At 68.8% G+C, this 227343-nt stretch carries 200 protein-coding genes, 21 pseudogenes and 1 riboswitch; of the genes and pseudogenes, 104 read left to right on the top strand and 117 right to left on the bottom strand.

All coding sequences use genetic code 11. From position 1 onward, the window contains the following. Positions 1–287: 287 nt before the first annotated feature. Positions 288–1025 (top strand): calcium-binding protein, encoded by a 738-nt coding sequence (locus ACSYGO_RS01105; protein ID WP_460385457.1) that lies wholly within the window; start codon positions 288–290, stop codon positions 1023–1025. Between the two features lie 230 nt (positions 1026–1255). On the opposite strand, the pseudogene tnpA reads toward ACSYGO_RS01105, so the two are convergent. Then, positions 1256–1681, bottom strand: a pseudogene (gene tnpA, locus ACSYGO_RS01100) (IS200/IS605 family transposase); the annotation flags it as partial. Between tnpA and ACSYGO_RS01095 the strand changes: the two are divergent. Continuing rightward, the gene (locus ACSYGO_RS01095; protein WP_460385456.1) at positions 1680–2858 is read left to right on the top strand and encodes an RNA-guided endonuclease InsQ/TnpB family protein; all 1179 of its coding nucleotides are present in this window, start codon (positions 1680–1682) and stop codon (positions 2856–2858) included. The pseudogene tnpA and the gene ACSYGO_RS01095 sit on opposite strands and share 2 nt — an antisense overlap. A gap of 219 nt (positions 2859–3077) precedes the next feature. Beyond that, a complete protein-coding gene (locus ACSYGO_RS01090) occupies positions 3078–3578 on the top strand; it encodes an AAA family ATPase (RefSeq protein ID WP_460385455.1) in 501 nt (166 codons plus the stop codon). Between the two features lie 230 nt (positions 3579–3808). On the opposite strand, the gene ACSYGO_RS01085 is transcribed toward ACSYGO_RS01090, so the two are convergent. Together ACSYGO_RS01085 and cynR are read right to left on the bottom strand one after the other, a co-directional pair. Next, the gene (locus tag ACSYGO_RS01085) at positions 3809–4249 is read right to left on the bottom strand and encodes a cupin domain-containing protein (protein WP_435227392.1); all 441 of its coding nucleotides are present in this window, start codon (positions 4247–4249) and stop codon (positions 3809–3811) included. Between the two features lie 267 nt (positions 4250–4516). After that, positions 4517–5437 carry a transcriptional regulator CynR gene (cynR, locus tag ACSYGO_RS01080; RefSeq protein ID WP_460385454.1) on the bottom strand — a complete coding sequence of 307 codons (921 nt, stop codon included), beginning with the start codon at positions 5435–5437 and terminating at the stop codon, positions 4517–4519. A 135-nt stretch (positions 5438–5572) separates the two neighbouring features. On the opposite strand from cynR, the gene ACSYGO_RS01075 reads away from it, so the two are divergent. Continuing rightward, positions 5573–6160, top strand: a complete 588-nt coding sequence (locus ACSYGO_RS01075; protein ID WP_460385453.1) for a carbonic anhydrase — start codon at positions 5573–5575, stop codon at positions 6158–6160. A gap of 95 nt (positions 6161–6255) precedes the next feature. After that, positions 6256–6726: a cyanase gene (gene cynS / locus ACSYGO_RS01070; RefSeq protein WP_426679567.1), complete on the top strand. Its 471-nt coding sequence runs from the start codon at positions 6256–6258 to the stop codon at positions 6724–6726. 109 nt (positions 6727–6835) lie between these two features. Here the strand turns inward: cynS and ACSYGO_RS01065 are convergent, their stop codons facing one another. Next, positions 6836–7861 (bottom strand): hypothetical protein, encoded by a 1026-nt coding sequence (locus ACSYGO_RS01065; protein ID WP_460385452.1) that lies wholly within the window; start codon positions 7859–7861, stop codon positions 6836–6838. 392 nt (positions 7862–8253) lie between these two features. On the opposite strand from ACSYGO_RS01065, the gene dctA reads away from it, so the two are divergent. The 4 genes from dctA (at position 8254) to ACSYGO_RS01045 (ending at position 13009) form a co-directional block, all read left to right on the top strand. After that, a complete protein-coding gene (dctA, locus tag ACSYGO_RS01060; RefSeq protein ID WP_460385451.1) occupies positions 8254–9690 on the top strand; it encodes a C4-dicarboxylate transporter DctA in 1437 nt (478 codons plus the stop codon). After that, on the top strand, positions 9690–10862 hold the full coding sequence (locus ACSYGO_RS01055; RefSeq protein WP_460385450.1) for a glycerate kinase: 1173 nt from the start codon (positions 9690–9692) through the stop codon (positions 10860–10862). The genes dctA and ACSYGO_RS01055 overlap by 1 nt, the downstream gene beginning before the upstream one ends. Positions 10863–10886: 24 nt before the next feature. Further along, positions 10887–11810 carry a LysR family transcriptional regulator gene (locus ACSYGO_RS01050; protein ID WP_460385449.1) on the top strand — a complete coding sequence of 308 codons (924 nt, stop codon included), beginning with the start codon at positions 10887–10889 and terminating at the stop codon, positions 11808–11810. A gap of 113 nt (positions 11811–11923) precedes the next feature. After that, positions 11924–13009 (top strand): tartrate dehydrogenase, encoded by a 1086-nt coding sequence (locus ACSYGO_RS01045; protein WP_432173750.1) that lies wholly within the window; start codon positions 11924–11926, stop codon positions 13007–13009. Positions 13010–13209: 200 nt separating this feature from the next. Here ACSYGO_RS01045 and ACSYGO_RS01040 read toward each other — a convergent pair whose 3' ends face one another. Continuing rightward, positions 13210–13746, bottom strand: coding sequence for a hypothetical protein (locus ACSYGO_RS01040; protein WP_460385448.1), 537 nt, complete (start codon positions 13744–13746; stop codon positions 13210–13212). 159 nt (positions 13747–13905) lie between these two features. Here ACSYGO_RS01040 and ACSYGO_RS01035 point away from each other — a divergent pair, with 159 nt between their 5' ends. Then, a complete protein-coding gene (locus ACSYGO_RS01035) occupies positions 13906–14505 on the top strand; it encodes a hypothetical protein (RefSeq protein WP_460385447.1) in 600 nt (199 codons plus the stop codon). 41 nt (positions 14506–14546) lie between these two features. Here ACSYGO_RS01035 and ACSYGO_RS01030 read toward each other — a convergent pair whose 3' ends face one another. Continuing rightward, on the bottom strand, positions 14547–15374 hold the full coding sequence (locus ACSYGO_RS01030; protein ID WP_432173747.1) for a transferase: 828 nt from the start codon (positions 15372–15374) through the stop codon (positions 14547–14549). Continuing rightward, positions 15371–16636 (bottom strand): glycosyltransferase family 4 protein, encoded by a 1266-nt coding sequence (locus ACSYGO_RS01025; protein ID WP_432173767.1) that lies wholly within the window; start codon positions 16634–16636, stop codon positions 15371–15373. The genes ACSYGO_RS01030 and ACSYGO_RS01025 overlap by 4 nt, the downstream gene beginning before the upstream one ends. Positions 16637–16848: 212 nt before the next feature. Here ACSYGO_RS01025 and ACSYGO_RS01020 point away from each other — a divergent pair, with 212 nt between their 5' ends. Continuing rightward, positions 16849–17406, top strand: a complete 558-nt coding sequence (locus ACSYGO_RS01020) for a hypothetical protein (RefSeq protein ID WP_426679576.1) — start codon at positions 16849–16851, stop codon at positions 17404–17406. 214 nt (positions 17407–17620) lie between these two features. Here the strand turns inward: ACSYGO_RS01020 and ACSYGO_RS01015 are convergent, their stop codons facing one another. Beyond that, positions 17621–18469 carry an alpha/beta fold hydrolase gene (locus ACSYGO_RS01015; RefSeq protein ID WP_460385446.1) on the bottom strand — a complete coding sequence of 283 codons (849 nt, stop codon included), beginning with the start codon at positions 18467–18469 and terminating at the stop codon, positions 17621–17623. 108 nt (positions 18470–18577) lie between these two features. Beyond that, on the bottom strand, positions 18578–19525 hold the full coding sequence (locus ACSYGO_RS01010; protein WP_460385445.1) for an alpha/beta hydrolase: 948 nt from the start codon (positions 19523–19525) through the stop codon (positions 18578–18580). A 68-nt stretch (positions 19526–19593) separates the two neighbouring features. Between ACSYGO_RS01010 and ACSYGO_RS01005 the strand changes: the two genes are divergently transcribed. After that, the gene (locus ACSYGO_RS01005; protein WP_460389826.1) at positions 19594–19842 is read left to right on the top strand and encodes a hypothetical protein; all 249 of its coding nucleotides are present in this window, start codon (positions 19594–19596) and stop codon (positions 19840–19842) included. Positions 19843–20006: 164 nt separating this feature from the next. On the opposite strand, the gene ACSYGO_RS01000 is transcribed toward ACSYGO_RS01005, so the two are convergent. Then, positions 20007–20822 (bottom strand): class I SAM-dependent methyltransferase, encoded by an 816-nt coding sequence (locus ACSYGO_RS01000; protein ID WP_460389657.1) that lies wholly within the window; start codon positions 20820–20822, stop codon positions 20007–20009. Positions 20823–21128: 306 nt separating this feature from the next. Continuing rightward, the gene (locus ACSYGO_RS00995) at positions 21129–22235 is read right to left on the bottom strand and encodes a hypothetical protein (RefSeq protein WP_460385444.1); all 1107 of its coding nucleotides are present in this window, start codon (positions 22233–22235) and stop codon (positions 21129–21131) included. A 622-nt stretch (positions 22236–22857) separates the two neighbouring features. Here ACSYGO_RS00995 and rox point away from each other — a divergent pair. Next, positions 22858–24402, top strand: a complete 1545-nt coding sequence (rox, locus tag ACSYGO_RS00990) for a rifampin monooxygenase (protein WP_460385443.1) — start codon at positions 22858–22860, stop codon at positions 24400–24402. Between the two features lie 407 nt (positions 24403–24809). On the opposite strand, the gene ACSYGO_RS00985 is transcribed toward rox, so the two are convergent. After that, positions 24810–25709, bottom strand: coding sequence for a phosphotransferase family protein (locus ACSYGO_RS00985; protein ID WP_460385442.1), 900 nt, complete (start codon positions 25707–25709; stop codon positions 24810–24812). A 521-nt stretch (positions 25710–26230) separates the two neighbouring features. Between ACSYGO_RS00985 and ACSYGO_RS00980 the strand changes: the two genes are divergently transcribed. After that, positions 26231–27631 (top strand): vanadium-dependent haloperoxidase, encoded by a 1401-nt coding sequence (locus ACSYGO_RS00980; protein ID WP_460385441.1) that lies wholly within the window; start codon positions 26231–26233, stop codon positions 27629–27631. 180 nt (positions 27632–27811) lie between these two features. Here ACSYGO_RS00980 and tatB read toward each other — a convergent pair whose 3' ends face one another. The 4 genes from tatB to ACSYGO_RS00960 all read right to left on the bottom strand — a co-directional run bounded on the left by tatB (position 27812) and on the right by ACSYGO_RS00960 (position 30634). Continuing rightward, positions 27812–28198, bottom strand: a complete 387-nt coding sequence (gene tatB, locus ACSYGO_RS00975; protein WP_460385440.1) for a Sec-independent protein translocase protein TatB — start codon at positions 28196–28198, stop codon at positions 27812–27814. A gap of 42 nt (positions 28199–28240) precedes the next feature. Next, entirely contained in the window at positions 28241–29080 is an 840-nt protein-coding gene (gene tatC / locus ACSYGO_RS00970; protein ID WP_460385439.1) for a twin-arginine translocase subunit TatC, read from the bottom strand. A 38-nt stretch (positions 29081–29118) separates the two neighbouring features. Then, entirely contained in the window at positions 29119–29382 is a 264-nt protein-coding gene (gene tatA, locus ACSYGO_RS00965; RefSeq protein WP_460385438.1) for a Sec-independent protein translocase subunit TatA, read from the bottom strand. A gap of 154 nt (positions 29383–29536) precedes the next feature. Next, positions 29537–30634 (bottom strand): alpha/beta fold hydrolase, encoded by a 1098-nt coding sequence (locus ACSYGO_RS00960; protein WP_460385437.1) that lies wholly within the window; start codon positions 30632–30634, stop codon positions 29537–29539. A 725-nt stretch (positions 30635–31359) separates the two neighbouring features. Between ACSYGO_RS00960 and ACSYGO_RS00955 the strand changes: the two genes are divergently transcribed. Next, a complete protein-coding gene (locus ACSYGO_RS00955) occupies positions 31360–31773 on the top strand; it encodes a hypothetical protein (protein WP_432187758.1) in 414 nt (137 codons plus the stop codon). 123 nt (positions 31774–31896) lie between these two features. Here ACSYGO_RS00955 and ACSYGO_RS00950 read toward each other — a convergent pair whose 3' ends face one another. Both ACSYGO_RS00950 and ACSYGO_RS00945 read right to left on the bottom strand, forming a co-directional pair. Continuing rightward, complete coding sequence (locus tag ACSYGO_RS00950; protein ID WP_460385436.1) at positions 31897–32316, bottom strand: VOC family protein; 420 nt, start codon at positions 32314–32316, stop codon at positions 31897–31899. Further along, entirely contained in the window at positions 32313–32891 is a 579-nt protein-coding gene (locus ACSYGO_RS00945) for a hypothetical protein (RefSeq protein ID WP_460385435.1), read from the bottom strand. The genes ACSYGO_RS00950 and ACSYGO_RS00945 overlap by 4 nt, the downstream gene beginning before the upstream one ends. Before the next feature lie 161 nt (positions 32892–33052). On the opposite strand from ACSYGO_RS00945, the gene ACSYGO_RS00940 reads away from it, so the two are divergent. Both ACSYGO_RS00940 and ACSYGO_RS00935 read left to right on the top strand, forming a co-directional pair. Next, entirely contained in the window at positions 33053–34324 is a 1272-nt protein-coding gene (locus ACSYGO_RS00940; RefSeq protein ID WP_460385434.1) for an MFS transporter, read from the top strand. Positions 34325–34619: 295 nt separating this feature from the next. Further along, positions 34620–35852, top strand: coding sequence for an MFS transporter (locus tag ACSYGO_RS00935; protein ID WP_426679590.1), 1233 nt, complete (start codon positions 34620–34622; stop codon positions 35850–35852). 1 nt (position 35853) lies between these two features. Here ACSYGO_RS00935 and ACSYGO_RS00930 read toward each other — a convergent pair whose 3' ends face one another. Beyond that, entirely contained in the window at positions 35854–37041 is a 1188-nt protein-coding gene (locus ACSYGO_RS00930; protein WP_426679591.1) for a cytochrome P450, read from the bottom strand. Continuing rightward, a complete protein-coding gene (locus ACSYGO_RS00925; RefSeq protein WP_460385433.1) occupies positions 37038–40100 on the bottom strand; it encodes an amino acid adenylation domain-containing protein in 3063 nt (1020 codons plus the stop codon). Before ACSYGO_RS00925 ends, ACSYGO_RS00930 begins: the two co-directional genes overlap by 4 nt. Before the next feature lie 247 nt (positions 40101–40347). Between ACSYGO_RS00925 and ACSYGO_RS00920 the strand changes: the two genes are divergently transcribed. From ACSYGO_RS00920 to ACSYGO_RS00910, 3 genes are all read left to right on the top strand, one after another. Then, positions 40348–43338: a type I polyketide synthase gene (locus ACSYGO_RS00920; RefSeq protein ID WP_460385432.1), complete on the top strand. Its 2991-nt coding sequence runs from the start codon at positions 40348–40350 to the stop codon at positions 43336–43338. A gap of 526 nt (positions 43339–43864) precedes the next feature. Then, complete coding sequence (locus ACSYGO_RS00915) at positions 43865–45688, top strand: non-ribosomal peptide synthetase (protein ID WP_460385431.1); 1824 nt, start codon at positions 43865–43867, stop codon at positions 45686–45688. Then, on the top strand, positions 45685–46416 hold the full coding sequence (locus tag ACSYGO_RS00910; RefSeq protein ID WP_426679594.1) for a thioesterase II family protein: 732 nt from the start codon (positions 45685–45687) through the stop codon (positions 46414–46416). The genes ACSYGO_RS00915 and ACSYGO_RS00910 overlap by 4 nt, the downstream gene beginning before the upstream one ends. A gap of 77 nt (positions 46417–46493) precedes the next feature. On the opposite strand, the gene ACSYGO_RS00905 is transcribed toward ACSYGO_RS00910, so the two are convergent. Beyond that, a protein-coding gene (locus tag ACSYGO_RS00905; protein ID WP_460385337.1) for an IS630 family transposase occupies positions 46494–47587 on the bottom strand; the annotation gives its coding sequence in 2 pieces (ribosomal slippage) (positions 46494–47123 and positions 47126–47587; 1092 coding nt in all). A 99-nt stretch (positions 47588–47686) separates the two neighbouring features. On the opposite strand from ACSYGO_RS00905, the gene ACSYGO_RS00900 reads away from it, so the two are divergent. The 5 genes from ACSYGO_RS00900 (at position 47687) to ACSYGO_RS00880 (ending at position 50740) form a co-directional block, all read left to right on the top strand. Next, positions 47687–48637, top strand: coding sequence for a hypothetical protein (locus tag ACSYGO_RS00900; RefSeq protein WP_460385430.1), 951 nt, complete (start codon positions 47687–47689; stop codon positions 48635–48637). A gap of 229 nt (positions 48638–48866) precedes the next feature. Then, positions 48867–49340 (top strand): hypothetical protein, encoded by a 474-nt coding sequence (locus tag ACSYGO_RS00895; protein WP_460385429.1) that lies wholly within the window; start codon positions 48867–48869, stop codon positions 49338–49340. Between the two features lie 45 nt (positions 49341–49385). Next, complete coding sequence (locus tag ACSYGO_RS00890; RefSeq protein ID WP_432173727.1) at positions 49386–49586, top strand: hypothetical protein; 201 nt, start codon at positions 49386–49388, stop codon at positions 49584–49586. Between the two features lie 95 nt (positions 49587–49681). Beyond that, positions 49682–50137: a VOC family protein gene (locus tag ACSYGO_RS00885; RefSeq protein ID WP_460385428.1), complete on the top strand. Its 456-nt coding sequence runs from the start codon at positions 49682–49684 to the stop codon at positions 50135–50137. Between the two features lie 129 nt (positions 50138–50266). Continuing rightward, complete coding sequence (locus ACSYGO_RS00880) at positions 50267–50740, top strand: DUF4240 domain-containing protein (protein WP_460385427.1); 474 nt, start codon at positions 50267–50269, stop codon at positions 50738–50740. Positions 50741–50908: 168 nt separating this feature from the next. Here ACSYGO_RS00880 and ACSYGO_RS00875 read toward each other — a convergent pair whose 3' ends face one another. From ACSYGO_RS00875 to ACSYGO_RS00860, 4 genes are all read right to left on the bottom strand, one after another. After that, positions 50909–52555: a thiamine pyrophosphate-binding protein gene (locus ACSYGO_RS00875; RefSeq protein WP_460385426.1), complete on the bottom strand. Its 1647-nt coding sequence runs from the start codon at positions 52553–52555 to the stop codon at positions 50909–50911. Continuing rightward, a complete protein-coding gene (locus tag ACSYGO_RS00870) occupies positions 52555–53337 on the bottom strand; it encodes a cyclase family protein (protein WP_460385425.1) in 783 nt (260 codons plus the stop codon). The genes ACSYGO_RS00875 and ACSYGO_RS00870 overlap by 1 nt, the downstream gene beginning before the upstream one ends. A gap of 214 nt (positions 53338–53551) precedes the next feature. After that, positions 53552–54364, bottom strand: a complete 813-nt coding sequence (locus ACSYGO_RS00865) for an enoyl-CoA hydratase-related protein (RefSeq protein WP_432173723.1) — start codon at positions 54362–54364, stop codon at positions 53552–53554. A gap of 40 nt (positions 54365–54404) precedes the next feature. Beyond that, positions 54405–54899: a PaaI family thioesterase gene (locus tag ACSYGO_RS00860; protein ID WP_460385424.1), complete on the bottom strand. Its 495-nt coding sequence runs from the start codon at positions 54897–54899 to the stop codon at positions 54405–54407. A 98-nt stretch (positions 54900–54997) separates the two neighbouring features. On the opposite strand from ACSYGO_RS00860, the gene ACSYGO_RS00855 reads away from it, so the two are divergent. From ACSYGO_RS00855 to ACSYGO_RS00845, 3 genes are all read left to right on the top strand, one after another. After that, positions 54998–55465, top strand: a complete 468-nt coding sequence (locus ACSYGO_RS00855) for a winged helix-turn-helix transcriptional regulator (RefSeq protein WP_426679604.1) — start codon at positions 54998–55000, stop codon at positions 55463–55465. Between the two features lie 565 nt (positions 55466–56030). Next, a complete protein-coding gene (locus ACSYGO_RS00850) occupies positions 56031–56369 on the top strand; it encodes a hypothetical protein (RefSeq protein WP_426679606.1) in 339 nt (112 codons plus the stop codon). Positions 56370–56694: 325 nt separating this feature from the next. Next, entirely contained in the window at positions 56695–56892 is a 198-nt protein-coding gene (locus tag ACSYGO_RS00845) for a hypothetical protein (RefSeq protein WP_460385423.1), read from the top strand. Positions 56893–56943: 51 nt separating this feature from the next. On the opposite strand, the gene ACSYGO_RS00840 is transcribed toward ACSYGO_RS00845, so the two are convergent. The 3 genes from ACSYGO_RS00840 to ACSYGO_RS00830 form a co-directional block, all read right to left on the bottom strand. After that, positions 56944–57681 carry a hypothetical protein gene (locus ACSYGO_RS00840; protein ID WP_460385422.1) on the bottom strand — a complete coding sequence of 246 codons (738 nt, stop codon included), beginning with the start codon at positions 57679–57681 and terminating at the stop codon, positions 56944–56946. A gap of 272 nt (positions 57682–57953) precedes the next feature. Then, a complete protein-coding gene (locus ACSYGO_RS00835; RefSeq protein ID WP_426679608.1) occupies positions 57954–58760 on the bottom strand; it encodes an LppX_LprAFG lipoprotein in 807 nt (268 codons plus the stop codon). 495 nt (positions 58761–59255) lie between these two features. Continuing rightward, positions 59256–60107 (bottom strand): helix-turn-helix transcriptional regulator, encoded by an 852-nt coding sequence (locus ACSYGO_RS00830; RefSeq protein WP_460385421.1) that lies wholly within the window; start codon positions 60105–60107, stop codon positions 59256–59258. A gap of 85 nt (positions 60108–60192) precedes the next feature. Here ACSYGO_RS00830 and ACSYGO_RS00825 point away from each other — a divergent pair, with 85 nt between their 5' ends. Further along, positions 60193–60987, top strand: a complete 795-nt coding sequence (locus tag ACSYGO_RS00825; protein WP_460385420.1) for an SDR family NAD(P)-dependent oxidoreductase — start codon at positions 60193–60195, stop codon at positions 60985–60987. 50 nt (positions 60988–61037) lie between these two features. Here ACSYGO_RS00825 and ACSYGO_RS00820 read toward each other — a convergent pair whose 3' ends face one another. Continuing rightward, positions 61038–61505, bottom strand: coding sequence for an RICIN domain-containing protein (locus ACSYGO_RS00820; protein ID WP_460385419.1), 468 nt, complete (start codon positions 61503–61505; stop codon positions 61038–61040). Positions 61506–62333: 828 nt separating this feature from the next. Between ACSYGO_RS00820 and ACSYGO_RS00815 the strand changes: the two genes are divergently transcribed. Both ACSYGO_RS00815 and ACSYGO_RS00810 read left to right on the top strand, forming a co-directional pair. Further along, positions 62334–62786 (top strand): hypothetical protein, encoded by a 453-nt coding sequence (locus ACSYGO_RS00815; protein ID WP_460385418.1) that lies wholly within the window; start codon positions 62334–62336, stop codon positions 62784–62786. Between the two features lie 312 nt (positions 62787–63098). Beyond that, entirely contained in the window at positions 63099–64067 is a 969-nt protein-coding gene (locus tag ACSYGO_RS00810) for a DUF5996 family protein (protein WP_460385417.1), read from the top strand. A 170-nt stretch (positions 64068–64237) separates the two neighbouring features. Here ACSYGO_RS00810 and ACSYGO_RS00805 read toward each other — a convergent pair whose 3' ends face one another. Next, positions 64238–64984, bottom strand: coding sequence for a hypothetical protein (locus tag ACSYGO_RS00805; protein WP_460385416.1), 747 nt, complete (start codon positions 64982–64984; stop codon positions 64238–64240). A 223-nt stretch (positions 64985–65207) separates the two neighbouring features. Further along, positions 65208–65912 carry a TetR/AcrR family transcriptional regulator gene (locus ACSYGO_RS00800; RefSeq protein ID WP_432173711.1) on the bottom strand — a complete coding sequence of 235 codons (705 nt, stop codon included), beginning with the start codon at positions 65910–65912 and terminating at the stop codon, positions 65208–65210. Positions 65913–66249: 337 nt separating this feature from the next. On the opposite strand from ACSYGO_RS00800, the gene ACSYGO_RS00795 reads away from it, so the two are divergent. Next, complete coding sequence (locus ACSYGO_RS00795; RefSeq protein WP_426679614.1) at positions 66250–66723, top strand: cupin domain-containing protein; 474 nt, start codon at positions 66250–66252, stop codon at positions 66721–66723. 230 nt (positions 66724–66953) lie between these two features. Here ACSYGO_RS00795 and ACSYGO_RS00790 read toward each other — a convergent pair whose 3' ends face one another. Both ACSYGO_RS00790 and ACSYGO_RS00785 read right to left on the bottom strand, forming a co-directional pair. Next, entirely contained in the window at positions 66954–68375 is a 1422-nt protein-coding gene (locus ACSYGO_RS00790; RefSeq protein WP_426679615.1) for a selenium-binding protein SBP56-related protein, read from the bottom strand. Positions 68376–68660: 285 nt separating this feature from the next. Further along, entirely contained in the window at positions 68661–68897 is a 237-nt protein-coding gene (locus tag ACSYGO_RS00785) for a hypothetical protein (protein WP_426679664.1), read from the bottom strand. Here ACSYGO_RS00785 and ACSYGO_RS00780 point away from each other — a divergent pair. Then, positions 68845–69491 (top strand): annotated as a pseudogene (locus tag ACSYGO_RS00780) (IS5 family transposase); the annotation flags it as partial. The gene ACSYGO_RS00785 and the pseudogene ACSYGO_RS00780 sit on opposite strands and share 53 nt — an antisense overlap. Before the next feature lie 30 nt (positions 69492–69521). Here ACSYGO_RS00780 and ACSYGO_RS00775 read toward each other — a convergent pair. Continuing rightward, a complete protein-coding gene (locus tag ACSYGO_RS00775) occupies positions 69522–70076 on the bottom strand; it encodes a hypothetical protein (RefSeq protein ID WP_460389825.1) in 555 nt (184 codons plus the stop codon). Positions 70077–70366: 290 nt separating this feature from the next. On the opposite strand from ACSYGO_RS00775, the gene ACSYGO_RS00770 reads away from it, so the two are divergent. Continuing rightward, a complete protein-coding gene (locus ACSYGO_RS00770) occupies positions 70367–70552 on the top strand; it encodes a hypothetical protein (protein WP_426679617.1) in 186 nt (61 codons plus the stop codon). A gap of 100 nt (positions 70553–70652) precedes the next feature. Here the strand turns inward: ACSYGO_RS00770 and ACSYGO_RS00765 are convergent, their stop codons facing one another. The 3 genes from ACSYGO_RS00765 to ACSYGO_RS00755 form a co-directional block, all read right to left on the bottom strand. Further along, positions 70653–70943 (bottom strand): hypothetical protein, encoded by a 291-nt coding sequence (locus ACSYGO_RS00765; protein WP_432173708.1) that lies wholly within the window; start codon positions 70941–70943, stop codon positions 70653–70655. A gap of 303 nt (positions 70944–71246) precedes the next feature. Further along, entirely contained in the window at positions 71247–72698 is a 1452-nt protein-coding gene (locus ACSYGO_RS00760) for a dihydrolipoyl dehydrogenase family protein (protein ID WP_460385415.1), read from the bottom strand. A 401-nt stretch (positions 72699–73099) separates the two neighbouring features. Then, complete coding sequence (locus ACSYGO_RS00755) at positions 73100–73570, bottom strand: VOC family protein (protein ID WP_426679620.1); 471 nt, start codon at positions 73568–73570, stop codon at positions 73100–73102. 148 nt (positions 73571–73718) lie between these two features. Here ACSYGO_RS00755 and ACSYGO_RS00750 point away from each other — a divergent pair, with 148 nt between their 5' ends. Together ACSYGO_RS00750 and ACSYGO_RS00745 are read left to right on the top strand one after the other, a co-directional pair. Next, the gene (locus tag ACSYGO_RS00750) at positions 73719–74312 is read left to right on the top strand and encodes a TetR/AcrR family transcriptional regulator (protein ID WP_426679621.1); all 594 of its coding nucleotides are present in this window, start codon (positions 73719–73721) and stop codon (positions 74310–74312) included. A 150-nt stretch (positions 74313–74462) separates the two neighbouring features. Then, a complete protein-coding gene (locus tag ACSYGO_RS00745) occupies positions 74463–75137 on the top strand; it encodes a hypothetical protein (protein WP_426679622.1) in 675 nt (224 codons plus the stop codon). A 281-nt stretch (positions 75138–75418) separates the two neighbouring features. Here ACSYGO_RS00745 and ACSYGO_RS00740 read toward each other — a convergent pair whose 3' ends face one another. Continuing rightward, positions 75419–75562, bottom strand: coding sequence for a hypothetical protein (locus tag ACSYGO_RS00740; RefSeq protein ID WP_460389824.1), 144 nt, complete (start codon positions 75560–75562; stop codon positions 75419–75421). A 43-nt stretch (positions 75563–75605) separates the two neighbouring features. Further along, positions 75606–75827 (bottom strand): annotated as a pseudogene (locus ACSYGO_RS00735) (CPCC family cysteine-rich protein); the annotation flags it as partial. On the opposite strand from ACSYGO_RS00735, the gene ACSYGO_RS00730 reads away from it, so the two are divergent. From ACSYGO_RS00730 to ACSYGO_RS00715, 4 genes are all read left to right on the top strand, one after another. After that, positions 75818–76828, top strand: a complete 1011-nt coding sequence (locus tag ACSYGO_RS00730) for an NADP-dependent oxidoreductase (protein WP_426679623.1) — start codon at positions 75818–75820, stop codon at positions 76826–76828. The pseudogene ACSYGO_RS00735 and the gene ACSYGO_RS00730 sit on opposite strands and share 10 nt — an antisense overlap. A 343-nt stretch (positions 76829–77171) precedes the next feature. After that, positions 77172–77414 carry a DUF5302 domain-containing protein gene (locus ACSYGO_RS00725; RefSeq protein ID WP_426679624.1) on the top strand — a complete coding sequence of 81 codons (243 nt, stop codon included), beginning with the start codon at positions 77172–77174 and terminating at the stop codon, positions 77412–77414. 732 nt (positions 77415–78146) lie between these two features. Beyond that, on the top strand, positions 78147–78665 hold the full coding sequence (locus ACSYGO_RS00720; protein WP_460385414.1) for an SRPBCC family protein: 519 nt from the start codon (positions 78147–78149) through the stop codon (positions 78663–78665). 36 nt (positions 78666–78701) lie between these two features. Continuing rightward, complete coding sequence (locus ACSYGO_RS00715) at positions 78702–81014, top strand: FdhF/YdeP family oxidoreductase (RefSeq protein WP_460385413.1); 2313 nt, start codon at positions 78702–78704, stop codon at positions 81012–81014. A gap of 66 nt (positions 81015–81080) precedes the next feature. On the opposite strand, the gene ACSYGO_RS00710 is transcribed toward ACSYGO_RS00715, so the two are convergent. The 3 genes from ACSYGO_RS00710 to ACSYGO_RS00700 all read right to left on the bottom strand — a co-directional run bounded on the left by ACSYGO_RS00710 (position 81081) and on the right by ACSYGO_RS00700 (position 83162). Next, positions 81081–81965: a hypothetical protein gene (locus ACSYGO_RS00710; RefSeq protein WP_460385412.1), complete on the bottom strand. Its 885-nt coding sequence runs from the start codon at positions 81963–81965 to the stop codon at positions 81081–81083. A 63-nt stretch (positions 81966–82028) separates the two neighbouring features. Continuing rightward, positions 82029–82631, bottom strand: coding sequence for a TetR/AcrR family transcriptional regulator (locus tag ACSYGO_RS00705; protein WP_460385411.1), 603 nt, complete (start codon positions 82629–82631; stop codon positions 82029–82031). Between the two features lie 141 nt (positions 82632–82772). Beyond that, a complete protein-coding gene (locus ACSYGO_RS00700; RefSeq protein ID WP_435228560.1) occupies positions 82773–83162 on the bottom strand; it encodes a RidA family protein in 390 nt (129 codons plus the stop codon). Between the two features lie 391 nt (positions 83163–83553). Between ACSYGO_RS00700 and ACSYGO_RS00695 the strand changes: the two genes are divergently transcribed. Both ACSYGO_RS00695 and ACSYGO_RS00690 read left to right on the top strand, forming a co-directional pair. Further along, entirely contained in the window at positions 83554–84138 is a 585-nt protein-coding gene (locus tag ACSYGO_RS00695; RefSeq protein WP_426679629.1) for a hypothetical protein, read from the top strand. 190 nt (positions 84139–84328) lie between these two features. Then, positions 84329–84952: a hypothetical protein gene (locus ACSYGO_RS00690; RefSeq protein ID WP_426679630.1), complete on the top strand. Its 624-nt coding sequence runs from the start codon at positions 84329–84331 to the stop codon at positions 84950–84952. 298 nt (positions 84953–85250) lie between these two features. Here the strand turns inward: ACSYGO_RS00690 and ACSYGO_RS00685 are convergent, their stop codons facing one another. After that, complete coding sequence (locus ACSYGO_RS00685; RefSeq protein ID WP_460385410.1) at positions 85251–85532, bottom strand: ribosomal protein L7/L12; 282 nt, start codon at positions 85530–85532, stop codon at positions 85251–85253. 240 nt (positions 85533–85772) lie between these two features. After that, the gene (locus ACSYGO_RS00680; RefSeq protein ID WP_460385409.1) at positions 85773–86750 is read right to left on the bottom strand and encodes a hypothetical protein; all 978 of its coding nucleotides are present in this window, start codon (positions 86748–86750) and stop codon (positions 85773–85775) included. Between the two features lie 989 nt (positions 86751–87739). Between ACSYGO_RS00680 and abc-f the strand changes: the two genes are divergently transcribed. The 3 genes from abc-f (at position 87740) to ACSYGO_RS00665 (ending at position 91917) form a co-directional block, all read left to right on the top strand. Beyond that, positions 87740–89374, top strand: coding sequence for a ribosomal protection-like ABC-F family protein (gene abc-f / locus ACSYGO_RS00675; protein WP_460385408.1), 1635 nt, complete (start codon positions 87740–87742; stop codon positions 89372–89374). An 80-nt stretch (positions 89375–89454) separates the two neighbouring features. Further along, entirely contained in the window at positions 89455–91110 is a 1656-nt protein-coding gene (locus tag ACSYGO_RS00670; RefSeq protein WP_460385407.1) for an ABC-F family ATP-binding cassette domain-containing protein, read from the top strand. A gap of 249 nt (positions 91111–91359) precedes the next feature. After that, complete coding sequence (locus ACSYGO_RS00665; RefSeq protein ID WP_432173693.1) at positions 91360–91917, top strand: YcxB family protein; 558 nt, start codon at positions 91360–91362, stop codon at positions 91915–91917. 255 nt (positions 91918–92172) lie between these two features. On the opposite strand, the gene ACSYGO_RS00660 is transcribed toward ACSYGO_RS00665, so the two are convergent. Further along, a complete protein-coding gene (locus ACSYGO_RS00660) occupies positions 92173–93474 on the bottom strand; it encodes a serine/threonine-protein kinase (RefSeq protein WP_460385406.1) in 1302 nt (433 codons plus the stop codon). 163 nt (positions 93475–93637) lie between these two features. Between ACSYGO_RS00660 and ACSYGO_RS00655 the strand changes: the two genes are divergently transcribed. Next, on the top strand, positions 93638–93883 hold the full coding sequence (locus ACSYGO_RS00655) for a hypothetical protein (protein WP_460385405.1): 246 nt from the start codon (positions 93638–93640) through the stop codon (positions 93881–93883). Positions 93884–93954: 71 nt separating this feature from the next. Here the strand turns inward: ACSYGO_RS00655 and ACSYGO_RS00650 are convergent, their stop codons facing one another. Further along, a complete protein-coding gene (locus tag ACSYGO_RS00650; protein ID WP_426679638.1) occupies positions 93955–94317 on the bottom strand; it encodes a winged helix-turn-helix transcriptional regulator in 363 nt (120 codons plus the stop codon). Positions 94318–94372: 55 nt separating this feature from the next. Here ACSYGO_RS00650 and ACSYGO_RS00645 point away from each other — a divergent pair, with 55 nt between their 5' ends. Next, positions 94373–95665: an MFS transporter gene (locus ACSYGO_RS00645; RefSeq protein WP_460385404.1), complete on the top strand. Its 1293-nt coding sequence runs from the start codon at positions 94373–94375 to the stop codon at positions 95663–95665. Positions 95666–96577: 912 nt separating this feature from the next. Here the strand turns inward: ACSYGO_RS00645 and ACSYGO_RS00640 are convergent. Then, positions 96578–97711, bottom strand: a complete 1134-nt coding sequence (locus ACSYGO_RS00640; protein WP_460385403.1) for a PP2C family protein-serine/threonine phosphatase — start codon at positions 97709–97711, stop codon at positions 96578–96580. 164 nt (positions 97712–97875) lie between these two features. Here ACSYGO_RS00640 and ACSYGO_RS00635 point away from each other — a divergent pair, with 164 nt between their 5' ends. From ACSYGO_RS00635 to ACSYGO_RS00625, 3 genes are all read left to right on the top strand, one after another. Continuing rightward, complete coding sequence (locus ACSYGO_RS00635) at positions 97876–98907, top strand: TrmB family transcriptional regulator (RefSeq protein WP_460385402.1); 1032 nt, start codon at positions 97876–97878, stop codon at positions 98905–98907. Positions 98908–99043: 136 nt separating this feature from the next. Then, entirely contained in the window at positions 99044–102436 is a 3393-nt protein-coding gene (locus ACSYGO_RS00630; RefSeq protein ID WP_460385401.1) for a S8 family serine peptidase, read from the top strand. A 345-nt stretch (positions 102437–102781) separates the two neighbouring features. Next, positions 102782–103786 (top strand): mechanosensitive ion channel family protein, encoded by a 1005-nt coding sequence (locus ACSYGO_RS00625; protein ID WP_432187819.1) that lies wholly within the window; start codon positions 102782–102784, stop codon positions 103784–103786. 140 nt (positions 103787–103926) lie between these two features. Here the strand turns inward: ACSYGO_RS00625 and ACSYGO_RS00620 are convergent, their stop codons facing one another. Further along, the gene (locus tag ACSYGO_RS00620) at positions 103927–104322 is read right to left on the bottom strand and encodes a VOC family protein (protein WP_460389656.1); all 396 of its coding nucleotides are present in this window, start codon (positions 104320–104322) and stop codon (positions 103927–103929) included. Positions 104323–104535: 213 nt separating this feature from the next. Between ACSYGO_RS00620 and ACSYGO_RS00615 the strand changes: the two genes are divergently transcribed. Then, entirely contained in the window at positions 104536–105423 is an 888-nt protein-coding gene (locus ACSYGO_RS00615; protein WP_460385400.1) for a LysR family transcriptional regulator, read from the top strand. A gap of 14 nt (positions 105424–105437) precedes the next feature. Here the strand turns inward: ACSYGO_RS00615 and ACSYGO_RS00610 are convergent, their stop codons facing one another. Next, positions 105438–106817 (bottom strand): SMI1/KNR4 family protein, encoded by a 1380-nt coding sequence (locus tag ACSYGO_RS00610; protein WP_460385399.1) that lies wholly within the window; start codon positions 106815–106817, stop codon positions 105438–105440. A gap of 382 nt (positions 106818–107199) precedes the next feature. Between ACSYGO_RS00610 and ACSYGO_RS00605 the strand changes: the two genes are divergently transcribed. Beyond that, positions 107200–108312, top strand: coding sequence for an LLM class flavin-dependent oxidoreductase (locus ACSYGO_RS00605; RefSeq protein WP_460385398.1), 1113 nt, complete (start codon positions 107200–107202; stop codon positions 108310–108312). Between the two features lie 105 nt (positions 108313–108417). Here ACSYGO_RS00605 and ACSYGO_RS00600 read toward each other — a convergent pair whose 3' ends face one another. Next, positions 108418–109581 (bottom strand): alkene reductase, encoded by a 1164-nt coding sequence (locus ACSYGO_RS00600; RefSeq protein ID WP_460385397.1) that lies wholly within the window; start codon positions 109579–109581, stop codon positions 108418–108420. A 70-nt stretch (positions 109582–109651) separates the two neighbouring features. Here ACSYGO_RS00600 and ACSYGO_RS00595 point away from each other — a divergent pair, with 70 nt between their 5' ends. Both ACSYGO_RS00595 and ACSYGO_RS00590 read left to right on the top strand, forming a co-directional pair. Next, positions 109652–110008 carry a MerR family transcriptional regulator gene (locus ACSYGO_RS00595; protein ID WP_432173682.1) on the top strand — a complete coding sequence of 119 codons (357 nt, stop codon included), beginning with the start codon at positions 109652–109654 and terminating at the stop codon, positions 110006–110008. A gap of 438 nt (positions 110009–110446) precedes the next feature. After that, the gene (locus ACSYGO_RS00590; protein ID WP_432173681.1) at positions 110447–111010 is read left to right on the top strand and encodes a cysteine hydrolase family protein; all 564 of its coding nucleotides are present in this window, start codon (positions 110447–110449) and stop codon (positions 111008–111010) included. Between the two features lie 349 nt (positions 111011–111359). Here ACSYGO_RS00590 and ACSYGO_RS00585 read toward each other — a convergent pair whose 3' ends face one another. After that, a complete protein-coding gene (locus tag ACSYGO_RS00585; RefSeq protein ID WP_460385396.1) occupies positions 111360–112793 on the bottom strand; it encodes a hypothetical protein in 1434 nt (477 codons plus the stop codon). 525 nt (positions 112794–113318) lie between these two features. Here ACSYGO_RS00585 and ACSYGO_RS00580 point away from each other — a divergent pair. Then, the gene (locus tag ACSYGO_RS00580) at positions 113319–114005 is read left to right on the top strand and encodes an alpha/beta hydrolase (RefSeq protein WP_435224425.1); all 687 of its coding nucleotides are present in this window, start codon (positions 113319–113321) and stop codon (positions 114003–114005) included. Positions 114006–114079: 74 nt separating this feature from the next. Here ACSYGO_RS00580 and ACSYGO_RS00575 read toward each other — a convergent pair whose 3' ends face one another. The 3 genes from ACSYGO_RS00575 to ACSYGO_RS00565 all read right to left on the bottom strand — a co-directional run bounded on the left by ACSYGO_RS00575 (position 114080) and on the right by ACSYGO_RS00565 (position 116418). After that, the gene (locus ACSYGO_RS00575) at positions 114080–114553 is read right to left on the bottom strand and encodes a hypothetical protein (protein ID WP_432173678.1); all 474 of its coding nucleotides are present in this window, start codon (positions 114551–114553) and stop codon (positions 114080–114082) included. A 111-nt stretch (positions 114554–114664) separates the two neighbouring features. Continuing rightward, positions 114665–115189, bottom strand: coding sequence for a VOC family protein (locus ACSYGO_RS00570; RefSeq protein WP_460385395.1), 525 nt, complete (start codon positions 115187–115189; stop codon positions 114665–114667). A 200-nt stretch (positions 115190–115389) separates the two neighbouring features. Continuing rightward, positions 115390–116418, bottom strand: coding sequence for an alpha/beta hydrolase (locus ACSYGO_RS00565; protein ID WP_460385394.1), 1029 nt, complete (start codon positions 116416–116418; stop codon positions 115390–115392). A 66-nt stretch (positions 116419–116484) separates the two neighbouring features. On the opposite strand from ACSYGO_RS00565, the gene ACSYGO_RS00560 reads away from it, so the two are divergent. After that, positions 116485–117039 carry a MarR family winged helix-turn-helix transcriptional regulator gene (locus ACSYGO_RS00560; protein ID WP_460385393.1) on the top strand — a complete coding sequence of 185 codons (555 nt, stop codon included), beginning with the start codon at positions 116485–116487 and terminating at the stop codon, positions 117037–117039. 70 nt (positions 117040–117109) lie between these two features. Here the strand turns inward: ACSYGO_RS00560 and ACSYGO_RS00555 are convergent, their stop codons facing one another. From ACSYGO_RS00555 to ACSYGO_RS00545, 3 genes are all read right to left on the bottom strand, one after another. Beyond that, positions 117110–118561: an FG-GAP and VCBS repeat-containing protein gene (locus ACSYGO_RS00555; RefSeq protein WP_460385392.1), complete on the bottom strand. Its 1452-nt coding sequence runs from the start codon at positions 118559–118561 to the stop codon at positions 117110–117112. A 489-nt stretch (positions 118562–119050) separates the two neighbouring features. Further along, positions 119051–119203: a hypothetical protein gene (locus tag ACSYGO_RS00550; RefSeq protein WP_435224435.1), complete on the bottom strand. Its 153-nt coding sequence runs from the start codon at positions 119201–119203 to the stop codon at positions 119051–119053. A gap of 181 nt (positions 119204–119384) precedes the next feature. Then, complete coding sequence (locus ACSYGO_RS00545) at positions 119385–120605, bottom strand: metallophosphoesterase (protein ID WP_460385391.1); 1221 nt, start codon at positions 120603–120605, stop codon at positions 119385–119387. A 405-nt stretch (positions 120606–121010) separates the two neighbouring features. Between ACSYGO_RS00545 and ACSYGO_RS00540 the strand changes: the two genes are divergently transcribed. Then, on the top strand, positions 121011–121388 hold the full coding sequence (locus ACSYGO_RS00540) for a hypothetical protein (protein WP_460385390.1): 378 nt from the start codon (positions 121011–121013) through the stop codon (positions 121386–121388). 313 nt (positions 121389–121701) lie between these two features. On the opposite strand, the pseudogene ACSYGO_RS00535 reads toward ACSYGO_RS00540, so the two are convergent. Then, a pseudogene (locus tag ACSYGO_RS00535) lies at positions 121702–121906 on the bottom strand (hypothetical protein); the annotation flags it as partial. Beyond that, complete coding sequence (locus ACSYGO_RS00530) at positions 121872–123446, bottom strand: hypothetical protein (protein WP_460385389.1); 1575 nt, start codon at positions 123444–123446, stop codon at positions 121872–121874. The pseudogene ACSYGO_RS00535 and the gene ACSYGO_RS00530, both read right to left, overlap by 35 nt. Before the next feature lie 200 nt (positions 123447–123646). Between ACSYGO_RS00530 and ACSYGO_RS00525 the strand changes: the two are divergent. Further along, positions 123647–123921, top strand: a pseudogene (locus ACSYGO_RS00525) (IS5 family transposase); the annotation flags it as partial. Here the strand turns inward: ACSYGO_RS00525 and ACSYGO_RS00520 are convergent. After that, positions 123905–124567 (bottom strand): HAD family hydrolase, encoded by a 663-nt coding sequence (locus ACSYGO_RS00520; RefSeq protein WP_460385388.1) that lies wholly within the window; start codon positions 124565–124567, stop codon positions 123905–123907. The pseudogene ACSYGO_RS00525 and the gene ACSYGO_RS00520 overlap by 17 nt on opposite strands. A 156-nt stretch (positions 124568–124723) precedes the next feature. Between ACSYGO_RS00520 and ACSYGO_RS00515 the strand changes: the two genes are divergently transcribed. Then, the gene (locus ACSYGO_RS00515) at positions 124724–125794 is read left to right on the top strand and encodes a hypothetical protein (RefSeq protein ID WP_460385387.1); all 1071 of its coding nucleotides are present in this window, start codon (positions 124724–124726) and stop codon (positions 125792–125794) included. Positions 125795–125927: 133 nt separating this feature from the next. Here the strand turns inward: ACSYGO_RS00515 and ACSYGO_RS00510 are convergent, their stop codons facing one another. After that, positions 125928–126830 carry a helix-turn-helix domain-containing protein gene (locus tag ACSYGO_RS00510; RefSeq protein ID WP_460389655.1) on the bottom strand — a complete coding sequence of 301 codons (903 nt, stop codon included), beginning with the start codon at positions 126828–126830 and terminating at the stop codon, positions 125928–125930. Positions 126831–126942: 112 nt separating this feature from the next. Between ACSYGO_RS00510 and ACSYGO_RS00505 the strand changes: the two genes are divergently transcribed. Continuing rightward, complete coding sequence (locus ACSYGO_RS00505; RefSeq protein WP_426682024.1) at positions 126943–128463, top strand: alpha/beta hydrolase; 1521 nt, start codon at positions 126943–126945, stop codon at positions 128461–128463. 220 nt (positions 128464–128683) lie between these two features. Here the strand turns inward: ACSYGO_RS00505 and ACSYGO_RS00500 are convergent, their stop codons facing one another. Then, positions 128684–129892, bottom strand: coding sequence for an outer membrane protein assembly factor BamB family protein (locus ACSYGO_RS00500; RefSeq protein WP_460385386.1), 1209 nt, complete (start codon positions 129890–129892; stop codon positions 128684–128686). Between the two features lie 226 nt (positions 129893–130118). Here ACSYGO_RS00500 and ACSYGO_RS00495 point away from each other — a divergent pair, with 226 nt between their 5' ends. Further along, entirely contained in the window at positions 130119–131213 is a 1095-nt protein-coding gene (locus ACSYGO_RS00495; RefSeq protein WP_426682022.1) for a barstar family protein, read from the top strand. Between the two features lie 105 nt (positions 131214–131318). Here ACSYGO_RS00495 and ACSYGO_RS00490 read toward each other — a convergent pair whose 3' ends face one another. From ACSYGO_RS00490 to ACSYGO_RS00475, 4 genes and pseudogenes are all read right to left on the bottom strand, one after another. After that, a complete protein-coding gene (locus tag ACSYGO_RS00490; RefSeq protein WP_460385385.1) occupies positions 131319–131717 on the bottom strand; it encodes a DUF5958 family protein in 399 nt (132 codons plus the stop codon). A 45-nt stretch (positions 131718–131762) separates the two neighbouring features. Next, positions 131763–132215: a hypothetical protein gene (locus tag ACSYGO_RS00485; protein ID WP_432173664.1), complete on the bottom strand. Its 453-nt coding sequence runs from the start codon at positions 132213–132215 to the stop codon at positions 131763–131765. A 90-nt stretch (positions 132216–132305) separates the two neighbouring features. Next, positions 132306–132681: pseudogene (locus ACSYGO_RS00480) on the bottom strand (DUF4291 family protein); the annotation flags it as partial. 104 nt (positions 132682–132785) lie between these two features. Further along, positions 132786–133019: pseudogene (locus ACSYGO_RS00475) on the bottom strand (hypothetical protein); the annotation flags it as partial. A gap of 342 nt (positions 133020–133361) precedes the next feature. On the opposite strand from ACSYGO_RS00475, the gene tgmA reads away from it, so the two are divergent. Both tgmA and ACSYGO_RS00465 read left to right on the top strand, forming a co-directional pair. Next, the gene (tgmA, locus tag ACSYGO_RS00470; RefSeq protein ID WP_359503301.1) at positions 133362–133553 is read left to right on the top strand and encodes a putative ATP-grasp-modified RiPP; all 192 of its coding nucleotides are present in this window, start codon (positions 133362–133364) and stop codon (positions 133551–133553) included. A gap of 14 nt (positions 133554–133567) precedes the next feature. Then, the gene (locus ACSYGO_RS00465; RefSeq protein ID WP_432173663.1) at positions 133568–134524 is read left to right on the top strand and encodes an MvdC/MvdD family ATP grasp protein; all 957 of its coding nucleotides are present in this window, start codon (positions 133568–133570) and stop codon (positions 134522–134524) included. Positions 134525–134651: 127 nt separating this feature from the next. Here ACSYGO_RS00465 and ACSYGO_RS00460 read toward each other — a convergent pair. Together ACSYGO_RS00460 and ACSYGO_RS00455 are read right to left on the bottom strand one after the other, a co-directional pair. Beyond that, positions 134652–134790: pseudogene (locus tag ACSYGO_RS00460) on the bottom strand (DUF4291 family protein); the annotation flags it as partial. Between the two features lie 280 nt (positions 134791–135070). Further along, a complete protein-coding gene (locus tag ACSYGO_RS00455; protein WP_426682018.1) occupies positions 135071–135439 on the bottom strand; it encodes a MerR family transcriptional regulator in 369 nt (122 codons plus the stop codon). A gap of 60 nt (positions 135440–135499) precedes the next feature. Between ACSYGO_RS00455 and ACSYGO_RS00450 the strand changes: the two genes are divergently transcribed. Then, positions 135500–136408, top strand: coding sequence for an aldo/keto reductase (locus ACSYGO_RS00450; protein ID WP_460385384.1), 909 nt, complete (start codon positions 135500–135502; stop codon positions 136406–136408). Positions 136409–136972: 564 nt separating this feature from the next. On the opposite strand, the gene ACSYGO_RS00445 is transcribed toward ACSYGO_RS00450, so the two are convergent. Beyond that, a complete protein-coding gene (locus tag ACSYGO_RS00445) occupies positions 136973–137569 on the bottom strand; it encodes a TetR/AcrR family transcriptional regulator (protein ID WP_426682016.1) in 597 nt (198 codons plus the stop codon). A gap of 88 nt (positions 137570–137657) precedes the next feature. On the opposite strand from ACSYGO_RS00445, the gene ACSYGO_RS00440 reads away from it, so the two are divergent. Together ACSYGO_RS00440 and ACSYGO_RS00435 are read left to right on the top strand one after the other, a co-directional pair. Beyond that, the gene (locus tag ACSYGO_RS00440) at positions 137658–138392 is read left to right on the top strand and encodes an SDR family NAD(P)-dependent oxidoreductase (RefSeq protein WP_432173660.1); all 735 of its coding nucleotides are present in this window, start codon (positions 137658–137660) and stop codon (positions 138390–138392) included. A gap of 389 nt (positions 138393–138781) precedes the next feature. Next, positions 138782–138925 (top strand): annotated as a pseudogene (locus ACSYGO_RS00435) (ATP-binding cassette domain-containing protein); the annotation flags it as partial. A gap of 239 nt (positions 138926–139164) precedes the next feature. Here ACSYGO_RS00435 and ACSYGO_RS00430 read toward each other — a convergent pair. Genes ACSYGO_RS00430 through ACSYGO_RS00420 form a run of 3 tightly spaced genes read right to left on the bottom strand, consistent with a single transcriptional unit; the run spans position 139165 to position 142060 of the window. Next, complete coding sequence (locus ACSYGO_RS00430) at positions 139165–140571, bottom strand: sensor histidine kinase (RefSeq protein WP_460385382.1); 1407 nt, start codon at positions 140569–140571, stop codon at positions 139165–139167. Next, positions 140568–141239: a response regulator transcription factor gene (locus tag ACSYGO_RS00425; protein ID WP_432173658.1), complete on the bottom strand. Its 672-nt coding sequence runs from the start codon at positions 141237–141239 to the stop codon at positions 140568–140570. The genes ACSYGO_RS00430 and ACSYGO_RS00425 overlap by 4 nt, the downstream gene beginning before the upstream one ends. A 35-nt stretch (positions 141240–141274) precedes the next feature. Further along, positions 141275–142060, bottom strand: a complete 786-nt coding sequence (locus tag ACSYGO_RS00420) for a hypothetical protein (protein WP_460385381.1) — start codon at positions 142058–142060, stop codon at positions 141275–141277. Positions 142061–142319: 259 nt separating this feature from the next. Here ACSYGO_RS00420 and ACSYGO_RS00415 point away from each other — a divergent pair. Then, positions 142320–142838 (top strand): annotated as a pseudogene (locus tag ACSYGO_RS00415) (acyl-CoA dehydrogenase family protein); the annotation flags it as partial. A gap of 261 nt (positions 142839–143099) precedes the next feature. Here ACSYGO_RS00415 and meaB read toward each other — a convergent pair. The 9 genes and pseudogenes from meaB to ACSYGO_RS00370 form a co-directional block, all read right to left on the bottom strand. Next, complete coding sequence (gene meaB / locus ACSYGO_RS00410) at positions 143100–144107, bottom strand: methylmalonyl Co-A mutase-associated GTPase MeaB (RefSeq protein ID WP_460385380.1); 1008 nt, start codon at positions 144105–144107, stop codon at positions 143100–143102. 5 nt (positions 144108–144112) lie between these two features. After that, entirely contained in the window at positions 144113–146296 is a 2184-nt protein-coding gene (gene scpA / locus ACSYGO_RS00405; RefSeq protein ID WP_460385379.1) for a methylmalonyl-CoA mutase, read from the bottom strand. Beyond that, a complete protein-coding gene (locus tag ACSYGO_RS00400) occupies positions 146296–148107 on the bottom strand; it encodes a methylmalonyl-CoA mutase family protein (RefSeq protein WP_460385378.1) in 1812 nt (603 codons plus the stop codon). Before ACSYGO_RS00400 ends, scpA begins: the two co-directional genes overlap by 1 nt. Before the next feature lie 99 nt (positions 148108–148206). Then, positions 148207–148785 carry a GNAT family N-acetyltransferase gene (locus ACSYGO_RS00395; RefSeq protein ID WP_460385377.1) on the bottom strand — a complete coding sequence of 193 codons (579 nt, stop codon included), beginning with the start codon at positions 148783–148785 and terminating at the stop codon, positions 148207–148209. Between the two features lie 202 nt (positions 148786–148987). After that, positions 148988–149086 (bottom strand): annotated as a pseudogene (locus ACSYGO_RS00390) (3-hydroxyacyl-CoA dehydrogenase family protein); the annotation flags it as partial. Between the two features lie 8 nt (positions 149087–149094). Beyond that, the gene (locus tag ACSYGO_RS00385) at positions 149095–149748 is read right to left on the bottom strand and encodes a class I SAM-dependent methyltransferase (RefSeq protein WP_460385376.1); all 654 of its coding nucleotides are present in this window, start codon (positions 149746–149748) and stop codon (positions 149095–149097) included. Between the two features lie 394 nt (positions 149749–150142). After that, a complete protein-coding gene (locus tag ACSYGO_RS00380) occupies positions 150143–150934 on the bottom strand; it encodes a MerR family transcriptional regulator (protein ID WP_460385375.1) in 792 nt (263 codons plus the stop codon). A gap of 15 nt (positions 150935–150949) precedes the next feature. Then, positions 150950–151711, bottom strand: coding sequence for an ABC transporter permease (locus tag ACSYGO_RS00375; protein WP_435229673.1), 762 nt, complete (start codon positions 151709–151711; stop codon positions 150950–150952). Further along, entirely contained in the window at positions 151708–152517 is an 810-nt protein-coding gene (locus ACSYGO_RS00370; RefSeq protein WP_432173640.1) for an ABC transporter ATP-binding protein, read from the bottom strand. The genes ACSYGO_RS00375 and ACSYGO_RS00370 overlap by 4 nt, the downstream gene beginning before the upstream one ends. A gap of 193 nt (positions 152518–152710) precedes the next feature. Between ACSYGO_RS00370 and ACSYGO_RS00365 the strand changes: the two genes are divergently transcribed. The 7 genes and pseudogenes from ACSYGO_RS00365 to ACSYGO_RS00335 all read left to right on the top strand — a co-directional run bounded on the left by ACSYGO_RS00365 (position 152711) and on the right by ACSYGO_RS00335 (position 158217). Further along, positions 152711–153046, top strand: coding sequence for a hypothetical protein (locus ACSYGO_RS00365; RefSeq protein WP_460385374.1), 336 nt, complete (start codon positions 152711–152713; stop codon positions 153044–153046). Between the two features lie 43 nt (positions 153047–153089). After that, entirely contained in the window at positions 153090–153353 is a 264-nt protein-coding gene (locus ACSYGO_RS00360; RefSeq protein WP_460385373.1) for a hypothetical protein, read from the top strand. Continuing rightward, on the top strand, positions 153354–153539 hold the full coding sequence (locus ACSYGO_RS00355; protein ID WP_460385372.1) for a hypothetical protein: 186 nt from the start codon (positions 153354–153356) through the stop codon (positions 153537–153539). A gap of 9 nt (positions 153540–153548) precedes the next feature. Next, on the top strand, positions 153549–154703 hold the full coding sequence (locus tag ACSYGO_RS00350; RefSeq protein ID WP_460385371.1) for a hypothetical protein: 1155 nt from the start codon (positions 153549–153551) through the stop codon (positions 154701–154703). 250 nt (positions 154704–154953) lie between these two features. After that, positions 154954–155628 (top strand): hypothetical protein, encoded by a 675-nt coding sequence (locus ACSYGO_RS00345; protein WP_460385370.1) that lies wholly within the window; start codon positions 154954–154956, stop codon positions 155626–155628. A gap of 624 nt (positions 155629–156252) precedes the next feature. Next, positions 156253–157284 (top strand): C40 family peptidase, encoded by a 1032-nt coding sequence (locus ACSYGO_RS00340; RefSeq protein ID WP_432187856.1) that lies wholly within the window; start codon positions 156253–156255, stop codon positions 157282–157284. A 69-nt stretch (positions 157285–157353) separates the two neighbouring features. After that, positions 157354–158217: pseudogene (locus ACSYGO_RS00335) on the top strand (IS5 family transposase). Here ACSYGO_RS00335 and ACSYGO_RS00330 read toward each other — a convergent pair. Further along, positions 158181–158840: a response regulator gene (locus tag ACSYGO_RS00330; protein ID WP_460385369.1), complete on the bottom strand. Its 660-nt coding sequence runs from the start codon at positions 158838–158840 to the stop codon at positions 158181–158183. The pseudogene ACSYGO_RS00335 and the gene ACSYGO_RS00330 overlap by 37 nt on opposite strands. Further along, positions 158837–159964, bottom strand: a complete 1128-nt coding sequence (locus ACSYGO_RS00325; RefSeq protein WP_460385368.1) for a sensor histidine kinase — start codon at positions 159962–159964, stop codon at positions 158837–158839. The genes ACSYGO_RS00330 and ACSYGO_RS00325 overlap by 4 nt, the downstream gene beginning before the upstream one ends. A gap of 231 nt (positions 159965–160195) precedes the next feature. Between ACSYGO_RS00325 and ACSYGO_RS00320 the strand changes: the two genes are divergently transcribed. Then, positions 160196–160594 carry a DUF6223 family protein gene (locus ACSYGO_RS00320; protein ID WP_432173632.1) on the top strand — a complete coding sequence of 133 codons (399 nt, stop codon included), beginning with the start codon at positions 160196–160198 and terminating at the stop codon, positions 160592–160594. Positions 160595–160772: 178 nt separating this feature from the next. Here ACSYGO_RS00320 and ACSYGO_RS00315 read toward each other — a convergent pair. Then, positions 160773–160925 (bottom strand): annotated as a pseudogene (locus tag ACSYGO_RS00315) (amino acid permease); the annotation flags it as partial. 78 nt (positions 160926–161003) lie between these two features. Here ACSYGO_RS00315 and ACSYGO_RS00310 point away from each other — a divergent pair. Together ACSYGO_RS00310 and ACSYGO_RS00305 are read left to right on the top strand one after the other, a co-directional pair. Further along, a complete protein-coding gene (locus tag ACSYGO_RS00310; RefSeq protein ID WP_460385366.1) occupies positions 161004–161786 on the top strand; it encodes an arsenate reductase/protein-tyrosine-phosphatase family protein in 783 nt (260 codons plus the stop codon). Next, entirely contained in the window at positions 161783–162160 is a 378-nt protein-coding gene (locus tag ACSYGO_RS00305) for a VOC family protein (protein ID WP_432173630.1), read from the top strand. Before ACSYGO_RS00310 ends, ACSYGO_RS00305 begins: the two co-directional genes overlap by 4 nt. Positions 162161–162215: 55 nt before the next feature. Here the strand turns inward: ACSYGO_RS00305 and ACSYGO_RS00300 are convergent. Further along, positions 162216–162421 (bottom strand): annotated as a pseudogene (locus ACSYGO_RS00300) (cation transporter); the annotation flags it as partial. Positions 162422–162873: 452 nt separating this feature from the next. On the opposite strand from ACSYGO_RS00300, the gene ACSYGO_RS00295 reads away from it, so the two are divergent. Further along, complete coding sequence (locus tag ACSYGO_RS00295) at positions 162874–163500, top strand: helix-turn-helix domain-containing protein (protein WP_460385365.1); 627 nt, start codon at positions 162874–162876, stop codon at positions 163498–163500. A 41-nt stretch (positions 163501–163541) separates the two neighbouring features. On the opposite strand, the pseudogene ACSYGO_RS00290 reads toward ACSYGO_RS00295, so the two are convergent. After that, positions 163542–164166: pseudogene (locus ACSYGO_RS00290) on the bottom strand (transposase); the annotation flags it as partial. Positions 164167–164696: 530 nt separating this feature from the next. After that, complete coding sequence (locus tag ACSYGO_RS00285) at positions 164697–165191, bottom strand: hypothetical protein (protein WP_460385363.1); 495 nt, start codon at positions 165189–165191, stop codon at positions 164697–164699. 609 nt (positions 165192–165800) lie between these two features. On the opposite strand from ACSYGO_RS00285, the gene ACSYGO_RS00280 reads away from it, so the two are divergent. Both ACSYGO_RS00280 and ACSYGO_RS00275 read left to right on the top strand, forming a co-directional pair. Then, positions 165801–166283, top strand: coding sequence for a MarR family winged helix-turn-helix transcriptional regulator (locus ACSYGO_RS00280; RefSeq protein WP_460389654.1), 483 nt, complete (start codon positions 165801–165803; stop codon positions 166281–166283). A 293-nt stretch (positions 166284–166576) separates the two neighbouring features. Next, positions 166577–167140 (top strand): histidine phosphatase family protein, encoded by a 564-nt coding sequence (locus tag ACSYGO_RS00275; protein ID WP_460385362.1) that lies wholly within the window; start codon positions 166577–166579, stop codon positions 167138–167140. Between the two features lie 440 nt (positions 167141–167580). Here the strand turns inward: ACSYGO_RS00275 and ACSYGO_RS00270 are convergent, their stop codons facing one another. From ACSYGO_RS00270 to ACSYGO_RS00260, 3 genes are all read right to left on the bottom strand, one after another. Then, the gene (locus ACSYGO_RS00270; protein ID WP_460385361.1) at positions 167581–168174 is read right to left on the bottom strand and encodes a GrpB family protein; all 594 of its coding nucleotides are present in this window, start codon (positions 168172–168174) and stop codon (positions 167581–167583) included. Positions 168175–168325: 151 nt separating this feature from the next. After that, positions 168326–169516, bottom strand: a complete 1191-nt coding sequence (locus tag ACSYGO_RS00265; RefSeq protein WP_460385360.1) for an IS110 family RNA-guided transposase — start codon at positions 169514–169516, stop codon at positions 168326–168328. A gap of 402 nt (positions 169517–169918) precedes the next feature. Further along, entirely contained in the window at positions 169919–170695 is a 777-nt protein-coding gene (locus ACSYGO_RS00260) for a DUF4253 domain-containing protein (protein WP_460385359.1), read from the bottom strand. Positions 170696–170791: 96 nt separating this feature from the next. On the opposite strand from ACSYGO_RS00260, the gene ACSYGO_RS00255 reads away from it, so the two are divergent. The 3 genes from ACSYGO_RS00255 to ACSYGO_RS00245 all read left to right on the top strand — a co-directional run bounded on the left by ACSYGO_RS00255 (position 170792) and on the right by ACSYGO_RS00245 (position 174424). After that, positions 170792–171610 carry a transposase family protein gene (locus ACSYGO_RS00255; protein ID WP_460385358.1) on the top strand — a complete coding sequence of 273 codons (819 nt, stop codon included), beginning with the start codon at positions 170792–170794 and terminating at the stop codon, positions 171608–171610. 113 nt (positions 171611–171723) lie between these two features. After that, positions 171724–172389 (top strand): DUF4097 family beta strand repeat-containing protein, encoded by a 666-nt coding sequence (locus tag ACSYGO_RS00250; protein ID WP_460385357.1) that lies wholly within the window; start codon positions 171724–171726, stop codon positions 172387–172389. Between the two features lie 799 nt (positions 172390–173188). Next, positions 173189–174424 (top strand): PQQ-binding-like beta-propeller repeat protein, encoded by a 1236-nt coding sequence (locus ACSYGO_RS00245; RefSeq protein WP_460385356.1) that lies wholly within the window; start codon positions 173189–173191, stop codon positions 174422–174424. Between the two features lie 411 nt (positions 174425–174835). Here ACSYGO_RS00245 and ACSYGO_RS00240 read toward each other — a convergent pair whose 3' ends face one another. After that, positions 174836–178207: a S8 family serine peptidase gene (locus tag ACSYGO_RS00240; protein ID WP_460385355.1), complete on the bottom strand. Its 3372-nt coding sequence runs from the start codon at positions 178205–178207 to the stop codon at positions 174836–174838. A 567-nt stretch (positions 178208–178774) separates the two neighbouring features. On the opposite strand from ACSYGO_RS00240, the gene ACSYGO_RS00235 reads away from it, so the two are divergent. Next, entirely contained in the window at positions 178775–179773 is a 999-nt protein-coding gene (locus tag ACSYGO_RS00235; protein ID WP_432173620.1) for a MarR family transcriptional regulator, read from the top strand. A 377-nt stretch (positions 179774–180150) separates the two neighbouring features. Here the strand turns inward: ACSYGO_RS00235 and ACSYGO_RS00230 are convergent, their stop codons facing one another. The 3 genes and pseudogenes from ACSYGO_RS00230 to ACSYGO_RS00220 form a co-directional block, all read right to left on the bottom strand. Then, on the bottom strand, positions 180151–180525 hold the full coding sequence (locus ACSYGO_RS00230) for an NUDIX domain-containing protein (RefSeq protein WP_460389653.1): 375 nt from the start codon (positions 180523–180525) through the stop codon (positions 180151–180153). After that, a complete protein-coding gene (locus tag ACSYGO_RS00225) occupies positions 180416–181009 on the bottom strand; it encodes a dihydropteroate synthase (protein WP_460389652.1) in 594 nt (197 codons plus the stop codon). The genes ACSYGO_RS00230 and ACSYGO_RS00225 overlap by 110 nt, the downstream gene beginning before the upstream one ends. Positions 181010–181013: 4 nt before the next feature. Beyond that, positions 181014–181208, bottom strand: a pseudogene (locus ACSYGO_RS00220) (dihydropteroate synthase); the annotation flags it as partial. Between the two features lie 87 nt (positions 181209–181295). Then, positions 181296–181387: riboswitch (ZMP/ZTP riboswitch) on the bottom strand. On the opposite strand from ACSYGO_RS00220, the pseudogene ACSYGO_RS00215 reads away from it, so the two are divergent. Continuing rightward, positions 181376–181699: pseudogene (locus ACSYGO_RS00215) on the top strand (porphobilinogen synthase); the annotation flags it as partial. It overlaps the preceding riboswitch by 12 nt. 670 nt (positions 181700–182369) lie before the next feature. Here the strand turns inward: ACSYGO_RS00215 and ACSYGO_RS00210 are convergent. Next, positions 182370–183071 (bottom strand): DUF4232 domain-containing protein, encoded by a 702-nt coding sequence (locus tag ACSYGO_RS00210; RefSeq protein WP_460385354.1) that lies wholly within the window; start codon positions 183069–183071, stop codon positions 182370–182372. A gap of 254 nt (positions 183072–183325) precedes the next feature. Between ACSYGO_RS00210 and ACSYGO_RS00205 the strand changes: the two genes are divergently transcribed. Beyond that, positions 183326–185632, top strand: coding sequence for an ATP-binding protein (locus tag ACSYGO_RS00205; RefSeq protein ID WP_460385353.1), 2307 nt, complete (start codon positions 183326–183328; stop codon positions 185630–185632). A 201-nt stretch (positions 185633–185833) separates the two neighbouring features. On the opposite strand, the gene ACSYGO_RS00200 is transcribed toward ACSYGO_RS00205, so the two are convergent. From ACSYGO_RS00200 to ACSYGO_RS00180, 5 genes are all read right to left on the bottom strand, one after another. Continuing rightward, positions 185834–186592: a hypothetical protein gene (locus tag ACSYGO_RS00200; protein WP_460385352.1), complete on the bottom strand. Its 759-nt coding sequence runs from the start codon at positions 186590–186592 to the stop codon at positions 185834–185836. Positions 186593–187444: 852 nt separating this feature from the next. Further along, on the bottom strand, positions 187445–189412 hold the full coding sequence (locus tag ACSYGO_RS00195; RefSeq protein WP_460385351.1) for a SpoIIE family protein phosphatase: 1968 nt from the start codon (positions 189410–189412) through the stop codon (positions 187445–187447). Positions 189413–190279: 867 nt separating this feature from the next. Then, complete coding sequence (locus ACSYGO_RS00190) at positions 190280–190867, bottom strand: VOC family protein (RefSeq protein WP_460385350.1); 588 nt, start codon at positions 190865–190867, stop codon at positions 190280–190282. 167 nt (positions 190868–191034) lie between these two features. Continuing rightward, positions 191035–191727 (bottom strand): nitrilase-related carbon-nitrogen hydrolase, encoded by a 693-nt coding sequence (locus ACSYGO_RS00185; protein ID WP_460385349.1) that lies wholly within the window; start codon positions 191725–191727, stop codon positions 191035–191037. Positions 191728–191979: 252 nt separating this feature from the next. Beyond that, positions 191980–192819, bottom strand: a complete 840-nt coding sequence (locus ACSYGO_RS00180) for an alpha/beta fold hydrolase (RefSeq protein WP_460385348.1) — start codon at positions 192817–192819, stop codon at positions 191980–191982. Positions 192820–193493: 674 nt separating this feature from the next. Between ACSYGO_RS00180 and ACSYGO_RS00175 the strand changes: the two genes are divergently transcribed. Further along, entirely contained in the window at positions 193494–195101 is a 1608-nt protein-coding gene (locus tag ACSYGO_RS00175) for a M48 family metallopeptidase (protein ID WP_460385347.1), read from the top strand. A gap of 491 nt (positions 195102–195592) precedes the next feature. Here ACSYGO_RS00175 and ACSYGO_RS00170 read toward each other — a convergent pair whose 3' ends face one another. Beyond that, positions 195593–197044: an amidase gene (locus ACSYGO_RS00170; protein WP_460385346.1), complete on the bottom strand. Its 1452-nt coding sequence runs from the start codon at positions 197042–197044 to the stop codon at positions 195593–195595. Positions 197045–197362: 318 nt separating this feature from the next. Between ACSYGO_RS00170 and ACSYGO_RS00165 the strand changes: the two genes are divergently transcribed. Continuing rightward, the gene (locus ACSYGO_RS00165; RefSeq protein ID WP_432177005.1) at positions 197363–197482 is read left to right on the top strand and encodes a DUF6417 family protein; all 120 of its coding nucleotides are present in this window, start codon (positions 197363–197365) and stop codon (positions 197480–197482) included. A gap of 1 nt (position 197483) precedes the next feature. Continuing rightward, positions 197484–197579 (top strand): DUF6417 family protein, encoded by a 96-nt coding sequence (locus ACSYGO_RS00160; RefSeq protein WP_460389651.1) that lies wholly within the window; start codon positions 197484–197486, stop codon positions 197577–197579. Positions 197580–197986: 407 nt separating this feature from the next. Here ACSYGO_RS00160 and ACSYGO_RS00155 read toward each other — a convergent pair whose 3' ends face one another. Together ACSYGO_RS00155 and ACSYGO_RS00150 are read right to left on the bottom strand one after the other, a co-directional pair. Continuing rightward, positions 197987–198916: a metallophosphoesterase family protein gene (locus ACSYGO_RS00155; RefSeq protein ID WP_460385345.1), complete on the bottom strand. Its 930-nt coding sequence runs from the start codon at positions 198914–198916 to the stop codon at positions 197987–197989. A gap of 71 nt (positions 198917–198987) precedes the next feature. Then, a complete protein-coding gene (locus ACSYGO_RS00150) occupies positions 198988–199548 on the bottom strand; it encodes a cupredoxin domain-containing protein (RefSeq protein WP_432177007.1) in 561 nt (186 codons plus the stop codon). A gap of 778 nt (positions 199549–200326) precedes the next feature. Here ACSYGO_RS00150 and ACSYGO_RS00145 point away from each other — a divergent pair. From ACSYGO_RS00145 to ACSYGO_RS00120, 6 genes are all read left to right on the top strand, one after another. Continuing rightward, on the top strand, positions 200327–200929 hold the full coding sequence (locus ACSYGO_RS00145; protein ID WP_345657289.1) for a sigma-70 family RNA polymerase sigma factor: 603 nt from the start codon (positions 200327–200329) through the stop codon (positions 200927–200929). Positions 200930–200954: 25 nt separating this feature from the next. Next, on the top strand, positions 200955–201752 hold the full coding sequence (locus ACSYGO_RS00140) for an anti-sigma factor family protein (RefSeq protein ID WP_432177008.1): 798 nt from the start codon (positions 200955–200957) through the stop codon (positions 201750–201752). Positions 201753–202676: 924 nt separating this feature from the next. After that, positions 202677–203105 (top strand): ATP-binding protein, encoded by a 429-nt coding sequence (locus ACSYGO_RS00135; RefSeq protein ID WP_432177009.1) that lies wholly within the window; start codon positions 202677–202679, stop codon positions 203103–203105. A 7-nt stretch (positions 203106–203112) separates the two neighbouring features. Next, a complete protein-coding gene (locus ACSYGO_RS00130; protein WP_460385343.1) occupies positions 203113–203418 on the top strand; it encodes an HAD family hydrolase in 306 nt (101 codons plus the stop codon). A 1265-nt stretch (positions 203419–204683) separates the two neighbouring features. Continuing rightward, entirely contained in the window at positions 204684–205277 is a 594-nt protein-coding gene (locus ACSYGO_RS00125) for a hypothetical protein (RefSeq protein WP_432177010.1), read from the top strand. A gap of 676 nt (positions 205278–205953) precedes the next feature. Beyond that, positions 205954–206277 (top strand): hypothetical protein, encoded by a 324-nt coding sequence (locus ACSYGO_RS00120; RefSeq protein ID WP_460385342.1) that lies wholly within the window; start codon positions 205954–205956, stop codon positions 206275–206277. A gap of 74 nt (positions 206278–206351) precedes the next feature. On the opposite strand, the gene ACSYGO_RS00115 is transcribed toward ACSYGO_RS00120, so the two are convergent. The 3 genes from ACSYGO_RS00115 to ACSYGO_RS00105 form a co-directional block, all read right to left on the bottom strand. Beyond that, positions 206352–207107, bottom strand: coding sequence for a class I SAM-dependent methyltransferase (locus tag ACSYGO_RS00115; RefSeq protein ID WP_460389650.1), 756 nt, complete (start codon positions 207105–207107; stop codon positions 206352–206354). Positions 207108–207147: 40 nt separating this feature from the next. Then, entirely contained in the window at positions 207148–207282 is a 135-nt protein-coding gene (locus tag ACSYGO_RS00110) for a hypothetical protein (RefSeq protein WP_460385341.1), read from the bottom strand. Positions 207283–207437: 155 nt separating this feature from the next. Then, complete coding sequence (locus tag ACSYGO_RS00105) at positions 207438–208202, bottom strand: transposase family protein (protein ID WP_460385340.1); 765 nt, start codon at positions 208200–208202, stop codon at positions 207438–207440. A gap of 252 nt (positions 208203–208454) precedes the next feature. Here ACSYGO_RS00105 and ACSYGO_RS00100 point away from each other — a divergent pair, with 252 nt between their 5' ends. Both ACSYGO_RS00100 and ACSYGO_RS00095 read left to right on the top strand, forming a co-directional pair. After that, entirely contained in the window at positions 208455–208832 is a 378-nt protein-coding gene (locus tag ACSYGO_RS00100) for a hypothetical protein (protein ID WP_460385339.1), read from the top strand. 333 nt (positions 208833–209165) lie between these two features. Continuing rightward, positions 209166–210356, top strand: coding sequence for an IS110 family RNA-guided transposase (locus ACSYGO_RS00095; RefSeq protein WP_460385338.1), 1191 nt, complete (start codon positions 209166–209168; stop codon positions 210354–210356). A 9-nt stretch (positions 210357–210365) separates the two neighbouring features. Here the strand turns inward: ACSYGO_RS00095 and ACSYGO_RS00090 are convergent. Next, positions 210366–211459 (bottom strand): IS630 family transposase gene (locus ACSYGO_RS00090; protein ID WP_460385337.1). Its coding sequence is split into 2 segments (ribosomal slippage): positions 210366–210995 and positions 210998–211459, totalling 1092 coding nucleotides; the frame shifts between segments, so codons are not numbered across the junction. A 335-nt stretch (positions 211460–211794) separates the two neighbouring features. Here ACSYGO_RS00090 and ACSYGO_RS00085 point away from each other — a divergent pair. Continuing rightward, positions 211795–212601: an IS5 family transposase gene (locus tag ACSYGO_RS00085; protein ID WP_460385336.1), complete on the top strand. Its 807-nt coding sequence runs from the start codon at positions 211795–211797 to the stop codon at positions 212599–212601. On the opposite strand, the gene ACSYGO_RS00080 is transcribed toward ACSYGO_RS00085, so the two are convergent. Then, entirely contained in the window at positions 212543–213055 is a 513-nt protein-coding gene (locus tag ACSYGO_RS00080; protein ID WP_460389649.1) for a hypothetical protein, read from the bottom strand. The two genes, ACSYGO_RS00085 and ACSYGO_RS00080, sit on opposite strands and share 59 nt — an antisense overlap. 411 nt (positions 213056–213466) lie before the next feature. Between ACSYGO_RS00080 and ACSYGO_RS00075 the strand changes: the two genes are divergently transcribed. Together ACSYGO_RS00075 and ACSYGO_RS00070 are read left to right on the top strand one after the other, a co-directional pair. Then, complete coding sequence (locus ACSYGO_RS00075) at positions 213467–214558, top strand: IS630 family transposase (RefSeq protein ID WP_460385335.1); 1092 nt, start codon at positions 213467–213469, stop codon at positions 214556–214558. 89 nt (positions 214559–214647) lie between these two features. Next, entirely contained in the window at positions 214648–215388 is a 741-nt protein-coding gene (locus ACSYGO_RS00070; RefSeq protein WP_460385334.1) for a Type 1 glutamine amidotransferase-like domain-containing protein, read from the top strand. Between the two features lie 60 nt (positions 215389–215448). Here ACSYGO_RS00070 and ACSYGO_RS00065 read toward each other — a convergent pair whose 3' ends face one another. Together ACSYGO_RS00065 and ACSYGO_RS00060 are read right to left on the bottom strand one after the other, a co-directional pair. Continuing rightward, positions 215449–217113: a tyrosine-type recombinase/integrase gene (locus ACSYGO_RS00065; protein ID WP_460385333.1), complete on the bottom strand. Its 1665-nt coding sequence runs from the start codon at positions 217111–217113 to the stop codon at positions 215449–215451. Next, entirely contained in the window at positions 217110–217691 is a 582-nt protein-coding gene (locus tag ACSYGO_RS00060) for a hypothetical protein (protein WP_460385332.1), read from the bottom strand. Before ACSYGO_RS00060 ends, ACSYGO_RS00065 begins: the two co-directional genes overlap by 4 nt. A gap of 111 nt (positions 217692–217802) precedes the next feature. Here ACSYGO_RS00060 and ACSYGO_RS00055 point away from each other — a divergent pair, with 111 nt between their 5' ends. Together ACSYGO_RS00055 and ACSYGO_RS00050 are read left to right on the top strand one after the other, a co-directional pair. Then, entirely contained in the window at positions 217803–218315 is a 513-nt protein-coding gene (locus ACSYGO_RS00055; protein ID WP_460385331.1) for a hypothetical protein, read from the top strand. Then, a pseudogene (locus tag ACSYGO_RS00050) lies at positions 218312–218834 on the top strand (NUDIX domain-containing protein). Before ACSYGO_RS00055 ends, ACSYGO_RS00050 begins: the two are co-directional and overlap by 4 nt. Positions 218835–219381: 547 nt before the next feature. Here ACSYGO_RS00050 and ACSYGO_RS00045 read toward each other — a convergent pair. From ACSYGO_RS00045 to ACSYGO_RS00030, 4 genes are all read right to left on the bottom strand, one after another. After that, entirely contained in the window at positions 219382–221781 is a 2400-nt protein-coding gene (locus ACSYGO_RS00045) for an AfsR/SARP family transcriptional regulator (protein WP_460385330.1), read from the bottom strand. 12 nt (positions 221782–221793) lie between these two features. Then, complete coding sequence (locus ACSYGO_RS00040; RefSeq protein ID WP_460385329.1) at positions 221794–222237, bottom strand: hypothetical protein; 444 nt, start codon at positions 222235–222237, stop codon at positions 221794–221796. A gap of 795 nt (positions 222238–223032) precedes the next feature. Beyond that, positions 223033–223470: a cold-shock protein gene (locus ACSYGO_RS00035; RefSeq protein WP_432189959.1), complete on the bottom strand. Its 438-nt coding sequence runs from the start codon at positions 223468–223470 to the stop codon at positions 223033–223035. Further along, entirely contained in the window at positions 223467–224018 is a 552-nt protein-coding gene (locus ACSYGO_RS00030; RefSeq protein ID WP_432189958.1) for an RNA polymerase sigma factor, read from the bottom strand. The genes ACSYGO_RS00035 and ACSYGO_RS00030 overlap by 4 nt, the downstream gene beginning before the upstream one ends. 522 nt (positions 224019–224540) lie before the next feature. Here ACSYGO_RS00030 and ACSYGO_RS00025 point away from each other — a divergent pair. Further along, a pseudogene (locus ACSYGO_RS00025) lies at positions 224541–224870 on the top strand (restriction endonuclease); the annotation flags it as partial. Between the two features lie 179 nt (positions 224871–225049). Here the strand turns inward: ACSYGO_RS00025 and ACSYGO_RS00020 are convergent. The 3 genes and pseudogenes from ACSYGO_RS00020 to ACSYGO_RS00010 all read right to left on the bottom strand — a co-directional run bounded on the left by ACSYGO_RS00020 (position 225050) and on the right by ACSYGO_RS00010 (position 226978). Further along, a complete protein-coding gene (locus ACSYGO_RS00020; RefSeq protein WP_460385328.1) occupies positions 225050–226255 on the bottom strand; it encodes an alginate lyase family protein in 1206 nt (401 codons plus the stop codon). Between the two features lie 361 nt (positions 226256–226616). Beyond that, positions 226617–226763, bottom strand: a pseudogene (locus tag ACSYGO_RS00015) (helix-turn-helix domain-containing protein); the annotation flags it as partial. Next, positions 226760–226978 (bottom strand): DUF6879 family protein, encoded by a 219-nt coding sequence (locus ACSYGO_RS00010; protein ID WP_460389648.1) that lies wholly within the window; start codon positions 226976–226978, stop codon positions 226760–226762. The pseudogene ACSYGO_RS00015 and the gene ACSYGO_RS00010, both read right to left, overlap by 4 nt. 11 nt (positions 226979–226989) lie before the next feature. Between ACSYGO_RS00010 and ACSYGO_RS00005 the strand changes: the two are divergent. Then, a pseudogene (locus ACSYGO_RS00005) lies at positions 226990–227343 on the top strand (JmjC domain-containing protein); the annotation flags it as partial.

Below are 227343 nucleotides of genomic sequence, written 5' to 3'. Positions count from 1 at the left end.
GTGATCTTTACAACGTTATACAGGCGTCCGCGCCGCACTGACAAGGCGCCGGGCGACAGTAGTCCCGAGGACGTTGATCGGCGTCTGTTCAGGGTCCCCACCGTGTTTGCAGGTGGGGTTCACCGGCTGAGGCGGGCCGATTCGGCCGCTGTGCCGCGCGAGTCGGCGGTGGGCTGTTCAGGTGGCCTTGGGTGTGCCGAGGGCTGCCACGGGACGGGGCAGGGCTTTCCATGGACATGCATGATCCTTCCCGGGAGGATCTCCGACCTTTGTCCATGGAGGACTTGGTGCTTGAGACGGTGACACACCGCGGACACGCCGAGGGCAGACGGCGCGGACCCCACGACGGCAACTCACGACACCACGGCCGTGGGGACCGGCGCGCCGCTGCCCTGCTCGGTGCGGCGCTCCTGGCCTCCGGCGGTCTGACCGGACTCGCCACTGGTACGGCGCACGCGGTCGGCACCTGCCGAACAACCCCTGCGGGTGCCACCCTGACGACCGGCACCACGACCACCTGCACCGCCGGCCATGCCGCCACCGGTACACCGAAGGTCGTCGTCTCCTACACCCCGGACCCGGCCACGTGCGCGAACGTCACCCCGGCCAACCCACAAGGGTTCACCATCATCACCGGCACCATCCGCTCCGACCCCCTCAACGGAACCCCGGGACCCGATGCGATCTTCGGTCTCGGCGGCAACGACACCATCAACGGTCTCGGCGGCAACGACCTGCTGTGCGGCGGTGACGGCAACGACAGCATCAACGGAGGCGACGGCAACGACCGTTTCGAGGGCGGCACGGGCAACGACGCCCTCAACGGGAACGCCGGAGACAACAGCCTGCACGGGGATGCGGGCAACGACAACATCCTCGGCGGCACCGGCAACGACAGCAGCTTCGGCGAAGCCGGCAACGACGCTCTCAATGGTCAGCAAGGCACCAACACCAACGACGGTGGCCCGGGCCACAACGCCTGCATGAATCCCGGCCCCGGCCAGCTCGGCGCAACCAACTGCTGAAAAGCGACTGACGCCAAAGCGGCCCGGGCGACCGGTACCGAGGTCGCCTCGCGGTTCAGACGTGGCTTCATGTGGGACTCTTCTCTGTGCATGCTGGGCGGCCTTGGGTCAGGGTTCAGCATGATCTAGCGCGGAACCCCGGGCGTTTGCGCCCGGGAGGAAGCGCTTCTTGGTACTGCTCTTTCCCGTACGAGCGTACGGGTCGGCACTGTTGACTTGAGTCGGTTCAGGCGGGTCGTTTCTGGTTTTTTGATGTGCTCCTTGATGACTGCGAGCGGGGCTCCCCCGCGCGAAGCGGCGAGATAGGACGGCGAGCAGAAGTGTTCGCCCCACAGGTACTTGTGCATGTGGCCGGGGAATTCCTGCCGCAGGCGCCGGGCGGAGACACCCTTGAGGGAGCCCACGAGTCGGGAGATGGCGACCTTGGGCGGGTGGTGCACGAGGAGGTGGACGTGATCGCGTTCGCCGTTGGACTCCCGCAGCTGTGGCCCGAAGTCGGTGCACACGTCGCGCATGACCTCTTCGCAGCGCCGAAGGATCTCGTCGGTGAACGGTCCGCGCCGGTATTTGGGGGTGAGGACCACGTGCACATGGAGGGTGTGGACGACACTACGGCCGTTGCGGATATCGGGGTTTGGCTCCCAAAGTGGTGACATGGATCATACGATCGCGTCTGTGAAGATCGTGACGCAGGTCAAGCTCATGCCGGATGCCCTGCAGGCACCGGCACTTGAGGCGACCCTGCGCACGGTCAACGACGCCGCGAACCGAGTGTCGAGGGTGGCGTTCGAGCGCGGCGTGCCGCGTGAGTACGAGCTGCGTAAGCACACTTACGCCGAGCTCAAAGCCCGTGGGCTGGGAGCGCAGGCCGCGCAACACGTCATCAAGAAGGTGTGCGACGCGTACACCACGCTCAAGGCCAACGTCCGCGCGGGGAACCTGGGCAAGGAAGGCTCCAGGCGTCGCCGCAAGGCCGAGTCCAAGCCGATCACCTTCCGGCCCGAGGCCGCCCAGCCGTATGACGACCGGTGCCTGAGCTGGCAGTACGACCAGCAGACGGTGTCCATCTGGACTGTGGACGGCCGGGTCAAGAACGTCCGCTTCGTCTGTTCCGCCGACGCGCTCACGATGCTCCGGGCGCACCGGCAGGGCGAATCCGACCTGATCTGGCGCGACGGCGTGTTCTACCTCGTCGCCACCTGCGACGTGCCCGAGGCCGAGCCCTACGAGCCGGACGGCTTCATCGGCGTGGACCTGGGGATCGAGAACATCGCCACCGCTTCCACCGGATACCTCGCCGCCGGGCGGGGGCTGACCCGGTACCGCAAGCGACAGCTTGCCCTGCGGGCCAAACTCCAGAAGAAGCGCACCAAGGCCGCGAAGCGGCGCCTGAGGGCCCGTGCCCGCAAAGAGGCGCGGCATGTCGCCAACCAGAACCACATCATCTCCAAGACGATCGTGACCGAGGCTGAACGCACCGGACGCGGCCTGTCCCTCGAAAAACTCAAGGGCATCCGCAACCGGGTACGGCTCCGTAAGCCCCAACGGGTCGCACTCCACTCCTGGGCATTCGCCCAGCTCGCAGACTTCATCGTCTACAAGGCCAAGCGGGCCGGGGTGCCCCTGGTCTTCGTCGATCCCGCCTACACGTCGCAGACATGCGCCGAGTGCGGCCACGTCGACAAACGCAACCGTGTCGACCAGGGGCTTTTCATCTGCCGGGGATGCGGGGTCGTTGCCCACGCTGACCGGAACGCTTCCCACAACATCGCCACCCGTGGCGAGAGCGTGTGGAACGCGGGGCGTGAGTCACGCGTCCCTGCCACCCCATAGCGGGGTGTCTGGACGGAGGAGTCCACCCCGGCAGCCAGTCGGGCACTACCTCCAAACCGGCCCATTAGGGCCGGGTCAAGTTGATGGAACGAGCTGTGGCCCGACCTCTCAGGTGGGTCGGGCAATTCACAGGCCGCGCCGGCGGAATCCATTTCCGTTGGCAGGGGCGGTTGCGCGAGCATGGCTGAATGACCTTGCCGCGGTGGCCTGGAGGGCCTGATGGGTACGAGTCCTGAGCCCAGGTTGATCTTGCTGTGCGTGCTTCCTGGCTCCGGGAAGACGACGTTGGCCAAGCGCTTGGCGAGAGAGACTCCGGCGGTGCGCCTGTGCCCGGACGAATGGTTGGCGGACCTCGGGGTCGATCTGTTCGATGAGCGTACGCGTGCCCGGCTCGAGGGGCGGTTCTGGGAGCATGCCCAGGACTTGTTGCCGCTCGGACAGACGGTGATCCTGGAGTTCGGCTTCTGGGGACGTTCTGAGCGCGATGAGAAGCGTTTGGCGGCGCGCGCACTCGGGGTTCCTGTTGAACTGCACTATCTTGCCGCGTCGGTCGATGAGCTGTGCCGCCGCCTCGAGGTCCGCAGCCGGGAGAGTGCGCCGGGGACCGCCTTGGTCACCCGCGAGTTGCTTGAGGAGTATGCGCAGCTCTTCCAGGCGCCCGGGGATGACGAGGTGCGTCTTTTCGACGCCCCCCTCCGGGACGACGTGGATGGCTCTTGAACTCGACGGCGTTACGGCCCTTCGGCCCCGGGCTACAGCAGGTCCAGGTACTGCGACGGGTCGCTCCCGTGCACCGGAACCGAGACGGCACCTGACCTGGGCGCGGCGATGTAATGGATTGGGTCGTAGGATCACGTTCTGTGCCGACGCCGCAACCCGGCGGATCTCGTTTGCAAAGCTCGGCGCCGGGATCAGGATCCCGGGCTCCGCCCCCGTGTCGAACCCGCGAGTCAGCCCTCAGAGGGACGCGGAGCGCGCAGATGTGCCCGCTCCTTCAGCTCCTGCTCGTCGACGAACTTGAGCATCGGCTGACCCGGCGCCATCACCATGGTCACGAGGAACTTCGTCGGCGCGTCCGTCAGGGCGTTCCCGTCCTGGTAGTGGATCACGTCGCCGCCCGGCTCCCAGAACGTCTCGCCGGCCTTGATCACGCGCTCCGGCTCACCTTCGAGTTCGAACCGGACCGCGCCCTCCAGCACGTAGCCGAAGGCGGGCCCCGAGTGGCGATGCGGGGCAGCCCCGGGGTGACCGGGAGGCCACTCGACGAGGATGGTCATTCCTGAGCCGCCTTCGGGAAAGAAGGGCGGAGTGACCTCCTGCAGCACCTTGATTTCGGGCGGCAATCCCTCGAGCCCCTCGTGGGCGGTCTCGTGCACCGGGTTCTCTGACATGTGCCACACCTCCTAAAGCCTGCCTGGAACGGACGATCATGCGGCCACCGTCTTCCGGACCGATGTACCGGCCACGCGTTCGACAGTGATCGAGTTCGTCGGTTCCTGGCTCGCAGGACTTGTCTCACGATGAAGACCAGATGCAGCCCACATCTGTGACACGCCGAGCGTCTTCTGACTCGCTCACAGCCCCGACACCACCCTGCCCCTTGTTGACGGCCGTCACAATCCGGGAGCTGGCCGGCAGCGGGAACGCATCGCACCATGTCATCCGGTCCCCGGCGGCGGTGAGGCGTAGCCGCGGGCCTCGACGAGGTGGTGCGTGAGGTCTGTGAAGGCTTGGGCTGCGGCGCTCAGGTAGCCGCCCTGGCGCCGGAGAAGCACCACGGTCCGCTTGGGCAGGGGTGGGGTCAGGGTGATCGTGTCGAGCTGCGGGTGGTCGTCGGTGACGGCGTCGGGCAGCACGGTGGCCAGCGTCGTGCGTTGGACGATTTCGATGAGCGCCTGGATGGAGTTCGCCTCGATCGCGATGCGTGGGCTGACGCGGTGCCGTCCGAAGTAGGCGTCGATGTGGCTCCGGGTGGCGAAGTCGGGGCTGAGGAGGGCGAGCTGCAGCGTGGCCAGATCTTGCACAGCCGGCGCCTCGGGTTTCCGGTCCCGGGGATAGTCCGGGCCCACCACGAGGCTCAGGCTCTCGGTGAAGATGCGCGTGGCGTGGATTCCCTGCTGATGGGGTGCGTCGAAGGCGATACCGAGGTCGATGTCGTCGTCGAGCAGCGCCGCTTCCATACGGGCCTGGGTCATCTCCTTGAGGGCCAAGGAAATGCCCGGGTGGCGGGTATGGAATTCGGCGGCCATCGGTCCGACGAAATAGCCGATGAACGTGGGCGTGACCGCCAGACGCAGTTCGCCGCGGGAAAGGTCCTGAACGTCGTGCACGGCACGCTGGGCGGCCGTCAGTGAGCGCATGGCCTGCCGGGCGTAGCGCTGGTACACCTCCCCGATGTCGGTCAGCCGTACCGTGCGACCCGAACGGTCCAGCAGCTGAACCCCCAGGCTGCGCTCCAGCTGCTTGATCTGCTGGGACAGCGTGGGCTGGGAGATATGCAGATCGTCGGCCGCGCGAGTGAAACTGCCGTGCTCCGCCACAGCCAGCAGGTAGCGCAGATGGCGCAGTTCCAGAGTCATGAACACACTATAGATGGCATCAATAGGTTTTATGGTCGATAGGTCTTGGACACTATAGGGGCAGGCAGGGCATGGTGGATTTCGGGCGGCCAAAGGGCCGACGGATTCGATAGGACCAGTCGAAAGGCCCAGGCCATGCATGACCTCACCCGGGGCGTCAGCCGATTCCAGCGAGACGTCTTCCCCGAAAAGGCGGACCTGTTTGCCCGCCTGACAACTGTCCACGCCCCTCACACCTTGTTCATCGGCTGCTCGGACGCGCGCGTCGTGCCCGAGCTGATCACGGGCAGCGAGCCGGGGGAGCTGTTCGTCATCCGTACCGCGGGCAATCTCGTGCCGGCGCACGGCGTCAGCGCCGACGGGGTCGCGGCGAGCATCGAGTACGCGGTGGACTTCCTCGGCGTGTCAGACGTCGTGGTGTGCGGACACTCGGGATGCGGTGCCATGACCGCCCTGGCCGAAGGGCAGGACCTGAGCACCACGCCGGCGATAGCCGCCTGGCTCCGGCACGCCGACGCCGTCCGGGCCCGCTGCACCACCCCAGATGTCGCAGCGCTGGTCCACAGCAACGTGATCGCGCAGCTGGCGAACCTCTGTACCCACCCCTCGATCGCCCGCGCACTCACCCACGGCGAGGTGGCACTGCACGGCTGGGTCTTCGACATCGCGACCGGACGCGTCGACCAGCTCGACGCACCCGACGCCCCCGCGCAGGCAGCCTGACAGGCCCCACCTGCCGCGTTGCGCGCACAGCGCAATCCCCTAGCCACCCCTGCCCGTTCTCGCGCAGGGCGATTCACCCGAAAGGAATGTCCGCCATGACATACGTTCAGTTCGACCCCGCCGCCCGTCAGGCCCTGGCCAACGCCGCAGTCGAAGCCAAGAACCGCAAGGACGTCACCTGGCAGCAGATCGCCGACGCCGCCGGCCTGTCGGTGGCCTTCGTCACCGCTGCCGTGCTCGGCCAGCACGCTCTGCCCAAGCAGTCCGCCGAGGCAGTCGCAGAGCTGCTGGACCTGGGCCAGGACGCGGCGGCACTGCTGCAGACGATTCCGACGCGCGGTTCCATTCCCGGAGGCATTCCCACCGACCCGACCATCTACCGCTTCTACGAGATGATCCAGGTGTACGGCACCACGCTGAAGGCCCTGGTCCACGAGCAGTTCGGCGACGGCATCATCAGCGCCATCAACTTCAAGCTGGACGTCAAGAAGGTCGCCGACCCCGAGGGCGGCGAGCGCGCTGTGATCACCCTGGACGGCAAGTACCTGCCGACCAAGCCCTTCTGACCGCGCCGCTCAAGCGGGCGGGGCACACCTCCGCCCCGCCCGCACCCCCTGACGGCCCGGCCGCTCCTCGCCGGCGGTGTCCTCGTGACACTCAGCCTGCACACGCGGGCTATTTCTCGGCCCAGTACGCGGCTCGCACCTCTCCCTCCGCGAAGTCCGCGCGCGGCAGACGCAGGCCGAGGGACTGTTCCAGGGCGTGGAAGTACAGTTCGAACGTGTTGGTCACCTCGGGGTGGTCCAACTCGGCCCGCCGCACGGCACGGTTGAGGAAGTCCAGCTCGCCACCCCGCAGGTAGGGGGCATGGCCGCGCTCGTACCAGATCAGCTCCAGCACGCCCCAGTCGTCGTCGACGCGGCGGCCGTCGCGCGTGTAGTCGAAGGTGTAGATGGCCTTCGCGGAGGTGGCGGTCAGCCACACGCTCTCCTTGATCCCGAGCGCCGCGTACTCCTCCTTGTCGGCGAAGGAGCCCGGCGGCGTGTCGTGGTACAGGAGAAACGTCCACCCGCCCGCCTGCCCGAAACAGCAGCTCTTCCATTGGCGGTCCCAGTGGGCGCGGCTGTCTGCTTGCAGGTCCTTCAGGCGGGTATCGGCCGCGACCTGCACGGGATCGGCCCCGTACAGGAGGGCCAGTCGCTCGGCGTCGACGGTTTGTCCGGGTGCCGCGCGGAAGAAGGCGAGCGTCGTGTACGGGTCCTGTTCACGCCAGGACCCGGCTATCCAGGCGAGCCCCTCCAGCGGATCGCGCCCGCACGCCTCGACGGTCCGCGTGTCGTCGAGCCCACCACTGCGGAACCGTCTGCCCCACGCCGGATCGATGCCGTCCAGCACGTCGGCCACCTCCTCGAGGCTGCCACCGTGCCGGCGTATCGCGGACTCGGCGATCAGGTACAGCGCCTGGTCGAGGTCGCGGGTGGCGAAGACCTCCCGGTAGGGACCGTGATGGCCGCGCAGCGTGCCGTCCTCGTCCAGCAGCACGCACAGTCTGCCGTCCTCCGCCTCCTCGGCGCGGGCGACTCTCTCCTCGAACTCGTCGTCCGAGCGCGCCACGGGTGGCAGTGCGACGTCGTCGAGCAAGGGGTGGCGCGCGGCCGTTCGCTGCCAGCCCTCCGCAAGTGTCTGCTTGGTGATCTCCATGGCGTTCAGTATGGAAGGCGGCACTGACAACCGGGCGGCCCCGTTTGCCGGTTGAGCACTCGGCCGCTCAGGACCGGTATGGGCCCCGTTGCCGCGATCATGCCAGACGGCGTTCGGCCGCTCCTGCGTTCCTGTTCGCCTGGTGCGAGTCAGGCCGTGGGACTCGGGTCCGGTGCCGATGAGGGGAAGTTGAAGGCGAGCCGGTCGACGATCGCCGCGCAGAGTCGCGGAGCGGTGGAGGACCTTCGGCCCCTGAGAGCGGAACAGATAGGCAATGCCTATACGGGGCATCGAATTTTGGTCGTGGACCCCCTGAGCTGTGGCCCGGTTCACTGTGGCGAAAGCTGGCGCGTACCGATCGGGCTCGGTGGCGCGTGATCAGGGAGGCTGCAATGACGCATACCCCAGGCAGCGGACGAGTCGGGCAGGCCGCGCCTGTCGCGGCGACGCCGTGGTACCGGCAACTGTACGTCCAGGTGCTGGTGGCCATCGTGATCGGCATCGTGCTGGGCTGGCGGTGGCCGGATCTCGCCACCGACATGGAACCGGTCGGCACCACCTTCATCACCGCGATGAAGATGCTGATCGGCCCGATCGTCTTCCTGACGATCATCGGCGGCATCGCGGGTGTGGCGGACCTGAAGAAGGTCGGCCGCACCGGCGTCAAGGCGCTGGCCTACTTCCAGGTCGGCACGCTCGTCGCCTTGCTGACCGGGCTGGTGGCGGTCAACATCTTCCGCCTCGGTGACGGTGTGCACGCGGACCCGTCGACCCTCAAGACGTCGGGCGACGCCGGCCAGTACATCTCCCAAGGAGAACACCAGCACTGGTGGGAGTTCCTCACAGGCATCGTGCCGGACAGCTTCTTCGGCCCGTTCGTCGAGGGGAACATCCTCCAGGTCATCTTCCTGGCCGTGGTCTTCGGCATCGCGATCAAGATGGTCGGGAAGACCTGCGAACCGATCACCGCGGCCGTCGGGCGCCTGACCGAGGTCGTCTTCAAGGTCCTGTCGTTCGTCATGAAGGCCGCGCCTCTGGGTGCCTTCGGCGCGATGTCGTACGCCATCGGCAAGTTCGGCCTGTCCACGCTGACCAGCCTCGGCTCGCTGATCGTCCTCTTCTACGTCACCTCGGCCCTGTTCGTGGTGGTGGTGCTAGGAGGAGTGCTCGCCGTGTACGTGCGGCTGAACATCTTCCAGCTCTTCCGCTACTTCAAGGAGGAGTTCTGGCTGATCCTCGGCACGTCCACGGCCGAGCCCGCGTTGCCCGGGCTGATGCGCAAGCTGCAGTTCATGGGCGCGGAGCGGTCCACGGTCGGTCTGGTGGTGCCGACCGGCTACAGCTTCAATCTGGACGGGGCTGCGATCTATCTTTCGCTGGCCACCCTCTACATCGCCCAGGCCACCGACACCTCCCTGTCCCTCGGCCAGCAACTCGGGCTCCTGGCAGTCATGTTGTTGACGTCCAAGGGCGCGGCGGGTGTCGCGGGCGGTGGTTTCATCGCGCTCACGGCGACGCTGTCGACGGTCGGGTCCGTCCCGGCCGCGGGCATCATGCTGATCTTCGGCATCGACAAGTTCATGTCGGAGTGCCGGGCGCTGGTGAACTTCTTCGGCAACGCCGTCGCCACGTTGTTCGTGGCCAAGTGGGAGAACGGCCTGGACCTGGAGCGGGCCCGCGCGGTGCTGGCCGGCAAGGCGGGAGAGCCGCCGCTGACGGCCGGGGACGAGACAGGGCACGGGACCGACGGCGAGATCGAGGGCGGGACCGAGGACGTCCGGCCGGCCGTCCCCTCGCCTGCCGCCCGGAGTGCCGAGGTGGCGTCCTGATGGTGTCCGTCCTGATCGCCCCGGACAAGTTCAAGGGCTCGCTCAGCGCCGACGAGGTGGCCCGCGCGCTGGAACGCGGGTTGGTGGAGGCGGCTCCGCATGCCCGGGTCAGCCGGCTCGCACTGGCGGACGGCGGCGAGGGCAGCGTGGCGGCCGCCTGCGCGGGCCGGTTCCACCGCGAGGAGATCGTGGTGAGCGGCCCGACCGGGCGACCCCTGACGGCCGGCGTCGCGGTGCACGGCCGTACCGTCCTCATCGAGGCCGCGGCGGTCTGCGGACTGGGCGTCCTGCCCGGCGGTCACAAGGCACCACGCACCGCCACCAGCCGGGGAATCGGCCAGGCGATCCGGTACGCGCTGGCGGGCGACGCGGACACGATCGTCCTCGCTCTCGGCGGGGTCTCCACCACCGACGGCGGCGCGGGCCTGCTGCAGTCGCTCGGCGCGGTGCTGGCGCACGAGGACGGCACCGCGATCGGACCCGGGGGCGCGGGGCTGGCCGACTTGCACACCGTCGACCTCACCGACGCCCGGGCCGCGCTGAACGGCGTCGGCCTGGTCCTCGCCACCGACGTGGACAACCCGCTGCTCGGGCCGACGGGCACAGCCGCCGTGTACGGCCCTCAGAAGGGGGCGAGCGCCCAGGACGTGCGGCAACTGGACTCCGTGCTCGCCGGATTCGTACGGCGGCTGGCGGCGTCCGGCGTCGCGGACGCCGCAGCCCTCACCGCGGCAGCCGGTGCCGGAGCGGCCGGCGGGCTCGGGTACGCCGGGCTGATGCTGGGCGGGCGCGTGTGCTCGGGGGCCGACTACTTCCTGAGCCTCCTCGGCGCCGACGAACTGCTGGCCGCGAGCGACCTCGTCGTCACGGGTGAGGGCACCCTCGACGAGCAGTCCCTGTCGGGCAAGCTGCCCGTCGCGCTCGCCCGGCGAGCCCGCCGGCACGGCACGGTGGTGCACGCAGTGGCCGGCCGCTGCACGTTGCCCCGTGACCGCACCGCCCTCCACTTCCGCTCCGTCCAGGCCCTCACCGACCTCACCGACGAGGACTGCGCGAACGACAGCGCGCTGTCCGCACGGCTGCTGACGCGATGCGGACAGCACCTCGCCGACCGATGGATCACCGGCTGTCCGGACGACACGATGCCGGCGGATAGGTTGGCCCTGCCCTAGGACAGACGGATCGGCGGAGGCACGGTGGACGCCCGACAGCTGGAGTACTTCCTCGCCATCGTCGAGCACGGTGGCTTCAGCAAGGCCGCCACAGCCCTCCACGTCGCCCAGCCCTCGCTGTCCCAGGCGATGGCCAACCTGGAAGCCGACCTGGGTGTGGCCCTCTTCCACCGGGTCGGCCGGGGTGTCGTCCTGAGCGAGGCCGGCCAGGAACTGCTGGAGCCCAGCCGCCGGGTCCTGCGCGACCTGGCGGCCGTGCGCGACACCGCCGCCGCGCTCGCCGGGCTCCAGGGTGGCACGGTTGAGGTCGCGACCATGCCCTCGCCGGGCATCGAACCGCTCACCACCCTCATCCACCGATTCGCCGAGCTGCATCCTGCGGTGACCGTGAGCACACACGCCGCCTTCACCCCCGACGAAGTGGTCTCCCTGGTCCGCAGCGGCGCCTGCGAACTGGGCCTGCTCGGCAGCGCGACACCCGTGCACCCGACCGGCCTCGACGTCCTGCACGTCGAGGACCAGCCGTTCGTGGTGGTGGCCGCGCCCGGCGGGGAGATCGACGACGACGTCACCGTCCGGCCCGAGGAGCTGGCCGGGCAGAAACTGATCGCTTCGCGCACCGGCAGCCTGATGCGCAGCATCGTCGACGACATCACGGCGGGCGGCACCGGCACCGAGATCGTGACGGTCGTGGATCACCGCACCTCGATCCTGCCGCTGGTCCTCACCGGCGTCGGGATCGCCGTCCTGCCCTCCGCGTGGACCCGGCTGGCCCGGCGCTGCGGTGCCGTCGTGGCCCCCATCGAGCCCACCGCCCACCTGCACGTGGCGATGGTCAGCCTCCCCGCGCACCTCACCCCGGCCGCCCGGGCCTTCCTCGCTCTCACCGACTCGCTCGCCCGGCGCCGGACACGTAACCCCCGATCCGCGGCACTAGACGAAGTGTGACGAAGGACCGATCGGCTACGCCTATACGTCGCATCGAAAGCACGTCTTGGACGCCGTACGGCCCTCCTGTGTTGACTCGGGAGCGATCCCACACAGCGAGCCGGAGGCACTCCGTGACCACAGCACCCCGCACGTTCCGCATCGCCGCCATCCCCGCCGACGGCGTGGGCAAGGAAGTCGTCGCCGCCGGGCGCACCGTCCTGGACGCCCTCGCCGAGGACTCCGGCGGGGCCTTCACGTTCGCGTGGCAGGAGTTCGACTGGGGCTGCGCCTACTACGAGCGCACCGGCAGGATGATGGACGAGGACGGCCTCGATCAGCTCAAGGACTTCGACGCCATCTACTTCGGCGCCGTCGGCTGGCCCACCGTCCCCGACCACATCAGCCTCTGGGGCCTGCGCCTGAAGATCTGCCAGAACTTCGACCAGTGGGCCAACGTCCGCCCCGTGCACTTCCTGCCGGGCGTCGTCAGCCCTCTGCGCAAGGCCGACGACACCGAACTGGACTGGGTCGTCGTCCGCGAGAACAGCGAGGGCGAGTACGCGGGCCTCGGCGGCCGCAATCTCGGCGGTCGCGGACCGGGCGGCGAAGTCGCCGTCCAGTCGGCCCTGTTCACCGAGGTCGGCTGCGAGCGGATCATGCGCTTCGCCTTCGACCTGGCGCGCACCAGGACCCACAAGAAGGTCTCCTCCGTCACCAAGAGCAACGCCCAGCAGTACGGCATGGTGCTGTGGGACGACGTCTTCAAGCGGGTCGCCGCCGACTACCCGGACGTGGCGACCGAGAGCGTCCTGGTCGACGCCATGTCCGCGAAGTTCGTACTCAAGCCGGAGGATCTCTCGGTCGTCGTCGCCTCCAACCTCAACGCCGACATCCTCTCCGACCTCGGCAGCGCGCTCGCCGGCAGCCTGGGCCTGGCCGCCAGCGCCAACCTCAATCCCGAGCGCCGCTTCCCCAGCATGTTCGAGCCCGTCCACGGCTCCGCCCCGGACATCGCCGGTCAGGGCCTTGCCAACCCGATCGGCGCGGTCGGCAGCGCGGCCCTGATGCTGGAGCACTTCGGCCTGTCCGACCAGGCTGCCCGCCTCCGCAAGGCGATCGAGTCGACCACCGCGGCCGGCATCCTCACCCGCGACGTCGGCGGTACCGCCTCCTGCGAGGACGTCACCAAGGCCCTCATCGACGCGCTGAACGCCTGACAACACCCGAGACAAGACCGCCACAGCACAAGGAAGCCCAGCAGCGACCCCTGACCGGGGGCGCTGCGGAGCTTCCCGCTCCGCACACGCGAAGACGCCGCGACATGAGGCAGGTGTCCAGGCTGGGCCGTCCGCCGGGGCGGAAGTTCACCCCCTGCACCGGGCGCGCGCCGGGCCGCTCCGCGGACGGCGGGTCGGGTTCAGTCGGTGATGTACCAGTCGTTCTTGAGGTACTCCAGGGTGTAGCTGCCGAGGTCGTTCTCGGAGAAGGTCGCGGAGGACTTGACCGCTTCGACCGGCATCTCGATCTTGGCGGGTGTGCGCACTGAGACGCGCTGTGGGTCGACCGTCGCGGTCTTCAGGGCCGTCTTCTGCGCGGGCGAGATCATCTGGAACACGGCGGTGTACGTCGACGTGCAGGGGCCGAGCCCTTGTTCCTGTGCCTTCTTCGCGGCGGGCCCGGCCACTTCGCAGACTGTGCCGATGTCCTCACGGCCCAGGGCGTGGAGGTACATCTCGTACCGCTGGATCGCGCGCTCCTTCGTCCGGGGCGCGAGCCGGTCGTCGGTCGGGTCGGCCGAGGGCTTCTCGATCGAAGGGGACACGGACGCAGTGGCCGACGGCTCTTCGGCCTGCGTGGCCGAGGACGGCTGCGACGGCCTCGCATCCGTGTCCTCCTTCGCCTTGTCCGGACCGCACGCGCACGCCATCAGCAGCACACAGGCCGACACTGCCACGCTCACCATCGTCCGCGCTCTCATCGGGTCCCCTCATCACCAGTCGACAACACGTCAAGAGGTCACGCAGGATCCGGGGGAAACGGTTCCCGAACTGCCCGCCACAGGTGAGTAGCGGTACTCAGGCACGCCATCCTGCGGGTGGGCGATGATCAGGGCATGTCGAATCGCCGCACGCTGTCCCTCGTCGTGTTCACCTCGGCCGTGCTCATGACGGCCTGTGGCGTGCGGGCCGAACCCTCCGCGCACGACGACGGGTTGGGCTCGGCTGCCGCCGTGCCCTCGCCGTCGTTCACACGTAGGCCCGAATGTGCCGAGGGAGTCACCCGCAGCGCGCCTGCGTCCTCACCGTCGAGGACCGGGGCGACGACTCCGGGCAGCGGCGCATCTCCGGAGAATCCGCACTACGACGAGAACCACGCGTACCGCATGTCCGGGCAACTCGCCCCTGAGAACCGGGCGGCCGGGGAGGCCAGCGTGCGTCTGATCCGTCCGGCTCTTGAGGCGATGCGCAAGAACAAGCAGTTCGCCGAGAAGGACGTGCGGGCCGTCATGGCCGAGTGGGGGTGCGGCGACGACAACGGGCTCGCGATCAGCTCCTGGTGGCCCCAGTACGAGCGGGTGTGGTTCTCCTTCCACACCGGCAAGGCCTGCGTTTCCGCCGAGATCACGCCGAAGGGTGTGACGACCGCGGTGTACGGCGCTTTTGCCGAACCCGACCCGTCCGGACCCTGCGTGGAGAACCGGGGCGGACACTGAGCAGAGCCCCCACTCAGCACCCGGGGAGGAACTCGATCGGCTCACGCACCACGTGCGGGGTCGGGTTGTGTCACCTCCAGGGACAAGTCGTTGTCCACCGTGTAGTAGGGGCGGACGAGCGCTGTGCCCACGGGGACGGCCGGGTAGACGAAGATTTCCTTGCGGTCCGCCACGTCGTCGAGGAGGCGGCCGATCCGTGTGAGTGAGGCCCCTGCCGCGGGTCGGACGAAGAGGTCCCAGACACCTCCGGCACGTGCCTGGTCGGCGAGTTCTGCCCAGTCGACGGTGAACGAGAAGGTTCGCCGGTCGTCCTCGACCCGGGGGTGGAGATCCCGGACGGTGCTGGTGCCCCGGAGGCGCAGGCGTACAACTGGGCGGTCGCTGAAGGACGTTCCGTGCAGGCGGGCCGTGACGGTCATGGACCGGGTCGTCGTCCTGATGCGGTCGGCCTCGGCGTGGACCGTCCGCAGCCAGGCCCGGATGGCGAGGTGCCCGTCCTTGGTGACGTACGGAACCCGGACGGCGACCGGCGACGGCCAGTCGCGGGCGTGTCCGTCCACGAGAGCCCTCAGGTCTCTGGGGCCGGGGCGCACCTTGCGGCGTTCGCCGCCGGGCTCCTGGAGCAGAAACACGTCCCACCGTCCTTCGGCGAGAACCGGACGGGTGTGCAGGACAGCGGATCGACGGCCGTCGTCGACGGGTTCCAGGTCGAGGAGGTGGCAAGTCGTCTCCGGCTGCCCCTTCTTGGGCCTCAGCCGCAGCAGCAGCTGGGGCCGTGCTGCCGAGGGCAGCCGTGCGACGAACGTGATCCGGCCGTCCGCGGCTATGGTGCAGTCCGCCCACGATTCAGAGCTGTCGACCGTGTTCATCGCTGTCCCCTCGGTATGGCACGCACGGCTCTGCCGCCTGCCGCGTGGACGGCGTCGCGGACGGCGAAGCCCCGGCCGACCAGGCTCCGGCGCACGCCGTTGCGGCCGGGTGCCACAGGCCGTCCGGCCTGTCGGGCAGCATGGGCCTCGGCGAAGAGTCGCTCTGCCTGGTCCACCACGGGCCCGGGGGCGAAGCGACGCGCGTTGTCGATGGCCGAACGGCCCATGCGGCGCCGTCGCTCGTCGTCCCGGACGAGTTCGAGCAGGGCAGCACCCAGCTTGTCGCGGTCGCCGACCGGCACGAGCCGGCCGTCGACCCCGTTCTCGATGATCTCCCCGGGACCGTACGCGCAGTCCGTGCTGACCACGGGCAGACCGCATCGCATGGCCTCGACGATGGTCATGCCGAACGGTTCGAAATTGGATGCCGCGGCACCGATCGAGCCCTTCACCCATTCCGCTTCCATGCGCGCCGTCGCCCCCATCAGGTAAACGTTGTCGCACAGGTCGAGGTCCGAGATGATCCGCCTCAGCCGGGCGTGCTCTTCCCCCTTGCCGTAGATGCGCAGCTGCCAGTCGGGGCGCTCGGCGACCACCAGGGCGAACGCCTCGATGAGCAGGTCGTAGCGTTTCACCGGGACCAGCCTGCCCGCTGCGACCACCACCTTCGCGGTGCCGTCAGCGGCCGGCAGGTCAGGGTCGGGGACGCTGTTGGGCAATGCCTCCACCCGCACTCCGGGCAACCGCATCTTGCGCCGGTAGGCCGCCGCGTCCGCCTGTGTGACCGTGGTGAGCGCGTCGAGCCGACGGTAGGCACGACGGAGTGCGGTGCGCAGCCGCGGTGAATGGTTGTCGAGGGTCAGGTGCTCCTGCCCGATGCGGACGACGTGATCCGGCGCCTGGCGCGCCAGATGCACATTCAGACCGGGGCGTGTACCGACGACCACATCAGCGTCGATGGTCGCCAGACACTCGCCGATACGCCGGTCGGTCAACTCGCTGTACTGCCCGAAGCGGTACTCGGCGGCAGGGAACACCCGCGCCGGCACGCGATGCAGGGGGTGCTCCTTCTCCTGTCTCAGGTCCACCAGCGGACGCAGGGACACGCGGGGGTCCAGCGCGAGGTTCGGGCGCTCCCGGTGCCGCAGCACCGAAATGATCTCCACGGTGTGCCGCTCGGCCAGCGCCTGGGCAAGGTTGAAGGTGGTGGTGATCGTGCCTCCGATTCCGTAGGCATTGTGAATGAGGAAAGAAATCTTCATGGCGTTGAAGACAACGCCGTTTCCCGCAAGGTTGTCCTGGGTTACGAGTTCGTGACCGAGGCGGCCAACCTCGCGCGGTCGGGCGGAGGTTGGTGTCACGCCGACGAGGAACAGCCCCGGCCTGTCTGTCGAAGCCTGCGATGCGCATGGTGCTGTGACCGGGATCGACAACCCGTGTTGGTGCCGACCCGGCTGGTGTGAGACTTCGGTCCATGACCTCACCGAAGCTCAGCGACATGGACTACCTCCGGGAGATCGAGCGCCTCGCCAACTGCGTCAAGGTGGAGGCATCGAGCGAGGGGTGGCTGTCGTACCTGGAAGACCCGGAAGGCTCGACGGCGCTCCAGCGCAGCGTGAATGCGCTGGCTCGCGCTCTGCGTCACTACCACTTCGACGGCGATGGGTGTCTGGAGGAGGACCGTCCTTTCGTGCGGCTCGTGGGAGCTTCGGTGTTGAAGCCTTCTTCCATGCCGGCCGGCGTGGACGAGGGGTACGAGGAGGCGTGCGCGCGCATCGGCGTCGAGCCCAGGCCTGAGGGGTGGGCTCTGTGGAACACCTGGAGCGACGGGGAATTGAAGGTGACCATGGTGGTGTCTGCGGTCGAGACGACCGAGGGCCTCTTTGAGAACTGGTCCCGTGGAAGGGCTCTTGACCCTGTGTCACCGCTGCCGTCACAGATCGCCCTGATCCGCCGGGGCTGGATCGGTCCGATGACCTTCTCGCCTCGCGCCGTCGGCCGGACGGGACTTGGCGGTCGGCCACTGTCCTAGCTCTCGGCGATCAGCGTCGGGTCCATGTCGCGTCTCGCACACCCGGGAGCACCGCGGAAGCCGAGTGCGTCCGCCAGGACGTATGGCACGTGGCCGCAGGTTCAAGTCCTGTTGTCCCGACGGGGACATGGGAAGTCGCGCCGGTGAGGGGGCCTCGTTCGGAGGGCCCCTCACCGGCATCTCCCCATCCGGGCGGAGGCTGCTCTGCTCCCGGTCAGCGGACGGTCCGCGCCGCTTCCTCGATGATGCGGGTGACGGCGAACGGGTGGGAGACGCTCACGGCGTGGGAGGACCGGACCTCCTGGATGTGTGCATGGGCGCGCTTGGCCATGAAGACCTGGAGCTCGCGCGGGATGATCTTGTCGTTCGAGCCCACCAGGGCCCAGGAAGGGATGGTCTTCCAGGCGGGCTCACCAGAAGGTTCGTTCAGGGCGGTGCCGGTCCCGGGGCGCTGCGTGGCCGCCATCAGGGCAGCGGTGTGCGCGGGGACGTCCGCTCCGAAGGCCTGGTGGAACTTGGACGGGTCGATGTAGAAGTCGAAGTCCTTGGAGCCGTCAGGCGTGGTGATCGGGACCGGACGCAGAACCTCGCCGATGACGCTGCCTTTGGACGTGCTCACCAGTTCGTTGGCGCTCTCGCCCTTGTCGGGCAGGAAGGCATCGGCGTACACCAGTGCCTTGACGTTGCCGGAGCCGTGGGCCGCGTTGCTGATCACCGTTCCGCCGTAGGAGTGTCCGACGAGGACCACCGGCCCGTCGACGGTCGCCAGCAGGCTCTTCACGGAGGCGGCGTCGGTGCTCACACTCCGCAACGGGTTGGCTGCGGCCACCACCGGATAGCCGTCCTCCTTCAGCTTCTTGATGACGCCGCTCCAACTGGAGGAGTCGGCGAACGCGCCGTGGACGAGGACGACGGTCGGCTTGGCTCTGTTCGCGGTGGTGGTGTTCTTGGTGGCGTCGGCCGACCCGACCGACGCGGCGACGAGGGCGATGGCGACCGTCGCGGTGGCCACGAGCGTGAGAGGAGTGTGGACACGCCGAAGACGTGAAGGGTGGTGGTGCATGAGGAGCCCTTTCGAGGCGAAGGCTTTCAGGCATGTTCGGACATATGGACATTGCGGCATTGCGGCATTGCGGCCGTTGAGGCGCTGCGGCTGAGCGGCGCAGGTCCCTCAGTGGTGAAGGACTGCGCGGAGCGTGAGAACGGCCTGCTCCATCGCGGCGGTCGTGGCCTGCGTGGGCCGCAGAGGGTTGAGCATCATGAAGTCGTGCAGGGTGCCGTTGACGCGGATGCTCGTGGTGGGCACGTCGGCCTGTGTCAGCTTGCGGGCGTATGCCTCGCCCTCGTCCCGCAGCACGTCGTTCTCGTCGACGATGACGAGCGCCGGCGGCAGGCCCTGCAGGTCCTCCAGGTTCGCCCGCAGCGGCGAGGCGGTGATCTCCGCCCGCTGAGCGGGATCGGTGGTGTAGCAGTCCCAGAACCAGGCCATGGCCTTCGCGGTGAGGAAGGGCCCGTCCGCGAACTCCCGGTAGCTCTCGGTGTCCTGGGCCGCGTCGGTGACGGGGTAGTACAGCGACTGGTGGACGAAGGTCACGTCACCGCGCTGCTTGGCCATGATGGCGAGGGCGGCGGTCATGTTGCCGCCGACGGAGTCGCCGGCCACCGCCAGACGTGAAGCGTCCAGGGCCTCCTCCGCACCCCTCGCGATGATCCATTGGGCGGTCGCGTACGCCTGCTCGATGGCGACCGGGTACCTGGCCTCCGGGGAGCGGTCGTACTCGACGAACACGACCGCGGCGTTCGCGCCGACGGCGAGCTCGCGGACCAGGCGGTCATGGGTGCCGGCGTTGCCGAGGACCCAGCCGCCGCCGTGCACGTAGAGGACGACGGGCAGCGGGCCCCGGGAGCCGACGGGCTTGACGATGCGTATCTGCACGTCACCCACGTCGGCGGGCACTGTGATCCACTTCTCGTCGACGTCGGGCTTCTCCACCGGCGCCGCCTGCAGGTCGTCGAGGACCTTCCGGGCACCCTCCGGGCCGAGTTCGTAGAGGAACGGAGGGTTGGCCGTCGCGTCCGCCAGCTGCTGCGCCGCGGGTTCCAGAACGGGCTTGGTCATCGTTGCACTCCTTGCGTCGACAGGCGCTTGCCTGTTTTCACACCTATGACAAGAGATGTGTGAAATGTGTGACACGTGTCGGAGTGCACCGCCCTGGTTCCGGCAGCGATCTCGGATTGTGGTGGTGGAGCGCGATCAGTGTCTACCAGGCAGCCGTCGTGACCGGGCCCCTGCGGCACCACCACCTCGGGCTGCTGCCCGAGCCCGTACGGCGCAGCAACGGGTACCGCGACCACGGGATCCGGGACGCGGTCCTGCCCGCCCGTCCACCGGGCAACGCGCCGAACTTTTTCACGCGCCCCGCCTCGTTCATGTGATCAGGCTCCACGCGGACGACCTCAGGGCCCTCCACGGCGCCCTCACGCAGTCACGGACCCCCGCGGTACGCCCGCGTCAGCGTGTCGCGGGGAACCAGGCCCACGCCGTCCGGCGAATGATCAGGCTCCCTTGGAATGGAACATCCAGGGAACCGGGAGGGGCCCTACCGGCGGACGGCCGAGATCAGTCCGCCGGGCCGCTCCTCGCGCTGCGGCGGGGTGGTGATCGGGCGGCCGTAGGCGGCAGCACGTTCGCGCAGGGTGTGGCTGTCGGCCTCCCAGCCGTGCCCGGCCAGCCAGTTCACCGGGTCGTCGGGCATCTCCGAGACCCACATGGACGCCGCCGATCCCGGCACGGCGTCCGCGCCGAAGCGCTCGATCACGCCGCGCGAGCCCAACGTCAGCCCCATCCGGCTGCCTGCCGCCGACCGCGCGCCGATCCGGGCGAGCAGCAGCTCCACCGCGTCCTCGGGCAGGTAGATCAGCAGTCCTTCGGCGATCCACACGGTCGGCATCTCCGGGTCGTGCCCTGCGGCGGCCAGCGCGGTTGGCCAGTCCTCCCGCAGATCCACCGCGACGGTGATCCGCTCGCAGCGTGCGACGGCCCGTTCCTGGCGCAGCACCGAAGCCTTGAAGTCCAGTGGCGTGGCGGTGTCGACCTCGAACAGCCGGGTGCCCTCGGGCCAGTCCATCCGGAAGGCCCGGCTGTCCATGCCGGCGCCGAGCAGCACGACCTGCCGGACACCGGACGCGGAGGCCTGGTGCAACAGGTCGTCGAGGAACTTCGTCCTGATGACGATGGAGAACGACACGGCCATCCGGCGGCGTCGCGCGGCCTCGTCGTCGGGTCGCGGCGGCGAGGCGGGCCAGAGGCCGCCGGCGGTGGCGAAGGCCTGTGCCAGAGGGTCGTGGAACAGTGCGTTCTCCCGCTCGGTCTCCAGCGCCCGCACCCTGGCCACGCCCACCGCCGTGGCCCACACTCCCGACGGCTGCACCCGCTCCTGCTCATCAGTCACCGCGCCAGCCTAAATGATCGTTTCAAAGGGGCCCGATGAGAGGAGCCAGGTTTATGCGCGGCCGGCCAGTTGTGCGCGCACTGACCGTTTATGACCACCAGAACCACCATGAGGCGAAGACCCACGGCCACCCTGTGGACGCGACCACACGAAATGGACCAGAGCCCGAGAACGGACAGCAGGTGCAGGCGACTTCGGAAGACGCCGCTGCCCGGTGCTGTTTGATCGCGGGGGTAGGACGGACGCGGTGCGGTGTCTTCTGCCGATCCGCTAGACGAGGCGGGTGTACATGGGGTGCGTGAAGCGCGGGAGGGTTTCGCGGAGCCACGGGCTGCGGGCCGCCGGCAGCCGGGCCAGGGTGTGCCGGAAGGCTTGCGTGTCGACGTGGAACGCGTGGCGGGGACGCGGAATGGGCGGGTCGTCCCTCAGGGCGCCGTCGGCCATGGGACCTGATGTGGGAACGGGCAGGTGCTGCTCGGGGAAGACCAGCCGGAACCACACCCCGAACGGGAGCGGCACCGGGTATGCCGAGATGGCCGGGTGGGCCGGGGTCCAGGCCTGCCCGGTCTGCGGATGGGACGGCACGAGGAGGATGTCGGCGTCCCTGTCGGGGGCGGGCTGTCCCGGTCCGGCCAGGACAGCGCGCCGCGTCGGCGGGCCGGCCGGCAGAAGGGCGTCGAGGGTGGGTTGGAACACCTCCTGCGCCAGGCCGTTCGGGACGGTCACCGGCCGGCCCTCGGAGGCCACCACCAGGTGTGCGAGTGCGCTGCCTGCTGCCGCCACCCACTGCGGGCTCCAGGACCACGAGAGGTCCGACCCCGGCGGCGATCCCCAACTGGTGATCGGCTCGAACGGGGGCGTGCCCTTCCCCTGTGTGATCAGCTCCGCCCAGGTGAGCGGTGCGGCGTCGCAGCCCGAGGCGGGCAGGCGGCACACGGCGTCCGGGGCGAGCCACATCGCCTGCCAGGACGAGCAGTCGTCGATCCGGGTCGCCACGGGAAGGCCGCACGCCTCGCACGCCATGTTGGGGCCGTCCGCCCCGGCGAGGCCGCAGCAGGCACCGCCCCGCTTCTCGGGGATCAGCACGGTGCCACGGCTGTCGCCGGGCGCGATGACGATCGAGCCGGGTGCGCCGTCGGACAGGACCTCGACCGGCGCGTAGATGCCACGGGCCGCCGCTTCGTCCGGATGGATCTCGTTCCACCCGCGCCACGGGGGTCCCCACGGCTCCGGCTCCACGGCGAACGTGCCCGACTCCATCAGCACGGGGAGCTGAAGCCCGTTCCCGAACTGCTGATGGGCATGGACCGGCAGGGCGACCCTGGACAACGGGGCGGTCAGCTCGGCGCCGCACCCCGCGCACACGAAAACGAACAAATGCCCTCCGTCTGGAAACAGAGGCATCGTCGCAGCCCGACAGCGGCCTGCCAACATGTTTTCATCCGCCTCGGGAGGGTGTCTGAGCCGGCACCCTTCTTTGTCGGTTCGCCTCCTCGAGAACCAGGTGAAGAAGGCAGGTCTGGGCGCGCAGTCCATCGCTGAGCACGTCAAGAAGGAAGCCCGGAAGGCCCGTTCCCGTCGGCGGGGTTGGGAGTCGCGCTGCCCTGCCTGGTCGATAGTCAGGCTGTCTTCGTTTCGCTCGTCGGCAACAGCATTTGGGTTCAGCTCGACGGCTGGAGAGTGGCGCGCTGCGGGCGGCTTCGGCCTCCGGGGCAGCGACGCTCTCGGGCGGGGGAGAGGCGTGGAAGTGAGCCGCCACGCCGGATTCGCCCTGCAACCGCACGGGCCCGTTCGGAGCCGTGGTCAAGGGGCTGGGAAAGTATTGGACGGGGTGATGCTCGGCCTTGTAGCTTGCAGTGGACCGCGACACCACCCGAGGAGGTGAGACCCATGAACGCAGTAACGACGTGGGTGCTCCCCCTTCCCGTCACGGCCGGCGATTGACGTAGGTGTCGCCGGGAGCGCCTCCACAACAAGGCACTCCCGAAAGGCAACACCTATGGACTCTCCGCAGTTCACCACCGAGCCGTCGCCGAACGACACGGTCGAGCGCGACTCCACCGAGGGCGACGTCCCCGGACTCCGGTCGTCGGTCTCCGGCACCGATCGCGAGCCCCTCACGTTCGACGTGATCATCGCCGGGTGCGGGCCGACCGGCGCGATGCTGGCCGCCGAACTACGGCTGCACGATGTGCGGGTACTCGTCCTCGAGAAGGAAACCGAGCCCGCGTCGTTCGTCCGCATCGTCGGACTGCACATGCGCAGTCTCGAGCTGATGGCCATGCGCGGACTGCTGGACCGCATGCGCGAACACGGAAGGCAGCGTCCGGCCGGCGCATTCTTCGCCGCCATCAACAAACCCGCGCCCCGGGGCCTGGATTCCGCACACGCCTATCTGCTGGGCATCCCGCAGCCGGTCATCGTTCGCCTGCTCGAAGACCATGCGACGCAACTGGGTGCACAGGTCCGACGCGGTTGCGCGGTGGCCGATTTCGAACAGGACGACGAGGGCGTGACCGTCGAGCTGACCGACGGCGAACAGCTGCGTGCGCGCTATCTCGTCGGCTGTGACGGCGGGCGCAGTACGGTGCGCAAACGGCTCGGCGTCGGCTTCCCCGGCGAGCCCTCGCGGACCGAGACGCTGATGGGCGAGATGGAAGTGGGGGTGCCGCACGAGGAGATCGCCGCCAAGGTGACCGAGATCGGCGAGACCAACAAGCGGTTCTGGCTCAGGCCTTTCGGCGAAGGGACATACAGCGTCGTAGTCCCCGCCGCGGGAGTCAGCGACCGCGCGGAACCACCCACCCTCGAGGACTTCAGACAACAACTGCGCGCCATCGCCGGAACCGACTTCGGAGTCCACTCCCCGCGCTGGTTGTCCCGCTTCGGAGATGCCACCCGGCTGGCCGAACGCTATCGGATCGGGCGGGTGCTGCTGGCCGGCGACGCGGCACACATCCATCCACCCACCGGCGGACAGGGCCTCAACCTCGGCGTTCAGGACGCATTCAACCTCGGCTGGAAACTGGCCGCACAAGTCCGGGGCTGGGCACCGGAATCACTGCTGGACACCTACCAGGCCGAACGCCATCCGGTCGCCGAGGACGTGCTGGACAACACCCGAGCCCAGATGGAACTGCACTCCACCGAACCCGGCCCGCAGGCCGTGCGTCGGCTGCTCACCGAACTGATGGACTTCGACGAGGTGAACCGCTGTCTCTTCGAGAAGATCACCGCGATCGGGATCCGCTACGACTTCGGCGAAGGCCCCGACCTGCTCGGCCGCCGCCTGCCCGACATCGACGTGAGACAGGGGCGCCTCTACGGTCTGCTGCACCGCGGCCGCGGCCTGCTGCTCGACCGCACCGAACACCTCACCGTCGGCGGCTGGTCGGACCGGGTCGATCACCTCGCGGACCCCACTGCGGCACTTGACGCTCCGTGCGTCCTGCTACGCCCCGACGGCCACGTCGCCTGGATCGGTGACGATCAACAGGACCTGGACGACCACCTCTCCCGCTGGTTCGGCAAGCCCGCCGGCTGATGTCGCCTGAGAAGCCGAAAGGGCCCGTAGGGAGGATCGGAAGGGCCCGCGGCGACTGACCGTCGGAAGGCTCGACGCGGCATCAGCCGTGGTGCTCTGGTGCCAGGGTCGGCCTGCGAGGAGGGTCAGGTTTCGAGTGACGACCGTCAGCCGACGGAAGAGCACCGCGGAGTGGGATCGGCGCAGATGTCTGTGCGCTCGTCCAAGAACCGTGTGGGTCTTCCGTCGGCAGGCGGCGCACGGGCCGAACAAGTTCGGCCCCCGCATACCGGCGACGGCGACAGCGAGCGGCTCGTGGCTGCCCTTCGCGGCATCGAGCACCCGCCAGAACGCTTCGGTGTTCCATGGAGGGCAGTCTCCCGGGGCGTGACGACAGCTCTTCTACATGGCCCGGATGTCAGCTCACGTCAGGGCGGAAACAGCCATTCCATCGCGGCCAGGCTCTTGGCGACGTACTTTTCCTGCTCCGTCCCGATGCCGTATGCCAGGTCCTCGAAGACGCTGCACCTGGCGTAGAAGACGGCGCGCTCGATGAGCGCCGCGACGTCGTTGGCGTCGGTTCGACAGCTTCCGATGGCGGCGCGGGCAGCGACGGGGCCCAGGTCGCGGTAGAGCAGCCCGAAGTCGCAGGCCGGGTCGACGACGGCGGCGTCGCTCCAGTCGATGATGCCGGTCACCGCCCATGTGACCGGGTCGACGAGAACGTGCTCGATCCCCAGATCGTTGTGGGAGAACACCGGGACCCAACCGCCTTGGGGTGGTGGGGCGTTCAAGAACGCCTCGACGCCTTCGCGGTGTGCCGGGGCTACCTGCCCGGCCACCGTCACATAGGTCTCCGTGGCCTCACGTCGCCATTCGATCAGCGGCTGATCGTCGGCTTGCGCCAGATCGGCCATCCGATCGATCGGAACAGCATGCAGCACAGAGAGCAACTCGCCGAGGCTGGTGGCGATCGGCGTGCCGTGGGCCAGTCGCTGGTCCTGGGGCATGTCCAGCAGTGGTGTGCCGGGGAGCTTGAAGTAGGCCAGACACCCCTCTTTCGCGACCGTGAATGTCGGTTCGGGGACGGGCAGGGGCACGATGTCGGCGACGGCGGCGAGAACGCGGGCCTCGTGGTCCAGCAGGGCGGTCCGCCGCGCCGGGTCGGGCTCCTTGCTGAAGCGCACGATCAGCTCGCCGTTGACCTCGTAGGCCAAGTTGTCCAGGCCCTCGCCGAGTTGAACAACGGAGTCGACCCGGTAGCCGGGCATGTGCGCAATCACGACGCTGCGGACGTCTGCGACGCGGTCGCCGCTGCGACTGGTCATTCGCCGACCCTATCAATCGATCACATGCGGCCGGCGATGGTCATCGGGTGGCGCTGTCGCCGGCCGGCCCGCTCGATGACCCACGTCCAGCCCTTCACCGGTCGGCACCATGCCTGCCCTGCTCAGTCGGTGTGCGGATCCGTGGACAGGAGCCACCGCCAGTGTCGGCGTTCCCTGATGGGGGCGGCGGCCAGGAGGAGAGACACGAGGGCTGCCGCACAATACGGGCCGGGCCAACCATGCCGCGACCGCGACCGCGACCGCGACCGCGGCGAGCTGGAGCACGGTGAGCAGGATCGTTTCCACACCCAAGACACGGATGATCACCTGTGCCCCGTCCTACGGAGCCGAGAAAACCGTGGGCAGGCCGATCAGCACAGAGTCCGTCCGGCAGTGTCTCCTCCTGGCGGGTGGTGAGACCGGTCGAGGGCGCCCCAGGCCTGCCCGGTTCGCGGCGAGTTGTCTTGCTCGCCCAGTGGACCGTTGCTAAGCCTTGGGCACTCGACTCTAGGGAGCACGCTGTGCATCAAGAGCCCTCTCCTCCCGTTCCTCCGCGTTCACGTGTCCGGGCCCTCGTCTGCGCCGTCGCGGCCACCGCCCTCGTGACGCTCACCGCCGCGACAAGTCCCGCCGACGCGGACACCCGGACCCCGGCGGACCCGGCCGCCGTGGTCCGCGAGTGGAACGCCATCGCCACCGACACGATCAAGACAAGCCTCGGCCCCCGCCCCTCCGGGCAGGTGGCGATCTGGGAGGGGTTCGTCTCCGTCGCCGTGTACAACGCCGTGGTGGGGATCGAAGGCGGCTACGCCCTGTACAACTGGCACCAGCGCGGTCCGGCCAAGGCATCCTCCCAGGCGGCCGCCGCCACTGCGGCCCACGACATCCTGCTCACCTACTTCCCTGCGTTCAAGGAGCGGCTCGACACCGCCTACGCGGACTCGCTCGCCGCACTCCCGGCCGGCCACACCAGAGACCAGGGCGTGGACTACGGAAAGCGCGCCGCCGCCCGCATCATCAAACTCCGTGAAGGGGACGGCCGGTTCGCGGACGTTCCGTTCACCGCCTCCCCGGCACCAGGGGTCTGGCGGCCCACCCCGCCCGCGTTCCAGCCCTTCATCGACACTTGGCTCGCCAGGCTCCGCCCGCTCCTGCTCGCCTCCCCGCAACAGTTCCGCCCCGGCGCACCACCCGCCCTCTCCTCGGCCGCCTACGCCGAGGATCTTCAGGAGCTGAAGACCATGGGCGCGAAGACCGGCTCGGGCAGGAGCGCCCAGCAGACCCAGACCGCCCTCTTCTACAGCGGCAACCTGATCGAACAGGTCCAGACAGCCGTACGGGACCACGCCGCCCGCCACCGGCTCGGCATCGCCGAGACGGCCCGGCTGTTCGCCGCGGTGAACGCGTCGGCCACCGACGCCGTCGTCACCGCATGGGACGCCAAGCTCCACTACGGCACGTGGCGACCGATCACCGCCATCCGCCTCGCCGACACCGACGGCAACCCCGCGACCACGCCGGACCCGGCCTGGGAGCCGCTGCTCCTCACCCCACCACACCCCGACTACGTCGCCGGCCACACGACCGTCGCCGCTGCCGTGGCTCGCGCCCTCACCGGTGTCCTCGGCACCTCGGACATCGACCTCTACGTCCCCTCCGAGGTCACCGGCACCACGCGGTTCTACGGGTCCGCCGACGACCTCAACCGGGATGTCGTCGACGCCCGCGTGTGGGGCGGCGTCCACTCCCGCACCGCGGACGTGGTCGGCTGCCGGGCCGGCACCCAGGTGGCCGCCTGGGCGCTGGACCGCTACTTCCAGCCGGTCGGCGAGGACGACACCCAGTCGTCCTCGCCGACTCGAACGGTTCGGCAGGACAGGCTCGCCGAGCCGACGTGCGGCGACGAAACCAAGTCGAATTGACCCGGCCGTAGAGGACCGGGCTTGAAGGTCACGGCGCCACCAGTGGCGCCGTGACCTCCTCCGTTCAGACACCCTCATGGGGTGGCAGAGACGCGCGACTCACGCCCCGCAGTCGACACGGCTTCGCCCTTGCCGGCGATGCTGCGGGGAGCGTTCCGGCCGACGTGTGTTCAGCCTCGGTCACGGCCGTCCTGGCGAGGATGTGGTTCTGGTTCTTCGTGCGGCACCGCTCTTTGAGGGCACGGGTGTTGGGTCGCCGCTGGGCGGCGCGAGGAGGCTGTTGAGGTCGACGGTCTTGGCAAGGTCGCTGAGACCGGGGGTTTTCAGCGTGTCGGAGACGGTCTTTCGGGCGAAGTTCCTGGGGTTCAGGTCCTGGAGGTTGAAGTCGGCGAACTCCGGGCCGAGTTCCTTGCGAATCTCCGTCTGGGCGCTCTGGGACAAGGAGCGGATCTTGCGGATGACGGCGGAGACTTCCTGGATGGCTCTGGGAAGTTTCTCGGGGCCGAGGACGACGATGGCGATCACGGCGATGGCGAGTACTTCGAGTGGGCCCATGTCGAAGAACATGCGGGGCCTCCTGAGGGGGTGGTTCGCCGAGGGGCGGGGCGGTCAGTGGCTGTACTCGTGGGGCTGGGGGAGGGGTGAAGGCTCGTCGGGGCTGAGAGTGTCGGGTGTATTGCGGGCGGAGCGGCGGTCGTTGAGCCGGGCGACAACGCACGCGAGGAGGTAGAGGGCGACGACGGGGACGGCGAGGGCGAGCATGGTGAGGGGATCGCTGCTGGGAGTGGCGATGGCGGCGAAGACGGTGACGCCGATGACCATGTGCCGCCACCAGCCGGCCATCCGGCGGGCGCTGACGACGCCGGCGAGGTTGAGCATGATGAGGACCAGGGGGAGTTCGAAGGCGAGCCCGAAGACGACGACGGCACGGGTGGCAAGGTCGAGGAAGTCGTCGACGGGCAGGATGTTGGTGGCCTGGTCGGGGGTGAAGGAGATGAGCACGCGCGCGGTCGTGGGGAGGGTGGCGTAGGCGATGGTGGCGCCGACGAGGAAGAGCGGGATGCCGGCGCCGAGGAAGGCGAGGGTGTACTTCTTCTCGTTGCGGTGCAGGCCGGGGGCGAGGAAGGCCCACAGCTGGTAGAGCCAGACGGGGCTGGCGCCGATGAGCCCCGCGGTGAGGGACACCTTCAGAGCGAGGGTGAAGGGGGAGAGGAGACCGTTGGTCGAGACGATGCCGCACCGCTGCGGTCCTGCGCTTCTGCCGGTCGCGGGGTCGCAGCCGGGCAGGGGATCGATGACGAAGTCGATGAGCTGCTTGTAGAACAGGCCTGCGATGACGGTCGTCACGAGAAGGGCACCGACCGCCTTGCAGAGGCGGATACGCAGTTCACGCAAGTGGGCCGTGATGGTCATGTGCCCCTGGGGGGCCTCGGATGCGGTGGTGATCACGGATGGACCTCGGTTCGTCTCTCGCCCCCTGCTGCCGGTCAGTGTGAGCTGGAAACGATCTTGGGTGTGGATGCCGTAGAGGCTGCGAGCGACTTGCCCTCGACGATCCCGGGCGTGGACGTGTCGGCGGTCGTGGCGTCATCGTCTGCATCACGTTCGCGCAGGGCATTGGTCTCGCTCTTGAGGATCCGCAGGGACTGGCCGAGGGAGCGGGCCATGCCGGGAAGGCGCTTGGCGCCGAAGAGCATGACGAGGACGACGAGGATGAGCAGGATTTCGGGTGCTCCGAGTTTGCCGAACATGACGTGTGCCTTTCAGGGTGGCGTGGGCGTGGGCGTGGGCTTTGGCGAGGCCGAGGGTGACGGCGAGGGCGGGCGGCCGGGCCGTGGCGTGTGGGTGCCGGGCCCGGCCGCCCGGTGGCGGGGCTGCTGAGTGGTGCGGCCCCGCCAAGTGGGATCAGCGGCCCGTGCGGTACGGGGTGAGGAAGGTGCCGAGTGCGTCGAGCATGGCTTCGGGGGCCTGCTCGGCGATCCAGTGGCCGGCGCCGGGAATGACCACGGTCTGGAGCGAGGTGGTGAGGGGCTTGAAGCCCTCGCCGACCCCCGGCCCCCAGCTCTCGGCGCCGCCGACGGCCAGGACAGGCATCGGAAGCTTCGTCTCGGACCGCTTCTTGTTCTGCGCGACGATGGTGTCCCAGGCGCGGTAGAACCCGAACCCGGCGCGCAGGGCCTCGGGGTTGGAGAAGAGGCGGACGTAGTACTCGCGTGCGTACTCCGGCTGCTTCCTGCCGCCCTGGATGTCGAACTCGTAGCCGAAGAAGAGGTCCTCGCGGCCCCTGACCAGCTTCTCCGTGATCTCGTGGTCGACCCGGTTGAACGGGATGTGCCAGAGCTTGTTGTTGTACTTCTCCTCGATGAACAACTCCGGGGACGGGCCGGCGCCGGGCGGGCCGGGGACCTCGGCGACGGCGAGGCGGGCGACCCGTTCGGGGTGGTCGGCGGCCAGGGCGTAGCTGATGATCAGGCCGGTGTCGTGGCCGACGACGGCGAACCGCTCGTGGCCCAGCGCCCGCATCAGGGCGACGAGGTCGTTGGCCAGGGTCTTGGTGTCGTAGCCGGTGGCCGGCTTCTCGGTCAGGCCGATGCCCCGCTGGTCGGGCACGATGACCGTGTACTTCTTGGCGAGTTCGGGCATGAGCAGACGCCAGGCGTACCAGTTCTGCGGCCAGCCGTGGACCAGCAGCAGGGGCGGACCGTCACCGCCGACCACGACGTGCTGGCGAATCCCGTTCGCGCGGACGAAGCGGCTCTTGAACGTCTCTGCGAACCCGGCAGGCAGCCGCGGAGCCGTCGACACCGACCCGAAGCCCTGCTCCGTCCTCCGCCGGACAGGATGGGCTGCGGCGGGGATCGCGGCCGCGCCGACCAGCGACGCACCGGCGGCCGCGGCGGCTGCGCCACCGACGAACGCACGCCGCGAGAAACCGCGGCGGGTCTGGGCCGATTCGGTGCCGGCGGCGTTCTGATCGGCTGACTCCGTGGGAGAGATGTTCACTATATTCCCTTTCGCAAAAGGCTAGGTTTGAAGTGGGATGCACGCGCCCGCGTCACCTGTCAAGGCGGTGTCGAGGGAGGGGTGTCACCGGGTCCGCCCTACGCACGCGTCGCCTGGGAGGCCCCGCCCGTGGCCGACTCCCGCGGGGTGCGGGTTCGTGCACGCCTGGGTGAAGGTCGCTCGACCCTCCGGCGCGTCGACCTCTTTGGCCTGGGTGTACAGGGGGCGGCGACTGGGTGTCGCCGAACTGGGCAGCCTTGGTCGCGCAGCCCTTGCGGGGTGCGTCCGGGAGCGTCCCTGGCGCGGCGGTGGTGCCGACGCTGCCTGCGCGCAGACTTCAGGAGCATATGCTCCTACTTCTAAATATGCCGTAAGTCTGCCCTTCGATGTTGCGCGGCGCATGCGTGGGGTGGAGCCCTCGTTCTCGTTTAGCAAATGAAAGTATGAGCTCGTAAGTGTGACGATGGACCGCCCCGCCTGTGCCGCTTCTGAGTGGCGGCGACAATCACCCCGACCGCCCGGCATCTCTCGTGGGGGCGGGCGGTTCTTGCGTCGTCCTCATTAGGAGCATATCCTCCTAATGGAGGTTCACTGAGTCCACTCCCTCCCCCTCGCCCGCTGACCACGCCCCCAGCCTGCCCACATCTGCCGGCTCGGAGTGACAGCAGCCAACAGCCCCACCCCGTACCCCCGGCCCGCAGCCGGAACATCAAAGGAGACATGACATGACAAGCGCAGAACGCAGCGCCACCGATCGCCAGGGCCTGACCTACTACCCGTGGTGGCTGGACAACCTGGCTGACGACGCCACCCTGGAGGGCGGGGCGATGAACGGCACGGCACGGGGAGCGGAAGCGGTCCGGGCCATCGTGGTCAAGGCCCGCGAGCTGTACGAGTTCCAGGACTTCAGCTACGCCGGCGACTTCGGCGACAACGGCTTCCTGGAGATCTACGACGCTTCGGTCAAGGGCGAGCCCCTGAAGGTCGTCGTCACGGTCACCCGCAACGCCGCGGGGCAGGCCCAGGACCTTGCGGTGCTCCACCGGCCACGCAACTCACTGCTGCTCTTCTCCCGGCTGATGCACGAAAGGTTCGCCGGCACCCCGCTCGCCGAGCACTTCCTCTCCGACGACTCCTGAGACCAGGATGCCGGGCGCGGGCCTGTGGCGGTTCAGGCGAGCGCTCCGTACCGACGGGCGTGTCCGCCTCAGGCCGGTTGGCCGGATCATGCGACTGCGGGACCTGTGGTGGGGTGCTTGTCGTCAGTCTGGTTCGGATGGGTTGATGGCCACGAGTTCGACTTCGAAGCCGTCGGTGTTCTCCAGGTAGGCGGCGTAGGTCTGTTCGCCGCCGGCGTGCGGGTGACGGTCGGGGAACATCAGGCTCCAGCCGTGCCACGGTGCCTCGGAGGCCAGGGCCTCCACGGTCCGGTGATCCTCGACGTGGAACGCCAAGTGGTTCAGTCCAGGCCGGCACCGGTCGTGCCTGTCGGCGGTGAGGGCCGGAGACCGCTCGATGACCAGGTAGGTAGCTCCGAGCCGCCAACTGCGGCCGTTACTCCAACTCTGGAACGGCGTGTAGCCCAGGGCTTCCAGGAGCCATCCGAGGGAGGCGACGGCCCGGTCGAGGTCGGGCACCCAGATCTCGACGTGGTGCAGCATCCCGTGGCTCGGCCGGGTCATACCGCCACCGCCGGGGCGGTGGCGGCCAGATGGCCGCATGCGAACCGGGCAACGGCACTGACCGGGACGACAAGGGAGGGCGCGTTCACCGCGCACCACCGATTCCGGGCCAACTCGATGAGCCTGAGCCTGAGCCTGAGCCTGAACGCCATCGCCAACACCGCCGTTTCGCTGCCTGCTTCGTTGATGGCCTCGGTCCGCAGCCGGACCCGGCGAAGGCGGACTCGAGACGGTTGGTGGTTCTGCGATTCTCCGATCGCCTCGCCTTCAACGGCGTCATTATCGAGGCCGGTACCGATTCCTGCGCCCGGGAGTTCCAGGGGCGCCGGCAGCGGGCGGAAGTGCCGGGTTTCGTTCGTCTTCGACCCGAGCTCGACCTGAGCGATCGTCGCGGCGGGGGCGTGGGGGACGGCCGACAGCAGGTGCCGGGCGCCCGGGGCGCCCGAGTGGGCTGAGCCCTTGAGGGGCTTGCCGTGCACGGCGATGACCCGATGCGAAGGGCCGGTCGCCGCGGACTCGGCTGCGCGGTGCTGACCGGCGAGGACCTCGTCCAGCGGACCCCCTTTCTCCAGCACGGCAGGGATAGGGGAAGATGCAACAGCAGGCACGGGACACTCTCTTGATCATGAGGCTTGGGCGCCGGCCCGTTGTCCTGCGCGAGGTATGGACTGGAGGTTCCGGTCGGCGGCGGAGGCCCAACACTAATGATCACCGGAGTCACCAGGGAGCCCGCAGCATGACCGGCACCACGGAGGCCCTTGGCGGGTCGGCTGCCGTCGACAATGCGGCACGAAGTGTCACACGCCCGTTCTACGTATACGCCGTGCTCGCCAACTCGCTGTTCCAGCGCGGCGTATTCGTCCTCTTCCTTCAGCAACGAGGCTTCTCCGCCGGGCAAGTGGCCCTCCTGCAGACACTGCTCTACCTGGTCAGCGGGCTTGCGGAGGTGCCGACGGGAGTCATCGCCGACCGAATCGGCAGGCGTGCCAGCATCGTGATCGGCCAGATGTTGGTGGCTGCATGTCTACTCGGTCAGGCGGCGTCCTCCAACTACTGGGTGTTCCTGGCGCTGTTCATCGGGCAGGGCGTGGGCATGGCATGTGTGTCCGGTTCGGACACCGCCCTGCTGTACGACCTGCTCGTGCGTCGTGGTGCAACGGCCGGCTACGTCAAGATCAAGTCCCGGTTCACCATGCTCGGGACGGTCACCTCGGGAGCCGCCATCGTTTTCGGCGGCCAACTGCAGCAGATTTCCTGGGGAGTCGTCTACGTTGGCTCGGCGGTGTGCCTCGTCCTCGCCGTGGTGGTGCTGATGTCGCGGGTGCCCGAGATCCGCGGCGCGGACGCGGTGGACGAGCAGGACGGAGCCGAGGAGGAGCACGGCGACGCGACAGCATGGCGGGCGATGCTTCGGGTCGCCACGCCGGCGCTCGTGACGCTTGTCGTGGTGTCCGGATTGATGCATGCGACTTTGACGCCGTACATCATCTTTACGCAGAAGACCCTCTCCGATCAGGGAGCGGGCACCGCATTGGTCAGTGTGGTGGTATCGGCGGGATTCTTCGCCGGCGGGCTCACTCCGCTGTTGTCGGACCGCGCGGACCGGAGCATCGGGTATCGGGTCATCGTCCCGGTGTCTCTCCTGACGCTCGCCGCGGCACTCGGCCTGAGCGGCCTCGGCCTTGTCTGGGTCACCGTCGCCGCGTTCCTGGCCTTGGTCGGGATTCCCGAGATCACCGCCGTGCTCGTGGACAACGTGTTCAACGAGGCCGTGCCGTCGCGCCACCGGGCGAGCCTGCTGTCGATGATCGCATTCGTGGAGTCGGTGCTCATCGGCATCGGCTATCTCGTCCTCGGCGCGCTCATGGACGGGCTGGGCTCCAGTGTGGGTATGGCCGCCTACGCCGCGGTCCCCCTGCTGGCATGTCTCCTGTGGCTCCCGGTGCTCGTCCGAGGGGCACGGGTGACCACCGAGACCGAGAAGCCCGCCGACCAGAAGGCATCCTGAAACAGACCATCTCGGGCAACGCCCCTGCCCGATGGCAGAGGCGTTGCTCGACAACATGTCGCTCCCAGTCGGCGACGGAGCTGTCATCGCAACGATCAGCGCCCGACGGGATGGGAAGAATCGCGCCGCTGCGGCAGCTGTTCAGCCTGGATCCCCTGCGGAACGGTCGGCCTGTGAGCGGCGGCGCCGATGACGCGGTCGGGGCTGTGCGGCCAGGGCGACACTCTTGATATTGCAAGCAACGCACAACAAGCTTGCCAGGCACGTGCTTCCCACCTGTGACGTGGAGTTTTGCATGCCCCGCCTGATTCCGGACACCGGGCCGCAGCGCGTTCTCGCGGCCGTGAACTTCGTCTACACCATTGGCTACGGCCTCTATCTGACGGCCGGGGTGCTGTATTTCACCCAGGCGGTGCACCTTTCGGCGGACAAGGTGGGACTCGGGCTCGGCATAGCCGGGATCGTCGCGCTGACCCTGGGGGTCACCGTCGGCCATCTGGCGGACCGGTACGGGGCCCGCGGCGTCTACACGGCGACCCTTGCCGTCCAGGCACTGGCCACGGCCGGCTTCGTACTGGCGGACAGCTTTGGGCCGTTCGTGCTCGCGGTCTGCGCGGCTGCCGGGGCGAGGACGGCCGGAGTCGCCGCACGTTCCCCGCTCATCAGGCATTACGGAGGGGACCGGCCGCAGGAGTTCCGGGCGTATCTGCGTGCGGTGACCAACCTCGGCATCTCTCTCGGTGCCGTGCTGGCCGGCTGGGTGGTTCAGGTCGGCACGCTCACCGCCTATCAGCTCATGGTCATCGGCAACGCGGTCGCCTTCGTGGTCGCCGCGGTGATCCTGCTCCTCCTCCCGCCGGTCGCACCGGTCCCCGCCGTCGCCGGCCCCCGCTGGACCGCCCTGCGCGACCGCCCCTACCTGCTGATCACCGCCCTCGACGGCATGATGGCCGTCCAGTTCAAGGTGCTCACCGTGGGCATTCCGCTCTGGCTCGTCGGTGCCACCACCGCCCCGCACTGGCTCATCTCAGGCACGATTCTCACCAGCACGTTCATCGTCATCGCCTTCCAGGTGCGAGCGAGCCGCAACATCGATTCCCCGGCGGCAGGCGGCAACGCCTACCGCCGGGCAGGCATGGCCTTCCTCCTCTCCTGCGCGCTGATCTCACTGGCCGCGGGCATACCGGGGTGGGCTGCCGCGGCGCTGCTCATCACTGCCGCAGTCATCCACACGATCGGTGAACTGTGGTACTCCGCCGCGGGGTTCGAGGTGTCCTTCGCCCTCGCCCCGCGGCATGCCACCGGCCAGTACCTGGGCGTGTTCGGTCTGGGAGCAGGGCTGGCCGACGCCCTCGGACCGGCGCTGCTCATCTCGCTGTGCATCACCTGGGGCCGCCCCGGTTGGTATGTCGTCGGAGCCCTGTTCGCGCTGACGGGCCTGGCGGCGCCCTTCGCCGTCCGGTGGGCGCAGAGCCGGCAGGACGCCGGGCGGACGAAGCCCGAACCCGCGGAGAACGCGAAAGCCTGAGTCAGCGGGCGACCAGGCGCACGGGAGCGTGCGCCGGCCCGTTCACCGTGATCGAACGCAGCGGCTCCACGTCTCCGGCCGGTTCGACGACGGCGACCAGCTCCGCGAGCGTCTCCAGGAGCATCCGCATCTGGTGGCGGGCCATGGTGCTCCCGATGCAGACATGCTCGCCCGTCCCCAGGGCCAGATGGCGATTGGGCTGCCGACCGAGGTCGAACCGGTCGGGGTCCGTGAACACCGACTCGTCCCGGTCGGCCGAGGGGATCCACAGCACGACCCGGTCCCCGGCGGCGATGCGCCGGCCTTGGACGACCGTGTCCGTTGTCGCCGTCCGCATGCTGTGCGTGGCGCTGCTCGTCCACCGCAGCACCTCCTCCACCGCGGTCCTGACGAGTTCGCCGTCACGCTCCCGCACCAGCCGTTGCCACTGCTGCGGATGCCCGGCGAGGGCCAGCATCCCCGCGGCCATGGACAGACCCGCGTTCTCCGACGCTCCGACGAGGTTCTCGCAGCTCAGCAGGATCTCGGTCTCGGTCAGCAGGTCGCCCTGCACCTCGTTGTCGACGAACAGGCCCATCACGTCCTCCGCGGGCGTCTCCATCCGCGCGTACATCATGTCGATGAAATAGCGCATCAACGCGACGTGGCTGGTGAGGGGTTTGCCGGACTCGAACGCCTCGGTGCTCCACGTCAGCAGCTGCTCGCGATCCTCCGGCGGCACACCGAGCAGCCGGGAGATGTTGTAGCTGGAGAGCCGGGCTCCGATGTCGTGGACCAGATCGCAGGTGCCCTTCTCGATGGCGCGCGTCACCACCGAGCGGATCTCGGCGCGCATCTCGTCCGCCAGGGAGCGGGCGCACCGTTCGGTGAACCGGTCGGCCACCTGCCCGCGCAGGGCGCGGTGCCGGGGCGGATCGGTCAGGGCCATGGTCTGACCGCTGCCGGGATCCACGCCCAGCTCCGTCGGCCGCAGCAGGACGCCCTGCGCCGAACTGAAGACGGCCGGGTTCTGGTACGCGTTCCGGACGTCCTCGTACCGGGTGAGGGACCAGAAGCCCGGCAGGTCGCCGGGTTCGTGCCAGTGGACGGGGGCGTGTTGTCTCATCCAGCGCCACAGCCGGTGCACCTCCCCTGAGGCGTGCAGCTCCGGGTCGAGTACGTCGGCAGGGGTGTACGTGGATACGGTCACGACGCAGCTCCCGCGGCGATCAGGGCAAGACGGTCATGGAAACCCTTGAGCAGGTTCAGGGCGGTGGCCTCGGCGACGGCGTCGCGCCGGAACGAGAGGACCGCGTCGAGCGCACCGTCCTCGTCCGGCCACACCTCGAGGTGCAGCTCAAGGGGGAGGGCGGCATACGGCTGGCGCAGGTGCGTGGAGGCGACACCGGGCAGGTCGAGCCGGGGTGGAGGGTTGTCCTGGAGGGCGAAGAGGGACTGGAACACCGGCGGCCGCCCGGGCGTCGCCGGTCCGATGCCCTGGGCGATGTCCGTGAAGGGGACATCGCTGCGGCTGAAGGCTCGGTGGACCAGTCGTCCGATCTCCCGGATGCCGTCCTCGCCGCGGCCCACCGCGTCGCCGCGCAGGCGCACAGGCACCATGTTGATCAGGCAGCCGATGGTCTGCTCCAGCCCTGGGACGGTGCGCTCGGCGACGGGCACGCCGACCGCGAAGTCCTGCTGCCCGCAGACCTCGGCCAAGGTGTCCGCCCATGCCGACAGAAGCACCACGAAACGGCTCACTCCGAGCGCCGCGCCCTGCGCGTCGAGCCGCGCCGTATCGGCCGCGGGGACGGTCACGTCGAGGTGTCCGGTTCCGGCTTCCCCGGGGCCCGGCCGTTCGGGCCAGTGGATCTGAGGTACGTCCCGGAGCTCCTCCCGTATGCGCTCCGCCCGCCCCGCCGTGTCCGTCACGGCGGTGGCCGCCGTCCTCAGCCGCGCGCGCTCGGCCAGGGTGGGCGGGGTGGTGCGCGGCTCACGTCCGGCGTAGGCGTCGGACAGATCGCGCGCCAGGACGGATTCCGACCGGCCGTCGAAGGCGATGTGGTGGACCAGAAGTCCGAACAGCCAGCCGCGCGTCTCGGTCAGAGGTACCAGCGCGGTGCGCCACAGGTCGGCGTCCTGAGGTTCGAGTGGCTCGTCGAAGAGCTGCCGCAGTGCGTCGACCGCCTCGTCCACGGTCGGGCGGGCGTCCAGGAGTTCCAGGGGCGGGGCGGGGATGTCGGTGACCTCGGCGTGCGGCCGGGGATCCACGTGGAAGGCCGTGCGCAGCACCTCGTGCCGTTCGTGGACGGCTGCGATGGCCGCCTCCAGGGCGTCCTGGTCGAGCCGGCCGTCCAGATGCCAGGTCATCAGGCAGTAGCCGGACCGGTCCTGAGGTGCCGTCAGATGACGGGTGAGGAAGACCAGTTCCGTGGAGGTCAGCGGGATGTCGCCGGTGGGTGAGGGGACGGCGTTCGTGGTCTGCGCCGACTGGAGCCACCCTCCCAGGCTTTCGGCTGACGCGTGCTCGTACAGGATCGGCAGTGGTACCGGCTGCCCCGCCCTCCTGCCGATTCGCATGCAGGCGCGGGCGGCCTGGAGCGAGGAGCCGCCCAGCTCGAAGAAGGGTATGTGCGGTGGCACGGCCCGGCTGCCCAGTGCGGCGGCGAACTCCTCGGCGACCAGGCGGACGAGCGGGTCGTCGATGGGGCCGTGGTGGTGCTCGGTAGGCGCCTCGAGCACGCTCGCGAGTAGGGCCCGGTCGTCCAGCTTGCCGGTGCCGGTCAGCGGGAAGGAGCCGACAAAGGCGACGGCGACGGGACGTTGGTACGCGGGCAGGTGCTCGGCGAGGATCGCCGATACGTCCGGCGGTGTGCCGCCGGACCGGCTCGGTATGCAGAAGGCCACCAGCTCGAAGACGCTGCCGAGTTCGTTCCAGCGCGGGACCACTCGGCAGTCGGCGACGTAGGGCACCAGGTGCTCGATCTGACGCTCCACCTCGGCCGGTTCGACGCGGTTGCCCCGGATCTTCACCTGCCGGTCGCTCCGCCCGCGAAACTCGATGACCCCGTTCTCGTCCCGGGTACCGAGGTCCCCGGTGCGGTACACCCGGACCTGCGCTCCGTCGATGTCGACGTCCGTGAACTTCTCCGCGGTAAGGGCCGGTTCACCGAGGTAGCCGTGGGCCAGGCCGTCGCCCGCGACACAGATCTCACCCAGCTCCCCGGTCGCGCAGGCGCGGCTGCCGTCCAGGACGAAGACGGAGGTGCCGGGCACCGGCCGGCCCAGCGGGATGCCGCCGTCCCGGGTGCAGTCAGCGGCGGTGATGCGGTGCGTGGTGGCGAACACCGTGCTCTCGACCGGTCCGTAGCCGTTGATCAGGGCCGTGTCGGGGAACCGGTCGAGGAAGCGGGCGACGTGCCGTGTGGACAGGCGCTCACCGCCGATCATGACCTGGGACAGGCCGTTCAGTGCCGTCAGGTCCTCATCGACGATCAGGTTGAACAGGCTGCTGGTCAGCCACGCCGTGTTCACTCCATGACCGGCGACCATCGCGCGCAGCGTCTCGGCCGTCAGGAACGGCTCGTCGATCAGGACGCAGGTGCCGCCGTTGCACAGCGCGGCCCACAGCTCGAGGGAGAACGCGTCCCACGGCAGCGCCGCCGCGAGCGGGATGACCGTGTCCCGGTCGAAACGCGCGAAGGTGCCCTCCCGGAAGAGCCGTGCCGTCGCCCGGTGCGGGGTGACCACCCCTTTGGGCCGTCCCGTGGTGCCCGAAGTGAAGAACACCGAGCACGCGTCGGATCCGCTCACCGCCACCGCGGGGCGGGCGGGGCTCCGACTCGTACCGTCAGCGGCCGCTGTCCACAGCGGCGCGGACAGCTCGGCCACCACGCCCGGCCGGACGACGACGAGCGGCGGCCGAAGCCGGTCGACCACCGTCGTGAGACGGGCGGGCGGCCAGTCCGGATCGAGCAGCGCGTAGGCGGCGCCGAGCTTGAGAACGGCCAGCAGCGTGGCGATCAGGTCGACGGAGCGCGGCAGCAGAATCGGCACGAGATGGCCCCGCTCGACACCGGAGGCGGCAAGCCGGTGAGCCAATTCCTCGGCGCGGGCGTCCAATTCGCCGTACGAGACCCGGGCATCCGGAGCTATGAGGGCTGTGCGCCGCGGCTGAGCGCGTGCCTGTGCGGAGAAGACCTCATGGAGTCCTTCTCCTGATAATTCCCTGGTGCCAACTGCGGCCCACGCGGCATTCGATTGCAGCATGTCGACTCCCTTCGGAATCCGAGAGATGAGCGCTTTGAAGCACAACATCAGGAGCGTCCGACGGTGCCATGCCGTGCGCGTCTTTCGCCAGCCTCCCTGTCTGTAAAGGGTGTTGAGACCACCTTTCGTCACGAATGTGACGGCGGACGACATCTCGTTCACGCAGGGCGGGCTGTGTCATGATCGCAGCGCGGTACGAGGAACCACCGACGACCGTTCAATTCACGTGCCATCAGCGCGACACCGGATGCAACATCCCGTTTCCAACAAGATGATGGGGGACGTTATGACGAGTCGAGATCGCTCCTTAGACATCGCGGTCACCGGCATGGCAGCGCGACTCCCCGGCCCCCGTGACCTCGACGCCTGGTGGGAGTCCCAGCTCCACGGAAGCGTGCACAGCAAGCGGTACACGCAGGAGGAGTTGCTTGCCGCGGGAGTGCCCGCCGCGTTGGCCGCCGACCCGGACTATGTCCCCGTACGCGGTCATCTCGACGACTGGGACCGCTTCGATCACGACTTCTTCCAGATCCGGGCGCGCGAGGCCGAGCTGATGGACCCGCAGCATCGCTGGATGCTGGAGGTGGCCTGGAATGCGCTTTCCGACGCGGGAGTTCCGCCCCGCGACGACACCGCGGTGACCAGTGTCTACGCGTCCATGACGGGCAGCGGCTACATGCGAGCGATGGTCCGCGGCGGACACATGGATCCGGGGCTCCTCGACGATCTGATCCACGGTACCGAGCCGGACTTCATGGCGAGCCGCGTCGCGTACAGACTCGGGCTGACCGGACCGGCCTTCGCCGTGCAGACGGCGTGCTCCTCCTCGCTGGTGGCGGTCCATCTGGCGGTGCAGGCCCTGCTCGGCGGCGACTGCGACCAGGCCCTCGTGGTGGGGGCCGGGTTCGGCTACCCCCAGGCGGGCTACCTGCACACGCCGGGCGGAGTGCTGTCCGCCGCGGGCGCCTGCCGGGCGTTCGACCGGCACGCGGACGGGGTGATCGCCGGATCCGGTGCGGGCGCCGTGGTGCTGCGCCGGCTGTCTGACATCACCGAGGACGACCCCGAGCCGTACGGGGTCATCCTCGGCACCGCGATCAACAACGACGGGCATACCAAGGCCGGCTACTACGCGCCGTCCTCCGCGGGACAGGAGCGAGTCATCGGCGCCGCGCTGAGCGCGGCCGACGTCGACGGCGGGTCCATCGGCTATCTGGAAGCCCATGGCACCGGCACCCGGATCGGCGATCCGATCGAATGGGCGGCAGCCGGCACCGCGCTGCGCCGGGCCGGAGCCCGCCCGGGCAGTGTGGCGGTGGGTGCCCTGAAGGCCGGCGTCGGCCATCTCGACGCTGCCGCGGGGGTCGCCGCGCTGATCAGAGCACTGCTCGTGGTACGCAGCGGCATGATCCCGCCCGTCGCCGGGTTCACCGAGCACAATCCGCTCCTCGAAACCGAGAACTGGCCGCTGTACATCCCCGCCGAGGCCGTCCCGTGGACCGGAGAGCTGCCGAGGCGCGCCGGGGTGAGCGCGTTCGGGATCGGCGGCACCAACGCCCATGTCGTGATCGAGCAGGCGCCGCCGCGCGAACCGGCCGCCCTGGACACGCAGGCCCCGCGCGAGCGCCTGGTCCTCCTGTCCGCGGCGGACCCTGATGCGCTGGACCGCATGGCCGACGATCTGGCCGCCCACCTCAAGTCCCACGACCCGGAGCTCGCCGAAGTCTGCGGCACCCTGGCCCATGGCCGTCTGCACCTGGGTGAACGTCTCGCGGTCACCGGCCGGACGAGTGCCGAGGTCGCCGAGCGCCTCGCCGCCCGGTCCGGCGTGTACCGAGGCACCGCGCCGGCGACGGGCTCCGCCCCAGTGGTCTTTCTCTTCCCCGGCGGCGGTGCCCAACGCCCGGGAATGGCCGAGCCGTTCACCTCTCTTCCCGGATTCCGCCGGGCGCTCGACCAGTGCCTCGCGGCCTTCGCCTCCCCGTCGGCGGAGCGGATCCGGCAGGCGCTGTACGACCCCGACTTCCCCGCCGACGAGCTGAACCGGCCCGCGCTGGCGCAGCCGGCCCTCTTCACCATCGGCTACGCGGCGGCGACAGCGCTCCAGGACCTGGGGGTCCGGCCCGCCGCGGTCTGCGGACACAGCTCCGGCGAGATCACCGCGGCCGCTGTCGCCGGAGTCTTCGGCCTTCAGGACGCGGCCGCCTTCATCGCGGCGCGCGGCCGGGCCATGCAGGACTGCCCGGAGGGCGCCATGCTGGCCATCGGGGCGGACGTGCGGCAGGCCCTGGCGCTCGCCGAGGAGTGGGGTCTCAAGCTCGACGTGGCCGCGGTCAACGGCCCGGACTCCTGCGTCCTCGGCGGGCCCGTCGAGGAGGTGGACGCATACCTGCGGCGCCTCGGCGACGCCTTCTTCGTGCGGCGCCTGCGCTACAGCCACGCGGGCCACTCCCGGCTGATCGAACCCGCGCTGCCCGCGCTCACCGAGGCGATGGCCCGGATCGAGCTCCGGCCGTCCACCCTGCCGATCGCACTCAACGTCTCCGGCAGGGTCGTCGTGGCCGGGACCGAACTCCCGCGCGACATGTTCGTCACGCAGGTCAGGCAGTCCGTGCTGTTCGGCGCCGCGCTCGACTCGCTGGCCGCGCACCTGCCGGGCGCCCTGGCCGTCGAGATCGGTCCCGGGCGTCCCCTCTCACCGATGGCGGAAGCGGCCGGGATCCCCGCGGTCGCCCTGGACCAGGTCAAGGATGCGCCAGGGTCCTCGGTGCTCAGTGGCGTCGGCGCCCTGTGGACCTTGGGGCAGCCGGTCGCGCCGGCCGGGGTGACGGGCGATGGCCGCAGGGCCAGGCTGCCCGGCTACCCCTTCGCGGGACCTTCCTCAGTTGCCCCGGAAGCGCTTTCCTCGCCCGCGCCGGAACCGGGCCGCTCCCCGGCCTCCGCGCCGCTGCCGGAGCAGTCGGAACCCGAGGGCCCGGCCCCGGTCGACTCGACGGAGGCGGTGACCCGGATCTGGGCGGAGCTGCTCGGCCATGACGCGGTCCCGGCGGACGCCGACTTCTTCGCCCAGGGCGGCGACTCCCTGCTGATCACCCGGCTCATCCGCAGGGTGAACAGCGAGTTCGGGATTCGCGTCCCGGTGCGCGAGATGCTGGCCCGGCGGACACTGAGCGGGCATATCGCGGTGGTCCGCAGGATCCGTGGCGAAGCGGACGCGACGCCGACTCCCACCGCTTGACGAGCAGCAACGCCTGCACGATCCGTCCGCTAATCAGGAGGCTTTTGTCGTCGAAGGGGATACGGGCCAGAAGGGGCCCCGCGACGCTGATTCCACAACTCCGCTTTCTGCAAGGCCGTATGACGCGAAACGCCCAACCGACTTCCAAACCGGGCAACCAACTCGCGTCCCGCGCAAGTCGGTTGCGTCGGCCAATCCGCCCTCCTATGATCACCCTCCACGGCGTGGTCACTTGCGACAACAACGACCGTACATTCCTTCTCGAATCCAAACCGAGCAATAAGCGAACTCACACCAGGAGTTCGTTGACGTAGTGGTGGTGAGCCCGGCCGGCGCGCATGAACTGCGAACAGGCTCCAGGGATCCCGTTGACAGATTTGGGGAGTTCTTCTTCATGTCGGCCTTACAACAGGTGAAATCCGCTCCGTCCAGGCCGAAGGACAGCACCGGAGCAATACCGGAGGTGACTTCCTCGGCAGTTGGCGAACCACTGCCAGAAGTCCCGTTCGTTCCCGTACACGAAGCGGTGGCCCGGCTGGCTGCCGACCGTCCCGCGGTCATCGCCGTGCGCTGCGGTGACATCGCTGTCACCTACGGCGAATTGATCTCCGGAGCCCGGCAGTTGTCCCACCGCCTCGCCGCAGCCGGGGTCCGTGCCGGAGACCGGGTCGCGCTCCTCGCCGAGCCGTCCGCCGAGATGATCGGGGCCGTGCTCGGCATCCTCGGCGCGGGCGCCGCCTATGTGCCCATCGATCTGGCCCAGCCGGACGCCCGGCTCGCCACGATCCTCCACGACGCGCAAGTGAAGGCCGTTGTGGCGACGGCTCACACGCAGCCTTTGACGGACGGCTCCCAGGTGCCCGTCGTGACGGTCGCGAACGTCCCGGACGCCGCGCCCACAGACTCCTTCGCCGCCACGGCCGGCCCGGCGGATCCGGCCTACCTCATCTACACCTCGGGCAGTACGGGCGAGCCCAAGGGTGTCATCGTCGAGCACCGCAATCTCGCCGCGTCCACGCAGGCCCGCCTCATGGTCTACCCGGGGACCCCGACCTTCCTCCTGCTGTCCCCGCTGGCCTTCGACTCGTCGGTCGCCGGTATATGGGGGACGCTCCACGCGGGCGGCTGCCTCGTCGTCGCGTCCGCGGACGAACTGCGCGACGCCGAACAGCTGGTCGCCCTCGTCAGCCGTCACCAGGTGGACCGCACCCTGTGTGTGCCCACGCTGTACGGGCTGCTGCTCGACGCCGCCGAACGCGCCGGGACCGCGCCACTGGCATCGCTGCGGCAGGTGATCGTCGCGGGCGAGGCCCTGCCGCAGACGCTGGCCGACCGGCACTTCGCGGTGCACTCCTCCACGGTGGATCTGGTCAACGAGTACGGCCCGACCGAGGCGACCGTGTGGGCCGCCTTCCACCGCTTCACCGGTGCCGAACCGGTCAGCATCGGCGGCCCGGTCCCAGGCGCCCGCCTCTACGTACTCGACGACGAGCTCCAGCCCGTGCCGCCGGGCACGGAAGGCGAGTTGTTCATCGGCGGGGCCGGAGTGACGCGCGGCTACTTCGGCCGTCCCGAGGCCACGGCGGGGGTCTTCCTCGACGACCCCTTCGCGGCCGAGCCCGGCGCGCGCATGTACCGGACCGGTGACGTCGTGCGCTGGAACGCGGAGCACCGGCTGGACTTCATCGGCCGTAAGGACGACCAGATCAAGGTCCGCGGCCACCGCGTGGAGCTCGGTGCGGTCGAGTCGACGCTGCGCCTGCTGGCAGGCGTCCAGGAGGCGGTCGTGCTGCCCGACGCGCAGGGAACGGGCCTGATCGGCTTCGTCGCCTCGCCACAGGACGCAGACCCGATCGCGCTGCGCCGCGCACTCGCGGAGAAGCTGCCGACGGTGATGGTGCCCGGCGAGCTGCGGGTGCTGCCGGAGCTGCCGCGCAACCTCAACGGCAAGCTCGACCGCGCGCTGCTGCGGACGCTCGCCGCAGAGCCGCCGGCCGCCCGGCCCGCGGCCGCGCCCGCCGCCGCCGATCCGCTCACCGCCCAGGTGACGGCCGCGTGGTCGGAGGTGCTCGGCGTGTCCACGGTGCCGCTGGACGTCAACTTCTTCGATCTCGGCGGCCATTCGCTGTCCATGTTCAAGTTGCAGGATGCGCTGGAGCGGCTCTGCGGGGTGCGGCCGTCGATCGTCTCCCTGTTCCAGGAGACCACCGTGTCGGCACAGGCCGCGCTCATCCGCGCCAGCCGCGAGCAGGGAGAGGACACGGGGCCGTCCGGCTCCGCCGAGGCCGCCCGCAGAGCCCGTACGGCCAGACTTCGCCAGCAGCGCGCACGCAAGGGAGCCGGCCAGTGACCACGTACTCTTCGCGCTGGCTCGTGTGCGACACCGCACGGCCCGACGCGCGTATCCGTCTGGTGTGCTTCCCGCACGCCGGAGGGTCAGCTGCCTTCTACCGCGCCTGGGGCCAGTCGCTGACCGAGGTGGAGGTGCACGCCGTTCAGTACCCGGGGCGTGCCGACCGGTTCGACGAGGAGCCCCCGCACGACCTCGTCCGGCTCGCCTCGGACATCGCCGACGCGCTGGAACCGCTGGCGGATGTCCCGCTCGCGTTCTTCGGGCACAGCCTGGGAGCCCCCATAGCCCTGGAGACGGCACGCGCGCTGCAGAGCCGGGGCATCCACCTCGCGCACCTGTTCGCCTCGGGTTCCCGGGACGCCGCGCTGCCCGACCTCGACGGGCCCGAGGAAGACCCCGACCAACTGCTCGCGGACCTGGTCAGGATGGGCGGCACCGATGCGGAGATGGCGGCCGACCCGATCTTCCAGGAGGTGGTCATGCCGTACCTGATGGCCGACGGCCGCATGTTCCACAGCTACGACATGGCACCCGAGCCGCTCCTCAAGTGTCCCGTCACCACCATCGTCGGAGACCAGGACGACGATGCGGACCTCCGCCCGTGGAGCGCGCTGAGCGCGATGCCCGTCCGGGAGGTCGGCGTCACCGGGAACCACTTCTACCTCATCACCGACCCGCCGTACTCCCTTCTGCAGGAGACCCTCGCCGTCCCGCGGCCCGAGTGAGTTCCATGACCGAGTAGCAGGGCCGTCGGGAGCGCTCCGAAGGCGGCCCGCACTCCACCGTCATGCGCCAACTCGACCTACTGAGCTCTTCGGATTGTTGTCGGCGGTTGGGTGAGTGTGAGGCCGGTGCCGGCGAGGCAGCCGTCGATCAGGTTGGGACGGAGCTGAATGTGACGCAGGCCCCGGCGGAGGGTGCGTTCGAGGTGCTCGTCGTCGGTGAAGGCTGTGTTGGCCAGCGGGCCGCGCCGTAACAGCGACCAGACGCCCTCGACCGGGTTCAAGTCCGGTGCATAGGAGGGAAGTTGCACGATGGTCAGCCAGTCGTGTGCGTCCGCGTACTCACGCATTCCGGCGGCCCGGTGGGTGTTGAGATTGTCCCAGATCAGCACGATGGGAGCCTGGAGCTGGATGTGGGCGCGCACGACCAGGTCGCGGTAGTCGCTCCACGCGAAGGTGTCGCGTCCTTTGCCCCGATGCTTGCGGTGACGGCGCGGCCGGTAGATGAGCCGTGAGGTCTCGCCCGGCTTGTAGCAGCACATTGCCGCGATCGACCAGCGGCGCCAGGAGCGGCCCCGCACCCGCACCACCGGCGTGTGCCCACGCCGGCCCCAGGTGCGGGCGCGTGGCGGCGTCATCGAGAACCCGGCTTCGTCCTCGAAGACGATGTACGCCCCCAGCGCCGCCGCAGTCATTCCGCCTGCGGCCACACATCCTTCTTCCACAGGCCCACCGACTGCTCGTCGCGCTCCAGCGCCCGGCGGGCGGGACACTGCCAGGACCAGCCATGCCGGTGCAGCAGCCGCCACACCGCCGCCGACGAGCAGTCGACACCGAACTTCCGAGCGATCAACTCTCTGATCCGGGCCAGGGACCAGCGTTGGTCCTCCCAGCCATGCACGGCCGGTCCCCGTGCCAGCTCCTTCTCCAACTCGGCGAACTGGCCATCGGACAGCTTGGGCGATTTCGGTGGCCCGGCGGAGGCGAGGGCGTCCGTCCCGCCCTCCCGCCAGGCACGACGCCAGCGTTCCACCGACCGCTCACTGACCCGCAGATCCTTCGCGATGACCGCGGTTCTCTCACCGCGACCGAACCGTTCGCCTGCCTCGTACCGGATCCGCTCGCGAAACCGCCGTCGCTCCGCGGTCAGTCCGCCACCCTGCGCATACCGCATATCCCCGGCCTACCGCAGGGATCACCACACGTCACGACCCCCGACAACAATCCGAAGAGCTCAGTAACTCATGCCCTGTTACTGGCTGCCCGGACAGGTATGAGCGAGCGGGACCGGGTCCTCCGCAGCACGCCGCTAAGCTTCTTCGCCATGCTCACATCAGCGCGTAGATCTGTCCTCGGTGCCACCGCACTTGCCGTCTTCCTGGCCGCTGGCACCGGCTGTTCGTCCGATTCCGGTCATGACGGCAGCAGTTCCAGGGTGCTGGACGGGCTCGGCACTCTGGCCGAGGACAACAGCACGAACCAGGTGACCTACCTCGACGCCGAAAAGGTGCGCGAGCTCAGCAAGGGCGACGAGAAGCGGTTCGCCGCTGTCGGTCAGCCGGGCAGCAGCCTGCTGAACGCGTACGAGCCCGGGCCGTGGGGGCGGCATCTGAAGGTCACTCAGATCGACACCGCTGTCGACACCAAGAACGCGGGCCACTGGGAGGGCTCGTTCGACGCGGCGGCCATCACCACCTCGCTGAAGTCGAACGGCTACAAGCAGAGCGGAGACGACGAGTCCTGGACCCGCCCCGGCCGCACAGGTGCCTCGTTCCAGGTCTCGAAGGACGAGATCTCCTACTCCTCCGATGGCGACACACCTATGTCCGCCGTCAACCCGAAGGACGGCGCATCGCTGGCCGACGTGAAGGAGTATCAGCGCGCTGACGAGTGCCTGGGCGACGTCTATCGGGCCGACTTCAATCCACTCACGACCAGCAAGCCGGTACGACTGTCCGCCCTCGGCCAGCAGGCTGCTGTCGCAGCCAAGAACACCGAGGTGCTGTGCCTGGTGGTCAAGGACGAGGCGACCGCCAACCGCGCCGCAGCCGAACTGCGTTCGGTCGTCGCCGCCAAGTCGTCAAAGTTCGACGGCACGAAGGTGACCGTCGAGAAGGGGGACCAGCCCCTGGTCCGGGCGGTTGTCCCGGACACGGCCGCACAGCGACCGGGCCGGCTGATGCTCTCCGACGTTGACCTTTGGATGGCCATCACAGACCTTTAAGGCTGGCCCCGACTCCGCAGCCGCCGCGTCTCGGCGTTCCGGTGCCACTCGGACCGCACCCTGACCGAGCACTGTGCGGACGTCGCGGCTTCCGGAGGTGAGGCGGGGCCTCGGACGGGCGCCGAGTCGGTGAGATCGCTGGTTTCGGACGGTCCACCCGGTGCGCCGTGGTCGACGGAGCAGGAGCTTTGTTCGGGCAGGTCGGAGGCGGCCAGTAGCCTCGGGCAGCATGGGCATTCAGATCGATGTAGTGGTGGGTCACCCGATCAACGATGAGGTGGAGAGGGTGCTCGGGCTGGTCGAGGCGGTCGGCGAGCCCGTCACCGTCACGTTCACGTGGGAGGGCAGGGAAGAGGCCGAACGCGCGGTGCTCGTGCCCGCGGCCACGCTGGCGCTCTGGGAGCATTGGGCCCCTACCGCCTACCCGGCGAGTGACGCTGGGGAAGTGGGCCGGGCTGCGGGAGAGGAGCCGGAACTGGCCCACCCAGCGGAGTTCGGCGTGTTCACGCTCTTTCGTCGTCGCGCAGGCGGCCGCACGGCGGTTGCTCGCCAAGGCGTGGTGGTCGCCGAGCTCCTGGACCCCGACGAGGCGCACTGGCTCCAGGAGAACGCCCGCGATGTCCGCCAAGGCTTCATGGACCCGAAGCAGAAACGGGCGTTCGAGGAGTTCCTTGCCCGGCAGGCATCCCTCGATGATCAGTGACGCGCCGACTCATGCTTTCGCTCCTGTCTGAACGACCGACGGCGAGTGGGACTTCCCCTCCAGTTCGGCGGAGAACTGATGCCGCAACACGGCAGTTTGGTGCGAGGGTGGCTCGACCTGCCGGGCGACGACGTCGAGAAGCTCGCCGACGCCCTCAGGAACTGGGAAGACGACGAGCAGGGCCGGGGCGTCATGGTGACGACGGCCCCGACCGATCAACAGACCACCAGCGGCGATTCACGGTGACCAAAGCCGGAGGCCACCGGAAGATGCACGGCACTCGACATGCGATGCGTCGAGACATTGGACCGTCTGTCAGACCTGCCTGGGATGCTCCGAGGATGGAGATGACAGTGCAGCTGACGATCGACTGCTCCGATCCGCAGAGAATGGTGACGTTCTGGGCCGAGGCCCTTGGCTATGTGCCTGAGCCTCCGCCGGGCGGCCACTCCACGTGGCGTGCCTACTGGGCGGCGATGGGGGTTCCCGAGGCAGAGTTGCCCGCCGGCGCTGGGGATGTTCCGGAGTCGATCGTCGATCCCGCGGGACGTGGACCGAGGGTGTGGTTCCAGCAGGTTCCGGAGCCGAAGGTCGCCAAGAACCGGTGGCACTTCGACCTGAAGGTCGGTGGGGGCCGTGACGTCCCACTGGACGTCCGCACACAGCGGGTCAAGGCCACGGTGGAACGGCTGGTCAAGGCTGGTGCCACCGTGCTGCGGATCAAGGACGAGCCGGACATGGGGTTCTACGCCACCTCCATGCAGGACCCCGAGGGCAACGAATTCGACGTCGTCTGAGGGCCGCCGCGGCGATGCTGGTCCCAGCCACTCGTTCACGGCTGCGACCAGCACCGTTGCCTCGTGGCGGACTTGAGCGGCTCCGGACGGGCCGGAGACTGCTCAGGTCGCCGACCGTAGGCTCGGGCCATGATGATGACTTGGGCCGACTTCTGGGCTTTGGCAGACACCCTGGGCGGCAAGGCCGATCCAGAGGGTTGCCGCCGTCTTGCCGCAGAGCTGAGTGATCGCCCAGTATCCGACATCCATGGCTTCGCCGAACGCCTGGCCGAGGCTTTGTACCGTCTGGATCAAGAGAAGTTCGGCACCTTGCCGGTCGTCGACCTGACGCGGCGAGACGGCGAGCCGTTCCCGCAGTCCGCAGACAGCTTCCTGTACGCGCGCTGCGCCGTGGTGGCTGCCGGCCGATCCGTCTGGGAGTCCGTGTTCTTCGACGTGGACCAGTTCGTCCCGTACACGGCGTCCGCCTGCCACGGCGAGTCGCTCCTCTATGTGCCCGATCAAGCCTATGAGCTGGCAACCGGCAAGGAGTGGGACCGGTCCACTCGCTACTGCTTCGAGACCTTCTCGAACCGGGCCGGATGGCCAGACCTGCAGAACTGAGGCCGGCGGAGTCTCGGCGGCGTCGGCGAACCAGTGCCGCGAGAAAGCCGGCGATCTGAGCGTCATCTGCCCGCCGGGACGCGCGGCTCCTGCAGGTCGTGGAAAGACCGGCACGGGGGGCGGCGCTCGTGCTGTCCTCGGAGGCCGCCCCCGCCACCTCGGTGAAGGTCAGTGGCCGCGGAACGCCTCCTCCAACCACCAGGCCCCATGGTCACTGACCACCTTGGCGTCGATGAGCAGAGGCACGGAGCGTGGCCCGCCGACCCAGTCCTCGACGGCCTTCAGGTCCGCGGGTGTCCGCACGGTCACCGCCTCGAAGCCGTACCCCCGCGCCACGGCGGCGATGTCGGTCGGCGGGAATCTGACCGTGTCGAGCGGGTGCTCGTCCGGCCCGAAGTGGTGCACCTCCGCTCCGTACGCGTCGTCGTTGTACACGAGGACCACCATCGGGAGCCCGAGCCGGCGTACGGTGTCGAGTTCCACGGCACTCATCAGCGCACCTCCGTCGCCGAGTGCGGCCACGGGCAGGCGTTCAGGCCGGGCCAGCGCGGCGCCGATCGCGGTCGCCAGCCCCAGGCCGATCGACTGGAACGCCTGGGTGAAGCACAGGCCGTTGTGGTCCGGCACCGACAGGTACATGCTCGGGTAGCCCATGAAGTTGCCGGAGTCCACGCCGATCACGCGCTCGGCGGGGAGGATGTCGTCGAGCGCGATGCTCAGGGTCCGTGGGTCGATCCGCTCGCGGCCGCCTTCGTCGTCGTACGGCACGTCCCGCCACCGGATCCGTGCGCCGATGGCCGCCTCGATGTCGGCGGTCCGGTAGCCCTGTCGTGCCGCGCCGCCCGTCGTGAGGTCGAGCACGCGCCGGGCCGTGAGCTCCGTATCGCCGACGACGCCGAGATGTAGGGTGCGGTGTGCACCGAGCGCGTCCGCGTCGTCGTCGACCTGCACGACGGTGGCGTCCGGGCCGATGAGCCGACCGTGCCGCGTCGTCCACATGTTCAGTGCGCAGCCCCACCCCACGATCAGGTCCGCCGCTTGGATCAACTCGGCCGCCACGGGCGACGAGAAGCCTCCGGACACGTCGAGCGACCACGGGTTGCCGTGGAAGAGTCCGCGGGCGACGGCCGAGGTCGCCAGCAGTGCGCCGTAGCGCTCGGCAAGTGCCGTGAGGGCGTCCCGGCAGCCGGGCGTGCGGGAGCCCCGGCCGGCTACGAAGACAGGCTGCCGCGCCTGTCCGAGCGCGTCCACCAGCGCGGCCACGTCGGCCGCCGCCGGCTCGACCGCGATCCGTCCGGCCGGCGGGGCGATCGAGGACAGCGCGTTGTCGGGTGCTTCCAGGTCCTGTACCGCCAGCGGAAGGTTGAGTACCACGGTGCGCCGCTCGTGCGTGGCTCGTCGCACCGCGGCGGCGGCCTGCGCGACCGCGTCCTCCGCCGATGTCACGCGTACCGTGACGGCGCCCACCGCCTGCGCGAGCGCCTCCTGGTCGACGTAGAAGTTGGACCTCGGTTCGGTCACCTCGGCGGTCAGCACGAGAAGGGGTGTACGGCTCTTGGCGGCCTCGGCGATGCCGGTCATGGCGTTCGTCAGGCCGGGGCCCTGGTGCACACTGAGCGCGGCCACCGTGCCGCTCGTCCGCGCGTAGGCGTCGGCCATGGTCGCCGCACCGCACTCGTGGCGAGCGGCGACGAACCGGCAGCCCGCCGCGACCATGGCATTGGTGAGATGGAAGTTGCCCGAACCGACCACACCGAACACGTGGTCGACCCCGGCCGCGGCCACCGCCCGGCCCACGGCTTGTGCGACCTTCATCAGCGCTCCACCAGAGCCAGCACCCGTGCGGGAGCTCCGGAGCCCGTGACGATGGGCAAGGGCCCAGCGATGACGACGGCGCCGGTCGGGGGCAGCGTCGCCAGGTTCTGCAACTGGGTCAGTCCGTACTTGTCACTGCCCATGAGGTACGAGTGGCAGGGGAAGGCCGGGTCGAAGGAGTGCGCGCGCCCGGCGTCGGTCCCCACCGTCTCGACGCCGAGGCCGATCACCGGTGACTCCTCCGCCACCCACCGGGCGCACTCCGGTGACAGGCCGGGGGTGTGGGGGCCGTTCTCGTCGGCGTTGACGAACGCCTCCTGCGAGTGCGAGCGGGCGTCCCAACCGGTGCGGAGCAACATCCAACCGCCGTCGGGCAGAGGTCCGTTGTCCGCTTCCCAGGCCTTGATGTGGTCCACCTCGACGAGGAAGTCGGGGTCCTTGGCGGCCGCGGCGGAGAAGTCGAGCACCGCCGAGGGTGCGATCAGCCGACGCGCCGGCACCGACGCGACGTCCGCACTGTCCTTCCCGGTCACCCAGTGCACCGGAGCGTCGAAGTGTGTGCCGGTGTGCTCACCGCTGCGGAAGTTGTTCCAGTACCAGGCCGGCCCCCGATCGTCGTACCTGCTGATCTCCTCCAGTTCGAACACCGCCGTCTGACCGAACTCGAGGGGCAGTTGGATCACCGGAGTGGACGACGACAACGGGGAGGTGAGGTCGACCACTTCGATCGCACCACTGCGCAGACCGGCCGCCAGGGCGGCGAGGACGGAGGGCTGGGACATGACGACCTCCCGAGACAGGACTGAACTGTCGCCGACGCGGGACGCGTTGACGACGGCTGGACTCCCCAGAGTGTCAGCCCATGCCCAGGTCGCGCGCGGGTTCGACACGGTCATCACGAAAGACTTCCGCACGAGCCGTCCTCGTGGAGGTCTTCCGCGCCATCCGTTCGGCCGAGCGTCGACGCTCGCCCACCTGTGCCTCCGGACCCGCTCCCTAGGGAGCGGATGTCGGGTCGCCTGTGCGGGAGACGATGCGCGTGGACGTGTTCGTCGTGCTCAGGAGCCGGGCTGAGGTCGCGGTCTCGGCCGACATGCGCAGCAGTGGGTCGGCCCCGGTGGGCCTGAGCAGTGCGCGCGTGGCTTGGAGTGCCGCCTCGGGCGCGGCCAGCAGGGTCGCCACCTGCTCGGCGACGCGGGTATCGAGGTGCTCGCGGCTTTCGAACACCTCGGAGACCAGGCCGAGTTGTGCGGCCTGCGCGGCGGAGACGCGTGCGCCCAGCAGCAGGAGCTGGGCGGCACGCTGGGGCCCGAGACGCTGCGGGAGCAGGAGGCTGGCGGCGGCGTCCGGTACGACGCCCTGGTCGACGAACGCGTACTGCAGATGGCTGCGACGGGTCGCATACACGAGGTCGAAGTGCAGCAGCGCGGTGGCGCCGCTTCCGACGGCGGCGCCGTCCACGGCCGCGACGAGAACGGTGTGGCTGCGCCGTACGGCCTTGTGGAACTCGATGACGGGGGAGCTGAGGGTCAGGGCTTTTCCGGGATGGGCGCGGAAGTCGTCGAGGTCGTTGCCGGCGCAGAAGTCCTGGCCCGCACCGGTGAGCACGATGGCCCGTATGTTTGGGTCGGCATCCGCCTCGGTAACGGCGTCGGCCAGAGCGCGATACATGGCCAGGGTCAGGGCGTTGCCCTTGTCGGGCCTGTCGATGGTGAGGGTGACCAGCGCCCCCGCGCGGTCGACGCGGACCTTCCCGGCGGGACCGGAGGCGGACGGCCTGCCGAGCCGAAATGTGCGGTCGAGGGTCACGTCGCCTCCGTGTCGGGTCAGTGCGCTGGGGGAGTGCGGGTCAGGCGCTGGGCAGCGGGAACACCATGCAGGTACTGGTGGCGTGCGCGAGAAGGCGATCCGATCCGTCCAGCAGCTGGGCCTCGGCGAGTGCGGTACGTCGGCCGCTGCTGAGGACGCCGCCGATGGCGCGGACCTTTCCCGTGTCGACCGTGATGGGGCGCAGGAACTTCACCGTGAGGTCGAGCGACGTGTAGCCCATGCCCTGTGGCAGGGTGGACTGGACCGCGCAGCCCGCCGCCGAGTCGAGCATCGTCGCGTAGATCCCGCCGTGCACGCTGCCGATGGGGTTGTAGTGCTCCTCGCCGGGCACCAGGGAGAAGATCGCGCGGCCGTGGTCCACCTCTTCGAGCGCGAAGCCCAGTGTCGCGCCGACCGGAGGCGAGGGCACACGTCCGGCGAGGATCTCCCGGAGGAAATCCAGCCCCGAGCCCTGCCCGACGGCGGCCGCCGAGATCGTGGGGTCTTCCCAGTCGTATGTGCGAGACCGTTCCATGCGGCTGCGCCACCTCCTCTGACTTTGTTTTTCGAAGCTAGCTCGGGAGAGTGCTGGCTGTCAATGACAAAGTCAGGTGGCCTGCCTACGATGGCGGCATGAACTGGCTGGAGACCAGCACGGAGAACTGCACGGTCCAGCGCACCCTCGACGTGATCGGCGAGAAGTGGACGCTGCTGATCCTGCGTGACGCCTTCAACGGGGTCCGTCGCTTCGACGACTTCCGCCGCCATGTGGGGCTCTCGGAGGCGGTCCTGGCCGGCCGGCTCCGCAAGCTGGTCGAGGCCGGGATCCTACGGACAGTGCCGTACCAGGAGCAGGGCAGCCGGACCCGGCACGAGTACCGCCTGACCCCCAAGGGCCGGGATCTGTGGCCCGTCCTCGTGGCGCTGCGACAGTGGGGCGAGGCATACGTCGGAGACCCCGAGGGCCCGGTGCTCGACATCCAGCACCGCGACTGCGGCGCTCCGGTACGCGTCGTGGTCGAGTGCTCCGACGAGCACGCGGCACTCTCCCCGACCGAGGTCACCGTCCTGCCGGGACCCGCGGCCCGACCCCGGAGCTGATACCACGGCGACGGCCGCAGGTGCCTGAAGATCTGCCTCCGCATCCGTTCGCGCTCCTCCATGCAGGACGGCGAAGCGTCTGGTCCACGTCGCCGAATGTGGTGGGTGGGCCCGCCGGGGGAGTGTTCATGGTGGGCGCCGGGCTCGGCTTGGCTGCGGTCGTCGGCCATCTCGACGACACCCCGATCGGCTACGCCTACACCTACGGCTGCACGCTGTCGGCTGACACCAGATGGTGGAACGGACCGCTCACCTCGGTGCCCGACGGTGCGATCGTCGAGACCGGCGCCCGCGCATTCGGCCCACACGAGCTGATGGTCGCCGAGACGTCCCGCGGTACGAACGTGGCGTATCAGATCCACCACGGGCTATTGCGAGGCCGCCCCGAGGAATTCGGTGACGTCCATGTCGAGCGCGACCACCGGACAGTCCGCGGCTCGTACGAGACGTGCGGCCCAGGCTGTGGTCCTGCGGTACGACGCGCCGCAGGACATTCCCCGAGCCGGCTGCCGATTTCGTACACACTCGATTCCGTCCTGTCCATGAAGAAGCGAGGAGGTGGACGATGCCAGAACCGTGGGAGACCCCGGAGGGCCAAGCGTGCATCGAGAAGTGGATCGCGGTATCGATGGCGAAGCTGAACGCGGTCGATGGCTCGCCCGAATTCAACGCTCGTAAGCCGTGGAGCATCAATCAATACGGGGTCCTGGAGGGTGCACCCTTCGGACCGCATTCCGCCCACGCCCCCGACGACTTCCCCCAGCACGGCAACAACAAGTACTGGTGGATGTGGGATGCCTGGGTACCGACCGGTGCTCTCGGAGCCTGGACTTACCCCGAATGGAACACCGCCGGCATCGAGTCGGTGCCGTCATTCGTCCTGAAGTGCCTGGGCAGCAGCTGAACTCACCAGGGCACTCCAGGTGTGTCCGGCCCGGCAGCGCCCGGGGCGCGTAGTGGGCGCAGGTCGCACAGGTTGGTGTGGCGCAGCATCGCAGGGGCCCCGGCCGGTGAGCCGGACGACCACGCCATCGGCCGATCCCACCGCGGACCGACCACGAAGAACCACGGCTATGTCTGGGCGATCTCCTGCCGGAGCCGGTGGGTGAAACTGCGCAGGAGGTCCAACGTTTCCCTGTGCTCAGCCCTACGATCCTCCCTGCCTTCCGAATGATCCGTAAGGTCTCCGAGTGGGCCCGCGTCGCAGTGCGGGTCAGGAAGGCACGCCCGTGCTCAGCGTAGTCACCGCCGATGGCCCCACCCAGTCCGACTCCTTGATCGACGAGATCGTGCGCGAGGGGACCCGGCGGCTGCCGGCCTCCACGCCGGAGGCGGAAGTCACCCAGCACATAGCCGAGTTGTCCGCCGGGACAGACGAGCGCGGGCACCGCCACCTGATCGAACGCACCCAGTCGACCGCCGCCTGACCTGGCTCGACGGAGATTGACAACTGCACTCCGCTCATGCGTGACCACCCGTCACATGTGCTGCATCCACACGTTGGGTTCCACATAGGTGCCCTGATCGCTGTCCTTGTCGACATGTAGCAGGCTGAGACCCTGCGGGATGACGTAGCCGCCCGACTCCGGGAAGGCCATGCCCGTCCACTGCTCCCATTCGGAGACGGTGCCGGTCATCGTCTGCGAGGCCGGCGCGGCGGCGATGATGCGCGCGCCGAGACGTTGGTGGGTGCGGATCCAGGGGTCGAGCGAGGTGCCGTCCGGGCGGGTCCATCCCGTGAACGACTCGATGGGCGCAAGCGGGTACTGCGACTTCAGGGTGGGCCGGACCGGGGCGATCACCCGCGGCCAACTCCGCTCCACGGCGAGTTGCCGCAACGCGGTGAGCATCTCCCCGGCCATACCGCGGCCCTTGAGGGAGGGTGTGACCACGGCACCGCAGATCACCAGGGTGTCGGGCTCGACGCCCTGCTCTCGATTCTCCACCGCGCGAATGGCTGCGTCCGTGTAGCCGCAGGGCAGCGTCTCCGCCTGACCGTCCCAGCGGATCGGTATCCCCCAGCCGGTTGCGACCGGCACGCCGTGCTCGTCGACCAGGATGAGGTTCAGTTCGGTGAACCATTCCCGGATGCGGCCGATGTACTGCTTGGCCAGCCGATCTGCGGTGATGAACTCGGGGAATCCCTCGCTGAACAGCTCATCCAACTGCTCGTCGGGCCACTCGCGCGCGTCAAACCGCTCCGTGATCAGCTTCATGGGCCGTTTGTAGCGTATCTCTGCCCACTCTGGCCAGGCGGACCAGCACCGCGATGCGCTCGTCGGCAGCAGAGACCGAAACGGTCATCCGGATCTGGACAACTGCCCCTTGCCACCGGTCGTGTGGGGTGCCGCGGATCGCGGGCTGGTCGATGATTCAGAAGTTCCGGAACACGTGAGATTCCAGCCCGGCTGGACGGGTGCCACGTCCGCCACTGCGGCGGCGGTCGGCCTGTCGGTCCTTCGGGCCGGGGACTCGTGCGCGGGGCGGCTCAGCCCAGCAGCACACCGGCGACACGGGTGACAGGGTAGGTGTCGGCGGACTTCGGGATTTTCGGCTTCACCGGTTTACCGAAGTCCGAGAGGTCCATGGTCGCGGTCACGCCGGAGCCCGACATGTTCAAGGTCATACGGGTGCGTACGAGCCGCCCCTTGTCGTCGACCCATGCGTCGACGAAGACGGGGACGTCACTGCCGACAGCGGCGCGGACCTGGTCCATCTTGTCCCGCACGTCGTCAGCCATCCGCAGGGTGAGGGCGGCGTGGCCCAGTACGCCGCGATAGTGCACGGCACGTACCCCGCCGACGGTTTCCGAGCCCACCTTCGACACCTTGCGTATCGCGGACACCTGTCGCAGGACGTGTTCTGGATCGTTGAGGGGCGCCCGCAGTGCGTAATGGACTTCCGCCTTGTCGCGGGCGATGACTCCCCAGGTGCCGTCGTCGGTGCCTGCGGTGCCGCTCACGTAGATCTTGTCATCCGCGAAGACTTCTTCGCTGTGGTCGATACCGCCACCGGGCAAGTCGACCGCGATGCTGCCCCGGTCTGCCGCGAAGTCGAAGTCACCGGCGACGGTGAGCCTGTATGTTTTTCCGTCGCCAGTGATGTCGATCCGCTCGTCGACACCGGCGCTGCCTTTGCCGACGGTTTCGGCGGCCTTGCGCACGGCGTTTCGGTACGCGGCCGAAGAAGTCGGCGCAGCGGAGTCGCGGGCGTCGGCGGCGTCGTCCGAGTCGGCAGTGGAGCATCCGGCACACAACAACACGGCGGCGGTGGCCAGCAGGACGGGTCTGCGCATCGAGAACTCCAGGAATCGTGGCGCCGCACTCGGCCGGACCGATCGGCCTGGACGGTGGTCCGCCGGGGTTATGTGTCCCGCCCGGGCGGAGCCGTCTGGATGATCCGGCGCGCGGAGGCTTCGAGCACCTCTCGCACGGTGATCATACAAGCGCAGCGCAGAACTCGATCGTGACGAGCTCGTCCTGCCGCCTCTTGGCTCAGGAGCAGGTACTCAGGACCGGCTCATGCCGGGTGTGTCCGGATGGGGAGTGGGGCAGCTGGTCGTACTTGGCGCGGGCCGGTCAGTCAGGCGACGGCGGCGCATCCCCGTTCGCACGGGGACCGCGGTGCGGTCGTACTGCGCCCGCCTCTGGGCGTCGAACCACCTCATCTGGAGCGCATCAGAGGTGCGTTGGACGGGCCACCCCGGCAGCGGTGCCGTATAGGGAGACCACGTCGGCCGGATCGGCACGTCGCCCCTGTCGGCGACGGCGGTGCTCGCGGCGGCCTGGCGCTAGGACAGATAGCGGCCGGCCTCGGTACCCAGGACGTTCAGCAGGGCCAGAGCCTCGGCACTGGGGGACCCCGGGGGCGCGCTGTAGAGCACGAGATACTGGTCGCGGTCGGTGAGGGCGAGTGTGTCGCAGTCGACTGTGACATCGCCGACGACCGGGTGGTGGAAGGTCTTCGTGAGCATCGGCGCGGCCTGGACGTCATGCCGTTCCCACAGCCGGGCGAAGTCGGGGCTGGTGTCACGGAGTTCGTCGACGAGGCCGGTCACCGCCGGATCCGTGGGATAACGGGCGCGGGTGGCCTGGAGCTGGTTCACGACGCTCAGACGGAATTCGGCGGCATCGGAGATCCCATAGAGCGTCGTATCGGCGCGCTGCGGCCCGGGGAACGCACGGCGTGCGAGGTTGCGGCCCTCGGGGGCGAGCGGGCCGAAGTCCTCCATGAGCGCGGCCGCGAGATCGTTCCAGGCGAGGACCTCGAACGCAGCGGACATCACGAAGCCGGCCGTCCGCGGCAGCCGCCCGAGGAGCGCGAGGACGCTGGGGCGGACGTCGCGCCGGTGCAGTCCGGTACGGTTCGGCGCCGTGCCCGCCAGGACGTGGAGGTGGTCGGACTCCGCGTCGGTGAGCCGCAGCGCGCCGGCGATCGCGGCCAGGACGTCGCCCGAGGGACGTGGCGCCCTGCCCTGCTCGAGGCGGACGTAGTACTCCGTGGAGATGTGCGCGAGGACCGCCACTTCCTCGCGGCGCAGACCTGGTGTGCGCCGTCGCGGGCCCAGGGGGAGGCCGACGTCCTGCGGGCGCAGCCGCTCGCGGCGGCTGCGGAGGAACGCCCCGAGTTCCTGTCTGTCCATACGCCCAGTGTGCGCGCGGCGCGGTGGCGGATCCTGGTACAGCCTGTGCCTGTATCCGCCCGGGGACCGGCCGGACGCTGGTGTCATGACGAACAGCACGCACACCACCCACAGCGCACCCATCGGCCTGCTCACCGGCAAGGTCGTGTTCATCACCGGCGCGAGCCGCGGCATCGGGGAGGCCGCGGCCCGGCTCTTCGCGGCCGAGGGCGCCGCCGTCGTGCTCGCAGCCCGCAGCACCGACGCCCTCGATCGCATCGTGAAGGAGATCCGCGCCGACGGCGGCGTCGCCGATGCCGTCACCCTTGACCTCGCCGACCCCACGAGCATCCGCGCGGCGGTCGACCGCGTCGAGGAACTGCACGGACGCCTCGACGGCGCCTTCAACAACGGCGCGATGATCCAGCAGCCCGGCCCGCTCGACACCACGAGCGACGCGGACATCGACGCGCAGTTCGGCGTCAACTTCCGTTCGCACTGGACCGCCATGGCAGCCGAGGCCGCCCTGATGCGCCGCACCACCACGGGCGGGGCGATCGTCAACACCTCCAGCATCGGCAGCCGCCGCGCGAACCCCGTCCTGCCCGCGTACGGCGCGATGAAGCGCGCGCTGAACAGCATCACCGAGACCGCGGCCGTGACCTGGGGTCGTGAGGGTATCCGGGTGAACGGCATCACCCCTGGCGGCACCGCCACGGAGATGATCGACGCGTGGGAGGCGGCGACCCCGGGCATCGTCGAGGCCAACAAGGCGGCGACCCCGCTCGGCCGCATGGCCGAGCCCCGCGAGATCGCCGAGGCGGCCGCGTGGCTGCTGAGCGACCGCGCCTCGTACGTGACCGGCGCGATCGTGCCGGTCGACGGCGGCGCCGGCGCGTGAAAGGAGCGACCCGGACCTCGGGCCGCTCCTTCACCACCCACACCGGTCGTTCAGCCGATGGTCCACCGCTGGTTGCGCGCGTTGCGGTCACATACCGTCGTTCGATAGAGGCCGCCGGAAGTCTGGTAGAGGCAGAGGCGGGTCGCTGTGTTTCGGAGCATGACGGCACTTGTCGGCGCGGGTTGGATGACCTGCCACAGCTGATTGTTGCCGCCGTTGCACCCGTTGGCGTAGACGTCCCCGGCCGAGTTGCTGTCGAGGCAGTGGTCCCATATGTAGTTCTGGAGCGTCGAGGACGTGTTGGTGGTGCCGGCCCATCGCCAGTACAGATCCGAATAGCCGATCCCGCAGTCCTGGGACCACAAGTTGTAGAAGGAGTTCTCCTCGATGCACTCCTTGTACTCGTAGTTCGCGAACCGGTCGATGCTGGTCGCTACGGTCTCAGAGGCCGTGGCCGTCCCCGGCATCGCCAGGGTCAGTGGCATGGCGAGCACCACTGCCGACCCGATGTACGACATGGCGCGCCTGATTCCTCTGCCGAAAGCGGACATGATCGATTCCTCTCAATCGTCGCCTGGCTCCGCTGAGTTGGCACCGGCACATGGTCGCAGGCGACCGCCGTGATCGGGACCGGGACTGTCCGTTCAGATAGAAAATGGCCCGCTCTTATCGGCGCGGGCGGACTGGGCTGTGTCCGTGAGACCAGCGAGGGCGAGAACGGGGTCTCGGCGGCCGCAGCCTCGGCGGTCGCGGACCGGGCGGCGAAGTCGCCGTCCAGTCAGCCCTGTTCACCGAGGTCGGCTGCGAGCGGATCATCGCGCTCGCGGGCAACCAGGGCCTGATGGCCGACGCCGACTTCAGTCCCGGGCACGGCTTCCCCGCGATGTTCGAGCCGGTTAACGGCGCTGCCCCGGACATCGCGGGGTTCAGATGGATCTTCGATACTCAGGTGTCGCGGTCGGCCGCTGCCGCACACCCTAGGGGTACGCGGCAGTGGCCGCCGTCGTTGGAGTCCTGTCCCCACTCAGTGACACACCAGACCAACGATCCGATGATCTGGAAGAAGCGGCCCGGCCGCGCTGCCGACGGTTGGCCCGGCAAGGCAACAGCTCCACCGTGGGGCGGTGGCGGAGAACCTCGGTGGGGTGCCCGGCGCCCAGAGCGCCGATCACCCAGGGCGGCCCCTCGGGCGTCTCGCCGTTGAAGTGCTGCTGAGCAGCACTGTCCCGGGTCCGTCCAGGGCGCCGGCCCTTCGCAGGGCTGGCCCCGGCGGCCGGGCCGCCCGGGCCGGCCGCCGATATCCTGGGATCGAGATCGGGGGCTTTCCTCATCCGGAAGGCAGCACGATGCGGCATCGACACCTCATGCTCCTCGCGGCCCCGCTCCTCGCCTCCTCGGTGGCCCTCGCCCCCGCCCACGGGGCGCCGGCCGGAACCGCCGGGACGAGCGGGAGCCAGCAGGCTGTGAAGGTCACCAAGGTCGAAGTGGTCACCCTGCTGAAGTCGGGGGAGACGGTCAAGTGCAACGGCACTCCCGTGGCCATGGCCTTCGACGGGAAGATCACAGCGGCCGGGCCGGGCACGGTCCGTTACCACTGGACCGTGAACACCAGCCGTGCCCGGGTCTCCCCGGGATCCCTCGCCTTCGGCGCGGGCACCTCCACCAAGGTCGTCCTTCAGGTCGTGGACATCCCTGCACCCAAGAACGCCAAGGCGGTGACCGGGTACGTCACGCTCCACCTGCCGGACCAGAAGAAGAGCGTCCGCAGTCAGCAGGTGACCTTCCCCTGCAAGAAGTGAGCCCCCCGCGGGCGGGCGGCTCGGGAGCGTACTTGTCGCTGCCGACTGTCGTCCATGCCTGCTTGAGGCCCGGCGGCGACCATGCCGCTGACTGCTTCCGGCGCCGGACCGACCGACTCGAAGGCGATCTTCGGAACCTTCGTGTGCGTCCTACGCCCGCTTACGGCTGCTCCGTGAGCTGCTGCGAGGCCCGCTGCACGGGTGCGTGGGAGAATCGACGGGTGGGCACGGCCGATGTCGACAGCGGTCCGGCGCATCCCGTCGGAAGGCGCCGGTCCACGACGACCCCCTTCGATCCGCTGGGAGGTTTCCGTGAGTGAACGCACCGTGGAGTGGCCGGTGTTGGACCACGTGGAACTGGCTCCCACGATCGAATATGTGAACCGGGTGGTGCAGGTCGCGGGCAAGTACTCCCTTGACGATCCATTCGAGGTCGGTTGGGGGAACATCGTCCTGGAAGTCACTCCACGTGGCCTGCGTACTCCGCCGTTCCGGCGCGAGGCGGCGACATTCGCGGTGCACTACCGGCTGCTCGACGGCGACGTGGTGATCGAGGGCAACCGCGGCTCGCGGACCTTGCCGCTGGCCCGGACCACGGTTGCCGACTTCTACTCCGCCTTCTGCGAGGCTGCCGGAGAGCTTGGCATACCGCACCCGCGCAGCGCGCGGATCTGCGAAATCCCAGATGCGCCGACCACCTTCGAGGACGACAGGTCGGAGCGGGTGTGGGACGCTCGGTCGGCACATCGGATGTGGGAGGCGTTCGACCGGGCCGCGGAGGGCCTCGAAGCGTGGCAGGCACCATTCCTCGGACACCGTCCGCGAGTCGGCGTGATGTGGGGCAGTTTCGATCTCTCCGCCACCCGGTGGCGCCCGAATCGGACGACCCCCGCGCCCAAGGGGCCACCGTTCATGCGCAACGCCCAACTGCACGAGTACATGTCGGTGGGCTTCTCCTTCGACAACATCCACAGCAGCGGCCACAGCCCGTTGCGCATCGGCCTCTACGCCTACATCTGGCCCCAGCCGGACGGACTGGAGGACCGAACCTGGGGCGTCGAGGGCGCCGCCTGGCACCCGGATGCCGGTCTTGTGCTGCTCCCGTGGGAGACGCTTCGGCAAGCACCGGACCCGCTCGCGGCGGTCACGGCATTCGGCGACGCCGTCTATGACGCCGCTGTGGCAACAGCGGGCTGGCCGACCGGTCTGATCGGACCACGGGTCGACGGCTGGTTCATGAGCGAGCACCCGCCGGCCCACCACACTCCGCAGCAGAGCTGACAGAACGTATCGGGTCCGGCCCGGCGCGGGCCGTGCCGACGCGAAGACCGTGCGACAGCGGGCAGTTCCGGCCGGCAGCTCCTCTGTGACATCCACCGGCCCCGGACGGTAGCCAGCCGCGAAACAGGCCGCACGATTGTCGTGGATACGGCGAAGGGGAGGCTGCAGGCCTACTGTTTGAGGGCGCTCATCAGGTCACGCATGTCGTTGACCATGGCAGGCTGGTACACGGAAAGGTCGGGAGAATCCGGCCCGTCACCGGCCATTTCACCGGAGCCGTCGTCGAGGTAGCTGGGTACGGCGGAAAGCTTCAGCGAGAGAACGGCTCCGCCTTCCAACACCCGCAGCTCCGTGTTACTTGGATCCCGTGTGATCAGATACGCCTTCTCGCCAACGTACGGAACGGACTTCACGTTGGCTTCCGGAACCACACCCAGGTCGGACACCCGGCGCAGGGCTTCGAACTCGGTGCCGGGATCGGTCTTCTTGTGCAGCGCCACCGAGATCCCGACGGTGTAGTCGATGGACCAACCGCCCCCAGGCCCGTCTTCCGCAACCTCATCCCGAAGATGTATGAGGCACCGGACCTCATCGAGAGCGGCATGCTTCAGCAATCCCGAGTCGGTCAGATCGCCTGAACTCCTCGGCGCGATGGCTGCCCCGAGTGACACCAGCCGCACTGCCCGGCAAGAGTCCTTGGCCAGACGATACCCACGTATGTCCGCCTCCTGCTGCCCCAGCCCGAAGGCGAGCACGGATGCCGCCCAGAAAACCGACGCCGCAGCCGCGCCCCCAACGGCCCACGCCCAAGGCCTTGGTGACCGCAGATGGCCGGCAGCACGCCGTTCGCGATCACTCACCACGTCCTGGGGTGCAGCCGCGTCCCACTCCTCCTCCATTTCCGGCTCGGAAATCATCCTGCTCCCCTTCAACGATGAATCGTGAGTGCATTGATGATCGTAAAGCCGGCCCCGTCTCGGGCAGTATCGGTGTGGCGCCCAGCCCCGGCCGGCCGGTGTCGAACCAGGCGAAGTACATGCATGCAGGCTGCCCGACGGGTCACCCGAGCGGCCGGCCGGCCACGGCGGACTGACCACCAAGATCCGCCTGGCCGCCGTCTTCATCTGGTCAGCGAAGTGATCAGAGGGTTCGTGGTGCCGCATCGGGCGGGGGTCCGTCGCCGCTGTCCGGGTCCGGTGCGCTCGCCTGCCAGAGAGGGCCGGTGCACATGTGCTGGACGGTCGATGCCAGTGCCTGTCTCAGCAGGTCGGCGTCCGCCTCGGCGATCGCGTCGAAGTTCAGCAGGTAGCGGCCCACGTGCAGGCCGAGCAGGTGGCTGGCGACCAAGGAGGCCCTGAGCTCGGCCCGCTCGGGGGCGATGGCTGTGACGATCGGATCGACGACGCACGTGGTGAACAGTTCCCGCATCAGGGTGGCCGCTTCCGGGCGCTCGCACGCCGCGTGCAGCAGGGTGAGAGCGGTGTTGGGTCGGCCGTCCTCTTCCCAGGTCTGCAGGAACACGTCGGCGAGACGCTCACCGATGTGGTCGGGGCCCTGGGCGAGGACCTGGCTCACGACGGTGTCCGGGTCGAAGGGCCATTCCACGGTGGCGGCCAGCAGGCCCGCTTTCGAGCCGTAGAAGTGCACGATCAGTGAGGGCCTGACCCCCGCGTTCCTGGCGATCTCGCGCAGCGACGTCTGTGCGTAGCCCTTCTCGTCGAAGGCCGCGCGGGCAGCCGCCAGGATCGTGGCGCGTGTCGCCTCACCGTCACGGGAGCGTGTCGCGCCGGGCGCGGGTGTGGTGGGGAGGCCGGCGTCGGGGGGAGGGGTCTTCGTCGCTGCCATGTCGGCAGTGTGGCACTCCTCGACTGAACATGTTCAGTTGCTGTAGCTTGCAACTGAACATGTACAGCAAGGTGCCATGCGGTGGCAGTTCCTTGCAGATCGCCTGCTCCCGTCTTTGCCGGGCGCGTTCAACGTCCCGGCATGGTCGAGCAGGTCCGCGTCGCGACCCGGGGGTGCGGCGGGAAGCCCTTGGTCCGACGCCCCCTGAACCTCGACTGTGTGCCGCTGGACTACGACCGGTGGTCGGCGGCTGCCGGATTGATCGCCATTGATCACCGGTACTCGCGACCGGCACAGCGCCTCTGCGGGCGCGAGGGCCGGGAAGGAAGGAGACTCGATGAAGGCCAGTACCACTGCGCTGGTGGTGCAACCCGGTGAGGCGGCCGGCGCATCACTCACGGACGGAGCGTTCGAGCTGCTCGCCGACGGGGGCGCGGTCAGCGCCAGCCGGCTCACCCTGGCAGCCGGCGCCGACGGTGCACCCCCGCACCACCACAAGCTCTCTCATGAGCTCTTCTACGTGCTGGACGGGACGATGCTCTTCCGTCTCGGCGACACTTTGACGACGGTGGGGAAGGGTGGGCTCGTCGTCATTCCGCCCAACCTGCCGCACGTCTTCGGGGCGGCAGAAGGCCAGGTGGCCGACGTCGTGGTCGTTCTCAGCCCGGGTATCGAACGGTTCGGCTACTTCGAACAACTGGCCGCCATCAGCCGCGGTGAGGCGGAATTCGCGTCGCTTCTGCCCGAACAGCACCGCTACGACGTGCACTTCGAGGACATCCCCGACTGGCGGTCGGCCTCCTTGCGGTAATCCGAATCCGGCTGCGCGACGATCCGCATGCACCAACCACCCTTCAGTGCCCCGTCTGGGCACGCATCCTGCAAGGGCGGTCCCGCACGACGGTCCGCGACGCGTCCGGATGCGAGGCCTGCCCCAGAGCGACGGCTCGGACGAGGGACCACGTTGACCACGTGGTCCAGGTCCGCGAACTCTTTCGGCTGCAGCCGCACATCGCGCTGCCAAGTGGGGGGCACAGGCGGTCAGTGGCGGTAGCAGTACGAGTCCGAGGAGGCGTCGCCGCCTTGCAGGCGCGTTTGGTGTACGCGCAGGCCCAGGAAATCGGGGGTGCTGGGGAAGAAGCGGCTGTCGACGCTGAGTCCGCCGTCCGCGGTGTCGGCGTCGAGTTTGACCATCCACGCGTCGATGCCTGCGGGATAGATCTGCGTGTCCCAGGCCCCGTACAGGGAGTTGGTCAGGTACACGCGTTGCCCGTCGCGGCTCAGCTCGACCATTTGTGCTCCGCCGGTCAGCGGAGTGTCCGGTTGGGCGGGATGTGGCTGCCGGCCGACGACGCCGCCCAGACGCACGGACGCGGTCTGCCTCGGACGGAACGGATCGCTCACGTCGTACTGGAGCAGATCGCCGGTTCCCCACGCGGATACGTACAGCCACTGGTCGTCCACCGACAGGTCGATGTCGGTGATCAACGGGGGTACGGCGCCGAACGCCTGCAGCGCCGGGGGCAGGTCCTGTGCCGGCGCGGGCTCGGCCGGGATCGTGATCACCTTGCGGACCACGAAGTCCTCGCCCTCACGGTTCCACAGCCACACCGACGCCGAGAGGTCCTCCACGCTGACCACGGTGCCCGTGAACCCCCACGTTGCCTCGGGGTCGTGCGCGGGACGCAGCTCCAGCACCATCTGGTTCTCGTCCCCCAGATCGACTTGCTGCAGGTGCCGGCCGGAGTCCAGCTCCCAGAAGTGCAGCGAGTGGCCGTACTGGCGCCCCAGCAGCAGTTCGGGAACGAGGCCGTCCTCGACCATCGAGGGGGTCCCCCACTCGCTGGTCACGGCGATGTTCTGGCGCAGATGCCACCAGACGTCGTAGGCGAGCCGCTGCGGTCCGCGGTCGGTCTCCCAGGCCCGCAGCACTTCAAAGGTTTCGTGATCCAGCAGCGCGACCCCGCCGGGCCCGTCAGCACCGTCCGCGCCGCCCAGGCAGGACATGAAGACACCGTCGGGGCCGCAGTGGATGGTGTGAGGACGCGAGTATCCGGCCTTGGCTGCCAGCTCCTCGGGTTCGATCACCTTGACCAGGCGGGGGTGTGCGGGATCCGGGCCGGTGTCGAAGACGTGCAGCCGGGAAGAGCGGAGTCCCGGGACGATGAGGTAGCGCCGCGCTGCGTGTTGATGACCGGCATGCGCCAACGCGCTGGAGCAGGCGTTCCAGCCGAAGTGGTGCAGCTCGTTGCCCAGGCCGGGCAGCTCGGCGTGAGAGATCACGCGGCCGTATTCGGGGGACTCTGGGTCGGTGCCGACGGTGAACAACGCGTCCGCGCGCTGCGCGGTCGGGTCGAATCCGACGACGTAGGCGAGTCTCTCCGGAGGTGCGGAGACGGCGTCCGCGGGAGTGCGGTACAAGGTGGGGTCACTGTGTTCGTGAGCGTGCTCGGTCGTCGTCATGGCTGTTCCTTACTCCCGAACGGGAGCGTGGATCCGCAGAGCTCCCGACAGGCAGCCGGGCTCACCCGTTCGAGATCGATGTACAGACGCGGGACGGATATGCCACTGAAACAAGCGTTTCACGGCCCCCGTGACCTGCCAAGGCGGCGGGACGGGCAGCGGACCGCACAGCGTGCGGCTCGTCTGCGGCACGCTCGACCGCCGTGATCTGCTGCTCCCGTCTGGCAGACGGGGTATTCCGGTATTCCGAGGAGTGGGAGGTCCCCAGGTCCTGCAGCAGGAACCTCAGTCGTGCGCCGTCGGGTGCTGTTCCTCGATGTGGGGCCGGGCGAGGGTGTCCGCTGCTGCCTGGGCGAAATCGTGGACGAGGCGGGAGCGACGTGCTGCCACCCAGGCCAGGGCCACTTCGTTGGGGCCGATGTCATCGACGCGCAGCGCGATGACGTCCGGCCGGGTGTAGAAGGTGGCTTCGGGTTGTGCTTGGCGACAGTTGCCGCCGGTGTTCGGGCCAGCCTGGCCCACTGTCTACCGGCGCTTCGCCCAGTGGAGCCGGGACCGGGTGTGGGCCCGGCTCCACCGCGTCATTCTCGACGAACTCGGCGTCCGCGGAGAACTGGACCGGTCACGGTGCGCAATCGACTCCGTCAGCGTGCGGGCGGTAAAAGAGGGACCCTGACCGGACCGAATCCGACCGACCGTGGCAAGGCCGGATCGAAGATTCACCTGATCACGGATCGCGAGGGACTGCCGCTGTCACTCGCCATCTCCGCCGCCAACATGCACGACAGCCTCGGCTTGCAGCCGCTCGTGCGCGGTATCCCGCCCATTCGCACGCGGCGTGGACCACGGCGCCGGCGCCCGGCCAAGCTGCATGGCGACAAGGGCTACGACTATGACCATCTGCGCCGATGGCTACGCAAGCGCGGTATCCGCCATCGCATCGCTCGTAGGGGCATCGAGTCCTCTGAGCGGCTGGGCCGACATCGCTGGGTTGTCGAGAGAACCGTGTCCTGGCTCGCCGGATGCCGTCGCCTGCACCGACGCTACGAGCGCAAGGCAGAACGCTTTCTCGCATTCGCTGCCATCGCCGTAAGCTTGGTCAACTACCGCAGGCTCGCCGGAGAACCAGGTGTCACTGGTTCGGCATCAGCGAATTTCCCACTCATGGATCGGAACACAGTCGTGCACTGTGTTGGCCCAATCCTGGAAGTCGGCGACGAAGAAGACCCTCGTCAGGAGGATGTCGCCGGCTCGCTGGACCCGTACCAGCAGTCCGAGTTCTTCCGATCTTGCATCGCCATCGACGAAGACCGTGTCCACCATGCCACGGTCCTCCGCATATCCATGGAGCTGTTCTGAAAGTTCAGACGGCACCCGGCCGATCAGGCGGAGCCCGTCGAGAGAGACTTGCGGGCCACGCAAGGCGTCAACTGCGACGGCGGCCAGTGCACCAGACTTCCTGTAGTAGGCCGTGACCGCCTCCTCGCCCATGTACAGCGGTGCATCCTTGGGATGAAAGCCTGCATCCTGCGCCAGAGCACCGTACGGCAGGGTCATGTAGGAATAGGAGCTGGCGAAGCCTTCTGCATCCATAGCTGTGGCCACTTCCTCGATGCTCATGCCGAACCGAAGCGGGCCGACCGCCGCGAAGGGCACAAAACTCCACTGAGCTCGCTCGGCATCGTCGACGACGGACCACATCTGTGCGCATCCCTCCAAGGCCCCACGCAACCGCCTCTCGCGGCGCGCTGATCAGCGACGACTGTACAACTGCGCCCCGCTGGGGTTCTGAAGCCCTGATCTACCAAAGGAAACGGTGCCCAAGGGCAGTCACCCGTCCTGTCTTGAGGCACGGACGTCCGCCGCGCTCGGCGAACGGTGCAGGCGATCTTCCGGATGCGGCCCGGGAGTGTGAAACTGCTGGATCGAACGGATCGTGAACCGGTCGGTGTGCGCCCGCACGTACTGGTGGCGCCGGAGAGGATGGCCGCATGACGAGCACGAAACGCCGCTACAGCCTGACGTGGACCGACCCGGACGGTGCCGCACAGGCATCCGCCGGCCACTATGACAAGCGGTCCGCCACGCGGCGCCGACGTGCGCTGGAAGCGGTCGGCTGCACCCGTGTCGAGGTCGTCGTGGTCAAGCCCGGAGAGCTTCCCGAACTGGCGCTCTGACCGCCCCCCGGCCCACGCCGGCCGCCTCGGGGGCCTGCGCCTGATCGGGGTCGTGCTCACCCGGCGCGGCGCGTGCGCGCCTTCCCGTGAGGGCCCGGTATTACGGGTGGCCAGGGCGGTCGTAGTGGGCGAACTGTGCGAGCTGGTCTCCAATCCAGGGGTTGAACGTCAGCAGCTGGCCTTGCACCCAGGCATCGCCGTGGTACTGGACGGCCTGGGCGCCCTGCGGGCCGGCGGTCGTCGTGTCCGCGATCACGGTGACCCGGGTGGGGGTGTGCCCGGCGTCGGGAAGCGTGGCCGCCGTCGCGGTGCTGTGGGTGGCGAGGAGTGTGCCTGCGGCGAATACGGCCGTGGCGCTCGCGGTGGCGACGCGCTGCTTGAGGTTCTTCATGGTCTTACCTCCGCGCAGGGTCCGCAGTGGTGTGGGTGTGGCGGCGGACCTGCTCTATGTCTGTGCCTTGCCGAAGCTACGTCTCGACGTGTAGTTGAACAATGAATTAGCTTGGTGAAGGACATCACCTGAAGGGATGGCCGGCGCCGTAGGGCCCTGCGCGGTCCGTGTGGTGTGCCTGGGGACCCACTAGTCGGCTGGGGAAGACTGCGGGCCGCCGGGAGGTGAGGACCGCCCCCGGCTCGCGGACGGCCGGGTCACCCCGCATGGCCGGGATCGTCCCGTATGCCCGGCGGAGGGGGCTCAACCACGGTGGGTCTCCAGCAGCCGGAGCCAGACTTCGCCGAGGGTGGGGAAGGCAGGGACGGCGTGCCAGAGTCGGTCGAGGGGCACTTCGCCTGCGATGGCGATGGTGGCGGAGTGGACCAGTTCTCCGACGCCGGGGCCGGCGAAGGTGACGCCGACGACGGTGTTGCGATCGGTGTCGATGAGCATGCGGGCCCGGCCGCGGTAGTCCTCGCCGTACTGGTGGGCCCCGGCGAGCTGAGAGAGGTCGTAGTCGACGGTCTTGATGCGCCGTCCGCTGTGTTCGGCCTCGTGGCTGGTCAGGCCGACGGAGGCGATTTCGGGGGTGGTGAAGACGACCTGGGGCACGGCCGTGTGGTCGGCGGTGGCCGTGTGCGGGCCCCAGGGTGCGGTGTCGATGGGTTCGTTGTTGGCGCGGGCGCCGATGACGGTGCCGGCGATGCGGGCCTGGTACTTGCCCTGGTGGGTCAGCAGGGCGCGGCGGTTGACGTCACCGACGGCGTAGAGCCAGCCGCCGTCGACGCCGGTCACTTGGAAGGTGTCGTCGACGGTGAGCCAGTCGCCGGGGGTGAGGCCGACGCTCTCCAGGCCGACGTCGTGGGTCTGCGGGGCCCGGCCGGTCGCCAGCAGGATCTCGTCCACGGCCAACTGCCCGCCGTCGGACAGCGTGATCTCCACCTCGCCGTCGCCGCCGACATTGTTGTCCTTGCGGGTCAGTGAGGAGACGGTGGTGTTGAAGCGGATGTCGACGCCTGCTTCGCGCAGTTCCTCGGCGACGAGTTCGCCGGCGAAGGGTTCCATCCGCTCCAGGATCCGGTTCTCGAGGACGAGCATGGTGACCTGGGAGCCGAGGGCCTGCCAGGCGGTGGCCATCTCGACGGCGACGACGCCGCCGCCTACGACGGCGAGGCGATCGGGCGCCTTGGTGGCGGTGGTGGCCTCGCGGCTGGTCCAGGGGCGGACGGTGTCGAGTCCGGGGATGGGGGGCAGGGCGGCGCGGGTGCCGGTGGAGATGGCGACGGCGTGCCGGGCGGTCAGAGCGATGGTGTCGCCATCGGAGGTCTGCACGGCCACCTGCTTGGGGCCGGTGAGGCGGCCGTGGCCGCGTATGAGGTCGACGTCGACCGAGTTGAGCCAGTCGACCTGGTCCTCGTCCTTCCAGTACGAGGACATCTTGTCGCGGTGTGCGAGGACCGCGTCGACGTCCAGCGGTCCGTCGACGGCCTGGTCGAGTCCGGGTATGCGGCTCGCGTCGGCACGTGCCACCACCGGCCGGAGAAGTGCCTTGCTCGGGTCGCAGGCCCAGAACGAGCATTCGCCGCCGATGAGGTCGCGCTCGATGATCACGGTGCTGAGTCCGGCGGCGCGGGCGCGTTCCGCCACGTTCTCACCGACAGGCCCTGCGCCGATGACGATCACGTCGTAGGTACGGGTCGTCTCGTTCGTCACTGCTGCGTTCCTGACTGTTTCGTTCTGCACTGTTTTGTTCCTCGTTGCTTGTGTGACTCGGGCCGACACTCCGGCGGCCGCGGCCTCCGGAGCGTCGCCGGTCGGGTGTGCCGTTCCCCGTCGGCGGACGGCGCGGGGGCCGCCGCCCCGCACGGGGTGAGGGAGGGGCGGGGCGGTTGCGGGATGGGGCGGCCCCGGCGGCAATGCCGTCTGTCGGTGCCCTCGGCGGCTGCCCGGCCGATGCGGGCCCATGGTGGCGGTACGGCGGGTGGTGGGGAGCACCCTTATGTTCGTCCGGCCGTTCGGTGCCGGTCTTCGGCTTGGCGGGAGCTGCCCGCTCGGTCCGGCTGCCGTCCGGGGGGCACCGCCCGTTGAGGCCGTTCGGGCGGTGGCTTGGTGGGTCAGCGGCCGGGGAGACGCTGGGTGATCTCCTGGAGGACCCAGCCGTTGCCGTCCGGATCGCTGAAGGTGGCGAAGGAGGCGTAGGAGGCGCGCTCGGGGTGCGCCCCGGCCAGTCGCTCCTGGCCGGGGCGGCGGTGGGTGACGTCCCCGCCCTCGTGGCCGTGGAAGAGCCCGCCCGCGTCGTGGAAGATCTCGCTGACCTCGATGCCGCGGCCGGTGAGCTCCGCGCGGGCCTCCTCGATGTCGGAGACGATGAGGTACAGGCCCTGGAAGGAGCCGGGCGTGATGGGGGTCATCCCCTCGCCGAAGATGATCGAGCATTCGGAGCCGGGCGGGGTGAAGTGCACGACCCGGACGTCCTCGCTCGCCTTGTAGTCGACGTCCAGTCGGAATCCGGCCTTCTCGTAGAAGGCCTTGGCCCGGTCTGTGTCGGAGACGGGCAGCGCGATCATTTCGAGCTTCAGGTTCATGGGGGGGTGTCCTTGTTTCGTGACGTCGGTGGTGTGGGGTTTGTTGACGTCGGTGGAGCGGGATACGCTTATCTGGATCAGCGGTCCACATAACCGGACCACTGATCCGAATATATGGACCACTGATCCGGATAGTCAAGAGGGAAATGTGCGGGCCGACGCCAGAAAGAACCGTGACCACCTGCTCGCCGTAGCCGGCGCCGCCATCGCCGAGGAGGGTGTCGACGTGTCGCTGCGCGACATCGCGCGCAGGGCCGACGTCGGGCTCGCGACGCTGCTGCGGCACTTCTCGACGCGTGAGGCGCTGCTCGATGCACTGCTCCACACGAGTTTCGGCGAGCTGACCGCCAAGGCGGACGCCCTGGAGACGTCCACCGCGCCCGGCGATGCTCTTGTCTCATGGCTGCGTGACTGCGTCGGGTGGACGACCGAGTACCGGGGTGCGGTCGTGCTGATGGCGGCCGCCATCACGGACCCCGACTCCGCGCTCCACGCTTCGTGCGTCACACTGCGCGCGGCCGGTGCGCGGCTTCTGGTCCGGGCCCAGGCCGCGGGCGTGGCGCGGACCGACATCGACGGAGACGATCTGTTCGCGCTGGTGGAGGCGCTCGCCTGGCTCGGCGACCAGCGCTCGCTCGCGCCCCGCGCCGGTCACCTCTTCGAGGTCGTCGCCGGCGCGCTCCTGACCGGCGCGACGAGCGGCGCTGCCGAAGGGGAGCACCGCCCTGACGGCCGTGGCTGACATCGTCGTGCCTGCGGGCCGGTGTACTGGCCCACGCGCTCGGCGGAAGCAGGCCGAGGACCGCTGTGGCGGGCTTCTTCGTCGAACTCACCCTGCACGACACCGGCGGGCCCTCCCGGACTTGTGGGCGACTGAGGTCACACTCGGAGGATGAGGGAGCTCAAGGGTGTTGATGCCGGGACGCCGCATGCCCAGTTTCTGGCGACCGAGCACTGGAGTCTGCTGGCGACACGGAGCATGACGTGGCAGGAGATCTTCAGCCGGACCGGTACGTATCTGACGGTGCTGTCGGCCGCGGTGGTGGCGCTCTCACTGGTGGCCAACGCGACCGGGTTCGGGTCCGGGTTCACGACGTTCGCGTTGCTCGTGCTGCCGGTCGTCCTGCTCGTCGGGTTCGGGACGTACTTCCGGCTGATCGAGGCGGACATCGAGGACACCTGGCTGATCATCGGCATGAACCGGCTGCGGCACGCGTACGTCGAGCTCGCACCGGAGCTCGAGCCGTACTTCATCGCGAGCCACCACGACGACCCGCCGGGGATCTGGACGACCTACAGCTTCCGCCGCCGGATCGGGGTGACGCACTGGCTGTCCGGCTCACCCGTCGTCGTCTGTGTCATCAACTCCGTCGTCACCGGTGTGCTGGCCGCGGTGGTCTGCGAGGCCGCCGGCGCCGGGGACACCCTGCGGACCCTGGTCGCCTGCGCCGCGGCCGTCCTGACCCTGGTCGTCCTCGGGTCCCTCGGCCTGCGCAAGGTGCACGAAGTCTCCCGCAACTATCGGCCGCGCTTCCCCAGCGACGAAGCGCGACGGTCGGCCGGTTGAGGCGCCCTCAACTCTCGTAGTTCGGCCGCAGGGCCGATATCGGGCTCACGGCGCTGCGGCACTTGTCGACGCGTGAGGCGCTGCTCGATGCCCTGCCCCATACGAGTTTCGGCGAGCTGACTGCCAAGGCGGAGCGCCCTGGTGACGGACGGTCCGCCCGGCGGTGCTCTTGATTCGTGCCTACGTGACTGCGTCTGTGGGACGACCGGGTTCCGGGGTGCGGTCGTGCTGATGGCGGCAGTCGTCGAGGCCCCCTCGGCGGGCAAGCCGGATGGCCGGGATCAGCTCGTAGGGCGCCAGAATCCGGTGTCCCGGTAGCGCCACCAGTACAGGACCATGCAATCGGCGGGCCAGGCGGCCAGTTGAACGGCTCGGGGCTCGAAGTGGTCCCGTTCGGGATCGATCAAGCGCCAGGTGGGGTCCATGGGTTCGTCGTTCTCTGGCGGACGGACATGTTCCAGGGACCGTTTCGTCGCATGCCCCGTAGTCCTGGAAGTTGTGCTGGGCCTGGATCAGTGACGTCCTGTTGGCGTCGGCGGGCCAGTCGGGCCAGCGCAACTCACGCAGCTGTCCTCCTTGACTATCCGGATCAGTGGTCCATATATTCGGATCAGTGGTCCACTTATGTGGGTCGCTGATCCGAACAGACCTATCCCCGCAGGCGCGGGCAGGAGAACACGATGCCGACACACACCATGAGGGCGATCCGGGTGCATGAGCACGGCGGCCCTGAAGTACTGCGTGACGACGAGGTACCGGTCCCGGAGCCGGGGCCGGGCGAGGTGCTCGTACGTGTGCACGCGGTCGGTGTCAATCCGCCGGACTGGTACCTGCGCGACGGGCTGACCAACCTGCCTCCGGAGACGAGGCCGAAGTTCAGCCTGCCCGTGATACCGGGCACGGACCTGTCGGGCGTCGTCGAGGCCGTCGCCGCCGATGTGGAGGACTTGTCGGTCGGAGACGAAGTCTTCGGACTCCTGCGCTTTCCCAGCTTCGAGGGCAGCACCTACGCCGAGTACGTGGCCGCGCCCGCATCGGACCTCGCACGCAAGCCGGCCGGCATCGACCACGTGCACGCCGCCGCGGCGCCCATGGCCGGGCTCACCGCGTGGCAGTTCCTGATCGAGCTCGGCCACGACCACCCCTCGCCCTTCCAGGCGGCGCAGCACCGCCCGACAGCACTCGGCGCCGGCACGACGGTGCTCGTCAACGGCGCCGCGGGCGGAGTCGGCCACTTCGCTCTCCAGTTGGCCAAGTGGAAGGGCGCACAGGTCATCGCCGTCGCATCGGGCGCGCACGAAGCGTTCCTGCGCGAGCTCGGCGCCGACCGGTTCATCGACTACACCCAGAGCCGCCCCGAGGAACTCGTACACGACGTCGACCTCGTCCTCGACGCCGTCGGTGGCCCCCACAGCAGTCGCTTCCTGCGCACCCTCAAGCGCGGCGGAGCCCTGTTCCCGGTGTTCTTCGGCGCATTCGACGAGGAAGAGACCGCGAAGCTGGGCGTCACCGTCACGGGCACGCAGGTCCGCTCGAACGGTGCGCAGCTCGCCGAACTGGGCCGCCTGCTCGACGCGGGCACGGTCCGCGTCGCGATCGACAGCACGTTCGCGCTCGCGGATGCCCGAGCCGCGCACGAGCGCGCGGCCCGTGGGCACATCCAGGGCAAGATCGTGCTCACGGTCGCCTAGAGCGGGGCCGTATCCCCGAAGCGGCCCGCGCGCCTTCACGGGGCGCCGGCGGCCGACGAGACACCCCTGCATTTCCTGTGCTCCGGCTGCCCTCGCACCCGGGATGACTGCCGTCGCTGTGCACGCCCGATCGGTGCCACTGCGGCGCGACGTCGAGGAAGCGCAGGATCGTGGCCTGGTTCTCGCGCACGGCATGTCGTCGGGCACGTTTCGCGGCCGGTTCTGGTGCCCTCCGTGCGTCGGCCACGCCTGCGTGCCGGGCGCGACCGCCGGCAGCCTGTGATGTTGCCGTCGTCCGGCATGACAAGCTGTGTCTCCCATTGCCCGAACCCAGGAGGTCACGATGACCGCAGAGTCTGCATCACCAGAAGGTTCGGAGCCGGCTGACCCCGAGACGTCCGCTTTGGAGCCCGACAGCGACGGCCAGTACGACCTGAAACGCAAGTTCCGGGAAGCCCTGGCGCGCAAACGCGCTGCACAGGCGGACGCCGCTGACCTCGCCGCCAACCCCAACGCGTCGAAGATCCGTGGGGCACACGGCCCGGCCGCGAGCCAGCGGTCGTTCCGGCGCAAGAGCGGCGGATGAGCCGATGAGCTCTTCCAGCGTGGATCGCGTGATGAGTTAAGGTCCGCGACCCATTGCTCTGGTGCCGGTGAGAGGGGTGTACCAATCCCAACTCACCGGCACCGGAACCTTGTCGGTCTTCTCAGCCTGCCGTGCTCGGCCTACCCCGTGCCCTGGGCGAGCGGGTGATCTTCGCACGTCGCCCGCGAGGGTGGCCCCTGCTGTTGTGCCCCGCACCGGGGCGCCACGGCCGACCCGGGGGCACCCGCGCTGGTACGACGCCCTCCCGCAGCATGGTGGCTGAGCACGCCGCAATCAGGCCGAGCATGCCTGGGGGAGCAGGCTGGTGGTTTTGGGGGAGCCGCAGCCTGGCCCTGACGGCGAGCCTCGCGGCTGCATTCGCCGGCCGAGGGGTATGCGCCCGCGGTGCCCGGCCGATGGCCGGTGAGGCGCAGACGAGACGCTCGCTGACAGATCTGTCATCGACGGCATCGCCGAACCGACGGCCCGCCGCGATCGCAGGGACCTCTTTCACGCCGAGCTCTGGCCCAGGTCACCTGGCCCCTGCCGCGGCCACCTGGCCCCCGGCTGCTTCGCCGTCCTGAACCGCCGCCTCAGGGCTCACGAGCGTGGGAAGCGACGCGTGCCCCGATCGGCCCCTGGGCGGGCGTCGGGCGGCCCGGGCGCATCCACATGGCGACGTTCCGGCCGCGCGGTGACACTGGGGAAAGCAGCGCCTGGAGAAGGTGGGCCATGCCAACCGTCGAAGAAGTCGTCGAGATCGCGGTCCCGGTACGTACCGCGTACAACCAGTGGACCCAGTTCAAAAGCTTTCCGCGGTTCATGTCCGCGGTGAAGAAGGTCGAGCAGATCAATCCGGTGGTCACCCATTGGGTCATCGGGCTCGGCCCGGTGCACAGGGAATTCAAGGCGCAGATCGTGGAGCAGCAGCCGGATTCGCACGTCGTCTGGCAGAGCCTGGAACGCAGCCCTGATCACCGGGGCACGGTGTCGTTCCGCTCCGTGGCACCGGAGCGTACCGAGGTGACTGTGCGGATCGAGACCATGCGGCGCGGGCTCGCGGACACTGCCACTCATGCCCTCGGGGTCACGCGCCGCGTGGTCCGGGCGGAGCTGCGCAACTTCAAGGAGTACATAGAGGGCGTGGGCGAGGAGAGCGGGGCTTGGCGTGCGTCCATTCACAACGGACACGTACAGCCGGTGGAGCCGGAACCTCCACGCAGCCGGGTCCCGCGGTGGCCGGTCGGGTAAGAGTTTTCACGTACGAGAGAACGAGAGACGCACCGCATGAAGAAGGCCCCGCGAAGTGAGCCGGATGAACCGCTCAGCGTGACGCCACCCAAGACGTGGGCCGCGGGCGTCCCCGCCGTGAAGCACGCGTTGGAGTACTCCTTGGAGGAGACGTCGGTCCGCCGGACCGGAGTGACGCTGCTGACCATGAACCAGGTGGACGGCATCGACTGCCCCGGCTGCGCCTGGGCGGATCCCGCTCCCGGCCACCGGCACCGCAACGAGTACTGCGAGAACGGTGCCAAGCACATCAACGACGAGGCGACGACGCGCCGCATCACCGCCGACTTCTTCCGGCGGCATTCGGTCTCCGAGCTGGGACGGCAATCGGATCTGTGGCTCAACCAGCAGGGCCGACTCACCGAACCGATGGTCAAACGAGCGGAATCGGACCACTACGAGCCGATCAGCTGGCGTAACGCCTTCGAAATGATCGCCGCTGAGCTGAATTCGCTGGACTCGCCCGACGAGGCGGTCTTCTACACCTCGGGCCGGGCCAGCAACGAAGCAGCCTTCGTCCTGCAGCTCTTCGCCAGGGCCTTCGGCACGAACAACCTGCCCGACTGCAGCAACATGTGCCACGAGTCCAGCGGCACCGCGCTGCACGAGACCCTGGGCACGGGCAAGGGAACGGTGAGCCTGGACGATCTGCACCACGCCGACCTGATCTTCCTGGTGGGGCAGAACCCGGGCACCAATCATCCGCGCCAGCTCTCCGCCCTGGAGGAGGCCAAGCGCAACGGCGCCCGCATCATCGCGGTGAACACCCTGCCGGAAGCCGGGCTGCTGCGCTTCAAGAACCCTCAGCAAGCACGCGGGGTCGTCGGGCACGGCACCCAGCTCGCCGACCGGTTCCTCCACATCCGCAGCGGCGGCGATCTCGCGCTTTTCCAGGGGCTCAACAGGCTGCTGCTGGAGGCGGAGGACGCCCGCCCGGGCAGCGTGCTCGACCAGGACTTCATCCGCTCCAGCACCAGCGGCTTCGAGGAGTTCTCCCAGCACGCCCGCAGCATCGGCTGGGACCAGATCCTCCCCGCGACGGGACTCACCCGTGAAGAGATCGAGGACGTACGGGACGACGTCCTGCACAGCGAACGCGTCATCGTCTGCTGGGCCATGGGAGTGACCCAGCATCGGCACGGTGTCCCCACCGTCCGGGAGATCGTCAACTTCCTGCTGCTGCGCGGAAACCTGGGCAGGCCCGGAGCCGGCGCCTGCCCGGTGCGCGGACACAGCAATGTGCAGGGCGACCGCACCATGGGCATCTGGGAGCAGATGCCGGACTCGTTCCTGGACACGCTGCAGCAGGTGTTCGGCTTCGACCCGCCACGCGCCCACGGCCTGGACTCCGTGAACGCGATCAAAGCCATGCAAGAGGGCCGCATCAAGGTCTTCCTCGCCCTCGCCGGCAACTTCGTCAGGGCCGCGCCCGACAGCACGGTCACCGAGGAGGCCATGCGGCGATGCCGCCTGACCGCCCACATCTCCACCAAGCTCAACAGGTCCCACACGGTCTGCGGCCGAACGGCACTCATCCTGCCGACCCTGGGCCGCACCGAACGGGACGTCCAGCCGTGCGGCGAGCAGTTCGTCACCGTCGAGAACTCGATGAGCGAGGTGCACACCTCCCGAGGGCGGCTGGAGCCGGCCTCCAAACTGCTGCTCAGCGAGATCGCCATCCTGTGCCGGCTCGCACGCCACACCCTCGACGGCAAGGCCGACATCCCCTGGAAGCAGTTCGAGACCGACTACGGAACGATCCGCCACCGGATCGCGCACGTCGTGCCGGGCCTGCACGACTTCAACCGGCGCGTGGTCCGACCGGGCGGCATCAGACTGCCGAACCCGGTCAACGAGGGCGTCTTCGCCACCGCCACCGGCAAGGCCATGTTCACCCGCAACGCCTGGGACATGCCGCAGGCCCCCGACGGGCACCTGCTGCTGCAGACCCTGCGCTCCCACGACCAGTGGAACACCATCCCTTACACCAACAACGACCGCTACCGCGGCATCCACGGCAGCCGTCGTGTCGTGCTGGTCAACCCCGCGGACCTCACCGAACTCGGTCTTCGCGAAGGACAGCAGGTGGACCTGGTGAGCGTGTGGTCCGACGACGTGGAGCGCCGCGCGGAGGGCTTCGCGGTGGTGCCCTATCCGACCTCGCTGGGCTGCGCCGCCGCGTACTACCCCGAGACCCAGGTTCTGGTCCCACTGGAGAGCGTGGCCGAGACCAGCAACCAGCCGACCTCGAAGGGCATCGTCGTCCGACTGGAGCCATCGGGCACGCGTGAGGACGCCTCGCCGCAATGACGCCGCGATGCCCCCGGGCTCGGTGCCGTCCAGGAACCGGCCGAGGTGGTCTCCGGCTCGACGCCGTCAGCCGGTCGACGGCACCTGCCGCCGACGGCCGCCGTGTACGTCGGGCAGGGCCAGCAGCCCGAAGGCACGGTGGGCCGCACCTGTCCCACGCCGGACGACGGCCAGGGCGATGAGAGCCGCCGCCGCGGGCACACCGAGCCACCAGCCCAGCAGGTGGATCAGAACACTTGAGGCTACGGCGCTGCCGAGCGCCACACCGAAGACGGCACTCAGTACCGCGAGCACGACGCGGGCGTTCCCGGGTGCCGCACCGCTGCCCGGCTCAGGCTCGCCCGACCCCAGCCAGGAGACGATCGCTCCCAGCATCACGGGTACCAGGACAGCTCCCATCGCGTACAGCGTCAGCGCGACCGGCGACGACAGCCAGTCGCCCACGCGCGACAGTACCTGCCCGAAGCCCGGGTGCTCAGGCCAGGCCGCGAAGGTCTTCCGGTCGGCCGAGAAGAACCGCTGATACCCGCGCCCGTCCCAGCCGTGGACGAGGATGAAGAACATGCCGAGGTAGCCCACTCCGGCCTGGAGGAAGGCGGCGTACACGCGGCCGGCCGCGATCAGCCGCGCCGCGACCCAGTATCCGAGCAGGCCCTGGCTCACGTTGGTTGCCGCGAACAGGGCGACCAGCCAGGCGGGCAGCGCTTCGTGTCCACGCGCCACCTGCATCGTCTCCCAGTCCGGGAAGCCCCAGAGCAGCCACGCGCCGCTGGGCGCGAACAGCACCGAGCAGTACAGGACGGTACCCATGAGATACGGGTCCGACCACCGAAGGACGCGGCGGCGGGGCGCACCGGGCCTGCCGGCGAGCCGGTACGTGGCGGCGGTCGCGAAGCTCGCGCCGATGCCGTACGCCCAGAAGACGTCGACCTGGACCATCGTGCTCTCCATTCCGGAATGACACGTCATTCCGCTTCGAAGGCAGAAAAATGAACGGTCCTTGCGGGCCTCGGCTCAGGAAGAGCCGAGGCCGTCGAACATGAGGGTTTCCACCGTGCGGATCCACGGTTCACGCATGCCGTCCGGGTCCTGCACGTGCAGCAGGCGTACGGCTCCGGTCACGATCATCCCGTTCACCGCGAGCCCGACCACGTGGGGGTCCAGATCGCGACGCAGAAAGCCACGGTCCTGCCCGTTGCGGATGAACGCGGCCGTGTACGCGGCTGCCGCCTCCATGGCCTGGCCCGCGAGGCCCGGATCGGCGCGGTCGATGGCTATCGCGTCGTAGAACAGAATGCGACCCAACTCCGGTTCCGCGACGATGAGTTCGAACAGCTTCTGGCCGATCCGCCTGACCTGCTCCCGGTACTGCGACAGCGTCTCCGAGGAGCCGGGGTCCTCGTCGGACAGAGCGTCCGTTATCCGGCCGAGCGCCCGCGACACCACGCTCCGCGCGATGTCCTCCTTGTTCTTGAAGTAACGGTAGAACGTGCCGTGCCCGGCGCCGAGCTCCCGCGCGATGTCGGAGATACCGGTCGCGTGGTAGCCGCGTTCGGCGAACACCTTTCCCGCGGCGCGCAGGATCGCGTCCCGCTTGTCGACCACACCTTCGGGCACAGGGGTTCCCCTCACGTCGGCGGAACGCGGAATGACGTGTCATTCTCGAACTGGCCGCCGGGCACCGTCAATAGACCCGACACCGCCCGCTGCGTGAGGAAGCCGAAGCTGTACGGCCCGTCCAGCCGCCCGACTACAGGCCTACCAGGGGATGATGGCGAGGGCTTCGACCTCGAGCATGAGCTCCGGCCGGTACAGGGCGGCCACCTGGACCGCGGTACTGGCAGGTGGGCGAGCGGTGTCGATGTGCGCGTCGCGGGCGGCCCGTACCTCCGGGAGTATGGCCACGTCAGTGACGTAGAAGGTCAACTTGGCGACGTCGGCGAACGTCGCGCCGCCTGCCGCCAGGCACCGCCGCAGGTTCTCGAAGACCTGACGAGCCTGGGCGGCGGCGTCACCCTCCCCGACCACATGTCCCTTCTCGTCCAGGGCGACCTGCCCGGAGATCACGACCAGCCGGCCTTCACCCACAACCACATGGCTGTAACCGTTCCCCGGGGCGACCCCGTCCGGCGGAATGTGGGTGAGCATGGTCTCTTCCGACTCGTCTGACACAGGACCTCCACGAACGACAGATGACGAGGCAACGGTATATGGCGCCAACTCTGCGCATTCCGGCGCACGTTGGCGCGCGGGCGGTCTGCAGGCGCGCCGCGTCTCAGCTGCATGCGTCGGTGCAAGGTCCGGTAAGTGGTCATCTTTGCTCATAGCTGTCTTTGCCCGGACATCACCGCAGCTCGGAGGCGAGGTGCGGGCGACATCACGCGACGAACTCAGCAGCGGCTGTGCGTCTTGCTGCGGGTGAGAGACGGCCACAGGTCGTTGTCTTCGTCGGCGGGTTCGGGTTCGCGGGTGTAGGAGACGTCGTCGGATGGTCGAGGTGGGAGTGAGCGCGCCCGTGTGCACTGCTATGGTCCGCCGCGTGCCAAGCGACGACGACATCCTCGACTCGATCCGGCGAGACCCCGCTCTCGCCGAGCTGCTGTGGAACGTTTGCGAGTTCGATCTCTCGCGTGGCGATCACGGTGAACCGGTACGGCTCTCGTCCGGGCTTGCATTGGATGGCGTTGCCGGCGACTTCACCGGGGGGACGTTCTTCCTCTGCGGTGATCACCGCAAGGCTCGGCCCGTCCTGTACGCCAGCTCCGAGGGACAGGCCGGTCTGATCGGCCAGAGCCTCGCCGAAGCACTGGAGATCATGATTGGGCTGCCGTCCTGGTGGGACTGCGTGAGCTTCTCCGGATCCGGCGATCTGGAGGTCATGCGGACGACCGCAGGGCACCTGGGCCACGACGAGCTCAAGAACGAACCCGAGATCGGCGCTCAGCGAGTACGACTGGCAACGGCACTGGACCTGCAACTGGCGCCTGTCCCGGTCCTGCTCGCTCGCCTGCACGCTGCGGTCTCTGCTACCGAGCCCGACTTCGTACTCACCGTTGAGACAGGTGAGGCGTACGAGTCTCTGTTCGGGCCCTGGCTCCCAAGTCGTAATCCCCTCTGGCGATGACATCGGCACATGCGTGAACTGCGGAGCCTGTTGGTATCCGGCTCCTGACGCACCCGAGGTGGGCGACCCAGGCGTCGGATCAGGCGGCCGCAGCGGCTCGATTGCCGAGTCCCTCCGGCTCATCACGAGTTCGACTCGGATATGCGTGAAGACGACCGACTCATCTGCCACACCACCACCATGGCGACTCATGCAATCCGCGACAGATCCCGAAGACCGCGAGCAGCAGGCGGATGTCACCCGTCTGCTGCTGTACTACCTGAACGCACCCGTTGCCGAGTACTGCTACCTGCGCGGTGTCCTGCCCGCTCCCGGCGCCGTACGGATCGCCGTCCGCGCCGGGGACGCCGAGCACGCCATGGACTTCCTGTACGAGATTCCCCACGACACGGTGGCCCCGTACTACATCCCCGGCCTGCTGCGCACCGTTCTGACTGGCCCTCAGATCTACAGCAGCAGCGATATCGACGAGGCCATGGGGATGACGCTCGTTCGCCTCCGCCCGGACGAGATCATCCCGGCGCCGGAGCCCGAACACGGCCAGGCGCTCACCGTCCTGCGTGCGCTGTACGACCCAGTCGATGACGAGAACCCTTTCCTGATCGGCTTCCTGATGCACGGCGAGGGACTGCTGCGCCTGTACGTGCAGCGTCCCGACGACCCCGGAATTCTCGGCGCCGACATCCGCCTGGCCGAGACGCCCCCAACCGCGCTGATCGCCTCACTGGCCACCCTCGTCAGAGACGAGCAGTATCACCGGCCGGCCCCGGACGACCCGCACTGCGACCTCCTCGTGGACCTGACCCACTGGTAAGACCACGCTCTGCGATGTGGTGCGGGCGCATCCCACGACCGTGCGTCCTGGCGCCTCCTTCGGATCTTCATGTTCGCGACGATAGTCTGCTGGACCTCGCCAGGAAGCCGGCTGGTCAGGCCTTGACGCTGTGCGGAACTGCCTTGGCGGCACTGGACCTTCAACCCAGCGAACTCGCCGAATACCTACGCGACCACATCGCGTCCTGGAGCACCTGACAGGGAAGCCGAGGGCCTGATCGAGCCAAATTCCCCGCTGGTAGACGGCTTGTTACTAGGGTGGCGCCGCCTTTGGGGCGTCAGGCGGCAGGGCCGGGAAAGAGCGGTCCCGGTCGTTGCTGGATCTCAGCGAGGGCTCCGACTTGGCGAAGTGCCGTGAGTGCGAGCTCGGCGGCCTCCTCAGGGACGCCAGCGAGGATCAATGCGGGAGCTTGATCCACCAGAACCTTGCTGCGCCAGAGGCTCAGCCCAGTCAATCGACGCACGACCTGGGCAACGTCCAGGACACGGATGCCCGGGCGGACGAGTACCACGTCGTTGGGCACGTCATCACAGACCAACGTGACGTACTCGACTTCCACCTTGGAGCCCTTCTCGACCCGAGCAGGAGTGTGGGTGTCCTCACTCGTCTCAGTCTGCGGATATCGCAACACGAAGGCAGCAGCCAGGACTTGCGGGCGCTCCCGGGCTGGGCGACGTGAGGCGTCCGGTACGCACGGAGCGTCAGTCTGGGCAGCGGCGCAGGCGCCCGGAGACAGCCCGCAGACACCCCCTTCACCGAAGGTCCGCGCTTCACCTGGGGGCGGCCCGCCGAAGCCGGATCAGGTGCGCAGGGTGACGCCGAAACGGGTCTTCATCCGCCGCAGTTCCCACAGCGAGACGGCGGTCACCGACAGTGGCCCGCCCAGCGTGGAGCAGAACTGGACGATGGGCGGGCCCCCTGGCAGGCCGTCACCGATCAGGTTGATGATCGCGAACACCCACACCAGCGCGAGGGTGAGGACGGGCGGCAGCATCGGGTGGACCTGGGCGCTGTTGAAGGCGCTGCGGGCCGAGTACAACGACGCCATGAAGAAGAAGGGAAAGCCCCACGCGAAAACGACGAGCGAGGCGACGGCCAGTACGTACTCCCACCAGTCCTTCCCATCACGTTCGTTGACGGTCAGGGCTGTAAGGGTGAGGACTCCGCCGATGACGACCAACGTCAGCACGTACCAGGCGACCGCCTTGAGCGGAGCGAGCAGCCGGGAGCGCAGATGCGGCCGCAGGTGCGGGGGCGCGTAGTAGATGAATCCGAGGATGACCAGGGGCGCGGCGATGATCAGCACGAATGGAGCGACGATGAGGTTGGCGACACCCCTCCACGCCGCGTCCTCCCAGCGGTTCGGATTAACGTTGTAAGCGAGGATCAGGGCGATGGTGGCGGCGGCACCGAGCACCGTGCGGGCCACTTGGATGCGGTCCACGGTGCGGTCCACTATCCGGCCGTCACCCTGCGCGAAGAGCCTGGTGGCGACGCGGTGCGCGGAGCGCAGGATCGCGCCGATGAGCCCGAAGGGTGAGACGTACGACAGGCAGCCGCGGGAACGCCGGACGGCGGGCCTCGTGGGCTGGGGGCCGTAGGGGTACGGGTTCGGGTACGGAGGCTGGTTCGGGTACGGGCCCGGATTCGGTGGTGGCGGACCGTACGGGCCGCCCTGCGGTGGTCCGTAGGGAGCGCCCCAGCCGCCTTGGCCTCCCGGTCCGTTGCCGCCAGGCTGACCTGGGCCGTTTCCCGGCCCCCATCCCCCCGTAGCCATGCCGCTCCCCGTTCGCTTTCGGATATTTGCTGTGCGTCCCGTGGTGCCACGGCGCAGTGTAGTGGCACATCGGGTGACAGCGGCCGCACTCGTTGCCGGTCGTGCCGCCTTGACCGTCGCGCCACATACGTGCATACCCGTCAGCGCTTTGGCGAAGCGCCAAGGTCGGGGCCAGCGAAGTGCCTTGGCCAGTCAGGGCGTTGACGATCGAGGTCGGGGGGTGTCGTGGTTCCACAATCGTCGTGGCCTGGTTCAGACATGTACGTGTATCGCAACTCGTTCTGTTTCATGTGAAGTTGGACGTGGTTGCGGGGGTGGGGGAGGAGATTGCGCCAAGGCTGGGAGGTCGGCAGGTCGGCAGGTCGGCGGCGAGGAGGAGCGGGCGGGCGCGGTCGACGCGTCCGGAGGCGGGTCCCAGGGCGCCACGAGAACGGCGAGTCCTTCGACGGCGCCCTGCCGCCAGGCTGATCGCGCGGGAAAGTTCGACGGGGGTGTGGTCGACGGCGGAGGTGAGTGGAGCGTAGAGCGAGCGGGAGCCGGAGGTGAGGCCGGAACCGGGGCGGGCGGCGGCGAGCCGGGCCGTGTCCCGCCGCAGCGTCAGCTCCGTCACCGGATCGCAGCCGGTGCTGAGCAGGGTGGGGGGCACGGGCGGCTGTGTCGGTCGCCGGCTGATCTTGGCCTTTGCCCGCCGCCCAGCATGAGGGCCAGACGGGCCAACAGCGGCAATCGCCGATCGTGTTCACCGGCAGGGGGATGGGAAAGGGCGATGAGGACAGGTCGCTATGCTGGTGGATGACATAGGTCGTACATCGAGGAGTTACAGACGTGGTGGGTGACGACGACATCTCCGGGTGAGATCCGGATCTGACGGCCACCGGCCGGCGCTCAGGAGCGCTGCCGAGGTGGTCCGTTTCGTCGTACCCCCTTCTTCCACGTCTGCCCAGGGCAGAGGTCTACGCTCTGCCCTCAGTACCTTCGAGGTCACATCCATGTCCGACGCCGCTGTCGTCTGCTCGAACGTCTTCTTCACCTGGCCCGACGACACCCCCGTCTTCCACGACCTGTCCTTCTCCGTGACCCCTGGCCGTACGGGCCTGGTCGCGCCCAACGGCTCTGGAAAGAGCACTCTGCTGAAGCTGATCGCCGGTGAGCTGAAGCCCGCCACGGGCTCGGTGTCGGTGAACGGTACGCTCGGCTACCTCCCGCAGAGCCTGCCCCTGACCAGTGACCTCACCGTCGCCGAGGTGCTCGGCGTCGCCGCGGTGATCCGCGCTCTGGACGCCGTGGAGTCCGGGGACGTCGACGTGAAGCACTTCGCCACCATCGGTGACGACTGGGACATCGAGGAGCGCACCCGCGCCCAGCTCGACCGTCTGGGCCTGGCCGACCTGAGCTTGGACCGCAGTCTGGGCACGCTCAGCGGCGGCCAGGTGGTCTCCCTCGGCCTCGCGGCCCAGCTGCTCAAGCGCCCCGACATCCTCCTGCTGGACGAGCCAACCAACAACCTCGACCTCCAGGCGCGGCACCAGCTCTACGACGTGCTGTCGGACTTCAACGGCTGTCTGCTCCTGGTCAGCCATGACCGCGCGCTACTGGACCGCATGGACCGCATCGCCGAACTCGGCGACGACGAACTGCGCCTGTACGGCGGGAACTTCACCGAGTATGAGGAGACCGTCCGCGTCGAGCGGGAGGTCGCCGAGAAGAACGTCCGCAACGCCGAGCAGGAACTGAAGCGGGAGAAACGGGAACTGCAGCAGGCCCGCGAACGCGCCGAGCGTCGGGCGAGCAACGCCGCCAAGAACCTGAAGAACGCCGGGCTGCCCAAGATCTTCGCCGGCAATATGAAGCGCGGCGCGCAAGAGGCCGCGGGCAGGTCCGGCACGATGCACGCCTCCCGGGTCAGCGATGCCAAGGCCCGCCTCGACGAGGCCGGGCGCGCCCTGCGCGAGGAGCAGCGGCTCACGCTGGAGCTGCCCGACACCCAGGTGCCCGCCGGCCGCAACCTGTTCCTCGGCGAGGGCATGCAGGTCCGCCTCGGCGACAAGGACGTGTTCGCCACGGGCGGCGTCGACCTGAGCGTCCGGGGCCCCGAGCGCATCGCGCTGACCGGGCCCAACGGCGCCGGCAAGACGACCCTGATGCGGCTGGTCACCGGAGCTCTCGCCCCGGAGAGCGGGGAGATCAAGCGCAACGACGGGAGGATCGCCTACCTGTCGCAGCGCCTGGACCTGCTGGACCTGGACCGCACCGTGGCGGAGAACTTCGCCGCGTTCGCGCCCCGGCGGCCCGAGGCGGAGCGGATGAACCTGCTCGCCCGATTCCTCTTCCGGGGCACGCGGGCCCATCTGCCGGTGGGTGTGCTCTCCGGCGGCGAGCGGCTGCGTGCCACCCTGGCCTGTGTGCTGTGCGCGGAGCCGGCCCCGCATCTGCTGCTGCTCGACGAGCCCACCAACAACCTCGACCTGGTCAGCGCGGGCCAGCTGGAGAGTGCGCTCAACTCCTACCAGGGAGCCTTCATGGTGGTCAGCCACGACGAACGGTTCCTCGCCCGGATCGGGATCAGCCGCTGGCTGCGCCTGGCCGACGGAGTACTGAAGGAGACGGGGGCACCGGCGGTGTGAGCCACCGACGTGTGACGTGGCCCGCGTCCGAGGCCAAGCGCCCGGCGGGCCGACCACCGATCACGCCAGGACGGTACCCCGTGCCCCAACCCGCTCTGCTCGCCCACGACCTCGTCCGCAACCTCGGCGGCCGTCGCGTCCTCGACGGCGTCTCCCTCACCGCTTCCCCCGGTCACCGCATCGGCCTGATCGGGGAGAACGGCGTCGGCAAGTCCACCCTGCTGCGACTGCTCGCCGGCGTGGACGAACCCGACGCGGGACGTGTCACACGTCCCCGCGACCTCGGCTTCCTCCACCAGGAGATGCAATTCGACGCGGACTCGACCCTCGCCGCCGTCCTGGACGAGGCGCTCCGCGAGACCCGTGAGGACCTCGCCGAACTGGACCGGCTCGGCCAGGAGCTGGCCCGCGTCCCCGAGGACGACCCCGGCCACCAGGAACTCCTCGACACCTACGGCAGACGTCTCGAACAGGCCCAGCACCGGGAGTCCTGGGACGCCGACCGCCGCGCGGCGCTGGTCCTGGACGGCCTCGGCCTCGGCGCCCTCGGCCACGACCGGAGCCTCGGCTCGCTCTCCGGCGGGCAGCGCAGCCGGCTGGCCCTGGCCGCGCTGCTGATCCGGCGGCCCACCGCACTGCTCCTGGACGAGCCGACCAACCACCTCGACGACGAAGCCGCCACCTTCCTCGAGGGACAGGTCCGGTCCCTGCCCGGCACCGTGGTGGTCGCCAGCCACGACCGGGCGTTCCTCGACGCCGTCAGCACCGACCTGATCGACCTCGACCCGTCGCTGGACGGACCCGTCCGGTACGGCGGCAACTACAGCGCCTACCTGTCAGAGAAACAGGCCGAGCGGCAGCGCTGGGAGCGGCGGTACGCCGAGGAGCAGGAGGAACTGGAAGACCTGCGCGAGTCGGTGGGCGTGACCGCGCACCGGGTCGCCCCGGACCGGGGCCGCGTCGACAACGAAAAGATGGGCTACGGCCACCGGGGCGGCCGGGTACAGCACTCCATCTCCCGCCGGGTGCGCAACGCCACCCGGCGGCTGGAGGAGCTGGAGCGCACCCAGGTCACCGAGCCGCCGCGCCCCCTGCGATTCGCAGCTCGGGAGTTGGCGAGGCACACCGAGGAGAACACGGAGCCATTGGTGGCACTGCGGGACGTAAGGGTGCCGGGCCGGCTGGCACTGGACGCCCTGGAGGTGGCGGCGACCGACCGGCTCCTGGTCACAGGAGACAACGGGGCCGGCAAGTCGACGTTGCTCGCCGTCCTCGCCGGACGGCTCCCGGCCGAGGGCGAGGTGCACAGGCGGCGCCACGTGACGGTGGGGCTGCTCACTCAGGACACGGTGTTCGAACGGCCCGAACGCACCGTCCGCGACACCTATGAGGGGGCGGTGGGCCCGGCGAGGGCGGCGAAGGTGCCGCTCGGCTCGCTCGGCCTGATGCACGAGACAGACCTGGACAGGCCGGTCCGGGCGCTGTCGGTGGGGCAGCGCCGCAGGCTGGCGCTGGCACTGTCGGTGGCCCGCCCGCCCCACCTGCTGCTGCTCGACGAGCCCACGAACCACCTTTCCCCCCGCCTGTGTGACGAACTGGAGGAGGCACTCGGCACCGGACCAGGTGCCGTCGTGGTCGCCAGCCACGACCGCTGGCTGCGCCGACGGTGGCAGGGCCGGGAGGTTCGACGGGTCCTTGGGCCCGACCGACGGACGAGCGACATCAATACTCGCTGACATCGATCACGGACTCCCGCGCGCAGTCCCGAAGTCACGGGCAGACGACTCTCGTAGAAAGGGACACAGCGAGTGCGTCGACTCTGCTGGTGTAACGCCATGGACAAGACTGATGTCGTCCAGGTCCAGGTCCAGGTCCAGGTCCAGGTCCAGGTCCAGGTCGAGCTTGCATGCATCGCTCAGTAAAGGCTGCTGGGTGGCGGGGATCGGGTCGATAGGATCCGCGGGTCGTCTTACCGGGGAGGGATCATGGCCGACGGCCACGAAGTCACCAGCAACAGCGGGGAGGACGTCGTCGATGTCGTGGACGGGGCGGCGGTGCAGCTGACATATCGCCCGCAGCCCGCCGACACACTGGTCGGTCTGCGGGTCCGGGCGCGGATCAAGCGCTGGGGTCTGCTGCTGCGGAGTGTGTTCCTTGCACTGTGGGTGGGGCAGTGGCTTGCGGGCACCATAAGCCGGGGCAGCGCCGACGTGGTCTCGACCGCTCTGTTCCTGTTCGTCGTCCTGGTGGTGGTCGGTTATCCGCGGCTGCAGGCCGCTCAAGTGCAGCGGACTGTCGGATGGCAGGGCGAGTACCGCACCACCGTGTCGCCGGCCGGGATCTCCACCAGCAGCGACCATGGCACGCTCACCCAGAAGTGGTCGGTCCTCCAGGGCTACCGGGAGACGCGCGGGCACTTCGTCCTGCTCAGCCGGGACCCCAACATCATGTGCCTCGAGGTCCTGCCCAAGCACGGGCTGAGCACGCCCGACGACGTCGACCGGCTGCGGGCCCTCCTGGACCGACACACCACCCGCGTCTGACCCCGCCCCGCGTACATGGCGTCCGCCCTCGGCCGGTTCTCACACCTAGACTCGCCGCCTGTCGCGTCGGGCGCGCACAGCGACGGCGGCCGGGCGCCTTCGTGGCCGGGACCGGCTGGGCAAGGCCCTTCCGTGCGATCAGGGCCCGACCGGTCACGGTCGGGCCCTGATCGCGTCGCGTCGAGAACTGACCGAGCCGTCTCTGCTCAGCGTCTGTTCAGCGGTCGACGCCACGATCCACACGATCTGGCTCGCTCAGTCGTCCTCGTCGTGCTTCCCGTGCTTGTCCCCCCTGTGCTTTTGCTCGGGTTCCCGCTCCGGACGGTCTGCGGTGCTCGCCGGCGGCGATGCGGTGGATGAAGGGTCCGGCGTGTCGGACAGGGAGCCGGCCGACTCCCGAGTCGTCGTGGGGCTCGTGGCGCCGGGTGTGTCGGTTTGCGGGGCCTCCGCCGAACTGCGGCCCGGCGAGAACCACAGCACCCCGGCGACCAAGGCGGCCAGGAAGATGACTGCCCCGGCGGCCGCGCCTGCGACCCTCGGCCGGTGCGCCGCGCGTCCGCGCTTACCAGGCCCGACACGGCGCCGAGGCGCATGTGATCGATGCGTGTGCCCGGAAGAGGAAGGCAAGGCGTAGGTGGTCGCAGGGCCCGCCTCAGTGGTGTGCGGCAGCCGTCCTGAGGGGGCGGGATGTCTTGGTGACGGCGCAGCTGGGGTCTGGGCCGCGGGGGCAGGCAGCGGCTCGGGTCGGCCCTCCCAGGCGCCGGTGGCGAACCAGCCGGCTACCTGTTGTGCGCTGGGCCGGTCATTTGGCTGCTTGGCGAGGAGAGCCAGGAGGTAGTTCTCGAAGGCGGCCGGAATCTCCGCGCCCCGCTGCCGGGGCGGTACGGGAGCGGCGTCCAGGTGCTGGTGCAGGATCGCGATGGCGGTGTCGGCCTGGAACGGTGGCTGGCCGGTGAGGAGTTGGTAGATCACGCAGCCCAGGGCGTAGACGTCGCAGGCGGGTTCGGCGGGCTTGCCGAGGGCACGTTCGGGGGCGAGGTAGAGGCTCGTGCCGACGATCTGTCCCGTCGTGGTGAGGGCGGCGGCCGGATCGTCGACGAAACGGGCGATGCCGAAATCACCGATCTTGAGCGTGCCGTCGGCGTCCAGAAGGAGGTTGGCGGGCTTGATGTCGCGGTGCACGATGCCTTGTTGGTGGGCGGCGGCGAGTCCGGCGGCGGCCTGAGCGGCGATCTGCGCCACCTGCGTGGCGGGCAACGGGCCAGCAGCGGTGAGGTGGCGGGCGAGGCTGTCGCCCTCGACCAGCTCCATCACCAGGAAGAGACGGTTCTCGTGCTCGCCGAAGTCGAAGACTCCAACGACATGTGGATGGTTGAGACTTCCCGCTGTCTGCGCCTCAAGGCGGAAACGTGAGGCTGCCGTCGGGTCCGTGTCCTGGGGGAGCAGGAGTTTGACGGCTACCGGTCTGCTGAGGGCCTCGTCGAAGGCTCGCCAGACCTCTCCCATCGCGCCGCGTCCGATGGGATTGTGCAGCCGGTATCGGCCCGCTATCAGCACCTGTGTTTCACCCTCATGCCGGAAGACGTCTCAACCGCCGCAGGCTGTCACGTACCGCATGGGCTCGGGTGACGGTGGGGGGACCGCAGCCGGCCCAGCCTACCGGCCGTGGCAGGAGGAATTTGGCCAGCCGCCGAGGGCCAGGAGGGGCCGGCGAGGGTGCGTGGCGATCGAACCTGAGGGTGGGGTCTCGGAGCCGGGCATTGATGGATGCGCGCTCTGCCTGCGCCGGACCCTTGCCCTGTACGAGGAAGCCTTCAAGTCGCCGCACACGCTGGGCTTCTACCCAGTCCAAATCCTGCCCGAGACCGCGCACTTCGCCGATGCGGCGTCCCCGAGCGGCAAGTTGCGAACCGGGGCGGATGGTCGGGGCCGCATCAACTCCTCCGCCCGTCGCTGTTCCTGCTGAAACAGCCCTGCCCGCATCTCGTCGGCGCGACAGCCGCGCCGCGCGGTTCGTGGCCGCAGTGGCGAGTCACCTCACTGTTGCGAGTCGGCCTGTGCGCGGGCGCGTTCGATGTCGGGGACGTGGCGCTCGGCCCATTCCCGGACGGCACGTAGGGGTATCAGCAGTGACCGGCCGAGGTCGGTGAGGGCGTACTCGACGTGTGGGGGGTTTGCGGGAATCTCCGTGCGAGAGATCAGGCCGTCGTACTCCATCGCGCGCAGTGTCTCGGTGAGCGCCTTCGGTGTGATCCCTCGGATGTGCGCCTTGAGCCCGGTGAATCGCATCGGCCCTGTGTCGAGCGCGTTGACGATGAACACCGTCCAGCGGGCCCCGATGCGGTGCAGGACGGTGCGACTGGGGCAGGTCGCGGCCATGACGTTGTAGGCCTTGCCCATGTGCGACTCCCGGTAGCGTTGTAGATACCGGTATAGAATATATACCGTCTGGCTCGTGACCAACTCCGATCGCAGGCTCCGAACCCCGATATCCCGGCACGGCCGTTTCGTCGCGGCGATCGTCGTCGACTCGATCGGCACCGGCGTCTTCATCCCCGTTTCGATGCTGTATTTCCTGGCCACCACCTCGTTGACGCTGATGCAGGTGGGCGCGGCACTGACGACGGCCGGGCTGCTGGCGCTCCCGGCGGGTCCTCTCGTCGGAGGACTGGTCGACCGGTACGGCGCCAAGCCTGTGCTGCAGACGGCAAACCTGGCCCAGGCGCTCGGCTTCGCCGGGTATCTCGTAGTGAGCCAGACATGGCAGATCGCCGTCTGCGCCTGGTTGAACAGCGCCGGGCGGGCGGTGTTCTCCGGCTGCTACGGCGTGACCGTCACGGCGCTGGCCGCGCCCGGCCGGCGTGAGTACTGGTTCGGCCTCCTCGGGTCCATACGCAACATCGGCTACGCCGTCGGCGGACTCCTCTCCGCCGTCGCCGTCGGTATCGGAACTCAGGGCGTCTACGCGGCGATTGTGGTCGTCAACGCCCTGTCGTACCTCACCGCCTTCGTCCTGATGCGGGCCGTACCGAACAGCCGTCCCAAGACGAGCCAAGATGCTGCCGGAGGCTGGCGACGCGTGCTTCGGGACCGCCGATACCTGCCACTCGTCGGACATCAACTGTGCTTCGCCTTCTCGCTGTTCGCCCTCAACATCGCCATTCCTGTCTATGCCGTGGACGTGCTGAGACTGCCAGGGTGGACCGCCGGAGCGGTCTTCATGCTCAACACCCTGATGGTCGGCCTCGGCCAAGGCGTCGTCGTCGGCCGGCTCAGCGGGCGTGTGCGCAGCCGCGTCCTCGTCGCCGCGCACGCCTGCTTTGCTGCCGGTTATCTGCTGTTCCTCGCTGCCGATCGCGTGACCGCACTCGCCCTCGCGGTCGCCGTCGTGTTCCTCGGTGCAGGCAGCTACACCTTCGGTGAGATCCTCGGCAGCCCCATCACGTCCACTGTCGCCGCAGAAAGCGCCCCAGACGCCCTCCGCGGCCGATACCTGGCCCTCAACCAGCTCGCCGTGACCATCGCAGGAGCGATCGCTCCGATCGCGCTCTCCGGGTTGCTGTCCACCGGCGCAGCCGCGACCTGGCTGACCCTGGTCGGCGTCAGCGTCCTCGGAGCCACGCTCGCCACCGTGATCGGCAAAGTGGTGCCCGTCGCACAGAGCCGCATCGGACGTGTCCAGCCGTCACCGAGCACCGCCCAAACTCTGCCCCATCGACGCAAGCAAGAACCATCACAAACGCCCTGAGCCGCGCCGTCATGGCCTGCGTTCGGAGAGGAAATTCCCTGACGACGACACCTTCGGCAGAGCGGCGCCGCTCAGTGACCGAGGACGGCCCCGGCCGGCTGCGCTGACGCGGAGGCGGCGATGAAGGCCGAGCCGTGCACACGCCAGACGACGTCCATCGATTCTCTGCATCGGAGGATCGCACGGATTGATTGGACTCATGTCGATGCGCTGATCAGGCTGGATGGGCAGTTCGGTGTTCGGTCTCCGGATCGCCACCCACCTGACCGCCTATGCACCTCGAGAAAAGAGCGCAGCATGTCCGTCGGCTATCGCCAACTCGGCAACTCCGGTCTGACCGTGTCCAGTGTTGGGCTCGGCTGCAGCAACCTCGGCAGGCCCACGGGGCCGCCTGCGCCCGTGTCGGCCTCGGCGACACCGGCGCCGCCGGCCTGGCGCGGGAGGCCGCGGCGCGCCTGCTGGCACATCGCTGATCGGTGCGCGATCAGTCGCCGACGTGCTGGATGCCGAACGGCTTGCCGGTGATGAAGAGGAAGGTGCAGTCGCCGGTGACACCGTGAGTCACGGTGCCACCCTCGGGGACCGGACGAAGCTGCCCGACGGGTAGCTGCCCTGGTGCGGATCGGCGAAGTGCCGCGGCGTCGAGCCGGGGCGCTCGGTGAACTCGATCGTGGCGCCGCTGGAGCCTCTGAGCAGCGCTGTCCGGACACCGGCGGCGGGGATCCCGACCTGATCCGTCTCACGAGATCCGATCGCCGCGTCTGCTGCGGGCTGTGGAGGACTCGTTGCGCAAGGTGGCCGAGCTCGTCGACGTCAGTGCCACCGTCGGGCGCGTGGCGCGGCCGGGGACTGCCGTCCACAACCACACGGAGTTCGGTGTCCACGATTTCACGGAGGCCCTGCGGCAGGACGTCAGCGGTTCGGTGAGCGTCGCAGTGTCAGTACTGCCACGTCGTCGTGCTGGCCACCGCCCCCGGCGAACGCACGCGCGTCGTCGTAGAGCGCACGCGGCAGGTCGGTGGGGGAGGGCGGTGTCTGCTGGGCGAGGCGTTCGGTGAGACGCTCGGTGAGGGGGTAGAAGGCGCCGTCGGCGGCGCGGGTCTCGGTGAGTCCGTCCGTGGTCAGGAGCAGCGTCGCGCCGGGCGGGAAGACGAACCAGTCGACGGTTGCGGGTTCGGTGGCGAGTTCGGCGAGTCCGAGGGGGACGCCCGAGGTGAGGATCGGTGTGGTCACGCTGGCCTCCTGCAGGACCTGTGGCAGGAGGTGGCCGCAGTTGATGGCCTGTGCCTCCGCGCCCGCGTCGATGTTGAGGATGAGCGCGGTGACGAACCGTTCGTCGTCGCCGGTCTTCGCTGCGTAGGAGTTGTGCCGCACGACGGAGGCGTCCAGGGCGTCGACGAGGGCGGTCAGGGTGGGCTCGCGGTGGGCCGTCGCGCGAAAGGCGCCGATGACGGCGAACGCGGCGCCGACCGCAGGGAGTCCCTTGCCCTGGACGTCACCGATCAGCACCCGGGTGCCCCACGGTGATTCGACGACGTCGTAGATGTCGCCGCCTACCAGCCGGTCCTCCTGTACGGGCTCGTACAGACCGTTCACCAGGACGTCATCGGTGAGCATGGGCAAGGGGCGCAGGATGTGGCGCTGCATCGCGGCTGCGGTGGAGCGCAGCCGCAGCATCTCCTGCTCGCGGCTGATGCGGCGGTGGCAGGTGTAGACGGAAGCGGTGCCCAGGACGAGGGTGAGCAGGATCATGAGGACCCTGTCGAGCCATGGCCGTCCGTCACCGTGCCGGGCGAGCATGGTGACGATGACCACGAGTTCGGTCCAGGCGAACACGAACTTCGTCTGACGGACGGTGCACAGTGCCGATGCGGCCCCCGGAAGGAACACGAGAAGGCCGAGAAGCCACACCGGGGATTGCGACACGGCACCCAGGATCATCACCAGCAGTGTCACCGACGCGACGACGATCACCACTTGGGCCTCGCTCGGTGGTGCGATGGCCTCGGCCGGACGCGCCTGATTCTTCGCATGCTTGCCGAGCACGGGACCTCCGGGACAGACGGAACATATTCCCCCATACCGTAGGCAGGGTCGGCAGGAGGGCGGCCGCGCCCCGCCGTACGACAGCTCCTGGCTACGGAAAGCGCTCCAGGCCCGAACTCGGCGCTCCCGCCAGCCGGGATAGGGTTTCGCCGAGGGGGAACAGAATGCTGCAAGAACTGGGACTGGGCCCGGCCGAAGAGGCCGTCTACACCGCTCTGTTGCCCCAGGCGTCCGCCTCTGCCCCGGACCTCGCCCGGCAGACCGGACTGGAGCGATCCGAGACCGTCCGCGTCCTGCGGGACATGGCAGCACGCGGCCTGGTCGCGGTGGTGTCCGATACGAGCGGTGAGACGTCAGCCCCGGACGGCCGGCGGGACCAGGCCGAATCCGCCACCCGGTACCGGCTCACCCCGCCGTCCGTGGCCCTGGCCCCGCTCCTGGTCGAGCAGCGCAACGCGCTGCAGCGGGCCGAGACCGCGTTCTCGATGCTGACCGAGCAGTACCGCAGCACCGCCATACATCCCGCGGGCAGTGTCGTGGAGGTGGTCGTCGGCACGGAGCAGGTCGCCCACCGGTTCCACCAACTGGAGCACGGCGCGCAGCGGGAGCTGCTCGTCTTCCTCGTGGGCGCGCCGATCGCGGTGCCGCGCGAGGACACCGACATGGCGGAGAACTCCGCGCTGGACCGCGGGGTCGACTTCCGGGTCGTGGCTGACCAGGACTACCTCGACAGCCAGGACGTGGCACAGGACATGCGGACGGCGATCGCGTCCGGACTCGAACTCCGCCTGGCCGACACACTGCCGCTGAAGATGGTCGTGTCGGACCGGGAGCGCGCCATGGTGCCGTTGGAGGTCGCCGGCCCCTGTGGTGAGCCCGGCGCCATCGTGGTGCACCGCAGCGGTCTGCTGACGGCCCTGGTCCACCTGTTCGAGACGGAATGGGCCCAGGCCCGGCCGCTGTACCCCACCGACTCCGGCGTACGGGTGCAGGCGGCAGCCGAGCAACGACCCACCGAGGGTGAACTCGAGGTCCTGGCCCTGCTGTTGGCGGGAGTCTCCGACAGGCGTGCGGCGTCCCAACTCGGCGTCTCCATACGGACCGTGGAGCGGCGGACCCGACGCCTGATGGACCTCGCGGGGGCCGATTCCCGTCTGCAGCTCGGGTGGCACGCCGCCCGCGCGGGCTGGCTGTGACCTGCACACCGTCGTGACCGCATGACGGAAACCCGACATGCGGACCATCCGTCACAGCCAGGCATCCCTACACGCTGCGCATGTCTGCCAGGCTGCAGCCGCATCACGGCATCGACGGCGCCACGTAGGGAGACACATGCGCCCCATACCCCGTATAGCCATGGTTGCGGCGACCGCCGCAACCATGGTCCTCACCGCGCTCACGCCGTCCACCGCGGCAGGCGCGCGGCAGGACGGTTTTGCCGGTAAGAGACCCGTCGTCGGAAGCGACACCGCGAAGAACCGTGCCCAGCAGACGACGGTCACTCTCGTCACCGGCGACAAGGTCCTCGTGACCACGGACACCTCGGGCCGCAGCTCCGCGGCCGTGCTGCCCCACGAGGACGGCACGCAGCCGACGTTCCGTACCTTCCAGTCGGGCAAGGATCTCTACGTCTACCCCGAAGGTGCCGCGCAGGCCGTCGCCGAGGGCAAGGCCGACGCCGAGTTGTTCAACGTCACCGGGCTCGTCCGCCAGGGATACGACGACGCGCACACCGACGCACTGCCGCTGATCGCCACCTACGGCAAGGGCGTCGACGTCGCCAAGAGTGCGCCTTCGGCCCCGCGGGGCTCCGAGCAGAGCCTGCTCCTGCCCGCGGTGGGCGGCGTCGCACTCACCGCCGACAAGGACACCGCCGCCGCCTTCTGGCGTGACATCACCGGCGGCCGCTCACGTTCGGCCGCCGCGCTGAAGAAGCTGTGGCTGGACGGCAGGGTCGAAGCCACGCTCGACCGGTCCACGCAACAGGTGCACGCGCCGGAGGCCTGGGCGGCCGGCTACGACGGCCGGAGCACCAAAGTCGCCGTGCTGGACACAGGCGTGGACGCCGAACACCCCGACCTCGTGGACCGGGTCACCACCACCAAGAACTTCACCGACTCCAAGACCTCCGAGGACCATGTGGGCCATGGCACCCACACCGCCTCCACCGTCGGCGGGTCCGGCGCAGCGAGCGACGGCCGCAACAAGGGTGTCGCCCCCGGCACCTCTCTCCTCATCGGCAAGGTCCTCGACGATTCCGGATCCGGGCAGGACTCGTGGGTCATCGCCGGGATGCAGTGGGCCGTCGAGGAGAAGGCCGACGTCGTCTCCATGAGCTTGGGCAACCCGGCGATCAGGGACTGCACCGACCCGGTGGCGCAGGCCGCCGAACAGCTGAGCCACAACACACGCACCCTGTTCGTCGTCGCTGCGGGCAACGCCGGCCCGGGTACCGAGACCGTCTCCTCACCCGGATGCGTACCCGACGTGCTGACCGTCGGCGCCGTCGACCGGGACGACAGCACCGCCCCGTTCTCCAGCCGCGGTCCCGTGGCCGTCACGCACACACTCAAGCCCGAGATCGCCGCCCCCGGCGTCGGCATCTCGGCGGCGAGCGCCGGCGGCCGCGGCGCCTACGCGTACCGGTCGATGTCCGGCACCTCGATGGCGACCCCGCATGTCGCCGGCGCCGCAGCCGTCCTCCGCCAGGCCCACCCCGACTGGTCCGCACAGCAGATCAAGTCCGCGCTCGTCTCCTCGGCCCGCACCGGCGCAAGGGTCGCGGGCGCCGACCAGACCGGCGGCGGTGTCCTCGACGTGTTCGCCGCGGTGAACCAGAAGGTGCTCGCCGCCCCCGCGGTCCAGGCCGGCAACTACCCCTGGCCGCAGGACGCTTCGGACCGCACCACCGTCGACGTGCCCTTCACCAACACCAGCGGCGCCGCCCTGACCCTGAACCTGTCGGTCAGCGGCGTGCACGGCAACGACGCGAGCACCATCCGCTCCGGCATCATCGAGCCCGCACAGCGCAAGGTGACCGTCCCCGCGGGAGGCACCGCCCAGGTGCCGGTACGCATCGATCCCACCGCCCGCCTCGAGGACTCCCAGTACGGTGCGGTCACCGGCCGGATCCTGGCCACCGGCGCCGACGTACACGTCTCCGTGCCGGTGACCCTCTACGTGGAGCCGGACACGGTCACACTCCGGGTCAAGACCATCGACCGCAACGGCGACGCCGCAGGCGGCGCTTCCTCCCTCGACCTCGTCAGCCTGGACACCGACCGAGGGGAACGGCGCAGCAACGCCGGTGCACCCGACCAGACCTACCGTGTCCGCCCGGGCAGCTACTGCCTCAGCGGCTTCGTGACGACGTACGGCCCGGACAAGGCGCCCGAATCGATGAGTTACCTCGCACACCCGCAGCTGCGCATCACCCGGGACACGACGGTCGTCCTCGACGCCCGCAAGGCCCACCGGCTGAGCCTGGACACCGAACGGCCCGCACACGTGGACACCACCACCTTCGGCTACGCCCGCAGCTGGGACGACACCTGGCAGGTCTCCGGATCGCTCACCACGGACGGCACCGTCCAGAAGTTCTACGCGGATGTCGACCAGCGGGCCACGGACGGCGCCTTCACGTTCCGGCCCACCTGGCGTGCCTCCGGCTCCCAGGACGGCCCGCCGTACGTGTACAACCTGACCTTCCCCACCCCTGGACCGCTCAACGCCCACCAGGTGTACCGGCCCAGGGACTCGCGGCTGGCCCGGGTCGCCGAGACCTGGAACGCCATGGGCAAAGAAGCGGACTACCTCGACGCCCTGTTCCTGCGCCCGGCCGAGGACAGTGGCGCGTACATCCCCGTGAGCCCGTTCGGCTCAGTGCACGTGCCTGGCACCCGAACCGCCTACTACACGGCGGCCGACGACGCCGTCTGGTACCACGGCGCCATGACCAGCTTCCCGTTCGCCGCGTTCATGGGAGACCAGGAGCGCGTCTACCGGCCCGGGGAGCACCGCACCGAGGAGTGGTACGGCGACCTCCTGAGGCCGTCCGCGCCGCGAGACGCCGACGGCAAGCAGATGCTGACCGCCGAACGACAGGGCGACCTGATGGGCTTTCAGACCGCGTTCTGGCTCGACGGTTCCGGGGATCACTGGTCCTACGGCGGATCCTTCGGCGACATCGGCAACCTGGCGCTCAAGCGCGACGGCGAACTGCTCGGCCGGCGCGTCGACCCGTACGGCGTGTTCGAGGTGCCGGACGAGGACTCCCTCTACGAGCTGACCCAGAACCTGCAGAAGATCCCGACCTCGGACCGGAACTGGCTGCGCTCCACCGCCGTCAGCACCTCCTGGACCTTCCGTTCCCACCGGGAACCGGACGTCTTCTCCCGCGGCCTGCCGCTCCTCTTCCCGGCCTACGACTTGCCGGTGGACGGCACGAAGACCCTTCCCGCACAGCGGGGCTTGAAGGTCGCTCTCTGGGCCGAGGGCCATGCCGGGTACACCCCGGCCGCGATCACGAAGGCCACGCTGTCCTACTCCTACGACGGCGGAACCACCTGGACCCTGGCGCCGGCCGAGCACCATGACGGCCGCTGGACGGCCGTCGTCGACCACACCGGTGCCTCCGGGAAGCAGGTCACTCTCAAGGCGACCCTCACCGACGCCAAGGGCAACGCGGTCACCCAGACCATCACGCGCGCCTACGACGTCAGGTAGCCATCCGGTGCGGGCCGCAGGGGCGAGGACGTTCACCCTGCGGCCCTGCGGCGCCGGGACATACGAGCACGGTGCGAAGCCGGAGCCCTGCCGGACGACGCCTGGCAGGGCATCACCGTGCGGTGAAGGCGACGTCAGCGGATGCCGGCGGCGCAGGGTGGCGGTCGGACATGCAGCACGTTGCCGCCCAGGGGCAGTGGCGCCCGGCCCACCGGATGTACCGCCGCTGTGAAGGTTCGGCTGCATTTCGCGCGGTTCCTCACACTGTTTCGCGACCATGTCCGGCCAGGCGGTGGGTACGCGGCGGGGGCGATGGTCATGTCCCACCGACGAATGGAGCAACGCGTGCCCCTGGCAGAGATGGCAGCACCTCCCGCCCCGCATACCGAGTTGGCGGTCTCCTGGCCAGGCTGGGTGGAGGACAACGCCGCCCTCTTGATCGGGATACCCCTGCGGATCGCGCTCATCGTCGTCGGCGTGGCGGTGATCCGAATCCTCGCGAAGCGGGCGATCACACGGGTCGTGCAGCGCATCCTCGAACCGTCGCCCGCAGCGGCGGAAACCGAGCGTTCACGCCGAGGCGGCCGCGGGCCCGCCGTGCTTCAGCGTGACGCCTCCCGCTCGGGGGAGCGCCGCGAACAGAGGGCGCGGACCATCGGCTCCGTGCTCAGCAGCATCGTCACCGTCGTGCTGTTCGTGGTGGGTGTCGCCATGGTGCTCGACCAGGTCGGCATCGCCCTCGGCCCCCTGCTGGCCAGCGCCGGCGTCGTCGGCCTGGCGATCGGCTTCGGCGCGCAGAGCCTGGTGGCGGACTACCTGTCCGGCATGCTGATCATGGTCGAGGACCAGTACGGCGTCGGTGACTCCGTCGACCTCGGCGAGGCCGTGGGTGAGGTCGAGCACGTCGGCCTGCGGCTGACGCACGTGCGCGACCTGAACGGCGGACTCTGGCACATCCGCAACGGAGAAATCCTGCGCGTGCGCAACGACAGCCAGGAATGGGCGCGTGCCGTGCTCGACGTGGCGGTGGCCTACGACGCCAACCTGGACACGGTCTACCGGGTACTGGAGAAGACCGGGCACGAGCTTCGGCAGGACCCTGCCTTCGCCGGCGACCTCCTCGAGGATCCCTCCGTGTGGGGTGTGCAGTCGCTGGACGCCGACGGTGTGGTCGTACGCGTCGCGGTCAAGACCGTTCCGCTCAAGCAATGGAGCGTGACCAGGGAACTGCGCCGCAGGACCAAGGAGGCCCTCGACGCCGCAGGCGTGGAGATCCCCTTCCCGCAGCGCACCGTCTGGCTGCGAGGCGAGGACCGGGCGGACCGGGAGCAGGTAGGCCTCGGCAGCTGACTCCGGCACCGGCGGCGGCCGGTCCCCCATGGGTACGCCCGGCCGGCACAGTCGTCACCACTGATCTGCCGTCGGCAGGACGTCGACGGCGGACGACACGTGCCGGTCGGGAGCCGGCTGACGCGCGGCCCTTGCTCGGCTCAGTTGTCGAAGTCCTGGGGATACCAGCGCAGTTCGATTCCGTTGCCGTCCGGGTCCTGGACGTAGACCGACGTGGCCGTGCCGCGTGCGCCGAACCGCGGCACGGGCCCTTCGAGAACCGTGCAGGGTGCCGATGCGATGAACTCGTCCCAGTCCAGGGGATCGACGGTGAGACAGATGTGGTCGACGTTGGCGGACCCCCGGGTGCCGGCGACAAGGTCGATGATGGTCTCAGGGGTGATTCTGACCGACGGGAAGGGCGCCTTGCCCTGTCGCCACTCGTCGACGCGCACCGGCTCCAGGCCCAGGAGACCGGTGTAGAACGCTAGGGAGCGCTCGACGTCGGCGACGTTGAGGACCAGGTGATCGAACGCCTTGACGCACAGGGCGGGCATCCGTGGTGCCTCGCCATGGGTCTGCGCGGTGCGGCCGTGGTCCTGCGGGGACACGTGGGTTCCGGATGGTCCGGTGGTGGCGTTCGACGTGATCACAGCTCTTCCCTCGATGGTGGAGTCGGTGCGGTTGTTCCAGGATCCGCCGGACGGAATGCGCCATCAAGGCAGCATTGCCATACGATCGTTGAGCCTGACTCAACGAATGGGGGCGACGTGCCGGAGCGGGTGGAGATCGAGACGTTCCTGACTCTTGCCGAAGAACTCCACTTCGGCCGTACCGCGGAACGCCTCGGTCTCACGACCGGCCGGGTGAGCCAGGTGATCAGGAAATTGGAGCGGCACATCGGCGGCGCCCTGTTCGAGCGGACCAGCAGGACCGTTCGACTCACCCCGGTCGGCGAGCAGTTGGCCGACGATCTGGCCCCTCTCGTCGCCGCGATGGAGACCGCACTCCGCAAAGCAGCCGACGCGAGCCGAGGTGTCACGGGCGAACTTCGGGTGGCCTTTCTCGGAGAGCGGACGGCCCCCGCACTGCTGAAGGCGGTCGCGTTGTTCGGCGAACGGCACCCCGACTGCCGGGTCGAGGTCCGGGAGGTGCAGCTGTCCAACTCCCGTGCGAGCCTGGTCGACGGTTCGGTCGACGTCCTCATCGCCTCGTATCCCTTCGACGGGATGGCCTGCGGTCCCGCGCTGATCACGGAGCAGCGGGTCCTCGCGGTCGGTTCCGGACACCCCCTCGCCGGTGAGCGTTCTGTGTCGGTGGAGGTGCTCGCGGACCACCCCGTAGTGCAGTACCCGGAGGTCACATCGGCAGGGTTCAAGCGCGACCGCACCCCGGACCGCACCCCGTCGGGCCGCCCGATCCCGAAAGGACCTGCCGGAGCCTCGTTCTCCGAAATGCTCACACTGGTCGCGATGGGCAAAGGGGTCCTCCCGGTCGGCGAGCACTCCCGCCTCTACTATCCGCGTCCGGACATCACCTACGTGCCCCTCCACGATGCACGCCCGATCGAACGAGGCCCGGTCTGGCGGTCGGGTAACACCGCCGCCCACATCGGGGAGTTCGTACGGGCTGTGGCAGATACGGCGAAGAGAGTCTGAATACTTCGCCTCGGCTATGCCATGGGGCCGAGGTCGCCTTCAAGGACGGTCTGGATGATCCGAGGCCGGTCCCAGAGGGCCAGGATCTCGTTCGCGATGTCCACGATGGGCAGGGGGTCCTGGTTGCCGTGGACCACGATGGCGGCGGCCGACAGGCAGCGTGGGACAGCTCCGGCGTCGAGGAGGACGCGCCACTCATGCGGGCCGATCTCCAAGAACTCCAACCCGGTCAGTTCGGCAATCTCCAGAGGGTCGGCCAGCGTGCCGGGGTAGGCGGTAAGAGTGCGCAGCCGGGGCAGCCCGGTGACGGGAGCAAGACTGAACGGCGCACCGTCCCACACGCCGATGGACAGGACTTCCAAGCCGGGGTGCGCGGCGGCCTGGATGCTCCTCAGGCTTGCGATGTTGACCCGGGCCACGACTGGCTCCTGCAGCTGCGGACTGCTGGGCGCTGCGCCGGGCCGGCGCAGCACCAGATCGGTGACGGAGTCGGCTACGAGCGCGGCGCCGATGTTCTCCTCGTGGGAGAGCATGATGACCTGTCCCATGTGTCCGCCAGGGCCGGGCGTCAGATCGACGGCCAGCCGGTCTCCGTCGCCATTGTCGCCGAACGCGATCCAGCCGGGTGAGCCGACGACTCCCTGCACCATGGCATCGGGCGGAGTGACGACCGCCTCCATCGCCGCGAACTTCCAGGAACACCGGCGGGACGACGCGTCGGCGACGTACAGGCCGTCGAGGTCGAAAAGCTCGCAGTCGACAGCTTCGCATTGGCGTTCCGCTGCCTCGTGGTCGTCACCCAAGTCCTCCCACCGTGCCCGGGTCACCCGGTACAGAACCTTGAGCTCGTCGGGCAGCGTGACGCCTAGGCGGGCTTCAGCCGCGGCGATCTCCTCCTCCGTGGCGCCGATGGCGTGCGGCAACCGCTCGCGCAGCGTCCGCTCGAGCAACGCCAGGTCTGCCGAAGGCGCCGGCACTGCCTCGGGCGCGGGATCAGGGAGACGGCGCCAGGGTTCGGGGAGGGCACCGTCGACCAGGATGAGAGTCCCCGGGTGCGGGGTGCCGAAGCCGGGTTCCACGGCTGGGCTGGGCCCGAGCAGGCGGAGTGCGGTCGTTCCGGTCGGTTCGATCTCCGCCGTGAACGAGATGTCGCCGACTCCGGCGTCCGCGAGCGCGCGCTGCACCCGCTCGACGGCGTCGTACTCCTCCTGCATGTCCTCGACCTGTGCGGCTCGTCCCGGCGGCGGGATCCGTCGTTTCAGGGCCAGACTCCAGCCATGCCGACCGATACGTCCCGACACACGAACAGACCGGGCAGCATGCCTCTGCGGATGGTCGGCCAGCAGGAGCCGCAGCACGGGCGCCCAGGTCGCGAAGTCGAGTATCGATGCCACGGGGGGTCTCTGATCAACCATGCGCAGACCGTACGTGGACGCACTGACATCCGAAGTCGCAGGGCCCGGGCCCGCCCATGGAACGATCTTCGTCTGACGGTGGTACAGGCGTCACGCGTCGCCGACCTGTGTAACACGTGGCCACGGGTGGCTCGTTGGGGCGATCGGCCCGGGAATGCTCCGGATCTTGTCCTTGGCGTCCTGGTCTGTCTGCTGCCGCCGCTGCACCCCTAAGCTCGTGGACAGCTCCAAGCGGAGGTGGCCCGACGAGCCCGGGCCCCGATCGGGCGGTCTGCTGCAACCATGGGCCCGCCCCTCGCTCCGTGGAGTTTGTGACCACGGGTTGACCTTCACATCAGTGTGATGGTTGTGGAATCGGGTCATGGAAAAGGACTCGATGAACCCTGGCTCGTTTCGGCTCGGCCTGGCATTGGAGGGCACGGGCTGGCACCCTGCCTCGTGGCTGGAGTCGTCGGTGACGGATGCCCAAGATGTCTTCAAGGGCAGCTACTGGACGAACTGGGGGCGTGCGGCCGCGTCAGGCGGCCTCGACTTCGTCACGCTCGAAGACGGACTGAGCCTTCAGACCGACCGGTTCGGTACCGCCGACCACGCCCATGACCGGGTGCGCGGCAGGCTCGATCCCGTTGTCACCGCAGCGGTCCTGCTGGCAACGACGGACATCAGCGAGGTGGTGGTCTCGCGCAACGTGACGCACACCAACCCGTTCCACGTCGCCGCCCAGATCGCATCCCTGGCGGCCATCGGGCCGGGCAGGGTGGTGTGGCGGCCGCAGGTTTCCGCCGACGCACGCGATGCCACAGCGGTCGGTGGTCCGGCCACGCCTCAACTGCAGCCCGAGGACGTGTACGTCCCGACTCGCATCGCCCGCCGCCTGCGCGACCTCTTTCGTGATGCCGAGGACTACGTGTGCACTGTGCGCGATTTGTGGAGGACCTTTCCCGCCGAGAGCCTGAGCAGCGGGGACACGTTCCTGCACCGGGACATGGTCGCCCCGTCGCAGCTCACCGGGAGGGAAAGGTACCCCGCGGCCGGCCCGCTGACTGTCCCGGCGCCGGGCACCCCGAAGGTCGCGGTGCTCGCACACCACGCCCTGGAGCCGTACCGACTCGCTGCCGCCGTCGCGGACCGGGTTTTCGTGACCCCGTCGCAGGAGCATCCGATTCCCTCGCTCCTGACGGCGTTTCGAGAAATCGAGAGGCTGACGCCGGACGCCACCGGGACCGAGGTGTACGCGGATGTGGCGGTCGTCCTGGGCGACACGGACGAGCACGCCAGGGCCAGGCTGGCCCGGCTGAATGACGCCGCCGGTTTCGTCTGGGCGCCGGACACGCAGTTGTTCGTCGGAACAGCGGATCGTCTCGCCCAGGAACTCGCCCGATGGCGTTCACAGTTCGGACTGAGAGGGGTTCGGCTGCGCCCCGCGGTGCTTCCGGACGACGGCGACAGGATTGTCCAGGAGGTTGTCCGGTGAGGAACTACTTCCTTCAGGTGCTGCACGCTTGACCGGGCGAAACCGGCGCGCGTGGTGCTGCGCCACCCGCCCACCTTGGCCAAGTACTCGGTTACCGCGGTTTGGTTACGGGTGATCACCTCGATCCGCCGCTCTGACCGGCCACAGTGTCGTGTGGCAGCCGCATGCGGAGATGAGCCGTCTCGCGCGTTCCTCTTCGAGCGTCGGGTAGTCGCTGTAGCCCTGTGCTCCGTGCGTGTAGAGATGCTCTGTGCTGATGGGCGTGGCCAGCGGGTCGTTCGCGGCGATGCGCGCGGGCAGATCGGGATGAGCAAGGAACGCCCGCCCGTACGAGACCAGATCCGCGCGATCCTCTGTGAGCACGCGTTCTCCCTGTTCTTGGGTCGTGGGCGCGTGGTTCTCGCCGACGTTGGCGACGAGCGTGCCGTTCCAGCGAGGGCGCAGATCTGCGAGGGCGGGGTACGCGTCGTTGTCGGTGACGTGGAGGTAGGCCAGGCCGACGGGGGCGAGTGCATCGACCAGCCTGCGATAGAGAGGAGCAGGGTTGGCCTCGGACATGCCGAACTGTGGATTGCCGGGGGAGAGTCGGAGCCCGAGCCGGTGCGCACCCACGGCCTCGGAGACTGCGGTGACCAGTTCGATGGCGAAGCGGGTCTTGTCGCGCCCGTACACGTCGTCGCGGCGGTTGGTGTTGTCGGCGAGGAACTGGTGGGTGAGATAGCTGTTGGCACCGTGTATCTCCACGCCGTCGAAACCCGCCCGCAGGGCATTGTGTGCGGCGTGCACGTGATCACCGATCGCTGTACGGATGTCGTCCGTCGTCATCTCGCGCGGTAGGGGCGGCTCGGCCTTGCCGTCCCTGACATGCACGGGGCCCGGGACCGGCACGGCCGACGGGCCGGCCGGGATGTCGCCGAGCAGTCGCGAGCGCGGGTGCCCCTGGCGCCCGCCATGCATGAGCTGCGCGAAGATCCGTCCGCCGCGCGCGTGCACGGCCTCGGTGACCACGCGCCAGCCGGCGATGTGGGCCTCGGTCTCCAGCCCCGGGATGCGCCAGCCGCTCTGGCCCCGGCGGTGCGGCCAGATTCCCTCGGTGATGAGCAGTCCGGCTTCCGCGCGCTGGGCGTAGTAGTCGGCGACCACCGGGAGCGGCGTGCCGTCCTCGTGGGCACGGAACCTTGTCATGGGAGCCATGACGAGCCGGTTGGGGAGAAAGAGGCTGCCGGAGGAGTAGGGGGTGAGGAGAGGAGAAGTGCCTGTGTTCGTCATGCGGGAACCGTAGGATCTGACACTGGTGTCAGGTTCAACTTGGGGCGCCCGAGCGAGGGCTGGAGAACGCATGAAGATCGGCGAACTGTCCGGACGGACGGGTGTGAGCGTACGTTCCCTGCGGTACTACGAGCAGAAGAACATGCTCGCCTCTGAGCGCACGCCTGGAGGGCACCGGGAGTACCCAGAGGAAGCCGTCGACCGTGTGATTCTCATTCAGCAGCTGCTCGCTGCGGGTCTGCGCGGTGACAAGATCGCGAGCCTTCTGCCCTGCATGCGCGACCACGACGGGGGCCCGGGGGAGACGGCGACACCGTGGCTGGTCGAGCAGCTGAAGGGCGAGCGCCACCGAATCGACCGCGCGATCCAGGACCTGCTCAACACACGCGAGGTCCTGGACGAGGTCATCACGACGGCAGCGGGCTAGTGCTGGACAGGACCGCCCTGCCCGCGTGACCCCGTGCTCGGCGTGCCCCTGGTCACCGCAACCCAGTGGCGCCGCCGTGCCCACACCGGCCGGATCGCCTCGGAATGCGAACCCAGCGCGAGTTGGCGGACCAGACGTACTGGGCCGGCCGTGTGGCGGACCTCGGTCTCGGCGTGGCACACGATGGCCCGAACTCGACCTTCGAGTCCCTGTCGGTCGCGCTCGGGGTTGCCCTGGCTCCCGAGACCGCATCACCAGCGCGATCAGTCCCGTGATCTCGTCCTCTCCGGTGGTCCGGGGTCCCCCCGTCCCACCCTCGTTCGCCGTGAGCTGGCGCGCTGCGGTTCGACGCTGACGAGGATCTCCGGAACCGCCGACCATGGCTCGGCTGATCCACCAGAATTGCTCTTGTTTCCTCACGGAGAAGGGACGGCGAGGATGGCGAACAGCGCACTTCTGGTGATGGACGTCCAAAGGGACATCGTGGCTATCGCCGACGACGGTTCCGGATATCTGCTGCGCTTGCGCCGGGCGATCGACGGAGCGCGGGATTCCGGCATCCCTGTGATCTATGTGGTGATCGGGTTACGGCCGGGTGATCCGGAGGTCAGCCCCCGCAACAAGGTGATGGCGAACATCGTGCGGGCCGGCCTGTTCACCGAAGGGCAGCCTGGCACCGAGATCCATGACGACGTTGCGCCCCAGCAGGGCGACGTCGTGGTGACCAAGAGACGAGGGAGCGCATTTTCGGGCAGCGACCTCGACTTGGTCCTCAGAGCTCGCGACATCGACAGCCTGGTTCTCACCGGTATCGCCACCAGCGCTGTAGTGCTGTCCACCCTGTGGCACGCCATCGACCTCGACTTCGGCCTCACCGTCCTGGCAGACGCCTGCCTCGACACCGACCCCGAGGTGCACCGGGTCCTCACAGAGAAGCTGTTCCCGCAGTGGGCAGACGTCGTTGTCGTCGAGGACTGGCTCAAAGCCATCGCACCGCAATAGCGGAAGGCCGTCCTCGCGTAAGGGGCCAGCGGGCGTCGCCTCCCGCTGACCGGGTGAGGTCAGTCGACGGCGTTCCTGTGCTGCTGCCCCAGTCCGGGTGAGGAGACTCCGCCGACGTACAGACTCACACGTGCGTGGTGCGCAGCATCACGAACGAGCGCGCGATCTCTGCGGTTGCCTGGTGGCCGCTGCTGAGGACATTCCCAACGACGTTCTCCGGTCGCGGTGCCGGTCTGCCGGACGATGCGCGCAGGGCGGGCCGGAGGCCGGCTCGCGGTCTGCGAGCCGGCCTCCGAGAGGTTCTTGGGCGGGGGACATCACACCTGGGACGGCGGTCGGCGACCGCTGTTCAAAGCTTGTTGGGAAGGGAATTCTCAGGGGCCGAGAGGAACGGGACGCTCGGGGGCGTGGCCGTTGTCGCCGATTCCTTGCAGCCCGTGATGATGACGGGGCTTCCTGCACAGTTGGTCGGGACATTGCGGATGATCGAAGAGCGTTCGGCGCTGACGAACTGAGTGTCCGTCCAGATGCCGCCCGGGGCCTTGTCCGCCCGGTTCGCGGTGACCGGGGTGTGACGCAGACTGATGGAGCCGCCCTCATTGTGGATCCCGCCCGCGATGGAAGACGTTCCCACGACGACGTTCCTGGAGATGAGGGACTGGTCCAGGTTCACGACGGCATCCGCGGCGTTCGGGAGACTGATACCGCCGCCCTTTGCGTTCTCCCCTTCGACGGTGTTGCGGACGACCTCGACCTTCTTCAGTGACACCGTGCCGCTGTAGACGGTGATGCCGCCACCGCCGTCGTTGCTCCCCGACGCACCGTTCTCGACACGGTTGCCTGTGATCTTGGAGTCCGTCACTGACAGCTTTCCGTACGTCTCGATCCCGCCCGACTCGTCCACGGTCGCGTTGTTGGCGATCTCCGACCTGTCGATGGTCAGGCTCTGCGAGTTGTTGTAGATACCGCCGGCGAATTCTCCTGACGAGTTGCCCGTGATGCGGGAGCTGTGGATGTCGACGAAGCCGTTGTCCAGGTCTAGGCCGCCGGAGCCCACCCCTGAGGTGTTGTTCCGCACAGCGCTGTCACGGAGGGTCAGCCGGGCGTCTTCCTCGTCGATGTTGACGCCACCGCCGTAGAAGCGGGTGGCCCGGTTGAAGGAGACCGTGGTGGAGGTGAGGCCGACCGTGCCGTCCGCGTTGAGGCCGCCGCCCTGGTCGCCCGCCTCGTTCGAGGTGATGAGGCTGCCTTTGAAGGCCGCGGTCGCCCCGTGCGCGACGTCGATACCGCCCGCGTCGGTGTCGGTCCGATTTCCACGCACGGTCACACTGGCAGCCTTGAGTGTGCCACCGCTGCGTACGGCGATGCCGCCGCCGTCGGTCGTGGTGCTGCCGCCGGTGATGGTCACGCCCTGAAGCGAGAGATCGCCACCCGATGCGACCTCGAAGATCCGGAACGGCGCCGCCGCCGTATCGCGTTGGATCACAGCGCCGCGGCTGACGACACGGATGTCGCCACTGATCGGCGGAAGCCCCGTCTCTCCCTCAGCCGCGGCGGTCAGGGTGTAATGGCACTGGTTCGGCAGCCGCAGGGTCGTGCCGCCTTGGGCGGCGTTGGCCGCTTCCACGGCGGCGATCAGCGCGGGAGTGTCGCAGGCGACCCGCACCTCGTTGCTGCCGTTGTCGACGGCGTGTGCCGGGGCTGCCGCGGAGGCGCCCAACACGGCTGTCGTCACCAGGCCAACGGTCGGAGGGACCACGGAGAACCGCTTGCGGTAGGTCATGCCTCTCCTTCACTGGGCATCGGCCGCACCAACACGCGATGAACGCGTTGTCGGGCGCCGGAGAAAGTCAGGAGCGAGGAGACCATTTACCAGATAGTGCGATTGGTTGAACCGCCGAGGGGCCGGTGGAGCACGCGGGAAGTGGACCCGTATGGATGCATCCAGGGGTGACGGTGGTAGTAGCCGTCTGCCCGAACACCCACCGAGACGTTCAATGCCCTTTGTTTCCGTAGGGCCTCACCCCTCTTCCAAGGTGCCCCCTTCGGATGCCTGACGAACAGGGCGCCCTGGAGCTGGCCTCCATGGCGCCGCAACGATGCGGTGTATCGGCCGACCAGGGGGACGTGGCTTGCCTCGCCGAAACGGGCCTGACCATCAGCACATGACCACCACGAGAACACGTTCAACCTCGCGGGCCCAATGATTGGGATGGGGCGACACGCCTGGCCATCACGCGGAAATAGGCACTGAACATGCAATATGGCGCAATGCTGCGTATTTAATCTCTTCGTAGGAGGAAATGCCATGGCGGGCAAGCCCAGCATTGTCTTCGCCCACGGACTCTGGGCGGATGGGTCGTGCTTCAACAAGCTCATCCCCACGCTCCAGGCTGAAGGGCACGAGGTATTCGCCTCACAGCACGGCCTCGACTCGCTCGAAGGCGACGTCGCGTGCGTCAACTTCACGCTCAACCACGTCCCCGGCCCGATCGTGTTGGTCGGTCACTCCTACGGCGGCACCCTGATCACCAAAGCGGGCACCCACGACCGCGTCGGCGCTCTGGTGTACATCGCCGCGCTCGCCCCGGACGAGGACGAGACGTCGCAGGAACAGCAGGACAAATTCCCCCGCACGCCCATCTTCGAGCACGTCGACGTCGCTGACGGCCGCGTGTGGCTCAAGCCCTCAGGCGTCCCGCACTTCTGCGGCGACCTCCCGGAAGCGGAGCAGAAGCTCGTCCTGGCGACGGGCGCTGTGCCAGTGGCGGACCTGTTCAGCCAGCAGGTTCCCGGCACCGCCTGGCGGACGAAGCCAAGCTGGTACATCGTCGCCAACAACGACCGCACCGTGCACCCCGACCTGGAGCGGTCCGTCGCCGAGCGTATGGGCGCCAAAATCCGTCCCGTGGACAGCAGTCACGTACCCATGCTCTCGCATCCCGACTTCGTCCTCGACGTGATCCGTGAGGCCGCGAAGTCCCTCGACGCTTAGTCCAAGCCGACAAGGGCTGGCCGCAGCGCAACACGCAAGGAGGCAGTTCCGAGGGTGAGACGGGCCGCCTCGGATCACCGCTGCGGGTAGGGGAGCCACAAGTGGCCCGGTCGGAAGGGAACCCAGGCCGGGCCCAGGGCGAGGCGGTTACGGAGGTGGTCGGCGAGAACAAGGCCGGGCAGAGTGCCGTCGGCGAGTTCCTCCGACCATTCAGAGGCCAAGTCTTCGATGTCGAGGAAGGGTTCTGGGTCCCAGCCCACCATGGCGGCGACGTAGCCGTCGAATCGTGCGAGCAACTTGTAGAGGCCGCAGCCGAGTTCCGTCAGCTCAGTATCGGTGAGATCGAAGCGTGGCAGACTGCCGTCGGCTGCAACGCCATGGCCGACGGCCACCGGCAGGACGCTGAGTTGCACGGTGGGTCCTGCGGTCGACAGCATGGGCCGGTGCAGCGGGATCCGCAACGCGCCCGCGCGGAGCGTGTACGGCCACGGCTCGACGGATGCGGCCGCCCGGGCCGCCTCGGCGTCGCCGCCGAAGTCGATCACCAATTCGAAGCACAGTGCCACGATTTGCCCCCACCGTTGTCGCTTCCTTCTGGGCAATCTGCCAGATGCCGCGCTCACGGTGCGAACTGAGCATGTACGGGTTGGAAGCCAATCTCAGCGGGTCGGGCGCTGCGGGGCACTTGCCACCCCTGACTCCCGGCCGCTGAGCGCGGCGTCCAGGGTCTCCTGGGCCATGCGCATCGCCTCGGCGTACTTCGGCTCGGACATGCGCTGCCAGGCCAGGTCCGGTGCGATGTGCTCGACCCGGCTCATCACCCACCAGATGTTGCCGAACGGGTCCCGCACCCGGCCGCCGCGATCCCCCCACGCGCTGTCAGCGGCCTCGGTGATCACCTGAGCCCCGTGCGCCACAGCAGCGGCCATGGCAGCGTCCGCGTCCGGGACGTAGACCCGCAGCAGCGAGGGCATCGCCGGCCAGTCGGGCCGTCGGTCGAAGGCCAGCACGACAGTGTCGCCGACTCGGATCTCGCCGTGACCGATGGTGCCGTCCTCGACCGGCACCCGTGCAAGTTCTTTGCCGTCGAACGCGGCGGTGATGAAGTCGAGCAGTGCGCCGGTGTCGTCGGTGATCACCCACGGTGCAACGCTGGTGTAGCCCTCGGGTGCAGTCTGGCTCATCGGTGTCGTCCTCTCCTGTGGTTCTTCGTGATGTATCGACGCTAGGACCCAACTAGGACAAATCGCGTCCTAGATCACGCGTGAAACCAGTGCCACCCTGGTCAGTGACCGGGCCATAACGCTCCTCCCTCTCGAACCTCGCGCTGAGGACGGAAAGGGCTCGGGCTGGTTGTCCCGTGGCATCGATCCAACCCTGGAGGTCAGGTCCGATCGGCGATGCGGTGTGCCAACCAGGCGAGAGCGGGCGGCATCCGGTACTCGACGGCGTGGTGGCCACCCTCGAACAGCTCGAAGTGCACGATGTCGTCGGCCACTGCGACTTGGGCGAGCGCATCGCGGAAGGCCAGTGCGCCCAGGTCGAGGAACCACTCGTCGTGGGTGCCGGCGTCGATCCAGATGCCGCGCTGGGAGCGGAGAGCGTCGGCGTGCGTGGTGGCCATCCGCACCGGATCCCATGCCAGCCAGCGCCGCCACTCGTTCTCGCGCAGGGCCCCGGTGCGGGGGTCGAAGGGAAGGATGGGGGTGCCGTCGGGGCCTGGAGAGAAGCAGGCGGAGACGCCGAGGATCTCCAGGAGGTTCAGATCCTCCTGCTTGGTGAAGGCGACCCGCGAGCGGAAATCGTCCCACCAGCGGAATATGTCGCCGCCGTAGGGCCGCAGTTGGCGGGCCGCGGTGAGGAAGTGCGGGTGGTACTGGGCCTCGGACAGCGAGTCGCCGGAGTGCGTGGCGAAGGCGCCGAACAGATCCGGGCGGAGCATCGAGGTGACCGCTGCGCCGAGTCCGCCGCTGGACTTGCCCGCGATGGCTCGGTGGTCGCGTGCGGGGAGCGTGCGGTAGCGGGCATCGACGTACGGCACGATCTCCTCGCACAGGTAGGAGTGGTAGCGGCCGGTGCCGGGTGAGTCGATGAACTGGCTGCCGCCGTAGGCGGTCCAGGCGTCCACGAAGACCAGCAGCATCCCGGGCGCCTCCCCGCGGGCGAACATCTCGTCGACGAGCTCGGGGACGGGCTTTCGAAAGGCAGTGCGGTTGCGCCAGACCGGGAGCGTTCCCGCGTAGCCGAGCAGGAGATACGTGGCGGGGTAGCGGCGTTCGGGCGCGTCGTCGTAGCCGGGCGGGGTGTAGACCCACAGCGGTCGTCGCGTCGGGTCGTCGAGGGGATTGCCGCGGAGCAGCGCGCTGTCGATGACGTGTTCGTCGATGCGGCCGGCGAGCGTGAAGGTCGACATGCCCCGAGACGGTACTACGATTTCAAAATATCTCAATGCATAATTTCTGGAGGGTAGGATGACGCTGTGACATCACGGCATTCGGCGGCGCCATCGGCTCAGCCGCAGGACTCGATCGACCGGCACATCGCCCGCTGGCGGCGTGAAGTCCCGTCTCTGGTACCGGAGTTGGAGGGCGCCGTCACCCGCATGCAGATGCTCGTGCGGCACCTGCAGCAAAAGAAGGAGGCCGCCCTGGTCCGGCACGGCCTGAAGCTTTGGGAGTACGAGATCCTGTGGCGCCTGCGCTCGGCGGGAGAGCCCTACCGCATGGCACCTTCCCGCCTTGCTCGGGGACTCGGCGTCCACCCCGCGACCCTCACCAACCGCCTCGACCGCCTGCAGTCGGCGGGCCTGATCACTCGCGAGCACGCACCTGAGGATCGCCGCAGCCTTCTCGTCGGCCTGACTGACCAGGGGGCCGCAACGTGGGCGGCGGTGATCGACGACCAGCGGGAGGCCGAGGCCACACTGCTCGCGCCCCTGGCCGAAGAGGAGTTGGGGCACCTCGCCGCCCTCCTGCGGGTCGTGTCCCTTGCCGTCGAGGAGGACGGCCCGCCCCTCATGCCGCACGTCGACTGAAAGCCCCCTGCCTGCCGGCTCGGTGCCGGCAGGCAAGGGGCTGTGGATCGCTTCTCGGCGGTCAGTGGATTCAGCGAGCGAAGGGCCCGCCCAGTCGCGTGTACGAGAGCTTCAGCGACGTCACGGAGTACGACTTCGAGCCGGTCGTCGTGACGCCCGAGCCGGCGCCCTTCAGCAGGTGGACGAGGCCCCAGCGGTCCTCGTAGCCCAGCTGCTCATTGGCGTCGATCACGAGGTCGGCGCGGCCGTCACGGGTGTAGTCGGTGAGCTTGAGGTGGGAGCCGAACTGGTCCTGGGTCTCGGCGGTGCCGGTGATGCCGGAGGTGTCCTGGGTGTAGGACTTGGCGCCGGTGCCGGACAGGCCGCCCGCGCGGCCGAACAGGACGGTGACCGCGCCGGCGTCGCGCTTGGTGCCGAGGTCCTCGCCGCGGGCGCCGATGGCGAGGTCCGCGTAGCCGTCGCCGTTGATGTCGCCGGCGGCGATGGCGGACCCGAAGTAGTCCTCGTTCTCGGAGGAGCCGGGCACGCCGGTGGTGTTCTGGGTGAACTTGACCGGCTTGCGGGCGGTGTCGGGGCCGTTCGGGCCGCCGTACTGGACGGTGACGTAACCGCGCTCGCTGTCGCCCGTCTCGTAGCCGCGGCCGATCGCGAGGTCGCCGTAGCCGTCCTTGTCGAAGTCGCCGACGGACAGGATGTCGCCGCCCTGGTGGCCACCGTCGTCGGGTACCCGTATCGCGCCCGCCTGCTGGGTGAAGGTGCTGCCACCGCGGTGGAAGTAGGCCCGCAGGTCCGCGTCGGTGTTGCGCTGGAGGTCGGCGCCGAGGATGTACAGGTCGGTGGCGCCGTCGGCGGTGACCTTGCCGGCGACCAGGTTGGGGGCCCACAGGAGGCCGTAGGCGTTGCCGAGGGAGTCCCAGCCGCTCTTGCCTCCGGCGCGGGTCAAGGGGCCCTTCAAGAGGACCACGCCCGCCCGGCTGTTGCTGGTGACGGCCAGGTCCTGGTCCCCGTCGCCGTCGAAGTCGCCGGACACCACGTCCTCGCCGAACGCGTCACCCGAGCCCTCGTACTCCTGCGGGACGGGCGAATTGAACACCGTGCCTGAACCGAGGCCCTGCGCACTGCCCCACACGACGGTCAGCCCGCCGCGCATCTGCACGTCGCCGACGTCCTCGCCGGGCGAGGAGACGACCAGGTCGGCGTAGCCGTCGCGGTCGAGGTCGGCCGTCGTGGCGGCGGTTCCCCACCCGTCCTCGGCCTCCACCGCGCCCGGGATGCCCGCCGAGTCCTGGTGGATGACCTGGACGCGGGTGCCGGGACCGGACGACGTGCCGTAGACGACGGTGACCCGGCCGTCCTTGCCGTGCGAGCCGCCCAGCATGACCAAGTCGCGGTAGCCGTCGCCGTTGAAGTCGTCGGACAGCTTGGCGGCGGCCGCCGAGGCTCCGGGGGCGGTCAGGAGCGGTGTGCCGACGGCTGCCGCGAGGGCCACGGCAGCAGCGAGGGCGTTACGTCTGGCGTGCATGGGTCTCCGTTGTCGAGAGCTTGCTGTGAGCGACCTGATCTTGATCTGATCGACTGCGCTCTACGACGAACGTTGTGGCCGAATGGTTGTACGCATTCTTTGGGACAGTTGTAGGACGGCCCTCCTACAGGGACAAACGGGGCTCACATCGTTCAGCAGTACTGGCGGCCTTGCGCGTGATCGCGTCCCGGCCGTTCGAGGCCGTTGTGTTGCGGCACGTCCCGAGACGCTCGACGCGTCTTGGCTGACCTGCCGCGCCGAGGCGATGGCTCGTTCTGCACCGTTGGCACAAGCCCGTTGCACCGGCGCTCTCGCCAGCGGGCCCTACCAGACATCGCGGCCTAGCCTCACGCGAGGCGGACCTCCCATTCGCGTGCCAGATCGACGGGAGAACACCGGGGACCGAGCCGCGGGCGCAGGCCGGTCTCAGCGCATCCGATTCGACCGGCGCGGGGCCATCCCGGCGGGGGAGGGAGCTGTATCCGGCCGTCAGCGCGCCGCTTCGAGGATGTCGTCGGCGATCGCCTGGCAGTCGGCGGCATGCGTACCCGTCGGCACCGGCTCCTCGGTGCCGGATTCCGGCTTGTCCGTGTGCGTCCCAGCGTTGAGGGCGGAGGTGGCGGCGATGCCTGCCAGGCACAATCCCGCCCAGATGGCGCTGATCCACCAGCGGGCACTCAGGAGTCGACCATTCCGAGGGCGCGCACGCCGAAGGTGAGCATCGCGGTGCGTGAGACCTTCATCGAAGTTCCCTCCTCGAAGGGTCGGTACAGGGAGCTGGTGCCAACCTGCCGACTCTCAGAGTGTGCTGGGCCGCCCCGTGCTACGGCGAGGTGGGCAGGTGCGGGGAGCGGAGCACGAGCAGGGTGATCTCGCTGGGGGCGAAGACGCGGAACGGCGGGCCCCAGAAGCCGGTGCCGCGGCTGGTGTAGAGGAGGGTGCGGGCGCCATGCCGGCTGAGGCCGGCCACGGCGGGCTGGTCGATGCGGACCAGGTGGTGGAAGGGCCAGATCTGGCCGCCGTGGGTGTGACCGGAGAGCTGGAGGTCGATGCCGGCGGCTGCTGCCCGGTCGACGAACTTGGGTTGGTGCGCCAAGAGCAGGACGGGCAGGTCGGGGTCGGCGCCGTTCAAAGCTCCGGCGAGGTGGGCGCGGTGGCCTGCCAGGCCGGAGGACTCGGCGGTGACGTCGTCCACGCCGGCGACCACGAGGGTGTCGCCTCCGCGTTCGAGCAGCAGATGACGGTTGCGCAGCGGCTCCCAGCCCAGCTCGTCCATCAGGTCGACCCAGCCTTGGGCCTCGCTGTAGTACTCGTGGTTGCCGGTGACGTATACGCGGGCCCGGGTGGCCTGCACGGTGCCCAGTGGGGCGGCTTGGGCGCGGCGGCGTTCGGCCGTGCCGTCCGCGATGTCGCCGGTGTGGCAGACCAGGTCGGCTTCCAGCGTGTTCACCGTCTCGCACACCCGTGCCGACCAGCGAGCGCGATCGAGTGGGCCGTAGTGGGTGTCGGTGATGAGGGCGACGCGGAGGCCGTCCAACCCGGCACCAAGTCGCGGGAGTTGCACGTCGAGTCGGCGCACGCGTGGTACGCGGCGGGCCTCGGCATACCCCCAGCCGAGCAATACCGCGGTTACGGCGAGAACGGCCCACGTGACGATGCGGGCGCGGTCCTGACTCTCGCCGACGCCGGTCACGGTCAGGGCGAGCCGCAGCAGGACGCCGAGCAGAACGGACCAGATGAACAGGATCCAGCTGGCGCCCAGCAGGGTGTCACCGACGATCGCCGCCCGGTCCTGCTGGCGCCGGCCGTGGCCGCGCATCATCGCGAGGGGCATGCCGATGAGGCCGAGGACGAACAGGGCGGTGCCGACCGGCGTGACGGGCAGTGGCCAGTGCTGGCCGCTGTATAGGAGCACCCAGCAGGGCACGGCCCACAGCAGGACGGGGGCGATCAGGGGGATGAAGCGCATCAGGCGGTGCAGGCGGCTCCGCCGCGGCGCTCGCACCTCATTGTCGGCGGGTCGGGTGTCGCTGGTGTCGGTCACGCTTCCCCTCACAAACCAGGCTGCCGTCCCGCGCACTGTATCCCCTTGCCGTCGGGCCGGCCGGGCCGGCATTCATGGGCGCGGCCTCTTGCGGCGAGAGGTTCTCTGTCGTCTGGCAGGACTCCACCGCAGACACCTCCCTTGGCATGAGTCGCGATCAGGGCCCCACCGCCCCGCCTTGTACTGCCGCCAACGGCCCGCACGCCGGTGGCACGACGTCCCCTGACGACTCGATCCGCATTTCCTGTTGGGGACAGTTCCATCGAAGGCAAAGATTTGGGGATGCCGCTCGTTGAAGAGCAACCGCTCCCCGCGCAGAGGTCACCCCTTCCGTGAGCGGGTGGCTCCGGACAGCATGGCCGACCCGAGGCCACTCAAGGAGGACGCATAGATTCAGATGAGCCGATGTACCAGTTCCGGCGCGATGTCACGCGGCATGAAGGCATCCCGAACCTTCTGGAGGTGACAGGCGTGAACGGACTGGCCCAAGCCGCCGGAATCGCGAGCTTCTGGATCCGCAAGGGCATCGCTGACCGCGTCGAGGTACTCAACCAGCAACGACTGGTCCTTGCGATCTCACGGTTCGACGTCCGCATGCTCGATGAGCCGCGTGGACAGAACACCTACCAGATCCGGACCCTGGACCAACAGCACGCCTTGATCAGCCTCGACCATGCGGCCCAGCTGCGAGACGCGTTGGCCGTCGCCGACGAGCAGTTGCTGTCCCGAAGTCGTCCGCTGCAGTGGAGATCCACACGGGCCGCTCCGTCGTCGCACTTCTGACCCGGGCAGACCAGGGCCGGGTATGGCCCGGACGTGACGGCCGCACGTGAGTAGGTGTCGGCAACGCTGGACTGACAGCCGGCTTCGTGATTGCCGCAACATGGCCGCCGCCCCCAGCACGAACGCTCACCCCCCCCGCCAGCGCCTCCACGCACTCACTGCTTGATCGCGGGCGTCCCCCGATTCGAACCGCACCCATTGCTCATCGATGGGCAGTCGTGCCAGCCGTGACATGGTCCTTGGCCATTCACTGGCGCGGCCCGCGCCACTCACCCCGCCAGCTCTGTCAGCCACGCATCCCGGGGGTGCGCCGGAGCGCGCTGTCGTAGCAGGCGAGCAGGTTGCCGACGACCCGCTCGGCGCTCAAGAACGGGTCGTGGGCCAAGGCGATGCCGTTGGGCTCGGGACGGCGCGGTACGCCTCGTTGGGCAGGGCGCACGGGGCGCGACGGCGGCGATGAGTAAGCCGTCGCGCTCGTCGTGCTCAGCGTGAGCGCCGGCGCCTCCAGGTCGCCAGAGCCGCGACGAGGACGAACGCCCCGAGGGCGATCGCGGCAGCCGCATAGAGGCCAGGAGTGGCCCACGCCGGGCCCGGCCACACGGACACCGCGACGTCGGTGCTGTCGTTGGCGGTCTCCGGGTCGTTGCTCGGGTGGTGGCTGTCGCCGTCGGCGACGGTGACCCGCCCGCCACGATGCGTCATTTCCTTGTCGATGCGGAGGGTGAAGGGGAAGGTCGTGGTGGCTCCCGCCTTTCCCGCCTCTGCTGTACACACGTACCGGCGGGCGTTCGGTTGCTTCACGGACGCTTCGGTAAGGGGCGAGCCGTTGGCGGCGAGGGCTCGGCAGACCTGGTCGATCACCTCCTCGTCCCGCGCGGGGTCGTAGGGCGACGACACGACGGTGGTGCCCGCCGGAACCGCGAACTCGACCTTGACCTTGGCCGGAAGCGCGCCTGGGCCGTCGTTGCGTACGCCGACCCGCACGTCTGCCCGACTGCCGACGGGCCCCCTCGCGGTGTCGGCGAGCGCGACCAAGTCGCTGGTGCTGCGCACGGCGAGCTGGAGGTGCGCTGCGCTCTCGCCCGTCGCGCGTGGCGCTCCCGCGTCCTTGCCGTCGTCCTGGCCGGCCCCGGGGACGTAGCGGAGCGCGGATCCCTGTCCGGACTCGTACTGCGAGGCCATCTCTTGCGGCGGGACGTAGTCCTCCCCGAGCCCGGCGGCCTCGAAGGTGACGGTCGGGTAGGTGGCGTCGTCGGCGAGCGTGAAAGCCTCGGGAGCGGCGAGGTGGTAGGACGCTCCGGGCGGGATGACGACATCGTCGGCGGGCAGCCGGCACCAGGCCGATGTGGTGCCGCGATAAAGGCAGTTGCGGTGCTTGCCTGCCATCCGGAGACCGTCGCGGGTGCTGATGAAGAGCGAGACTCCGCGAGCGGGGACGTCCCCGGTGTTGCGCAGGGTCAGCGAGACGGCGACTCGTCCGCCCGGCCTCGCGCCGTCCCGGTCCGCCCGTGTCTCGACGGCCAGTGCCGGCTTGCCGACGACGATGCGGGTGCTCGCCGTGACGCTCGGCAGCCCCGGCGAGGTCAACCGGTAACGCAGCACTGCCGAGTCGCCCGCCTGGGCCCCGTCCGCGGGACTCACGCGGAAGGACTGCCGGCTCCCGCCGTGCCGGCGATCGACCAGTTCGCCACCGCAGCGGAAGGTGGGCAGCCGGACCGGGCAGTTGTCCTGACCCGTTTTCAGGACGGCGACGCCCCTGAGGTCCGTCGCGTCGAAGGCGACCGTGTAATGGCCCGATCCTTGCTCCCCGAATTGCTCCTCGATGCCTAGCCTCGACCTCGGGTTGTCCTCGGGATCACGCGAGACATAGAAGACGAAGGGCACATCGAGCTCGGGACGGGATGTGTCCGACGAGGCCGAGCAGCCGAGGAGTCCCGCCAGCACGCCGAGGACGAGGACCACCACCGCGACCGCAACCTGGAAGGACCGGATCGGGCGCGAGGCACCTCTGCCCGGTATTCGCTGAAACTTGGTGGTGGCGCGCTTCGACGTGTGCACGACGGTTACTCTGCCATGGCGCCAGAGTGACGGGATGCTTGGCGCCGGATGGTGTCACGGCCCGACTCACGCCGGTGTCCGGGACGGCAGGGGCCAGAACACATCCCTCTTGTCGAAGCACTCACGGTGCTGCTTACAGCACAGATGTCCCGCCCGGCCCCTGCCTGGACTGACCAACGGCCAACCCACCTGCCTATTAGGCATACGCGTCCCGGAAGAACCGGGCCTACCTGCGGCGGCACGGTTTCCCCTGCACCATCCCGGACAAGGCCGACCAGGCCCGCAACCGCAAGAAGCGCGGCTTCCGCGGCGGCCGGCTGCCGAAGTTGGACCCGCAGGACTACAAGGCTCGCCACGCGGTCGAGTGCGGCATCAACCGTCAGAAAAGGCACCGGCCGTGGCCGCGAGATACGATAAGCTCGCGATCCGCTACGAGGCGACCGTCCTCGTCGCGGCCGTCAACGAATGGCTGTGACCAAGCGACTCAAGACGGAAAGCACGCCCCGCAGGTCGTCGTCGTCGACCGTGAAGGTCGCCGCCTCGCGCGCTCCTGTCGAGGCATTGGACGCCGCGCTCAATCCGACGGATGCGAACAGCGGCAGGTCGGAGCGGCTGTCCCCGACAGCCCCGCAAGAGCCGGGAGCCAGCCCCAGCTCTCGCGCCTGCGCGAGGGCAAAATTTCGTTTGTCGTACTCGTCGAAGTGGCGGGCGACCCGGCCGGTGAATCGGCCGCTGGTGGTCTCCAGCCGAGGTCCGCTGAACGCGTGGAAGCCGAAGCGATCAGTCAGGTAGCTGCCGACCGGCGACCAGGCGAGGGTTGCCAGCACGGGCACCAACCCGTTCTGCCAGCACCAGGCCACGGTCTCGGTGATGCCCGAGACCAAGGGAAGCCCGTCGAGCCAGTCAGGAACCTGGTCTTCGGGAACCCCCGCCCAACCCGCGGCATCCAGCTCGGAAACCTGCCGATTGTCCAGGGCACCGGAGGCGTAGGCGTCCTCGACCTTGGCCAACTCGTCCCGATGGCCAAGGAAGCCGGCCAGAAAGACCGACGAACTCGTACCAGGGACAAGGGTGCCATCGATATCGAAGAACACGGCGCCCGCATGATCGGATGAGAACACCGGCCAAGGATGCCACTGCCGCGCGAAACACCAGATCGGGGGGCGCCCCGTCCCTGCGTACTTTTGATATGCGCCCCAGACCAGCTGAACACCGATGCCACCGAGGCTGGTTGAGGCGGCCGGGGGTTGTCAGTTGCTGGTGGCAGGATCATCGGCATGGTTCTCGTACGTACTACTCCGCCGCGGCCCGTGGACGTGACTGCGATCTTTCCTGAGCTGGCTCCGTTGGCGCGTCCTGCGATCCGGCTGCATCCTCGTCCCGGGTCGCCTTCGACGGGGGAGAGCTCGGTCGGGGGGCCGTTGCTGTGGCCGGCTGAGGAGCCGTGGCCGCACTGCGAAGGCGCGCACGTGGACAGCGGATTCCGTGAGTCACCGGCAGAAGTGCGGCTCATGAGGCGCGTGGTGGCCCGGCAGCACCATGATCCCCATGGTCCCGCGTTGACGCGGGAGGAGGAGGCGATCAAGGAGCGGAACGCCGCAATGCTCGCGGAGCGACTCGACGCAGGCCCTCCGCGGCCCGCGGAGTGCCCGGTCCCCATGCTGCCCGTGGCCCAGCTGTATCTGCGCGACATACCCCTGTTGCGGCCGCCCGGACAGACCGATCTGCTCCAGATTCTCTGGTGCCCCTACGACCACGATCCGGATCACAAGCCGTCGAGCGCACTGTTCTGGCGGTCCGCCGCGGAGGTCGGCGACGTCCTCGCCACACCGCCGGAACCATATGAGGTGAACTGGCAGGGATATCTGCCGGAGCCGTGTCTGCTGGCACCAGAAGCCATCACCGAGTATCCCAACAGCCTCGATCTGAGCCTGGAGATGCGGCTGATGGTGGAGGACTGGAGCAGGTGGCAGGCAGCCGACGTCGGCGTGGACAGCTCGTACGCGGACTATCCGGCGGAGTTCTACAACGGCAATCTGGCTGACTCCCCCGGCTGGAAGGTGGGTGGCTGGCCTCCGTGGGGCCGCACCGACCCGAATCCCCGACATTGCGGTGTCTGCGATGTGCAGATGGTCCCGCTGCTGACCATCGCGTCCTTCGAATGGGACGGTGGTGAGAAACGGGGCTGGGCGCCGTACGAAGACCGAGCCGCCGCCTACGGCGACAGTCATTACGCCGGCCAGGCCCCTGCGCAGCCGACCAGGGTAGAAGTAGGCAGCACCGACAACATGCAGCTCTACGTCTGCCCGATCTCGCCCGAGCACCCGCACACCGACCTGATCCAATGAGCTGTCGAGCCTGTCGCACACCTCCGCAGCCGATGGCACAAGTGCCGCCGCGTCAGGGTGTGTGACAACCGTTCGCCTCACTGATGCCGGCCGGGCAACGCTGAAAGTGCGTAGCGAACGCGGCTCATGGGGTTCAGCCGGCCAGGTGGGTCGTCGAGCTGTCCAGCGCTGAGCACAGCCAGTTGTGGGTGGCGCCCGGGGTCGGTTGCGAGGGGCCGTTGAGTTCGGCGGTGAGTGTCCAGTAGTGGTCGATACGAGGGTCGGCGGCCAGCAGCCTGCCGAGTCGGCGTCGGAAGCCGGGAGTGTCCCGCGTACTGCGTGAACGGGCATAGGCGGAGACGAAGCAGTCGAGTGCCTCGCCCTCGTGAGGGGGCCGGTCCGCGCGCAGCTGCTCGGCCGCCAGTCCGTACGCCTCGCGGAGACCGTCGTAGAGCACGGCCGGGCGTCCACCGTCTGGTCCGTGCGCGGCGGGCTGGCCCTGGCGGCCTGTGCCGGGGCAGGGGGCGCTGACGAAGGCGTGCAGCCGTGTGAAGGCCAGCACCTGTGCCGGTGTCGGGCCTTCGGGGAGCTGTGGGACCGCCTCTTCGACGATGGCGGAGACCAGCCGGGCCGGGAGCCTGGGCGGCAGCCAGCGTCGCCAGAACCGTGCCAGCGGGGCGGTGCTGGGCGGGACGGCCACGGAGCCGATCAGCCGCAGCCGCGCGGCGCGTTCGTCGGGGGCACAGTCCTGGAGCAGTTGTAGGGCGGCCTCCTGCCAGCGCAGGGTGGTCAGCCGCGCGCTGATCTCCCGTAGCCGCCCCGCGACGACGTCCTCCAGCGTGTCCTCCTCGTCGAGGACCCGGCCCACCTGGGGGACAGGCAGATCGAGGGTGCGCAGAGAGCGGATCAGATGCAGTCGTTCGAGCGCCTCGGGGCCGTAACGGCGGTGCCCCCCAGAACTCCTGGCGCCCTCGGGCAACAGGCCGCGGTCGGAATAGAAGCGGACGGTCTTGACGGTGACGCCCGCGCGCTCGGCGAGCTCCCCGATGCTCAACATGCTCTCGGGCGACACGACTTGAACCTCCCTCAGGGGGAGTTCCTACCGTACCGGCCAGCGCGGAGCACCGGTACGGCCGGCCCCGCGGACCAGCGTGCGCGAGGAGACGGCGATGACGGCATTCATCCTGGTGGCGGGCGCCCACACAGGCGGGTGGATATGGCAGGAGGTGGCCGACCGGCTGCGGGAGTCGGGGGCCCAGGCGTACCCGGTGACCCTCACCGGCATGGGTGAACGGGCCCCTGCGGCGGGACCTGACACGGACCTGGAGACGCATGTCCGCGATCTGCTGCGGCTGATCGACCAAGTAGAGGAGCCGGAGGTGGTGTTGGTGGGTCACTGCTACGGCATTCACCCGGTACTCGGCGCGGCCGACCGGCGCCCGGAGCGGATCGCGCGGATCGTCCACCTGGACGCCGGTATGCCTCAGGACGGCGACCAGGCACTCACCCTGCTGCCCGACGAGGTGACCCGCAACCGGTTGTCGTCCCCGGCGGCAGCCGCCGGGGACGACTGGCGGGTCCCGGCACCGCCTCTCGATGAATGGCAGCGCTGGGGGAGTGTCGTCGGACTCACGCCCGGGATGCTGGCCCGGCTGACGGACAACGCTGTGCCCCAGCCGGCCGGGACGCTCACTGAGCCGCTGCGGCTGTCGGGAGCGGTCTCCAGGCTGCCGGCGACGGGCGTCCTGTGCGTCGCGAACGGTTCGAGCATCGCGACGGTCGAGGGCCTGGTGGGTCTGGGGGACCCCCGCTTCCAGGCGCTGACCGACCCCCGGGTGAGCTTCTTCGAACTCGAGACCGGGCACTGGCCGATGCTCTCCCAGGCCGACGAGGTGGCGGACGTTCTGCTCCGGGCCGCCGCGGGAGAGGGGCACCGGGTGTCCGCGGCGGTGAGCGAACAGCCGGGGCATCTGCGGCCCTTCCTGATCGATGTGCCAAAACGGCCTCGCGATCGGGTGGGGCGGGTCGACCTCCACCTCCCGGACGATCTCTTGGAGGACGAGGGCCCCCGGCCGGCGGTGGTGTTCGTCCACGGCGGCCCGGTCCACCCCGACGTGCGGCCGACTCCACGGGACTGGCCGGGCTTCGTCGGCTACGCCCAGTACGTCGCGGGCGAGGGTGCCGTAGGCGTGACGGTGGACCACCGGCTGCATGATCTCGCCGACTACGGGCGCGCCTCCGAGGACATAGCCGAAGCGGTTGCTCTCGTACGGGCCGATCCGCGCGTCGACGAAGACCGTGTGGCGCTGTGGTTCTTCTCCGCCGGCGGGCTGCTCTCGGCGCCGTGGCTGGGGGCGCCGCCACCCTGGTTGCGGTGTGTGGCGGCGACCTATCCGATCCTCGCGCCACTGCCGAACTGGGGACTCGTCGACTCCCGGTTCCGCCCGGCGGTCGAGGTGCGTACCACCGGCCGGCTGCCGATCGTGCTGACCCGGGTGGAACTGGAGCGTGCGGAGATCGCGGTGACCGTCGCGGAGTTCCTCGCCGTTGCCAAGGAATGCGACGCCGATGTCGAAGTCGTCGACGTACCGCTCGGCCACCACGGCTTCGAGACGATCGACCACACCGAGCCGGCGCGCCGGGCCGTGGAACAAGCAGTGGCATCCGTACTGGGGCACCTGAAGCGCTGACGCGTCGCCGTCCCGTCCGGGAGGTCATGGCACCGCGGGCTTTCCGGACATGCGTGCCGGGCCGCCCCCGCCCGATACTGGCGGGCCGCAGATCACCTGCTGATCGGGGCGCCCTGGCTGGAACAGGCCGACGGTGTCGGATGCCTGGACCATCTCGCATGCGGGCCGGTCGTTCAGGTCGAGATCGACACCGTGCTGTTCGCAGCTGGGGGTTGCCCTGTCAGCGCAGCCGGAACATCTGCACCGGATGCCAAGTCCCCTCGCCCCAGCGGGCAATGCGGACGAGGCGCCGGTCTTCATCGAGGTAATACCGGCCGCGCATTCCGGCTTGGTATCCATGAAGCCGGCGCACCGTCATCACCGCTCCGGTGGCGCCGTCGAGCTGGTGAACATGGACGGAGCCGTCCGGTCCCTCGGAGGATTCCCACTTGCTCACCGCCACGACGTTTTCGCCGAGCGCAAAGACGCTGCTGATCGTTCCCTTGGAACGCCATGTCCAACGCGGCGTGCCACCATCGAGGGCGAACGCGGTCAGATGGTCCCCGTAGGTACCGGGAGGACGGACCATGGCGACCAGCAAGTCCTGGACGGCCGCCACCGGGTGGTCGTCCAGCAGCCCGTAGGGAGACTGGACGCGCAGCTCACCGTGCAGGCCCTGGACCGGTATCCGGGCGGTCGGCCGCCCGTCCTCACCGTCGAGGACCATCAGTATCTCCTCGGCACGGCGCCCCTTTCCCAGGCAGAGGACGGCGAGGGGATTCTCATGCAGCACGTGGACCTCCCCGACGGGACCATCGGTGGGCAGCCTGACGTCCCAGCGGACGGTGCCCTCGGAGGCGTCGAGACATCGGACCGTGACGTGGCCGTCGGCGAGCCCGGTCTGGACGATGGCGTCCCCGCAGACCGCAAGCCGGCCGTCACCCTTCAAGGGTGCTATGGGCGGCCAGACGGCTTTCCCGCTGCGCAGCGCGTAAGCCGTGGGGCTTCCCTGTGCCAGGACGACGGCCCGGTCCGGGGTAAGGGCGATGGCGCCGGCGAAGCGGTCGTAGTCGTAGCGCCAGGGCTCGTTGCTGAAGTCGTAGGGAACGGACCACAGGGCGTTGCCGTCTTCGGTGCTGACAGCGGTGACGGCGCTGTCGGCGGCCCACTCGCCCGGGCCGTTCTCGTCGGCGTGGACAGCCAGGCCCACCCCGCTCGCGGCTGTGCGGCTCATGGCGAGCAACAGCCTGCGGTCGGGAGCGATCCAGGACCAGCGGGGCTCACCGGTCTCCAGGTCGTATCCGTGCAGCCCGTCCGGACGCCCTCGGACCACAAGTCCTGTCGTGCACCAACCGCCCACGGCGTCGTGCGTCCTGCCCGGGGTCCCCGGTACCTGCCAGACGGCCCGCACCTGCCGCAGGCGTCTCTTTCTGACGCGCTCCGTTGTCATCGCTTCCCCGACGATCGACGGATCTCCCCAACAGGCCCAAGATTATGCGTTCCTTGCACCGGCCATGCCGCTTCTCCGAACGTAGCGGTGGTCGAAGCACTGCAGGCGCTTCGACCACAACCATCAGGGCCGCGTCGACGAACCAGTCGAGCACCCGTCCCGGTCGAGCCTCGAGTCATCCCGACCGACCACGAAAAGAACTTCACGAGCGACACCTGATCTAGGCATGATTCCCACCGTGCATCTGGACAGGGACCATCGCGGGCAGGGACGGTACACGCTGACGGACACAGGAAGCGGCCATGTCTGGGGCGTCTGCACCGAGGCTGAGGGATTGTTGAGGGAGCCCCGGCGCGAAACGTACGAACTGTTGGGCTGGGTTCCGGACGGAGCCGAGGTGCGCGGCTGGGTCGGCAGCCGGGTGTGGCTGGTGCCGGAGGACAAGGCCCTCGATGCCTGGCTGCTGGAGGACGCGGAGAGCCTCGGGCGGCACCCGGGTACGGACGGTCTCGTACTCACCGGTCTGGATGACTATCTGGGGCCGCCCGAGGGACACCGGGGTCCTGTCCGACTGCACGACGGGTACCGGTGGCTGGGCTCCTGCCGGGAGTTCGCCCGCGTCCTGCCGTCCGAGGAAGCAGAGCCTCCCCTCATCCTGCGGGGGCTCGCCCCGAGCGATCGGCTACAGCGGGCACTGACGACGGGCACCCGGCGCGCACTGGACCTGGAGGAGGCCTGGCTGGAGATACGGGACGACCGGGGCGAGCCACTCACGGACCGGCTGCTGCACCCCAAAGTCCGCGCGTGGCAGCCGTCCTCCCATGGGACGGGCCTGATTGATCTGGAACTCGACGGATCCCTCGCACCCGTGCCGACATACGCCCTCTCCGTGTGGGAACGCTGGCTCGCCGGCCCGCCGGAGGCCCCTGGCGCTTGGACCGAGCTCGATACCCGTCAGCGTGGGGCTTGGCTCGACCTCGTCCGGGAGCGGGGCTGCCGGCTCAAACACCAGGACCGGCAGGCCGGACACGCGTACGAGCTGGACGGCCGCCACATCACGGACGAACCGGGCCTCTACCTGGCACTCGGCGAGGCCGTCAACGGGCCGGGCGGCTACTTCGGCGGCTGCCCGGACGCCCTCGTGGACTGTCTGCGCGGCAACTTCGGCTACACCGCCCCGGCAACCTTGGTCTGGCGGGACGCTGCGACTGCGCGCGAGCACCTGTCCCGCGTCCTGGCGCCGGAGGGCGAGCAGTATGACCTGGTCGCCCTGGTGATCGAAGTACTGACCGAGGGCGGGATGCAGGTGACCTTCACGTGAATTGGCCGCGCTGCCGCGGCAGTGACTCAATGCTGCCGCCGGTCCGTCGGGCTAGGTGCACGCCTGATACGGGAGCCCAGCCGGGCGCAGGTGCCGACGCAGGGGTCAGTCAGCGGCGGACAGCCTGTGCCACCAGTGACCACACCCGTTCGAGCAGTAGCGTTCGCGGCGTCGTCCGTCGGCGATCGCCAGCACCGCGACCAGCAGTCGGAACGCCTTCCTGCGTTCGTCGCGAGGAGTGAGAGAGGCGATCTTCCCCAGTTGATCGTCGATCCGACCACGTGTGATCAGCACCGCCGGGGTGTGCGTCGGGCGCAGACCGGCACGGCGGATGCCCTCTGTTCCGTCCTCGGCGACAGTGCGTGCCTGGACACAGTGGTGGCGCAGAAACAGCAGCGCCTCGGACTGCTCCTCTGGGGCGAGTGCGTCGAACCATGCGATGCCCTGTGACATCGGGCGGAGCCCCTGGGCAAGTTCGTTGAGGATGACGTCGTGTTCGGTCACACCTGTCTCCCGCTGGGCAAGCGGCACTTCGCCGCGGAGCCGAGGTCAGTGGAACCAGGCGACGAGTCGCACATGGTCCGCTCCATGGAGTTCGCTGAGTGCCCGCATCACGCTCCAGACCGGCCCCCAGCCGCTTTCGTCTCCGGCGACCGATTCTCGGCTTCGCGTGCCGGAACCGTCTGTTTCCTGCCAGTCGGTCGAGGCGAGCTCGGCCCATGTGATCCATGTCGTGCCGTGGGTGTCAGGAGATCCGCCGTACGCGGTGTACTCGGTCTGGAGCCCCTCGGACGCGTCGCTCGGAAAGCCGCGGTTTTCGGCCAGAGGGCAGAAGCCGAAGTGGTTGCGAATGCCGAAGAGGCAGGCGAGGGCGTCGTAGGCGTTTCCAGTGTTGAGCAGAAAGAGGTCGATGGCGGCGTGCCAAACGGAGTCCTCGTCGTCGGGGCCCCAGAGGCGGGCACCTGGCCGACACTCGATCAACCCGCTGACTTCGGTGGACATGAAGACATGCTGCCCGCACGGCGCGTCAGTCGGCACCTGCTTTTCCTCTCACCCACCTCACCAAGAGAGGATCTCCATGGGCCGAATGGCTCATCGGTGCAGGTGGGCCAGGACCTCGTCGTTCAGGGTGTAGGGCCGTTCGCAGGGCATGAGTTGCCGCGCAGTGTCCAGGTCTCCGTCCTTCACACGAGCATGGATGGTGTGGGCGAGTGATGTGATGTCGGTGATGGCGAGGGTCTACTCGTCAGCGTAGAGATGTGCGGCTTCGCCAGTGAGGCCGAGCTGGAGCGATCGGTGGGGAAGCGGCTGAAGGAACAGGTCGCGTTCCGGGTCCCATTGCACCCGGGCTGGAGCCCGCTTCAATTGGCGCTTCCACGTGGCACGGTCGGGGTGAAGCGCATGCTCGTAGTGGGAGAGAGGCGTGTTTCAACGCCCATTCGAAGCCGTCACGGGAGATCTCGACGGCGTCACAGGGCACTGGTGCCGGCGACGGGTTCTGAACAGAAGCGCTCAGCAAATTCCGTACCTCCTGGTCAGGCACCGCGCCGACGATCCACACACCTGTGACGCTCAGCTCCATCTCCTTCTGCTCTGCCACCCGAACTCGGTCATGTCCCAGCCGTCGCGGTGACGGTCGTCCGTACTGCGGGTCCACAGGGAGAGGTCGCTGCTCGTCGCTGCGGCGATCGTTCGGCCGGAAGGGGAGAAGCCGGCTGCGCGGAATGTGGAGTGGTGCGAGTGGAAGATGTGCCACCACTCCTCCCCGTGCGGACCTCGGTGGGGAAGCTCGCCGTCGCGGGACAGCTGATGACCCATGTTAGGCCGTTTTCACGGTCTTTTTCGCGTCAGTCGCACCAAGCCACCATGAGCACGACGTCAGTCGCATGACCATTGTTTTGCACACGAAGGGGCCCGCAAGAATCTCCCGAGAGTAAGGAAGCAGTCACCCCTGGCGGCCCTGTGACACTTCAGATGCTCAATCCGATGTGTGATTCATGGGGAAGGTGCATACAACTGGTGCAGCTGATGCTGGCGTTGCGAATGATGCGACGTGCGATGTGATGACCTTCACCCTGATGTGACAGAAAGTAATGAATCCCTTACGTGTTCCCCACGCAAGGGACTGTCTGACCGTGGAGGTTTCGAGTGCGACCGTTCACCCTCAACTACGCCTTTCCCAGAAGGCTTCCTACCGTGGTGACGCCGTACCACTTCGACGAGTCGCGTCAACTGAACGTGCTTCCCGACGGCCGCCCGGCCGTCAGTGACCCGGACCTCCTCCTCGCGGTCGGCACGACGACGTCCACCGCCGGTTCCCAGACACACTTCGACGACTGACGACCCGAAACCAAATGACCGTACTGATCCTCACGTCCGAAGAGGACGTGACCGCCGACATCGTGGTGGCCAAGCTGGACGGGATGGGGACAGCCGTGATGCGACTGGACCCCGCCGACCTGCCGGGCAAGGCCGTGTTGTCCGCCGACTACGCCCACGGCGACTTCGACGGCCACCTGTCGGTGAACGGGCATGTGCTCAGCATGGGTGGCCTGCGCTCCGTATGGGTGCGCAGGCCCGGCGAACCGGCCGCGCACGCGGCACATCCCTCACCGTGGCTGACCGCCGAGACCCGTCAGGCGCTGTTCGGCATGCTCCACTCCGCCTCCACACGATGGATGAACCATCCGCGCAGCGCCGACCTGGCCCGCCTGAAACCATGGCAGTTGAGGGTCGCTCACCTAAGCGACTTCGCCGTACCACCGACCGTCTTCACCACCTCCCCGCGCCTGGCACAGCAGTTCACCGAGGAGCACCGAGACGTGGTGGTGAAGTCCGCCTCTGGACCGCCGCCCGGTGACCCCGCAATGGCCTTGCCCACCACTCTCATTGGCCCCGACGCGGACTTCTCTGCCGTCGCGGCCGGCCCCGCGCTGCTGCAGCGGTACATACACAAGCGCGCCGACATTCGTCTGACCTGCGTGGGCGCCAGAATGTTCGCCGCGCGGAAGACGGCCGAGCCCGGCCAGGTCGACGGGCGCTACGGCGACACCGAGCACGCCTGGGAGGTGGTCTCGGTGCCCGAACGCATCGGCAAGTCGGTGCATGAGTACGTCGCCCTTGCCGGATTGGCGTACGCTGCCTTCGACTTCGCCGAGGACGAGGAAGGCATCTGGTGGTTCCTGGAGTGCAATCAGGGCGGCCAGTTCGGCTTCGTCGAACTGGAGACCGGGCAGCCGATCTCGAAGGCGGTCGCCCTGTGGCTGTCACAGCGCAAGCCGGATCCCCGTGTTCCCGAGAGTCACTGGTGAGGCGGCCCCCAGCGGCCGACCCGGCTTCGCGCACGGCACCCGCAGCGACGACCACTGCGGTAGCCCCATTCGGGGCCCGGCGTGGCGCGGGGTCTTCCACGGGGAGAGGCTATGAACGCGGCTTGGTGATCCATGCCATCCGGTCCCGTTTCACACTGCCGGGAAACGTCCCTCCAGGGCCGCTGGCAAGCCAATCTCAGGGGCATATGCCTGGTAGACGGTGACCGTGGAGTCCGTGCCCGAATCCGGAATTTGGGTTCTGTCACGGGGACCAGAGTGTGCGCACTGTTTCGCGCGCGCCATCGAATTGCCGCGGCGCGACGCCATCGGGGCGTTCGCGCGTGACCTGCGACGATCTCATTGGTATCGGACCCGATGCCGTGCGTGGGACGGACGACGCCCTTGCCCTCGCATGGGCGCTCACCTGGCGCACCACCGCTGACAATCATGCCGTCCGGGCACTCGCGCAGACCGCTGCCGAATCTGGACCCATCACGCTCCGAAGGAGCGGGACGAGACCTGCTCGTGCCGCGCCTGTGGCCGGCATCAGGCCGCGGAGTTCAGCGCGGCCAGCCGTGCCGAGTCGGTGAGCAGAGCGGCCAGAGCATCGCGAGTGGCGGCCAGGTCGGCGAGTTGCGTCTCCAGCTCGGTGAGACGGTCGCGCAGGCGGTCGGCCATGCAGTCACCGACCGTCGTGCCGCGGTTCTCCACGCACGGCAGGACCTCGCGGATCGTCCGTGTGGGCAAGCCCGCCGCCAGCAGCATCCGGATGTCGCGTACGACGTCCGGTGCGCACGCGTCGTAGGAACGGTGACCGCCCGCCGTGCGCTGCGACACGAGCAGACCCTGCTCCTCGTAGTAGCGCAGCAGCCGGACGCTGACGCCTGCCCGGGACGACAGTTCGCCGATCTTCATGGTGATGCACCTCACATGGGCTTGAATCTCTCATCAATGTCAGCTCATAGCGTCTGAGCCATGACGAACACGGACGACAACACGAAGACGGCCACGACCTCGGCCGGCACCACATTCAACCTCGGCGGCGATCTTCCCGTCAGCCGGATCGGCTACGGCACCATGCGGCTGGCCGACGGACCGGATGCTCCCGGCGGTGCGTCCGCGCCGATCTGGAACCCTCCCGCCGATCGTGCCGCGGCGATCGCCCTGCTACGAGGCGCGGTAGAACTCGGCGTGAACCTCGTCGACACGGCCGACGCCTACGCGCTCGGTGCGGGCGAGGAACTGGTCGCCGAGGCACTGCATCCGTACGGCGACGCGGTCGCCGTCTCCACAAAGGTCGGCGTCACCCGGCCCTCTCCCACCGAGTGGGTGCCGCTCGGCCACCCTGTCTACCTGCGCCAGCAGGCCGAGCTGAGCCTGCGCCGCCTGCGCACGGACCGTATCGACCTGCTGCATCTGCACCGTCTCGACCCCGCCTATCCCATCGCGGACCAGGTGGGAGCGCTGGCACAGTTGCAGCAGGAGGGCAAGGTCCGGCACATCGGCCTGTCCGAGGTGACCGTCGAGCAGCTGGAGGAAGCACGGCGTACCGCCCCGATCGCCGCGGTGCAGAACCTCTACAACCTGGCTGCCCGCGACCACGAGGACGTTGTCGACCACACGGCGGCGCGTGGCATCGCTTTCCTGCCGTTCTTCCCTGTGGCCATGGGAGGCTACACCGGCCCCGGCAGCCCGGTCGCCGCCGTGGCCGCGGAGCTCGGCATCACCCCGGCTCAGGCGGCGCTGGCTTGGCTCCTGCATCGTTCACCCAATCTGGTCCCGATCCCGGGCACAGGCTCGGCAACCCACCTCGCGGAGAACATGAAGGCGTTGGGAGTGGTGCTGAGTGCCGACCAGTTGGAACGGCTCGCCGACGCGGCGTGACGGGCGGCACCCTCACCCTGAGCACCGCAGTCGGGTGACATCACCATCTGTGCCGCTCACAGCGTCCGCCTCGCTGGCCGCCGCCACTGGCTACGGCCGTATCGACGACATGCTGAAGAACGACGGCACCCCGGCCCTGACCGACAAGCTTGACGCCGCGCCAGTTGGCTCCGCTGTTCGCCATCTCCAAGTCCGCAGCCGACCGGGACGATCGGCGGTTCTCCGGGGCGATCCGCGGTGGTGAACGCGCCGCCGTAGATCTGGCTGACGCAGGGGCTGACCAGTTGTCCTACGGCCAGGACCAGCAGTGCGACGCGCCAGGGGAAGGGACGCTGCGGCGGACGCTCGGCAATTCGTCCGTCGGCGTGGGCAGATGAGGCGGTCACCGCTGCCTCCTGTTCACGTGTGGGGTGCTGGCCGCGGGGCGGCGCGTACACGAGACGGGTTCATGACCAACCAGGTGCCGCCAACAACTGTTCACTGCCACCGTCGACGACGGATGCGCCCCCGGGCGGTGCGGGTGACGTTCGAGTGTGAGAGCTGCTCGACGTGCGGGGCGGGCTGTCAGTGTGCCGGGCGGGGGAGTACGGCAAGCGCGGTGTTTGCTATGTCCGCCAGTGTTTCGTTGCTTGCTCCAGCCTTGCCCAGTGCCTCGATGCCGCGCAGCACTGCCAACACCAGCCCGGCCAGTTGTTTCGGATCTGCGTCTGGGGTGAGGTCGCCGTTGCGCTGGCAAGCCGCGATGTCGTCCTGCAGCAGTGCGTGCAGTGCATCGATGGTCTGGCGTGCCCGCTGGGCGACGACGGTGTCGTGTTCGGCCAGCTCGGCTGCGCCTTTGGCCAGCAGGCATCCTCGGTGGGCGGTGTCCGCGGCCGTTGCCGCCGCCACCGCGTGAATGTGAGCGGACAGCCGCCCATAGGCGTCCTGGTCGCCGCCGTGCAGCTGCTGAGCGGTGGCGTCGACGACGGAGCGGCAGTAGTCGTCGAACACGCGGTGGAACAGCTGCTGCTTTCCGCCGAACGCGCCGTACAAGCTGCCTTTGCCCAGGCCTGTGGCCTCGGCGATGTCGTCCATGCGCGTGGCGGCGTATCCGTCCGACCAGAACTGCTCCTGGGCGGTCTGCAGTACTTGTCGCTCATCGAACTTGCGAGGTCGTGCCATGCGACAAGCCTACGTTTTCTTGACTGGTTCGTCCATAACTGGTTAACGTTATGGACGAACCAGTCAAGAACTGAGGAGTAGCCGGGTCATGACACAAGTACTCTCGGGCAAGGTGGCTGTCGTCACTGGGGCGAACAGCGGTATCGGTCTCGCCATCGCCCGCCGATTTGCGGCCGAGGGGGCACGGGTCTTCCTCACCGGCCGGCGGCAGGAGCTCGTTGACGCTGCCGTGGCGGAGATCGGACCGTCGGCCACAGGGGTCAGGGCCGATGTGTCTGTGCAGGCGGACCTCGATCATCTGTACGAGGTGGTGCGCCGAGAGGCGGGCCGCATCGACGTGCTCGTCGCGAACGCGGGTGGCGCTGTCCCCGAGCGGCTCGGTGAGATCACCGAGGAGGCCATCGACGCCACCTTCGGCACCAACGTGAAGGGCACGATCTTCACCGTGCAGAAGGCACTGCCCTTGCTGTCGAGCGGGGCCTCGATCGTGGTCACAGGATCGACCAGCAGTCTGCACACGGCGCCAGGCCTTGAGGTCTATGGGGCCTCGAAGGCGGCAGTGCGCAACCTGGTGCGTAGCTGGGCAAGCAGCGCACAAGAACACAACTTCCGGGTGAACGTCTTGAGCCCCGGTCCTACCGAGACCCCGGGCCTCATCGGCGCAGTGGGCCCGAACCTCGACCAGTTCGTCTCGGAAATCCCGCTCGGCAGGATCGGTGACCCGGACGAGATCGCCGCTGTGGCGACGTTCCTGGCCTCGGATGCCTCCAGCTTCGTCAACGGCGCCGACTGGTTCGTCGACGGAGGCCAGGCGCAAGTGTGAGCACATCGCCGGCGTCGATTGTGCCGCTCTCCAGCCGTGACCCGCCGGACCAGTGGATACGGCAGGCGGGGAGCAGGATGCAGCAGCACGCGAGCGGTTTTGATCACGATCCTTGTTGACCCTGGGCGGCGCCTCACCGCTGTCCATGTACGAGGCGGCCGAGACGACTGTGTCGGACAGCTCCACAGCCGACCTTCTGGCCAGCAGCAAAGTACTCACATCCGCCTTCCAGCGGTCCCTGTCCGAAACACCGGCTCATGAGCTCGAGAGCACCGTTGCGTTGCTGTGACGGGGGCGCCGGCGGTGTGAGGCGCCGACGTGTGACGTGGCCCGCGTCCGAGGCCAAGCGCCCGGCGGGCCGACCACCGATCACGCCAGGACGGTACCTCGTGCCCCGCCCCGCTCTGCTCGCCCACGACCTCGTTCGCGACCTCGGCGGCCGTCGCGTCCTCGACGGCGTCTCCCTCACCGCTTCCCCCGGTCACCGCATCGGCCTGATCGGGGCGAACGGCGTCGGCAAGTCCAGTCTGCTGAGCGAGGTGGACCGCGGCACCGGTGAGCAGGTCGGGCTCGTAGGCGGGGGCTGTCGGGCGTGAGCCGAGGCCCAATTGCCGTCGGCTCCTCCGTCGCCGCGACCGCGGCCTGTTCGCCTCCCGTTGGGAAGGCCGCCGGTGGTCCTGAGCTCAGGATGCCTGCAAGATTGGCCAGGCCGCGGTCGCGTCTGACGAACTGTGCAGAGGAGAACGCTGCGGTGCGGACCGTGTGGGCGCTGTCAACCCGCCTGCGGGGCCGCCGGCCCGTCCAGCTGATCCGTCGCCAGGCTCACCGGAGGCAGCCACAGCCGCAGTCGTACGCCGTGTGGCAGTGGTTCGGCGGCCACGCCGCCGCCGTGTGTTTCGGCGATCTGCCGGACGATCGCAAGTCCCAGCCCGGAACCTGGCAGTGATCGCGCGGCCGGTGACCGGTAGAAGCGGTCGAAGACGAAGGGGAGGTCGGCTGCCGGGATTCCGGGCCCCTGGTCGCACACCGACACCGTGCCGTCCGCGGTCGTGGAGACGGTGATCTGCCCCTGTTCGGGACTCCACTTCACCGCGTTGTCCACAAGATTGCCGATCGCCCGCTCCACCGCGTCCGGGTCTGCGTGCACCATGCACGGCGTCAGTTCCGCGGCGAACCGCAGCCTCGGCGAACGCGCCGCCGCCCGGTCCAGCGCCCGCCGAGCCAGCAGGTCGAGTCGGGTGTCCTCGGTGTGCGTCCGCACACTGCCGTAACGTCCCAGATCGACCAGGTCGTTGACGAGGGAGGTCAGCTCCGCGGCCTGCGCGCGGGCCTCGCCGAGCAGCGCGGGGGCCTGCGGATCGGCCAGGCCCGGGCCCTCGCCGAGCAGTTCGAGGTTGGTGGTCAAGCTGGTCAGTGGAGTGCGCAGTTCGTGTGAGGCGTCCGCAACGAGCCGCCGCTGGGCACCCACCGACTCCTCGAGCGCCGCCATCATCGCTGCGAACGACCGGGTGAGGCGGGCTATTTCGTCCCGTCCGCTAACGTGCAGACGGACTGTCAGATCCTGTGTCGTCGTGACGTGTTCGACGGTCTCGGTCAGCCGCCGCACCGGCCGGAGCACCCGCCCGGCCGCCAACCGCCCGGCCACCGCGGCCAGGAGGCAGCCGCCCGCGGTGATCCCGACGAGCAGCACCGCAAGCTGCCGCAGAGTGCCGTGCACGACCGCAGTCGGTACATAGGTGCGCACCAGGCCGCCGCGGCTGTCCGCCAACTGCGTGGTGTAGATGCGGTAGTGCCTGTCACCCCAGTCAGCGTCGTGGAAGTACGCGGGGTGGGCGCCCTCGGCGACCTGTACGTCCACGTCGCTGACGTCGACGAACCCGTCCGTCGGGCCCTGGGCGACCGGCGGCAGGACGAACTGCAGCGTCGTGGAGCCGACAGATACCGGCTTCGTCGGGATGACGACCTGGTCCGGTTCCTCGCCGTTCTGCTCCGCCAGCGCGCTCTTCTGCTTGAAGCCTTTCACCACCCCCGGTGCTTGGTCCGCGGCTGAAACCAACTCGGCGTCGCGGCGCTCGTTCAGATTGACGCTCAGCGCCGGATACAACACCACCGAGGCCAGTACCAGCGCAGCGAGCACCACCGCGGCGCCCGCGGACGCCAGCCTGTTGCGCAGGCTCACGGCTCCTCCCGCAGCACGTACCCGAGCCCGCGCACGGTATGGACGAGCCGCGGCTCGCCGCCCGCCTCCAGCTTGGCCCGCAGGTAACTCACGTACACCCAAAGGGCGTTGGACGACGGCCCGAAGTCGTAGCCCCAGACCGAGTCGAAGATCAGCGTACGGCTCAGCACCCGGAGCGGATTGCGCAGGAAGAGCTCGAGCAGCGCGTACTCCGTTCTGGTCAGTTCCAGGACGCGGCCGCCGCGGGACGCCCGGCAGGCGGAGGTGTCCAGCTCCAGGTCGGCGAAGCGCAGCACCTCCTGGTCTGCGCCGCTGCGCCGCAGCAGGGCACGGATCCTGGCACGTAATTCCTCCAGGGCGAACGGCTTTGCCAGGTAGTCGTCCGCGCCCGCGTCGAGGCCCGCGACCCGGTCGGCGACCAGGTCGCGGGCGGTGAGCATCAGGATGGGGATGCGGTCCCCCCTGGCCCGCACCCGGCGGCACACCTCGAGGCCGTTCGGTTCCGGCATGAGGATGTCCAGCACCACCGCGTCCAGCCTCCCGGCGGCCAGCGACTCCAGCGCGGCGGTACCGTCCGCCGCGACCGTGACCTCGTACCCGTCCCGGGTCAGGGCGCGCGCCAGCGAACGGCGCACCGCGTCATCGTCGTCAACCACCAGCACTCGCATGGCGCAAGGGTGCCTTACCGCTTGTCGGCGCGACGTCAGTTCGACTCGAGCGAGGGCGCAACGGCCTTGCCGTTCCCGGGCTTCCCGGGCGCGGGTGTGCCCGGAGCGGGCTTCCCGTCGCCCGGCTTGCCCGGTCCGGGCTCACCCGGCTTGCACGCGCCGGGCTTGCCGGACCTGCCATCCTTCCTCGACTTCCCGTCCTTCTTGGGAGCCGGCTTGTCCTCGCCCGGCTTCCCCGGGGCCGGCTTGGCCGTCTCCTTCTTGAGCTGGATGATCGCGTCCGTGAGCTGCTGCGGGCTCACCCCGAGCTCGGCGGCGATCGCCGCGTACGCCGGGCTGGTCTCGTCGATGTGCCCCTTCGGGCCGTTGGCCAGCTTCTCCAGGGCGTCCAGCGCGGACTTGGCCTTCGCAGTCGACACACCGAGGATCTTGGCGAAGTCAGCGGCGCTGAAGGTGGAGGCACCGCCCTTGTCCCTCTTGCTGCCGGGGTCACCCGGCTTGGTACCGCCCGGCGCCTCCTTGAAGAGCTTCTGCAGCAGCGCCCTCGCCTTGGTCACGGGCATGCCCGTCTCCTTGGCGAAGGCCGCCACGATCTGGTCGGTGAGCTTGCCGCCGTTCGCGCCGAGCGCGATCTTGACGTTCCTGAGAGCGTTTTCCAGCTTGCCGACCGGCTTGTCCGGCAAGCACCGGACGACGGTCTTGCCATGGCCCGTGCTGCCGGCCCCCTTGCCGTCGGACGTGCCGGCCGCTACGGCCGAGCCCGCTCCGACGGTGAGAACGAGCGCTGTAGTGGCGGCCAGTGCTGCGGATGTGTGGCGCATCGTGCGCCTCCCTTCTGGTGGCTGCTGCCAGCACACCAGCCGCCGCTTCAGACCACCCGAGCCGGACCTTAGGACTTCCCTAGAAGAGCAAGAGGCCTCCCTGCGCTCCAGTGACAGCAGGCGCGGCAGGGGCAGGGCTTCGGCGTGATCGCCTACCGCTGGGTTCGTGACGAACTGTCAATTCGGCGATGTGCTCGGACCCGGATACTGCTCATTCAGGGCGAGGGCTCGCTCGACGGAACGGCTCTACGACCGCATCATGTCGGCCGTGGCTCCCGGCCAGCTGGAGCGGGCCGCGAGCACGGAATACCCTCGCGCGGAGCTGCGGGAGCTGGCTGCCGCGGGTCTCACCGCATTGGCCGTGCCGGAGGAACTCGGCGGACCGGGCGCGGACCTGCTCGCCCTCGGGCTCGCCGCCGAGGAACTCGGCTACGCCTGCTCGACCATGGCCCTGTCGTACTTCTTCGTCAATGTGCAGACCAGCTTCTTCGCCGCACACGCGCCGGCCGCGGTACGAGATGAGTGGCTGCCCAAGCTCATCTCCGGCGAGGCCATCGGCTGTACCGCGCTCACCGAACCCGGCACCGGTTCGGACGCCTCCGCACTGACGTGCCGCGCCGAGCGGGTCGAGGGCGACTGGAAGCAGTACGGGGAGAAGTCCTCCATCACCCAGGCCCCGCACGCCGATGTCGCCGCCGTCATCGCGCAGACCGATCCGGGCAAGCGCGCCAAGGGAATCGGCGGCTTCGTGGTGCCGCTCGACGATCCGACCATCTCGCGTCAGTCGTTCGTCGACCCGGGCTGCAAGGCCATCGGCCGCGGCGCGATCACCTTCGACGGCACCTTCGTGCCCGACTCCCACGTGATGCTCGAACGCCCCGCGCCGCCGGCGCGCTCTCGGCGCTGCGCACGCTTTCCCATCGGAAGCCGACGTCGGTCACCCGCCGGAGCGGGGCAGGTGACGTGCCGCCCGGGAGCACGAGGGGCCACACTCCTCGCGCACCGGAACCGTGCCCAGGTCAGAACGGGTGCGGTGATCTCACTTCGCCGGACCGTCCGCTTCGTCGTTCGTCCGGAAGGCGCCCAGGATGCGCTCGGCCGCCAGCGTGGCTGTCAGGTCGCCGTCCCGTACCTGCTGTTCGAGGGCGGGGGTGAGGGCCCGTACCGCCGGATCACGACGGAGCTGGTCGAGGAGATCGCCGTGGACCATGGCCCATGTCCAGTCGATCTGCTGGTCGCGGCGTTTGCCGACGAGACGTCCGGTGGAGTCGAGCAAGGTGCGGTGCTGCTCCAGCCGTTCCCAGAGCGTGTCCAAGCCGGTGGACTCCCGTGCGCTGCAACTGAGGACGGGCGGGGTCCAGAAGGCGTCCTTGCCGTGCATCAGCCTGAGCGCGCCCGCCAGTTCCCGCGCCGCGGCTCGGGCGTCGCGCTCGTGGGGACCGTCCGCTTTGTTGACGGCGATCACGTCGGCCAGCTCCAGGACACCCTTCTTGATGCCTTGCAGCTGGTCGCCGGTCCGGGCCAGGGTGAGCAGCAAGAAGGAGTCCACCATGTTCGCGACGGCGGTCTCGGACTGGCCGACGCCGACCGTCTCCACCAGCACGACGTCGTAGCCGGCTGCCTCCATCACCACGATCGACTCCCGGGTCGCCTTGGCGACCCCGCCCAGCGTGCCCGCCGTGGGCGAGGGACGCACGAAGGCCGACGGGTCGACGGCCAGGCGTTCCATCCGGGTCTTGTCGCCGAGGATCGAGCCGCCGGTCCGGCTGGAGGACGGGTCCACGGCGAGCACGGCCACCCGGTGCCCCAGTCCGGTCAGCATGGTGCCGAAGGCGTCGATGAACGTCGACTTGCCCACCCCGGGCACCCCGCTGATGCCGATCCGTCGGGACCGGCCGCTGTGCGGGAGCAGTTCGGTGAGCAACTCCTGCGCCAGGGCCCGGTGCGCGGGCCGGGTGGACTCTACGAGGGTGATCGCGCGGGCGACGATTGCGCGCTTCCCGTCGCGGACGCCCTTCACATACGTGTCGAGATCGATCGCTGCCATGCGCTCTACAGGTCGTGACCGAGGTCCGAGGCCAGCCGCGCGACCAGGCTGTACGCCGCGTCCGGGATGACCGTGCCGGGCGGGAACACGGCCGCCGCGCCCATCTCCAGCAGCGTGGGCACGTCCTGGGGCGGGATCACTCCGCCGACCACGATCATGATGTCCTCGCGTCCTTCCTCGGCGAGCTCCTCCTTCAGGGCCGGTACGAGGGTGAGATGTCCGGCGGCCAGCGATGACACACCGACGATGTGCACGTCCGCCTCGACGGCCTGGCGAGCCACCTCGGCCGGGGTCTGGAACAGCGGGCCGACGTCCACGTCGAATCCCAGATCGGCGAAGGCGGTCGCGATCACCTTCTGGCCGCGGTCGTGGCCGTCCTGGCCCATCTTGGCGACCAAGATACGCGGGCGACGGCCCTCGGCCTCCTCGAAGGCGGTCACCAGGCCCCGGGTGCGCTCCACGTTCGGGGACGCGCCTGCTTCGTTGCGGTACACGCCGGAGATCGTACGGATCTGGCTCGCGTGCCGCCCGTACACCTTCTCCAGGGCGTCGGAGATCTCGCCGACGGTAGCCTTGGCACGGGCGGCGTTCACCGCCAGCTCCAGCAGGTTCCCCTCGCCGCCGGCCGCCCGGGTCAGCGCGTCCAGGGCGTCCTGGCAGACGGACTCGTCGCGCTCCGCGCGCAGCCGCCGTAGCTTCTCGATCTGCTGGGCACGTACCGAGGAGTTGTCGACCTTGAGAACCTCGATCGCCTCGTCGTTCTCGACCCGGTACTTGTTCACGCCGATCACCGGCTGGCGGCCCGAGTCGATGCGGGCCTGGGTGCGGGCCGCGGCCTCCTCCACTCGCAGTTTGGGGATGCCGGCGTCGATGGCCTGCGCCATGCCACCCGCCTGCTCGACCTCCTGGATGTGCTGCCAGGCGCGGCGCGCGAGGTCGTAGGTGAGCTTCTCGACGTAGGCGCTGCCGCCCCAGGGGTCGATGACCTGGGTGGTGCCGGACTCCTGCTGGATCAGCAGCTGAGTGTTGCGGGCGATGCGCGCCGAGAAGTCGGTGGGCAGCGCGAGAGCTTCGTCGAGGGCGTTGGTGTGCAGCGACTGGGTGTGGCCCTGGGTGGCTGCCATCGCCTCGACGCAGGTGCGCGTGACGTTGTTGAACACGTCCTGCGCGGTCAGCGACCAGCCGGAGGTCTGCGAATGGGTGCGCAGGGACAAGGACTTGGTGTTAGCCGGATCGAACTGCTTGACCAGCTTCGCCCACAGCAGCCGGGCCGCGCGCATCTTGGCGATCTCCATGAAGAAGTTCATGCCGATCGCCCAGAAGAAGGAGAGCCGAGGCGCGAACGCATCGACGTCCAGCCCGGCTTCACGGCCCGCCCGGATGTACTCCACGCCGTCCGCGAGCGTGTACGCCAGCTCCAGGTCGGCCGTCGCACCCGCCTCCTGGATGTGATAGCCGGAGATGGAGATGGAGTTGTACCGGGGCATCCGCTGCGAGGTGAAGGCGAAGATGTCGGAAATGATCCGCATCGACGGCTTCGGCGGATAGATGTAGGTGTTGCGGACCATGAACTCCTTGAGGATGTCGTTCTGGATGGTCCCGGCCAACTTCTCGGGCGGCACGCCCTGTTCCTCCGCCGCGACGATGTACAGCGCCAGCACCGGTAGCACGGCGCCGTTCATCGTCATCGACACGGTCATCTTGTCCAGCGGGATGCCGTCGAACAGCTGCCGCATGTCGTAGATCGAGTCGATCGCCACGCCCGCCATGCCGACGTCACCCGTCACGCGCGGGTGGTCGCTGTCGTAACCCCGGTGCGTGGGCAGGTCGAAGGCGACCGACAGGCCCTTCTGGCCGGCCGCGAGGTTGCGGCGATAGAAGGCGTTGGACTCCTCGGCGGTCGAGAAACCCGCGTACTGACGGATCGTCCAGGGCTGGTTGACGTACATCGTCGGGTACGGGCCGCGCAGGTACGGCGCGATACCGGGATAGGTATCCAGGAAGTCCAGGCCCTCCAGGTCCTGCCCGGTGTAGAGGGGCTTGACGAGGATGCCCTCAGGGGTCTCCCACGACAGGTCGTCGCCGTCGGTCGCCCTCTTGAGGGCCGCACGCCATGCCTCGGGACTGCCGTCGAGAGCAGGGGTCCCCAGCTCGACCCCGGAGAAGTCGGGGATGGAAGGGACGGACATCAGGACACTCCCAAGCGGTCGAGCGTGGTGGAGAGCACAGCGACGGCGTCGCAACCGGCAAAGACATAGGTGTCGACGCCTTCGTACTGCCCGGGACGGCCGGCGAGGAACACCTGAGTGGCGCCCGCCGCCCGCAGCTCCCGTGCTGTCGCCTCGGCCTGCTCCGCGTACAGGGCGTCGCTGGAGCAGATGCAGACCTCCGTGGCGCCGCTGTCCTCGAAGGTGCCCTCGGTGACGGGCTCGATGCCGCCCGCCTGGAAGAGGTTCGCGGCGAAGGTCAGCCGCGCGGTGTGCGCGGAGGCCGGGCCCAGGGCGGCCAGATGGACACGGGGGCGGGCGCCGGTGGCGGCCAGGTGGGCGTCGGAGCGGGCGCGCAGGGCCTCGTACGCCTCGTCGCGCCGGACGCGCGGCAGGCCCCCGGAGGGCAGCTCGGGCGCAGGCTCGCGGACGACGGGCTTCTCGGCCAAGTGAGGGAACTCGCTGACGCCGGTGACCGATTCGCGGCGCTTGGCGAGTTTCGCCTTGCGGACGGCCCAGGTCTCGGCGAGCCGTTCCCCGACCATTCCGGAGCGCAGGGCGGTCGCCTGGCCGCCCGCCCGCTCGATGTCCCGGAAGAAATCCCAGCCCACGTGGGCGAGCTCGTCGGTGAGCCGCTCCACATACCAGGAGCCGCCCGCCGGGTCGATCACCCGGGAGAGATGGGACTCCTCGATCAGGATCGTGGAGGTGTTGCGGGCGATGCGCCGCGCGAACGCGTCGGGCAGGCCGAGCTCCTGATCGAAGGGAAGGACAGTGACGGCGTCCGCGCCGCCCACCCCGGCGGCCAGTGTGGCCACGGTGGTGCGCAGCATGTTCACCCACGGGTCGCGGCGCGTCATCATCACCGGCGAGGTCACCGCGTGCTGCATCTGTGCGCCCGCCCGCGGCGCCCCGCACACCTCGGTGACGCGGGCCCACAGCCGTCGCGCGGCGCGCAGCTTGGCGATCGTGAGGAACTGGTCGGCGGTCGCCGCGTACCGGAACTCCAGCTGCGCACAAGCCTGTTCGACGCTCAACCCAGCGTCCGTCAGCTCCCGGAGATACGCCACCCCGGTGGCCAGAGAGGCCCCCAGTTCCTGCCCGGCCGACCCGCCGGCCTCGTGGTACGGCAGCGAGTCCACGGTCAGCGCCCGAAGTCCCGGGTACGTGCCCGCGCAGCGCCGTGCCAGTCCGCTCACCGGGGCGAAGTCGTACGACCGCCCGGTCCGGGCCTCGTACCCCAGCGGGTCGGCGCCCAGGTTGCCGCGCGCCGCGTCGGCGGCGACGCCCTTCTCTTGGTAGAGCCCCAGCAACTCCTGTGCGGCGAGATCGACTTCGGCGCCGGCGTCGAGGACCACAGGAGCCAGGTCGAGGTAGACGCCGTCGAGCACCCGGCCGAGCGAAGCCACCGGGATGCCGCTGCCCTCACCGAGGACCAGCCACAGGGAGGTGACGCCGTTCTCCAGGTCGGTCAGGACAGTGCCGTCGCCCACGGCCGTGTGCCGCTGGCGTACGTCCCAGCCTCCGACGGTGTTGCCCTCGGCCCGCCCGCCGCGCACGAACGGCGCAAAACCAGGCAGGCCGGGAGCAGGCACACTGTCGCGTGCGGTGTACAGCGGGCGGGTGCCGAGCCCGTCCTCCAGTGCGGTGGACAGGGCATCCTCCGCGGTGTCGCCCGAGACCTCCTTGCCCGACTTGCGCAGCACTCCGGCCACCAGGTGTTGCCACTGCTCATGTGTCGCGTCGGGGAACTCGGCGGCCAGCGCGAGCCCGTCGTCAGGCAAGACCGTCATGCTCGGATGTTAGGCGAGACGGACAAAGGAGCAGTAGAGGGCGCGGCTGTGACCTTCTTCTCGCCGGGAGAGTGACCCGCGGCACCTTCCCGGCCGAGGTCAGCGGGGCGACAGCTCGTGTGTGGTGTTGAGTGCGGGGTGACGAGGAGCCAAGAAGACGATCTGACCCGCGGCCTCGGAGTCCCGAGGCGAGGGGACGACGCTCTGCCGCCAGTCCTGGGTACGGAAGAAGTTCACGGCCACACGGTCGTCGCCGTCGACCGCCGCCCAGGCCCGGTCGTCCAGGGCGGGCAGCAGTAGGACGTCCAGCAGCCGGGTGCCGACGCCGCGTCCGCGCGCTACCGGGGCGACCACCAGGTCGGTGACCTGCACCGCACCGGCGAGCCACTCCTGCGCCCGCCCGACGTCCAGCGCCGCATGTCCGGGATAGGGGTCCGCGCAGCGCATCGCGGTGCCGAAGCCGCACAACCGGCTGCCGATACGGGCGGTCACGGCGAGAAAGCCCGGCACGCGGGCGTCTTCGGCGAGCCGCCGGCGCAGCGCTCGAGGCTGTGACTCGTCCTGCTCTTGAGGGCGTTCGCGCGCTGCGATCTGCCGCAGATGCACGAACTCATCGACGACCGCGAGCGCCGCTTCGCCGGGATACACGGTCGTGGCGACCTCGGTGCTGACATCCATGAATTCCTCCACCGGGGATCGTCACGTATCTGCCCGTCTCCCGTCAATCGGCCGTCTCCGCGAAGCGGATGGATGGTGAACCTGCAGAGGCCCGGGGCGGGAAGCGGTGCACTCGCGCTTCCCGCCCCTGCCCTGTGCCGCCGTCCGAGATCCTCACCCCGGTCGGCGGTGCGGGTCCCTCAGCCCGTGTCGAACCAGGCCCTCAGCCCTGGTCATGGATGTGGAATCCCCGTCCGGTCTTACGGCCGAGGAGTCCCGCATCCACCATCCGCTGGAGCAATGGGGGAGGAGCGTAGAGAGGTGTTGGGATCAGCGGAGGCTCTCTCGGCCGGCCAGGATCTGGACTCCTTTTGCCGCGTGCCCGTTCATGGTGGCGACGGCGATGCGGCGGGTGTCGGCGATCTCGAAGTCCGTAAGCAGCGAGGCGAACCAGTCGCTCGGGTGGTGGCGGCAGACTGCGCCGTCGCCGGTTTCGAACACGCCATAGGTACCGTAGCGTTCCGCGAACTGGGCATAGCGATCACGATTGCGTTCGTCGTCCTGGAGCAGCAGGTCGCTGAGGTAGAGCGTTCCGCCCGGCTTGAGAACACGGCTGAGTTCGTCGACCAGCCGTCGCTGTGCGTCGTTGCCGGGTATGCAGGTCAGCACCGCGAAGAGGAGGACCACGTCGATGCTCGCGTCCGGGTGGGCCAACATCGGCGGTGCGTCCAGCACGGCGAAGCGCATCGTGGGATGCAGGGAGCGTGCCCGGGAGATCATCCCCGGTGAGGTGTCGACGCCGAAGAGGTCGGTGAAGCCCCGCTGTTCGAGGGCTTGCATGGTCCGGCCGTAGCCGCAGCCGTAGTCCAGGATCGCGGCATCCCGGTCGATGCCGTCCAGCCACGGCATGTGCAGTGGATGCGTGAACGTCTTGGTCGTCGCGGCGGCGTCCCAATAGGCACTCTGGCTGTCGAGGTCGGACACGGTGGATACCTCCATCGGTGCTCTGGAACAGCAGTCGCGCCGCCATGCTCTCGGATCCAGTGACCTGCCGTCGTGCCCGGCTCATGCACGCCCTGCATGGGCCACCTCGACCGGTACATCTGCAGGGCTCTGACGAGCGTGTCCTGCCGCTTCACTCGTCGTCTCCGCGGGCCAGGAACCCTGCGAAACTCATCGACTCCTCGCGCGTGACCTGCCGGACGGAAGTGCGCCCGGTCGAACCCGCGCTTCGCCGACACGCACATCGCCGACCTCGAAGTTCCGATCCTCGAACTCCAAGAGGTTTCCCGAGAAGAAGACGCGCACGGCAGACTGACGCCCGGCCGGCACAAGAAGCGGCCCCGAACAGACGTCACACCAGACTTCAGACCTGCATTCAAAGTGGGGGCAGTTCAGTGTCGAGCCTGTCGGCCGGCACTCGCTCGATGCGGGTCCAGCCCCTCCAGCCACGCTCCTTCAGTATCGCCAACACCAGTTCGGCACCTGGTGCGGACTCAAGCATGGTCGAGTCCATCAGAGCGACGAACTGATCGTCGAAGTCGTCGGTACCCACTTCGCCGGCCTCCACGGCGCGAATCATCAGGCGTTCCAGGATGTCGGCGATCTCGACGATCCGTGGATCGCCGGCCAGCCAGTCGGGCTCCCCGGTGAAGAAGCTGTAGAGCCTCACCATGTCGGGGTCGTCCAGCTCCTCGTGCTTCTTGGCAATCACGGAGTCGATCAGGTGCGGCACCTGCGCGGCGATCATGATCCAGGCATCCTGCTCCAGCTCGATGTACCGCTCCCCGACGCCGAGACCGCGCAGCCGGTCGAGGTAGCCCACCACGCTCTGCGGGAGCGCCAGGTGCTCTCCGGTGGCGAGCCGGGCGAGTCGGCTGCGGGTGTCCTGCAGCCGCCGGACCTCGGCGCGCAGATCCTTGTCGATCTCCTGGACGCCGCCGGCGAACTCCTCCGGGTTGGCGTCGAGGAGATCCTGCACCCTGGCCAGCGGCACGCCGGCATCGGCCAGGGTGCGGATCCGGATCAGTCGTACGACCGCGGCGGCATCGTAGATCCGGTACCCGGACCGGTCGCGCCCCGGCTCGGGCAGCAGCCCGATCTTGTGGTAGTGGCGTACCGCCCGCACTGTCACCCCGGCATACGCCGCCAGCTGGCTGATGGTGAGCATGGGTCTCAGCCTGCCTCAGGCGATCTTCCGGCGATAGGCGATCATCGCGAAGACGTACGCCACGACGAGGATGCCCACACACCAGGCGAGCGCGATCCAGATGTCGTCGCCGACCGGCTGCCCTGTGAACAGGGCACGGATCGTGTTGACGATCGACGTCACCGGCTGATGCTCGGCGAACCAGCGCACCGGGCCGGGCATCGTCTTTGTGGGCACGAACGCCGAGCTGACGAACGGCAGGAAGATGAGCGGGTAGGCGAACGCCCCCGCTCCCTCGACCGAGGACGCCGAGAGCCCGGGGATCACGGCGAGCCAGGTCAGCGCCAGGGTGAACAAGAGCAGGATGCCGGCGATCGCGAGCCATGCCGATACTCCTGCCCCTGAGCGGAAGCCCATGAGCACGGCGACGCCCACGACGAGCACGAGCGCGATCAGGTTGGCGACCAGAGAGGTGACGACGTGGGCCCACAGCACACCCGACCGGGCGATCGGCATGGACTGGAACCGCTCGAAGATCCCGCTCTTCACATCGGTGAACAGCCGGTACGCGGTGTAGGAGATGCCCGATGCGATGGTCATGAGCAGGATGCCGGGCAGCATGTAGTTCACGTACGAATCCGACCCGGTATCAATGGCGCCGCCGAACACGTAGACGAACATCAGCATCATGGCGACCGGTGTGATGACGGTCGTGATGATGGTGTCCATGCTGCGGGTGACATGGCGCAGGGTCCGCCCCGTGAGTGCGGCGGTGTCGCTGAAGAAGTACGCGGTCATTCTTGTCCCCCAGTTGTCGTGCGCGTGGCATCGCTCTTGTCGCCGCCGCCGATGACCGCGAGGAAGATCTCCTCGAGAGTCGGCTGCTTCTCGACGTACTCGACCTTGGCAGGCGGGAAGAGCTGCTTGAGCTCGGCGAGGGTGCCGTTCACGATGATCCGACCCTGGTGGAGGATCGCGATCCGGTCGGCCAGCTGCTCGGCCTCGTCCAGGTACTGCGTGGTGAGCAGCACCGTCGTCCCCTGCCCGGCGAGCTCCTTGACCGCATCCCACACCTCGATACGCGCCTCGGGGTCGAGCCCGGCCGTCGGCTCGTCCAGGAAGATCACCGGCGAATTCCCGATGAGGCTCATCGCGATGTCCAGGCGGCGGCGCATCCCACCCGAATACGTGGACACTCGCCGCGCACCCGCCTCGCTCAGCGAAAAGCGCCTCAGCAGGTCATCCGCGATCACGCCCGGGTCCTTGAGGTGGCGCAGCCTGGCGACGAGGGCGAGGTTCTCCCGACCGCTGAGGATCTCGTCGACGGCCGCGAACTGTCCGGTGAGGCTGATGGACTCCCGCACGTTCGTCGGATGCGTGGCGACGTCGAAGCCATGGACGCTCGCCGTCCCCGCATCGGCCTTCAGGAGCGTGGCAAGGATCCTCACGGTCGTGGTCTTGCCCGCCCCGTTGGAGCCGAGCAGGGCGAAGATGCTGCCCGGCGCCACGTCGAAGTCCACGCCACGCAGCACTTCGAGCTTCCCGTACGACTTCTCAAGACCACGCACGCGCATCGCCGGACCGGCGATCGTTTGGGCCGTCATGGTCATCTGCCTCCCTTGCGGAGCTGCTCCGCGCCTTTGCGAGGACGCCCCTGCCGGAAGGATGAAGGGTTGACCCAGCGTCAAGGTCAAGCCTGCTCCGATCACCGCATCCAGGTCTTGCCGGAGACGAACGCCTTGCGGCCTTGGCGGCCTGCATGTGGGGGAGGGACTTGCATCTCGGTGCCGTCCAAAGGTGTCCATCGGCACCTGCGCACGCGCCTTCGGATCCCCCTGCATCCATGAGCATGCTTGTGTCAGATGCGCGCTCCTCCGGCCTGATCCAGTCCAACGGTCACGGCTGATCGACATCCGCGACAACCTGATCGCCCGGATCGCCGAGGCGGAGCGGGAAGGACGGCTGGGCGAAGTCGAGGGCATCCAGGTCAGCCTCGTCGGCGCGCAGGACAAGCTGGACCAGTTCGATGCCGAAGCAGCCCGCCGATCCGCCGCAGTCGATCTCGGCATCCCAGCCTTCGCCGACATCGCCAACCGCACCGCCACTGCATCGACGGACCAGCACCTTCGCTGAAATCCATGGTCGCCACGAAGCCGAACTGCCTACGCTCCAACCCATGCGAACCGTCTTCGTGTTTCCCACAGGTGAGCGAGCTGAGACCCTCGCCTCGCTCGATCGGAATCTGCCCGGGCAACGCAATCCGTGGACTCTGGGCGGCAACCTCGACATCGACATCGACGATGAGCTGACCGGCTGCCTCTTCTCCGACTGGGATCCCGAGGATGTGGCGATCCTTGAAGCGGCCATCGGACATCACCCCACGTGGGCGGTGCAGATCGACATCTCCGGGCGGATCGACGGCACCGCAGAGGTTCACTAAATGATCTCGCTGTTGCTTGAGCATGGAGGTGTGGCAACGGACGACTACACCGCCCACCCATGGACCCTGCCGGAAATCCTGTCTGAAGCGGTGATCGACGGCCTGCGCTTCTTCGACTTTCGTGGCCACCACGAACTCAACCGCGCGGACGAGCACCGAGACCGTCCCTCGGACGCAGCCAGCTAGCATCCGGGCATGAGACGAGACCAACCACCGAGGCCCGTTGCCGTCGGCAACGTCGTCGCGGTGTACTCCGAGGCGCTCGGTGCCTGGACCGCCTCGCAGGTCACCGGCATCGACGCCGCAGCAAAGTGCGCTGCGGTCGTCGAACTGGACTGGTCCGGGCCCGAGCCTGAGACCGTGGCCGACCTGGGCGACGACGTGCAGCCCCTCCGACTCACGCACCACAGCTGGGGCGGCAAGCTCTCGCACTGCAACCACAGGTGGGTCCTTCCGAAGAGTTTCACAGTGATCGGCTCCCTGCCCTCGCTGGTGACCGCACCCTCGTACTCCTACAGCCCGACGTGGGGTCGGGGCGAACAACTGGCCCGTCAGCGGCACTGGGACAGCGGTGACCGCGATGACTGGAATGCCTCGTACGCGCTGACGTGCACAGCCGACGAACTGGCCGACGAACAGACCCACGACGATGTGCGGGCGGGCGTCAAACACCTCACCGTGCGCGGGATCACCCGGTTCGACTGCGCCCGCCTCGTCGCCGTCTTCCCGGATCTGACCCGCTTGTCGTTGTCGGGGAACCTGGGCACGCTCACCTCGGCGGCAGCCCTGAACCAGCTACCGCGACTGCAAGGGCTCACCATCAGTGACCTGTTTGGGATGGAGCCATCAGATTGTCTGGTGCCGCGCCATGTCCCGGAGGTGGAGGATGTGTCGCTGTACGGCATTCCGGCGGACTACGCGGCCGCGATGCGCAAGACCTGGCGTCCGCACGTGCGGCACGGAGTGGAGCTCGACGTCCGCGGTGCCCGTAAGCCGGAATGGGTAGCTGCCAACGAGGCCAACCCGCTCCGCGACTGGGATGGCCGCGAGCGCATACCCCGCACGGGGTACCGCAAGGCCGTTGCTCAGTACAAGGCGACGCGGGACGCCTTTCTGTCCGAGGTCACCAGCGGCGAGCAGCATGGCAACATCGTGGAGATCGGGCGCGCCTTCGGAGCCGCCTTCAACACGCTGGACAGCCGCGCACGCTTCATCGAGACCGTGGAGCGTGAGGAGCTGTTCGACGCTCTGGAATTCTTGGCGGAGGAAGCGCAGACAGCTGCCGGGCGCGACCTGAGCGCCGCTCGCGCGGCGCTGATCGAGGGCGTGGACTCCATCCGCGACTGGTGACCGCCGCCCATCCGCTGCCGCTCGCCGGCTCACGGCTGATGCCGTTCAGATCGGCTCCCCTTGCCTGGTGCAGGGAAGCCTGAAGTACGAGCCGTGCGAGACGACGGAGGGGATCTTCCCTGCGAAGTTCTTCTGTTCCGTCCCGCTGATGCTGCTCAGCCCCCCTGTTGGGGCTCTCTGAAGAAACTCTGCCTGGAGTTCCGTGAAGGATCTTGAGCTAGGTGTGATTCCGGGGTGATGGTGAGCGCCGATGATCGGCGCGGCTCGGGGTGTGGGCGGGGAGGGCGGAGAGGTGGCGGTAGTAGAACGTCTGGGTGCCGTGAAAGGGCCGGCGCGATGGGACTGGGAGCTGCTGCCCTTGGAAGGCGTCGGGCCACTGTGTTTCGGCATGCGCATTACTGAGGTCGCCGCGGTGCTGCCGGGCATGACCGAGCTGCGTCGGTTCCAGGCGGACCCCTCGTTTCCGGAGGCCCTCGGCGTGGAGTTCGGCATGGGGCGTGATGAGCCTGCCGTGTACTCCTACTTCGTCGACGGCCGGTTGTTTTGCGCTGCGGTCGACGCGGTTCACGGACCGCAGGTGACGCTCTGGGGAAGGGAGTTGACTGCCTGCGTTCCAGCCGATCTGGAGCAGTTCCTCGTGCATGCTGACGGATGTGGGGTGCTCGATGTGTCCTATGGTCCGCGGGGGAACCCTGGAGTAAACGGGCTCGGCCTGGTGGTGCGGGTGCAGGAGGTCGCCGACGCTGTGGTGACCCGGCCGGTCATGGTGGGCCGGGGCTGGGCCGATCGGTGCACCGACGACTGGGAAGGCTCGATCCCGGAGTGTGAATGGGTGGGCCGACTGTGGCCCCATGCAGGCGAAACGGAATCCTGGCCCCCGCCCGGCCGCCAGACGCACTGGGGTGGCTGGCAACCGCCCTTCTAGCCCGACCCCTTCCTGCGGCGTAGGTCCGGCGCGTGTGGCGGCGTTTCGAGGAGTCTGACCTTGCCTGCCCCGTCCCCACCTCCAACAGGGCGAGGCCAAATGGCAAGCCGAGTGGCTTCGTAGGCGGGAGCGGGCGACGTCTGTCGACGGTTCCCAGCAGCACGTGTGCATCGGTGCGTGATTGAGGTCGTGGCTTCTGGCCTGGCCGTTCGGCTGGTGATTGATCAGCAAGCCGTCTGCCGGTGGGCGGGCCGGCTTTCGGTACTGACCCTCGTCGTAACCCCCAGTGCCGGCGTGGAGTTGGGATGCCAAGGCCAACGGGTGCTCTGGTCAATTCCAGGTGCAGAGGCCGGACTTCGAGGCGGTCGGGGCGGACCGTGGTGTGGGTCTGACGGGCGAGGCGACGGCACGCTGCCTTGTATGAGTTGTGATCGATTTGTGTGTAAACAATGCAGGACACGACCGAGGTTGTTCTGTTGAGACTTTGAAATAGTCACAGGAAGATCACTATGGTGAGGTCTCGAACCTTCACACGAATGATCGCTCGCACGAGGCGAGTGACGGTGAAGGGGCGCCGTCCAGCGGTTCTTCTGTGGGCGGTGGAGGAAGAAGGAGTTCGTCTTCGTGGCGCTTCACCGTCGACCCAAGCCGCAGAGCCGCGCCCGCGTGACTGTGCTCACCGCGACCGCCGCCGCTGCCGTGGCGCTCACCTCGCAGGCTGCCAACGCGGCCCCCAAGCCCACCAAGAGCGAGGTGAAGGCGCAGGTCGACAAGCTCTACAAAGAGGCAGAGCGGGCCACCAACCGGTACGACGGGGCCAAGGAGAAGCAGGAGAAACTGCAGAAGGAGATCGGCCTGATCCAGGACAACGTCGCCCGCGACCAGGACGAACTCAATGAACTGCGCACGGGCATCGGTGCGATGGCCAGCGCCCAGTACCGCTCCGGTGGCATTGATCCCTCGGTCCAGCTGCTCCTCTCCGCCGACCCGGACGACTACCTGGACAAGGCGTCCACGCTTGAGTCGCTCTCGGCGCAGCAGTTGGAGTCGCTGAAGAAGGTCCAGGGGAAGCAGCGCGAGCTGGCCCAGCAGCGCGCCGAAGCCACGCAGAAGCTCGAGGATCTCGCCGACACCCGCACCGAGCTCGGCGAGAAGAAGAAGGAGATCCAGGCCAAGCTGAGCAAGGCGCAGAAGCTGCTGAACTCCCTGACCGCCGCCGAACGTCAGGAGATCGCCGACGCCGAGCAGCGTGCCAGCCGCACGTCCGCCGAACGCGTCGACCTCGGCAACGAGGTGGCCGCCTCCCCGTTCGGTGCCGCCGCCCTGAACGCCGCCGCCACCCAGATCGGCAAGCCGTACAGCCGGGGCGGGACGGGCCCCAGCTCCTACGACTGCTCGGGCCTCACGCAGTGGGCGTACGCGCAGGCCGGTGTCCACATATCCCGGGTCACCTACACACAGGTCAACGACGGAGCCCACATCGGCATGAGCGCGCTCAAGCCCGGTGACCTCGTCTTCTTCAACAACACCGAACACGTCGGCCTCTACGCGGGCAACAACCAGGTTCTGCACGCTCCGTACCCGGGCGCCTACGTGCGCTACGAGTCGATGAGCACGATCGGATCGTTCCAGTTCGGCGTACGTGTGGCAGGCTGATCGCGCCAGCATCTGCTGCTCGCACCAACAACGACTTCGCCCGGTCGAAGGGCACTCGCCTGACCACGATTGCTGGAGCCGTCGATACCGAAGGGGATGAAGGCGGGGAGGCCGCCCGTCTGGCCTCGGCAGCAGTTGATCGACGGCATACGGTTCCGGGTCCGGACCAGTGTTCCGTGGCGGGACGTTCTCGTTGAGTACGGGCCGTGGGGCCGGGTCTATGACCTGTTCCGCCGGTGGCAGCGGGACGACATCTGGCAGCGGATCTTCACCCGCCTCCAGTCCCTGGCTGACGCGAGGGTGCGATCACGTGGGACCTGAGCGTGGACTCCACGGTGTGCCGCGCCCATCAGCATGCGGCCGGGGCCCGCGAGGGACCTGCCGAAGGAACCGCCGGGCGGTGTCTTCGCCGAGCCCGTAGACCACGAACTGGGAAGGTCGCGCGGCGTGTTCACCACCAAGCTGTACCTGGCCGTCGAGCAGGGCCAGAGGCCCATGTCGGTCGTGATCACGGCCGGGCAGCGCGGAGACCTGCCGCAGTTCGAACCCGTGCTGGAGAAGGTCCGCTTACCCGGCCTCGGGCCGGGTCGGCCACGTGTCCGCCCCCGTCGGGTCCGCCCCGACAAGGCGTACGCCTCCCGCAGAAACCGCGCTAACCGGCGCCGCCGGGGGATCCGCTGCACCATCCCGGACAAGGCCGACCAAGCGTGCAACCGCCGGAAGCTCGGCTCGTGTGGCGGCCGGCCGCCACGTTTTGACGCGGTCGACTACCGCGAGCGCCACGCGGTCGAGTGCGGGATCAACCGACTCAAGCGTCATCGGGCCGTGGTCACCCGCCACGACAAGCTGGCACGACCCCTCGGAAGTGGTGCGAGTCGGCAACCCATGTCCGGCTGTCAGCTCTTGCGGGGGGTGACCAGGCCGGATTCGTAGGCGAGGACCACGAGTTGGGCCCGGTCGCGGGTGTGGAGTTTTGTCATGGCCCGGTTGATGTGGGTCTTTGCGGTCATCGGGCTGATCACCATGTGCTCGGCGATCTGGTCATTGGACAGTCCCTGTGCGGCCAGGGCGACCGCTTCGCGTTCGCGGCCGGTCAGCTCCTCCAGCACCGTACTGGTGGTGGGGAGCGGCTGGGTGACGTACCGGTGGATCAGCTTGCGGGTGATGGACGGTGCGAGGAGGGCATCGCCGCGGGCGGCAACCCGTACGGCGTGCAGGAGGTCGTCCGGCACGATGTCCTTGACCAGGAACCCGGCGGCACCGGCGCGCAGCGCGTCGAAGACATACTCGTCCATGCCGTAGTTGGTCAGCATGACGACGTGCACGCCGGCCAGGGCCGGGTCCGCGGCGATGAGCCGGGTCGCCTCGATGCCGTCCATGACCGGCATCTGGATGTCGATGAGCGCGACGTCGGGCAGATGCTCCTTGACGAGCACCAGACCTTCTTCGCCGTCGGCGGCTTCGGCCACCACCTCGATGTCGTCTTCGAGGTCGAGCAGCGCGCGGAAGCCGCTGCGGATGAGCGGCTGGTCGTCGACCAGCAGGACACGGATCATGATGCTCGTTCCACGGGGAGTTCGGCCTGGACGGTGAAGCCGTGCCCGGTGCGCGGCTGCGCACGCAGCCGGCCGCCGAGGGCGATGACGCGTTCACGCATGCCGAGCAGCCCGAGGCCGGGGGCCGGGGCGTCGTCGGGGGTGGCCTTGCCGTCGTCGTCCACCTGGACGGCAAGAACGTGGGGCCGGTAGTCGATCCGGACCGTCGCGGTGGTGGCGCAGGCGTGCCGGGCGGTGTTGGTCAGCGCCTCCTGGACGACGCGGTAGGCGGTCCGGCCCACCGCGGCCGGTACGTCCTGCCGTTGTCCTTCGATCGTCAGCGTTGCGTCCAGGCCCATCGAACAGGCGCGCTCCACCAGTTCGGGTATGTGTTCAAGGCTCTGCGGCGGGCTCGTGTCGTCGTCGCGCAGGGCCTCCAGAGTCGCGCGCAGTTCCCGGGTCGCCTCCCGTCCGGCCGTCTGGATCGCCAGCAGCGTTTCGGGTACCTGCTCGCCGCGCCTGCGGGCGACGTGGACGGCGACCTCGGACTGCACCTTGATGATCGAGATCTGGTGGGTCAGGGAGTCGTGCAGCTCCCGCGCGATGTGCAGCCGCTCCTCGTCGGCGCGGCGCCGAGCGGTCTCCTCCCGGGTGCGCTCGGCTTCGTCCGCCCGCTGCTCGGCCTGCCGCAGTGCCTCTCCGGCGGCGAAGGAGGCGATCAGCCAGGCGATTTCCAGTACGTTGCGGGCCTGCGTGAATGCCTCGCGCGTCGGCCCGTCGCGGAAGAGCAGTGCCGTGAGAGGGAGGACGACGAGCAAAGAAACGGATGCCGCCGCCGTCAGGGCGCGGTGCCCGGCCCGTACGGCGCCGTACACCGCGACGAGGTACGAGACGGCGAGCACCTCGAAACCCGCCGCCTCGTAGCCCACCGCGCACAGGCCGGTGACAGCCAGCACGGCAAGCGGAGCCCTGCGGCGCGCGAGCAGCGCCAGCCCGCCCGCCGCCAGCAGTACCGCGCCGAACAGCTCGCGCTGCCCGGCCGGATGCTGCCCGGACAACCCGCTTCCCAGCAGCAGTGCCGCCACGCTGACGGCGATCGCCCAGTCCATGGCGGCGGCCGGGACACGAAAACGCCCTGTGTCCATGCGCGCACCCTAGCCGGACGCCGCTGCGAGCGAGTCCGGCCCGCGGACGAGTAGCCGGCTACCGCACCCGCGGTACGTGCCCGCCGCCTGCCGCATCCGCAGCAGTCGACTGCCATGTCGACGGCAGTCCCAAGAGACTGCGCCCGCCGGACGACCAGCAGCGGCCTCGGCAGGCACGCTCAAGGCCCAGCGAAACCGCGGAATTCGCCGCGCACGAAGGAGAAGAGTGGCATGAGCGCAACGGATGTCCTGAGAGTGGCCGCCGAGGGCGGAGTCATCGGCGACGGGCGGACGGGGGCCAACCTGGCCCTCGGGGTGGGGCTGATCGGCGTGGCCACCGGCTGGCTGTCCCTGGCCCGCGTCGCCGGCCGTATCAGCACCGGCAACGCGCGCACCGGCGCCATGTCGGCCATGGCGGTGGGCCTGGTCGGCACGGCCCTCGCGGCGCTGCACCTGGCCACCTCCAGCGGCGGCCCCGGCACCGGCAACGGGATCGTGGGAGCCATCGCGGCCATCCCCTTGGGGCTGGTCGCCCTGGCCCTCGGCCGGCGCGCTCTCACCCGGTCCCGACACATCGAGCGGAGCGCCGATCGCGGCGGCCACGAGGGGAAGTTCGGGTCCGCCTCATAGGCACAGCCGGTCCTACCCTGGTGCTCGGTCCGGACACGTGAGTGCGGAGCGCGCCTTCTTCGGACGAGTGGCTGAGCCCCGTACGAGACCGTGGTTTCGCGGCGGGGTGGTGGTGCGGGTTTTCGGCGAGATCTTGGGCAGTGGGCGGCATTCGATGGCGACCGGGATGTTCCTGACGACCAGCAGCCCGGGGCCGGTCGACGGCGGCCGGGGCGAGCGCCGCGAAGATGCCCGCGCCAATCATCGAGGCCAGTCCGATGAGGACGGCGTCGCCGACGCCCAGCCGCCGCTGGAGCTGAGGTGACGCGGTCTCGGTGGGCTGACTCACGATGTGCCTCCGTCTTCCGGCAGTGAGCGTCGAGACTCCCGACAGCAGGTGCATCAATTTTGTTTGATGTATTTTGGCTTCATGAGGCCATCGGATCCTGCCGCCCCAGCGTTCGTGCAGCTGGCGGCCCACCCGCTGCGGTGGAAGCTGCTGACCGAACTGGCCGCGAGTGACTACCGCGTTCGTGAACTGGTGGAGCGGGTCGGCCAGCCGCAGAATCTGATCTCCTACCATCTCCGGCTGCTGCGCGGCGGCGGGCTGGTCACCGCCCGCCGCAGCAGCTTCGACGGCCGCGACAGCTACTACCACCTGGACCTGCAGCAGTGCGCACACGCGCTTGCCAACGCAGGTACCGCCCTACACCCGGCGCTGTGCTTCGCCCCCACCCCACCGCCGCTGCCCTCGCCACGTCCGGCGAGACGCCCCGCCGTCCTGTTCGCCTGCACCGGCAACAGCGCCCGCTCACCGATCGCCGAGGCGCTGCTGCGCCACCGCGCCGACGGTCGGGTCGAGGTGGCCAGCGCCGGCAGCCACCCCAAACCCGGCATCCATCCCGACGCCGTACAGGTCCTGCGTGAGCAGCACGGCATCGACATCTCCGGGCAGCGTCCACAGCATCTGGACACCCTGGCCGGCCGCCGGTTCGACTACGTGATCAGCCTGTGCGACAAGGTCCGCGAGGTCTGCCCCGACTTCGGCGACCAGCCACGGCTGGTCCACTGGAGCATCGCCGACCCCGCCGCAGCCAGCGGCCCCGACCCGGTCGGCCACCCCGCATTCGTCCGCACGGCAGCAGAGATCGACACCCGCATCCGCTACCTGCTGCCGCTGCTCACCCCCACACCACAGGAGGTTCAGTCGTGACCACGCCAGAGCAGTTCGCCAGCGTCCGCTACCTCGTCGACGACGTCCAGGCGGCCATCGACTTCTACACCACCCACCTGGGTTTCACCCTCCGCAGCAACCCCGCCCCCGCCTTCGCCGACGTGACACGCGGGCCGCTGCGGCTGCTGCTGTCCGGCCCGGCCACCTCCGGGGCCCGCGCCACCCCCAGCGGCCTCGGCGCCGGGGGCAACCGCATCCACCTGACCGTCGATGACCTCGACAGCGAGATCGATCGGCTGCGCAGCGCCGGACTGACCTTCCGCAGCGATGTGGTCTCGGGTCCCGGCGGGCGTCAGATCCTGCTCACCGACCCCGCCGGCAACCTCATCGAACTGTTCGAACCCGCCCGCTAGGCAAAGCGCATCCACACCCGCCGTAAGCGCGTTACGGCAGCACCGGGGCTGCCGGTCATGTGCAGCAGTCGCACCCGGGACGGCAGCCGCACGCGTCGCTCACCTTGGCAGCGGCCGGAACCGTCGCGGCGGAGGGGGCGCAGCAGCCCTTGCCCCGCCAGTCGTCGCGGCCCTCCTGACGGCGATAGCGGCGCTGACGAGAGCGGCGATCGGGTCGGCCCAGGACCAGCCGAGGTTGGCGTTGAGGACCAGGACGACCAGGGGCCAGGGATTCGGTGTCGTAGGGGCTCTGAGTGACGCCGACATCAGACCAGATCGTCATGGCGTACCAACTGAGACGCTTTGTAGAAATAGTGTTGATGTGACTTGGATCGAACCCTCTCTTTGTCAACAGCAGAAGTTGCTGGTGAAGTCCTCAACTTGCGTCAGGTTCCGTTGCCATCCCCCTCAGGGCCTGTGCGGATGACGCCGTGCTCTTCGCTCTCAACGGCAGTCGACTGCGGGTGAGCCCCGCACCCGGGCAGGCCCGACGGAAATCCCGAGTGCTTTCGGACCCGCGCATCCGGCCGGTCGCGACCATGCACTGCAGCTCCTGGCGATGGTGCTGTCCTGTCCTCCACGTGAACCGCCGTCGACGACGACCTGGTGCCGCGTCGACCAACGTCTGCCTGGTTGAGGCAGGTTGCTCTCTCCACTGGTGAGAGAGTGCGGACATGGAGATTGCCAACCGCACGCTGACGGTGGACGTGATCGCGGCATTGACGTACTGGCCCGGCATCATCTGGGGAGGTCAGAAGAACCCTCCGGACCCGGTGGATCTCACTGCTCTGCCCCCCTTCTTCAACGAGTTGCTGCAGGATCTTCCCTGGTGGAACCGCGACTGGAAGGTCAGCCACGTCGAACCGGGTCTTCCCTTGGAGATCGGGAGTGATCACCACGGTCACCCTTCACGGTTCACTGAGGTGTCAGTGCCCGGCACGGTTGGCTCCAGCGATAACGAGAGCCTGCCCTTCGTCGCGAAGGTCGGGTTCGCGGGTGACCGGCTGATCCGATTTCAAGCCAAGATCGACGACATGGTCGTCGGTCCTGCCGTTGCACCTGCTGGACGACTGGAGCCACACCCGTTCGCAAGGGTGCTCACCGGGTTGATGGAGCTGCGCGGGATTCCGGTCAAGACAATGGCAAGGGAAACCGCACGATCGATGTCCACCATCCACATGCTTCGCAACGGAAGGCACAACCCGGAGCCGTTTCTTGCCCAGGAGATCGCCAAGGTTCTGGGTATGTCCGAAGCAGACGTCAGAGTCATCGCTGGACTCGACGACGGCAGTGCGCGGTAACTGACAGGTGGCGGGCGTCACGATGTGGCGTTGGCGCTGCGTCAAGCGGCGCTCGCCCTGTTGATCACGGTGCGGAGGCGCTTGTCGGTGGCGTGTCCGTTTCGCCAGTTGATGTAGCGGCGGATCATGCTGCCCTGAGCCTTGTGGGTGGGGTGGTCGGTGCCGTCGAGGGTGAAGTAGCGCGGGGCGGTGAACTGGGCCTCGATGCGGTTCAGCCCGGAGCTGTTGGTGGGTGTGGAGGCGAATTCGACGCTGTTCGCCCCTCGGTCCAGTCGCCGACTCTGGCGTCCTTCTTCGTGCTCAGGTGCGGGGAGGAGTTGTCGAGCACGATTGCGATGCGGGTCTGGGGCGGGTGAAGGCTGCGCAGGTGGCGGCAGAACTCCAGGAACCTCGTGCGGTGGTTCCTCCGCTTGATGTGGCCGTAGAGCCGGCCTTTGCCCAGGTAGTAGGCGGCAAACAGGTGCCGGACGCCGTGGGGGCGGTGTAGGTCGCCCGCCGTCTCGGCCTGGGCTCGCGGTCCTTGTGCCGGCCGCCGCATTCGGCCCACTGCCTACCGGGGTGAGGCTGGGGGTTGATCGGGGCGAACTCGTCCAGGCAGAAGACGACTTCGGGCTCGCCGTCTTCCGGTATGACCTCGCCGTCGGCGATGGCGTAGAGGTGCTCGACGATGCTCGGCAGGGGCGCCGGTCGGCCGGGCGCGGGGGGCCGGTGGGGCGGCTGCTGTCCGGGTCCGTTCCCGCTGTGGGGACGGAGACGGGGGCGGAGGCGGGGGCGGGCGCTTTTTGGGGTGGGTGTGGCTCGGTGGGGTGCCGGTCGGGCGGGCGGTGGTGTGCCCGTATTACTCGGTTCGCGGGCGGCGGTCGGCGCTGTGGTTCACACGGGTTGGCCGCCGTGGCACGTGGGTGTTTCGCGGCACCGTGCGTGTGCGGCAGGGGCTCATCCGACCGTTGGCCTCGCGGGTCGGCTCATACGGGGGTTGCGTTAGGCGGGTGTGGGGAGGGCGGGGGCCTGGGTGCGGCGGTGGCGGCCGTTTGCGGGGGTGTCCAGGGCGGAGGGTCGTTCGAGGGAGGGTTGCCCGCGGTGCCGGCCGGTGCCGGGGTTGGTGGCGGGGCGGAGGCGGCGGAGGCTTTTGATGGTGCGGATCGGCGGCGTCATGGTGTTCTCCGGGTGGGGGTTCCGGGCGGTTCGGGTTCTGCTCAGATGCCGTAGGGGTTTTCGAGGACGCGGACGGTCCAGAGCTGGTCGAAGTGCCAGCGGTCGAAGGCGTAGGCGCGTTCGTCGGCCTGGGCGACGGCGACCCACTGTCCGTGGTGGCGGTGGTAGACGCGGTGGCCGTCGTAGCGGAGCTGGTGGCCGTTGTCGTCGGAGCGCCAGTAGGAGTAGCCCGAAGCGTCCCGCTCGCCGTGCCATTCACGCTGTCCGTCCGACAGGAACCATCCCTGGCCGATGCGGGAGAGGCCGGTGTGCTGGGTCACGCTGACCACGGTGGTGGCGGGGTGAGCGCCGTGCTGGGCGGCGGGCTGGGCGGGTGTCGTGGCGGGGACGGTGACGACGGCGGTGGTGGGGTGAGCGTGGTGCTGGGCGGCGGGCAGGGTGGCTGCCGAGGCGGTGCCGGTGACGGCGAGGAGGGCGCTGCCGGTCATGGTGACGGTGGCGGCGGCGAGGGCGACGCGGGTCGTCAGCTTGTTCATGGTTCTGTCTCCTTGCTTCGCCCGGTGTGTGGTGCGGGCGGTGAACGATCGACGTGACGGGCCGTTGGGCTCGTGGCCGGTACGGCCGAGCGACGTCATGCGTTGACGCTATCAGATCGTTGAGGGGCATCAATGAATGAGCGCGTGTGACTGTCGACTCACCGAAACGAAGCCGCCCGGGGTGCCGCGGACCGCGGAAACCGCCTGCCCGCACCCGCCCCCACTGGCGGTCGGGGTCGTGAGGGCGATGGAGGGCCACGGGCACGCTCATACTCGGCCGGCGGTTGCGGTCATGAGGTGTGGCGGCAAAGGATCACGAGCCCGAGGGGGCCTCGAGGTGGCCGCGGCGGGCTTGAGGGGGAACGGTCCGGCCGGCGGATCGCTGACCGGCTCCGGTCGCCGCGTGGGAAGTGGACCGCCCGAGACGGTCCGGGACGACTGGCGAAACCGCCCGTCGCGCCCCCGGCCGCCATCGCGCCCCCCAGTCCTGCCCACCGTGCCCCTCGCCGTGGACCGGACCTCTACCATTGAGGCTCTGCTATCATCGATGTCGATAGATGATTTTGTTGGGGTAATAGTTTGCTGAGAGGCAAGGTAAGTGGGGTGACAATGACTGCGGACCTGACCGGCACCGTCGAGGCCGAACCCCTCGAGCGGCTCGGCTTTCTGCTCGCCCGGCACGGCGCCATCGCCTACGCGCGCACGGAGCACGCCTTCAAACTGTGCGGACTGACACCGCGCCAGGGCGCGACGCTGGTGCTGCTGGGCGAGTCGGGCAACATGAGCCAGAAGGGCATGGCCGAGGTTCTGGAGGTGGACCCCAGCATCCTGTGCGGGATCCTCAACGACCTCGAGAACACGCACCTCGTCGAGCGCCGGCGCGATCCCGCCGACCGGCGCCGTCACATCGTGGCGCTCACCGACGAAGGCAGCCGCACCCTCGCCACGGCCCAGGACGCCATCACCGCCGTGGAGAGGGAACTCTTCGCCGACTTCACCCCCGAAGAGCTCTCCACCCTGCGCAGCCTCCTCGCCCGGGTCAGGACCTCCAAGAGCATCAGGACGCCGGGGAGCGACTCCTTCTGCACCTGACCGACCCGCCACCACCAGGCTGTCAGGGGCCACGGGGATACCCGTGGCCCCGTTGCCATGCCGCGCATCCGTCGTATTCCGGTAGCAACGCTCGGGTGACGGGCGCGCGGCCGGGTGGCCTTTTGCGGCCCTCCGCGATCTGTTCGGATGCCAGGTGAGTGCGGTGTCATCGGCCACCGCTGCTCGGCGTATCCCGTTGCGGCGCGGCGGGTGGCCCGTGCCGGGTCCGGCCGGGTGGTGAGTGCGGTGTGCGTGGGGCCGGCGGTGGGGGAGCAGCGCTTCCTCAGCACACGATGGCTGTGCGGGCGCCTTCGGTGCGCGGCGCGCAGACCGCGCACGCTTTCGGCGTGGTGGCGGCGGTCGAACCTGCGCTGCGTGATCTCGACCTGGGCACATGGTGCGGTCGCACCGTCGACGAGGTCGCCGCAGCCGACCCCGACGGGTTCAGTGCCTGGCTCTCGGACCCGGATGCCGCGCCGCACGGCGGTGAGTCGGTGCGTCGGCTGTGCCGCCGGACCGCGCGCTGGCTCAACCACGGGGCGCCCGAGACGGGTCATGTGGTGGCGGTCGCGGAAGCGGCCGTGGTCCGGGCCGCGCTCGTTCATGCTCTGGCCCTGCCGGCACGAGCCTTCTGGCATCTGGCTGTACCGCCGCTGTCCCCGGTCTCTCTGACCTGGCGAGGCGGCCAGTGGGACGTCCGGCTCGGCCACGTCACCGGCCAGGAGGGCCGGCGACGGTTCCTCACGCCCTCAGCGACGCCGGCACGCGGCGATGGTGATCGGTGTGCGGAGGCCCGCCCGGGCGGCGGGAAACGATCAACTCCGTTCCGGGAGACGGTCTTCGCCGGCTGCGGGTAGGCCCTCACCTACACCCTCCGTCGTTCCCCGGGTGATCCACTCGGGCACGATCGTCTGGCCGTCGACCTGCGCGGCCTGCCGGACGCACGGTCAGACGGCAGAAGTCAGCGCATGGCACTCAGCGGACGTGCCTGGAGCGGCACATCTGTTCGTCAATCCGCCGCTGTGACCGGCTCCCTTCACCCATCACGGCCACCGCAGCCCAAGAGCCGGTGCGCTGGGACACCTCGCGAAGGACGTCCCGGTTCTGGTCGGGTGTCGGTCGGCCGGCGGCGAGGACGACGTCGATGGCCTGGGCGGCCACGGCGTGGGAGCGGAATCCGCCGCTGTCACTGCAAACGCCGAGGCCGGATCATGCGGCTCGAGCAGCCGGGCCGCGGCACCTTCACCGCTTGATCGCGGATCTCCCGGTGGCAGTGAACAGCCGTCGCCCGGCCTCGCTAGGGCATCTTGCGGTGCGGGGCCCACCCTGTCTCGGCGGCCCAGGAGTTGGCGATGGTGATGACCAGGTCGACGACTGGGTCCTTGATGTCGGCGTAGGTGCCGATGTCGCTGACTGCATCCGCGAGGAGGGTCTTGAAGTGTGCGTAGGCGGGCACCGCCTCGGGGTGGGCACAAAACCAGTCACGGAAAAGTAGAGCGAGGCGCTCGTTGGGGGAGCCGAGCAGGCGGACGTGGAGGTTGCAGTCGGCGTCGGTGTGTGCGCGGCGTGACCAAAAGCGCTTGGCCCACTGTTCAGGGTCGGCGTCGAGCCCGGCCGGGACGTGGTCGCGCTGGTACGGGGAGCGCGAAAACCCCATGGCGGCCAAGGGCTGGTCGAAGGCACGCTCGGCCTCCGCGAGATCGGTGACGCTGATCTGGATGTCGAAGACCGGTTTCGCAGCCATGCCAGGGATCGCGGTGCTGCCGATGTGCTCGATGTGTACTGCCGGCGGCGCCAGTTTTGAGCGCAACTCGGCTGCGAGGGCGAGTCCGCGTGCGTGCCAGGCTGGGTCGTGAGCGACAACGACGATGTGTTGAGTGTCAGCGGCCATTCGCGCAAGTCTAGGCCGGAAACAGCCCTTGGGAGCCATGCTCGGGGCCGGACGAGCAGCAGGTCATCGGCATAGCATGTCGGCTGCCCTCGCACTCGGGAAGCGCATGCCCCACGACCTGCAGCGCTCCAGTGATTCCTAATGCGGTCTGTCAAGCCGCCTGGGCAGTGGGTGACACGGCCTCGTAGGGCCGTCCGTCTCGTAGGAGGGCCCAAAGGACGTTGACCCGGCGGCGGGCCAGAGCCAGGACGGCCTGGATGTGGCGCTTGCCTTCGGCGCGCTTGCGTTCGTAAAAACGGCGAGAGTCCTCGCAGTGACGGATGCTGAACAACGCGGAGATGTAGAAGACTCGTTGGAGGCGACGGTTGTAGCGGCGTGGCCGGCGAAGGTTACCGCTGATCTTGCCGGAGTCGCGGGGCACGGGTGCGACGCCTCCGAAGCCGGCGAGGCGGTCCGCGGTGCCGAAGGCGGTCATGTCACCGCCGGTCGCGGCCAGGAACTCGGCGCCGAGGATCACGCCCAGGCCGGGCATGCTGGTGATCACTTCGAAGTCTCGATGCTCGCGAAACCGGGCCTCGATCGCCTTGTCGAGCTCGGCGACCTGCTGGTTGAGGGCGATCACTTCCCGTGCGAGCGTGTGCACCAGCTGAGCGGTGAGTTTTTCGCCGGACAGGGTGGTGTGCTGGCGCCCGGCAGCTTCCATAGCGGTCTCGGCGAGCCGGTCGGCGCGCTGGACCTTGCGGTTGCGCAGCCAGGTTTCGAGGCGTTTCTTGCCTGTGCGGCGGAGGGAGGCCGGGGTCTGGTACCCGGTCAGCAGTATGAGCGGGCCGGTGTTGGTCAGATCCAGGGTTCGCTCCAGGCCGGGGAAGATGTCGGTGAGCTGGGCTCGCAGCCGGTTGACGGTGCGGGTGCGGTCGGCGACCAGGTCGAGGCGCCGCCCCGTGAGGATCTTGAGGTCGGTGACCCTCTCGTCGTTGGCGCGTAAGGGGTGCAGGTCGCGGCGGATGCGGACTTGGTCGGCGATGACGGCGGCGTCCTTGGCGTCGGTTTTGCCCTCGCCGCGGTAGCTCTCGGCGGCGCGGTGGATGGCCCGGCCGGAGATGTAGTGCACCGACTGGTCGTGGTTGAGGAGGATGGTGCTGGCCAGGGCGGCTCCGCCGTCGGCCAGGTCGATGCCCCAGGTCACGGTCTCGCCCAGAGCCAGGACATCGGTGAGGAGTTCGAGGAGTTCGGGTTCGTCGTTGGCGACGCGTCGTGACAGCAGCCGACGGCCGCTCTCGTCGATCGCGACGCAGTGGTGGTGTGTCTTGCCTGCGTCGATGCCGGCCCAGATCATGACCATGTGGTGCCTCCGTGCGGTGTGCTGCTGGCGCTTCCCGACGGACGACCTCGCTGTCGATTCCCTACTCAGCGATCATTCGCAATTCCTAATTGGCAGCCGAGTCGTCGTGGGGCGCCGGGCGGCCAATCACTGAAAGCCACGAACGGCAGAGCCTTTTGAACCACACCCGGAGCCCCTGGGCGGGTCAACCATACGAAGGGCTCACCGCATCCCGCAGGACAACGTAGGGAGCCTTTTCCAACCTCGGTTTGAGCTGGTCAGGTGGAGGGTGAGGACGGCTTGCACGAGGGCGGTGATGCGGGTGGTGGAGCATCGAAGCTTCAGTAGAAGCCGCCCGGTCTTGAGGGCGGCGATGGCAGGTCGCCGTGCGCAACCCGGCCTATACGGAGCCCGTGAGGCCCCCTAATCCCACCAGAACGACCAGTGAGTTCGCCCCGTAAGACTTGCTGCGTACTCGGGAAACGGTGTGGGCGGGTCGTCGACGATGTTGTTCGCGGTCGACAGCACGTGCTCCAGAGCGAGCAGCTCCGTTTGGGAGGCTTCGACAGGCGGGCGTGCGACTGAGACGTGCAGCTCTCTGCCGAACACTCCCACCACTCGCGCACCGTACCGGTCCTCCCAGCTTCGCAGCAGGGCACAGACCAAGGGCAGTGGTGCTTCCGTGTCCAAGCCGATCGACGCAACGGCGTCGCTACTGCGCGCGGCGGGGACGAGCACAAGGCGGCAACGGTCCCGCCGGGCCACGTCGATGAGCCGGGCCAGCGTCCTTACCGAGGCTTCCTCAGGTGTCGGATCAGTGGGCATCACGGGTAGCGTCGGCGCCAGGCCCGGCCACTGTTCGAAGGGCGGCCCGGGGTCGTGCGGCCACGGCTCGATTCCTTCGGGAACCGGGACCGGCGTCGGGTTCGTCCAGAACGGAAGCCTGCTGCGCCGATACTCGGCGAAGTCCGCCGCGAGCACGTCCTCCAAGGAGTCGCTGTCAACTTGTTCCAGCTCCAGCGGGCTTCCCAGAGCACCGGGCCACAAGAGCGGAACCAGCCCGGTTGCCTCGTGCTCGCCCAGCAAGCGGGACCACAAGTGCTCGATGTCATGAGGAAACTCGTCGGAGACCCACACGTGCAACCAGCCACAGGGCAGGATCCGACCGGGAGGCAATCCGTCAGGCAGCGCAAGAACCATGGATGCACTGTAGAAGGTGTCTCTGACAGTGATCCTTTTCCAACCCGTTGGCCTTGCCGGGCAGTTGGGCTGACAGACGAGTGAAGCCCCTGGTAGATGGGTTTTCGACCGAGAAGAACCCGTGCCCACCAGAGGCTTCGCATGCCTGTCTACCCGTCCGGGCTGGACGTGTCCAGCTCCGCCCTGCGCTTCCTTTCCGCTCGTCTGCGGGAACACCGTCTTCGTCTCGGTACCCGATGGTGGCGCTTGAGTGCGGGGCGGCAGGCGCTGCTCGCTCTGGCGCATCTCCGCAATGGTCATCCGTACGCCCAGCTGGCAGCCGGATTCGGGATCGGTACCACCACCGCCTACCGCTACATCACCGAGGCCGTCGATGTCCTGGCCGCACTCGCACCGTCCCTCGCCGATGCTGTCCGGGCGGCGTCGAGGAAGGCGTTCGTCCTGCTGGACGGGACGCTGCTGCCGATCGAACGCATCGCCGCCGATCGGCCGTTCTACTCGGGCAAGCACAAGAAACACGGGATGAACGTGCAGGTCGTCGCCGATCCGTCGGGGCGCCTGCTGTGGGCATCTCCCGCTCTGCCCGGGGCCGTCCACGACGTCCGCGCGGCCCGCGAGCACGGTGTCATCGATGCTCTGGTAGGGGCTGGCATAGTCTGCTGGGCCGACAAGGGCTACCAGGTGCGCAGGAGCGTCTCCGGCCATTCCGCGCCGCGAGATGTTTGGCACACCGGCAGACCGGCCGGACTGGGATCGCGGCCGGGCGGCCTGCTTCGTTCACCCGCGCTGTGCCGCGTGGCGTGGCGCTGTTTCCACCGGAGCGTTCACTCTCACTCCATTGCAACGAACAATAGCAGGCGTGTTGCATTCCCTTCAGGTCCCTTGCAACGATTTCTCTCAATCTACCTGCAGTAACAGCATCGTTGCGCAACGAACCTGTTGTTGGATTGGTGAATGCAACGTAGCTTTTCGGTTGTCGGAAACAGCGGGCCGCAGGGGTCCGCGCCGGCAGACGAAGGAGCTGTGTCATGCAGAAGTTCGCCACCCCCGCCCCCGTCCGGGCCGTTGTCTCCCTCTCCGCCGGGCGTATCCAGCTGATCGCGGCCGACCGCACCGACACCACCGTCGAGGTCCTGCCCGTGAACGCCTCGAAGGGCCGTGACGTGAAGGCCGCCGAACAGATCCGGATCACCTACGACGACGGCGTCCTGCGCATCGAGGCCCCGGAAGCACCGAACCGGATCCTCGGCCCTGCCGGGTCCGTCGAGATCACCATCCAGCTGCCCACCGGGTCCCGGGTGGAGGCGAAGGCGGCCGGCGCCGAACTGCGGGGCGTGGGACGCCTGGGCGACGTCGTCTTCGACGGCGGCTACCGCACGGTGAAGATCGACGAGGCCGACAGCGCTCGCCTCACGGGCACGGACGCCGACATCATCGTCAGCCGTCTGAACGGTCCCGGTGAGATCAGCACCCAGAAGGGCGACGTGACCGTCTCTGAAGCCGTGCGCGGCACCCTCGCCCTGAGCACGCAGATGGGCGATGTCACCGTCTGCGCCGCCCGCGGTGTCTCCGCCTCCCTGGACGCCCAGACCGGTTACGGCCGCGTCGAGAACACGCTGAAGAACGACGGCACCCCGGCCCTGACGGCCAAGGCGACCACCACCCACGGTGACATCACCGCCCGCAGCCTGTGACCTGGCACTGTGGCCGCGACGCGCGGCTGCGCCAGCCGGCGCAGCCGCTGCTCGTGTCCCGTCACGGGCCCACGCCGCTCATGTCCCGCGCTGCGCCCTTCCCTTGGACACGGGGGGGCGCTGTCGTGGTGCGCGTCCGATCCAAGCGCCCGCCCCCGGGAGGATCGGCGCTCTGCCCGGCCTCGGCTTTGAAGCCGCCGCCCGCCGTGTCGGGCAATGCCCGGCCGCTCCGGACTGTTGCCGGGGGGGCAGTGCCCCCCAGGCCTCATCTATTGCCTATGAGGACGATCGTCCAGCTGAAGGTTCATGGAGTCATTCGCCGCGTGTCGCGGCCGCCCTTTCGTGACCGCGCTGTTCGCCCGGTGGCTGGATCGGCCTGCGCCATCTCGTGTGCGAGGGGCGTTGCGGCGTTGTCTGGCGACGTCTCGGCATGGGGCCGGTCCGCCCGCGATTACGTTCAGGCGGACGGGCCTCTTTGCTGTGAGGGCATGTGGACCGCTCTTGGTCGCGTGAGGACCTCACGTGTCCGGGAGTGAGCGGAACTGGCGGGATGTCAGAAAGGTGCGGTTCGGCCTCCTTTACTGGTCACGTGTTCCTGCGGGCGACGGGGTTTGGACGGCGTTCTGGCTTGTCTGGCTGCTTCGCGGGGGTGAAGATCCCTGGGCCGCCGTGTCACCGTGACAGGAGGCAGAGCCTGTGGGGGGCAGTGATGGCGCGCCGGATGAATCTGCTGGGAGAACCAGGGGTGGGCCTGTCCAGGGGGCCGGGCAGGTCTGTTCCGAGCCGTGCGGACATACAGATGGCCCGCGGCCGGGTGTGGGGTGTGTTCATCATGCTCGTCCTCCTCGCGGTCGGTGGGCTGGCGGACTGGCACGAGTCGCAGGACGTGTTCACCGGGGCCCACGGTCCCTTCCCGCCGGCGTTCGCCGTCGGCGCCCCGCTCGCGCCCGAGCACGTGAAGCGCCGGACGTCGGACCAGCACGCCCTGGTGCACGGGCTGCTCCTGCAGGACACGACTTCTGGTGTGAGGGCGGTGAATCTGGCCACCGGCAAGGAGTACTGGCGCTATGAACGCCGGGACGGGAACGACGTGTCGTGGGGGTTCGAGGTGTCGGAGCGCACCGTGGTCGTCGGTCACGCTGACGGACGGCTCGTCGGCATCGATCTTCGGACGGGCAGGCTGCTGTGGCGCGTGGAGATCGGGGAGGACGGCTACCGGTCCGTGGAACTCGCCGGCCATCAGGTCGTCACCGGGGCGCCCGGCGCCGTGCGCGCCTTCGACGAACGGGACGGCCACAGCCTGTGGACGGTGAAGACGCCCCAGTCCTGTCCCGAGGTACTCGTCCACTCCGTGCACGCCCTGCCGGACCACCTGAGCGCCGTCCACGTGATGTGCAACGTGACGAGCCTGAAGCTGGACGAACACCACCTGCTGCTCGGCGTCGACAACCGCACAGGAAAGGTCCTGTGGCAGCAGCGCACCGTGGACCCCAAAAAGACGGCCTGGAGTGACGGGCACATCCTCGTCGCTCCAGACCCGGAGCGTACACAGACAATCCACTCGCTCGATGCGAACCGTCAGGGGATCTCTCCGCGCGCCACGTTCCCGCTGGAGGGGTGGGACGTGATCGCAGCCGGCAGCGGCACCGTACTGGCCGGGACCGACCCGAACGACGGCTCCGCAGACCACGACACCCTCCTGCACGCCTATAACACCCTTGACGGACGGTCCTTTTGGCAGGTGCGGGCGTCGGCCGGCCAGGAGTACGGGCTCGCGAAGATCGCCGACGGCCGGGTGTACGTCGTACGCCAGCCCTTCCTCACCGAGACGGACACCGGGCGTCGGATCCATGCCGACCTGCTCGTCCTCGACGCCGGCACCGGGCGCCTGCTCCACACCCTGCGGCTGCCGTCCATGACCGTGCCGGACGACTACGACTACTTCGTCAAGCTCGACATCCTCCACATCGCCGACGGCGCGGTGAGCATCGGCTGGCGAGACGGCGAGGGTGACCTGCTGATCGCCACGGACTGATCTTGGTCCGCGCCGCATCACCGGCCGATGGTGCGGCCCGCGATGTGAGGGTCGGCGCTTGCCGGCCCGGCCGTCGTCGGGCACCGTCTGGCGTTGCCGAGCCGGCCCCGGGGAAGGGGCTGATGCATGAGCGGGTGACGTCTGAACTGGCCGGCCCCGGAGTGGGAGGGGTGTCGCGGTGTCCAAGGCCCTGTCGCCGCAGGCCGTTGGTGTGTCGGCTGCGCAGGCCGGCCCCGGAATTGGGAGTCGCGCGGGCCATGCCGGGCCAGGCGCACGCAGAAGGGCCCCTGCCTGTGGCAGGAGCCCTTCGGCCGACTCGGTGTTCTTGGGGGTGTCGACGGCCCTGATGGCTCGCGCTATCCCGGTTCTAGGGGGAGGGCGTTGTGGGCGTCGGGGCCGGGGAGGTTGTGTCTACTTCGTCAGGTAGGCGTTGATGATGGTCTGGTCGACGGCGTTGTCCTGCCGGTCGACGGCCTGGGTCTTGAAGGAGACGCTGCCGCCCGCTGCCGGGTTGGTGACCTGGATCCGGCCGTCGCGCACGGTGGCGGTGCGCCAGGTGGTGCCCTTGTCGTAGGAGACCCATACCTTCAGCGACTTCAGGTTCTGGCCTGCGGCGGCTCCCTTCACGGTGACCGGGACCTGCACCTTCGCGCCTGCTGTGCTGGTGTTGTCGAGGGTCAGGCGGGGGGTGAAGCGGACGACGGAGATGGGCAGGGTGGTGGTTTTCGGGGTGTAGGCGGAGGAGAACGTCCAGTTGACGGTCAGGCTGCTGGAGACGTCGGCCGCGATGCTGCGCTCGACCGTAACGTTGAGGCGGTAGTCGGCTTGTTCGGTGCTGGCTGCGGGGTAGAAGAAGTCCATCGGGTAGGGGCTCCATCGCACCAGTTCGCCGTTGCGGTAGAGGCTGGTGTCGGCAGCGTCCACCCGTGTCTGGTTTCTGTTGGAGTTGCCGGCCCCGTCGGAGAACAGCGGGAGGCTGCCGGTCATCGTGTTGCCCACCCGGATCAGTTCGGCACCTTCGGGCAGATCGGGTCCGAAGACACCCACGTTCAGCACACGGTGGTAGGAACGGCCCGGCTTGAACGTGTTTTCCGTCGTGCTGTAGACGGTGTCGAGGCGGCCGTCGGCTCCCCTCTGGCGCAGGGCCAGCCACCAGGTGCTGTCCGGTGTGAGCAGGTGCAGGGTGGTCGTGGAGGGCAGGGAACGCTCGACGGTCACGCTGCCGCCGCCGGTGGCGGCCAGCGAGAGGAATCCGGTCTTGTCCTTCCCGGCCGTCCCCAGCTGGGTGCGGACCTCGGCGAAGTCGCGGGTGCGGGGGTGGGCCTGGAAGCCGGTGACGTACCTCTCGCCCGTGGGCTCGTAGGCCGCGTCGTAGTCGTCGTGTCCCTGCACGCCGGTGGAGAAGGCGGCCTCGATGCGCTGGTTCAGCGAGTCCTGGCCGGCGGCGTCGGGGCCGACGTGCGCGGTGCGCAGTTCCTTGGCGGCGTCGAAGAAGGCGAGGAAGGACGGGCCGGGGCGGCCGGCCTGGTCCACGCCCGCGCGGACGAAGCCGGAGGTCTGCTGGGCGGCACGGTCGGGGACGGTGACCTCGACCGGTTTGGTGGTGCGCGCGTCCAGCGTCACCGTGGTGTCCTTGGTGACGTCGAGGTTGGGCTGGTTGAACCAGTCCTCGCCCTGCTCGTAGGAGCCGGCCGGGTCCACGCGCAGCGAGGCGTTGAGGTAGTACCGGCCCTTGGGAACGCGCACCGTGTAGGTGTCTGCGGACAGGTAGGAGGCGCCTCCCTTGAGGGGACCGGACAGGCCGGCCAGCGTGGCGTCCCAGGCAGCTGCGGGGGCGGGCTTGCCCGCACGGTCCAGGAGCTTGACGGTGACGTCGTACATCTCCGGCTCGCGCTCGACGGCCAGCGCGGTGGCGACGCTCTGCCCCTCGCCGGATGCGGTGATGCGTCCGGTGAAGCGGCCTGCCGTGTCGCCGCCGAGCCGGGTGTCGGCGGTGACCGTCACGCTCGCCTCGCCGTGCGCGGGGACGGTGACCTGGTCGTCGGCGCTGAACATCCCGCTGGGCGCGGGACTTTGGTCGGGCGCGGTGGCGCCCACGGTCAGCTTCAGGGTGATCGGCGTGTCACCCGTGTTGTGGTAGGTGAGGTTCTTGGTGAGCACCTGGTCGTCGGTGTGCGGCCAGCGGGCGAGACCGAAGGAAAGCGAGGTCTGCTTGGTGAAGACGCTCTGCTTGATCGCGCCGCGCAGATCGACGCGGCCGGAGCCCTGCTCGAACGCCGTGTACGCACCGGGCGTGGTCGACGCGACGAGCGTCTGCTTGATGTCGTCGCCGCTCCAGTCGGGGTGCTGCTGGGCGAGGAGGGCGGCAGCGCCCGCGACGTGCGGGGACGCCATGGAGGTGCCGCTGAGGGCTACGTAGCCGTCGGCGACCGGGGTGCCGGCGCCGGCCATGAAGCTGTCGTGCGCGGCCGCGGCCCCGATGCCGACACCGGGCGCGGTGAGGTCGGGCTTGATGCCGTCGTCCCCGATACGCGGCCCGGTGCTGGAGAACGGGGCGAGAACGTCCTGCTTGTCGACCGCGCCGACGGTGAGCGCGGCGTCCGCGCTGCCCGGCGTGCTGATCGATCCGGCTCCCTGCTCGCCGTTGTTGCCGGCCGCGATGACGAAGAGGGTGTTGCTCTCGGCCGAGAGCTTGTTGACCGCCTCCTCCATCGGGTCGATCTCCGGGGAGTCGTAGGCGCCCAGGCTGAGGTTGGCGACGTCCGCCTTCTGGGCCACGGCCCACTCCATGCCCGCGATGATCTCGGACATGCCGCCCTGGCCGTTGTCGTTGAGCACCTTGGCGTCCAGAAGAGCGGCGCCCGGCGCCACACCCTTGTACGTGCCGGCGGACTTGGCGCCGGTGCCCGCCGCGATGGACGCGACGTGCGTGCCGTGGCCGAACCGGTCGTCCGTGGTCGGCGAGTTGGAGAAGTTGTGCTCGGCGGCGACCTTGCCGGCCAGGTCGGGGTGGGTGGTGTCGATACCGGTGTCCAGGACGGCGATACGTGTGCCGGTGCCGTCGTAACCGGCCGCCCATGCCTCGGGTCCGCCGATCTGCGGCACGCTCTTGTCGAGCGAGGCTTCGACGACGGCATCGAGCCATACCGACGCGATGCCGGGCGCGGCGGTGCGGCCGACGGCGTGGGCGGACGGGTCGGTCAGGGCCGACCACAGGGTGGAAGTGCCGTTCGCGGGCGCACTGATGGCGTCGGCGTTGATGCTGGCCAGCCGGTGCTGCACGGCGGCCCCGCCCGTGGTGCGCAGGGCCGTCCTGGCCGCCGGGCGGGCCCCGTCGTACAGGACGATGAGCCGCAGGTCCGTGCGCTGGGCGTAGGCGGACGCGCTCTGCGTGGTCATGTCGAACAGCCGCCGGTCCAGGTGACCGCTTTCGACCAGGCTCCGCGCATCGCGGGGAATGGCGTAGGTGTGGCCGCCGACGCGCTCGACACGCAGAGGTATGTTCTTACGGCCCTTGGCCGGACGGACGGACAGGACATCGCCCTTGCCGTTGACCAGGACGCGGTCGCCGGTGATCAACGCTATCCACCGCTGCGCGGCGGCGGGCCGGGATGCGTCGGCCTGAAGGGCGGACGAAAGAGGCGATCTGGAGTGCGACGGCGAGATCGGCACCGTACGGGCCGGGCCCGCCGGCGCCAGGGACGCCGACGGCGTGGCCGCCACCAACAGCATGCTGAGCCCCACGAACGCGCCGAACGCAGGTCTCTTGGACGTGGACTTCACGAGTTCCTCTCGCTGGACGAGCCTTTCCCCGTGCCGGTGGGCCTGAGGAGAGGATGTGCAAGCAGCTTTTGGCTGCACCTATTTCCTTGAACGGCCGCGGACCGCACGTGATCACATGGCGTCGACCCCGCACGACCGCGTGGCTGCTGCCCGACGCACTAGCTAGTTGGTGCTGAGAGCCGTCAAAACCGCTTCACCCGCGGCCTTCAGCACCCACGGTGTGTCTCTCCGAGCCGCCCCACGCGGTGCGCGCCCGTGCGCGGCGGCGGTGTGAGGGGCGGGGCGCGGGGCAGGCCCGTCAACGGCCGCCGGTGGTCGGGAGTGTGATGAGGTGTTCGGCCGTCCACGCAAGACACCCCCTCTCGAAATGTTGGAGCATGCCCGGGGTGTGGTGTGGGTGCCGCGTCGGGCCTCGAGCCGTCACACCGTGCCTGGACACGCACCGGCTCAGGCCATCTACCATGTCGGCTGGCTGGTGGGCCCAGCCTCCCTGCTGACCGGCACGATCTCGATCTGATTCGGCCTGGCCCGAAGGACGACATTACGGAAGGACCGCCCCAGGCTGCCATGGTCTACCGCATACATTTCACGGTTCAGGATCTGGCCCGCACACGTGTGGCCGACGCGCCGATGCCGCTGCACGAGCTGGAACTTGCCGCGCGAGCGCTGCAGAGCCGCGGCCGGCCCGCCCGGCTCGATGCCTGGCGCCACCGTGCGCGCGCCCAGCTGTCCGCCCAGGCTCGCGTGGCGCTGACGCTCATGCCTGCCGTGGGATGTTCCCCGGACTTCCTCAGCCCGGCCAGAGCGGGCGGTGTCGAAGACCTTCTGGAACAGGTGCGCAGCACACCACGCGAACACGTCAGGACGAACCTGCTGGAGACAGCACGGCGTCGTCCTTCACTGCCCGCCTGGACCCGCCGCCTGGCCGACGACGCCTCCTTGTTCGCCGAGCTCTGCACGGGACTCGGCGACCTCCATACCTGCCTGCTCGCTCCGCACTGGGACCGCTTCACCGCACACCTGGAGGCGGACCGGCCGCTGCGCCTGCAGCAGTTGCTCACCGGCGGGGTCGAGCAGCTGCTGACCCAGGCCAACCCCCAGTGGATGCGATGGAAGGCCCCGGTCCTGGAAGTCCGCATGCCCAGCGGAGCCGACCGGGACGTTCACCTGGACGGAGAAGGCCTGTTGCTCGTCCCGTCGATGTTCTGCACCCGCGCCATCGTCACCGACGGCCCGCCCGTCTCGGTGAGCTACCCCGCCTGCCCGGACCGCCACCCTGGTGACCTCACCGTCCCTGCCTCAATACCCGGCCGCTCACGCTCCTCCGGTGCGTCGACGCTTCTGGGCCGCACCCGCACCACGGTGCTCACCACCGTCGCCGAGCACCCGGGGTGTTCCACCAAGGAACTCGCCGCTCGCGCGGGAATCGCTCCCGCGAGCGCCAGCGAACACGCCACGGTCCTTCGCGAGGCCGGACTGATCCGCTCGCTGCGCCACCGCAACTCCATGCTGCACAGCCTCACCCCCCTCGGCCTGGCCTTCCTCAACACCCCTGAGGAAGGCTGAGAAGCCGCGCCGGCGCGATGCGCCGCGCCCCGCACCGCGCCGGCCCGTGCCGGCCGGCCGTGCGGCGGCCTGCGTGAGCTGATGCCAGGCCGGGACACCACGCTCAAGATGCCGCGACCGAACCGTTCGCCTGCCTCGTACCGGATCCGCTCGCGAAACCGCCGTCGCTCCGCGGTCAGTCCGCCACCCTGCGCATACCGCATATCCCCGGCCTACCGCAGGGATCACCACACGTCACGACCCCCGACAACAATCCGAAGAGCTCAGTAACGCGGTCACCGGCCAGAACTCCTTCGTGTTGGCTGCCTGCGGCTTCAGAGAGGTGCCAAGCGGCGTAGGTTGTGCGCCGCAGCGCTCTGTACTCCTTCGACGCGTCGTCAGAGTTGCGGCAGTACGCGGTCGAAGAACACGCGGTCGCTCTCGAAGACGGGCTGAAGCCGGGAGAACTCCTGAGGTGTGACCCAGCGGGCGTCGCTCACCTCACCCGGATGCAGAACGACCTCGCCTTCCTCAGCCTCCGCCGTCCACCAGTGCAGACGGAACGTGCCGTCCTCGGTCTGCGACTCCCAGACCTTGGCCACGGGCGAGACCCTCAGCCCGACTTCCTCGTGCACTTCCCGGATCAGGGCTTCAGCCTGCGTCTCACCGTGTTCGAGTTTGCCGCTGAGGGGCGCCCAGTATCCTGACAGCCTGGCCAGCGGACCCCGCTGGATGACGAGCACTCGCTCTTTGCGTCGCACCACCGCGACGATCGCTTCTCGCTGATCCATCATGCTCCTCCTTCGGCGGTTTCCCGGGCGTAGAAGACGGTGAGCGCATCGTGGGGGGTGCCCTCGTCATGGGTACCGGGGTAATCCGCTCAGTGCCATGCCGCGTACAACTCCGTCGCCACAGTTGCCGGACTGACCCCAGCTGGTTCCGGAAAGGGCCCGAAGGGCGCCCTGGATCGATGACCAGCTGTTCCCGGCTGATGCCGGCCGTTGCCGGCGCGGCCAGACGCCCGGCGAAGAACTCCTCGATTTCCCTGCCCACTTCGGTGGCATCGGTCAACGCTTCGGTGGCTGGTGCACGCCGCTGCACGGAGTGCCTGACGTTCAGCCGACAACCAGAGCCCGTGAGTTCCTCGTACGATCCGGGATCGGGAAAGCCCTGAATGTCGTTCAGGTACGGGGCTCCTACGAGCGACGGCGAAGCGCTGGAACTCAGGCAGGAACGAGTCGACCGATACTGGCACACTCTCGGCGACCACCTGGTCCATGACGTCGGCCAACCGCCTGATTTCCCCGGCCGCGCCCACTTCCTGGACTCCCAGGTGGCTCGCCGCAGGACCCAGTTCGATGATGTCGGCCCCCTCCGACCGCAGCCGCCGGGCGCGCCCCACCGCTCCTTCAGCAGCCAGGTATCTGCTGGCTTCCGCGGACGAGTCTGCTGTCATGTTGACGGCCTCGACCAGCAGCGGCCGGCCCATGGCTATGGGCGAGGAATCCAGGTGCTGAGTCATGACGGTGCCTCCCGGGTCGATCCCAGAAGCCCAGGCGCGCGGCGCACGTCCATGTGACGAAGCCGTTCCACGATGGTTGCGCCCATCTCGACACGCCAGTCACCGCGAAGTACTCCTCCGCCTTCTACGGCCACTTCCGCGAGGCCGTCGGCTCCTCCCGCAACGTTGACCGCAAGACCCACCAGCAGGACCCTGCCAACCTCCGTGAGTCTATGCGCGAGTTGGCATTCGACTTGGAGGAGGGCGTCGACATGGTCATGGTGAAGCCCGCCGGGCCCAACCTCGACGTGCTCGTGAAGGTCATCGCCGCCGCGAAGAGCTGGATCGACCGCGACAAGGTGATCCTCGAAACTCTCACCGGCATCCGCCGGGCCGGCGCGCAGATGGTCCTCACCTACTGGGCCACCGAGGTCGCACAAAAGCTCTTCGGTGGGGTGAGGCAGCCAGCGGCTCCGACGGTGACGAGTCCGAGCTCGGCACAGCCCTGCTGGAACGTGTCGAGGCCGAGGGCCGTGACGGGGCCGACAGGCAACACCGGGGATGAGATCGGAATGGGTGGTGATGTGGTGGGCCGCCCACATATGAGTTCGCCAGTGAGGCTGCAGGGAATGCGGCCCTCAAGGTGGACCTCTGCGAGCGGGACCTGGTTCTCGATGCCCGATGAGGCGACGACGACGTGCGAGGGTTTTCATCCCACTCGTAAGTGGCCTTCACGGGCGCGGAACTGGCGGGTGGCGGCGAGGTGCATGGCCCCACCGGCCGGCCTGCGACCGCACCGGCTGCAGCCAACTCGCCTGCGGCTCGGCGCCGAGGACGATGCGACCGGTGTCCCCATGACCACCAGCGGGCGGGCCGTGCGCGGGCGGGAGAGCCGAGACGAGAACTCTCTGCAGATCGGGGCCCTGTGGCAAGCCCGCAACCCGCACCCCAGTCCCGCGCACATCCTCCCGCGCCGCCGCACGGCCACGCGCCCGTGCACGGCCCCGCGCGACAGGCAGCGGCGCTTCCGCCAACGGTTCGTCAGGCGGGACCGCGACGTCCGACGTGATCAGGCAGGAGAAGGCCGATCGATCCCTTCGGGCGTCGACACGGGCTTCAGAAGTCGTCCGCCCCGTTGCGGAGTTCGGGAGTCCAGTAGCCGGTGAGTGCCTTCGCCGGGTCGGCGGCGATGCCCTCGCTGCCGGGCGCGCTGACGGCGATGACCGTCGAGTCGCCCTCCAGCGTGACGGAGAACGCCGACACGGGCTCGTTGTCCTCGTCCACACCGCCGTTCGACACCTTCAGCAGGGCGTAGGCCGGGGCCCCTGCCGAGATCACGACAGGTGCGGCCGGCTTGCTCTTTGCGACGGCCGGGACATCCTGCTTGTGGCTCTCCAGGAGCTGGACGTGCGGGAAGCCCGCCAGGCGGCACGAGTGCCCGGAGGTGTTCTTCGCCGTGAGAATGAGATGGGTGTACGGCGGACCGTCCTGAGTGGCGGCAGTGATGGTGACGTCCCCGGCCGTGCACACCGGGGTGGAGCCGGCAGCCTGCCTGCCGGTCGAGCCCGTGGAGTTCGCAGACCCCGAAGACCCCGAAGACCCCGAAGAGCCCTGCGATCCGGTCGACCCGGCCGAGTCGGTCGTCTCCGCCGTTTCCGACGCGCCGTCGGTCTTGCCGGCCGCCGCCGATTCGCTCGCCGAGGAGGAGGCCGAGGAAGACGCGTTGCTGTCCTCGCCACCCTGGCAGGCGGTGAGGGAGAGAGCGAGTGCCGCGCCGGCGACGGCGAGCAGGGCGGGACGGCGCAGGAGAGTGTTCATGAAAGGTTCCCCGATGAATTGGTGCGGAGCCGCAAGCCTGTTGCCGGCGGCCATGGTGGTCTGGTCGGTGTACCGCGGTTCTGAACTGCCCTAGCCCGTCCGGTAGCCGGACAGAAGGGTGTGCGCGAACCCGTGCCTTCAGTCGATCACCGCGCGCCGTCGTCTCCCAGGCAGTTCACCCGGCAGAACTACCGACTGTCATACTTCTGCCGGTGGCTCGCGCTGGGAGAGCCGGACGAACGGAGACATCAACAGTGCGCGGTGCCACGCCTGTCGGCAGTGACTTCGGGCACCGACTGCGTCAGCTGCGGACGCGCGCCGGACTCAGCCAGGAGGCACTCGCCCACGCGGCCGAGGTCAGCGTCAGAGCACTGGCGGACATGGAACGCGGGCGCACCCGGGGACCGCAGCGCCGTACCGTTCAGGCTCTGGCCGAAGCGCTGGGACTCGAAGGCGACGAGGCAGCGCGCCTGGAGCAGTCCGCCGCCCTGGGCCGACCGCGCCCCCGCACCACGGACGGCCTCGCCGCGTCCGCCACGTTGGCCCTCCCGCGCGACATCGGGGACTTCACCGCACGAGCCCCGGCACTCGCCCGGCTGCTGGAGCTGGCCCATGACGCCGAGCGCGGCCGGTCGGCGGTCACCGTCGTCACCGGGCAGCCGGGGCTCGGCAAGACCGCGTTCGCCGTACACGCCGCGCATCACCTCGCTCCGCACTTCCCCGACGGGCAATTCGCCCTGGACCTGCGCGGTATGGACCCCGAGCCGACCCCGCCCAGGGACGCGCTGTCCCGGCTACTCGGCGCAATGGGCATCGCCGACGCCGCGATACCGGCCGACACCGACGACCGCGCGGGCCTGTGGCGATCCCTGGTCAGCGACCGGCGCGTGCTCCTGCTGCTCGACAACGCCGCCGACGAGGCCCAGGTCCGCCCCCTGCTGCCCGCTGCCGGACCGTCCCTGACACTCGTCACCAGCCGCCACTCCCTGGCGGGCCTGGAGTCCGTCCACCGCAGCGATCTCGCGCTGCTGAGACGCGAAGAGGCGGTGGAACTCCTCACCCGCATCCTGGGCCCGGAACGCGTGCAGGCCGAGGCACAGGCGGCGCGGGACCTCGCGGACCTGTGTGGACACCTCCCACTGGCCGTCCGGATCGCCGGCCAACGGCTGCTGAGCCGACCCCACGAACGGCTGAGCAAGCTCGCCACCCGCCTTGCCGCCGAAGGACGGCGCCTCGACGGCCTGCAGGCCGGCACCCTGCGCGTGCGCGCCGCCTTTGCGCTCTCCTACCGGCAACTCGCCCCAGAACCGAAGACCTTCCTGCGGCGGGCCGCACTGGCCGCCGGCGCGGACTTCAGCCCCGAAACCGGCGCGCTTCTGGCCGGACTGTCATACGACGAGGCGTTCGCCTGCGCCGAGGAGCTGACCGACGCCGGACTGCTCCAGAGCGATGCCAACGCCGAGCGGTACAGCTTCCACGACTTGCTCAGGCTCTACGCAGCCGAGCTGACTGAGACGGAGGACAACCCCGGCGACCGCGACGCCGCCCTCGACCGCGCCGCTCGCTGGATGCTGCGCAGGGCCACCGCCGCCGCACTGCACTTCGAGGCCGACCCGGTCCTGGCCGCACCGCACCGCGACCCGGACCCGGACACGGCGCCCGTCGGCAGGGACGAGGCGCGGGCCTGGCTGGAGGCCGAGCGTGCCCAGTGGCTCGACGCACTGCGCCGAGCCCACGCGTCGGGCCGGCATCGAGAGGTCCTGGACACGGCAGAGGCCATGCACTGGTTCTCCGACGTCACCCAGCACTGGGAGCAGTGGGTCGAGGTGTTCGCGTGCGCCGCAGAATCCGCGCGCTCGCTGGGCAGCAGACAGGAAGAGGCAGTCCACCTCAACTACCTCGCCTGGTCCTACAACCTCTGCGTCCACGACCCCGACGCCGCCCTGACATCGGCCGATGCCGCGCTCACAGCGGCACGCGAGTGCGGGGACGGTCTGCAGGAGGGCTGGGCACTCGGCTACGGCGCGGGCGCCCTCCACCGCCTGGGCCGGACCGAGGAGGCCCACGGGCGGCTGCGGAAGTCGGCCCAGTGCCTCGCCGCACAGGATTCCCCGCAGGCCCGGCTGGCCGAACTGACCATCCTCAACACCCTGGGCACGCTGTTGCGGCAGACGGGGCGGCCGGCAGAGGCCCTCGACATCCACCGCCGCAGCGAGCGGATCTGCCGGGCAGGGATCCCGGGCCGTACGGACGAGCTGATCGCCCTCTACCATGCGGTTGCTCGGCAGCAGATCGGCAATGACCTCGCGGCCCTGGAACGCTGGCACGAGGCTGAACCGCCTTTGCGGCAAGCACTCGCCGACTTCGAGGCCGCCGAAATGCCGGCCTGGGTGGAACAGGCCCGGCTCGACCTGGGACGGGCACTCGCTGCCGCGGGACACCCCGAGGCACGGCAGACACTCCTCGCCGCCCGCGACGCCCTCGCCGCGTTGAAGAGCCCGCGCCAGGTTGAGGCCGCCGCCGCTCTCGCCGCCCTCGATCAGATCACCACCGTCGGGTGAGACCAGCGCCCGCTGCGGGGAGCAGGCAATCGCTACGTCGTCGAGGACCTTCGCCCTGCTCCACCAGTTCAAACGCCTCGCTGTCCGCCGGGAACGCCGAACCGAACTCCACGACGCCTTCGTCTCGTTGGCTTCCAGCCTCATCTGCTGGAGACGCCTCAAGAAAGCCCACGCATGATCCTTTTACACGCTCATATACTGCTATGCCTGGAAGGCTGCGACCTGGTCCGGCACCGAGAAGTCCGAAGCACAATCCGGACACGTCGTGCGGCCGAACAGATGGGCCAGATGCTCTGCGGCCACTGACTGCCCGGCTCTGACGGCCACACCGTGCAGCCGCGCTGCCAGTGGCGGCAGGTCCGCGTGGGCCGCCGGGCGGACCTCGGTGAGTATGGGTCCCTCACGGCCGAAAACCCGAAAGCGCGCGTTCGGGTCCCGACGGCGAGTGCCTGGAGGCTTGTGGGAGAGGTCGACCTCCAAGCTCAGTGCGCAGGAGGGGCACACCACGGGGTGCTCCTCGCGGCGCAGTCTGTGCCTCCATACGGGCACCCCCTCAAAGGCCAGGAGGTGCTCCAGCCAGTACAGAAAGTCGTCTACATCGCCCTCGAAGGGCCCTGCCAACACGACGTTCTGGGTCAGCTGGTGCAGCTCGTTGATCGCAGCCGGGTAGCACGCCTGGACGTAGCCGGGCTCGTGAAGCTGCTGCTCCTCGACGACGATGCGGCCGGCCAACCCAAGGGCCGGCCAGCGACCGCCCGGCTTGCGACTGGTAGCGATGTCTGCCAGAACGGGCAGGGCGGCAAAGCTGGCCGTGTACACCGACCCCTGGTGGTAGAGAGAAGCCCACAGCTCCTCCCATGCCTCGTCAGACAGCTCGGGATCACCGATCTCGTCAAAGAGCCGTGGCAGGTCGGATGCGGATCCATAGGCGTGCTTCAGACGGGACCAGTCCAGTGTCATGGCCGCGATCATCCCAGCCGCATCCGACCGGCACCCCGTGCCTCACCATTCCCACCAACAAGATCGTGTTACGAGTTCTCACGTGAAAGCGGACTGCTACGCGGCAAAGTCCGCCAGGCCGAAGGCCACGCGAGAGAGCCCGGCGCCCGCCTGATCGACAGCCAAGGCCTCAATACGTCCGCCACCGTCCACCTGAGCAGCCAAGGCAGCGCCTCTGAAGCCGAGGCCACCGTCATGACCGAGCGCTGATGGAGCCGAGAGGGGGAAGACAGACGTCGTTCTGCGGCTGCGAGTCGAGGCCCGGACAGCGGGCGGCGCAAGAGCCGATCGCGAAGCAGAATACGATCAACGGCTTCATGAGGATCAGGGCGAGCCACCCGTCACCGGCCGCAACCGGCGATACACCAAGACCGTCCTGGGGATGTGTGGGAGCACATCTGCCCCAGCGCCCGACCGAACGGCGCGGCTTGCGCCTGTGGCCCGTCGGCACCGTCCTGGTGCTGACGCTCGCCACCGCGCTCCTCGTGGCCGCCGCGGTCTTCTCCACCGGATGGAACCTTCTGGACGCCCACGGACTCAAGTCCGAGAACCGCGGTGGCTGGGGCGGGCCGACACGATCTTTATTAGTTACCTCCCCGGTCCGGGACCGGACGTCGAGCAAGACCAGGGGGCCGATCGGGCCTATTGCGGGCAGGCAGGAGCCAGCCCGATCCGCGGCCAGCGTAAGGCCCCCCAGGCCATGCCCGACCCCAGTCCTGGCAGGCCACCGGCCAAAGATCGCGCCAACGCCCGCGTGGGTACGCTCACCTGTAGTGGGGTCCACATCGGGGATGTGGGAGGACGCAGGCGCCGTCATGTGCGTCGGAGGACCAGCACGGCCACGTCGTCGAGGTGGTCGACCGCGACTGCGGCGTCGAGGATGCGGTCGGCGGTCTCCTCGGCGTTCAGCCCGTCGTGGACGGCTTGGGCGGCCAGTGTTCCGGCTCGTTCCAGTCCGGCGTCCAGCGTCAGGCCCGGTCCTTCGACCACGCCATCGGTGACCATGACCAGCGTGGTGTCCGCGTCCAGGGCGAAGGCCTCCTCGCGGTAGTTGATGCCGGGCACGACGCCCAGGACTGGCCCGCCCGGCAGCTCACGAACACCGTGACTGCCGTCTCTGTGCGCGCACAGAGACGGCACATGGCCGGCGCTGGTGCCGGTGACCCGTCCACCGCGCGGGTCGACATGCAGGAGGGTGCAGCTGGCGAATCGTGCGACATCCATCGTGGTCAGCAGCTCGTTGGTGCGGGTCAGCACGGTTCCGGGATGCGGTTCGTGGGCGGCGATCGCGCGCAGGGACGAGCGGACCTGTCCCATAAGGGCGGCGGCGTCGACATCGTGTCCCTGAACGTCGCCGATCTCCAGGGCGATGGCGCCGTCGGGCACCACGTAGGCGTCGTACCAGTCTCCGCCGATGTCCAGCCCGTCCCGGCTGGGCCGGTAGCGGGCGGCGACCTCCAGACCCGGGAGGTGCTCGGGCAGCGTGGGGAGCATGGTCTGCTGCAGCGCCGTGGCCAACTCGACTCGCGCCTGCTGCAACCGGATGCGCCGTAGTGCCTGGCCGGCCAGGTCGGCCAGCACGCCCATGAGGGTCCGCTCCTCCAGGGACGGCAGGTATCCGCTGCCGTAGGTCATCGCCCACGCCCCAAGTGGCTGATTGCCGGTCTCGCCGAGAGGGGTGATCGAGAGGGTGTAGTCGGAGCCGAGCCGGTCTATCCACGGCAAGCTGGCCCCATGCGGCCAGCGGCGGATGTAGTCCTCCCGGTCGAGGACGAACAGCGGCTTGCCGGTGCGGATCGCCTCGGGCAGCGGACTCGGATGGCCCAGCTGCAGGCCGTGCAGGGCCTGGGCCTCACGCATGGCTATCCCGGCATCGGTGGCGCAGCGCAGGCGGCCGTCGTCGAGTGCGAACAGGACGCCGCTAGCGCCGAAGGTCGCGGCGAGCCGGGTCAGGACGACCTGCTGCAACTCCTGCTCCGAGGCTGCGGTGATCAAGACGGAGGAGAAGTCGGCGATGTCCTTGGCGCGCTGTCGCTCGGCAGCCAGTGCGGCCTGCGCCTTCTGCTTGCGCTTCTCCTGCTTGGTGTCGTCGCGGAGTACCCCGAAGATCCGTTCGGGGCCGCCATACCCCAACTGGAGCCGACGGGTCTGAAGGGCGAGTTGGTGCCAGCCATCCTGCGGGGTGAGGTGGCGCAACCTCATCCAGGGGGACTGCTCGATGGGGGCCGAGCGCAGGAGCTGCCTGAAGGCTTCCCGGTCGTCAGGATGCAACGCCGAGATCACTCTGGAAAGCGGCGTAGTGAGATCCGGAGAGAGCGCGACCAGGGCGGGTGCGCCACCGAGCCAATCCAGCTGATCCCGCTGGGGTGAATACATCCACAAGCCGAGGTCGGCGGCCTCGGCGGTCAACCGGAACGGGATCAGCAGGCTGGCCAGGTCGTTGTGCGCATCCAGGGAGTGAACCCATACCAGCTCCTCACCGCAGACGGGATCCTTCACCGGCCGCGCCTCGAGCAAGCAGGCAACAGGTACTCCGCTTTGCCCCGGGACCTCCAGCACCCGCATCGCGACCGCCTTCGTCCTGGTGGCGGCCACCACGAGACTCTCGGCCGACAGCCGCTGGCTTGCGGGGTACAGGTCACCGAAGCCGCGTCCCAGGCACTCCTCCGCCGTCCTGCCCAGCGCCGAGGCCATCGTCGAGTTGATGCTGTGGACGGCACCATCCAGCGTCAGAAGAGCCGACGGGCCAGACCCTCGAAGAAGTTCGTCCGAGGCATCCATCTGTGCCTCCCTGGCGCATAGCAAAACACCCTCTTTACCCATATTCGCGTATTCTGCCGCGATGTATCGGTGAAGGGTGTGTCTGACCGCCTGCGTAGAGTGACGACGGCGGGGAAACCGCTTGAAACTGTGGGCGGCGGACTGCGATGAGGATGAGGGGGCAATGGAGCTCGGTTGCCGTACAGCCGCGGAGTACGGCAACCACCGCAACCGCAGGTGGCTATCAACGGCCGTCGATGACCTCACGACCATGTCCTGGACCGCGATGACCGTCCGGCCGAAAGTTCGGGACGAAAAGCCCCGTGCCCGTTACGTGCCCGTTCCTGCGGGACGCAGCGGTGACCCACAGGGAACGACGGCCCCACCCCTGCTCCGACCCAGGTCAGGAACTTTGCAGGTCAGCCAATCGCGCATACGTCGTCTTCCAAACTGGGGCCCCGGCGAGTCGCGCGACCGACGCCAGAGGTGGCCTTCCCGTCCGTTCGAAGCCACTGCGCTCGTGGGTGGCGCGGCGGTGTGGTTCGTTTCGGGGTCGGTGTGGTGGCTGCTGTCCGGGTCGGCTTCCGCTGTGGGGGTGGAGGCGGGGGCGGGTGCGAGCGCCCTTTGGGGGGCGTGTGGCTCGGCGGGGTGCTGGTCGGGCGGACAAGTGGTGGTGTGCCGGTGTCGTTCGGTTCGCGCCGGGGGCGTCGGCCTGACGGGAAAACGGCCCGGGCGACGGATCGCTGGCCGACTCCGGTCGCCGGGCGGGGAGCAGACCGTCCGAGGCGGTCCGGGACGGCGTGGTGGAACCGCCGATCCCACCCCCTTGTCCGTCATCGTGACCGGCTTTGCCGGCAGCGCCAACAACGTCTCGGCGGGCAACACCGGTCAGGTGGGAAGTTCCTCGCCTGTCTGCTCGCGCACCATGTACTCGGCGTACCAGGCGGGCCAGTTGTCGTCGCGCTGCCCGGTGCGCTTCTCGTGCTCCCCGTGGGCCGCCTCAGCACGCCGCAGCGTGGCCTCCAGGTCGCTCACCGATGCGTATGTCGTCGGCCCGGAGCCCATGCGGCCGGCAAGGCGCGTGGTGAGTTCCTGCACCAGCCAGGTGTTGCCGTCCGGGTCGCTGAACGAGAAGAGCGAGAAGTAGCTGCGACGGTCCGGGTCGAGTCCTTCGGCCGTGCCGTCCGAGGTGAAGTGGAAGAAGTTGCCGACGTCCACTCCTGCGGCGACCAGCTGGTCTCGCGCGACCTCGATGTCCGAGACGGTCAAAATCGTGCCCTGGGACGATCCGGGTGCCGCTTTGGTGAAGCCGGTGCCGAACATGACGGAGGAGCCGGAGCCGGGCGGCGTGAAGTGGACGATTCCGGGGGGTGCGTCGTCGAGGCGCCAGCCGATTTTGACGTAGAATTCCTTCGCCCGCTCGACGTCCGAAACCGGAAGACTGATGACTTCGAGCTTCGTGTCGAACCTCCCCATGTTCGCCGTCTTACTCGCACCCCGGCCCGGTTTATCGATTGTACTCATCATGGTCTCCCTGATGATTTATCTTTGCCACGCTAACGCCGCGTCTGTCCGGCCGTATTTGGGGGTGACTCGGGTGGCTTCCCGAATATCCAGGTTAACGGTTCCCTGCATCGAGGGCATTACCAACGTGGGCTCGAACCGTGGCTCTCGACGGAGTTGCCTTCGTCGTCCGCCAGGGCAGGCGAGCCTGCTGCACCGCGGTGGTGCACATGAGCCGTCAGGCTGCGGTCGATCTGCAGGGACAGCAGGTCGGGGCGGCTGTGGTGACCGCGCGAGTCGGTGAGTCGCTTGCGGAGGTCGATCAGCGCGAAGTCCAGGTCGACGATCACTTCGCCTTCCCCGGAGGTGAGCGGCTCGCCGATGACGCGGCCTTCGGGGTCGATGATGGCGGTCCTTCGGGGTCGATGATGGCGGTGAAGAACCCGCCGGACACAGCGCCTGCGGAACCGCCGGTGTCCTTGGCGATCTGGGCCTGCTGGTGGGCATCGAGCCAGGCCGTGGCGGTGACGACAAAGCCGGCCGACTCCAGGGCATGCTGGCGGATGTTGACCTCTATCTGGTCGGCGAAAAAGCTGACCGCCGAAGGCGCCCGAAGACATCGAGGCGTGAATCTGCTCACCGTCGGCGATGAGGGCGTAGCGCGCCAGCGGCAGGTGGTGCTCCCAGCATGCGAGCTGCCCGATCCGGCCGACGGTGCTGTCCACCGCACGCCGGCCCGACCCGTCGCCCTGGCCCCAGATCATGCGCTCGTGATACGTGGGGGTGATCTTCCGTCGGCGCTGAAGGAGGGTTCCGTCGGCATCGAACAGCAACTGCGTGTTGTAGATCGTGCCGCCGTCACGTTGCGGTTCGTCACCGCAGCTCCTCTGGTGTTTGCTGCGGCGTAGCGACTGAGCGGAAGTGCCGGTTCTGCACAGGGACCGTCACGCCGATGCCGACGTGCGAAACCACCGCGTTGGGCCGCCGGATCGCGGCCCAACCGCCGGCCTGCTGATGTGGCTCCCGAAGGACCTGACCAGCGGCGACGGCGCTCGGCCGGGCCGCGGTCGCGACCGCTACCCGACTCAACGCGTCGTCTTCCGACCGGGGGCAGTTCGACTCCACCAGTCGTTGACGATCCCGGCGTATTCCCCAGCGGCTTCCTCCCAGACCCAGTGGCCAGCGTCGACGACGTCGAGTTTGCTGTTGGGCAGGTACTGGTGCAGGTATTCGGCGTTCGCCACCGGCACCACCTGATCGTCGCGGCCGGCGATTACCTGTACGGGGGTCTGGATGCCGGGCAGCAACTCGCGCAGGACCGGCAGGTCCTGGCGGAAGGCGCGCAGGTACGGCATCTGGTCGACCATCCGCTGGCCCACGTAAGAGCCGAGGTAGTCCTCGCGCACGGTCTCCGGCATCTCGTAGCTCTTGATCTTGTCGATGGCGGCCGCCACGATGACCTTGGGGGCCAGCTTCCGGTACGGCGCAAGGTCTTTGGCGTACACCCACTCGTGCAGCGGGCCTCCCAGCTGTAGCGGAGCCGCCGCCGCACCGCTGCCCACGACCGCGCTGCGGAACCGGTCGGGATGCTGGGCCGCGGCGAACAGGATCGCGCTGGTGCCGATGTCCGGGCCCACGACGTGTGGCATAGCCATGTCGAACTCGTCGGCGATCCGCACGATGAATTCGCCCATCGCCCTGGGCGTCAGCAGGTCCTCTCGGAGTTCGGAATGCCCGAACCCCGGCAGGTCCACCGCGACGAGGTGGGTGCGCTCGGCCAACCGCGACCAGGTCGCGTGGTAGGCGTAGAGGCTCTCCGGGAACGGGCTCAGCAGCAGTGCCTGCCCGTCATGGAGATCGTCGCTCTCGGCGTAGCGGATGGACAGTCCATCGATCCGCCGGAAGCGTGGTCTGATCTCACTCATGTGCGCCTTGCCCTTCTTGATCCGACCTGGGTGTTGAGCGGGGGAAGCCAGCTCCCCTCACTCCCAATGAGAGCATATGCTCATATATTTCTCGGAGCTAACCTGCGCGTTTCACTTGCTGTGGGCGTCGGGGATCTGTGCGAGGGCTTGGTCGAGGATGGTGATGTGTTCGGTGGCGGTGCTGGCGTCGGCGTTGCCCGGCCCCACTACGCCGGCCAGGGCCTCGCCGGTGTTGTCCAGGACGCCGGCAGTGGGTGGTAGTCGAAGCCGCGTCTGTAGGTAGCCGCGGCCTGTTCCTTCTCGGAGTGGCGGTTCACGGGCCGTCGGACGTACTGCTCGTCCCGGGGGAAGACCGGTCCAGCAAGCCGGCGTTGCCGTGTCTGCCCCGAGGGTGGACCCCCTTTGGGCAACCGGCGGAATGCGCTGACCTGCTCAAACGCGCCTCTGATCATGTGAAGATCCCGCGATAGGCCCTGGGGATTCCCAGTGCTTCCATCTAGATGGAGCGGAGCGGAGGGACGACCGCGATCCGGCGCGGGCTTGGGTAGGGTCTCTGCGCGGGCGCGGTGTCTGTCGTGCGTGGAGAGTACCGGGGCAGCCGGAACGCTGGGAGTAAGATCCGCGGGCGTCGCTGGCTCGTCCGGGCCGGCCGAGTCCTGTGGGGGGACCTTCCGATGAACTTCCGGCTGCGCGCTGTCCGCGCACTCGTGCTGCTGGCCGGCTTCTATCTGATGGGCGTGGTTCTACTGGCGGTCATGGCGGTGCTCGACTGGCTGCTGGTGACGCGTCTGCTCACCGCGCGGGCGGCGTGGCTCGAGGGCATGGTCCTTGCCGTCACCGTTCTGCTGGCGGTGGCGATTGTTCGGGGCATGTTCGTCTTCTTGCGAGCCGGGCGCCTGGGTCCGGTGCCACACGCGGTGGCGGTCACGTCGCAGGACCAGCCCGAGTTGTGGGAACAGGTGCGCGCCGCCGCCAAGGAGATAGGGGAACGGCCGCCGGACGAACTCTACCTAGTTGCCGAGGTCAACGCAGGCGTCGCCGAACAGAGTCGCCTGCTGGGGCTGTTGCCCGGACGGCGCCGTATGCTCCTGGGCCTGCCACTGCTCGCCGGGCTGACCGTCCCCCAGCTGCGTGCCGTCTTCGCCCACGAGTTCGGGCACTACGCCAACCTCGACACCCGGCTCGGCGGCGTCACCATGCGCGGCCGGACGGCAGTGCTGCACACGGTGGACGTGTTCAGCCAGGGCAGCACCCCGTTGCACCACACGATCGGCGCCCTGTATCTCGGCTACGCCCGCATGTTCCTGCGAACCTCCCAGTCCGTGGCCCGCCACCAGGAACTTGCTGCCGACCAGGTAGCCGCCCGGCACGCGGGCCGTGACGCGACGGCTGCCGCGCTGCGCGCCCTTCCGGTCCTCGACTCCGCGCACACCCACTACCTGCAGACGTACGCCGAGATGGGCAAGCCGCTGGGGGCCTTGCCGCCGGTGGGCGAAGTGCACGGCGGCTTCCTGCGGCTGCTCGCCGCCCGGCAGGGGGAACGCCTCGCCGCCCTCGCAGCCGGGCAGCGTCCACCGCGGCCGCACCCATACGACTCGCACCCGCCGACCGCCGAACGAATCGCCTTGATCGAGAAACTCCCCGGCGACGAGCGGGCCGACGGGTCGCCCGACGCGCCAGCTGCGCTCACCCTGCTGCGCGACCCGGGCCGGGTGTTCACCGCGCTGGAGGCACGCACGCTGCCGGCCGAGGCGACGCAACTGCGGCGCATGAGCTGGGACGACCTCGTCATGGCCCGCGCCGTCGTCGACGCCGAGGGCTGGTCCCGGCCGCTGCAGCTCGCCGTCGCCAGGGCGCTGCGATCCGAGGCGCAGGGCACTGACGAGACAGCGCCCGCACGCCGGGGCGCCCCGGCCCAGAAAGACGATGCCGGGTTGCCTGGTCTGGAGGAGGTACTCGACGCGTTCGACCGCGGCTTGCTGTGGATGGCGGTTGCCGACCGCATACCCAAGCCACCGCAAGCGGCGCGACTGGTTGGGCTGTCGGCCCGCAACTTCATCCGGCCCAAGGTCTTCGATGGGCTCGCGGGCATGGTCCATCTGCGCCTCGCCGAGGCCGGACACGCCGCCCCCGACATCGCGTGGTCGGGACGCCCCGGACTTGCCCTGCCCGAGGAGTGGGAAAAGGCCATGGACGACGCACTCGATGCGGCCGTCGCCGACACGCCCGACACCATGCCCCTGCGCACCCTGCTCGCCGGCACTGACCGCGTGTCCCCGTAGCCGCCGCTCGACCCCTGGCTGCGTTACGACAGATGCGGTGCGGTAGGCAGCATGGCGGGGGTTTCTGATCGAGGATCCGAAAATCGTTCAACTGTGTAGAGGCGGCTCTTGCCCCAACAGAGTGGGTGGTCGCCCTCCGGAACCATCCTCATTCCGTCACCCGCAACACCGCATTTCGTCGGCTCCCCCTGTGGTGCGCAGGCTCGGGAGTTTCCCATCTCGTCGACGGCGTGTGCGGGCGGCCGTGTGTGACATCGTTGGACACCTCGTCGGCGGCCTTCGACGGACAGTGACGCCTTGCAGTGGAGCACGCATGTGGCTGTGTGGAACGGCTGTGGCGCGGCGTTGACACGCCGCGCCACAGCAGACGGTTGTTCGTTCAGGTGCTGCCGTCGGCGGGGAGCAGTGCCTTGGTGATGTTTCGCCCGCCGCAGATACGGGCCGCGGCGGCCGCCGCGCCACAGTCCTCGTCGGGTACCCGGTACGACGCGTTACGCCGGTGCCGTAAAGCCGCCGATCTGCTGTTCGAGCAGCTCGGCCAGTCGTAGTGGGGTGCGGTCCTCGAACATCGGGCCGATGAGCTGTACTCCCACCGGCAGGCCGTCGGGGGACAGGCCTGCGGGTATGGCGGTGGCGGGCAGGCCGGGCATGGTGGCCAGACCGGCCCAGACGAGCTGGTCGAGGTAGGGGTATGCGACGCCGTCGATGTCGATGAGGCGTTGAAGCAGATCGGGGTCGTGGTCGTGCACGAACGCGGGAGTCGGCGTGATCGGGCACACCACGGCGTCGAACTCGGCGAACAGCTGCCGCCAGCCGTGCCGGTGGACCTCGCGACGGCTGTCCGCCTGGATCCAGTCGCGGTGGCTGAACACCATGGCGCGCAGCCGCGCCGCGCCGAGACTCTCATCGTCCGCGCCAAGTGCGGCTGCGCGCTTGCGCAGCTGCTCGTACGCGTCGTCGGGAAAACGCGCACTGGTGCCGGAGAACAGCAACTGTGTGTAGAGCGTCGCGGCTTCGGCCAGGTCGGGCAGCAGTGCAGTGTGCCGTTCGACGTGGGCGCCGGCATCGATAAGGGCGTCGGCCACCCGGTTCACACCGGCCCGCACAGCGGATGAGGTCGCAATGAACGGATGCTCGTCCAGGACCAGGACCCTGAAGTCGCTCAGCCGCTCATGGCGTGCGGGCGGCAGCGTCAGCTTGTGCGCCACGCCGCGCGTGAGCGGGTCCGGCCCGGCCATGACGTCGAGCAGGAGCATCAGGTCGCGGGCGGTGCGCGCCATCGGGCCGACGACGGCGAGGTCGAGGTCGACCGGCAAGGCCGGCGTGGTGGGCGGTACCATACCGCGGTTCGCCACCAACCCGAGGGTCGGCTTGTGCGCGTAGATGCCGCAGAAATGCGCGGGGGTGCGCAAGGATCCGCCGATGTCGGAGCCGATGGACAACGCGCCGAATCCGGCCGCCAGGGCCGCCGCTGATCCGCCGGACGATCCGCCCGGCGTACGCCCGTGATCCCACGGGTTGTTGGTGGTGCCGTAGATCTCGTTGAAGCTCTGCAGATCCTGCAGACCCAAGGGCACATTGGTCTTACCGAGCACGACCGCGCCGGCAGCTTTGAGCCGCGACACCTGTACCGCATCCTCGGCCGGTACGAAGTCCCGGTACTGCGGCATGCCCCAGGTCGTCGGCGTCCCGGCCATGTTGTACGACTCCTTGACCGTCACCGGAATACCCAGAAGCGGCCGGTCCTCGCCCCGGCCGAATGCTTGGTCGGCATCGTGCGCAGCCGCCCGCGCACGATCGAAGTCAGACACACAGATTGCGTTGATCCTTCCCTCATCCCGCTCGATCCCAGCGATCGCCGCCTCGGTCAATTCCACCGAGGACACCTCACCAGCACGCAATGCGGCCGCCAACTCTTGGGCCGGCCGGAAATTCCAATCCATGAAACGGACGCTAACGGGCCGTCACAGAGGCCATAAAACTCCGCTTCCCGCAACGGAAAAGTCCGCGACACTCGCCCGGCCGCGGGCACGGCGTGGTGTCAGCCCGCTGTCAGCGTCGCGCCGGCCCCACAACCGCCGCTGCCAGTGCGGCGGTCCGGGGTGGCGAGAGCGGCCACAACGTCCTGGCCCGCAACCCTTGACGCTTTCCATCGCGTAGGCGGCCGCCCATCACCACCACCAGGCCGCGAGTGATCTCGGCTGCGTGTGCTGCAGGGGTCCGGCCGTGACCGGTCGGGCCCTGTAGGCGTTGCGCCTTGCATGGATGACGACGAGCAGCCTGATCTTGGCGAGGTCGATTTCACACCCATCGACGAGACCGTGGAGCGGTTGGCACTGCTGACCCTGGAAGAGGCACATGATCTGCTGACCTGCTGCTGACCTGCTGCTGGCCGTCGCGCAGCAGGGCAGCCCCATCTCACCCGAGGCCGACCGCCTGGCGCGGGAAATCGCTGCCCGTATCCCCTCCGAGAACTGAGCGCCGCATCGGTTCACCTGACAGCAGGTGCTGACGACATATGCAGAGTCGTGGGCTGCCGGCTGAGTCGGGCTGCTTGGCTGGGCCCAGGGCCGGCAGCGGCTCCAGCCGGGCAGACGGTCGTGACCGGAGGGCGGGCCTCGTCGCTGCCGACCGCGCGGCGCCCGGCCCGGCACCGGCAAGACCACACGGGCATGCGGTCGCAGCGGACGAACAGCACGTCTCCATCGGTGCCGATGTGATCGGTCTGGCGGTGGGGCCGGCGCTGGGGCACGCGGAGGACGTGGCCCCAGCGCCGGTGTCCGCCCGTGCCGAATGCCTGATCGGGACCGGGCGGAGCTGGTGCGCGGCCAAGACAGCGCCGCGTGCGGGGTGGCGCAGGGCGGGGGCGAGGAGTCTTCGGGCGTTCATGCCAGCCTCTGATCCGTGATGGCCAGTTCGCGGTCGCCTTGGCGGTAGCCGACGCTGCGGATGCCGAGTGCGTCTTTGAGCTGCCGGGCGGGGACGACCTGCGGGGTGGGGGCGGGGGCACGGCCCGGTTTGGGCAGGGGGTACGCGGTGGTGGTGGCGGAGTGGAAGGTGATGTTGCCCTCTGTCTTGGTGAACAGCTGGTGGACGTGCCCGTTGAGGCAGGTGACGGAGGAAAAACGGCGCAGGAGGGCGATGACCTTGAGGGCGTCGTCGGTGCTCCAGCCCCACTGCGGATACATGGCGAACAGCGGGATGTGGCTGAAGACCACGACGGGGGTGTCCGACGACAGTCCGGCGACGTCCTTGCGAACGAAGTCGATCTGGTCGTTGCCGAGGTGGCCGAGCTTTTCCAGGCTCAGGGTGTTGACCAGGGCGATGAAGTGCACGCCGTGGGTGTCGAAGCTGTACCAGCCGTCGCCGAGCGTGCCCATGCCGAAGGTCCGCCGGTAGGCACGGCCTGCATCGCCTATGGAGTCGTGCTCGCCCGGTACGGTGAAGACTCGGTCCGTCTTCATTCCGGCCATCATCTGCTTGACCTGGTCGAACTGCCCGGTCGTGGACAGGTGGGTGAGGTCCCCGCTGTGCATGACGAAGTCCGGTCTGAATCCGAGTGAGTTGACCTGGTTGATCGCTTCGGTGAAGGAGCCGGCCACGTCCATGTTCGCCGGGCCCTGGAACCCGATATGGCTGTCGGAGACCTGCACGAACCGCAGCGCGCCGCTTCCCGCTGCGGCGGCCCCGGCGGCGGTTTCGGCATGGGTGTCCCGGGAGTCCGCGATGTGGCTGATCACCTCTCCGCTGGCCACGGTCAGCACCACCGCGCCGCCGAACCACCCTGCGTGCCGCAGCAGTTGACGCCTCGTCATACCGTGTTCCGTAGGGGGCCGACCGGCGTCGTCGGCCGGTGCTCCGTCGTGACTGTCGTAGCAGTCGGTCATCAGGTCACCTCCACGGTGGCGGTCATGAACGGATGGATGGTGCAGAGGTAGGCGTAGGTGCCCGGCTTGGTGAACGTGTAGCTGTAGGTGGCATGGATGGCCAGGGCGGCGGAATGCAGCGGGCCGCCCGATTTGGCACTGGTGACGGTGTGAGCGTCCGTGTCCTGATTGGTCCAGGTCACCGTCGTGCCCGCTTTGACCTTCAGCGTGGCCGGGGAGAATGCGAAGTTCCTGATCGCTACGGCGTTCTCGGCCACCGGCGCGGCCGGCGCGCCGGTGGCCGAGGGACTCATGGGCATGCTCATGCTGGGCATCGGCGAGGCGCCCGGAGCGGAGCCCGCCGTGTTCCCCGGCCCTATGGCACCGGGCATCCCGGCCGTCCGGTGCTGACCCGGACCGGGTGTGATGACGGCGGCTGCGGTGGACGAGGAATGCGAGGACTGGCCGGATGAGCTGACGAGCCCCAGCGCGCCGGCGGTGGCGGCGGTGGCGACGGTGGCGACGGCCAGCCCGGCCGTGGCCCGTGATCGCCGGCCGGCGGTACGAAAGTTCAGGTACATGGTTGTCCGTTCCTCACTGGTCAGGCGGAGACGGGGACTGCGCCGGGTAGGCGTAGGCAACCGCAGGGATGTGTGGTGGATGCCGTGTTCATGGCCGCAGGCCCCTCGCGGCCCCGGCGAACGGGCAGTGATACTGCATGCCGGCCGCTCGCCTCGACGTGCCCCGCGCTGCGCATCCGCCCTTGCGTGCCGCGAAGGTACAGGCGGCGTACGGCAGTTCCTCATGCGGGGGAGGGGGCGCGAGTGACTCGTCGCAGGCCAGGCTGTGCCCGTACGGGTCGTGCGCACCCTGGGCCGGGTGGAGTTCTGCCCTGGTGGTTGCGCGGCTCTCGGTCGCTGTACACGTCGAGCGCTGCGCGGAGCGGTCGCCGTGGTGTGCGCTGGGCACGGGCCGGGGCTGCGCGGTGGCGCCGGCTTCGATGCGCGGGGGTGGGGCGAGCGTGGCCGGCGCCAGGAGCGCGTGCGTCGCGTGGTGTATCTCCGTCACCTCTGATCCGTCCTTTGTCGCGTGGGGAATCGATGCGCAAGTGCGCGTAAGTTGGCTCTCGTCTGGCTCCACGGGCGACAGGGCCCCCACGGTTCGACCTATATGCACTTTTTATGGGAGTTCTTGGCATCGCCCCCAGATCGCCCCGTCTCCCCCGGGCGCTGAGCGCGCACGATCCTGGCGGTGCCGTGAGGCCTGGCACGGAGTGCCGCCCGCGGCGCTCGCAGAGTGTCACCCGCATCGCGCCGTGCGTTAGAGGACAAAGCAGTACATATGCGCGATGATCGTCTTATGTCCTGGAGTCCCCGAAAACGTGGTCCAAGGACCGACCCGGATCGCTCCGCGCACCGTGTCTCTGGTAAAGGGACCCTTTCGACCGCGGATGAGGAACTGCTGCGGACCCTTTACGCCGAGCACGCAGGGCCCCTGTTCCACTACGTGCTGCGACTGACCTCAGGAGATCGGCAATGGGCGGAGGATGTGGTGCAGGAGACGCTGCTGAGAGCGTGGCAGCATCCCGCCGCGTTCGACCCCGCACGCGGCCCGGCCCGGGCATGGCTGTGTACGGTCGCCCGGCATCTGGTCATCGACGCCCACCGGGCCCGGCAGGCCAGGCCGGCCGAGGTCGGCGGCGACGTGCTGGAGCGAGCCGCCGAGCAGACACCGGGCGAGGACGAGATCGAGCAGGCACTGCAGAGCTGGGCGGTTGCCGACGCCGTCCGGACACTGTCCCCGGACCACCGCGCGGTGCTGCTGGAGACCTACTACAGGGGCCGGACCATGGTGGAGGCCGCACAGGTGCTGGGCATCCCGCTGGGCACCGTGAAGTCACGCACGTACTACGCCCTCCACGCCCTGCGGCTGGCGCTGCAGGAACGGGGAATCGAGCCATGACCGCGGCGTGCAGGAGGTGGCGACCATGAGTGCGGAGCACGACGCCCTCAGGCTGGCGCTGGGAGGATACGTCCTGGGGACGCTGCCCTCGGCGGAAATGGAACAGGTGCGCGTCCACCTCGCAAAATGCGATGAGTGCCGAGCCGAACACTCCCGGCTGGCGGGACTGCCCGCATTGCTGGCGACGGTGACCGCTGCCGAAGTCGCGGGCCGGACGGCGCCGACGGCCGACGGGGACCTGGCCGACCGGCTGGTGGCACGGGCGGCCGAGAGCGCGCAAGGCTCCTCGCCCCCACGGCCCGCCGTGCCTGTGGTACCGCAGGCACCACAGGCATCACGGGCCGGTGTGCTGGAGAGGCTGCTGCAGCAGGCCGCGGCCCGGCGCCGAAGGACCTGGCGTCTGCAACTGGCCGGTGCCGCCGCCTCCCTGACGTTCATCGCGGCAGCGGTCGGCGGCACATGGCTGGCGGCTGTCGGAACCGTGGGCAGTCAGGCGACGCCGCCCGGGCCGACCGCGCCGACCGCCTGGCGCACCTTCTCCGGAAGCGACCCCACCACCGGCGTCTCCGCCTCGGTGAAGGTCTACCCCTCTGTCTGGGGCAGTGTCCTGCAGGTCTCCGCCAAGGGCGCGCCCGCTGGAATCACCTGCCGGCTGCAGGCGGTCGGGCCCGGCGGCGCCAGGACGGACGTCGCCACCTGGCGGGCAGGCGAGTACCCTCCCGGCACCACGATCCCAGGGGCGGTTGCCATGTCCCCGGGAGCCATCGAGCACTTTGAGATCCACGCAGGCGACGGTCAGAAGCTGGTCACCATCCGGGCGTAAGGCGTAACCGGCCGACGTCACCACGCCGTACGGCTCCGGGATCCGCGAGACCGTCCGACAAGAGCGCCCGGCAGATGAGGGCGGCGGCCCCGGAGGCCGACACCGGCGCCTCTGTGGCCGAGGGGCTGATTGACACCCCGTCCGCGGTGACGGCGGCTGGTCGCAGCGGCTGCCACCGGCCGGGAAAGGGCACCATCGCGGCCGGGCTGATCGAGGTGAAGGCCGTCCGGGTGTACGACCAGCGGTTCGAGAGGTGGGGGCAAGGGGCCATCCGCGCGATCCGGCCGCTGTGGAGCCGCACGTCCCCGGGCCGGTCGAGTGCTGCGGCTGCTTCGTTAGAACAGCCTGTCATCGGGGGACCGTGTCGGCGCCGGGGCAGTTCTGCGGCTCGGTCGCGGGGCTGCCGCTCCCATCACGCGGCTTCGGCAGTGGCAGGCCGGCCACCCGGCGCCGGGATCCCTCGGGCGCCGACTGCGGACATGGGCGGGGGCCGACGGTATCCACCTCAGCCTCCGCCGCAAGGAGCCCCAAGCCGGCGCCCAGGTCCTTATCGCGGCGCGCCGACGGTTTTGGGAGCTGGTCACCCTTGCCGCCGGCTCCCATGAACAGGCCTGTTCCTCAGCCGACTTGATGCGTGAGTGCGCCGACGATCGGGCGAGGGGACCGAGCTGCCGGTGCCCTGCCCGGCCGAGTACGGCATCGATCGAGCTCTGGCAGAGGCGAGTGGGCTGAGCCCGGCCGTCGGTATTGACGTGAGCCGAAAGAAGTCGGGCAAAAGGTGCGAATAACTCGAACCGTACGGTATCCGTCGCCCGTGGAACTGAATGAGCGCGCCCATGCAGGATCCGGCCCACCAACCTCCCCGAGGTTGTTCGCGGTCCCCCCGTTCCGGCCTCCGCACATCCACAGAAGAGACAGAAGACCATGTTTGTGACCGATTCCCTCCGCCCGAGTTCACTGCTCGGCCAGTCCTGCCGCCACCAGGCGCTGCTCACCCTGCCCGCGCAGGAGGCGCACGTCTCCGCCGCCCGCCACTTCGCGGCCGATCTGCTGGAGACCTGGAACGTGCCTGCAAGCGAGCGGGACTCCGCCGTGCTCATCGTCGACGAACTCGCCACCAACGCGGCCCAGTACGGGCGCGAGCGCATGACCCTGCTGCTCGTCCTCGACCACGGCACTCTGCACATCGTGGTCACTGACTCCGGCATGGCCGTGGAGCGCCGTCGCCCCGACATCGCCCCCGACGAACACGGCCGCGGCACCACCATCGTCCAGTACCTCGCCCAGTCGACCGAGGTCCACCAGACGCGCAGCGGCCGCGAAGTCCGCGCCTGCCTGAGGTGTTCGGCATGAGTGGAGGGTGGCGGAAGAATCCGGTGGGCAACCCGTCGAGCAGCCCGTCTTGCTGAAAGAAGGCGCCTACGCGAAAGACGGGGAGACACGGCCGGAACTCCTGCGCGCCGCCCTGACGCGCGCCGGCGCAGACCCGAAGAGCGTGGTCTTCATCGGGGACACGCCTGCCGATGTCGCTGGCGGTCTGGAGACAGGCGTTCGGGTGGTCGCCGTCGCGACGGGCCGTACCGCGGCCGACGAACTGCGGGACGCCGACGATGTACTGGCAGACCTGTCAGAAACAGACCGCGTGCTTGAGGCCCTCGGCACCTGACACCCAACACGAGTGCTTGTTCCGCGGCCGGGCAACCATCGTCCCCTGAGGGGAATACCGCGCGCCCGGCCGGTGTCGGGGGCGATGGCACGGCCGCAGCCGGCGGTGCACGGCGGGGCACAGTTCGATGGGGCGGTCCATCTTCCGCCCGGCCGGCGCCTGACCCCGCGTGGAAGGCAGGATGCGCACCGGGACGATTCAGTATGCGCAGGCTGCGCAGTGCGGCGGGTGCAGCCGGCTTCAGCCGGTGCGCAAGGGCCGTGCCGTTGTGCATGCTTCGGCCTGGTGGGATGTGCAATGCCGTGACCTGCAGTGATGGGGGTCTTGGTGGTTGTGGTCCGGGGGGTGGTGGGCGCTGTGGTGCGGGGCGGTGGGGGCTGTGGTGCGTCGAGGCGCGCGCGATGGAGTCGGCTACACGAAGAGTGCGGTGCCTGGGCCACCCCTCGGAGCAGGGGTGTTGCAGCCCTGGCCACCAGCCGTACCACAGGCAGGACCACAGGCAGGACCACGAGCCGGACCACAGGCCGGACCATGCAGGTCACAGCATTGCGCAGGTCGCGGCATGGGCGATTCTGCAGGGCTTGAACCTGCGCAATGGGTTCTCTGGGCCCCCACACCACTCACCGACCACGCCAAGGCTGCACGGCACCGGTGCCTGCACCGGCCGGGACCGGACCATGGCGGATGCGGCCCGAACCGCGATCCTTTGAGAGGCCCGACCACAGCAGGTCACAGCGGTGCGCAGCCGGCTGGGGGAGGGGGACCATGCGGTCAGTCAGACGTTTGCGCACTGATCGCTGTCTGCCGCCAAAACCCACTGAGCAGACCTGCGCACCACCCCCTGACCATAAGCGACCAGGGTCCCGACCATGATGGATCGCAGGAGTGCGCAGGCGGTGGTTGGGCTGGCAGATAGAGGCTGGTCGCAGCCGACTGCGCATGCGAGCCCTGGGCTCATTGCGCATGCACGCCTGCGCTCATCGCGCATCCGTGGCCAGAGAGTCTGCGGTAGTGCGCAGTGGCTTGGGGGATGTGCAGGTCTGCGCAGGCGGACCACGCGGCCGGCTGCGCGTGATGCGCAATCACCTCTGCGTCGGTTGCGCAGGTTTCGGCCGGGTGGTTCGCGCAGTCGTGTGACCTGCGGTGATGAGATGGGTCGGTGCGCCCACATCCCGGGCTTGCCAGCAGGTCGTTCCGCCGAGCGAGGTTGGAGGAGAGGAGCTGTCCCAAGGGAGGCTGTCAGTCCTCGTTCATAGGATCACGGCATGTCTGATGCCTTCACCGTTTTGTGGACCCATGACACGTGCCGTGCCCTGCGTAAGGAGGGTCGCGTGGGCGAGCGGCCGCCGGTCGCCTTCAGCGGCGTCCATTCCTCCCTGCCCGCCTGGTCGGGCGCCCGTGTTGGGGACGAGGTGTACGCGCTGCATATCAACCGGTGCGTCGTGTACGTGGTGAGCCGGATGAGGGTGATCGACATGCAGCGGCGCGACTGCTGCGGCACCGCCCCCGCGACGTGGCAGGACCCAGCGTTTCCCGGGCACAGCGACTGGTCGATGCTCGGTGCCGGCGGCTGCGGCGCCGCGGCGGTGCACGTGGACGCGACGCCTGTGCGCTTCGACATACCGATCCCCGGCGATCTTCTGGCGAGGCTTACCTGGCGTAACCGCCGAGGCCGGACCCGCGGTCTGAAGTACGTGGTGGACGGCCGTCTCGAGCGCTCGATCAGCCTCCAGGGGTTCTACCGTCTGGCCTCCGAGTCGGCTGAGGAGTTGACGGAGGTAGTCGGCAACGCCGTCCCCTTGATGCCGACGGACGAACGGGCAACCGGATCACACCTGCTACGGCGATCTCTCCCGTGAGCGTCGACCCGCTTTCGTCACCCGGCACGCCGCATTTCGTCGGTTCCCGTGTTGTGGTGGGGGTTGTGGTCGGGGCTCGGCCACCCGTGGTGCGGGTACACCAGGCCGTGGTCGGGCCCACCGGTTGAGGCTGGTCCGTTGACGGCATGCGCTACGCCGGCAGCGACAGGCGGAAGGAGGCTGGTCGCGGCCGGCTGCGCATGCGCGCCCTGGGCTCATTGCGCATACCCGTCGGGAGGCCTGTGGCAGTGCGCAATGGCGCGGGGGATGCGCAGGTCTGCGCAGCGGGCCCCTGTGGCCGGTGGCGCATGATGCGCAATTGGTTCTCCCGCCGGTTGCGCAGGTTTCGGCCGGGTGGCTGCGCACCCCTGTGACCTGCCGTGGTCGGGCTTGTGGTCGGGGCTCAGCCACCCGTGGTACGGGTACATCAGGCTGTGGTCCGGTCCACCGGTTGAGGCTGAGTTTCCTGGCACAGGCTGTGGTCCGGTCCATCGGTTGAGGCTGAGCCGGAGGTGCTCGCCTTTGGCGCGGTGGTGGTGCGCCGGGTTGCTGCGGCAGCGCGTCGGCCGTCGCGGCCTGGTCGCCGGCGTTGTCTTCCCTGTTGGATCTACGTGTTGAAGCAGATCGAGCGAGGGTGGCTGCGTGCCGGGGTGGCGTAGGTATTGGGTGCCGAGTGATGCCGCCTGGCCAGTCGAAGGTCGAGTTGTACGCCGCGCTGCGGCGCGCCTCCCGCGATGGCATGTCGAACCGGGCGTTGCAGTGCAAGTACGGCGTCACCTGGAGCACGGTCAACAAGGCCCTGACCTCGGCTTGGCCGCAGCCACGCACGACAACCGCTTCGGCGCGGCCGTCGAAGCTGGATCCGTTCACGCTGCTGATCGACGAGATCCTGCTCATTGATCTGGACGCGACCAGGAAACAGCGCCACACCGTCACCCCGGATCTACCGCCGTCTGATCGACGAGCACTCCTCGTCCGAGGCGTTGCGTTGACCACTTGAACCCGCACCGATGAGAGGGCGCAAGAGTCCTGCGAGCAACCGCGCGGTCCGGCCAGGGACTGAGAGTCCGGTGTTTATACCTTGCTCGCGACCACCATGTAGTTCTCGGCCTCAAGATCGAACGTGCTCAGTTCCGTCTGGAGTCCGACCCGGTACAGCTCGACTTCGAGTTCCTCGTACCGGTAGGGCCAGCAGGACAGCAGTTCCGAGCGGACAAGAACCAACCCGGTCGCATCAACTTGCGCGATCGCAATCTCGATGTGGTGCTCCTCCTCCCAATGCGGCGCAATCTCCCAGCGGTAGACCACGACGGCATCGCGACCGTTCCGGCGGACGAGTCGGTCACTGATCTCCAGCCGGGAACCTCTGGCCCTCACGAGTTCCCAAGTGCGGGATGTGAGTACCAAGCGCCCGCCGGGGCGCAGAAGCCGTGACATCGACTCCAAAGCAGCACCCCTGCCTGTCGCGCCCGCGGCATGGTGAAGCGAGTTGCCAACGCAGAACACCATGTCGAACGTGTTGTCCTGGAAATGGTCGGGCAACTCTTCCCAGTTCGCCCGTACGGCCCGGACGGATGCCCCGAACTCCTCAGACAACTCTGCGGTCCGACGAACCATCGCCTCGCTGGCGTCAGTTGCGACAACCTGCATGCCACGACCGGCGAGGCCAACCGCCAACTGTCCGGTTCCGCACGAACAGTCGAGGACGTGAGCGTTCGACGGCAGGAGATTGAGGACGTCGTCGAACGACGCGGCGAACTCGGCTGGAGGCAACTTTGCATCCGAGATGAGCCATTCGTACACCTCCGGAAGCACGTCATAGCCTGTCACAACCACTACCTCCGTCACGCGGCAGACTCACGGTAGGACGTCAGTCCATCAGCGGAGCAAGCCGGGCACCAATGGTTTTCGCGGAGACGATGCGTTTGGCCTCCTCGGTGTCCTCGTTGAGGATGGCGTACAGGGCGGCGGTCTCCGAGAAGGCGGTGACGGCGGGTCCAAGCATGGGCTCTCCCAAGTTGTTGTGTGGGGCAGTACGGGGCAATTGAGGGTGCCGCGCTCACCGCGTGAGCGATCGGGGTTGGTGCCGTTCAACGTCAGTTCTTGCTCAACACGCTGAATTTGACAGAGAAGTTTTCGCTCACTGAGCCTTTGCCAACCTCACTTTGAGCAGGTCAGGTGGAGGGTGAGGACTGCTTGGAGGTGGCTGGTGATTCGGGTGGTGCTGCAGCGGAGTTTCCGCAGCAGGCGCCAGTTCTTCAAGGTCGCCATGGCCTGCTCACCGAGGGCCCGGATGCGGGCGTGCGCGGCATTGACCGCGCGTTGACCTGTCGAGAGCCGGTCCCACCGGCCGCGGAAGGGCACCCGCACGGTGCCGCCCGCGCCCTGGTACCCCTTGTCCGCCCAGCAGGCCAGGCCCGCCTCGGTGAGGGCGTCGATGATGCCGTGGGTTCGGGGGGCCTTGATGTCGTGCACGGTGCCGGGCAGGGCGGGCGAGGCCCACAGTAGTTTCCCGTGTGGATCGGCGATGACCTGCACGTTCATGCCGTGCTTCTTATGTTTGCCGGAATAGAAGGGCCGGTCGGCGGCGATCCGGTCGATCGGCAGCAGCGTGCCGTCCAGGATCACAAACGCCTTTGCCGAGGCGGCCGTCACCGCCGTGGCGAGGTCAGGTGCCCGCACCGCGAGCAGATCGACGGCTTCCGTGATGTACCGGTACACAGTGCTCACGCCCACCTCGAACCCGGCCGCGAGCTGTGCGTAGGTGTGCCCCAGGCGCAGGTGCGCCAGCACCAGTAGCGCCTGGCGGCCCGCGGACAGCCGACGCCACCGAGTCCCGCATGCCGTCCGATGCGCGGCCAACCGGTCGGTCAGGAACCGCAGATGCCGGGTGGACAGGTCGAGGGCAGACGGGTAGACAAGCACACGAAGCTCCTGGCGGCACGGGCGATCTTGGTCGTGAACCCGTCTACCAGGAGCTTCATCGCGTGCGCAGGCCAACCCGCGGACTGATCAGCCAGGTTGGCGGCCGACTTCATTGTTTGGGGCTCTGCATAGGCTGTGCGCATGGATGTGACGGGGTGTCTTGGGTGTGACCTTCTGACCGGGCGCCGGGAGTTGCCCGGGGGTGTCCTGCACGAAACCTCTGCCTGGGTGGTGAACCACGTCGTCGGCCCGATGAGTATCGGCACCTTGATCGTCGGTCCGCGGGACCACATCGTGGCCATCGCGGAACTCGACGACACGGCAGCGGCGGAACTCGGCCCCTTGCTGCGCGATACCGCTCGTGTCGTGGAGACGTTGTGCCGGCCCGAGCAGACCTACGTCTGCATGTGGTCACACGGCCGCAACGCACGCAAGCACCTGCACATCGCGGTCCAGCCGGTGACCGCGGAGGTGCGGGCCCGCTACGGCGGGCTGCGCTCCGAGCAGCTCCAGGCCCGGATGCTTGCGGATGGTGGCGAGCCGGACGTCACGGAGGTCGAGCAGTTCTGCGAGCGGGCTCGCGACCTGTTCCGAGCGATCACCGACAGCAGCACCGAAGACCGCAGCTGATCACCGGTGCCAGACCGACATCGCGGCGCAGTCGGGTGAACGCATGTGGGGAAGCGCTGCAGTCTTCCCCGTCACGCACCCTCAACGTGAGGTTGAAAAAGGCTCCCTACGTTGTCCTGCGGGATGCGGTGAGCCCTTCGTATGGTTGACCCGCCCAGGGGCGCCGGGTGTGGTTCAAAAGGCTCTGCCGTTAGTGGCTTTCAGTGATTGGCCGCCCGGTACCACACGACGACTCGGCTGCCAATTAGGAATTGCGAATGATCGCTGAGTAGGGAATCGACAGCGAGGTCGTCCGTCGGGAAGCGCCAGCAGCACACCGCACGGAGGCACCACATGGTCATGATCTGGGCCGGCATCGACGCAGGCAAGACACACCACCACTGCGTCGCGATCGACGAGAGCGGCCGTCGGCTGCTGTCACGACGCGTCGCCAACGACGAACCCGAACTCCTCGAACTCCTCACCGATGTCCTGGCTCTGGGCGAGACCGTGACCTGGGGCATCGACCTGGCCGACGGCGGAGCCGCCCTGGCCATCACCATCCTCCTCAACCACGACCAGTCGGTGCACTACATCTCCGGCCGGGCCATCCACCGCGCCGCCGAGAGCTACCGCGGCGAGGGCAAAACCGACGCCAAGGACGCCGCCGTCATCGCCGACCAAGTCCGCATCCGCCGCGACCTGCACCCCTTACGCGCCAACGACGAGAGGGTCACCGACCTCAAGATCCTCACGGGGCGGCGCCTCGACCTGGTCGCCGACCGCACCCGCACCGTCAACCGGCTGCGAGCCCAGCTCACCGACATCTTCCCCGGCCTGGAGCGAACCCTGGATCTGACCAACACCGGCCCGCTCATACTGCTGACCGGGTACCAGACCCCGGCCTCCCTCCGCCGCACAGGCAAGAAACGCCTCGAAACCTGGCTGCGCAACCGCAAGGTCCAGCGCGCCGACCGGCTCGCCGAGACCGCTATGGAAGCTGCCGGGCGCCAGCACACCACCCTGTCCGGCGAAAAACTCACCGCTCAGCTGGTGCACACGCTCGCACGGGAAGTGATCGCCCTCAACCAGCAGGTCGCCGAGCTCGACAAGGCGATCGAGGCCCGGTTTCGCGAGCATCGAGACTTCGAAGTGATCACCAGCATGCCCGGCCTGGGCGTGATCCTCGGCGCCGAGTTCCTGGCCGCGACCGGCGGTGACATGACCGCCTTCGGCACCGCGGACCGCCTCGCCGGCTTCGGAGGCGTCGCACCCGTGCCCCGCGACTCCGGCAAGATCAGCGGTAACCTTCGCCGGCCACGCCGCTACAACCGTCGCCTCCAACGAGTCTTCTACATCTCCGCGTTGTTCAGCATCCGTCACTGCGAGGACTCTCGCCGTTTTTACGAACGCAAGCGAGCCGAAGGCAAGCGCCACATCCAGGCCGTCCTGGCTCTGGCCCGCCGCCGGGTCAACGTCCTTTGGGCCCTCCTACGAGACGGACGGCCCTACGAGGCCATGTCACCCACTGCCCAGGCGGCTTGACAGACCGCATTACTGAGCTCTTCGGATTGTTGTCGGCGGTTGGGTGAGTGTGAGGCCGGTGCCGGCGAGGCAGCCGTCGATCAGGTTGGGACGGAGCTGAATGTGACGCAGGCCCCGGCGGAGGGTGCGTTCGAGGTGCTCGTCGTCGGTGAAGGCTGTGTTGGCCAGCGGGCCGCGCCGTAACAGCGACCAGACGCCCTCGACCGGGTTCAAGTCCGGTGCATAGGAGGGAAGTTGCACGATGGTCAGCCAGTCGTGTGCGTCCGCGTACTCACGCATTCCGGCGGCCCGGTGGGTGTTGAGATTGTCCCAGATCAGCACGATGGGAGCCTGGAGCTGGATGTGGGCGCGCACGACCAGGTCGCGGTAGTCGCTCCACGCGAAGGTGTCGCGTCCTTTGCCCCGATGCTTGCGGTGACGGCGCGGCCGGTAGATGAGCCGTGAGGTCTCGCCCGGCTTGTAGCAGCACATTGCCGCGATCGACCAGCGGCGCCAGGAGCGGCCCCGCACCCGCACCACCGGCGTGTGCCCACGCCGGCCCCAGGTGCGGGCGCGTGGCGGCGTCATCGAGAACCCGGCTTCGTCCTCGAAGACGATGTACGCCCCCAGCGCCGCCGCAGTCATTCCGCCTGCGGCCACACATCCTTCTTCCACAGGCCCACCGACTGCTCGTCGCGCTCCAGCGCCCGGCGGGCGGGACACTGCCAGGACCAGCCATGCCGGTGCAGCAGCCGCCACACCGCCGCCGACGAGCAGTCGACACCGAACTTCCGAGCGATCAACTCTCTGATCCGGGCCAGGGACCAGCGTTGGTCCTCCCAGCCATGCACGGCCGGTCCCCGTGCCAGCTCCTTCTCCAACTCGGCGAACTGGCCATCGGACAGCTTGGGCGATTTCGGTGGCCCGGCGGAGGCGAGGGCGTCCGTCCCGCCCTCCCGCCAGGCACGACGCCAGCGTTCCACCGACCGCTCACTGACCCGCAGATCCTTCGCGATGACCGCGGTTCTCTCACCGCGACCGAACCGTTCGCCTGCCTCGTACCGGATCCGCTCGCGAAACCGCCGTCGCTCCGCGGTCAGTCCGCCACCCTGCGCATACCGCATATCCCCGGCCTACCGCAGGGATCACCACACGTCACGACCCCCGACAACAATCCGAAGAGCTCAGTAACTGGCTGTTCTCTATCCGCTTGCGCGGTCGGACGGCTTCGAACAGGAGCCTGGTTCGAGTGAGTTGTCCAGTGCGGGGGCATAAAGGAAGGGCCTCTTGGTAGCTCGCGGATGTCGAGTCCAGCGAGAATCAAGAGGCCCTGTTGTCGAAGTGTCGCGTGGTCGTGGTCGCCGAGTCCAGTTCGTCCACTCGTGGGTGTGACTGCCTCGCCCACAGGTTCGGGAACGCGGCCGACCGGCCGGATCGCCGGCCCCGGTACGGCTCGGACATGAGCGATGCCGAGTGGACTGTGCTGAAAGAACTGCTGCCGGTTCCGGGATGGCTGGCGGGCCGCGGCGGGCGGCCGGAGGGGTTCTGTCACCGGCAGATGATCGACGCGGTGCGCTACCTCGTCGACAACGGCATCAAGTGGCGGGCGATGCCGTCCGACTTCCCGCCCTGGCCGCGGGTCTACGCCTTCTTCGCCCGCTGGCGGGATACCGGGCTGGTGAGCGAACTGCATGATCGCCTGCACCAGGCCGTTCGTCGGGCCGAAGGCCGTGGCCCAGAGCCGAGTGCGGCGGTGGTGGACTCGCAGTCGGTGAAGGCGGACGCCACCGTCGCCCATGCCTCACGCGGGTTCGACGCAGGCAAAAAGATCAACGGGCGTAAGCGGCATCTGCTCACCGACGCCCTCGGACTCCTCCTGGACGTGCAGGTCACCCCGGCATCGGTGACCGACCGGGACGCCGCCCGGATCCTGCTGCCCGCGGCGAAGAGGAACTTCCGGCGGCTGGCACGCATCTGGGCCGACGGTGGCTACACCGGACACCTCACCGACTGGACCGCCCAGCACCTGGGGATCGTCCTCGACATCGTCCGCCGCCACGAGGACGTCCGCGGCTTCCAGGTCCTGCCCCGCCGCTGGGTCGTCGAGCGGTCCTTCGCCTGGGTTCTGCGCAGTCGGCGCCTGGTCCGGGACTACGAACGCCGCACCGACACGAGCGAAGCAGTCATCCGCTGGTCGATGATCGCCCTCATGAACCGCCGCCTGGCCGCACAGCCTCATCAGCCTGCTGTCCTGCCGGCAGGGTGAATCTTCCAGGCTTCGCCTCCACCAGCCAGCCCCGTTCCACCAGCCTCTTCAGCCGTGCTCGTGCACCCTCGACCCGTGAGGCGGAGGCACCGTCCCAGCCCAGCACCACGGCCGCCCGCCGGGCACCCAGCCCGTCACCTCCGGCCTCCGCCGCAGCCGCCATCACCGCCTGGTAGTCCACCGACAGATCCTCGAGTCCGGCCGCGCTCTCCCGATGCGGCACGGGCACCGCACGGCGCGGTCCCACCGGCTTCCTCCGCGACGGACCGACGGCCGTCGCGGCGGGCTGTTCCTCTTCGGCCAGTGCCTCCAGATACTGCTCAAGGCCGATCGCCCGGCGTCTGAGGACTTCTTCGGCATCCGCCAAGTCCGCCCGCACCCGCTCGAGTTCGGCTTCGAGCTCCTCCACTCGCACGACTGCGGTCTTCCGCCGCGCTTCCAGAACCGCCCGCATCGACGGCATCCGCCCCCCTAGCCACTCGATCAGCAACGAGTTGCGGCTCCCGCGGCAGCCGCAATCCCATGTCTGACCAGCAGAATCCGCACACGAGGTTCGGAAAGAGAACGGCTTCTAACGGGTCGGACTTGGCCTGACGTGCTGTTCAGCGCTTGACGACATACTTGGCGAGATCGCGGTGGACCAGGTCCACGTCCAGGCCGCGGGCGGCGCAGCGCTCAGCGAGGACGGAGGCCACTGTTGCCGCACTTTTCCGGACTAAGGAGTGGGTCGCGAACTGGCCTGATTGCCGCCGCTCGACATCTACGGTGGCCGTGGCCTGCCTTGGGTGGACAGGACCTCGTGCAGCTAGTGTCCTGAGTTGGGAATTCGCTGCGTAAGTCTGGGTGGGTTCGGCATGATGGCCGGGTGGCGAGGACGGGACGGCCGAAGGCCGAGCTGGTGCTGACCGATGACGAGCGTGAGACGTTGAGCCGCTGGGCCAGGCGTCGGACTTCTTCGCAGGCTCTGGCCCTGCGGTGCCGGATCGTGCTGGAGTGCGCAACTGGTGCCTCGAACAGAGACGTTGCCGCTCTGCTCGGCGTCGAGGAGCACACGGTGAGCAGGTGGCGGGCCCGCTTTGTGCGGGACCGGCTTGAGGGCCTGACCGACGAGCCACGCCCAGGTGGGCCCCGGAAGATCACCGACGCCCAGGTGGAAGAAGTGGTCGTCAAGACACTGGAGACCACGCCGAAGGACGCCACACACTGGTCGACGCGGTCGATGGCCAAGGAAGTGGGCCTCTCCCAGTCGGCCGTCACACGTATCTGGCGGACCTTCGGCCTCAAGCCGCACCTGGTGGACACCTTCAAGCTCTCGAAGGATCCGCAGTTCATCGAGAAGGTCCGCGATGTGGTCGGCCTGTATCTCGCCCCGCCCGAGCACGCGCTGGTGCTGTGCGTGGACGAGAAGACACAGATCCAGGCCCTGGACCGGTCAGCTCCGGTGCTGCCGATGATGCCGGGCATGCCAGAACGCCGTACTCACGACTACGTGCGCGGCGGCGTCACCACACTGTTCGCGGCGCTCAATACCGCCACCGGCGAGGTGATCGGGCAGATCCATCGCCGGCACCGGGCCGTGGAGTTCAAGAAGTTCCTCGTCCGGATCGACAAGGAGGTGCCCGCAGACCTGGACGTGCATCTGATCTGCGACAACGCCTCGACGCACAAGACCCCGGCCATCCAGCGATGGCTGACCGCACACCCCCGCTTTCATGTGCACTTCACACCCACCAGCTCCTCCTGGCTCAACCAGGTCGAGCGGTGGTTCGCGCTACTGACGGACAAACAGATACGGCGAGGCGTCCACAGGAACGTCCAGACCCTGGAACGCGACATCCGCAACTGGATCAAGACTTGGAACGAAGAACCGAAACCCTTCGTCTGGACGAAGACCGCAGACGAGATCCTTGAACGCCTCGCCGGATATCTGAAGCGAATTCCCGACTCAGGACACTAGAGGGGCTATTCGATTGCGGACGTAGCCGATGGCTTGGCACGGTTCAGGGCATCATGTGCGTCTGAATCTTGGTCTGAGGAGGCACCCTCGTGGCTGTCGTTCCGAAGCGTCGTCTGGCTCTCCTTGGAGGCGGCTTCTCGACCGACGACGATGGTCTGTTGGATGACTGGGTGCTTGATCAGGTGCCCGTTGCTCGCCCCAGGGTGTGCTTCATTCCGACAGCCAGTGGCGACGCCCCCGCCTACATAGAGCAGTTCTTCGGGGCGTACCAGTCACGTTCCTGCGAGCCCAGCGTCTTGCATCTCTTTCGGCGGGAGCTCGATGACGATGCTCTGCGCACGTTCCTGCTCTCTCAAGACGTCGTCTATGTAGGTGGGGGCAACACCGCGAACATGCTGGCGGTCTGGCGCGCGCACGGCGTGGACCGGCTCCTTCGCGAGGCCTTCGACCGGGGGACCTTGCTGTGCGGCATCAGCGCTGGTGCCAACTGCTGGGCCGAGGGCTCGCACACCGACTCTTTCGGACCGCTGACTCACCTCTCCGACGGGTTGGGCCTGTTGTCCGGCTCGGTCTGCCCGCACTACGACAGTGAGCCCGGTCGGCGATCGTCCTATCCGGCAGCCGTGGCAAACCGCGCGCTTCCGGCAGGCTGGGCAGTCGAGGACGGTGTCGGCGCCCTCTTCACGGGCGGTCTACTGACGGACTCCGTGACGCGTACGCCTCGGGCCTGTTTGTATCGGGTAGAGCCCGGCAGGGATGGGGGAGTCGACGAGCAGGCCATGCAATGTCGCCTGCTCGTCGCAGCACAACAGCCCACTTCAACCGCGTGAAGTGGTGAGAGAGCGGCCCCGCCTGGTGCGGGGCCGCCGGCCGCGTTGATGCGGAAGCAATCAGCCTTGAGGCTCGTGTTCTGGTAGTCCCGGTGTGGGTGACGGTGCGTGGTCGGTGAGGACGGGCATGCCGAGGTCGACCAGCTGTGGCCGACCGTCGGCCCGGGTCCGGCTGAGGCTGCTGAGCTTGGCGGTGGCGGCGTCGAGACTGACCTGGAGTCCTTCGACTTCGCCGAGCCAGCCGTTGCCACGTGCTTCGCGGATGCGCTCGCGGAGGTTGTGGATGATCTCGATGAGCCGGCCGCGCTGGCTTGGGTCGATCTGGAGGACGGGGCAGCGGATGCAGGCGTGTTCGTGCTTGCACGGGGTTCCGTAGGGGCGGCCGCAGGTGCCAAGGGAGACCTTGCGCAGCTCGAAGTGCTGCTGGAAGTCGTGCCACTCCTGTTCGGTGGGCTCTCGGTATTCCTCGACGGGGCGTTCGGCCCGGCGGCGGTCGAGGAAGCCGCGGTAGGCGCGGATCAGGTCGTCCTGGAAGACCGCGAGGTATGCCTGAGTGGTGGTCAGGGTTTTGTGTCCGAGGATGCGGGCGGCAATGTGGACGGGCAGGCCGCCGGTCACGGCCTCGGTCGCGAACATCCTGCGGAAGTCGTGGGGCGTGTAGCGCATCGGGTTGCCGGCCTGGTCGCGCAGCCCCATTCGTTCCAGGGTCTTGCGGAGCAGGCGGGCGACGGTGTTCTGACCCATGACCTGCGGCTGCCAGTAGTGGCGGCACTGGAAGAGGTGCGGCAGCAGCGGTCCGGTGACGCGTTCGTGGTCGTCGTAGCGGGCGACGAGTGGGATCTTGCCGCCGTTGGCGTCCCGGAGGCGTTTGATGATCGTGGCCAGGATGCTGGCCAGTTCCGGGCTGACCAGCAGGAGCCGTTCCTCGTTGCTCTTGGACGGCACGATCTGGAGCAGTGGGACGATCTCGCCGGTGTCGGGGAGCTTGTAGGAGACCAGCGCGAGGTGCGTGATCTCGGTGAGTTCCTCGACGCGTACTCCCGTGTGCCGCAGGGTCTCGATGACGGCCCAGGCCCAGAACGCCTCGTCCTCAGCCATGCTCTGGTTGATCCGCTTTGTGCTGCCCTCGGCCTGGATGTAGACGTGCGGGGTGACGTGGTCGGGGCGGCTGGTGACCTTGTGAGCTGCTGGCAGGACCCGCAGGTAACGGGCGCCCTCATGCTCGAAGTGCGTGTCGAACTCGGTGGCCTTCGCGGCCGCCAGCAGCGCGGCGGTCTGGTCCCGTTCGCGCTCGGCGGCTTCGACCAGGTGTCCGAGGTGGGGGAGCCGCTCGCGGACCCGCTGGTGCATGCGGGCCTGTGTCTGGGCCACGGCCTTGAGGTTGCCCGCGCCGTCGCCGCGGCGGATTGGGCTGGGGCAGGCCCACTGGGCCCAGAACGGATCTTCGTGTGCCCATTCCTGGATGTCGAGGTAGAAGCCTCGGATGCGCATCATGACGTCGTAGCGGGAGCGGCGTTCCACCACTTCACCGCTCTTGTTGACGTAGGTGAGCAGCCGCTGCTTCCAGCCGTCGATCACTTCCTCGGGCAGGCGGAGGGTGTCGATACCGGGGTGGTGGGCCTCGATGTCGGCCCAGAACACGCCGGCCACCGGGCCCACCGCGTTGCGGCGGGGCGGTGACCCAGGCGCTTGCGCACTGCTGTGACCTGCTGTGGTCGCGCTCACGGGCCAGATGGTGCCCCCCAGCCTCTGACAACGTCCGGTGCTGTGGGTGTTTCGGTGGGGTCGGCCTCCTCGGCCTCCTCGGGGGCCGCCGGCGGGCGGTGGGAGTCCATCCAGCTCACCCGCTGGCCGGGGTCCTGCACGGGCCGCCACATGGGCGCGGAGGGTCCGTGTTCGAGCAGGTCGGTCAGCGGGGCGGCCAGGATGGTGGTGTCCCGTATGAAGTCGGGCTGCGTCAGCTGCCAGTGGGCGGCTTGTAAGGCGCGGATGCGGTTGTCGAGTCCGGCGGGTCCGGTGCCGTCCAGGACGAACAGCAGCCGCGGGAAGAGCGGGTAGCGGTCCCGCCAGTTCTCCCGCGCCGGTTCCTGGCCCAGGCTCTGCCGGGTCCGGCCGAACGGCACTGGCGTGTACCGGTAGAGCCGTTCATACGCACCGATCTTCGCACTGAGCCGTTCCGGGCCCATGGTGGCCCGGTCGACCTCGATGACCGCGCCGCTCAACACTTCTCCCGCGCGCTCCCGCTGGCCCGCACATCCGGTGACCTCGCCCTGGCCGCGCACGTCGCCGCGAGCAGCAGCCACCTTGCACTCCAGACCGGGGACGCTGCCAGGGCCGCCGGCTGGGCCCGGACCGGACTCGACCTTGCGGCGCAGGGACCACGAATTCCCGCACTGAAGGCGCGACTGAACACTATGCAGGCGCGGGCCCTGGCCGCCGCGGCGCAGCACACCCCGGCCACCCGCGCGCTGGACGCTGCCCGGCGCGACCTCGAAGGAGTAGCTGCCGCTGATCACCCGTGGCTGAGCCCGTTCGACGCCGCCGCGCTGGCCAGTGAGTCAGCGCTGACCCTGCGCGACCTGGAGCACTACGACCAGGCCCTGACGCATGCCGAACAGGCTGTTGCGCTGCGGGAGACGGTCCGGGCGCGGTCGCTGGCGCTGTCGCGGATCACCCTGGTGGACATCCACCTACGCCGCGGCGACCTGGACGCAGCCGTGAGCGCCGGTCACGACCTCCTCAGCACGAGCCCCACCCTGGGCTCTGTCCGGGTCGTGCAGCAGCTCAACGAGCTGCGCCGACTGCTGGAGCCGCACCGGTCGTACGGGCCGGTCCGGGAGTACCTGGTGCGGTTCGATGACGCACGCCGCGCCAGAATGCTTCTGCTGGCCGATCTGATCCCGCCCTCGGGAGGCACCACCGCATGAGGCCCACCAAGACACCCACCCCCGCCGACCCCGACGCGTGGAACGCCTACCTTGCAGAGGGCAACGCCAAGCAAGCCCGCAAGCGCGTCGCTGCTGACGTGCTGCTACGGGATCCGGCCGGGCACGTGCTCCTGGTCAATCCCACCTACAAACCGGGCTGGGACCTGCCCGGCGGGATGGCGGAGGCCAACGAGCCGCCGGAGGACGCGGTGCGCCGAGAGCTGATCGAAGAACTTGATCTCGGGGTCGTCCTGCGAGGTCTCCTGGTGGTGGACTGGGTCGCACCGCACGGACCCTGGGACGACCAGATCGCGTTCGTCTTCGACGGCGGCACGCTCGACCAGGACCAGGCCGACCGGCTACGCCCACGCGACGACGAGCTGTCCGACGTCGCGTTCGTAACGCCGGACGAAGCCGGTGTTCGCCTCCCGGCCCGAATGCGACGCCGATTCGAGGAGGCTGTGCGCGCTGGAGACGGGACGGCCGCTGTATCTGCGGGACGGCGTCCCCGTGATGTAACCGGCAACTCCGTCGGACCAGGCCACGGACCGTCACTTCCTCGGAAAGGTCGCCTTCCGCAAGGGGCGCGGCGCTGAACCGAGCGCGGTGGGCACGTTCGTGCTCTCGGGCGGCCTCGGTGAGCCAGTAGGGGACCACCACTGCATGACGGCCCTGTTGCAGGCAAGGGAGCCGGGGAGGATTCGGCTCTTCGCGAGCCCAGGTCAAGACACTGCCCGCCGAAGGGAACCTCGTGTCGACGGTCCGCCCGAGCAGCAAGCTCTCGGGCCACTCACCTTCACGCTCATCAGCAGGCCGTGATCTTCCGTGGTCGGGCTCACGGCCCAGGTTCTGCATGCCATGGTCGGGCTTGTGCAGCATTGCGCTGGAGGCGGGGCCGCGGGGCCGCGGGGCTGCGGCTTCGAGGAGGGAGATCGTACCCCGCTGCCGGGTTCGCCCGGCCCGCGACCTTGATAGCCCTCACCGAACTTGGCGCAGAGAAGGTCGAGTTGCCCTGCTCGTCGCACGTGCGGGGGTGGTCCCGTGCTGCACAGGGAAGCGGCCGACATCACTGGCGGGAGAGGGATTTTGCATAGAGCCAGGCCAGCAGTGGGACCTGGTAGGCCCCGCCACCGATGGATGTCAGCAGCCCCGCATCGACCAGGCTCTCCAGCAGGCGCTCACCATCTGCCGCACTACGGCCGAGGAGACGCGCGGCCTGTGGCAGGGACAAGAAGGCTTCGGCGGATGAGCTGAACGTCCGGAAGGCTTGGGCTTGTTCGGTGCTTAGCCGGCGGTAGCTGTTCTCGATGACAGGTTTCACGGCCAGGTCGCCCGACCTCAGTTCGTCCAGCCGGCCGTCCTCGTCGGCGAGCCTGTCAGCCAGCTCTGAGACCGTCCAGGTCCGGCGTGCAAGCAGACGGCAGGCGGCGGCCCGGATAGCCAGCGGCAGAAAGCCGCAGGCGGCCATCACATAACGGACTGGCCCGTGTTCACCGGCCAGTGAGGGACCGGCGATCCGGGTGAAGAGCTGGAGTGCTTCGTCGGGAGACATCGCGTCAAGTTCCACGAGATGTGCACCGGCGAGGTCGAGCATCCGTCTGCGTGAGGTGACCAGTACGGCACACCCCAGTGCCGCGGGCAGCAGCCACTGGACCTGTGCCGCGTTTTGTGCGTCGTCCAAGACCACGAGGACGCGACGGCCGTCCAGAGCAGAGCGGTACAGCGCAGAGCGTTCTTTGAGGCCCGCGGGAACGGCCCTCTCGGGTACTCCCAGTGCCCGCAAGGCTGCGGCGAGCGCGGCATCCGGCGTCGTTTGGTGAAGGTCCAGGTAGAGATGGCCGTCCGGGAAGAGTTGTGCAACCGCATGGCCTGCTTGCATCACCAGGGCTGTCTTTCCCACACCTCCGGGACCGGAGACGGCCGCCACCGGCAGACGTGCACCAGTCGCGGCAGTGGCCAGCACACCCGTCAGTTCCGCGAGCACTTCCGTGCGCCCCACGAAGTCGCAGACCGCCGGCGGCAGCTGAGCGGGGCGAAGGAGCAACACGCCCTCGGCTTCGGCGGGGACAGGCGAATCGCTCACAAGTCCCGGATCAGCCTCCAGGATCCGCCGATGAAGATCGACCAGCCCCGAACGCGGGTCGACGCCCAACTCATCAGCCAGCAGCCTGCGGGTGTCTGCATACACCGCGAGGGCCTCCGCCTGCCGTCCACCGCGATACAGGGCCAGCATCAGCAGCTCGCGCAGACGTTCACGCAGCGGATGTGCGGCCGTCAGCGCGGTCAGCTCGGACACGACATCAGTGTGCAGACCACAGGAGAGATCGAGATCCAGGCGGCTTTCGAGCAACTGCAGCCGCCATTCCTCCAAGCGGGCGCGCTGGACCTCCGCGTAGGGCCCGGGTACCGCGGCGAGCGCTTCGCCCTCCCACATCCCCAGGGCGTGCTGCAGCAACCTCCGCGCGCGCTCCAGATCCCCTTCAACGCGCATCTGCTCGGCCCGCCGTGCCAGATCTGTCACGACGGCCACGTCGACTGCCTGGGCGGGTAGGCGCACGGCGTAGCCGCCCGACTCGCTGATGAGCGTTTCCGGTCCCATCATCTTGCGCAGCCGGGAGGCATACGTCCGCACCGCGGCCAGCGCCTGCGACGGCGGATCCTCGCCCCACAGCGCGTCGATGAGCTCGCTTGCCGTCGCGGTCCGTCCCTGTCGCAGCAACAAGGCGGCCAGCAGTGCCCGTTGCTGGGGAGAACCGGCGGGCAGCGGATCGCCCGCATGCCACATCCGCACCGGCCCGAGCACCGAGGCGTACAGGCCCGATGCTGGAACCGAAGGACGCACAGGGGCGGCCGGCTGCCCGCTCCTGACAGGCGCGCGCTTCTGCACCGGGACAGAGGAGGGGGCTGCGGCCTGCTGCTCCCCGCGACTTCGCTGCCAGGCTGCGACCCACGCCGGATGCTCGATCGACGACACCAGGCACGCGGTCAGGAAACCGGTCAGCTGATGCACGTCACGCGGCACCGTGCGTCCAAGCAGAATGCGGTGGGCCGTACTGTGAGGAAGCCGTCCCGCACCCGCGCGTTCTTCCATCGCACGCACCGAGGGCCGCCCGGCCAGCTCGTACAGCTCCCGCAGTCCGGCGCGAAGCATCTCGATGCCGTCGACGTCTTGCGGGTTCGGCGAGGTCGGCACGGAACCCCGAAGACTGCCCCTGCGTGCCTGCCGCCAAAGCACCATCGCCGTGTCCACCGACGCACCGCAGGCGAGCGCATACGCTCTCACACTTCGTTCACTGGGAACCGACTGGCCCGAAGCCGCCCGCTGGAGCGTGGTGGCGTGACAGTCCACGCGAGCGGCCAACTGGGCATACGAACAACCGCTGTTGGAGCGCTGGTCGCGCAGCCACTTGGCCAGCTTCACCAGCGCCCGGTTCGACGAGGCGATCGGCCGCTCTTTGCGCCCCACGGCGTTCGACCGTCAGGGGGCCGAAATGGCGTTCGCGGCCCGCACCACGGCGCGGTGCAGGCTCCTGTCTCCTCCGCCAACAGCAGTCAGCGTGCCGGCCGCCACCAGACCGGCACCCCCCAGCACCGCCAGGACAGACGACAGCTCTACACCGTGCACGGACAGCAAACAGGCCAGCACGGCGATCACCACGATCACCACGGCATCCGCGAGCGAAGGCCGGTGCAGCCACGACGAACCGTGCACCACACACCGTGCTGGAAAGAGGGTTCGCGCCATGAGCTTCTCCTGAATCGAGAGCACCCCCGCACAAGGCGGCGGGCAGGTTGCGGGCTCCAATGCCGTATAGCCGAAACGGCGTTTGCCGACGCCGATCGCGTCTGTATCGTGCCACCCGTACCGCCGGTCAGGGGATACCGTCAAAATCGATGATGCGTTGGTGTCCAGGCCTTTCATGCAGGCCCGTCCACGCGCCCCGGCTGGTAGGCACCCATCATGACCAGGCCATCCGCCAGCGACAGCGGATCCTCCGCCCGCCCGGACGGCAATTTGATGTCGCGCCATCCCAATCGTGTTCAGTGGTCGTTCAGAGCCGGCAGGCACTGTTTCGATACGCAGTATGGCTTCGGCCACTCCTGAGAGTTGCGGGCTCCACCGAGGCGATCAGGACCCCAGCGCGATCACGTTGCCGCGTGAGACCGCTCCAGGCCGGCACTCTCCCAAAGAGCGCCGGCCTCGCCCTGCGCCGCACGGTCGGAGACCGCAGACACACCTGGACCGCGCAGCGTGCCGCAGTCGGCAGTGGTAGTGACCTTGCCTGCCCAAGAGGCGCTGGTGCTCCGAGGAGCGACGCTCGCACAATCACAACGCAGGGAGCTCGCTTCGCAGCAATGAGCGCCTCAACGCGCGGCCGGGCAGGCCCACCCGACTCGCCGCGGGGGCCGGTGTAGTTCACGGCGATACCAATGAGCACGGGCAGGGTATCGACCAGCTCGGCCGCGAACGCCGTCATCATCCCTTCGCCGGTGACGACTGCCCCATCTTGTGCAGCAGCGACACCGTCGCCCAGGTACTGTGCCATACAACACCGTCATCGAGGAGGTCCACGTCGTCTCCTTGGACAGTGCCCGGCAGCTTGCAAGCGTTGTAGGCGAAAGTGCTGTTTCAATGCACTGATGCGGATCCCCGGCAACGGTTGTGGACGCCGTTCCGGGAGCCCGGACCGGGCTCCCGGAACGGCGGCCGCTGTGGTCAGGCCTCCGCTGAAGGCTTGAGCAGGCGCACGTCGCAGGCCCGGCCGTATGCGATCACGAACTCGACCTGCTCTCCGGGCTTCGGCGCGCGCGAGAACACCTTGAAGTCCTGGCAGTGCACCGGGACTTCGCCGCCCTGGGCCACTGCGATGTAGCCCACTCCCTCGCGTGCGTCGAACCACTTGATACGGCCCGTCAGCACCGCACCGCCGATCGGACGGACAGAGCATGGTCCGAGGTCCAGGCGATCGTCATCCGGCAGCCGTTCGGGGCGGGGCATCGCGCGTGCCCGGCGGATCACCTGGTTGAGCGCGTCACCCAGGCTGATGACGTTGTCCAGGGAGTCCACTGCCGAGTCGGACACGGATTCGACGTACTTGTCGAATGCCTGGTCCTGCAGCGGGTCTTTGTCAAGGGCATCCCACTGAGCGTTCATTTGTCACCCCCCATGAACCAGCCGCAGTTGTCACGGAGAGCTTCTTTGAGCTTCTTCCGTGCGAGATGAAGATTCGACCGGACGCAGCGGGCGTCAATGCTGAGCAGCTCGGAGATCTCCGGGACGCTGAAATCGTCATAGTGCCAGGCCATCACTTCCCGCTGCCGTTCGGGCAACTGCGCAATGGCGTCGATGACTTCCTTCTCCTCGTCGAGGAGCTTGAGCTGGTCGAACGCAGGACAGTAGGACCACGGCGCCTCGGCCGCCCGCCGGACATCCTCGTCCGAGCGCTGCCGGTGCGCCTGGTAGTGACGCAGGGCGGTCCGCCTTACGTATTTGGTCGGATAGTTGATGCTGTCCCAGCGCTGGAACGCCTCCGCGAACGCACTCTGCGTCGCGTCCCACGCGTCCTCCCACGTCGCCCCGTTCTTGTACACGAACAAGACGATGCGCCTCACCTCCGCCCCGTAGAACTCGGTGAAACTCGACTGCGCTGCCCAGCTGTCCGCAGGCGACCCCGCGTCGTCGTCAGGCGTTTTCAGGTCCAAGGCACGCTCCTTGCGGGTACCAGGCCCCGGGCCTGACGACTCCACTGCACAGCCGGCCAGGAGCAGACCATGCAACTGTCCTTCCCAGGACCGGAGAAGACGATCGTGCCGGCGGGAAGCAACGGGATGACCGCCTGCAGGAACTCCTGCCGCGCCTTCATCTCACGCCTGCTGATCCACGCCCTGACAAGCGCGGCCGGGTACGGGTACAGGCACCGCGCAGCCAGGAGCCACGCTGCACCCAGACCCATCATGGCTGGTTCGGCCATCTGTTCCTCCTTGCTTCTGGACCGGCGTGTTCGGCGCGGTCACTAAGTAAGAGCGAGGCGATCACCGATTCATCAAGTAGCTGCCGTATGCATGTGATTGCGGAGGAAGGCGGCCGCAACCCGGAAGGGAAGGGGCAGCCCGCCGCAAGGACCAGTGCTCTCGACAACGCCAACGCTTGCTTTCCGCTCGGCCGTCACTGAGACAACGCTCCAACGTCGGCTCCGGCGAGGACCAGTTGAACACCCAGTGGCAGGAGATGCTGCGGACGTGAAGGCAACCGACCCGCTGGGGCGCCGCTGGGTCATCCAGTGCAAACAGCGCCGCCACGGAGAGCAGGGGGCTGCGGTCGGCTCTCCGGAGCTGCAGGTCCTCAACGGAACCGGCCGCCCGGTCCATGGGGCGGACGTGGTGGTGATGATGACCAACGGCCGCATCACCCAGCCCGGCCGCATCTTCGCCCGCGAGCAGCGACTGCATCTGGTCGACCGCCGGCTGCTGGGGACCTGGGCAGCCGGAGGCGGCCCACTGTGGGAGCTGCTGCCTGCACTCCCCGCACCCCGCAGGCCGTCCTCACTGCCGTGACCAACGCCCAGCCGCGCCCGGCGGCAGCCGTCAGATCGCCTGGCTCCGATCTCCGCAGCGGCCGGGCCGGTCTTCGTGACCGCCCCGGCCGTCTCGGGGCAGGCGGATGTGAGGTTCGGCCAACGTCCGGGTCGTGCCTCGTGGACGAGGAGCCGCACGCGTACGGCGAGGCGGACCGGTCACTTGGGGTTACCGGCGTGCGTCAGCGTCTCCCAGGCGAGGAAGTAGTTCGCACCGCTCGGGCGTTGCCTGGTCTCGATCAGCTGCTTGGTCTTGGGAAGGCTGTTTCCCCGCCGGCCGGCGTAGTGGTGGTAGGCGATCTCAAGGACGGCGCCGATGCCGCGGTGGACCGAGCCCCGGCACAGCCAGGACGGCACCGTCGCACCGAGCTCGTAGGCGGCGTGGAACTCCAGTGCCTTGGTCATCCGGCTCTCCACCTCGGAGTAGAGATCAAGGCCCTGGATACGAGCCGTCTCCGCGACATGCGCGGCGGCGGCAAAACCCCAGCCGGTGTGGCCGAAGTCGCGGCAGGTCTCCTGAGCCAGACCGTCGACGAACCGGGACTGGCCCTGCCAGTAGCCGGTCAGCTCTTCTCGCGTGTCCTTGCTGCTGCCTGACGCGGTCCTCGGCAGCGGCCCGTCACTCTTGAGGTAGATATAGGCGGGAACCCGCTTGCGCCAGATGGCGACCGCCTTGTCGAAGGACGCCCGGTCATCGAGGAAGACCGAGATTCCGGTGGCGGCGTCCATCATGATCAGTTCCCAGTTGCCGTTGGCGTCCGGCCGTCCCTTGATCACCACGGGCAGGTACACGGTGCGCAACATGGCGGCGAAGCGGGCCTGCCGCGCGCCCGGCCAGCCGGTGTACGTGTGCTTCGTCAGTTCGCCGGCACGGGCGAAGGACGAACCGGACCAGCCGGTCTGGAGGGGCGCGTTGTGGTTCGTGTGCTCCCTGACCACGGCCGACCAGGCGTCCATGATCTTGACGGATTCGGCGGCATGGCGGCTGTCCCCGGTCAGGTTCCAGATCAGGGCGTGGGTGTAGGCCGCCAGCGCATCGTCGCGCTCGTCGGAGCATCCGTGATTGGGGTTGGAGCCGGGTCCGCATTCGACCGTGGCTCGCGGCCTCGGGGTCCAGGACAACGAGGCGTACTTGCTCCTGAGCATGGCTTGGTACGCGGACTTCCACGGTTCGGCTCCGGCCCTCACCTTCCCCCTGACGAAGTCCAGCTGTGCCTTGCTGACCAGCACTCCAGGGTGTTCGAAAGCGCTGCCGGCCGTGGCCTTGCCCGCAGTGGAGGACCGGGTACCGGCCGCTTTTGCGTCATCGGACAGCAGGGAAGGAAGGGCGAGAGCGCCGAACGCGAAGGCCACAAGAGTCGACACGACGGTTACCGAGAGCCTTCGGCGCCTGATGTGCTTCCCGCGGGTTCGCACCTCAGTGCCGTTGGTTGCCTGACGCGCGTGAATCACCCATGCCTCCGCGAAGCGGTCGTCTGATACGGGCACCCGGCGGCGCGGCGCCCGAGGGGACTGGACGGACCAGTCTTCGGGACGAGCGCACCTCGGACAGTGGCCACGGACCGCTGCCTCAGCACCGAGGCTCCGCCATGGACACGCAACGCACACTGGCCTGGACCAAAGTTCAGCGTCAAGGCGGTGAGGTCGCGTTAGGGAACCCATAAGCGGGCGTTAAGTCGCGCCCTGTATGGCAGTTGGTTGTCGGGCTGGCTACGGGGCGGAGTTTCTGCTTGCCGTTCTCCGCACGATTGACCTTGGACCGCTGCCGGCCGAGGCGCTCGGCGAACTCCTTGCCGTTGAGCCCGGCCTCGGTGCGCAACTCACGCAGCCGCGCACCTAGAGCTTCACGGGCCTGCTGGTAGCCGGTGCTCACACACTCGAAGCTACCTGCGCGACGAACTCCTCGCGCCGGATCGCGAAGTGCCAGGCAGCATCACGGATCCGGCAGAACCGCACGATGCGTTCGGGAGCCTGGACGAGTTCGGCGCCGAGGCACCCGTCGGTCACGTCGAAGTGGAGGACCAGCGCGCTGCGGGAGTCGAACAGCCAGAAGTCCTCAGCAGGCAGTCCGGTCCTGTCGGGCCGCAGGGGCCCGGGTGCTCACCTGGGACGATCACGATGTCGTCATCGTCCAACTCGCGGGTGAGAAGGAGTGGGAGGTACGCGCGGCCTCCCGCAAGGTCCCGATGTACCGGGACTCCGACCCGAACAACACTCCGAGCGACGAGATCATCTGGTCCGGTGCCATGCGGACCGGCGACGTCATGCACATCCCCCGAGGCCACTGGCACCAGGCGACACGAACCGGCAGCGGATCCGGCAAGAGCCTTCACGCCACGTTCGGCATCACCAAGCGCACGGGAGCGAGCTGGCTCGCATGGCTTGGCGACTGGTGCCGCGAGCGCGAGATCTTCCGCCATGACCTCGACCGCTGGCAGGGAACTGGCAGCGCA

This window comes from Streptomyces krungchingensis (genome assembly GCF_054729265.1).
Note: the sequence above shows the minus strand (reverse complement) of the source record. Positions and strands in the feature narration are given on the sequence as shown.

Bases quoted from the DNA above. Each gene is read 5' to 3' on its own strand.
- ACSYGO_RS01095 (WP_460385456.1), top strand. From the start codon at position 1,680: ATGGATCATACGATCGCGTCTGTGAAGATCGTGACGCAGGTCAAGCTC.
- ACSYGO_RS01090 (WP_460385455.1), top strand. From the start codon at position 3,078: ATGGGTACGAGTCCTGAGCCCAGGTTGATCTTGCTGTGCGTGCTTCCT.
- ACSYGO_RS01085 (WP_435227392.1), bottom strand. From the start codon at position 4,249: ATGTCAGAGAACCCGGTGCACGAGACCGCCCACGAGGGGCTCGAGGGA.
- cynR (WP_460385454.1), bottom strand. From the start codon at position 5,437: ATGACTCTGGAACTGCGCCATCTGCGCTACCTGCTGGCTGTGGCGGAG.
- ACSYGO_RS01075 (WP_460385453.1), top strand. From the start codon at position 5,573: ATGCATGACCTCACCCGGGGCGTCAGCCGATTCCAGCGAGACGTCTTC.
- cynS (WP_426679567.1), top strand. From the start codon at position 6,256: ATGACATACGTTCAGTTCGACCCCGCCGCCCGTCAGGCCCTGGCCAAC.
- ACSYGO_RS01065 (WP_460385452.1), bottom strand. From the start codon at position 7,861: ATGGAGATCACCAAGCAGACACTTGCGGAGGGCTGGCAGCGAACGGCC.
- dctA (WP_460385451.1), top strand. From the start codon at position 8,254: ATGACGCATACCCCAGGCAGCGGACGAGTCGGGCAGGCCGCGCCTGTC.
- ACSYGO_RS01055 (WP_460385450.1), top strand. From the start codon at position 9,690: ATGGTGTCCGTCCTGATCGCCCCGGACAAGTTCAAGGGCTCGCTCAGC.
- ACSYGO_RS01035 (WP_460385447.1), top strand. From the start codon at position 13,906: ATGTCGAATCGCCGCACGCTGTCCCTCGTCGTGTTCACCTCGGCCGTG.
- ACSYGO_RS01030 (WP_432173747.1), bottom strand. From the start codon at position 15,374: ATGAACACGGTCGACAGCTCTGAATCGTGGGCGGACTGCACCATAGCC.
- ACSYGO_RS01025 (WP_432173767.1), bottom strand. From the start codon at position 16,636: ATGAAGATTTCTTTCCTCATTCACAATGCCTACGGAATCGGAGGCACG.
- ACSYGO_RS01020 (WP_426679576.1), top strand. From the start codon at position 16,849: ATGACCTCACCGAAGCTCAGCGACATGGACTACCTCCGGGAGATCGAG.
- ACSYGO_RS01015 (WP_460385446.1), bottom strand. From the start codon at position 18,469: ATGCACCACCACCCTTCACGTCTTCGGCGTGTCCACACTCCTCTCACG.
- ACSYGO_RS01010 (WP_460385445.1), bottom strand. From the start codon at position 19,525: ATGACCAAGCCCGTTCTGGAACCCGCGGCGCAGCAGCTGGCGGACGCG.
- rox (WP_460385443.1), top strand. From the start codon at position 22,858: ATGGACTCTCCGCAGTTCACCACCGAGCCGTCGCCGAACGACACGGTC.
- ACSYGO_RS00985 (WP_460385442.1), bottom strand. From the start codon at position 25,709: ATGACCAGTCGCAGCGGCGACCGCGTCGCAGACGTCCGCAGCGTCGTG.
- tatB (WP_460385440.1), bottom strand. From the start codon at position 28,198: ATGTTCTTCGACATGGGCCCACTCGAAGTACTCGCCATCGCCGTGATC.
- tatA (WP_460385438.1), bottom strand. From the start codon at position 29,382: ATGTTCGGCAAACTCGGAGCACCCGAAATCCTGCTCATCCTCGTCGTC.
- ACSYGO_RS00955 (WP_432187758.1), top strand. From the start codon at position 31,360: ATGACAAGCGCAGAACGCAGCGCCACCGATCGCCAGGGCCTGACCTAC.
- ACSYGO_RS00950 (WP_460385436.1), bottom strand. From the start codon at position 32,316: ATGACCCGGCCGAGCCACGGGATGCTGCACCACGTCGAGATCTGGGTG.
- ACSYGO_RS00940 (WP_460385434.1), top strand. From the start codon at position 33,053: ATGACCGGCACCACGGAGGCCCTTGGCGGGTCGGCTGCCGTCGACAAT.
- ACSYGO_RS00935 (WP_426679590.1), top strand. From the start codon at position 34,620: ATGCCCCGCCTGATTCCGGACACCGGGCCGCAGCGCGTTCTCGCGGCC.
- ACSYGO_RS00925 (WP_460385433.1), bottom strand. From the start codon at position 40,100: ATGCTGCAATCGAATGCCGCGTGGGCCGCAGTTGGCACCAGGGAATTA.
- ACSYGO_RS00920 (WP_460385432.1), top strand. From the start codon at position 40,348: ATGCAACATCCCGTTTCCAACAAGATGATGGGGGACGTTATGACGAGT.
- ACSYGO_RS00900 (WP_460385430.1), top strand. From the start codon at position 47,687: ATGAGCGAGCGGGACCGGGTCCTCCGCAGCACGCCGCTAAGCTTCTTC.
- ACSYGO_RS00895 (WP_460385429.1), top strand. From the start codon at position 48,867: ATGGGCATTCAGATCGATGTAGTGGTGGGTCACCCGATCAACGATGAG.
- ACSYGO_RS00885 (WP_460385428.1), top strand. From the start codon at position 49,682: ATGGAGATGACAGTGCAGCTGACGATCGACTGCTCCGATCCGCAGAGA.
- ACSYGO_RS00880 (WP_460385427.1), top strand. From the start codon at position 50,267: ATGATGATGACTTGGGCCGACTTCTGGGCTTTGGCAGACACCCTGGGC.
- ACSYGO_RS00875 (WP_460385426.1), bottom strand. From the start codon at position 52,555: ATGAAGGTCGCACAAGCCGTGGGCCGGGCGGTGGCCGCGGCCGGGGTC.
- ACSYGO_RS00870 (WP_460385425.1), bottom strand. From the start codon at position 53,337: ATGTCCCAGCCCTCCGTCCTCGCCGCCCTGGCGGCCGGTCTGCGCAGT.
- ACSYGO_RS00860 (WP_460385424.1), bottom strand. From the start codon at position 54,899: ATGGAACGGTCTCGCACATACGACTGGGAAGACCCCACGATCTCGGCG.
- ACSYGO_RS00855 (WP_426679604.1), top strand. From the start codon at position 54,998: ATGAACTGGCTGGAGACCAGCACGGAGAACTGCACGGTCCAGCGCACC.
- ACSYGO_RS00850 (WP_426679606.1), top strand. From the start codon at position 56,031: ATGCCAGAACCGTGGGAGACCCCGGAGGGCCAAGCGTGCATCGAGAAG.
- ACSYGO_RS00840 (WP_460385422.1), bottom strand. From the start codon at position 57,681: ATGAAGCTGATCACGGAGCGGTTTGACGCGCGCGAGTGGCCCGACGAG.
- ACSYGO_RS00835 (WP_426679608.1), bottom strand. From the start codon at position 58,760: ATGCGCAGACCCGTCCTGCTGGCCACCGCCGCCGTGTTGTTGTGTGCC.
- ACSYGO_RS00830 (WP_460385421.1), bottom strand. From the start codon at position 60,107: ATGGACAGACAGGAACTCGGGGCGTTCCTCCGCAGCCGCCGCGAGCGG.
- ACSYGO_RS00825 (WP_460385420.1), top strand. From the start codon at position 60,193: ATGACGAACAGCACGCACACCACCCACAGCGCACCCATCGGCCTGCTC.
- ACSYGO_RS00820 (WP_460385419.1), bottom strand. From the start codon at position 61,505: ATGTCGTACATCGGGTCGGCAGTGGTGCTCGCCATGCCACTGACCCTG.
- ACSYGO_RS00815 (WP_460385418.1), top strand. From the start codon at position 62,334: ATGCGGCATCGACACCTCATGCTCCTCGCGGCCCCGCTCCTCGCCTCC.
- ACSYGO_RS00805 (WP_460385416.1), bottom strand. From the start codon at position 64,984: ATGATTTCCGAGCCGGAAATGGAGGAGGAGTGGGACGCGGCTGCACCC.
- ACSYGO_RS00800 (WP_432173711.1), bottom strand. From the start codon at position 65,912: ATGGCAGCGACGAAGACCCCTCCCCCCGACGCCGGCCTCCCCACCACA.
- ACSYGO_RS00795 (WP_426679614.1), top strand. From the start codon at position 66,250: ATGAAGGCCAGTACCACTGCGCTGGTGGTGCAACCCGGTGAGGCGGCC.
- ACSYGO_RS00790 (WP_426679615.1), bottom strand. From the start codon at position 68,375: ATGACGACGACCGAGCACGCTCACGAACACAGTGACCCCACCTTGTAC.
- ACSYGO_RS00775 (WP_460389825.1), bottom strand. From the start codon at position 70,076: ATGTGGTCCGTCGTCGACGATGCCGAGCGAGCTCAGTGGAGTTTTGTG.
- ACSYGO_RS00770 (WP_426679617.1), top strand. From the start codon at position 70,367: ATGACGAGCACGAAACGCCGCTACAGCCTGACGTGGACCGACCCGGAC.
- ACSYGO_RS00765 (WP_432173708.1), bottom strand. From the start codon at position 70,943: ATGAAGAACCTCAAGCAGCGCGTCGCCACCGCGAGCGCCACGGCCGTA.
- ACSYGO_RS00755 (WP_426679620.1), bottom strand. From the start codon at position 73,570: ATGAACCTGAAGCTCGAAATGATCGCGCTGCCCGTCTCCGACACAGAC.
- ACSYGO_RS00745 (WP_426679622.1), top strand. From the start codon at position 74,463: ATGAGGGAGCTCAAGGGTGTTGATGCCGGGACGCCGCATGCCCAGTTT.
- ACSYGO_RS00740 (WP_460389824.1), bottom strand. From the start codon at position 75,562: ATGGACCCCACCTGGCGCTTGATCGATCCCGAACGGGACCACTTCGAG.
- ACSYGO_RS00730 (WP_426679623.1), top strand. From the start codon at position 75,818: ATGCCGACACACACCATGAGGGCGATCCGGGTGCATGAGCACGGCGGC.
- ACSYGO_RS00725 (WP_426679624.1), top strand. From the start codon at position 77,172: ATGACCGCAGAGTCTGCATCACCAGAAGGTTCGGAGCCGGCTGACCCC.
- ACSYGO_RS00720 (WP_460385414.1), top strand. From the start codon at position 78,147: ATGCCAACCGTCGAAGAAGTCGTCGAGATCGCGGTCCCGGTACGTACC.
- ACSYGO_RS00715 (WP_460385413.1), top strand. From the start codon at position 78,702: ATGAAGAAGGCCCCGCGAAGTGAGCCGGATGAACCGCTCAGCGTGACG.
- ACSYGO_RS00710 (WP_460385412.1), bottom strand. From the start codon at position 81,965: ATGGAGAGCACGATGGTCCAGGTCGACGTCTTCTGGGCGTACGGCATC.
- ACSYGO_RS00700 (WP_435228560.1), bottom strand. From the start codon at position 83,162: ATGCTCACCCACATTCCGCCGGACGGGGTCGCCCCGGGGAACGGTTAC.
- ACSYGO_RS00690 (WP_426679630.1), top strand. From the start codon at position 84,329: ATGCAATCCGCGACAGATCCCGAAGACCGCGAGCAGCAGGCGGATGTC.
- ACSYGO_RS00680 (WP_460385409.1), bottom strand. From the start codon at position 86,750: ATGGCTACGGGGGGATGGGGGCCGGGAAACGGCCCAGGTCAGCCTGGC.
- abc-f (WP_460385408.1), top strand. From the start codon at position 87,740: ATGTCCGACGCCGCTGTCGTCTGCTCGAACGTCTTCTTCACCTGGCCC.
- ACSYGO_RS00665 (WP_432173693.1), top strand. From the start codon at position 91,360: ATGGCCGACGGCCACGAAGTCACCAGCAACAGCGGGGAGGACGTCGTC.
- ACSYGO_RS00650 (WP_426679638.1), bottom strand. From the start codon at position 94,317: ATGGGCAAGGCCTACAACGTCATGGCCGCGACCTGCCCCAGTCGCACC.
- ACSYGO_RS00635 (WP_460385402.1), top strand. From the start codon at position 97,876: ATGCTGCAAGAACTGGGACTGGGCCCGGCCGAAGAGGCCGTCTACACC.
- ACSYGO_RS00630 (WP_460385401.1), top strand. From the start codon at position 99,044: ATGCGCCCCATACCCCGTATAGCCATGGTTGCGGCGACCGCCGCAACC.
- ACSYGO_RS00620 (WP_460389656.1), bottom strand. From the start codon at position 104,322: ATGCCCGCCCTGTGCGTCAAGGCGTTCGATCACCTGGTCCTCAACGTC.
- ACSYGO_RS00605 (WP_460385398.1), top strand. From the start codon at position 107,200: ATGGAAAAGGACTCGATGAACCCTGGCTCGTTTCGGCTCGGCCTGGCA.
- ACSYGO_RS00600 (WP_460385397.1), bottom strand. From the start codon at position 109,581: ATGACGAACACAGGCACTTCTCCTCTCCTCACCCCCTACTCCTCCGGC.
- ACSYGO_RS00595 (WP_432173682.1), top strand. From the start codon at position 109,652: ATGAAGATCGGCGAACTGTCCGGACGGACGGGTGTGAGCGTACGTTCC.
- ACSYGO_RS00590 (WP_432173681.1), top strand. From the start codon at position 110,447: ATGGCGAACAGCGCACTTCTGGTGATGGACGTCCAAAGGGACATCGTG.
- ACSYGO_RS00585 (WP_460385396.1), bottom strand. From the start codon at position 112,793: ATGACCTACCGCAAGCGGTTCTCCGTGGTCCCTCCGACCGTTGGCCTG.
- ACSYGO_RS00580 (WP_435224425.1), top strand. From the start codon at position 113,319: ATGGCGGGCAAGCCCAGCATTGTCTTCGCCCACGGACTCTGGGCGGAT.
- ACSYGO_RS00570 (WP_460385395.1), bottom strand. From the start codon at position 115,189: ATGAGCCAGACTGCACCCGAGGGCTACACCAGCGTTGCACCGTGGGTG.
- ACSYGO_RS00565 (WP_460385394.1), bottom strand. From the start codon at position 116,418: ATGTCGACCTTCACGCTCGCCGGCCGCATCGACGAACACGTCATCGAC.
- ACSYGO_RS00555 (WP_460385392.1), bottom strand. From the start codon at position 118,561: ATGCACGCCAGACGTAACGCCCTCGCTGCTGCCGTGGCCCTCGCGGCA.
- ACSYGO_RS00540 (WP_460385390.1), top strand. From the start codon at position 121,011: ATGTACCAGTTCCGGCGCGATGTCACGCGGCATGAAGGCATCCCGAAC.
- ACSYGO_RS00515 (WP_460385387.1), top strand. From the start codon at position 124,724: ATGGTTCTCGTACGTACTACTCCGCCGCGGCCCGTGGACGTGACTGCG.
- ACSYGO_RS00510 (WP_460389655.1), bottom strand. From the start codon at position 126,830: ATGTTGAGCATCGGGGAGCTCGCCGAGCGCGCGGGCGTCACCGTCAAG.
- ACSYGO_RS00505 (WP_426682024.1), top strand. From the start codon at position 126,943: ATGACGGCATTCATCCTGGTGGCGGGCGCCCACACAGGCGGGTGGATA.
- ACSYGO_RS00500 (WP_460385386.1), bottom strand. From the start codon at position 129,892: ATGACAACGGAGCGCGTCAGAAAGAGACGCCTGCGGCAGGTGCGGGCC.
- ACSYGO_RS00495 (WP_426682022.1), top strand. From the start codon at position 130,119: ATGATTCCCACCGTGCATCTGGACAGGGACCATCGCGGGCAGGGACGG.
- ACSYGO_RS00485 (WP_432173664.1), bottom strand. From the start codon at position 132,215: ATGTCCACCGAAGTCAGCGGGTTGATCGAGTGTCGGCCAGGTGCCCGC.
- ACSYGO_RS00465 (WP_432173663.1), top strand. From the start codon at position 133,568: ATGACCGTACTGATCCTCACGTCCGAAGAGGACGTGACCGCCGACATC.
- ACSYGO_RS00455 (WP_426682018.1), bottom strand. From the start codon at position 135,439: ATGAAGATCGGCGAACTGTCGTCCCGGGCAGGCGTCAGCGTCCGGCTG.
- ACSYGO_RS00450 (WP_460385384.1), top strand. From the start codon at position 135,500: ATGACGAACACGGACGACAACACGAAGACGGCCACGACCTCGGCCGGC.
- ACSYGO_RS00445 (WP_426682016.1), bottom strand. From the start codon at position 137,569: ATGGCACGACCTCGCAAGTTCGATGAGCGACAAGTACTGCAGACCGCC.
- ACSYGO_RS00440 (WP_432173660.1), top strand. From the start codon at position 137,658: ATGACACAAGTACTCTCGGGCAAGGTGGCTGTCGTCACTGGGGCGAAC.
- ACSYGO_RS00425 (WP_432173658.1), bottom strand. From the start codon at position 141,239: ATGCGAGTGCTGGTGGTTGACGACGATGACGCGGTGCGCCGTTCGCTG.
- ACSYGO_RS00420 (WP_460385381.1), bottom strand. From the start codon at position 142,060: ATGCGCCACACATCCGCAGCACTGGCCGCCACTACAGCGCTCGTTCTC.
- meaB (WP_460385380.1), bottom strand. From the start codon at position 144,107: ATGGCAGCGATCGATCTCGACACGTATGTGAAGGGCGTCCGCGACGGG.
- scpA (WP_460385379.1), bottom strand. From the start codon at position 146,296: ATGTCCGTCCCTTCCATCCCCGACTTCTCCGGGGTCGAGCTGGGGACC.
- ACSYGO_RS00400 (WP_460385378.1), bottom strand. From the start codon at position 148,107: ATGACGGTCTTGCCTGACGACGGGCTCGCGCTGGCCGCCGAGTTCCCC.
- ACSYGO_RS00395 (WP_460385377.1), bottom strand. From the start codon at position 148,785: ATGGATGTCAGCACCGAGGTCGCCACGACCGTGTATCCCGGCGAAGCG.
- ACSYGO_RS00380 (WP_460385375.1), bottom strand. From the start codon at position 150,934: ATGCTCACCATCAGCCAGCTGGCGGCGTATGCCGGGGTGACAGTGCGG.
- ACSYGO_RS00375 (WP_435229673.1), bottom strand. From the start codon at position 151,711: ATGACCGCGTACTTCTTCAGCGACACCGCCGCACTCACGGGGCGGACC.
- ACSYGO_RS00370 (WP_432173640.1), bottom strand. From the start codon at position 152,517: ATGACGGCCCAAACGATCGCCGGTCCGGCGATGCGCGTGCGTGGTCTT.
- ACSYGO_RS00360 (WP_460385373.1), top strand. From the start codon at position 153,090: ATGCGAACCGTCTTCGTGTTTCCCACAGGTGAGCGAGCTGAGACCCTC.
- ACSYGO_RS00355 (WP_460385372.1), top strand. From the start codon at position 153,354: ATGATCTCGCTGTTGCTTGAGCATGGAGGTGTGGCAACGGACGACTAC.
- ACSYGO_RS00350 (WP_460385371.1), top strand. From the start codon at position 153,549: ATGAGACGAGACCAACCACCGAGGCCCGTTGCCGTCGGCAACGTCGTC.
- ACSYGO_RS00345 (WP_460385370.1), top strand. From the start codon at position 154,954: ATGATCGGCGCGGCTCGGGGTGTGGGCGGGGAGGGCGGAGAGGTGGCG.
- ACSYGO_RS00330 (WP_460385369.1), bottom strand. From the start codon at position 158,840: ATGATCCGTGTCCTGCTGGTCGACGACCAGCCGCTCATCCGCAGCGGC.
- ACSYGO_RS00325 (WP_460385368.1), bottom strand. From the start codon at position 159,964: ATGGACACAGGGCGTTTTCGTGTCCCGGCCGCCGCCATGGACTGGGCG.
- ACSYGO_RS00320 (WP_432173632.1), top strand. From the start codon at position 160,196: ATGAGCGCAACGGATGTCCTGAGAGTGGCCGCCGAGGGCGGAGTCATC.
- ACSYGO_RS00310 (WP_460385366.1), top strand. From the start codon at position 161,004: ATGAGGCCATCGGATCCTGCCGCCCCAGCGTTCGTGCAGCTGGCGGCC.
- ACSYGO_RS00295 (WP_460385365.1), top strand. From the start codon at position 162,874: ATGGAGATTGCCAACCGCACGCTGACGGTGGACGTGATCGCGGCATTG.
- ACSYGO_RS00285 (WP_460385363.1), bottom strand. From the start codon at position 165,191: ATGAACAAGCTGACGACCCGCGTCGCCCTCGCCGCCGCCACCGTCACC.
- ACSYGO_RS00280 (WP_460389654.1), top strand. From the start codon at position 165,801: ATGACTGCGGACCTGACCGGCACCGTCGAGGCCGAACCCCTCGAGCGG.
- ACSYGO_RS00275 (WP_460385362.1), top strand. From the start codon at position 166,577: ATGGCTGTGCGGGCGCCTTCGGTGCGCGGCGCGCAGACCGCGCACGCT.
- ACSYGO_RS00270 (WP_460385361.1), bottom strand. From the start codon at position 168,174: ATGGCCGCTGACACTCAACACATCGTCGTTGTCGCTCACGACCCAGCC.
- ACSYGO_RS00265 (WP_460385360.1), bottom strand. From the start codon at position 169,516: ATGGTCATGATCTGGGCCGGCATCGACGCAGGCAAGACACACCACCAC.
- ACSYGO_RS00260 (WP_460385359.1), bottom strand. From the start codon at position 170,695: ATGGTTCTTGCGCTGCCTGACGGATTGCCTCCCGGTCGGATCCTGCCC.
- ACSYGO_RS00255 (WP_460385358.1), top strand. From the start codon at position 170,792: ATGGGTTTTCGACCGAGAAGAACCCGTGCCCACCAGAGGCTTCGCATG.
- ACSYGO_RS00250 (WP_460385357.1), top strand. From the start codon at position 171,724: ATGCAGAAGTTCGCCACCCCCGCCCCCGTCCGGGCCGTTGTCTCCCTC.
- ACSYGO_RS00245 (WP_460385356.1), top strand. From the start codon at position 173,189: ATGGCCCGCGGCCGGGTGTGGGGTGTGTTCATCATGCTCGTCCTCCTC.
- ACSYGO_RS00235 (WP_432173620.1), top strand. From the start codon at position 178,775: ATGGTCTACCGCATACATTTCACGGTTCAGGATCTGGCCCGCACACGT.
- ACSYGO_RS00210 (WP_460385354.1), bottom strand. From the start codon at position 183,071: ATGAACACTCTCCTGCGCCGTCCCGCCCTGCTCGCCGTCGCCGGCGCG.
- ACSYGO_RS00200 (WP_460385352.1), bottom strand. From the start codon at position 186,592: ATGACACTGGACTGGTCCCGTCTGAAGCACGCCTATGGATCCGCATCC.
- ACSYGO_RS00195 (WP_460385351.1), bottom strand. From the start codon at position 189,412: ATGGATGCCTCGGACGAACTTCTTCGAGGGTCTGGCCCGTCGGCTCTT.
- ACSYGO_RS00190 (WP_460385350.1), bottom strand. From the start codon at position 190,867: ATGGGGAGGTTCGACACGAAGCTCGAAGTCATCAGTCTTCCGGTTTCG.
- ACSYGO_RS00180 (WP_460385348.1), bottom strand. From the start codon at position 192,819: ATGAGTGAGATCAGACCACGCTTCCGGCGGATCGATGGACTGTCCATC.
- ACSYGO_RS00175 (WP_460385347.1), top strand. From the start codon at position 193,494: ATGAACTTCCGGCTGCGCGCTGTCCGCGCACTCGTGCTGCTGGCCGGC.
- ACSYGO_RS00170 (WP_460385346.1), bottom strand. From the start codon at position 197,044: ATGGATTGGAATTTCCGGCCGGCCCAAGAGTTGGCGGCCGCATTGCGT.
- ACSYGO_RS00165 (WP_432177005.1), top strand. From the start codon at position 197,363: ATGGATGACGACGAGCAGCCTGATCTTGGCGAGGTCGATTTCACACCC.
- ACSYGO_RS00155 (WP_460385345.1), bottom strand. From the start codon at position 198,916: ATGACGAGGCGTCAACTGCTGCGGCACGCAGGGTGGTTCGGCGGCGCG.
- ACSYGO_RS00150 (WP_432177007.1), bottom strand. From the start codon at position 199,548: ATGTACCTGAACTTTCGTACCGCCGGCCGGCGATCACGGGCCACGGCC.
- ACSYGO_RS00145 (WP_345657289.1), top strand. From the start codon at position 200,327: ATGTCCTGGAGTCCCCGAAAACGTGGTCCAAGGACCGACCCGGATCGC.
- ACSYGO_RS00140 (WP_432177008.1), top strand. From the start codon at position 200,955: ATGAGTGCGGAGCACGACGCCCTCAGGCTGGCGCTGGGAGGATACGTC.
- ACSYGO_RS00135 (WP_432177009.1), top strand. From the start codon at position 202,677: ATGTTTGTGACCGATTCCCTCCGCCCGAGTTCACTGCTCGGCCAGTCC.
- ACSYGO_RS00125 (WP_432177010.1), top strand. From the start codon at position 204,684: ATGTCTGATGCCTTCACCGTTTTGTGGACCCATGACACGTGCCGTGCC.
- ACSYGO_RS00120 (WP_460385342.1), top strand. From the start codon at position 205,954: ATGCCGCCTGGCCAGTCGAAGGTCGAGTTGTACGCCGCGCTGCGGCGC.
- ACSYGO_RS00110 (WP_460385341.1), bottom strand. From the start codon at position 207,282: ATGCTTGGACCCGCCGTCACCGCCTTCTCGGAGACCGCCGCCCTGTAC.
- ACSYGO_RS00100 (WP_460385339.1), top strand. From the start codon at position 208,455: ATGAGTATCGGCACCTTGATCGTCGGTCCGCGGGACCACATCGTGGCC.
- ACSYGO_RS00095 (WP_460385338.1), top strand. From the start codon at position 209,166: ATGGTCATGATCTGGGCCGGCATCGACGCAGGCAAGACACACCACCAC.
- ACSYGO_RS00085 (WP_460385336.1), top strand. From the start codon at position 211,795: ATGAGCGATGCCGAGTGGACTGTGCTGAAAGAACTGCTGCCGGTTCCG.
- ACSYGO_RS00080 (WP_460389649.1), bottom strand. From the start codon at position 213,055: ATGCGGGCGGTTCTGGAAGCGCGGCGGAAGACCGCAGTCGTGCGAGTG.
- ACSYGO_RS00055 (WP_460385331.1), top strand. From the start codon at position 217,803: ATGCAGGCGCGGGCCCTGGCCGCCGCGGCGCAGCACACCCCGGCCACC.
- ACSYGO_RS00040 (WP_460385329.1), bottom strand. From the start codon at position 222,237: ATGAAAGGCCTGGACACCAACGCATCATCGATTTTGACGGTATCCCCT.
- ACSYGO_RS00035 (WP_432189959.1), bottom strand. From the start codon at position 223,470: ATGAACGCTCAGTGGGATGCCCTTGACAAAGACCCGCTGCAGGACCAG.